The following is a 224,440-nucleotide window of genomic DNA, read 5'->3' as shown; positions in this document are numbered from 1 at the left end:
GCGCAAACGCCGCGAAACTGAAGGTTTTGCCGTTTGACACGCGGCTTCCGGCTTTTTGCCGACGCGCCGCGACCTTGAAAGAGCGGAACAATGTCTGCGATCGAAGCCGGCGCTCGCGCGCCGGAAAATCTTTGGCGTCAGGAAATCAGGGCGACGCTGGCGCTCGCCTGGCCGATGGTGCTGACCAATCTCGGCCAGACCGCCATGACGGCCACCGACGTCATGATGATGGGCAGGCTGGGGGCGGACACGCTCGCCAGCGGCGCGCTTGGCGCCAATCTCTATTTCATGCCGCTGATCTTCGGCCTCGGCCTGATGCTGGCGACCTCGCCGATGATGGCGACCGAGCTCGGCCGCCGCCGCCATTCGGTGCGCGACCTGCGCCGCACCGTGCGCCAGGGCCTGTGGCTGGCGATCCTCATCTGCATTCCGATCTGGATCTTTCTCTGGCACGGCGAGAACGTGCTGCTCGCCATGGGCCAGGAGCCCGCTCTGGCGCACAGCGCCGGCATCTACCTGCGCTGGCTGGAATGGGCGGTGCTGCCCTTCTACGGCTATATCGTGCTGCGTTCGTTCATCTCGGCGCTGGAGCGGCCGGGCTGGGCGCTGATCATCGTCTTCGTCGCCGTCGCCTGCAACGCGCTCTTCAACTGGGTGTTCATGTTCGGCAATCTCGGTGTCCCGGCCATGGGCATATCAGGCTCGGGCCTTGCCACCTCGCTGTCCTCAACGCTGATGTTCGTCGGCATGGCCGCCGTGGTGATGTGGGAGAAGAAGTTCAGGCGCTATCATCTGTTCGGCCGCTTCTGGCGGTCCGACTGGCCGCGCTTCAAGGGCCTGCTGCGGCTCGGCCTACCGATCGCCGGCATCCTGGCTTTCGAGGTGACGATCTTCAACGCCGCGGCGCTGCTGATGGGCCTGATCGACGCGGATTCGCTTGCCGCGCACGCCATCGCCATCCAGATCGCGTCGATCTCCTTCATGGTGCCGCTCGGCCTAAACCAGGCGGTGACGGTGCGCGTCGGGCTTGCGCATGGCGCCGGCAATCCGGAAGGCGTCTCGCACGCCGGCTGGACAGCCTTCGTCATCGGCGTCTCGTTCATGGCCCTGATGGGCCTGATAATGATCCTGTGGCCGCATCTCCTGATCAGCGCCTTCATCGATCTGACCAATCCAGCCAATGCCAGGGTGATCACGCTTGCCGTATCGTTCCTGGTCTTCGCGGCCCTGTTCCAGGTCTTCGACGGCGCGCAAGCGGTTGCCGCCGGCATGCTGCGCGGCCTGCACGACACCAAGGTGCCGATGATCTATGCCGCGATCGGCTATTGGGGCGTCGGCCTGCCGCTGGGCGTGCTGCTCGCCTTCCCTTTCGGCTTCCATGGCGTCGGCATCTGGATCGGGCTGTCCAGCGGACTGGCGGTGGTGGCGGCGTTGCTTCTGGCGCGCTGGCTACGGCGGGATCGCCTCGCGCCGCCGCTGGTGTTCGAACACTGATGCAGAGGGCCGCCGGGTTGTCCGGTGGCCTTTCCGTCATTGTCGGCGTCAGCTGTTTTTGAGCGCCGGGCTGAACACCATCAGGCTCAGTATTTCGAACAGCACCTGGGCGCCGGCATGCGCGGTGTTGGTGGTCGCATCATATTGCGGCGCCACCTCGACCACGTCGCCGCCGACGATGTTGAGGCCTTTGAGGCCGCGCAGCAGTTCGAGCACTTCCCGAGTCGTCAGGCCGCCGACTTCCGGCGTGCCGGTGCCCGGCGCGAAGGCCGGATCGACGCTGTCGATGTCGAAGGAGACATAGGTCGGTCCGTCGCCGACTATTCTGCGCGCCTTCCCGATAATGGCGGGGATACCGAGGCCGGTCACCTCCTCGGCATGGATCACGGTCATGCCGGATTCGTAGGTGAACTCCCACAGATATTCGGCCGAGCCACGGATGCCGATCTGGATGGTGCGCGTCGGGTCGAGCACGCCATCGAGCACCGCGTTGCGGAACGGGCCGCCATGGTGGAACTTGGTCATGTCGAACAAGCCGCTTGTATCGCAATGGGCATCGATGTGGATGAGGCCGACCGGGGCCTTCTTGCCGACGGCCTTCAGGATCGGATGGCTGATCGAATGGTCGCCGCCGACCGACAATGGAATGACGCCGGCATCGACGATCTGGTTGGTGCGGCGCTCGATGTCCTCATGGCAGGTCTCGAGCCGGTAGCGGCTCTGGAACGGCACGTCGCCGATGTCGGCGACCCTGAGCTCATGCGTCGGTGCGCATTCCAGCACGTGATTGTAGGGGCCGATGCGCTCGATGGCGCGCAGCGCCCGCGGCCCGAAGCGGGAGCCCGGCCGGTTGGTGACGCCGAGATCCATCGGCACGCCTGTTATCGCCACCTGCAAATCGCCGAAATCCGGGTTGTCGGCCGATATTTCGCGATAGGGTGCGGCGAGGAAGGTGGGGATACCGGAATAGGGCGCCAGCCGCGTGCCCGACTTGGAGAATATCTTGTCGGCGACCTTGCGGAACTTCGGGTCGAACATCTCGCCGCCATGGCTCTCGCCATATTTGCGGCGCAACGCGTCGAGCTTGCCGCTGTCATAACCCATGTCGGTTTTCTCCTGTCTGTCTCTCCGGAGTGTCCGGTAGCGCTTTGGAAAAATCAATTGCGTTCGGACGGGTTGGCTGCCGCAGGTCTTTCTTTTTGTCGGGCCAGCCTGAAACCGGGCAGCGCTTTTGCCAATTCGATGCTATGAGGCCTGTCGCGATCATGGGCGGCAGGCAGCGAAGGCGGTAACGAGACATGGCCAGGACCGATATTGCGCGGCGCGTCTACAACCATACCTGGAAGCTCGACCCGATCGTGCGCAGCCTGCTGGACACGGATTTCTACAAGCTTCTGATGCTGCAGATGATCTGGGGCATGTACCCCAAGGTCGACGCCACCTTTTCGCTGATCAACCGCACCACTTCGGTGCGGCTGGCCGAGGAGATTGACGAGGGCGAGTTGCGCGAACAGCTTGACCACGCCCGCACCTTGCGCTTCTCCAAGAAGGAGATGATCTGGCTGGGGGGCAACAATTTCTATGGCCGCAAGCAGATCTTCGAGCCGGAATTCCTGGCCTGGCTGGAGAATTTCCGGTTGCCCGACTACGAGCTTTCCAGGCGCGGCGGGCAGTATGAGCTCTCCTTCAGCGGCCCGTGGATGTACACCACGCTGTGGGAGATTCCCGCGCTCGCCATCATCAACGAATTGCGCTCGCGCGCCGCCTTGCGGTCGTTCGGGCCTTTCACGCTCGACGTGCTCTACGCCCGCGCAAAAGCCAAGATGTGGGCCAAGACCGAACGGCTGAAGGCGCTGCCCGGCATCCGTATTTCCGACTTCGGCACGCGCCGGCGCCATTCCTTCCTGTGGCAGCGCTGGTGCGTGGAAGCGCTGAAGGAAGGCATCGGCGAAGCTTTCACCGGCACCTCCAACGTGCTTCTGGCCATGGACAACGACCTCGAGGCGCTGGGCACCAACGCGCATGAACTGCCGATGGTGTTCGGAGCGCTGGCCAATTCGGAAAAGGAATTGAAACAGGCGCCCTACAAGGTGCTGCAGGATTGGCAGCGCTACTATGGCGGCAATTTGCTGATCGTGCTGCCCGACGCCTTCGGCACGGCTTCCTTCCTGCGCGACGCGCCGGATTGGGTGGCCGACTGGACCGGCTTTCGCCCCGACAGCGCGCCGCCGATCGAGGGCGGCGAGAAGATCCTGTCCTGGTGGCGCGAGAAGGGCAAGGACCCCAGGCAGAAGCTGCTGATCTTCTCCGACGGGCTCGAGGTCGAGACCATCGAGGAGACCTACCGCCACTTCAAGGGCAAGGTGCGCATGTCCTTCGGCTGGGGCACGAACCTGACCAATGATTTCGAGGGCTGCGCGCCTACGGCAACCGACAGCCTCGACGCCATATCGCTGGTCTGCAAGGTGACCGAGGCCAACGGCCGGCCGGCCGTGAAGCTCTCGGATAATCCAGCCAAGGCGACGGGTGACCTCAAGGAGATCGAGCGGTATCTGCGCATCTTCGGTGAAAAGGACCGGGTGGAGCAGTTGGTCAAGGTGTGAGGGCACGACCGGTGCTTCCGGCATCGCCATACGAGACGGCAAAGTCGGATAGGCTGAGTTCCTTGGCGCCCCCCTCTGTCCTGCCGGACATCTCCCCCTCAAGGGGGGAGATCATGCTGTCATCTTCGTCTTCGCGAACCTCCGGCGTTGCAAGGGAAGCGCCGACAGAGAAACCGCCAATCTCCCCCCTTGAGGGGGAGATGTCCGGCAGGACAGAGGGGGGCGCCGTAGAGTGCCGTCGTCGGTCATTAGCATTTTTGCCTATCGCTCTATTGCTCCTCTCACCCACCCCAGCCTTCGCCCACGCCTCGGACCGCGGCCACGTCCTGCTCCTGCCGACCGGCTATTACCTGATCGGCGGCGCTTTCGCCGTGGCCGCAAGCTTCCTCGTGCTGGCGCTGCTGCCGGCGCATCGGCTCGATCGTTTCTGGCGGCGGCGCCTGCCACTGTTCACACTGGGTGATGATGCCCGCACCGCTGCCAGCCTGATATCCTTTGCCGGCTTTGCATGTCTCATTGCCGCGGGTTTTCTCGGCAGCCGCGATCCGCTCTCCAACCCGCTGCCTCTGGTGATCTGGACACTGCTGTGGGCCGGCTTCACGCTCCTGCAAGGTTTCCTCGGCGACCTCTGGTCCTGGCTCAATCCCTGGTACGGGCCGGTGCGTCTCCTGTCTCGCCTGGCCGGCAGGGGCGGTGAAGCGGCCAGGCGCCTTCCATCATGGCTCGGATACTGGCCGGCTGTCCTCCTGTTCTTCGCTTTTGCCTGGTTCGAGCTCATCGATCCGGCGCCCGACGATCCGACACGGCTCGCCCGGGCCGCCGGCCTCTACTGGTTGTTCACCTTGCTGGCGATGCTGTCGTTCGGTTATGGGGCGTGGGCCCGCAGCGGCGAATTCCTCACCGTCTTCTTCTCGATGGTGGCACGCTTCGCGCCGGTCGTGCGCGACGAACGCGGCCGGCTTGCGCTATGCTGGCCGGGCGCCAAGCTGCTGACCGCCGCGCCTTTGCCGGCAAGCGGCGTGGCCTTCCTGCTGCTCGCCCTGTCCTCGGTTTCCTATGACGGCCTGTCGAAGACCTTCTTCTGGCTGGGCCTGTTCGGCATCAATCCGCTTGAATTCCCCGGCCGCACGGCGGTGATCGGCAGCGGCAGTTTTGGCCTCGTCCTGACATTCATGCTGCTTGCGGCGGTCTTCCTGCTTGCCGTGGTCGTCGGCCAGAAGCTCGCCGGCGACGGCCACAGGCTTGGCGAGGCGACGGGGCTGCTGGTCTGGTCGATCGTGCCGATCGCGCTCGCCTACCACATCGCGCATTACCTGACGGCGCTGCTGGTCGACGGCCAGTATGCGCTTGCGGCACTGTCCGATCCGTTTGCGCTCGGCTGGAACCTTTTAGGCACCGCCGACATGCAGATCGAAGCCGGCATCGTCGCCGGCGCGGGCTCGGCATGGTGGCTGTGGAACATCCAGGCCGGTGCCATCATTCTCGGTCATCTGCTTGCCGTGCTCGTCGCCCACGGCTTCGCCGCACGCCTGCATCCGGTTCCCGCCCGCGCCGCGCTCAGCCAGTTTCCGCTCACCTTGCTGATGATCGCCTACACCGTCTTCGGCCTCTGGCTGCTCGCCACGCCGACCGTTGGCTAGACGCGGTGGAAATAAACCGGGATCCCCCTGGGGAAACGGCATTGCCGTGTCCGGACTTTGGTGATTTAGTTTGTACACATGCAATTTCGGCCGTCCGCAGGACGCGGTCTGCTACGTTCCAGCCATTGGTCAAAACTCAAAAACAGGGGAACTGCCGTGACTGACAAGAATAGGTTTTTCGATCTCTCCAAGGCCGGTCTCACCCGCCGCACCGCGCTGAAGGGTCTGGCCGCCGGCGCCGGCCTGGCGGTCGCGCCCGGTTTCGTCCGCTACTCCCAGGCGCAAAGCTCCGCCCCGATCAAGATCGGCTTCCAGTCGCACCGAACCGGCATCGGCGCCGCCTATGGCCGCTGGTACGAGAAGACCACGGCCGCGGCGGTCAAGGCGATCAACGCGGCCGGCGGCATCAATGGCCGGCCGGTCGAGGTCATCATCGAGGATGACGGCACCGATCCCGGCCGGGGTGCCGAGGTGGTCGGCAAGTTCGCCACCCAGCACAAGACCGACATCGTCTTCGGCACCTTGTTCTCGCATGTCGTCATCGGCTCGGCACCCGCCGCCGGCGAAGCCAAGATGCCCTATTTCGTCGTCAGCGAAGGCCACCATGTCGCCTCGACCAAGCTCAACCGCTATGTCTTCCAGCCCGGCATCACCGACGTAAAGAGCCAGATCCAGTCGATGGCGCCGTGGATCGCGGCCAATGCCGGCAAGAAGGTGACGCAGATCTTCCCCGATTTTGCTTTCGGCTACGACCACCGCGACTACCTCCCGCCGGCGCTGAAGGCGCAGGGCGCAGAGGTCATCGCGCAAATCGCCATTCCGCCGACGGAGAGCTCCTTCACCAAATACTTCCCGCAGATTCCGGCCGAGACCGAGGTGATCTACCACGTCATGGTCGGCCCGGCGGTGCTCACCTTCGTCAAGGAGCTTGGCGAGTTCTACGGCTCTAACCGGCCGCAGCTGTTCGGCTTCATCGATTCGCTCGAAGCCGTCGACATCAACAGCCCCGGGCTCGAATTCCTGGACGGCAGCCATTTCTGGGAAGGCTCGCCACGTTATGCCCAGACGGACGATTCCGAGGCGCAGAAGGCCTATCGCGCCGCCGTCGGCATCGATGACAATGGCGCGGCCGTCGGCGACCCCAAGGATGTCTCCACCGCCGCGCATATGTTCGGCTGCTGGGAGACGCTCTACGTCGTCAAGAAGGCGATGGAAGACGCCGGCTACAAGGGCCCGGAAGACCGCGCCAAGCTGGTCGAGGCGACCGAGGCGCTGACCGAATTCGCCGAAGGCCCGGAGCATCCGCAAGGGCCAAAGACCTTCAACGGCAAGATCCACCAGTGCTTCGGCATCCAGAACATCTCCAAGGTCGAAGGCGGCAAGCTCAAGGTGGTGCATAAGACCAAGATCGAGGACGGGCTTTACGAGGCCGAGGGGGATTATACGACGCAGGCGTTGTAGGCCGGCTCAACAGCAAGCGTGAGCGCCAAGCCACCCCCCTCTGTCCTGCCGGACCCGGCCCTTCGCTGTCGCTCCGGGCGTTCGTCGTTCGGAAAGCCAAGCAATTGGCTTTCCGTCCGCTGCGCGGACCGCTTCTCACCCCCTCAAGGGGCGCGATTGCGCTATCGGTGAGTACCTAACCCATGCATTTCGGTCCCCACCTCCTCCTTGCCGCCCTCGAAGGGCTCGTCACATCCGCCGTGCTGGCGCTGACCGCGCTCGGCCTGTCGCTGGTGTTCGGCGTGATGCGCGTGGTCAACGTCGCGCATGGCGAGTTCTTCATGCTGGGAGCCGTGCTCGCCTGGGCGATCACGACTGCGATCGGAGGCCATCCGGCGCTCGGGTTCCTGGCGGCACTTATCATCGCACCGCTGGTCGTCGGCGCCCTTGCACTGGTGGCCGAGCGGCTGGTGCTGCGCCGGCTGAACTACAATCCGGAAGCCACCATCGTCGCCACCATCGGCATGCTCTACATTATCCAGCAGCTGGCGCTGACCTTCTATGGTCCGGAAGCGCGCCCGGTAGAGCCGCCCTTCAGCTATCGTATCCTTCTGCCGTGGTTCGGCTATTCGGGCTACAAGCTGTCGATCATCGCGGCATCCGTCCTTCTGCTCGTGGTGACATGGCTGGTGCTGACGCGCACCAGGGTCGGCCTCGTCATGCGTGCCACGCAGTATGACAGCGAGACGGCGCAGGCCTTCGGCATCCCTGTCGATCGAGTCTATGGCGGCGTCTTCGCGCTCGGCGCCATGCTCGCGGCCATCGCCGCGGTGCTGATCGTGCCGATCAGCCAGGCGCATTACCTGATGGGGCAGGATCCGCTGCTGCTGTCCTTCATCGTCGTCATCATCGGCGGCCTCGGCTCGTTGCGCGGAACCGTCATCGCCGCCGTGCTGATCGGGCTGTCGGACGGCATCATTTCGGTGTTCTTCTCGCCGACGCTGGCCAAGATCATCGCCACGCTGCTGGTCGCCATGGTGCTGGTGTTCCGGCCGCAGGGCCTGTTCGGGACGGCGACGCGATGAGCGAGACCTCGCCGGCAAAAGCCTACGGCTTGCATCTCGGCGTCATCGCGCTGCTTTTTGTCCTGAGCTTCGTGCTGCCGGACTATCATCACGGCCTCGTCGCCCGCATCATGGTGCTGGCGGTCTTCGCCATGGGCTACAACATGCTGTTCGGCTATGTCGGCCTGCTCAGTCTCGGTCATGCCATGTTCTTTGCCGCCGGCCTCTACGGCGCCGGCCTTGCCGTCATCCAGCTTGGCTGGAGCGTGCCGGCGGCTTTGTTGAGCGGTATCGCCTGCGGCGCGGTGCTGGCACTGGTGATCGGGCTGCTGGCGCTGCGCACTACGGGTGTCGCCTTCATGATCGTCACCATGATGTTCGCGCAGGTCTTTTACCTCCTCATCCTCTATTTTGCCGCGTGGACCGGCGGCGACCAGGGCATGGTGGTGCCGCAGCCGGCACGCGTCCTGAGTTTCGGCGCGACGTCGCTCGATCTCACCAATCCGACGGTGCGCTACATGAGCGCGCTGGCGCTGTTCTCGCTCGTGCTTCTGGTCACACTGGCCGTCGTCCGCTCCCGATACGGCCGCGTGCTGGTTGCCATCCGCGAAAACGAGGAACGGACCAAAATGCTGGGTTACGACACATTCTCCAACAAGCTCGCCGCAGTGGTCGTCTCCGGCACGATCTGCGCGGCGTCGGGCGCTGCCTATGCGCTGCTGTTCGGCTATGTCGGCTCGAGCTTCGCCTCGGTACAGTACTCGATCCTGCCGCTGCTGTGGGTGCTGCTCGGCGGCGCCGCCACCACGCTCGGACCGCTGATCGGCACGCTGTTCATGTACTATGTTATCGACGTCACCAGCGGCTTCACCTCCGCCTACCTGTTGATCGTCGGCGTCGCGTTGATCCTGCTGGTGCTGTTCTTCCCGAAAGGCATTCTGGGCAGCATCCGGCAGCGCTGGCTCGGATGGCTGCCATGACGCCGCTTCTGACCACCAAAGGCCTGTCGCGCAATTTCGGCGGCCTGCGCGCCGTCGACAGCGTCGATTTCACCTTGGTGCCGGGCGAAATCCGCGCCGTCATCGGCCCCAACGGTGCCGGGAAGACCACTTTCGTCAGCCTGATCAGCGGCCGTATCCCGCCCTCGTCCGGATCGATCGTTTTCGACGGCTCCGACATCACCGGCCTGCCGGCCTATGTCAGGGTCCGCCAGGGCATCGCCTACACGTTCCAGATCACCAGCATCTATGCCAACCTGTCCGTTTACGCCAACGTCGCGCTGCCCGTGCAACTGACGCTACGGCATGGCCATTCCAAGAGCGCGATACAGGCCGCTGTCATGTCGGCGCTCGCACGCACCGGGCTGGCCGACCGCGCCCATATGCCGGCCGGTCAATTGTCCTATGGCCACCAGCGCCTGCTGGAGGTGGCGATGGGCCTGGCGCTGAAGCCGCGCCTGCTGATCCTCGACGAGCCGACGCAGGGGCTCGCCGACAGCGAGATCGACAATTTCATCGCCCTGGTGCGCGAGATCGCCAGGGACGCCACCGTGCTCCTGATCGAGCACAACATGCCTGTCGTCATGCAGCTTGCCGACCGCATCACCGTTTTCAACGCCGGCAAGATCCTGGCAGAGGGCACGCCGGAGGCGATCCGCGAAAATGCGGCGGTGCAGGAAGCCTATCTGGGGACCGCCCCATGACCGAGACGAGCAAGACGCAAGCGTTGCGGATCGCGGGACTGGACTGCTTCTATGGCGAGGTTCAGGTGCTCTATGGGCTCGACCTGGCGCTGAACAAGGGCGAGGTGCTGTGCCTGTTCGGCCGCAACGGCGCCGGCAAGACGACGACGCTGAAAGCCATCATGGGGCTGGTCCGGGCGAGTGCCGGTTCGATCAGCCTCGCAGGCCAGGAATTGACCGGTCTGGCCGCCCACGAGGTGCCTAAAGCCGGCATTGCCTATGTGCCGCAAGGCAGGCGGCTGTTCGCCGAAATGACGGTGGCGGAGAACATCGAGATCGGGCTGATGGCGCGCGGCAAGGGGAAGGCCGTGCGCGAAAACGTGCTCAACCTGTTCCCGCTGCTGCGCCAGCGGCTCAGGCAGCGCTCGGGCACCTTGTCGGGCGGCGAGCAGCAGATGCTGGCCATGGCACGCGCGCTCTGCCTGGAACCGCAGGTGCTACTGCTCGACGAGCCGACCGAAGGGCTGATGCCGTCGATGATCGCAAAGATCCGCGAGACGGTGGCCAAGCTGCGCGAACTGGGCGTTTCCACCATCCTGGTGGAGCAGCGGGTCGATGCCGTGCTGTCGGTCGCCGACCGCGTCGCCTTTATCGAGAATGGCCGCAACCGTGAGACGGTCGACGTAGAGGCGTTGCGCGCCGACCCGTCCGCGGTCAGGCGCTATGTCGGCGTAGGCTGAGGATTTGCCCTCCCCTTGTGGAAGGTAAGGGCCTGGCGTCCTCGCCGGCTCACCCGAAGAACAGGAAGCCCGCCATCAAGAACGTGGGGATCAGCACCGCGCCCGACCACGCCATGTAGCCGAAAAAACCCGGCATGTTCACGCCGCGGTGCCGGGCAATGGCGTAGACCATGAAGTTCGGCGCGTTGCCGATATAGGTGTTGGCGCCCATGAACACCGCACCCGCCGAGATCGCCGCCAAGGTCGAAGCGAGCTCCGTCATCAGATGCCGGGGAGCGCCGCCGGCCAGCTCGAAGAACACCAGGTAGGTCGGAGCGTTATCCAGGAAGGACGACAGCGCTCCGGTCAGCCAGAAATAGGCGAGATCGTTGGGCATGCCCTGCGCTGACGTGACGAGCGCGACCAGCGGCGCAAGCGCGCCTTCGTGGCCGGCCCTCAGGATGGCGACGACGGGCACGATGCAGACGAAGATGCCGGCGAACAGTTTCGCCACTTCCGCGATCGGCCCCCAGTTGAAACCGTTCGCCTGCCGATACTCCTTGCGCGAGACGGCCAGCGAAACGAAGGCAAGCGCCAGGATGACGACATCGCGGACAAGGTTCTGCAACTCGAGGTCCACCCCCTGAATGGAAAGACTGATGCCGGGCTTCCATGTGGCCGAAAGCAGGATCGCGCCGATCACGCCGGCCAGCAGCGGCAGGTTGGGCAGGCCGCGGATGCGCACTTTCGTGTCCGGCGTCGGGTCCTTGATCTTTGGCGCGCCCATTTCGCGGCGATGCAGCGTGGTGTCGATCGCCAGGAAGACGGCGAGCACGACGACGCTGACGAACAGGGTCTCGCGCCAGAGGTTGGCGGTGGTCCAGAAGAAATCGACGCCGCGCAGGAAGCCGACGAACAGCGGCGGGTCGCCGAGCGGCGTCAGCGAACCGCCGATGTTGGACACCAGGAAGATGAAGAAGATGATGACATGGGCGTTGAACGGCCGGTTGTCATTGGCGCGGATGAGCGGCCGGATAAGGATCATCGAGGCGCCGGTAGTGCCGATGACGGAAGCGAGCAGGGCGCCGATGAGCAGCAGCCCGGCATTGACCAATGGCGTGCCGTGGATGTTGCCGGCCACGAGAATGCCGCCCGAAATGGTGAACAGCGCGAACAGGAGAATGATGAACGACATGTATTCCGTGAGCAGCGCATGCAGCACCGCTTCCGTCGCCACCGTCGTGCCGAAGGCCGATGCGAGCGGCACCACCACGAGAGCCGCCCAAAATGCAGCAATCTTGCCGTAATGATGCTCCCAGACATGGTTGAAAAGCAGCGGTCCCGTGGCGATCGACAGCAACAGCCCGGCAAAGGGCAGCGCCCACCACAGCGACATCGTCCGGCCTGGCAGGCCGTGCTCTTCCGCGGCGAAGGCCGTTCCCGGTAACAGAATCGCGACAGCCACCACGGCACTTGCCGTCAAAGCCGTCGCCCCTATCGACCCCTTCTCTTCTCCCACGATGAGGTCAGTCCGCCGCGTGGTCTTCGAGCGTCACGCCTGCTTGGCGCATCCTTGCCAACATCGTCTCGACCGAACCGTTGAGGTCGATCCCGCGGCAGGCATCGAGCCTGACAGTGGTCGTGAACCCCTGCTTGACCGCGTCGAGCGCCGAGAAGGCGACGCAGAAATCGGTCGCCAGGCCGACCAGGGTCAGAGTGTCGATGCCGCGCTCCCTGAGATAGCCGGCAAGGCCGGTCGGCGTCGTGTGGTCGTTCTCGAAGAAGGCCGAATAGCTGTCGATATCAGGCCGAAATCCCTTGCGGATGACGAGCTCGGCCTTGGTCCAGGCAAGACCCGAGTGAAAATCCGAGCCGAGGCTGCCCTGGATACAATGGTCCGGCCACAATGTCTGCTGGCCGTAGGGCATCTCGATGGTTTCAAAAGGCTGGGCGCCTGGATGGCTTGAGGCAAAGCTCGAATGGCCGGCTGGATGCCAGTCCTGCGTCAGCACGACATGATCGGTTCGCCGGATCAGGTCGTTGACCAGCGGCACGATCTCGTCGCCGCCGGTCACAGCCAACGCGCCGCCAGGGCAAAAGTCGTTCTGCAGGTCGATGACGACAAGCGCTTCTTCGGCCATGGGGTTCCTTCCTGTCGGTATCGGGCGCGGGCTCCCAGGGGGATCCCGGCGAAAGAAAGCCGCTGGCGCGACCGGAGGGAGAAACTTGACCAGATGGCGGGCCGCGTCAACCATTAGAGCGCCGGGCGCAACCCCGAACGCGCAAAGGGCGCCCCAGCACCTAGATTTTGCGGAGAACAAATGCGTGGCGGCGGCAGCCGTGCGGGTGCTGCGCAAACTCCGGCTTTGACAATTTCCGCCGACTTGATATCATTTGCATACGAATGAATTTAAGCCGGGCCCGGACGCCGGCAAGTTCCCTCGGAAAGGCCCTTTTTCTGGGAAGGCAAAGCGTGATCCGTTACGCGAAACCCACCACGGTCGACGAGGCGCTCGCCCTGCTTGGCGAAGCTTCGTGGCGCATCCTTGCCGGCGGCACCGACTTCTACCCGGCGCAAGGCAACAAGCCTTTCCGCGACAATGTGCTCGACATCAACGGGCTGGCCGCGCTGCGCGGCATTGCGGAAACGGAAACGCACTGGCAGATCGGGGCGCGCACCAGCTGGACCGATATCGTTCGCCATCCCTTGCCGCCGGCCTTCGATGCGCTGAAAGCGGCCGCGCGGGAGGTCGGGTCCGTTCAGATCCAGAATGTCGCCTCGATCGCCGGCAATCTCTGCAACGCTTCGCCGGCCGCGGATGGCGTGCCGGCGCTGCTGGTGCTCGACGCCGAGATAGAACTGCGCTCGGCGCAAGCGGTGCGCCACCTGCCGCTCCGGGAATTCATCCTCGGCAATCGCCGCACGGACCTGCGGCCCGGCGAGATGGTAACCGCCATCCGCGTGCCGAAAGCGGCCGGCGCGGGTATGTCGGCTTTCGTCAAGCTCGGCGCGCGGCGCTATCTCGTTATCTCGATCGCCATGGTGGGGGCACGCCTGGTCGTGCAGGACGGCATCGTCGAGCAAGCGGCGGTCGCCGTCGGTTCCTGCTCGGCTGTTGCAAAGCGGCTCGGCGGGGTCGAGGCGGCCCTGCGCGGACTGGCGGCGGATCATGGGCTGGCTACAGCGGTCCTCGCCGCGCCGATGGAAGAGCTGTCGCCGATCGGCGACGTGCGCGGCAGCGCCGAATACCGGCAGGACGCGGCGCGCGAAATCGTTGTCCGCGCCGTGCTTGCGGCGGCGGGGCCGGTGAATGGTGACAGGACGGCGGCGGCATGAACAAAGCACAGCCTGACATCAGCCAAGGTCGACCCGGCGGAGCCCTTTCCGACAGTGACGCAGGTCAGCCCGGCCTCGCACGCGCCGAGATTACCTTCGCGGTCAATGGCGCCGCCGTCTCGGTCAACGTGCCGCCGCTGCGCCGGCTGTCCTCGGTGCTGCGCGACGAATTGCTGCTGACCGGGACCAAGGTCGGCTGCGACGCCGGCGACTGCGGCGCCTGCACGGTGCTGGTCGATGGCGATCCGGTCTGCGCCTGCCTGATGCCGGCGGCGTCGGCCGCCGGAGCGTCGGTAACGACGGTCGAAGGGCTCGCCAATGGCCGGCTGTCGGCACTACAGGCCTCCTTCCTGGCGCATGGTGCGGCGCAGTGCGGCATTTGCACGCCGGGCCTGCTGGTGGCGGCGACGGCCCTGCTGGACAAGAAAGCCAGGCCGAGCGAGATCGAAGTGCAGGACGCGCTTGGTGGTGTCCTCTGCCGTTGCACCGGGTACCGGAAGATCGTCGCTGCTGTGATGGATGCCTCCGCCCAGGCTGCAAGCCTGGATTTCCGTCTGCCTCGGTCCGGTCACGCCATTGGCTCCTCCCCGATCCGGCTCGATGGCGTGCCGAAGGTGACCGGCGGTGAGAAATTCGGCGGCGATTCGTTCCCGGCCGATGCGCTGGCGGTGCTGGTAATCCGCTCGCCGCACTACCATGCCAGCTTCGCCTTCGGCGACCTCGACGGCTGGGCAAAAGCTCGTCCCGGCATCGCCGGTATCTTCACGGCGGCCGATATCCCGGGAAAGAACTGTTTCGGCGTCATCGGTCCGTTCGCCGACCAGCCGGCTCTCGCCGAAGGCTTGGCGCGGTTTCGCGGCGAGGCGGTGGCGCTTGTTGCCGGCGAGCGCGAGGCGATGCTCGATCTCGACCTGTCGGATTTCCCGATCCGCTGGACCGAATTGCCACATCTGTTGCAGCCTTGCGAGGCACAGGCCGAAGGAGCGGCGCTGATCCATGCGAACCGCCCGGCCAACCTTCTGACCAAGGGCTTCGTCGAACGCGGCGATCCCGAGACGGCGCTTGCCGATGCCGCTGTCACCGTGACCGGTGCGATCGAGACGGCCTATGTCGAGCATGCCTATATCGAGCCGGAAGCCGGCCATGCCTATATGGATGGCGACATGCTGGTCGTCGTCGCCTGCACGCAGGCGCCCTATATGGACCGCGACGACACGGCGAAGGTGCTGGGCCTGCCCGTCGACAAGGTGCGCATCGTGCCGACCGCGACGGGCGGCGGTTTTGGTTCCAAACTCGACGTGTCCCTGCAACCGCTGGTCGGCCTGGTGGCGATGAGGACCGGGCGGCCGGCGGCGCTTGCCTACACGCGCAATGAATCGATGATGTCGACCACCAAGCGCCACCCGGCGCAGATGAAAGCGACCATCGGCGCCGATGCCGAGGGCCATGTCACCGGCATGATTTTCTCAGGCGATTTCAACACCGGGGCGTACGCGAGCTGGGGACCGACCGTGGCCAACCGTGTGCCGGTGCATGCCTCAGGTCCCTACGCGACCCCGAACTACCGCGCCGAAGGCCGCGCCATCCATACACATGGGCCGATTTCCGGCGCTTTCCGCGGCTTCGGCGTGCCGCAAGCGACCATCATGCAGGAGACCTTGTACGACGAGCTGGCCGGCAAGCTCGGCATCGACCGGCTCGACTTCCGCTTGAGAAACTGCCTTCGTAACGGATCCGAAACAGTTACCGGACAGAGGCTGGAATCGGGCGTCGGCATTGCCGAATGCCTCGATGCCCTGCGGCCGCATTGGGCGCGTGCAGTGGCTGACGTGGATGCCTTCAACAGTGCCAACACGGATAAAAAGCGCGGCGTCGGCATCGCCTCCTGCTGGTACGGCTGCGGCAACACCTCGCTGCCCAATCCGTCGACCATCCAGGTCGGCATCGCGGCGTCAGGCGAGATCATCCTGCACCAGGGCGCCGTTGACATCGGCCAGGGCTCCAACACCGTCATCACGCAAATCTGCGCCGACGCGCTCGGCCTGCCATTGGAGAATTTCCGGCTCAAGGGCGCCGACACCGCGATCACTCCCGATGCCGGCAAGACCTCGGCCTCGCGCCAGACCTTCGTCACCGGCAAGGCGGCCGAGAAGGCTGGCCGTGCCTTGCGCGATGAGATCCTGCGTTTTGCCAATGTCTCGCAAAAGGCGTCGCTTCAACTCGACGGGCCGACGATTATCATATGCGAGGGCGAAGCGATCCGCCGCGTCCATCTTGGCGCCCTCGAAGCGGATGCAGACGGCTTCGTCTTCCGCGCCGAGGAGACTTACGACCCGCCGACCTTGCCGCTCGACGGCAAAGGCCAGGGCAAGCCCTATGCGGTCTATGGTTACGGCGCGCAGATCGCCGAGCTCGAGGTGGACCTCAAGCTCGGCACGGTCAAGCTGGTCAAGATCACCGCCGCGCACGATGTCGGCAAGGCGATCAACCCGCTGCTGGTCGAGGGTCAGATCGAGGGCGGCATCGCGCAAGGCATCGGCATGGCGCTGATGGAAGAGTACATTCCCGGCCGCACCGAGAATTTGCACGATTATCTCATTCCGACCATCGGCGACGTGCCGCCGATCGAGACGATATTGATCGAGGTGCCAGACCCGGAAGGGCCATTCGGCGCCAAGGGCTTGGGCGAACATGTGCTGATCCCGACGGCGCCGGCGATCCTCAACGCCATCCGCCATGCGACCGGTATTGCGATCACCAAAGTTCCGGCGACGCCGACTCGCATCCGCGCCGCCATCCGCGAGAAGGAGGCATGCCGATGAGCGAGCTTGCCGAACGCTTCGAAACCCATGATCCCGGCGAGAAGCTGGTGGCGGAGAAGATCCGCTGCGATGCCTGCCCTGTCATGTGCTACATATCAGATGGCCGCACCGGCGCTTGCGACCGCTACGGCAATGCCGGCGGCCGGATCGTGCGCATGGACCCGCTGACCATTCTCGATCATACCGCCGAGATCGGCGGCGCGGTCGTGCCCTTCATCGCAGAGGGCGAGGCCTGGGACGGCGAACTGGTCAACACCGGCCGCCGCTTCGTCACGGCGATCGGCGCCGGAACCACCTATCCCGACTACAAGCCGGCGCCCTTCATCGTCAGCCAGCAGGTCGAGGGCGTCGATCTCGTCACCGTCGTGACGGAGGGCATCTTCTCCTATTGCGGCGTCAAGGTGAAGATCGACACCGACCGTCATATCGGACCCGAAACGGCTGTCGTGCGGTCGCAAGGCGAGGCGATCGGTCATGTCACGACGGGCGAATATGGCTCGCAGATGCTGTCGCTGGGCGGCGTGCATCATCTGACCGGCGGCTCCAAGGCCGAAGGCCGCGCCACCTGCGATGCGCTGCTCGGTCTGTGCAACCGCAAGCCGGTGGAGCTGACCATCGACGGCGGCGCCACCATAACGGTCGAAGCCGGCAAACCGCCTGTCATCGACGGCAAGCAGGAACACCGCATGCGGGTCGGCTGCGGGTCGGCGACCATCGGCATGTTCGCCACGCAATGGCGCGGCCTGGTCGACGAGGTGGTGGTGGTCGACGACCACATAACCGGCGTCGTCTCGGAGCATCAGGCCGGCAAGGTGCTCGGCTGGCAGGACACGGGGATAAAGATCATCGGCCGCCGCTCGACGCCTGGGCGCTATTTCAAGGTGTCCGAGCCCGGTCTCGGCTGGGGCGGCACCAGCATATCCGACCCGCTGTCGATCCTGGGCGAATGGAACGCCAAGAAGGGCGGGCGGCCCGGCCTGTCGCTGCTGATGGTTTCGACCACCGGCGAACAGTTCGCCTATTACGAACTCGACGACCAGTTGAAGCCTGTCGAAAAGCCGTTCCCGGAACGGTTGCAAAAGTCGGTCAGGCTGATCGAGGACAATTGCGAACCGGCGCTGTGCACCGTGCTGTTCATCGGCGGCGCCGGCGGTTCGCTGCGCGCCGGCGTCACCGAAAACCCCGTCAACCTGACGCGTTCCGTGCAGGGCCTGACCACTTATGTGACGGTCGGCGGCGCGCCGGTCTATGTCTGGCCGGGCGGCGGCATCACGCTGATGGTGGATGTGACGCGCGTGCCGGAAGGCGCCTTCGGCTATGTGCCTACGCCGGCGCTGGTGGCGCCCATCGAATTCACGCTGCGCCGCGACGACTATGTCAGGCTCGGCGGCTACGACGCCGAGATCCGCAGCGTCGAGGATGTCGTCGCCAAGGGTGGCGAGTACCTGAACGCGCGTCGGGGCGACGGTGCGCCGGCCGGCAACCCATGGCCGCCGCTGGCGCAATTGCGGCGCACGCCCGCGAACGGGGCCGCGTGACGATGAACGGCCCGCAAGCGCATTGGCTCGGGGATGGCAGGCGGCTGCACCTCAATCACGGGCCGATCGACCTGATCGTCGAGGCCTTTGGGACGCCAGGCGAATGCCGGCGAGCTTATGAGCAGGCCGTGGCGCGATTCCAGACCATCCTGCCGGAACTGGTGGAGGAATTGCCCGAGTTGCGCCGGCCGGCCACGTTGCGCCCCCGCGCCTTCGCCGGATCGACGGCGCGGCGCATGGAAGCGGCAGTTACCCCATTGGCGGACGACTTCATCACGCCGATGGCAGCCGTCGCCGGTTCGGTAGCCGACGAAATACTTGCCGCACTGATTACCGGGCGAAAACTCGATCGCGCCTATGTCAACAATGGCGGCGACAGCGCGCTTCATCTCGGTACCGGCCAATCGATCACCCTTGCCATTGCCGGCACCGGCCATGGCCTTGCCGACCGCATCGTCATCCGCGCCGAGGACGGCGTGCAAGGCGTTGCCACCAGCGGCTGGCGCGGGCGCTCGTTTTCCTTGGGCATCGCCGACGCCGTCACCGTGCTGGCGAGGACCGGCGCAGAGGCCGATGCCGCGGCGACGCTGATCGCCAATGCCGTCGACTTGGCCAACCATCCCGCTATTCGGCGTGTGCCCGCGCATGATCTGGCGCCGGACAACGACCTTGGCGACAGACTGGTGACGCAGGAGGTCGGGCCGCTTTCTGCCACAGAGATTGCCACGGCGCTGGACAGGGGACTTGCCGTCGCCGAAGATTTCCGCCGCAGGGGACTGATCGCCGCGTCGGCGCTGTTCCTCGCCGGCAAGACCCGCATCGAGGGCTCCATGGCGCTTGCCGCGCCCGACAAAAGTCCAGGGAAGGAAGTTGCCCATGCCTGAGTTTCCGCTCCGCAAGATCGTGGTGCTGACCGAAGAGATCTTTCATGAGGGCGGGCCGGCGCCCAAGGTGCCGCGCCGCCGTGCCGCCGCCATGGCGCTGGTGAAGAACCCGTTCGCCGGGCGCTATGTCGAGGAGTTGCAGAGCGCCATGGACGATCTGAAGCCGCTTGGCCTGCTGCTTGCCGACCGGCTGATCGCGGCATTGGGTGGCGACGTGAAGCAGATCGACGGCTATGGCAAAGGCGCCCTCGTCGGCATCTCGGGCGAACTCGAGCATGGCGCGCTTTGGCATGTGCCGGGCGGCTACGCCATGCGCGAGCGGCTCGGCGACGCCAAGGCGATCGTGCCGTCGGCCAAGAAGGTCGGCGCCTTCGGCTCGCGGCTGGATGTGCCTCTCGGCCACATCAACGCCGCCTATGTGCGCAGCCATTTCGATGCGATGGAAGTCGGCGTCAGCGACGGACCGCGTCCCGACGAGATCCTGTTCTGCCTCGCCATGACCTGCGGTCCGCGCGTGCACAATCGCATGGGCGGCCTGGCCGCCGACGATATCAAGGCATGGGACGGGCTGCGGTGAGCGGCGAGGACAATCTGCTGAAGCTGGTCGAGGTCGAGGAGGCCGAGGACCAGGACTACCACCTGCAGGAGCAGGTCGGCTTCATCCTGCGCAAGGCGCATCAGCGCCACGTCTCGATCTTCGCTGCCCATATCGGCGACCTGACGCCACCGCAATTCGCGGCATTGGCCAAGCTGCGCGATGTCGGGGAGACTTCGCAGAACCAGCTCGGCACGCTGGTCGCCATGGATGCGGCGACCGTCAAGGGCGTCATCGACCGGCTGAAGGCGCGCGGCCTTGTCGAGCTCTCCAAGCACGAGGGCGACAAGCGGCGGCTGCTGGTCAATTTGACCGCCGAAGGGCGCGAGGCGATCGAACGCCTGATCCCGCTGGCGCGCGAGATTACCGAGGAAACCTTGGCACCGCTCACGGCCAGGGAGATCGCCACCTTCATGAAGCTGCTGGCGAAATTGGCGTAGGCCGGCGACGAGGTCCTTTCCTCTCCCTCCGGACGGGAACCACCTGGCCACCGCCGCCGACGGATATTGAAAGGGGACCAGGGCGCAAGAACCTTCCTGCATCGCGCCAAGGGTCGACTCCCACTCCGTCGAGCTTCGCTCGACACCTCTCCCCCGATCGACGGGGGAGAGGTGGGCGCCAAGCTGTCCTGGGACGAAGAACCTGGACCTTGGGCCGGCGCTTATCTCCGGCGAAATCTCAGAGGCCGTTGTCCTTCAGCACCTGGGCGGCGTTTTCCTTGGTGATCTTCTGCGTCGGCAAGGTGATGGTCTTTTCGACCTTCTCGCCATTGAGGAACTTGATCGCCTGCCGAAGGCCCTCGGCGCCCGGGGTGACATAGGTGAAGGTCGCCGTCAGCTCGCCCTTGTTCACCATCTGCACGCCTTCGTTGGGCAGGCCGTCGATGCCGATGAACTTGATGTCCTTCTCGCGGCCGACATCCTTGGCGGCAAGATAGGCGCCATAGGCCATCGGGTCGTTGTGGCCGTAGACGAGATCGATCTTCTCGTTGCTCTTCAGCGCGTTGGCCATCAGATTATAGGCCTGGTCCTGCTTCCAGTCGCCCGACTGCTGGTCGAGCAGGTACTTGATGCCCGGCTCCTTGTCGGTGAACTCATGGAAGCCGTCATGGCGGTCATGCGCCGGCTGGGTGCCCATGCCGCCCCAGATCTCGACGACATTGCCCGATGCCTTGCCCTTGCCGCCGAGCAGCTCGACGGCATATTCGCCGGCCGCGCGGCCGATCAGCTTGTTGTCGCCGCCGACGAACTGGGTGTAGTCCTTGGTGTCGACATTGCGGTCGAGCACGAAGACCGGGATCTTGGCGTCGATCGCCTGCTGCACGACGCCGGTCAGGCCGGCCGATTCCTTTGGCGACACCAAGAGCGCATCGACCTCCTGGCGGATCAGGTTCTCGACATCGGCAACCTGCTTCTCGGTCTTATCCTCGCCGTCGGTGATGATCAGCTCGACCTCGGGGTGCTTGGCGGCCTCAGCCAGTATGTCCTTGTTGAACTGCGCGCGCCAAGGCTCGATGGTCGTCACCTGCGAGAAGCCGATCTTCCACTTCTTGTCCTGGGCCAAGGCGTGGCCGGTGGAGAGCAGCGCGGTGGTGGTCAGCAATGCCGCGCCAAGGGCGGCAAGCTTCAGCGTGTCACGTCGTTTCATTTCTTGTTTCCTCCGAGATTGAGAGACCGGGTCTCTTGCGACGGCCGTTTTGCCGCGGCCGTTTCCTTGTGCGCCGCTCCGGGCAGGCGCAGATAGGCTAGGAGATCACCGGCATTGCGCTCCTGCACGAGCACTGTGCCGATGATGATCATCCCCTTCAGCACCAGCTGAAGGTTCGAATTGATGTTGTGGAGCTGCAATATGTTGGACAGCAGCCCGAAGATCAGCACGCCGCAGAACGTCCCCGTGAGGCTGCCGCGCCCACCCATCAGGCTGGTGCCGCCGATGACCACGGCGGCGATGGCGTCGAGCTCCAGGCCGGCGCCGGCATCGGGCTTGCCTTGCCGGTACTGCGCGACATAGAGCACCGCGGCAATGCCGGCGAGCAGGCCCGAAACGGCGTAGGTGACGATCTTGACCCGGCCGGCGGCGATGCCGGAAAGCCTGGCCGCCTCCTCATTGCCGCCGATGGCGTAGACATAGCGGCCGAACGGCGTGAAGCGCAGCACCGCGCCATAGATCAGGATGGCGCCGAGGAAGAACAGGCCGGGCATCGGAATGACGCCGAACACCATCGAGCGCAGCAGCTCGAAATCCTCGGTGGCGTTCGAGCCGGTATAGACCGGCAGCACAGCATTGTTCTGGCCGGCGGTCAGCCGGGCGATGCCCAACGCCGTCACCATCATCGCCAGGGTGACGATGAAGGGCTGCAGCCGCCCGGCAACGATGATGAAGCCGTTGAGCGCACCGAACAGCAGGCCCACGCATGGCGCGACCAGCAGCACGCCGAGGACGCCGAATTTGGGCTCGACCTGCGGCAGCAGGTACCACAGGGAAAGACAGCACAGGACCACGCCGACGATTGCCGGCGTGACCAGGCCGCGGGCGCGGTCCAGCCTTGCGTCGCGCGAGGCATCGGCGCCGGCGCGCGACTTTTCGAGATTGAGGAAGATGAAGCGGGTGACGATAAAGCCGAGACAGAGCGCCACCACGGCGACGGTGGGCACGCCAAGCACCACTCCCGGCGTCACGCCCGGAACCGTCAGCAGCATGGCGCAGACCACCGAACAGATGGCCATCAGCGAACCGACGGAAAGATCGATGCCGCCGGTGATGATCACCGCCGTCATGCCGGTGGCGATCAGGCCGGTGGTCGACACCTGGCGCAGCACGTCGAGCAGATTGCCGTAGGACAGGAAGATGTTGTTGCCCTTGGAGCTGACCGGCGAGCCCAGCACGCCGATCAGGAAGATGGCGATGAGGCCCCAATAGAGCTTGGTGCGGGACAGGAGTTTCAAGGCGGTCATGCGGCAGGTCTCGAAATCGTGCGGCGCGGCGCGGCGAGACGCATGATGGCCTCCTCGCTCGCCGCATCGCGGGAAAGGATGCCGGTCTGGCGGCCATCGGCCATCACCAGAATGCGGTCGGAGAGGTGCAGCAGTTCCGGCAATTCGGAGCTGATGACGGCAATGGCCAGCCCGTCGCGCGCAAGCTTGAAGATGAGATCGTAGATCTCGCGCTTGGCGCCGACGTCGATGCCGCGCGTCGGCTCGTCGAGAAGAAGCACGCGCGGCCGTGTCGCCAGCCATTTGCCGATGACGACCTTCTGCTGGTTGCCGCCCGACAGCGTGCCGGCTGGCTGGTCGATGTCCTCGCAGCGTATGCCGAGCGCCCGGACCGCGTGGCGCGCCAGCTCCTGTTCGCCGGCCAGCGAACGGATGCCGAAACGCGCCAGCGATCCGACCAGCGGCAATGCGACGTTGTCTGTAATGGAAGCCTGGAGATGCAGGCCTTGGGTCTTGCGGTCCTCGGTCACCAGCGCAATGCCGAGGCGCCTGGCATCGCGCGGCGAGCGGATCTCGACCGGCGCGCCGTCGAGCCGGATCTCGCCGCCGGTGCGGCCATCGCTCGAGCCGAAGATCGCCTCCAGGATTTCGGTGCGCCCTGAACCCAGCAGCCCGCCAATGCCAAGGATCTCGCCTTCGGCGAGTTCGAGGCTGACTCCGTCGATCACGGTGCGCCAGCCATGGGCGTCGGGTTTCGTCAGCGACAGGTTCTCGACGGAAAGCACGATTTCGCCGCCGGAACGGCGCTCCTCTTCCGAGGAGGCTAGCAGGTCTCGCCCGACCATTGCCGAAATGATGGCGTTCTCGTCGAGCTCGCCCATCGGCCGCGTCAGCACGTGGCGTCCGTCGCGAAACACAGTGACCCTGCCCGCCAGGTGCATGACCTCGTCGATGCGGTGCGAGATGTAGACGATGGCGACGCCGCTGTCGGCAAGCTGGCGGATGATGCGGAACAGCCTCTGGCATTCGGCTGGAGAAAGCGCCGAGGTCGGCTCGTCCATGATCAGGATGCGCGCCGACATCGACAGCGCCTTGGCGATCTCGACCAGTTGCTGTTCGCCGACGCGCAAGGTGCCGACACGGGCTTCCGGGTCGAGCTCGATGCCCAGCCGCTGCAGAAGGGCGCTGGCGGCGCGGCTGCTCGCCTTGCGGTCGACGATCAGCCCGGCGATCAGCTTCTCGCGTCCGAGAAAGATGTTGTCGGCGACGCTGAGTTCGGGAACCAGATTGAGCTCCTGGTGGATGATGGCAATGCCGGCGGCCTCGGCGTCGCGCACGCCGGCAAAATTCGCGGCTACGCCGTCGACGCGAACCGTGCCGTCGTAGCCGGTGTAGACACCGGAAAGGATTTTCATCAGCGTCGACTTGCCGGCGCCGTTCTCGCCCATCAAGGCGTGGACTTCGCCGCGCCGCAGCTCGAAACCGACGTCGACCAAGGCGGCAATGCCGCCGAAGCTCTTGGATACGTGCTCAGCGCTTAGGACGACATCCGAACGATCCGCCGCAACATCCCGACGCGCGATGGAATTTCCGTGCTCCATGACAAAGGCGGCCTCCCTTCCGTCGTCGTCTGACCCTCATGAACGCTATTCTAAACGTTTCGATCCTGTCAAGCTTCTATCTGGTGACGTGAGATTGGCTCATTTCAATTCTTGCGAAAAACCGCGATATTCCGTAGGTATGATGCATAGAGAGGCGGCGAAACGTTTCGAAAATGGCAGGGCCAAGCAAGACAAGGCAGCGAAAATCGACGGCGCCGACCATGCTTCACGTGGCCGAAGCGGCGCGCGTGTCGGTCGCCACGGTTTCGGCGCTGATCAACGGCACGGCGACCGTCAGTCCGGAGCTCAGCCAGCGCATCGAGCAGGCGATCCGCGATATCGGCTACAAGCGCAATGCGATCGCCCGCAGCCTGAAAATGGGCACAACGCGCACCATTGGATTGACTGTCCCGCACATCACCAATCCGTTCTTCACCGATGTCGTGTCAGTCATCCAGCAGGCCTTCGACCGCGCCGGCTATGCGGTCATGCTGTGCTGCACGGACGAGGACCTCAACACCCAGGACGACCAGATCAGGCTGCTGCTCGACCGTATGGTCGACGGGCTGATCGTGGCGCGGGTCGGCGATGGGACGATCCTCAAGCGCATCGTCGACGACGCCAACGTGCCGGTCGTCCTGCTTGACCGCATCTGCGACGGTGTCGACACGGATGCCGTGGTGCTCGACAACCAGCGCGCCGTGTTCGACGCCATCACCTACCTGATACATCTCGGGCACCGGCGCATCGGCTACATCACCGGAACGTCGGATATCTCACCGATGCATGATCGCATGGCCGGATATCGCGAAGCGCTTCAGGCAGCCGGCCTGCCGGTCGCCGAGGAGCTGGTACGTTCCGGCAATTTTCACGAGATCGACGGCTATAACGCGGCCATGCAGCTGTTGTCGCTGCACGACAGGCCGAGCGCGATCTTCTCAGCCAACAATCCGATGGTGATCGGCACCATGAAGGCGATCCGCGATATCGGCCTGTCCTGCCCGGAAGATGTTTCGATCGCCTGTTTCGACGATTTTCCGTGGTCGGACGTGTTTGTCCCGCAACTGACCACGGTGGCGCAGCCGGTGCAGGCGATCGGCGAACAGGCGGCCAATTTGCTGCTCGACCGCCTTGCCGGAAATCGCGACGCGCCGCCGCGCAAGCTGGTGCTCAAGGGCCGGCTGATGATCCGCAATTCATGCCGACCGCTGGGAGCGGTGGCGCAGAGTGTGAGTTGCGTAGAGCGGTTCAGTGGTTGAATCGCTATCGGCAAGCGCCGAGCTGGAAATCTCACGCCGCTTGCGACAGCGATTTGTGGGCGTCGGCCAGGATTTCGAAGGACCTCACCCGAGCCGCATGATCGAATATCTGCGCGGTGACCATCAATTCGTCGGCGCCGGTGCGGCGAACGAAGGCGTCGATGCCTTGCCGCACCGTTTCCGGCGAGCCGACGACGGCGCAGGACAGCGCTTGGCCGAGCATGGACTTGGCCATCGGATCGAGATCGCGGTCATAGTTCTCGACCGGTGGCGGCAATTTTCCGGGGCGGCCGGTGCGCAGATTGACGAAAGCCTGCTGCAGCGAGGTGAACAGCAGTCGTGCCTCAGTGTCGGTGGGCGCCGCAAAGACGTTGAGGCCGAGCATGACATAGGGCTTGTCGAGCTGTTCCGACGGCTGGAAGCGGGAGCGGTAGATGTCCAGCGCATGGTCTAGCTCGGCCGGCGCGAAATGCGAAGCGAAGGCGTAGGGCAGGCCGAGCATGGCGGCAAGCTGGGCGCCATACAGGCTGGAGCCGAGGATCCAGACCGGCACGGTCTGGCCTTCACCCGGCACGGCGCGCAGCCGCTGGCCCTCTTCCGCCGGCAGGAAATAGCCCATCAGCTCGACGACGTCCTGCGGAAAATTGTCGGCACCGGCCTCGAGATTGCGGCGCAACGCGCGCGCCGTGTTCATGTCCGTGCCGGGCGCCCTGCCGAGGCCGAGATCGATGCGGCCGGGGAACAAGGCGGCCAGCGTGCCGAACTGCTCGGCGATGACCAGCGGCGAGTGATTGGGCAACATGATGCCGCCGGCGCCGACGCGAATGGTCTTGGTGCCGCCCGCGACATGGGCAATGACGACCGAGGTGGCGGCACTTGCGATGCCCGGCATGTTATGATGCTCGGCCAGCCAATAGCGCTTGTAGCCCAGCCGCTCGGCATGGCGGGCAAGATCGAGCGAATTGGCCAGCGACTGCGAGGCATCGCTGCCTTCGACGATCGGCGACAGGTCGAGGACGGAAAGGGCTGCCATGTCAGGTCTCCACGAGGTTTATCTCAAGCACCCTGCCTCGAAGGCCGTGCGGTCGGGAATGAGGATGCCAAGCCGCCCCCGAGCGCATCGGCAAATCCGCTGGCCGCGGCCATGCGTTTCTGCTCGGCGGGGCTGCCGCGATGATGGACAGGAAATGCAAGCCCGGATCTGTCGACGCCAAATGTTGGCGACGCGCCCAGCCGCGCATCGCGCAAGCCGGCATGGCCGATGCGAGCGAAACAGTCGTCGAGGTCGAAGGAAGCATCGCTCATGGGAAGGGCACCGGCCATTGGACCGGCCGGATATAGGCATTCGAGCCAGGCGCCGCAAACCAGACGCGCGGCTTTATGCCGGAGCCTTACCTTCCTCGGTGGCCTCATCTTCCACCGCCGAGAGATGTTGTGCCGCCAGGAAGTTGCCGACATGGCTCAGACCATCGAAGTGATCGCAGAACACCTTGATGAGGACCAGCAGCGGCACCGCCATCAGCGCGCCGACAAAGCCCCATAGCCATGACCAGAAGGCAATGGCGATGAAGATCGCCACGGCGTTGATCTCGAGCCGCCGGCCGACAACCATCGGCGTTACGAATTGGCCTTCGACGATGTCGCACAAAAGCAGGAAGGCAGGCGCCAACAACGCATAGGAGATCGTGTCGAAGCTGATCAGCGCGATGATCGTGACCACGATGAGCGTGATCATGGCGCCGACATAGGGCAGGAAATTAAGCAGAGCGGCCGTGGCGCCCCAGACGAGCGGGTTGGGCATACCGAGTGCCCACAGACCAAGGCCAATGATCGTGCCGAGGCCGATATTGATGATGGTGACGGTGAGCAGATAGTGCGAGATTTCCCGTTCCACGTCGTAAACGACCCGCAGCGCCCGCTTCTTCTCGGTGAGGCTGGCGAAGGACTGGATGATCTTTTCATAGAACATCGTGCCTGAAGCAAGCAGGAACAGCGACAGCACGAAGATGATGGTCAGGCTTGTTCCCGCCGAAAGAATGTTCGAGGCCGCCGACGACAGGAAGCCAGACTGGGCTACCGCGACTTTCTGTATGCCCGGCTCCTGCGACGTCTCGGTGAGGCCTTCGATCTGATGTGTAACCTCCATCATCCTCTCGAGCGGAGGTCGCAAATGCGCCAGCCGCTCGGTCAGCCGCTGGCCGATCGACGAAGTGTTGTTGATGAGATCGATCACCGGGCCGCTCAGCAGGTAGCCGGCGCTGGCGAAGAGGCAGAGGGACAGAAGCACCAGAAGCGTCGCCGAAATCACCTCGGGTATGCCGCGCTTGCGCAGAAGCCTGACGATCGGCGTCAGCGTCAATGCCAGCAGAAAGGCCAGTATGACCGGCATGAAGAAGGCACGGGCGAAATAGAGCGCGTAGATGGCCATGAAGATGAAGATGCCGACGAGCAGCGAGCGTATCAGATGCGTGTCGGCGCGGGCGGCGATGCGCGCCTCTTCTGCTTCGGAAACGCCCGCGACCGAAGCGGTGGGGTCAGCTTTCATCACGGTCCCTCGGCGGCGCACCGCAATTGGCGCAACCGCTGAGAAAACGCCCCTGCCGGTCCAAGGTTCCGTGAGCCGGCGTTGACGGCGAGCCCACGAGGCCCGCCGTCGCGGTTATTGTTCCCGCGCAATTTTTCGCGGAAGTGCAACACTACGCGGCAGGCGCCGGGGCCGGGACGGCGTCAGCCGTTTCCTTGCGCACGATCGGCGCCACCCTGGTGCCGTAGAGTTCAATCGCCTTCATGACCTTGGCATGCGGCATGATGCCGATCGCCATCTGCAGCAAAAAGCGGTCATTGCCGAAGATCTTGTGCTGGGCGACGATCTTCTCGGCCACCTGCTCGGGATTGCCGACGAACAAGGCGCCGCCCGGGCCGCGTGACTGGTCGAAATGCGCCCGCGAGGTCGGACCCCAGCCGCGCTCGCGGCCGATGCGGTTCATCACCTCGGCCTGTGGGCCATAGAAATCGTCGGCCGCCTTCTCGGTCGTGTCGGCGATGAAGCCGTGGACGTTGGTGCTGGTGGCAAGACCCTTCGGATCGGCGCCCGCGCGCCTGGCGGCCTCGCGGTAGAGGTCGAACAGCGGCGCGAACCGCGCCGGCTCGCCGCCGATGATGGCGAGCGCCAGCGGCAGGCCGAGCGCGCCCGCGCGGGCGGCGGACTGCGGCGTGCCGCCGATGGCGATCCAGATCGGCAGTTTTTCCTGCAAGGGGCGCGGGTAGACGCCGCGATCGTTGATCGGCGCGCGCAGATTGCCCGACCAGGTGATCTTCACCTGATCGCGGATGGCGAGCAGCAGGTCGAGCTTTTCGGCGAACAGCTCGTCATAATCCTCAAGATTGTAGCCGAACAGCGGAAAGGACTCGATGAACGAGCCGCGCCCGGCCATGATTTCGGCCCGGCCGACGGAAAGCAGGTCGAGCGTGGCGAATTGCTGGAAGACGCGGACCGGATCGTCCGAGGACAGGACAGTGACGGCGCTGGTCAGTTTTATGCGTTTGGTGTGCTCGGCCGCCGCGGCCAGAGCCACGACAGGCGCGGACGCGGCATAGTCCGGCCGGTGATGCTCGCCGAGGCCGAAAACGTCGAGGCCGACCTGATCGGCCAGTTCGATCTCCTCGATCAGGTTGCGCAGCCGCTCGTGCGGGCCGATTGCGCCGGGGCCCGGCTGCGGGCTGACGTCGGCGAAAGTGTAGAGACCGAGTTCCATCTGGTGTCATCCTGGCGTTTGATTTTCGCGCTAGAGGTAGCGATCAGCCCGTATCACCACCAGAGGGTCTGACTGCGAACAGTGCGTGTCCGTTTCGGCCGCGAAGGCGTCTCCCGGCTGCAACAGCACGGAATTTCATGGCTGGCATACCGTTTTGGCGCTTGAACTCCCGGTTTTCGCGCGTATGTAAGCGTCGCGAATTGACTTCAGGGAAGTGGACTTGGCTATCTACAGGGAAAAAGACATTTTCGAGCGGCGCAACGCCGCGAACGAGGCAAAGAAGGCGCTTCTGGAGCGCTTCAAGTCAAAACCGGCGGCGGACGATCCCGCGGTGCTGGCGCGACAGGCCGAACGCAAGGCTATCCTTGCGGCGCGTGAGATACGCGAGGCCGAGAAGGCGAGGCTGAAGCAGGAAAGGCTGGCACGCGAGGCAATCGAGAAGGCCGAGCGCGAGACCGCAGCCGAAGCCGCACGGGTCGCGGCCGAAGAGGCGGCGCAGGCGGAAGCCAGGATTCGGGAAGCCGAAGAGGCCGAGCGCATCGCGCGTCTGCTGGCCGACGAGGCCGAGCGCAAGGCGAAGCGCGACGCGCGCTATGCGGCGCGCAAGGCGCGCACCGGCAGGACACCGCCAGGCTTTACCGGCCGCTAGCCTCAGACCGCCGGAGCAACCTGCTTCGAGGATCAGGGTCGCTGCGAAGCGGCCCTGCATGCGTTTGTCCGCGCGCCAATTCATGCGATTGCCGACGCCGTTCGTGATGCGACTTTCGCAAAATTGCTCTGTTTGCTTCGACGCAATTTCGGATGGAAAACCGCTTCGCTCCCTGGATTGCTTTATGCCGCGAATTTCAGCCCCATAATGCCGCAGACGATGAGCGCGATGCAGGCGAGCCTGATGACGGTCGCCGGCTCGCCGAGCAGCCAGATACCGAGCAGCGCCGTGCCGACCGTGCCGATGCCGGTCCACACCGCATAGGCGGTGCCGACGGGCAGCGCTTTCAGCGCCAGTCCAAGCAGCGTGAGGCTGACGATCATCGAGGCGACCGTGAGCACGGTCGGGACGAGGCGGGTGAATCCGTCGGTATATTTGAGGCCGATTGCCCAGCCGATCTCGAACAGGCCGGCGAAAAACAGAAAAATCCATGACATGGGGAACGCTCCATCCAAGCATCGCACCGACGTCCGTTCAGGACGATGCAATGCGCGATCGACCGAGCACCGCGGCAGCCGATGCCCTATCAGACAGTGGGCGGGTCGTCCCGACCGGATTTCAGGAGATGTGGGGTCGTCCCCGCACCAGATATAGGGTGTCTTAACGCCCGATCAACAAACTGCCGGCGGTGTTCCGAACGCCGCCGGCGAACTCCATCCGAGGCACGCGACTATTTTTCCTTGAGCCTCGTTGCCTTGACCGGCGGCGCCTTGAGCGTGGGAGCAGCGGCCGGCTTCTTGGCGTCCTTCTTTGGCTTGCGGGCCTCCTTGCCTGCCTTCATCGCACCTTTTGCCATGATTCGTTCCTCCAGTTGCGGGAAGTGAAGTGAAACAAGAGAAATGCCTGTAGGCAAGGGCCGTTCGCGGTGACGGCCGCGAAAACCGGCAACCTGTTTCGGCGGCCTTATGAATCCGAACCGGCGCGCAGCGACTTGAACGGACGGGGTGTTGGTGCGTCGCGATGGCCGCGGAATTTCGGCGGGCCCGCAGCATGATCTCAAGGAAATCGGCTCCCACTTTTCCTGCAATTACTCTAGACTTCGCGTGTCGGACAGGACGACAGGGAAGCAATGGCGGGGCATGGCGGCTCTCGAACGGTCATCTACGCGGCGCTCGCCGGCAATCTCGCGATCGCGCTGACCAAATTCGTCGCAGCCTTCTTCACCGGCAGTTCGGCGATGTTTTCGGAAGGCGTGCATTCGCTGGTCGATACCGGCAATGGCAGCCTGCTGCTTTATGGCATGCATCGCGCCGCACGCCCGGCCACCCGCGCGCATCCGCTCGGCCATGGCCGCGAGCTCTACTTCTGGAGCTTCATCGTGGCGCTTCTCGTCTTCGCGCTCGGCGCCGGCGTATCGTTCTACGAAGGCGTGACGCACATCATTGCGCCCGAACCGGCCGCCAATGTCAGGGTCAATTACATCGTGCTCGGCCTGTCGTTTCTGTTCGAGGGCAGCTCATGGCTGGTGGCGCTGAGGGAATTCCGCCGGCAGAAGGGCCAGCAGGGCTGGCTGCAGGCCGTGCAATCGAGCAAGGATCCAAGCGTCTACACAGTGCTGTTCGAGGACAGTGCCGCGCTTCTCGGCCTGATCGTCGCCTTTGCCGGCATATTGGCGGCGGAGATTTTCGAGATGCCGGAACTGGACGGCGCCGCCTCGATCGGCATTGCGCTGATCCTGGGTGCGACCGCGGCCTTCCTGGCGCGCGAGAGCAAGGGGCTGCTCATCGGCGAGCCTGCTTCGCCCGCGGTGCAGAAAGAAGTGCTGGCGATCGCGCAGCAGGATCCGGCGGTGCAGCGGGCGAACGGCGTCCTGACGGTCCACCTGGGGCCGGAAGAAATCGTTGCCGGCCTGAGCATCGAATTCGAGGACCATCTGTCGGCGCCGGAAATCGAAGCCTGCGTCGAGCGCCTCGAAGCGCGGCTAAGGAAGGAAATGCCCGAGATCACCCGGCTGTTCGTCAAGCCGCAGACGACAGGCACCTGGGAACAGCGGCGCAAGCTGATCGAATCGGCATCCGAGTAGAGTTTTGAGCAGGTCTCGAAAGCACATTTCACTCCTCGGGATTATGTCTTGGACCAGCGTCGCGTCGTTGCCTTGCGACGCTGCGCCGCTAAAATCAGCCGATCGAGTTTTGGAGGACTGATTATGAAGATCGACGGCGGCTGTCATTGTGGTGCCATCACCTATGAGGCGGAGGTCGAACCGGAAAAGACCTCGATCTGCCATTGTACCGATTGCCAACAGTTGACCGGTACGGCCTTTCGCGTCACCGTTCCGGCGCCTGAAGATCACTACCGGATCACAAAGGGTACACCGAAGGTCTACATCAAGACCGTGGCAAGCGGCGCCAAGCGCGTCCAGGCCTTTTGCGCCGACTGCGGTTCGCACCTTTACGCCACGTCGGTCGGAGATGGCCCAAAGGTCTACGGCATTCGAGTGGGAACCGCGCGGCAACGCCAGGATTTGATTCCGACACTGCAAAAATGGCACCGCTCGGCGCTTCACTGGCTACCTGAATTTCACGGCATGACCACAGTGGAGGAGCAGTAGCGCCGTCCGGTGCGGCGCCTCATTCGTCGCCTTCGACGACCCTCAGCCTGAGCTGGCCGGTCTTTGAATCGGCAACGCGTGGGGAATCGACAACGCGCGGGCCGGGTTCCGGCTTCGCAGGGGCTGGTGACGCCATGTCAGGGTCGGCATCGCCTCCGGGCTGCGCCCCAAACTCCAGAGCTTCGATCTTCTGGCCGCGTTTGGTCACCTTCGACGTCGAGACGAGGATGTCGTCTATATCCTTGGCCGACTGGGCAAAATGGCCCTGCAATTTGCGCACCCGCTCGTCGACGCGCGAAACATCCTCCATCAGCCGGATCACCTCGCCCTGGATCAGGTGTGCCTGCTCGCGCATACGGGCATCCTTCAGGATCGCCTGGATGACCTGGATCGACAGCATCAGGAGCGACGGCGAGACGATGACGACGCGGGCGCGGTGCGCCTTCTGCACCACCGCCTCGAAATTTTCGTGGATCTCGGCAAACACCGATTCCGACGGCACGAACATGAAGGCGGTATCCTGCGTCTCGCCCTGGATCAGATATTTATCCGCGATATCGCGGACATGCACCTCGATGTCGCGGCGGAAGGCCTGCGACGCGACCTTCTGCTGTTCGGCGCCTTCGGCGGCGCGGATGGCGTTCCAGGCTTCCAGCGGAAACTTGGCGTCGACGGCAAGCGCCGGCGCGCCGTTGGGCATCTTCACCAGGCAATCGGGACGGCTGCCGTTGGACAAGGTCGCCTGGAACTCGTAGGCGCCGTGCGGCAGACCGTCGGCGACGATCGCTTCCATGCGCGACTGGCCGAAGGCGCCGCGCGTCTGCTTGTTGGAGAGGATCGCCTGCAATTGCACGACCTGGCCGGCGAGCGACTGGATGTTGCCTTGCGCGGTGTCGATGACGGCCAGCCGCTCCTGCAATTTGGCCAGGCTCTCATGAGTGGATTTGGTTTGCTCGGTCATGGTCTGGCCGAGGCGGCCGGTCATGGCATCGAGGCGCTGGCCGATCGATTGCGTCAGTTCCGCCTGCCGCGCGCCGAAGACTTCCGCGATGGCGCCCATGCGGCCCTGCATCTCGGCTTGGCTTTGCAATATGCCGGCCATCCGCGCCTCGGCGTCGCGGGCATGGTCGGCGGCTTCGGCAGCGGCCACGGCGCGCGCCTTGGCCGAGCGCCACAGCGCGACGACAAGCGCCACGAACAGGCCAAGAAACACAAAGGCCCCGAACGCCAGCGCATGGCCGAGCGTGATCGTGGTCGCGCCAAGCCGGGCGACAGGTTCCGAAAGGATGGATGTCAGGTCGTTCATGCACACAGCATAGACGATTCGGCCGGCCAGCACAGATCAAAACGTGAACGATCCCCCGGCGTACCGGTTGACGCCCTTTATTCAAGGTCTTAGGTGAGACGCCATGCCGATCAAGCCGCTCATCATCCTTCCCGACCCCATCCTGCGCCAGGTTTCCAAGCCGGTGGAGCGCGTCGACGCGCCCTTGCGCAAACTGGCCGACGACATGCTGGCGACCATGTATGACGCGCCCGGCATCGGGCTGGCCGCGATCCAGATCGGCGAGCCGCTGCGCATGCTGGTGATCGACCTCGCCAAGGAGGACGAGACGCCGGCGCCGCATGTCTTCATCAATCCCGAAATCCTGGAAAGCGCCGACCAGCGCTCCGTCTACGAGGAAGGTTGCCTGTCGATTCCCGACTATTATGCCGAGGTCGAACGCCCGGCTTCCGTGCGGGTCAAGTATCTCGCCCGCGATGGCAAGCTGCAGGAAATGGAGGCCGAGGGGCTGATGGCAACCTGCCTGCAGCATGAGATCGATCATCTCAACGGCGTGCTGTTCATCGACCACATTTCGAAGCTGAAGCGCGACATGGTGGTGAAGAAGTTCAAGAAGCTGGCCAAGGACAAGGCTCCGGGCAAGCTGGTGGGATAGGGGACAATGCCCCTTCGCGTCATTTTCATGGGGACGCCGGAGTTTTCGGTGCCGACATTGCGCGCAATTGCCGATGCCGGACATGAGGTCGCGGCCGTCTACACGCAGCCGCCGCGAGCCGCCGGCCGGCGCGGCCTTGAGCTGACGCCGTCGCCGGTACAGCGCGAGGCGGAACGGCTGGGCATCGAGACGCGCACGCCGACGTCGCTCAAGGGCGAGGCCGAACAGGCAGCTTTTCGCGCGCTGCAAGCCGATATCGGCGTGGTCGTGGCTTACGGCCTGCTGCTGCCCAGGGCGGTGCTTGAGGCGCCGCGACTGGGCTGCATCAACGGCCATGCCTCGCTGTTGCCGCGGTGGCGCGGTGCGGCGCCCATCCAACGGGCGATTATGGCGGGCGACAGCGAAACCGGCATGATGGTCATGCGCATGGAAGAAGGCCTCGACACCGGCCCGGTGGGGCTGGTTGAAAAATGCGTCATCGAACCCGATATGACCGCCGGCGATCTGCATGATCGATTGATGAGCGTCAGCGCCGCACTGATCGTGGAAGCGCTGGCGCGGCTGGAAAGGAATAGCCTGGCGTTCACCGCCCAAGCGGTTGAGGGGGTGACCTACGCCAAAAAGATCGATAAATCCGATACGCACGTGGATTGGACGCGACCCGCGGCCGAAGTCCACAATAACATTCGCGGCCTGTCGCCCTTCCCCGGCGCCTGGTGCGAGGTTGAAATTGGTGGCCGGGTGGAACGGCTGAAACTGCTTCGCTCGACGCTTGCGCAAGGCATGGGCGAACCGGGAGGAATTCTCGACGACCGCCTGACGGTCGCCTGCGGAGCGGGCGCGATCCGGCTGGTCGAAGTTCAACGGGCGGGCGGAAGGCCCGCCGCCGCGCAAGAATTCCTGCGCGGGACCAAGATCGAAAAAGGAATGAAATTGTCATGAGCATGATGTCGATACGCGCGGCGACGCCGCGGGATCGCGAGGCCATCCGCCTCGTCGAGGAACACGCTTTCGGCCAGCAGGCGGAGGCCGGGCTGGTTGACGCGCTGGTTTCCGGCGGCGACGCCGTTGTCGAACTGGTGGCGGAAGAAGACGGGCAAGTGGTTGGCCACATCCTGTTTTCGCGGCTTTTCGCCCGCACCGGCGGCAAGGATTTCCCGGCGGTGGCACTGGCGCCGCTGGCGGTGGAGCCCTCCTTTCACGGCACCGGCATTGGCGGCGCGCTGATCCGCGAGGCTCACATCCGCCTGCGCGACGCCGGCGAGATGCTGGCCGTGGTGCTGGGCGACCCCACCTACTACGGCCGTTTCGGCTACAGCCACGCGCGCGCCGAAGGATTCGAGAGCGAGTACCAGGGCGAGGCGCTGCAGGCGCTGGCCTGGGGCGACGCTCCCGAAACCGGCCGGCTGGTCTACGCCTCGGCCTTCACCGCACTCGCCGCCTAGGCGAGTGCGTATAGCCGCCCGACATGCCGCGTTTTCGCCTCGACATCGAATATGACGGCAGCCTGTTTGCCGGCTGGCAGCACCAGGCGGACCAGCCTTCGGTGCAGCAGGCGATCGAGCAGGCGATCGAAAAATTCTGCGGCCAGCAGGTCCGCTTGCGCGCTGCCGGCCGTACCGATGCGGGCGTGCATGCGACGGCCCAGGTGGCGCATGTCGACCTGGCCAAGGCCTGGCCGGACGACAAGGTGCGCGACGCCGTCAACGCGCATCTGCAGGCCGCCGGCAACCGCATCGCGATCTTGAAAGCAACGACCGTCGTCGACGGCTTCGATGCCCGCTTCTCGGCTATCGGCCGTCACTATCTCTACCGCATCCTCAACCGGCGCGCGCCCTCGGCGCTGGAAAAGGGCAAGGTATGGTGGGTGCCGAAGCAGCTTGACGCCGCTGCCATGCACGAAGCAGCCAAAGTGCTGCTCGGGCGGCATGATTTCACCACCTTCCGTTCCACGCAATGCCAGGCCGAGAGCCCGGTGCGCACGCTCGACCGTCTTGACGTCAGCCGTTCGGGCGACATGATCGAAGTCAGAGCCTCGGCGCGTTCCTTCCTGCACAACCAGGTGCGCTCGATGGTCGGCTCGCTCAAGCGCGTCGGCGAAGGCGCATGGACGGCCGGCGATCTCAAGGCGGCGCTCGAGGCGCACGACCGCGCCGCCTGCGGCCAGGTGGCGCCGCCCGACGGGCTTTTTCTGATCGGCGTCGATTATCCCGGATAGAGTCCCGAAAGGCTCTGAGCTCCGGTGTCCGGAACCGTGATGCCAAGCAGCGCCTGCAGCCCGAACAGCACGATCAGCGAAGCGATGAACATGCCAACGAAGACAGCGGTCCCGATTGCGGCCCCCCTGCCGATGGTCGCGTTGGTCATGCGCCAGGTCAGCACCATCGACAGCGCGAACAACAGCAGCGACACAAGGCTGGAGATCTGGCTCGCCGAGGTCAGGAAAAGCCTGATCAGCGCGGACGGCAGCATCAGCCAGGCGGTGATGGCAGAAGCCCAGTTCGAGGCCACGACATAGTGCACGAAGCGGCCGCCGATGCCGGCGCGCGGCGCGACCAGAGCGAGTGCGACCAGAGGCAGCACCCAGGAACCGATATCGACTGTCGCCAGCCGCAACAGCATGCTGAAGCGGCCCGCGAAGGCATCGGGATCGCCGATCTCGTTGGCGATGCCGACCCAGCCGACGATCAATGCCGGCGCCGCGACGACGATGGCGAAAAAGGAATTCCAGAAACCATCGGCAGACAGGTCGAGCAGACGCAGGCCATCGGCCCTGCCGAGCATCAGTCGCCAGGCGCCGGTCAGCGAAACTTGGGTCTCGTCCGCCGAAAGCATGCTGCTCAGTCCTGTCCGAACCAGTCTTCGATGAAGCGCTGATAGATTTGCGTCAGCGTCTCGAGATCGGCAAGGGCGACGCGCTCGTCGACCATGTGCATGGTCTTGCCGACCAGGCCGAATTCGACAACCGGGCAATAGTCCTTGATGAAGCGCGCATCCGAGGTGCCGCCGGAGGTGGATAGCGCCGGTTCTCTGCCGACCACCGCCTTGACCGAGCCGCTCAACGTCTCGATCAGCCTGTCGTCGCGGGTCAGGAAGACATGGCTCGGCCGGTCGCGCCAGACGAGTTCGTAGTCGACCGGCATCTCCTTGCCGGGCCGATATTTCCTGCGGCCCGCCGCCTGGTCGAGACGGTTGTGGATTTCGGCCTGTATGGTCTCGGCGGTCCAGCTGTCATTGAAGCGGATGTTGAAGGTGGCGGTCGCCTTGGCTGGAATGACGTTGGTGGCCGGGTTGCCTACGTCGATGGATGTCACCTCCAGATTGGTCGGCTGGAAATCCTTCGTGCCCTCATCGAAGACGGGATGCAGCAAAGCATCGACCAGGCTCATCAGCCCGCGTACCGGATTGTCGGCAAGCAAGGGATAAGCGACATGGCCCTGGCGGCCATTGACGATGACGTCGCCCGACAGCGAGCCGCGCCGGCCGATTTTTATCATGTCGCCGAGCGCAGCCGGGTTGGTCGGCTCGCCGACGATCGATGCATCCCATTTCTCGCCCCTGGAAGCCGCCCATTCGAGCAGCTTCGTGGTACCGTTGATGGCCGGGCCTTCCTCGTCGCCGGTGATCAGCAGCGAGACCGAGCCCTTCGGGCCGCCATTCGTCTCGACATGGCGCGCTATCGCGGCGATGAAACAGGCGATGCCGCCCTTCATGTCGACCGCACCCCGGCCATACATCTCGCCATTGGCGATCTCGGCGCCGAAGGGCGGATGCGTCCAGGCGGCTTCGTCGCCGACCGGCACCACGTCGGTGTGTCCGGCGAACATCAGATGCGGGCCATTGCCTGAGCGCCTGGCATAAAGGTTTTCGATATCGGGCGTGCCGTCTTCCGAAAAAATCGGGCGATCGACGAGGAAGCCGAGCGGTTCCAGCATCGTCTGCAACGCGGTCAGCGCACCGCCTTCGGCCGGCGTCACGGAGGCGCAACGGATGAGGGCGGCGAGGTTTGCGGCGGGATCGGTCGGCAGCGTCATGGCAAAAGCGATAGTCGAAAGCTGAAGGCCTGTCACGGCCAGACGTAGGGGCCAGTCCTATGACCGGCGATACCGCCGACATTATGGTTTTCATGTCGTATAGTCGTGGGCCCGGTGCGGAGCGACTGGATGGCAAACGGGGACAAGAGAATCGTCATTGCCGGCGCCGGCAGCATCGGCTGCTATGCCGGCGGCTGCCTGGCGCTCGCCGGGCGCCAGGTGATTCTGCTTGCCCGGCCGCGCATCGAGGCGGCTCTGCGGCAAGGCGGATTGCGGGTCAGCGACCTTGAGGGCCGCGACCGGGGCCTCGAGCGGCAAGCGCTTGCCGTCACCACGGATCCAGCCGCCGCCTTGCCGCAGGCGGACGTGATCCTGGTCACCGTCAAGAGCGGCGCGACGCGGGAAATGGCTGCGCTCATCGCCGCCCACGCCCCGCCGGACGCCGTGGTGGTGAGCCTGCAGAACGGCATCGACAATGCCGACAGGCTGCGCGCCGGTGTCGGCGGGCGACCAGTGCTGGCCGGCATGGTGCCGTTCAATGTCGTGCAATCGGCCGACGGCGAATTGCCGCTTCGTGTCCACCGCGCCAGCGACGGCAAGGTCATGATCGAGGACAGCGATGCCGGTCTGATCAGCCTTCTCGGCGTCGAAGGGCTCCGGGTTGAAGCCCATGCCGACATGAAAGCCGTGCTGTGGGGCAAGCTTTTGATGAATTTGAACAATGCGCTGGTGGCGCTTTCGGGCCTGCCGCTGGCGAGCGAGCTTGCCGACCGGCGCTGGCGGCTGATCCTGGCAAGACAGATCGACGAGGCGCTCCAGGCGATGAAGGCGTTGGGCATCGAGCCGGCGCGGATCGCCGGCTTGCGGCCGGCGCTGTTTCCGATAGTGCTCCGCCTCCCCGATTGGCTGTTCAGGCTGCTGGCGCGGCGGATGCTGGCCATCGACCCGGAGGCGCGTTCCTCCATGTGGGACGATCTGCAGCGCGGCCGGCCGACGGAGATCGGCGATTTGCAAGGCGCCGTTCTTCGCCTGGCGCAAGAAGCGGGCACGCCGGCGCCAACGGTCCGACGAATCATCGCCCTGGTGCGTGAAGCGGAAGCGGCCGGCCGCGGATCGCCCGGTTTCAGCGCGGATCAGGTCGCCGCGCCTGAAGCGCGTCGCGTCTGAATGAATTCAGGCGACGCGGATCAGGCCTTCATTTTCATGCATACCGTCAGTAGCGTATCGCGATGATGGGCGCTCAGGGTTCGGCCGGTGCATTGGTGCGCTTGCCATAGCGGTTGGGTCCGGGCTTGCCCGGAAACAGGCAAAGCACGACGAAGGCGACGATCGAGACGACCGGCACGAACAGGATCAACGCCGCGATGCCGGGCTTGTCGAGGTCGTGCAGCCGCTTCACCGCCAGTGCGATGTTCGACCACAGCGAGGCGATGAAGGCGATGAAGAAGACGAACGACCACATGTTGCTCTCGGGCGAGCCTTCCGGCACCAGCGTGAAACGATAGAGCGGGAAGGCCTGGATGATGGCCACGAGCAGCCCACCAAGAAAATAGGCCGCGCGGCTGACGCGGCCCGATGTCTTGAAGAAAAGCCAAGTAAGGTTGGATCTGTCAGGCAAGCGGGTCCCGTCCATATTGATTGACACCCTGGGCGCCTTCGAGAACGCCGAGACCGATCAGCGTCCACCAGCCCGACTTGTCGCGGTCGTGCCAGCGTTTTGCATAGAGAGCAATCGCGAAATAGATCGACGCCAGCGCGACGAGCATGCCGATCCTGCCGCCGCCTGCGGTCGTGAAGCGCGCGCCGAGAATCGCATCGAGAATGAAGACAACAATACCGATGACGATGAATATACCGATGCCGGCCCAGAACTTGGCGCGATTGATGCGGCTGTCGAAGCTCGTCAGCAGATACTTCCAGTCCATGTCACCCCTCCATGTTGAACCGGCGCGACCGATCGTCGCGCCGGCGGAAGGTGCGCCCGCTTTCCAAAAAGATCAATCGCGCAGCAATTCGTTGATCGACGTTTTGGACCGGGTCCTGGCATCGACCCGCTTGACGATGACCGCGCAATAGAGACTTGGACCCGGCTCATTGTTCAGAAACGGCTTGCCAGGCAGCGAACCGGCTACGACGACGGAATTCGGCGGCACTTCGCCGTAGAAAATCTCGCCGGTGGCGCGGTCGACGATCTTGGTCGACTGGCCAATGAAGACGCCCATGCCGAGCACAGAGCCCTCGCGCACGATGCAGCCTTCGACCACTTCCGAGCGCGCGCCGATGAAGCAATTGTCCTCGATGATGGTGGGACCGGCCTGCATCGGCTCCAGCACGCCGCCGATGCCGACGCCGCCCGACAGGTGCACATTCTTGCCGATCTGGGCGCAGGAGCCCACCGAAGCCCAGGTATCGACCATGGTGCCCGAATCGACATAGGCGCCGACATTGACGAAGGACGGCATCAGCACGGCGCCCGGCGCGACATAGGCCGAGCGGCGCACGATCGACGACGGCACGGCGCGGAAACCGGCCTTCTCGAAATCGACGGCGCTCCAGCCGTCGAACTTCGACGGCACCTTGTCCCACCACACGGCCTGGCCGGGACCGCCCTTGATGATCTCCATCGGGTTCAGCCGGAAGGACAAAAGGACGGCTTTCTTCAGCCATTGGTTGACATGCCACTGGCCATCGGCCTGGCGCTCGGCAACGCGGGCGGTGCCGCGGTCGAGCAGATCGAGCGCCGACTGGATGGCGTCGCGTGTCTCGCCTCTGGTCGCCGTCGAAATCGCGTCACGTTCCTCGAAGGCCTTGTCGATGGTCTTTTCGAGGCTCGCCAGATCCGGCTTCGACATGAATTCGCTCCATTACCAGGCTGTTAAGGGGCTGAGCCTTAACCTGTTTTGAAAATCGCGCGGACCCTATGTGAAGGCAGAGTAGGGGTCAATCGCGACTGCGCCATGGGACGGCGCAAGTGAATGAAATGGACGGACCTGACATGACACCCATGGAAAAGGCGGGCTGGACGCCGCTGCCGCATTCGGACGAGGATCTGGAGCGGGCCAGGAGCGTGCCGGACACGCCGCAGACGCGCGCCGAGACCTACCGCCTGGCGTGGAACGATCCCGACTTCATGACGCGGCGCGAACTGCGCGCGGTCAGGCTGCAGCTCGAACTCCTGAAGCCGGAGATGATCCTGGCCGAGCGCGGTATCCGCTCGACCGTGGTCCTGTTCGGGGGCGCGCGGCTGCCTGAACCCGGCGGCGAGGCCTGGGCGGCCAAAAACGAGACGCAGAAGAAGAACCTCGAGGAAAACAGCAAATATTACGAGGAGGCGCGCAAATTCGCCCGCCTCTGCTCGCAGCAATCGGCCAGTTCATACTACCGCGAATATGTCGTGGTGACCGGCGGCGGGCCCGGCGTGATGGAAGCGGGCAATCGCGGCGCCGACGATGTCGGCGCGCCCTCTATCGGCCTTAACATCGTTCTGCCGCACGAGCAGGCGCCCAATGCCTATGTGACGCCGGAACTCTGTTTCAACTTCCACTATTTCGCCATCCGCAAGATGCATTTCGTCATGCGCGCGAAGGCCGTCGCGGTGTTTCCCGGCGGCTTCGGCACGATGGACGAATTCTTCGAGACGCTGACGCTGATCCAGACCGGGCGCATGGAGCGCGTGCCGGTGATCCTGTTCGGCAAATCCTTCTGGAAACGGGCGATCGATCTCGACTTCCTCGCCGAGCAAGGCACGATCAGTCCCGGCGACCAGGACATCATCGATTTCGTCGACACCGCCGACGAGGCCTGGGGCATCGTCAGCCGGTTCTATAAGTTAGGGGAATAATGAGTAGTGAGTAGTGAGTAGTGAGTAGTGAGTAGTGAGTAGTGAGTAGTGAGTAGTGAGTAGTGAGTAGTGAGTAGTGAGTGAGAGAATAAGCCGCTTGCAGCCTCTACTCGCCGATCAATTTCCATTACTCACTACTCACTACTCACTACTGTCTTATCCCCACAACTATCTCCGTCAGAAACCCGGCCAAATCGTCGGTGACGAAGTCGACATCATCTTCCTGCGCCGGATCGCGCTCCCAGATTTCGGAGAATGTCGGCTCGAAATTGCGCGGCACCACCAGGACCGTCGTCATGCCCAGTGACTTCGGCACGGACAGGTTGCGCGCGAGATCCTCGAACATCACCGCATTGTGGCCGGTGACGGCGTGAAGTTCGGCGAATTTCTCGTAGGTCTGGCGCGCCGGCTTGGGGTTGAGCCCGGCGGCGACGATATCGAAGATGTCGTCGAAATGATCAAGGATGCCAAGCTGGCGCGCAGTGCGCTCGGCATGCCTGCGGTCGCCGTTGGTGAAGATGAACTTGCGGCCGGGAAGCTGGCGAATGGCGGTGCCGAGGACGGGATCCGGCACCAGCCAGGAATAGTCGATGTCGTGGACCTTCTCGAGGAAATCGTCGGGGTCTATGCCATGGCGCGTCATCAGCCCGTTCAGTGTCGTGCCATATTCCCGATAAAGTTCCTTTTGCAGCTTGCGCGCGTCCTCGCGCGGCAGCGACAGCAGTTCCCCGACATAGGCGGTCATCTTGACGTCGATCTGCGAGAACAGATTCGAATGATGCGGATAGAGCGTGTTGTCCAGGTCGAACACCCAGTCGGTGACATGGGCGAAGCGAGCGGGGTCGGGGTGTGTAGCCATGCGCCCCTTATGGCACGAAACGGACGATCTTGAAGGGGCTTTATCCACAACTTCTACGCGCCGAAAGTGGCAGAACAGTCTCACCGTTCAAATTTTAGGCATCCTGGAAAGGTGGCCTTCAGGGCTTGCTGGCACAGAGGCGGTCCAGTGGGAGCCAGCGATGAGCAGTATAATTCTGAAGTCCGCCACCATTGCTTTCGTCTCCGTCGCGGTTTCGCTCCTTCTGACCCTGATCATCGTCCCCGCCATGGGATTCCCGGTCAACCGCATGATCTGGCTGACCTCGACATTGTGTCCGCTGGTTCTTGCATGGGCGGCCTGCGCAAGCACGTTCTGGCACAGCGACAGGCTGAAGTCGGCGCATCGCGACCTTGCCCGCACGCACGCCCAGCTTGCCGCAGCGCATCGCCGGCTGGCGGAAAAGGCCAGCCGCGACGACATGACGGGCATGCTCAACCGGGAAAGCTTCTTTGCCGTGCTCAACGGCTCCCGGCACAAGCCCGATCGCGGCGCCTTGCTGATCATCGATGCCGACCATTTCAAGATGATCAATGACAGCTTCGGCCATCTGACCGGCGACGACGCGCTGCTCCTGATCGCCAGCGCGATCAAGCGCGGGGTGCGCGACGGCGACGTCCTCGGCCGCATCGGCGGCGAGGAGTTCGGCGCATTGCTGGTCGGAGCCACGGAACGGGAAGCCAAGCGCGTCGCCGAGCACATCCGCCGCGAAGTCGAGCTGATCCGCTTCCGGCCCGTGGACGAGCGGACCATTCCGCTGACCGTCAGCATCGGCGGAACCCTCTGCGACGAAAGCGCCAGCGTGTCGGAGCTGATGCGGGCCGCCGACCGGCGCCTCTACCAGGCCAAACATCGGGGACGCAACCTGGTGATCCTCGACACCGACATCTCCGAGGCGGCCTGAACGGGCCGATCCAGCACATCGGCCTGTTAAGGAGTCTCTAACCCTGTTTGCACTCGGCTGCGCATTGTTCCGGCTTGCAACCAGTTTTGGCACGCTTCTGGCTTCGATGATGAAGCATGTGCCGTTCAGGGACCATGCCTGGATGTTCAGGGAACATGCCTAGATAGAGACCCCGTCGAGAGACCTGTCATGAGTTTCCTTATCAAGAAGATATCGCGCCGAATGATCATGCAGACGTTGATCGCGGTGCCTGCCCTGTCGCTGTTCCGCAAATTGCCCGATGCGGGTTCTTCCGAAGCCGCCCCCGATGAGATCGTCGAGGTCAATGGCTGGATCCTGAAGCGGAGCGACCTGGCATGATCTTCGACAGTTATGAGGCGTTTCGCGCCGCGAATTTCACGCCTAGGGTCTGCGTTCTCGGCTCCGGCCCGGCCGGCACCACGATCGCCAGAAAGCTCGGTGCCGCCGGCATACCGGTCGTGGTGCTGGAGGCCGGCGGCAGGGAGTTCAGCGACACCTCGCAGGATTTCTACCGCGGCACCACAGTCGGCGATTTCTATTTCGATCTCGATATCACCCGGCTGCGGTTCATGGGCGGCAGCTCGAACCACTGGGCCGGCTGGTGCCGCGTGCTCGACAAACAGGATTTCGAGCCGAAGGCGTGGGTGCCGGACACGGGCTGGCCGATCCGGCGCAGCGACATCGAACCGTATCTGGGCGAAGTGCGCGACATCCTGGAACTGCCGGATTTCCGGCCGGACGCGCCGGTCTCGGACGACATCCGCTGGGTGCAGCTGATCAAGAGCGGTGCCGTGCGCTTCGCTGAAAAATACGCCGACGAGCTCGACAAGAGCAGGAACATCGCTGTCGTGCTCAACACTTGTGCCACCGAGCTTGCCGGCGACGGCAGACGCGTGACGGGCGCCAGGCTGTGGTCGCAGGGGCAGGATGCCGGCTTCTTCAGCGCCGACTATTTCATCGTTTGTACCGGCGGGCTGGAGAATTCGCGGCTGCTTTTGTGGTCGAACCAGCGCTTCAATGGCGGCGTCGTGCCGAACGCGACGGCACTTGGCCGCTACTGGATGGAACACCCGACCTTCCAGGGCGGCAACGCCATCCTGGCCGACTATGGCGCATTCGAGGTCGATGCGGTGAACGAGGCCTTCTTCTCGCCGATGCCGGCCGCGATGGAGCGGCTGCGGATCATGAATTTCGGCATCAGGCTGATCGAGACGCCCTATCCCGGCGTCAAGGACCTGATCGCGGATCTCGCCTGTACGGCGCCCAACATGGCGGAGTGGCTATCGGGCAGGCTCAACCAGAACCTGCGCTGCGCGGCCCAACTCTATGTAGCCTGGGAGCAGGCGCCGCTGGCCTCGAACCGGGTCGAGCTGTCGAAGACCGTGGTCGACCACGCCGGCGTGCCGCGCATCGAGCTGCACTGGAAGAAATCGGACCTGGAACGCCGCACGCTGCTCGAAGGGCTGAGGCTTTTCGGGACGACGCTAGCCCAGAAGAATCTGGGCCGGGTGCGTATAGCCGACTGGATTTCGAACGGCGGCGACTACCCGACGGACGAGGAGACGGCCGGCCACCACCACATGGGAGGCACGCGCATGGGCACCGATGTCGCCACGAGCGTCGTGGATGCCAATTGCAAGGTGCACGGCATGGACAATCTCTATGTCGGCGGCTCCTCGGTGTTCTGCACCTCGGGCCAATGCAACCCGACGACGACGATCACGGCGTTGGCCTGCCGGCTCGGCGAGCATCTCGGCAAGGTGGTCGCCGCCTGAGGGTTCCGCAGTCCCCACTAAATCATCTCATCCCGGCAAAGCCGCGTCACATAATGGCGCGGCCGCCGGAGCGGCTTAAAAGCCGTGGAGATGCGCACCGGCACGGCGGCGACGCAGCTTTCCTGGAATTGTCCTACGCCCGCCGCTCCGACCGGCCAAAACGCCGTTCGAGATAGGCCTGGCCGAACTCCAGCGTGATCGACAGGATCCAGTAGATCATCGAGGCGGTGATCAACATCTCGATATGGCGGAACTCCGTCTGGCCCATGGTGCGGGCGAGATACATGATCTCCCAGACGCCGACGACCGACACCAGGGACGAGTCCTTCAGCATGGCGATGAACTGGTTGCCGGTCGGCGGGATGATGACGCGCATGGCCTGCGGCAGGATGACCAGCGCCATGGTCTGGCCGGGACTCAGTCCAAGCGCGGTGGCGCCTTCGCTCTGTCCGCGCGGAATGCTTTCGATGCCGGCGCGGAAGATCTCGGTCATGTAGGCGCCATAACACAGCGACAACGCCAGAATGCCGGCCGGCACCGCGCCGATCACGTAACCGACCTGCGGCAGGCCGAGATAGATGATGTAGATCTGCATCAGCAAAGGAAGGCCGCGGAACAACGAGGTGTAGAAAGTGGCCAGCCCGTACACAATGCCGTTTCCGGTCAGTTTGGCGATCGCGCCGACAAGTGCGATGGCTGTCGCGATCAGGATCGAGATCGCCGAAATGTAGAGCGTGGTGGTGACGCCCTGGGTGATCAGGAAGCCGATCTTCCTGGCGATGAAGGCAAGCGACAGGTCGAAGGAATAGAAGAACAGCATCAGGAGCACGAACAGTTCGATCCAGACGCCGACGATCTGCTGCCGTCGGGGCAAAAGCAGCAGCAGCTTGCAATTCACCAGCACAACGAGCGCGATCAGCACTGCGGAAAGCGCGCGCGACAGGGCAGGGTTGGCCTGCAGCCAGCCGGATGCAACTGGAATCACCGAGCCGATCCAGCTTGACTTGATGCCCATCGCGTAAAGGCCGGCGGCCAACAGCGCCAGCACGAGCGCCGCCGCTGCGCGGCGGGTGATCCCCGGATAGAAGAGCATCAGCCTGCCGATCATGCCGTCACCTTGTCTTTCGTGGCGGCATGACGTTCTCGCCACCAGTCCTGCGCCTGCAATTTCCAGTAGGTGAGCTGCGCGGCCGCCAGGCCGGCGGCGCCGCCGGCCCAGCTCAATCCGAATGGCGCGAACTGCCGGTACCGGTCCGAAACGCCCAGAATGCCTTCCGCAACGACTTTTCCGGCGATGGCCGTGGTGTTGAGACCATGGCCGCCGAAAGCCGTGCAATACCAGACGCCCGGCTGCAATTCGCCGATCTGGGGCATCAGGTGACGGGCATAGGACATCAATCCGGACCAGGCCAGTTCGGTCTTGAGGTCCGCAAGCTGCGGATAGGTACCGATCATCTCGCGGCGCAACTCGCGCGCCAGCGCGTAGGCGGAAGCGGCGCGCGTGGTGATGCGCCCGCCCCACAAAAGGCGATTGCCGCCATCGACCAGCCGATAGTAGTCGCCGGCCCGCCGGTTGTCGCCGACCGCGTCCGTGGTCGCAACGGCTTGCGCGATCAGGCGCGGCGCCGGCTCGGAAACCATCACATAGGTCGCGATGGGCAGGAAGGCGCGGTGGAGCTGGGTGAATACCGGGCCGGTGTAGCCGCCGGTAGCCAGCACGACGCGAGTTGCCCGAAGCGTGCCCTCTCGCGTGCGCAGCATCTTTTGCGGCCCCGACAGATCACATTGCACGACTTCGGAGCTCTCATGGATGCTGCCGCCAAGCCGCTCGATCTCATCGGCCACGGAACGCAGATAATTAAGCGGATGGATGTGAAAGGCTTTCGGGTCGCGCAGGCCCTGATAGTAGCGAGCCGATTTAAGCACCGAACGGACGTCTTCTCTGCGCAGATATTGAAGCTCGTATCCGTGGTCGCGCGCCGTCTGGTCGGCATAGGCCTTGAGCGCGTCGCCATCGTCGTAGCGCAGGACGCTGACCAGCCCCTCGCGCGGCATGGCGGCCGATATGTCGAGAGCCTCGATGGTATGACGCACGAACTCGACGCCCTCGATCGACAGCCGGTGCAGTTGCCGCGCGGCCTCCTTGCCGACGCGTGCGGCAATGGTGTCGCCGCCGGTGGCGAAGCCAGGCGTGACGAAGCCGCCATTGCGGCCGGAGGCGCCGAAACCGACGACCTGGGCCTCCAGCACGGCGACGCGCAGCCCGGAACGCGACAGCTGCAGCGCCGTGGTCAGGCCGGCCAGTCCCCCGCCGACGACGGCCACGTCACAGTGCGCCTCGCCGCGGAGCGGGGGCCTGATCTTCCGGTCGATCATGGTGCGGGCGTAATAGGTGTCCGGATAGGCCATCGGCGACTTTCAACTGCATCCCGCTCAGAGTCAGGAAAAGCGCGTAGCGCTTTTCCCTGGAGAATTGCGCAAGAACAAAGGTTAGAGAGGGGTGGCGATTGTTTCAAACGCTGCACCGCTCCGGCATCTGACGCGTGATGCCCGCCGGTCGCCGAGCGGCGGCCGGCGGGCAATCCAACGTCATTTGGCGCTGTAGTCCTTGCCGTACCATTTCGTGGTCAGCGCGGCGAGCGTGCCGTCCTTCTTCAGCTCGGCGATGATGCCCGAAACCTTTGCGGTCCACTCGGGATCGTTCTTCTCGGCAATGACGACGAGCGGTTCCCGGAAGGCATATTCCCCTTCGAGGATCTTCACGGGATAGCCGTTCTTGATGGCGTTCTGCGCCGTCTGCTCCGGAGCGATCACGGCATTCAGGCGAACGCCGTCGCCAAGCCGCAGGTCATCGAAGGGAAGCATGGAATCGGCGAAGGTGCGGATCTCGCCGGGCTCCAGCTTGTATTCGACGGGAGGCAGGCCGGGCGCGTCGATCTCAAGCTTGCGGCGGATGAAATCCTCCGAGGTGGTGGCCGTCTCGACGCCGATCACCTTGCCGTTGAGATCGGCGACCGACTTCGCGGTGCTGTCCTTGTGCACGACGTAGACATAGGGGCTGTAGTAATAGATGCCGACAAAATCGATCACCTTGGAACGGGCCTTGGTCGGCGTGACCGAGCCGACGCCGAGGTCGTAGCGCCCTTGCCAGCGGCCGCCGGTCAGCGTCGCCCAGTCGGGCGTCTCGAACGAGACCTCGACCCCCAGCCGTTTGCCGATCTCGCGCGAGACATCGATGTCGAAGCCGGCGAGCTCGTTGCTGTCATCGAGAAAGCTTTGCGGCGGCCAGGCGGCGTTGGTGGCGACGACCATCGCCTTCTTCGACGTGACGCGATCCAAAGTTTCTCCGGCCATGGCCGCCGTCGTGATCGCGAATGTCGCGACGGCAAGAATGGCGAAATCGAGCAGTTTTTTCAAAGTTATCCTCCCTTATGGATGCAGCTGAAATGACGGTACCTGCGTCGGGCACCAGTGGTTGTTTCGATCGGCCTCGTCCGCGACGTCTCCGCGGCGTACCGTGGCGTTCGGCTTGCGGATGCAAGTCCAACGCGGCTCGGTGTCGATTTGCGTCCATCGCAGCCGAAGCTGTTCCCCCTCGTGGACTGGCGTTTGTGACAGTTGACAGTCAGGTCGCGAAAAGCAGGGTTCCACCCGGCGAAATGCCGGATAATGGCAGCCATGCAGTCATTACGTGCCGCGAGGCGGCAAAATGCCAGATATTTACGCCTTGCGCAGCCTGCACCGGCGGTTCCTGAGGATTGTCGCGGCGGTGGTTCAGCCGATAGGATCGCGCCGAGCGATTTGACGGTTCCAGGGCGGATCGAAGGAGAGGATTGATTGTGGAATTGACCGAAAAAGATCGCCAGCTGCTCGCGCTGATGCAGAAGAACGCGCGTGAGCCGGTCGCATCACTGGCGCGACAGCTCGGCGTATCCCGGACTGCCTTGCAGGAGCGCATACAAAAGCTCGAGGCGGGCGGCGTCATCGAAGGCTACGCGGTGCGGCTGACCAAGGAGGCGGCTCAGAATTCCGTCCACTGTTTCACCTTCGCCGCCCTGAACAACAAGAGCTACCCGGACGTCTCCAGGAAGATCAAGGCGATGCCTTCGATCCAGGCGGTCTATGCCATAACCGGCGAGTGGGACCTGATCATCCATGTCGCGGCCGAGACGCTCGAGAAGCTGAACCGGGAAGTGAATGCGCTGAATGAAATCAGCGGCATCGTCAAAACGGCATCGCATGTGGTGATGGAGACGAAGTTCAATCGCAACATCTATGCCGCACTGTAGGAAGGGCGAGGTTTCGCTCGCCCCTGCCCATCCAAATCCGGCTACACAGTCGCCGGGTCGAGTGCGGGCTCGCCCATGCGGCGAGCGACGATCGCCGCGAAATCGGCGGTCTGGAATGTGTCGCGCAGCGCGTCGAAGGACGGCAGCACGAAATAGACGCGCTGGAACTTGTCGATTTCGTAGCCCGTGCGCATCACCGTTTCCAGGTCGAAAGACGCATGGTGCGCATCCTTGCTTTCGACCGCGAACTGCAACTCCGTGAAGGATGACATCAGACCGGCGCCGAAGGCCTTCAGCGGCTGACCACTTTCCTGCATGAGGCCGTATTCGGCCGTGTACCAGTAGAGCCGGCTGATCATTTCGTCGCCGCCGAGCGCGATGATGTCGCCGGCCTTCTGGCCATACATCTGCATGAAGTCGGCGAAGACCGGCTGCGACAGCACCGGCACATGGCCGAAGAAATCATGGAACATGTCGGGTTCGACGATGTAGTCGAGCTCCTGCTGCGTCCGCAGCCAGTTGGTGACGGGGAAACGGCGGCTGGCGAGATGGTCGAAGAAGGGCGCGGCCGGGATGAGCCCTGGCACGGCGACGATCTCCCAGCCAGTCAGCTTACGCAACTTGGCACTGACTTCGTCGAAGTCCGGGATGCGGTCGAGCAGGCCGAGCTTGTCGACGCCGTCGAGATAGGAATGGTGGGCGAGCTTGCGCGTCAGTTTCGTCTGGCGGTCGCACAGTGTGCGCCAGACCGCCTGTTCCTCGGCGCTGTAGTCATAGCCTTGCGCCACGGTGAAATCGGCACGGCAGACCGAGTAGTCGCCGCGCAACCCTTGAGCCGCGCAGTCGCGGGCATATTCGGCAACGCTCATTGTCGTCATGGTTTTCTCCTCGCCAATCTTGAATTCCGGATGTGCCCGAAGTTAACCGGACTTGCGGAGGCAAATCGGTTTTGGTGATGGCCGGAATGAGGATTTTTGGATAACATCCACTCGGAATATGCCATAGCGGAGTGAAAATGCCTCAATTCGACGATTTCGAGATCAAGATGCTCGATATCCTCCAGCGCGACGGACGCAAGCCGGTCTCCGAACTGGCGCAGGAGATCGGCCTGTCGACGACACCTTGCGCGCGGCGCTTCGAGGCGCTGCAGGAGGCCGGCATCATCAAGGGCTTTGCCGCCGTGCTCAGCCGCCGTGCCGTCGGCCTGACGGTCGAGGTGTTCATCCAGGTGCGGCTGGTCAGCCACAGCGACGGTTCGCCCGAGAGTTTCATCGCCGCGGTCCAGCGCATGGACGAGGTATCATCCTGCTGGACGATGACCGGCGACCACGACTTCCTGCTGCATGTCATGGTGCCGTCGGTCGACGAACTCAACGCCTTCGTCATGCACCGGCTGATGCGGCTCGACGGTGTGCGCGACGTCCACACGCAGCTCGTGCTGCAGAACATCAAGGGACCCGGCCACGTGCCGCTCGGACATCTGCGGCGGTGATGGCGCCGGCCAGCATGGGCGGATCACCCATGAAGAGGCCCCGCCATGAAGCTCGTTCTCCATGCGCTGGTATACGGAGATGGACGGCGGCTCTGGTCCGCGAGTCTGGGGATTTCTGACGCGCGATGGCCGGATGAAAGATGGCCGATTTCCGGAGCGCGCCACAGACGCGGAAGAGCAATCGATGGTGTTCGAACGGACGGCATGGAAACCTGCCGTGCTCGCGGCCATGCATTCGCACCGCGCCTGACTTTTTCACGCTGGCCGTTATCAGGCTGCGCGCTACTTCCTGGAAGCAGAGGTGTCCGGCAGGAGGAAGAGATGCAGCTTGTCACCCATAAAAAGACGAAAGAGGGCCGGCTGATGCCTTGGGGAAAAGGCACCGTCGTCAGCGGCGCCAGGGGCTATGTCTTTCTCGCCGGCAATACGGGCACGGCCGAAAATTACGACCCGTCGACGGGCAAAGGTGGCGCCGTCGGGGACGCGGCGACGCAATGGCGCTCCATTTTGACGACCATCAAATCGGACCTGGAGGAGCTTGGCAGCTCGCTCGAGCATCTCGTCAAGATCACCCAATATATCAAAGGACCATTTCCGGACGGCGGCGTTCTGAGTTCCCCCAATTTCCGGCTGGACGTCATGGACGAATTCTTCGCCGCGCACTGCCCGAAGCACTGCAGCTACAACAATCCGCCGCCCTCGGAGGTAATCGGGGTTGCCGCACTTGCGCATCCCGATCTCGTCATCGAGATCGTGGCGGTCGCCGCTCTGCCGGATTAGCGCCGGGCGCGACAGCCCACAAATATCAGGGCACGATCAGCGTGCCGGCGCCGTGCTCGGTGAACAGTTCAAGCAGCACCGAATGCGGCGTCTTGCCGTTGAGGATGACGACGCCTTCGACGCCGCGCTCGATCGCCTCAATGCAGGTCTCGACCTTCGGGATCATGCCGCCCGACACCGTGCCGTCCTTGATCAGCGCCTTGGCCTCGGCGACCGTCAGCTCGTCGATCAGCTTCTTGTCCTTGTCGAGCACGCCCGGCACATCGGTGAGGAACAGAAGACGCGAGGCCTTGCAGGCGCCGGCGATGGCGCCGGCGAAGGTATCGGCATTGATGTTGTAGGTGTGACCATCGCGGCCGGGCGCCACAGGTGCCAGCACCGGGATCATCTCGGAGCGCGCCAGAAGGTCGAGCAGCGTGCGGTCGACCTCGACCGGCTCGCCGACGAAGCCGAGATCGAGCACGCGCTCGATGTTGGAGTCCGGGTCGATCATGGTCTTGCGCGCCTTTTCGGCGAACACCATGTTGCCGTCCTTGCCGCACAGGCCGATCGCCCATTCGCCCTCGGCGTTGATGAGCGCGACGATCTCCTTGTTGATAGAGCCCGCCAGCACCATCTCGACGATCTCGACCGTCTTCTGGTCGGTGACGCGCAGGCCGCCCTCGAATTTGGATTCAATGCCCATCTTGTTGAGCATGGCGCCGATCTGCGGCCCGCCGCCATGGACGACGATCGGGTTGACGCCGGACTGTTTCAACAGCGCGATGTCGCGCGCGAAGGCTTTGCCGAGTTCGCTGTCGCCCATGGCGTGGCCGCCATATTTCACCACCACCGTCTTGTTCTCGTAGCGCTGCATGTAGGGCAGCGCCCGCGACAGCAGGGCGGCCTGCATTTCGGCGGTGGCGGCGATGTCCGTCATCGGCGTGGTTCCCTGGCTTTTGATTTCATGCCTGTCGTTGCCCCAAAACCGCTGCGCATTTTTGGCGACATGCATCAGGTAAAGACGGCGGCGTCTTAGCGGGAATTGACGCGGGCCGCAAACGGCTTTGCTGTCATCTTCGGGCGGCTCACGACCTCGTCATCACTTAAGGCACCATAAGCGGCGCCCTGCGGCCAAGCCAACCGGAGATCTTCTCCATCTGCGCGGCCAGGGACAAAAGCGTCTCCTCGTCACCGGGGCGGCCCGCGGCCTGGACGCCGAGCGGCAGGCCGGCTTCGGTGACGTAAACAGGGAGCGCGATGGAAGGCTGGCCGCTGACATTCTGGATCGCCGGCCAGTGAGTGAACCACAGGCTCTTGTCCATCAACTGGCCGAACAGCGGTTCGATCCTGAGCAGCGCCGTGAGGCGAAGCTTGTCGAGCATATTCTCGATGAGCTCGTCGGCACCCTTCGGGTCCATCGCGCCGCAAGCGAGCGGCGGGTGGGCGATAACAGGCATCAGCACGGCGTCGTAACGCGCCGTCTCCGCAATCAGTTGCCGCGAGGCGGCATGCAGCCGCTGCAAGCCGGCATAGGTCTCGCCGGCCGAGACCATTTCGCCCAGTCGGCCGAGCACCCGCGTCGCGCGCTCGATGTCGCCGGTGACGGTGCGGCCGACGCGCACCGCCTCGGCCCGCAACATGCCTGCGACAGCCGAGGCAACCGTTCTGCAGAAATCGGCGAAGAAGTCGCGACCGATGGAGGGCAAATCGATTTCCTCGACGCTGTGGCCGCCCTCGCGGGCGAGCGCCACCGCGGTATCGAGCGCTTTCAGCGTCTCGGCCGAAATCGGCAGGCCAAGCGGAGAGTTCCGGTACATTGCGAGCTTGAGCTTGCCGGGATCGCGGGCGGCAGCCGCGGCGAACGCACCCTTCGGCGGCGGCGCGACATAGGGTGCGAGCGGGTCGGGGCCATGGGTGAGGTCAAGCAGCAGGGCGCAATCGCGCACCGAGCGGGTGACGGCATGGTCGACCACCATGCCGTACCAGCTTTCGCTCACCAATGGCGACAGCGGGACGCGGCCGCGCGAGATCTTGAGACCGACCAGCCCGGTGCAGGCAGAAGGCACGCGGATCGAGCCGCCGCCATCTGAGGCATGCGCCACCGGCACGACGCCGGCGGCGACCAGTGCCGCAGCGCCGCCGGACGAGCCGCCGCTGGTGTGGCCGGTGTTCCAGGGATTGCGGGTGATGCCGAAGGCTTTTGATTCGGTCATCAGCCGCAGCCCGTGTTCGGGCGATGTCGAGGTGACGATGGGTGTCAGTCCGGCGGCGAGATAGCGTTCGGTCAGCACCGAACTGACCTCGGGCATCCAGGCGGGGATGCGGCTGCCGCCATGCGACGGCACGCCCTTGATGGCGATGCCGAGATCCTTGATGGCGAAGGGCACGCCGGCCAGCGGTAGGGAACGATCGATGCCCTTCGCCCGGCTGCGCGCCGCATCGTAGAGTGTCTCGGCCGTGGCATTGATTTCAGGCCGGCTGGCCTCGGCGCGCGCGATCGCCGCGTCGACCAGTTCGACCGGCGAAACCTCGCCCTTGCGCACCAACGTGGCAAGGCCGGTGGCGTCTTCTTCCCACAGCACTCGTTCGACCGACATGCGCGCTCCCCCGATCCAGGCAAGGTAACCAGCGGCCAATCCGTTGGCAATCGAGCGATGGAACGAGTGCGGCGCGGTGCGGAAAGCTTTGGGTGTACGGAAATTTGCGCCGTTGCAAATACATCGCAATCCCCTAATTTGCCGACATGACGCCACAGGAGATCAGCAATCTGATTGTCCGGACTTCGATGAAGGACCGGGCTTCGTTCGATCTGTTGTACCGGCAGACCAGCGCGAAACTTTTCGGTGTTTGCCTTCGTGTATTGAAGGACCGGGGAGATGCCGAAGAGGCGCTTCAGGAGGTCTTCGTCAAGATATGGACGAAGGCGGACCGTTTCGCCGTCTCGGATCTAAGCCCGATTTCCTGGCTGGTGGCCATCGCGCGCAACCATGCGATCGATCGTATCAGGGCGCGGCGGGAACCTGCCGCCTATATCGATGCCGCGCTCGATGTGGCCGATCCGGCGCCGGGACCGGAGGCCATGACCGTGGCAGGTGGCGAGTCCGAGCGCATCTACCATTGTCTCGAGGAATTGGAGAAGGGCCGGGCAGCGGCTGTCCGGGGCGCCTATCTGAACGGCGAGAGCTATGCCGAACTGGCGGAGCGCCATGGCGTGCCGCTGAACACGATGCGAACCTGGCTGCGGCGCAGCCTGCTGAAGCTCAGAGAGTGTCTGGAAAGATGACGCTGGTAGACGACGACGGACCGGAACGTGGAGGCGACGACCTGTTCGCCGCCGAATATGTTCTTGGCGTCCTGACAGCGGAAGAACGCCAGATCGCGTCCCGCCGCATCGATGGCGACGCCGCATTCGCTCGGCTTGTCGATGCCTGGGAGGCCCATTTTTCGCCCTTGGCCGTCGCCTATCCCGGGACAGAACCTCCGATCAGGGTCAAGGAGGCGATCGATCGCCGGCTGTTCGCCTCGCAGCCTCGCGCCGGCCTATGGTCGAGCCTTGCCTTCTGGCGCGGCCTTGCCGCCGCCGCCATCGCGGCGCTGGCGATCTACATCGCCTTGCCTTTCATCAACCCGCCGCTCCAACAACCACAGCTTGTCGCCTCGCTGGCCGCCGAAGGCAGCGACGTCAGATACCTCGTCGTCTATGACGCGGCGCATCATGAAGTCGGCCTGTCGCACGTTTCCGGTGAGCGGGCCTCCGGCAAGGACTTCGAACTGTGGGTGATCGTGGGCAAGAACGCGCCGGTTTCGATGGGCGTCATCCCGGCCGGGAAGGCTGCGCATGTGGCGGTTTCGCCGGCCGTGCAGCAGAAACTTGCGCAGGGCGCCGTGCTGGCGGTCAGCCTCGAGCCTTCAGGCGGTTCGCCGACCGGACAGCCGACGGGACCGGTGGTCGCGGCAGGCGACCTGAAGGGCATCTGATGGCTCCCCGCCCGGACCGTCGCCTTACAAAATAGTGAAGTCTATTTTTGCAAGGATAACCGCGGACCAAATTCCCGCGGTTGGATCAGCCTATCCACCGAAATCACTGGACCTCATTCGGAAGAAAAGAATTCTTTCATAGAAAGCGAAACTAAGTTTTTCATGGCCCGTATCTCCTCGCGTTCCCAATGATGGGGAAAACAACCCGAGGAGACTTACATCATGCGTAAATTCGCCACCCTTTTGCTCGCCGGTACGATCGGCCTCTCAGCGCTCGGTACCATCGCCTATGCCGCCAATCCGATGGTCGGGGGCGCACCCATGTACGCCAAGAAGAACATCATCGAGAACGCCGTCAATTCGAAGGACCACACGACGCTGGTCGCTGCCGTCAAGGCAGCGGGCCTGGTCGACACGCTGCAGGGCGCCGGGCCCTTCACCGTCTTCGCTCCCACCAACGAGGCCTTTGCAGCACTTCCGGCCGGCACGGTCGAAACGCTGCTCAAGCCCGAGAACAAGGACAAGCTGACCAAGGTCCTGACCTGCCATGTGATCGCGGCGAAAGCGATGGCCGCCGACGTCGCCAAGATGGCCAAGGCCGATGGCGGCGCGCATGTAGTCAAGACCGCCGGCGGCTGCGAGCTGACGCTCAAGGCCGATAAGGGCAAGGTCACCGTCACGGACGAGAACGGCAATGTCGCCCATGTGACGATTGCCGACGTCAGGCAGTCCAATGGCGTCATCCACGTCATCGACAAGGTTCTTTTGCCGAAGATGTAACATACGGCTCGCTGCCGGCGAATAGGCAGCAAGGCTCTCCTGCCGGTGCGCGACTTCGTACACGCGTTGCGCCGGCAGGCGTCCGCTCCGCACTGTGGCTCCATCCAGGAGGCTGGTGCGGGTAACGTTCGGCCCTCAACGGCTTTTGATTTTCAGCCGAGCGTTGAATGTGGCAAACAGATAGCAGGAGGATTGGCCATGAACCGTCGCGACTTTCTCTTGAGCGGCGCCGCCGCCATCGGCGTGGTCGCCGGCACGGCATCTCTGCTGCGCATGGGCGGATCGCAGGATGCACGTGCGGCGGAGACCTTCGAAGTCACCAAGACCGATGCCGAATGGCGCGCGATCCTGTCTCCCGCGGCCTTCGACGTGCTGCGCAAGGAAGGCACCGAATATCCCGGCACCAGCCCATTGCTCAACGAGCACCGCAAGGGCGTCTTCGCCTGCGCCGGCTGCGACCTGCCGGTTTACTCCTCCGAGACGAAGTTCGATTCCGGCACCGGCTGGCCGAGTTTCTGGCAGGAGATCGCCAACGCCGTCGGCAAGACGCAGGACCGGTCGCTCGGCATGACTCGCACCGAAGTCCACTGCCGCCGCTGCGGCGGCCATCTGGGCCATGTCTTCGACGACGGCCCGCCGCCGACCGGGCTGCGTCACTGCATCAACGGCGTGGCGCTGAGCTTCAAGCCCGCCACAGCCTGAGACCATGCGGCCGCGATATGAAAAAACTCCGGGCTTGCGACCCGGAGTTTTTTAGCGGTCAGTCATTTCGGGCGTGGACTGGAGGAGCTTCCCGAAACGGCTGCCCGTGTTTCCTTGCTTCCAGCGCGATTCAGGACGCAAATCGTTTCTCCGGTATTGCCCTGGTGTCAGTGCCCGCCGCCACCACCGCCGGCGGCCGCCGGTTTGCGGATCATCATGGTGAACAGGCCAAGCGTCGCGAACAGCACCGTCAGCATGTAGAACACGTCCATGAAGGACAGCAGCGCCGCCTGCTGCTGGACCATGCCCGACAATTTCGAGATCGCCGCGCTGGCCGCATCCAGGCCGGCGGTCTGCTCGAAATTGAGCGTCATGTTCTGAAGCTTCTGCTGCGCGGCCGCACTTCCCCACTGCACGTGCTCGGAGAGCCTTGCATAGTGGAAAGCGTTGCGGTCGATCAGCACCGTGTTGATCAGGGCGAGGCCGACGGCACCGCCGAGATTGCGGGTCAGGTTGAACAGGCCCGATGCATTCTTCAGCCGCTCGGGCGGCAGCGTGCCGAGCGCGATGTTGTTGATCGGCACCATGCACAGCATCATCGAACAGCCGCGCAGGATCTGCGGGATGAGCAGCTCGTAGAAATCCCAGTCGGCGGTCAAATGCGTCATCCACCATGTTCCGGTGGCAAAGCCGAAGAAGCCGATCATCATCATCAGGCGCGGGTCCATCTTGTTCGACAGGATGCCCGAGACCGGTGCGGTGAAGAACATCGCCAGGCCGCTGACGAACAGTGCCTCGCCGATCATCATGGAATCGTAGCCGCGGATGCGTCCGAGGAACACGGGGTAGAGATAGGTGAGACCGTAGAGGCCGATTCCGATGACGAAGGAGAACAGCGAGCCGAAGGCGAAGTTGATATTGCTGAACGCCTTGAGATCGACGATCGGCTCCTCGGCGGTGAACACCCGCCAGAAGAACAGCACCGCGCCGAAGGTCATGACGACGGCGCAGATGAACACCGCCTGATCCTGCAGCCAATCATTGTTCGGGCCTTCCTCGAGCACATATTCCATGCAGCCGAGGAACGCCGCCATGCCGGCAAGGCCCCACCAGTCGAACTTCGAGAACAGCTTGAGGTTGGGCTTGTCGAAGTCGATCAGCGACCAGGCCGCCGTCGTCACCAGAATGCCGGGCACGACATTGACGAGGAACAGCCAGTGCCAGGACATTGCGTGGCTGATGTAGCCGCCGACGGTCGGACCGATGGTCGGCGCCAGGGTGGCCACCAGGCCGATCATCGGCGACACGACGGCACGGCGCGACGGCGGGAAGATGGTAAAGGCGGCCGCGAAGACGCTGGGGATCATGCCGCCGCCGATAAAACCCTGAATGGCGCGATAGACGATCATCTGGTCGATGTTGGTTGCGGTCGCAGCGAGCGCGCTGGCGGCGGTAAAACCCGCCGCCGAAATTGTGAACAGAACGCGCGTCGACAGCATCCGGCTGAGAAAGCCGGATAGGGGGATCATGACCACCTCGGCGATCAGATAGGCCGTCTGCACCCAGGGGATCTCGTCGGAACTGGCGCTCAGGCCAGCCTGGATCTCGGCCAGCGAGGCCGAGACGATCTGGATGTCCAGGATGGCCATGAACATGCCGAACACCATCGCCAGGAAGGCTATGACGCGCCGCGTCGAGATGGTGTCAGGCACTGCCGGCCTCGCCGGCGGCGCTCCTGCGGTCAGGGTTGCGGTAGCCATGGCGTTGCTCCCCGGAGCGCGCTCAGTTGGTCGCGGCCGGCGCGGTGCGGCTGTCGACGGCGACAACGACGCTCAAGCCGGCGCGCAGCCTGCCGCTCTTCAGGGCATCGGCCGGCACGTCGATGCGGACCGGGACGCGCTGCACCACTTTGGTGAAGTTGCCGGTGGCGTTTTCCGGCGGCAGCAGCGAGAACACGGCACCCGAGGCCGGCGCCAGCGAGGAGACGGTGCCCTCGATGGGCTCGCCGTCGATGGCATCGACCGAAATCCTGACCTTTTCGCCGGGCACCAGCCGGGCAAGCTGGGTCTCCTTGAAGTTGGCGACGATGTAGAGCTTGTTCATCGGGACGATGACGGCGAGCTTCTGGCCGGGGCTCACGAGGTCGCCCTGCTCGACGGAACGGTTGCCGACGACACCGTCATAGGGCGCCTTGAGCACCGTGAAGGAAAGGTCGCGCGCGGCCTTGTCGCGGCTGAGCTGCAAGGATGCCAGCGTGCTTGCCGATTCAGCACGCTGCGCCTCCAGCACGCCGATATTGGCCTGTGCTGCGGCGATCTGTGCGTCGGCGCCGACGAGAGCGGCGTTGGCCTGGTCGAGCGCCGTCTGGGCGTCGTCGAGTTGCGCCTGCGTACCGACATGGGTCTTGAGCAGTTGCGCGGCGCGCTGCTGGGCGCGCGCGGCATTGGCCGCCGCGGCCTGGTCGGCGGTCTTGGCGGCCTGCGCCTGCTGCAAGGAGGCCTGCGCCGCCTTGGTCTGCGCATCGATGCGATCGAGCGTCCTGGCCAGCGTGGCGATCTGCGCCTCGGCCTGGGCGACCGCTATTTTGTAATCACCGTCATCGACCGTCAGCAGAGGATCGCCGGCCTTGACCTGCTGGTTCTCGCTGACCTTGACCTGATCGACATAGCCGGAGATCTTGGGCGAAATGAAAGCCATGTCGGCCTGGACATAGGCGTCGTCGGTCGAAATCATGAAACGGCCGGTGGTCCAGTAATCGTAGCCGTACCAGGCGCCGGCGCCGAGCAGGGCGACGCCGATGATCGGCAGCAGGAAAGAGCGCACGGAACGCTTCTTCTTCGCCGGAGTTTCCGCCAGAGGCGGCGCGGCGACTGGGTGGACGGGAACTTCCGGTGCTTCCGTCGCCGGGGCGACCTTGGCGTTGGGGAAGGGACGGACTTCGGCGGTGGACGGCGCGTTCGAGGACATGACATCTCTCTAAGTTATAATACTGAACCGTTCGGTTCGATCCGGCCGTTGACATAGCGCCTAAAGAGGACCATATCAAGAGGCAATCGAACCGCTTGGTTCGAATTATTTTCGAGGTGTGACTTTAATGGCCGACACAACGCCCGACGTCGAAAACGACAATTGCGGCGACCTGCTGGACGGCTTGCGCCGCGGCCGCCCGGCAGCCGGACAGGATCCGGTCAAGCGCAGCCAGATCATCGATGGCGCCCGCCGGGTCTTTATCGACAAGGGCTTTGAGGCGGCCTCGATGAACGACATCACGCGGGAAGCCGGCGTTTCGAAAGGCACCATCTATGTCTACTTCGCCAACAAGGAAGAGCTGTTCGAGGCGCTGATCGAGGAAGAGCGCGGCACGATCTTCAAGAACATGTATGACGTGCTCGACCGTGCCGACGACCTGCGCGAGACGCTGGTGAAATTCGGCAAGGTCCTGTCCATGAAGATCACCTCGGCCAAGGTCATCCAGGCCCAGCGCACGGTGATCGGCGCCTCCGACAGGATACCCGACATGGGCGCGCGGTTTTACGAACGCGGCCCCAAACGCGGCCACGACAAGGTCGTGACCTTCCTCAATGCCGCCATCGACCGTGGCCTGCTCAAGATCGACGATGTCGACCTTGCCGCCTATCAGTTCACAGAACTCTGCCTGGCCGGTCTTTTCCGGCAGTGCATCTTCGCCTATCGCGCCAAGGCTCCGAACCAGGACGAAATCGACCATATCGTCAGGTCGGGCGTCGACATGTTCCTGAAGGCCTATGGCACCGAAATGCTTGCCGCGGAGGAAAGCCACAAGATGATCGCCCTGGAGGCGAAGGCTTAACCCGGCTTTTTGTGCCGCTAGCCGCCATTGGCCGCGAGCACGATCGCGGCGCGCAGTTCCTCCAGGCCCTCGGCCTTTTCCGATGACGTCGCCAGCACGAAAGGAAACGCCGCCGGTCGCTTCTTGATCTTGGCAAGCGTCTCCTCAATCAGCCGCGGAACGCCGGCGGCCTTGATCTTGTCGGTCTTGGTCAGCACGACCTGGTACGAAACCGCCGCCTTGTCGAGCAGCGACAGCACCTCGTCGTCCTTGGCCTTGATGCCGTGGCGGGCGTCGATCAGCACATAAACCCGCTTCAGCGTGACACGGCCCTTGAGATAGTCGAAGACCAGCTTCGTCCAATCGTCGACCTTTTCCTTGGGCGCGGTGGCATAGCCGTAGCCCGGCATGTCGACCAGCGCCATTGGCGGCAGGTCGGCGCCCTCCCCCGAAAATCCGTCCGGCACGAAATAATTGAGTTCCTGCGTGCGCCCCGGCGTGTTGGAGGTGCGCGCCAGGCCCTTCTGGTTGACCAGAGCGTTGATCAGCGACGACTTGCCGACGTTGGAGCGGCCGGCAAAGGCGATTTCCGGCGGCCCTTCCGGCGGCAGGAACTTCATGGCGGGCACGCCGCGGATGAAGATCCACCCGCGGGTAAACAGGTCCGTGCCGATCGTGGTGCTGTATTGAGCGTTCAAGCTGCTGTCTCCAGAAGAGAAATATCGGCGCCCCTGATGGCATCGAGGTTGCGGCTGATCTTGTCCACCGGCCAGTCCCACCAGGCCACCGCCAGCAGCCGCCGGACCGTCCTGTCGTCGAAACGCATCTTGACGACCTTGGCCGCGTTGCCGGCGACGATGGCATAGGGACGCACGTCGTGCGTGACCACGGACTTCGCCGCGACGATGGCGCCATGGCCGATTTGCACCCCCGGCAGGATCACTGCCTCCATGCCGATCCAGACATCGTTGCCGACCACCGTGTCGCCGCGCACCTCCTTCGACCATGTGGCGGGGTCGAAACCCTTTTCCCAGCCATGGCCGAAAATGTTGAACGGATAGGTCGAAAAACCGGACATGGCGTGGTTGGCGCCGTTCATGATGAAGCGGGCACCTTCGGCGATGGCGCAGAACTTACCGATGATCAGCCTGTCGCCGATGAAGGAATAGTGGTGCAGTACGCATTTCTCGGCGAATTTATCCGGCCCTTCCGGATCGTCATAATAGGTGAAGTCGCCGATCTCGATGTTGGGCGCGCTCACCAGTGCCTTGAGGAAGCCGACGCGCGTGTGCATCGGGATCGGGTGCTTGATGTCGGGATTGGGTCCGGTCATGGCGGTTCGTCCGGGAATTGGCTGGCGGACGCGTCCCGCGTCGGCGCACACCTCGTCAAAGTAGCGTAATCCGCCGTATAGCACCAATCGCCCCGGGAGCGAGTCTTCGATGGTGGACAAGCGCATTTGCCGGATCGGACGGTGCCGCGCGTTTGCAGTTTCGCCCATCGCGGGCGGACGTGGACCGATGCCGGCGCACAAGAAAAAGCCCAGGCGACCGGGCTTTTTAGCGAAGAATGAGGCTTTATTCCGCCGGAGAGGGCTTCTTGCGGAACAGCGCCACCAGATTGTCCCACAGTTCGATCTTGGCGCCCTGGCGCTTCATGATCACGCCTTGCTGGAGGATCGACAGCGTGTTGTTCCAGGCCCAGTAGATGACAAGCCCGGCCGGGAAACCAGCCATCATGAAGGTGAAGATGACGGGCATCCAGGTGAAGATCGCGGCCTGCGTCGGATCCGGCGGCGTCGGGTTCATGCGCATCTGCAGGAACATGGTGACACCCATGATCAGCGGCCAGACGCCGATCATCAGCATGTGCGGAAGCGTGATCGGAACGAGGCCGAACAGGTTGAAGATCGACGTCGGATCGGGCGCGGCCAGATCCTGGATCCAGCCGAAGAACGGCGCATGGCGCATCTCGATGGTGATGTAGAGCACCTTGTAGAGCGAGAAGAAGACCGGGATCTGCAGCGCCACCGGCCAGCAGCCGGCGAGCGGATTGATCTTCTCGGTCTTGTACAGCTCCATCATCGCCTGCTGCTGCTTCATCTTGTCGTCCGCGTATTTCTCGCGGATCTCGAGCATCTTGGGCTGCACCTTCTTCATGTTCGCCATCGACGCGTAGGACTTGTTGGCGAGCGGGAAGAAGATGGCCTTGACGATGACGGTGGTGGCGAGGATCGCCAGGCCGAAATTGCCGAGGAATTTGTAGAGCGTGTCGATCAGCCAGAACATCGGCTTGGTGATGAAGTGGAACCAACCCCAGTCGATCAGCAGGTCGAACCGCTTGATGTGGCGGTCTTCGGCATAGGCATTGATCTTGGCGACTTCCTTGGCGCCGGCAAAGACCTCGGTCTCGACGGTTGCCGACTGGCCGGCCTCGACATTGATCGGGTCGGTGAGGAAGTCGGACTGGTAGCGGTGGCGGCCGTCCACGAAATAGCCGAAGCGCGGCTGGAACGGCTGCTTCTCGCTCGGGACCACCGTCACCGCCCAGTATTTGTCGGTAATGCCAAGCCAGCCGTCCGTCGACTTGCCCGGCTTGACTTCCTTGTCCTTCTCGATGGACGCGTATTTGTGTTCCTGCAGGCCTTCCGCGCCGGTGAAGCCGATCAGGCCTTCATGCAGCACGTAGGTGCTGGCGACTGCCGGCTTGTCGTAGCGCGTGACGCGGCCGTAATTCGATAGCGTAACCGGGGCCGAACCCGAGTTGCGCACCTCGTCGGAAACGGTGAACATGTAGTCGCTGTCCACAGAGAAGGTGCGCTTGAAGGTCAGCCCCTTGTCACTGGTGTAAGTCAGCGTCACCGGCGTCGACGGGGTCAGCGTCGGATTGCCTTCGACGTTCCACACCGTATCCGCGCCCGGTACCGTGCCCGTCTTGTCGTTGCCGACGAAGCCGATCTCGGCGAAGTAGCCGCTGGGCAACTCCGAAGGGTTGAGCAGTTCGATCTTGGGCGAATCCTTGTCGACGGTTTCGGTGTAGTGCTTGAGCTTGAGGTCGTCGAGACGGGCGCCGGTCAGGTTGATCGAGCCTTCGAGGCTCGGCGTGTCGATCTTGACGCGCTTCGAAGCCGCCAGCGCCTGGTCGCGGCTGGCCGCGGTGACGGTGTCTCCGCCGGGCGCGTTGGGGATGGCACCGGGAGCGGTGCCGGCCGGTGCCGGCGTTGCCGCGCCCGGATTGGCTGTCTCTGCCGCCTTCTTCTGCTCTTCCACGCGCTGCTGCTCGACGCGCGCCGCCTCGCGCTGCTGTTCGACGCGCGGGTTCATGTAGAAGACCTGCCACAGGGTCAGGATCAGCACCGACAGCGCGATGGTGATGAAGAAGTTTCGGTTGTTTTCCATCGAGAGCCCTTGGCCTATCGTGTTCCGCGAAGTCGGCGGGAGAGTTCGACCTTCAACTGGCCGAACGGGGCGCGGAGCGCATCATCGCGCCCGACGATGACATAATCATTGCCGGGCATCATGTCATCGGCCGCATGGGTGCGCACGGCCTCTTTCAGCCGCCGCCTGACGCGGTTGCGCACGACCGCGTTGCCGACCTTCTTGGTGACGGTGTAGCCGACGCGCGGCGCGCCGCCGTCGCCGCGGTCGAGGACCTCGACGAGGAAAAACCGCCCGCGACGTTTTTCACCACGGCGGACGGCCAGGAATTCCGCGCGTTTCAGAAGCCGCTTGGGATTTTGTCCCACTGGCTTGCCGGTTGCGGGCAACGATCTTGTCTCGCTCAGGCGCTGAGCCGCTTGCGGCCGCGGTTGCGGCGAGCTGCGACGACGCCGCGACCACCCTTGGTGGCCATGCGGGCACGGAAACCGTGCCGGCGTTTGCGGACGAGTTTGGACGGTTGGTAGGTACGCTTCATTTGTTTTAATACCGCGGGGTGCGGCCCTTCTTGATTCTGTCACTCTGTAACAGGAGCTTTGCCGGGCCGGCTTTGGCGCGATCGAAACCGCGCCGGGACGAATGGCCCAAGCGTGAGCGGGCTTATAGAAAGAAGGGTTTTGGAAGTCAATCCGGTGCCGGGCCGGTGCCGGGCCGGTGTCGCCGGGCCCGGGATGCGCACTTTCGGCGGCAATTATATCTCTCCGACCAAGGGGGAAATTGGCAAAAAAGCCGCAATCGCCTAATCTGGGCTGATCAAGCGATTGTGAAGACAGGACCGCATGAGCGAAACCACGCACGCCGAGGAAGGGACAGGACCAGCGCCAGCCGCCGTCCGCAGCGTACCCTTGTCGCGCGGCCTGTCGACAAAACTGCTGCTGTTGACCATCGTCTTCGTGCTTTTGGCCGAGGTGCTCATCTTCCTGCCCTGGATCGCCAGCTACCGGCTGGCCTGGCTCAAGGAGCGGCTGAGTACCGCCGCGGCCGTATCGATCGTGCTGGTGCAGGGCGAACCGACCTCGCTGTCGCGCACGGCGCAGAACGACGTGCTTATGGCGATCGGCGCCAAGGCGATCGCGGTGCGCGACGGCGGCGTGTCGCGGCTGCTTGTGGTGGCCGATATGCCGCCGCAGGTCGACGAGCACATCGACCTCGCCAGCGTCGGCATGGTCAAGGGCATGACCGGCGCGCTCGACACGCTGTTTTTCGGCGGCAACCGGATGCTGCGCGTCTTCGGGCCGGTCGGCGACAGCGACAAGGAGTTCGAGCTGATCATGCCAGACTACAGCCTGCGCAAGGCGATGCTTATCTATTCGCGCAACGTCGCCTTCGTCTCGCTGCTGATCTCGCTGTTCACGGCCATGCTGGTCTATGCCGCGATCGACCTGATCATGATCGGACCGATCCGCAACATGACGCGCTCCATGCTGTCCTTCTCGCAGGCCCCCGACGACCCCAGCCGGATCATTCATCCCGCCGCCCGCGCCGATGAGATCGGGGTGGCCGAGCGCGAGCTGTCGCAGATGCAGGAGCGGCTGCAGAAGATGCTGACCGAGCAGAAGCACCTGGCCGACCTCGGCCTCGCCGTGTCGAAGATCAACCACGATATGCGCAACATCCTGGCCTCGGCGCAGCTCATTTCGGACCGCCTGCGCCAGGTCAAGGATCCGACCGTGCAGGCCTTCGCGCCGAAGCTCCTGCGTGCGCTCGACCGTGCGGTCTCCTACTCGGAAGGCGTACTTCATTACGGCCGTACGCAGGAGCCGCCGCCTTCGCGCCGGCGCGTGCGGCTGCGCCAGCTGGTCGAGGACGTGCACGGCCTGCTCGACATCGAGGAAGGCATCGAGTTCATCAACGCGGTCGAAAAGGCGTTCGAGGTGGACGCCGATTCCGACCAGTTGTTCCGCGTGCTCACCAATCTGTGCCGCAACGCCGTGCAGGCGATGGCGGCGGACACGGAGAGCGCCGTGGTGCGCCGGCTGGCGGTTTCGGCCGAGCGCATGGGCAGCGTCAGCCGCATCGTCGTGACCGACACCGGTCCCGGCCTGCCGCCGAAGGCGCGCGAGAACCTGTTCGCGGCGTTCCGCGGCTCTGCGCGCAGCGGCGGCACCGGGCTTGGTCTGGCGATCGCGCATGAACTGATCCGCGCGCATGGCGGCACGGTGGAGCTGGTCGAATCGATCGGCGGGCGCACCACCTTCGCCGTCACCATTCCCGACCAGCCGGTGCGGCTCGACCAGGCCCGCAACGGGCTGCGCCGCCCGGCCTGACAGGCTTGGGCGCTGTTTCGCCCGCAAACCGGTCCGGCCCCCTTCGCCCTGAATGCCGCTTCGAACAACCCGATTTCCGGCCGGATCCAGCGGATGACGCATCGACGACAAAACTTTTGCCGGATCGGCTTGCTTTTCGCGAATTCAGTCGCTAGGGAACTGCACACATTCGCGGCCGGTCCTCGAGGATCGGATCGCGGGGTCATGGAAAGCATGACCTGATGCGCGCCCGTAGCTCAGCTGGATAGAGCACCAGACTACGAATCTGGGGGTCAGGAGTTCGAATCTCTTCGGGCGCGCCATTTTATCCTATTGAAATCAATAGACTTCCAGGCGTTTCCGGCGCGACGCCACTGGCTTGATTTTCGGAATTCAGCCGGTTTTGGCAAGACGGCGGCAGCCGGTGCCAAAATCGCACTATGGGCTAAAGTGCCCTACTTGGAACGGCACAGTCTCTGCCAAGCATTCGAAAATTTGCTGAGTTTCCTGGCGGTGCACGTGACAGACTCACATTCCGGGGCCGCGCTGGCGTAGTTCGGGATTGAAATCATTGTAGTTCTTCTTTCCGATCTTTCAGTGCGCGCCACCCGCCTCGATATGGCCCGGGTTGCGCAACAGCAGCGTGGCGAAGAACGCGACGACAAGGGCTGCTCCGAGCAGATAGAACGCGTCGCTGAAAGCCATGATGAAAGCCTGCTTGCGCACCATCTGTCCGATGGCGATGACGGCCTTGTGCATCGCGGCTGCGCGATCGCCGGCGCCATGCGCCAGGAAGTACCGGGTCAGATGCTCGATGCGCGCGCGAGTGCTCTCTTCGAACAGCGACACCGACCGCACCAGCACGTTGGAGTGGAACTGCTCGCGCTTGGTCAGAAAAGTCTGCAGCATGGCGATGCCGACGGCGCCGCCGAGATTCCGGATCATGTTGAACAATGCGGAGGCAGAGCCGGCGTTCTCCTGTTCGATGCCGGCCGTAGCGACCGCAGCCAGGGGTACCATGACCAGGGCCTGACCGACGGCACGGACGACATTCGGCCAAAAGAACTGCTCCGACGCGTAGGTCGCCGTCATTTCGATGTTCATGAAATTGCTCGCCGCGAACAGCGCAAAGCCGAAGGCGACGATAATGCGCATGTCGAAACGCTTCATCAACTGCGGCACCAGCGGGATCAGCACCAGTTGCGGCAGGCCTGTCCAGGCCAGCACCATGCCGATCTGCTGGGCGTTGTAGCCCTGGATGCGCGCGAGATAGACGGGCAGGATGAACACCGCCCCGTAGAGCGCAATTCCGAGCAGGAAGCTGGCCAGGATGGAGAAACCGAAATTCCAGCGGGCGAACAGTCTGAGGTTAAGCAAGGGCCTTTCGCTTCTCAACTCGATCCACAGGAAAAGCGAGAGGCTGACGAGGGCGATCAAGGACAGCCGCACGATGAACGGCGAGCCGAACCAATCGTCCTTGTTGCCCTCCTCGAGCACGGTCTGCAAGGTGCCGAGCCCGATCGCCATGGTGATGATCCCGGCCCAGTCGCCCTGGCGCAGCAGCGAAAGCTGCATCGGCGCCCTTTCGAGGGACATCCACAGCATGCCGACCATCAGCGCGCCGGGGACCAAGTTGACATAGAAGATGAACTGCCAGCCCCAGTTCTCGGTGAGATAGCCACCGATTGTCGGTCCGATGGCCGGTGCGAAGGTCGCCGACAGCGCGAACAGGGCGAATCCGATCGGCTGCTTCGCCTTGGGCAGGAGGGTTATGGTGATGGTGAAGGCGACCGGGATCAGCACGCCGCCGCAAAAGCCCTGCAAAGCACGCAGAACAATCATCTGCTGAAGGTTTTGCGCGAAGGCGCAGGCAACCGAGAAGGCGAGAAACAGGATTGCATTGGCCAGAAGATAAAGGCGGATGGAAAAGACCCGCGACAGCCAGCCAGTGAGAGGAATGACGACGATCTCGGCCACCAGGTAGGCGGTCGATATCCAGCCGCCGTCATCGATGCCGGCGCCGATGGCGCCCTGAATGTCGGCGAGGGATGCGTTGACGATCTGGATGTTGAGGACCGCCATGAAGGCGCCGAGCGTCGAGCCAATGACGGCGATCCAGGTCTTAAGCGAGGCGGAAGAGGCATCGGTGGGCGCCAAGCTCGATGCTTTGGCTGCCGCCGGCGCAGGCGTGGGGTTGGTGGTGAGGGTTGCGGGCACGGCTGAATTCCTTGTTTGACGAAGCGCGCGTGAGACACTGGCGTGGCGGCCACCATGCGAGGTCTCGGAGAACCTCGCGCAGCCGCTACGAGTTACCAGCCGGCGATGATCCGGCGGCCGCTGTCCGGTTCACCCCGTTCGGCCAGGATGGTTGCCTTCGTGTCGATCGTCGGTTCCGCCGACATGCCGGCGCGCAGCTTGCCGGCGAGCCTGCCGTCGTTGATCGCGATCTTCACCGGGATGCGCTGCACGATCTTGGTGAAATTGCCGGTGGCGTTATCCGGGGGCAGCAGCGCGAACTCGAGACCGCTGGCCGGCGACACACTGTCGACGCGGCCCTTGAGTGCCACGCCGGGAAAGCCGTCGACGGCGATCTCGACCGGCTGTCCGCTCTGCACATGGGTAAGCTGTGTCTCCTTGAAATTGGCCACGACATAGACCGCATTCAGCGGCACCACCGCCATGAGCAGCGTGCCGGCCTGCACATACTGGCCGACGCGAAGCGAACGGGCCCCGACGGTGCCGTCGACGGGTGCCGTGATCGTGGTGTAGGAGAGATTGAGTTCCGCCTGACGCAGGGCGGCCTGGCTGCTGTCGCGCTCGGCCTCCGCTTTGCCGCGCTCAGTCGTGAGCACGTCGATCGCTTTGCGGGCAGCAACCAGTGCGGCGCGATCCCTCTGCAGTTGGGCTTCGTTTTCGCCGAGGGACGCCGCAGCTTGCTGGGCGCGTTGGCTGGTGCCGTAGCCGCTTTTCAGCAAGGTTTTATAGCGATCACCCTCCTGCTGCGCGAATTTGAGCTTCGCCTCGGTTGCGGCGACGTTGGCCTTTTGCTGTTCGACCACCGAATGCTGCAGGCCGATCTGGGCGTCGAGGTTATGCAGCGTCGCTTCGGCTGCTTCGACATTGGCTTGCGCTTGGTCGAGCGCGGTCCTGAAGTCGCGGTCGTCGATGCGGGCCAGAACCTGGCCCGCCTTGACGGGAGTGTTGTCCTCGACCAGCACCTCGGCGATGTGGCCCGAGATCTTCGGCGCGACAGTCGTATAGTCGGCCTTGACATAGGCATCGTCGGTCGATTGCAGATACTGCCCGACCGTCCAATAGTCATAGCCGTAGAGCGCAGCCGCGGTCAGGCCGGCCACCAGGCCCAACCCGACAACGGTGCGCTTGATCATCGTCTTGCGGGCCCGCAGCGCGGGCTTCACCTCAACCGGGTATTCCAGGGTGGCGGGGTTGACGCTTACGGTCATCGTAATCTCCTCTCACGGTCGGGCCGAGTGGCCGATTGGTGCAAGGACGATGCAACGGCAATCTTGATGTGATAATCGAGGAAAGAACAGAAGGATCATCCATTAAGAGCGGATAATCGAAATGGACAGGCTCACGAGCTTGACGGTGTTTGGCCGCGTTGTGGAATGCGGGGGCTTTTCCGCGGCAGCCCGACGCCTCAACATGTCGACGACGATGGTCAGCAACCACGTCCAGGCGCTGGAGGACAGGCTCGGCGTCCGGCTTCTCAACCGCACCACCCGCAAGGTGAGCCTGACCGAGATCGGCCAGGCTTACTACCAGCGTTCCTCACAAATCCTCGCCGATCTGGAGGAGGCGGACCGCGTCGCGGGAGCACTTCAGGCGACGCCGCAAGGCACGCTTCGCCTTCATTCCAGCATGAGCGTCATCCGTTTTCTGGCGCCGATCGTTTCCGAATTCGTCAACCTTTATCCGGCTGTTTCGGTCGATCTCACCGTCGGCGAAAGAATGGTCGACATGGTGGAGGAGGGCTTCGACCTTGACGTGCGTTCGCTGCCGCTTCCCGATTCAAGCTTGATCGTCCGGCGGCTGACCTCATGGCGCAACATCGTCTGCGGTTCGCCCGGCTATTTCGAACGCCATGGAACACCGCGTCGGCCCGATGACCTCGCACGCCACAATTGCATGCGCCATGCGTCATATCCTTTCGGTAACGAGTGGCGTTTCGAGGACCCCGACGGCGAGCCCGTTTCCGTCCGCGTCGATGGCAACTTATTGACCAACAGCCAGGAGACGCTCAGACGCCTTGCTCTCGACGGCCGCGGTCTGTTCATACCGCCGCCCTTTCTCGTGGCCGACGACCTGAGCGCCGGGCGCCTTGTCCGGGTGCTGGAGGAATATTCAGGAGTCGAGTTCGCGATCAACGCGTTCTATCCGCATCGTCACCATGTCTCGGCCAAGGTGAGGACTTTCATCGATCTGTTGGCCGAGCGCTTTGCCGAACACCGCAGGTGGATGGAATTGAAGTACTGAACGACGGTTACACCGTCCGCCGCCGGAAAGTCGGCGGGCTGATGTGCCTTCTGATCTCTGGCCGGCCACATGCCGGCAAGGGCCGGAGCGATTGCCAGCACCGACATGGCAAAACCCTCGATCCGGGAGGGCCAGCGCTGAGGCCGCGCGCCCGCTCATGATCCTATTATCCGCTCTTGGCGGATGATCCTTTCCAATATTCGAAGATTATCATGAGTGGGTCCAAGATGCATCTTCTTGGCGAACGGGCAAGGACCTGTTCTTGAACCAAGTCCAGAACTCAACCTTAGGAGATTTCCATGAAAAAGATCGCTCTTGCCGCCGCCGCGTTCCTGGCCATCACTGACGCCGCACTCGCCGAGAACCCGAAGGTCGGCGGCTCCGACATCAATGCGATTGCCCGGGAACAGCTCGACAGCACCCACACGTCCTCGATCGCGGATAGTGCAGTCTACGAACTGCTCAATGCGGGCTCGAACGCGGCCATCGCGCGGGATCCGGCGGTCGAGCATCGCCGGGACCTTTTCGGCAACCGTTAGACACCGGCTCCGGCCGCCGAACCCCCAAAGCAGCGAGCTCATTCGCCGCCTTCGCCTCGGGGTTCGACCGGTCGCGAAAAAAAGGAGAAATGCGATGGACGCAGTCGTCAACGGCGCCGCCGTGGAGCGGGCCGAAACAAGGAGTGCACCGCAGCGGCGTGGAGTCGAGGCTCTACAGATTCTGATGGCGCGCGTCGCGGCGATCTTGGTCTGGGTCGAAGCCGGTATGGAAAGGCGCCGGAGCCGCCGCATGCTGATGGAACTCACGGACTCGCAATTGCAAGACATCGGTCTTTCTCGCGCCGACGTTGCCGGCCGAGACTGGAAAACCGATCCTTTCCGCCCTGTTCCAGCCGATGGTCGCTAAATAACCATGACAGGCATCAAGCACCCACCGGGACAAACCGGAAAGCCTTACCTTCATCAACAGGAGAAAGAACATGCAGTTCATGGTCTTGACACGTCGGCGGACGGAAAGCTTCAACGACGCGGACTACACGCCCGAGAGACTGGAAGCCGAAGCCGAAGGCGTTCGCCGACTTTTCATGGCGAGCACCGTGCGACAAATCTGGAACCGCGGCGACATGGGCGGCGCTTGTCTTCTCATGGAGGCCGAAACGGAGGAAGAGGTTCGCTCGGTGCTCGATGCCCTTCCGCTGTTCAAAAGCGGCATGCAGGAAACGGCCTCCATTGTTCCGCTACGGCCATATAGAGGCTTTGGGCCGCGGCAATAGAAGATGTCACAAGGCATTCATGGCATATGGGACCTCGGCCAAGCGATCCCTGGCTCCGCAGAGCTTCATTCCCCGCGCGTGCCTGGGAAAAGAACCGTCAGTCTTTGCTCGGCCGCCGCCCAAGCCCGCAGGTGGTAGCTGCGCAGCACGAACACGCTTGCAGCGAAGGCGAGCATCCCGGCTGCCACACCGAGAGCCATTCCGGCGCCGGCTGCCGCTGTGGCGGCTATGCCCGTAAAGACACCTGCGATGGCGCTGCTGATCACGCTCACCATTCCGGCCGTGGTCATGAAATACTGCAACGGCGATGGGCTGAGCCCCTTGTCCACGAGCACCGCCGAGCGATCGTCATGCGTGGAATGAACGAGGTAGCTTTGCATGGCGGGCGCGACTTCGACGTAGTAGTGCCGGATCCGCGCCATTCCACGGGCGTGCACCATGTCCTCGATGGCGACCTGCACGGCGCGGACGAAGGTGACCAGGCCGATGAAGAAAACGCAGGGCAGCAAGATCAGGCTGAACAGCACGAACGGCGTACCCATTTTCGTGACTTGCGCGACGAATGACAGCGCGATCGCCGCGCTTGAGACCGACGTGAGGAACAGATTGGCGCGCTGATTTGCCTCCTGAATCGTGGCCGCGCGGGCGGTCTGCAGCACAAAGTGCTCGGTTGTCATGCACTGCAGGACTACCTGCGCGTCGTTGCCTTCTTCGGCCATCCCATCGTCCTCCGGTCGGCTCGACCACAACGCCGCCGAAATCGCTCAGGATCGGCAAGCCACTTTCAGTCGCGCATATCCCATGCGGGCCCGGCGGCCTTCCGTAGCCGCCCATGGGATCACGCCGGCCCGAGGGGTTGGTCATTCCACGCGCTCGAACACATCCAGGCTGGTCCCGAAGGCGCGCCATGCCCCAACTCTGACTATCCTGGCAGGCGCCCCTTCCGCCGATGCGGTAAGGGTCTGCCCTGCAACGGTATGCCAAAGCATCTCGAGCTTACTTTCCCTCAGAATACCGGTGTAGCTCACGGCCGCAGGCCCGGCCTTGCCCTGTCCCGCAGCCGTGAAGCCGATTACGTCGCCGCAAGCAGCGCCATGGATCGAAAGTTCCTGACCAAAGAAACTGCTGTCTTCCAACGCCGTCCTGAACATGCCGCGGATGACGCCTTCCGCATCGTCCTCGATGATGACGGTCGAGCCGTATTGGTTTCGCCAAGTCCCGATCCAATCTGGCATGGTGCACTCCACGAGCGGTTCGGGATCAACGTGCAGGGCCCGCCCGTGTTCCGAGGCTGCCTGCGTCGCTGGGCGTCGAGGCCAACTCTCGGCAACGGTCACCGGGCCATGTGCGGCTCTGATGCCGCAACAGCGCCAATTCCGGCTCCCGCGTCAGCTGACGTCGATGACGACCATCAGCCCGCCGCCGCCCTTTTGCTCAACATTGTTGTTCGTCGTGTGGTGCGGAATGTGGCAGTGGATGAGCCATTTGCCGGGTCGCCGCGCCGTCCAGACGACATCATAGCGCTGGCCCGGACCGACATTGATGGTGTCGGCGAGGAAGCGGGCCGAAGGGGGAATGGTCTCGCCGTCGCGCGCGACGACCTCGAATGGTCCGCCATGAATGTCGATCGCCGGACCACGATGGGATACGCAGTAGACCGACAATGTGGATCATACTTGAACGGATGCCACTTTCCGGCGCCGCGATTGCGAGACGGTGAGCCAAAGGGCTGAGACGAGGAAATAGAAGGCGCCGAAGCCAGCGTAGCCTGCGATGTTGGCGATCGAGGGCGGTGCGGACATCTGCGCTTGCGCGATGAAGAATGCGCCGGCGACAGCCGATTGGCCTCCGCTCAAGATCATGGCCCATTGGCCTCCGGCGGTTTTCCAGCGCCGGATTGCGGTTCCGAGCTGCAGCAGGCCGGAGAAGATTGCCCACGCGCCGAAAACGCCGAGAACCCAATTCATGTTCATGGCCAGCGCCATGATGACTGCAAGGGCGACCACCGAACTGACTGCGATGTTGAATGCTTGCGTAGGATTGACGGCAAGCCCGCCGTTGCGGGAAGCATCGACATAATTGGCGGCTGCATCCCAGACAGGATAGGCAACAAGCAAGACAGCCGCGATGGACGCCGACTGCCGGCCGACCGTCAAAGCGGCCACGACCCAGACGACGGAAAAGGCCGCGCGGGCGAGGTAATACAGCTTGAGCCACTTGTCCTGGCCATTTGAAGCAACTTCAACGCGATCGCGTCTCATTGGATATCCTTCGGGTATGGTTCAATGTTTGTCCGATGCACCTCGGCGACCACAGGTGGCCGAGGCGCTTGTCAGCCTGCGAACGAGCGGCGACCTGGCTCACATGGGCGGGACCACGCCATCTTTGCCAACGACGACCTGATGACCGATCGTTCCGCTTGCGGCCTTCTCGCCTGCTATGAAGACGACGGCACCCGGGATCAGATCATCCTGGGTTGCCGGAGCGAGGGTCACGACGGGGGTGCCGTCCGGGATCGCGATCTTCTTTTCCTTGCCTTGGTAGGAAACGGTCACGGTGCGCCCGTCGACGTCCTTGACGGTATCGGCGACTGTTGCGTTGGTCATGCTGCTGTCAGGCTTCAGATCCCACCCGTAGCTTCCCTCACCTGCGCCTTTCAGCGCGGGCGGGAAGATCAGGACTTCCAGAGCGCCGTCACCGCCCTTGTCCTTCGGCAGCGAGGCAATTCCGACGAAGTCGCCTGGCTTGATATCGGCCACCTTCGCAGCAGCGACGCCGGAGATCTTCCAGCCATCAGCCAGCGCCACGTCAACAGTCTCGCCTTCCCGCGTGTTGACCTTCAGCGTCGAAGCGCTGAAGGTCAACACGCTGCCCCTGATGTGGATCTGCTCGGCCTTCCGGCTTTGAGCCTGAGCGGGCGCCGTGATGGCTAAATTTGCCGGAATACCGACGACCAAGAGAGCCGAGAGGAGTTTGTGAAACATAGGGAATTTCTTTACCTACTAGTTGGTAGTTTACCGCGGCGCATTTATCGATGCTCTGGTCGGGGCGACCCGTCGCTTAGCCGCCCGGCACTGATATCATTCGGGCTTCAGCCTCCGCAGGGTCGGGCCGAGAATTGTAGCGAAGACGCCAGGCTGTCCGTATGCCCGAGCCGATAGCATGGCGCCATGAACAGTGGCCATGAGCGCCTCTGCCTCTATCCGCGCCGGGCCAGAGATTTTCAGGGAGCCTTGCTGTTCGCCGCGTTCGATGACCGACGTCAGCCACGCCGAGAGAAACTGAAAATATGCCCGTACCTCCGAGGTGACCTCGTTCGGAAGCGCTGGAAGTTCGCTTGCCAGCAGCGCACACACGCAGAACGGCATGCTTGCATCCTCGATGCATCTGGCCCAATAACCCGCGTAGGCCTGAACGAGTTCGAGCGGTTCAGGCACGCTGCGCTCGAGATCGGCCATGCCGGCTTCGGCGTTCTCGCGGTAACGCGACACAAGCGTACGCACCAGATCGACCTTGCTGGGGAAGTGGTGGTGGATGCTGGCCTTGCGTATGCTGACCACGGCCGCGATGTCTGCGTAGCTGAATCCATTATATCCGCCGGCGATGATCAGCTTTTGTGCAGAGGCCAAAATCTCGTCAGATGTCGTTGAAAAGTTGCTCATGCGATCTGTCTACCTTCTAGTAGGCAGACTGTCAAGCAGACGGATACCCCGCGCAATTAACGGGAGAGCGTCGCGCGGCAATCCCGAGCTTTTCCTGCAAAGCAGTCAACCAGCAGGCTGCCCGGCCGGCTGAGGATCAACGGCTATTTCGCAATTTTTCGATCACGGTCGAGCATTAATGTTTTCGGCAACACGGGACATTGCCCGGCCGCCCTCGTACCAGCCTTTGGAGCGGTTCACGATCCAGACCACGGTGAGCATGACCGGCACTTCGATCAGCACGCCGACGACGGTGGCGAGCGCCGCCCCCGACTGAAAGCCGAACAGGCTGATGGCGGCGGCGACCGCCAGTTCGAAGAAATTCGAAGCGCCGATCAGGGCCGAGGGGCCGGCGACGCAATGCTGTTCGCCCGAGACACGGTTGAGCAGGTAAGCGAGCCCTGAATTGAAATAGACCTGGATCAGGATCGGCACGGCCAGCAGCGCGATGATCAGCGGCTGCGCCAGGATCTGCACGCCCTGAAATCCGAACAGCAGCACAAGCGTGGCAAGCAGGGCTATGAGCGAGAGCGGCTGAAGCCGCTCGAGAAATCGCTTCAAGGCGGCTTCGCGGCCCGCGGCGAGCAGCCGCCGACGCAGGAGTTGGGCGCCGATGACCGGCACGACGATGTAGAGCGCGACGGAGAGGACGAGGGTATTCCAGGGTACGGTGATGGCCGAGAGGCCGAGCAGCAAGCCGACGATCGGCGCGAAGGCGAAGATCATGATGGTGTCGTTAAGTGCGACCTGGCTCAGCGTGAAATGCGGTTCGCCTTTCGTCAGGTTCGACCACACGAAGACCATCGCCGTGCAGGGCGCGGCCGCCAAGATGATAAGGCCGGCGATATAGCTGTCGATCTGGTCGGCCGGCAGATAAGGCCGAAAGAGATACCCTATGAACAGCCAGCCGAGCGCCGCCATCGAGAACGGCTTCACCGCCCAATTGACGAACAGTGTCACACCGATTCCGCGCCAATGCTCCTTCACATGGCCGAGCGCGGCGAAGTCGATCTTGACCAGCATCGGCACGATCATCAGCCAGATCAGTGCCGCGACCGGCAGGTTGACCTTGGCAATCTCGGCCTCGCCGACGGCGTGGAAGACGCCTGGCATGAGACGGCCGAGCGCGATGCCGGCGAGGATGCACAGCGCCACCCACACGGTCAGGTATTTCTCGACGAAACCAATGCCGCCGCCCGCGCTCAAAGCGTGATCGTTCATGATACTTTCCTTGCTCAGCCGGCTTTCGGAAGGTTGAGTATCGCCTCGGCGATGATCGACCTTGCCGAATTGCCCGTGCAGAGGAAAAGAACGTTGTATGGCTCGCTCATGGCGGATGCCTCCTTCTAACACTTGCAGGTGACCGCCTGGATCACGGGCCGACAGAGTTCCGGCGCGCCATTGCAGCAGTCTTCCATGAGATAGGCGAGCAGATCGCGGAATCCGGTCATGTCGGCAACATAGCGGATTGTGCGACCATCGCGCTCGGCGCGGACGAGGCCGGCATGGTCAAGAACCTTGAGGTGCGCCGACATCGTGTTCTGCACGATGTCGAGGCGATAAGCGACCTCGCCGGCGGGGGTCCCCCCGGCGCCCGCCTGGACAAGCAGGCGAAAGACCTCGAGCCTTGTATCCTGGCCGAGTGCCGCCAAAGCGAGGAGAGCTGATTTTTTATCCACGTATCTATAAATCCAGAACTAAGGCTTCGTAGTGCCGACATATGACAGCCGGATGACAATAGGCAAGCGCGCTCATCGCGTTTGAAGCTGGGGCAGAAGTTCGGGAACCGCAAAGCGGGCGCCGACCAAATCTCGGATATTCATTGCCGCGATCATTCCTGAGACCGGCGACAAAAGATGCGTGACTTTCGAGACAGGCATTCGGTTCGCTCAACCCACTCGTTGCGGCGTCCGCCGCCAGCCGTTAAACAGAGACTGACACACGAGCGTGAGAAGCAGCCGTGAGCGAGCCGACGCAGCGAATGGTCGAGACCAACGGCATCCGCCTCAACGTCGCGGAGCAGGGCGATGGCCCTTTGGTGCTCTTGTGCCACGGCTTTCCCGAATCCTGGTATTCGTGGCGCCATCAATTGAGTGCGCTCGCGGCGGCGGGCTTTCACGCCGTCGCCCCCGACATGCGGGGCTATGGCAGGAGCGATCGGCCGGAGGCGGTCGAACAGTATACGCTCTTCTATCTGGTCGGCGACATGGTGGGCCTTCTTGACGCCTTCGAAGCGCCGACCGCCATCATCGCCGGCCACGACTGGGGCGCCGTCGTCGCCTGGCACGCGGCGCTGATGCGCCCGGACCGGTTCCAAGCCGTCATCGGCCTCAGCGTGCCGTTCCGGCCGCGGGCCAAGGTGCGCCCAACCAGCGTGATGCCGCGAACGACGGACTCGCAATTCTACCAGCTCTATTTCCAGCAACCCGGCATTGCCGAAGCCGAGCTGGAGCGGGACCCCCGGACCACGGTGCGGGCCATGCTTTACGCCGCATCGGGGGATGCCTCGGGCACGAGCGCGGGTGGAATCGGCATGGTTCCACATGATGGAGGTTTCCTGCAAGCCGTCGAGGCGCCGCCGGGCCTGCCGCCCTGGCTCAGCCAAGGCGACCTCGATTTCTACGCCGGCGAGTTCCAGCGCACCGGCTTCGCGGGAGGTCTCAACTGGTACCGCAACATCGACCGGAACTGGGAGCTGATGGCGCCCTTTGCCGGCGCGCGCGTCAAGGTTCCCGCGCTCTATATAGCGGGCGACCGCGATCTGGTGGTCGCCTTCCCCGGAATGGACCAGTTGCTGGCCAATCTCGGAAATTTCGTCCCGCAACTCCGCGACAAGTTGATGCTGCCCGGCTGCGGGCACTGGACCCAGCAGGAACGCCCGGACGAGGTCAACGCCGCGATGATCCATTTCCTCCGGAGCGTGCGGGAACAGCGCTGATCCGAGGACACGACCGGAGCGGAAATCATGGAGATGAGCGTAAAGAGATTTTTTGAACGCTATCAGCGGTTTTTCAAGGAGTCGCTTGGCGGCGGCATGGATATGGATGAGGCCGCGTCGCTCTACACGTCGGAGTTCATAGCCGCCTCGCCTGCCGGCGTCGTGACCGGAAAGAACGACGATCAACTCAAGCAAGTCATGGCTCAGGGCTATGCTCACTACCGGGCAATCGGAACGAAAGAGATGCGGATACGCGACATCGGCATCTCGCCGATCGACGAGCATCATTGCGTTGCCCATGTTGCGTGGACCGCGACCTATGCCCGCGAGGGCCAAGCGGACGTCGGGATAGATTTCGACGTTCACTACCTTGTCCGGAAACTCGACGGGGAGCCGAAGATATTCGGATGGGTGGCGGGCGATGAGCAGGCGCTGTTAAGGAAGCACGGCATCATCTGAGGTCCGCCGCTCCCATTCCCGGTTGTGCTCAGCCCCCTCCTCGGCTTCTGTGTGGTGGCCATCATTGGCTGTGTTTTCGAAGCGCGTCGACAATGACCTTGAAGGCCGGCGAGTTCTGGCGACTGCTTGGATAGTATAGGTAATAGCCGGCGAATTTCGGCGCCCAATCGTCGAGCACGAGTTGCAGCCGGCCGGCGGCAACATGCGCCGTGACCAGATCCTCGGGCACATAGGCAAGCCCGTAGCCGGCAATGGCGGCGTCGACCATCGGCAGGGTCGAGTTGAACACGAGTTGGCCATCGACGCGCACACGCAGAGCCTGGCGGGCCTTCTGGAATTCCCAGGCATAGAGGCCACCGGCGCTGGTCATGCGCAGGTTGATGCAATTGTGGCCGATCAGGTCTTGCGGCGCCTTCGGCACGCCACGTCCGGCGATGTAGGCCGGCGAGCCTACGGCAACAAGTCGCCAGTCCGGCCCGATGCGCACGGCGATCATGTCCTTCTCCACGCTTTCGCCAAGCCGCACGCCAGCATCGAAACCATCCTCGACAATGTTGCGCAATCCGTTGTCCCGGCTGAATTCGAGCTTGATGTCGGGATAGTCGGCAAGGACAGGCCGCAGTTTCGGCCAGACCAGCTGCTCGAGCGCATGATCGGAGACGGTGATGCGCACGGTCCCCGAGGGTTTGTCGCGATAGGCCGTCAGCGCCGCGATGTCGGTTTCGATATCGACGATGCGCGGTGCCAGGGATTGACGCAACCGCTCCCCCGCCTCGGTCGTCGAGACACTGCGCGTCGTTCGCGCCAGCAGCCGCAGGCCCAGGCGCGTTTCGAGCCGCTTGATGGTGTGGCTGAGGGTCGATTGAGTAATACCGATCTTGGCGGCGGCCTTGGTGAAACTGCGCTCCTCGGCCACCATCAGGAACCACAGAAGATCGTTGAAGTTTTCGCGCATGGCCTTCTGCCCCGCTGAATACGGCCCGACGTTATTTATGGCCTGCATCGATAAGTTCAAGCGACTTTCAGCCGCTAATCATTCCAATAGTCCGGCGCTATCTCCTGTCGCGAACAGGCCGCCGATGCGTTTTCCGGCGGCCGGCTTTTTGTGCGTGGTGACGGCTGATGGAAACGACTTACGACGACAGGCTGGTGAAGCCTCGGGCAGCATGGGGTGCGGTGTTCTCGATGACGCTTTGCGTCGCCGTCCTCATCGCTTCCGAGTTCATGCCGGTCAGCTTGCTGACGCCGATCGCCGACGGGCTCGGCATCACCGAAGGCCGGGCGGGACAGGCGATCTCGGTCTCCGGCATCTTCGCGGTCGTCACCAGCCTGTTCATCGCCGGCCTGACGCGGCATATCGACCGCAAGCTGGTGCTGACGTCGTTCTCGCTGCTGCTCGCCGTGTCCGGCTTGGTGGTGACCTTTGCGCCCAACTATGCCGTGCTGATGATCGGCCGCGTCTTGCTCGGCATTGCCATCGGCGGTTTCTGGTCGATGTCCACCGCGATCGTGATGCGCCTCGTGCCGGAGGACTCCGTGTCCGAGGGCCTGGCGATGATCAACGCCGGCAACGCCATCGCGGCAACCATATCGGCGCCGCTCGGAAGCCTGCTCGGCGATTATGTCGGCTGGCGCGGCGCGTTCTTCCTCGTGGTGCCGCTGGCCCTCTTTGCCCTTGTCTGGCAAAGCTTCAGCCTGCCTGCGCTGCCGCCACGCGGCCGCAAGGCGTCGGGCAATGTCCTCCGGTTGCTGCTGCGCCGTCAGGTCGCGCTCGGCATGACCTCGATCCTGTTGCTCTTCATGGGCCAGTTCGCGCTCTTCACCTATCTCAGGCCTTTCCTGGAAACCGTGACCGGTGTCGGCGTTTCGGCGCTCTCGGCGATCCTGCTCGTGATGGGACTAGCAGGCGTCGCCGGCACCTGGACCATAGGCCGGCTGCTCAAGACGCGGCTCTACAGCATCGTCATCATCATTCCGCTGGCCATGGCGCTGTTGGCGGTCGCATTGATCGTGCTTGGATCGATGCCGGTGGCCGTCACCGCGTTGCTCGTCGGCTGGGGCTTTTTCGGAACCGCGGCGCCGGTCGGCTGGGGCACCTGGCTGAGCCGCGCGCTGCGCGACGATGCCGAAGCCGGCGGCGGCTTGCAGGTCGCCGTCATCCAGTTCGCCATCACGCTCGGCGCGGCGGGCGGCGGCCTGCTGCTGGACACGCTCGGCTGGCGAAGCCCCTTCGCACTCGGCGCGGTGCTGCTTGTGGGATCCGCGCTGGCCGCGGCGGCAGCCGCCCATGATCATGGCAAGGACGCGCCATGACACGCAGCCACATGACGCGCCGCACCGCGGTTGCCGCCGCACTGGCAGCCGCGTTCGCGCCCTCCGCCGCGCCAGGCCAAGCCCGCGGAACGGACGGACAGGAGAAATCGTTGATGAGGATTGCTATTGAAGTGGACGCGATGCGCGTGACGGCCTCCCTGTTCGACAATCCGAGCGCGCAGGATTTCGCCGCGATGCTGCCGTTGGACCTGACACTGGAAGACTATGCATCCGTCGAGAAGATCGGCTACCTGCCGCGCAAATTGCGGATCGAGGGCAGCGGCCCGTTCGACAACGAGGCCATCGGCGACATCGCCTACTACGCGCCCTGGGGCAATCTCATCTTCTTTTATGGCCCCTACCGGTATTCGCGCGGCCTGATCCGGCTCGGCCGCGTCGACAGCGGTATCGCGCCGCTGCTGCGCGGCGGACGCTTCAACATACGCATAGAACGCCTGACATAGGCTCAAGGAGAAAACCATGCTCGGAACAGTTCTTTACGGTGCCGGCGACATCCGCTGCGAGGAAGTGGCGGAGCCCGAAATCCTTCATCCCACCGACGCCATCCTCAAGCTCTCGGCCACCTGCATCTGCGGCTCCGACCTGTGGCCCTATCGCGGGCTCCAGCCGCTGAACGAACCGATGCATATGGGCCACGAATATTGCGGCGTGGTGGTGGAAGTGGGCAGCGCGGTGAGAACGGTGAAGCCCGGCCAGTTCGTCGTCGGCTCGTTCTGCACCTCCGACAACACCTGCCCGCATTGCCGCTTCGGCTTCCCCTCGTCCTGCGAGCAGCGCGAGTTCATGAGCCGGGCGCAGGCGCCGATGCTGCGCGTGCCGCTTGCCGACGGCACGCTGGTCGCCACCCCCGGCATGCCCGAGGACGATCTGATCCCGAGCCTGCTGGCGGCATCGGATGTGCTTGGCACCGGCTGGTATGCCGCCGACGCCGCGCGCGTCGAGCCCGGCGCGACGGCGGTCGTCGTGGGTGACGGCGCGGTCGGGCTGATGGGCGTGCTCGCGGCCAAGCAGATGGGCGCGGAGCGCATCATCGCCATGAGCCGTCACAAGACGCGCCAGGATCTCGCGCTCGAATTCGGCGCCACCGATATCATTTCGGAGCGCGGCGATGACGGCGTGGCGCGGATCAAGGATCTGACCCGCGGCGTCGGCGCGGAATCCGTGCTGGAATGCGTCGGCACGCAGGAATCCATGATGCAGGCGATCAACTGTGCCCGCCCCGGCGGCTCGATCGGCTTCGTCGGCGTGCCGCATGGCGTCCAGCTCGACGGCCAGGGCCTCTTCTTCGCCCAGAAGAGCCTGCTCGGCGGCCCCGCGCCCGTGCGCCGTTTTCTTCCGCATCTGATGGATCTGGTGCTGGAGCGCAAGATCAATCCCGGCAAGGTCTTCGACCTGACCCTGCCGCTGGCCGATGTCGCCGAGGGCTACCGCGCCATGGATGAGAGGCGGGCGATCAAGACGCTGCTTCGTCTGTAAGCGCCGCACTGCGTTCAGCCCACAAATGCAGGGGAGCGAACCTTAAGGAGACCAAAATGAAGAAAATCCTGACAGCAACGGCCGCGAGTGTGGCGGGAGGTATGCCCGTGCAAGCGCAGGGCATCGAAATCCGGACAAACGGCAGCACGCCGGCGATGATCGGAGCGGCAGAAAACTTTACCGGGCAAGCGGTCATCACTGCGCTGTTTCCCGCCACCGAGATAACGCGCGCAAGCACAGGGCTGGTGAACTTTGCTCCCGGAGCGCGCACCGTCTGGCACACCCATCCTGCCGGTCAGTTGCTGATCGTCACATCAGGCCAAGGCTGGATTCGCGAAGACGGCAAGGAGGCCCTCGTCATCAATCCAGGCGACGTCGTCTGGATTCCCGCCGGGGTGAAGCACTGGCATGGCGCGACCGCCACCAGCCCGATGGCCCATATCGCGTTGAGCTACATGCATGACGGCAAGAATGTCGACTGGCTGGAGCCTGTCTCCGACGAGCAATACCGCTGACCGTACGCAGGAACGAAAGGCATCATTATGAAACCTTCAACCATTCTCGCACTCGCTTTGTCGATGGGGGCTGCCGACGCTGCGGCGCAGACGGGATCGCAGACCGGCAGCCTGCCTCCAGAGGATGTGCAGGCCGTCTCGCCCGCCCTTGCGCGCTATGCGACGGACAAGCTTGCCAATGACGTTTGGAAGCGCCCCGGCCTGTCGCGGCGCGATCGCAGCATCGTCACCATCGCGGCGGTGGTCACCCGCAACCAGGGCATACTCCTGCCGGAGCAGTTGAGCCTCGCCCTCGACAGTGGCGTGAAGCCGGCCGAGATCTCGGAGATGATCACGCATCTTGCCTTCTATGCCGGGTGGGGCAACGCGATGGCAGCCACGGCGATCGCCAAAGCGGTGTTCGAGGCACGCGGCATCGGGTCGGACCAGCTCCCCAAGGCTGTCGTCGATTTGCTGCCGCTCGACGAAAAGGCGGAGGCCGATCGTGCCGCACGGGTCGAGCAAGGCACGGGACCGGCGTCGCCGGGCCTGGTGCGCGACACGACGGAAGTGCTGTTTCGCGACCTGTGGCTGCGTCCCGATCTCGCGCCGCGCGACCGCAGCCTGGTGACGGTCAGCGCGCTGGTCGCCGCCGGTCAGGTGGAGCAGATTCCCTATCATCTCAACAGGGCCATGGATAATGGACTGACGCGCGCCGAGGCCTCGGAGGTGATCAGTCATCTCGCCTATTACGCGGGATGGCCAAACGCTTTCTCGGCAGCCCCGGTCGCACGCTCCGTATTCGAGAAGCGCTCCGCCGACTGATCATTTTCGACCGTAACGACCCTGCCGTTCGAGCCGCGCGGCCTGACGCGGCCAAGTGGCGATGCGGCGAGCATCTGGAGACTGCCCAGCGCAAATTCAGGGCGGTCTGGCGGATCGAGGCCGAAAGCCGACGCGGGCGGCATGACCTGACATTGTGCTCAGCCGGCGCGCGATCCCGGCGCTTCCGGCCGGAGATAGACCGTCAGGCAGCAGCAACAGATCGCCAGTCCGGCGATCGGGTATTTCAGGGCGACGACCGCCGCCAAGCCGAAAAGGCACAGCGTCACCATCGAGCGGATGCGCATGACCTTGCGCACCTTGAGCGGAACGGTGTCGGCCGGCATCGGGTCGATGAGTTCCCGGATCAGGAGAATGTAGGTCAGGTTCACCAGGAAGAAGACGACCGCGTAGAACGCCACCGGCTGCGGGGCCAGCTCGCTGACCGCCATCCACGCGGTTGCCAACGGCAGCAGCGACACCGAAAACAGGTGCGCGAAATTGTACCACATCAGGCTGGTCGTCGCCGCCGTGGCGTGGCGCAGGAGATGATGGTGATTCGCCCAGACGATGGCGATGAAGAGATAGCTCACGCCGTAGCTCAGCCATGTCGGCCACAAGGCCAGCAACGCGGTGAAGGTCGGCACCTCCGGTGGACGCAGGTCAAGCACGAGCACGGTGATAAGGACGGCGAACACGCCATCCGAAAATGCGCTCAATCGCTCAAGCCCTGTCGAGGGAAGCACCTGGAGTGTCCTTGTCGAGGTTCGTCCGGCCTATGGTAGCATCGCCACCCGCAATATCCATGGCTGCCCAGTCGAGATCGCTAACGCGTTGCTTCGCGCCAAGTCCAACCCCGCTCACGACGCCTTGGCCAGAAAGCTCTGGTAATCCGATTTGGCCTGCAGCAGGCGCAGCACGTTCTCGCGCGAGCCGCGCACATGGGCGCGCGCCAGGGCGCCGGCGCGCTTGGCGTCGCCGGCGCAGATCGCCTCGACGATCTCGGCATGCTCGTCGCGGGCGATCTTCCATTCGTCGAGCCACAGCAGTTCCGTCCAGACATAGTGCTGGCACCTGTCGAGGATGCCGCACAGCATGCCGTGCAGCATGGCATTGCCGCTGATTTCGGCGATGACGCGGTGCAGATCGATGCCGACTTCAAGCTCCTGGAATTTTTCCCTTGTGGTTCGATCCGCAATGGCGGCCAGCCTCTCGCATTCGGCCAGCATGGCGCGCAGCCGCGCCTTGTCTTTCTCGGTGGCCGCAGCCGCCGCCAGTTCGGTGGCGTGGCCGTCGAGCAGTTCGCGGATGTCGAAGGCCTCGCGGAACATGTTTATGTCGAACTCGGTGACGGCGTAGCCCTGCCGCGGCCGGCCGGTGACCAACCCGTCGCGCTCGAGGCGGTTGAAGGCCTCGCGCACGGGCGTGCGGCTGACATTCAGCTTTGCCGCAATGTCGCTCTCGGTGACGCGCGCGCCCGGCGGGATCTGGCCGGTCACGATCATTGCCTTGAGCGCGGAATAGACCGAGTCGCGCAGCGTGTTTTTTGTTTCCTTGGCCAAGTTCCGTATCCAGTCTCCGGTCCGTGCCGGAAATCGATGTGTTTCGCGCGTAGCTGTATTCAAAATCGGCGCGTTTTGCCATTCCCCGGCCCCGGGTCGGTGGCCCCAAGGCCCCGCCGAGCGGTGTTGACTTCGCTGATCCCCGAGCTACACTCAAAATTGTATACAAAATCGCATGCGAAATCAAAAACAATGGGAACACCGGTTGGAGAACCGAAATGAACAGCACCAAAGGCATTAGCGTCGTTGCCATAGCGGGCCTCATGGCCACGGTCACGGCGCCCGCCGCGGCAGGCGACACCATTACCGTCGCCTCATGGGGCGGCACCTATCAGGAGGCGCAGGCCAAGGCCTTCTTCAAGCCGACCGCCGATGCGCTCGGCATCACCATCAAGGAAGACACCACCAACGGTCTCGATGACGTGCGCCTGCAGGTGACAGGCAACGCGGTGAAGTGGGACATCACCGAGCTCGGCGCCGACGAATGCGCGCGCGGCTCGAAGGAAGGGCTTTTCGAAAAGCTCGACTACAACCTCATCGACAAGAGCGGCATCGATCCCAAGCTCGTGCATGACGACTGGGTCGGCATCTCCTACACCTCCGTGGTACTCGTCTACCGGACCGACGTGTTCGGTGACAAAGGCCCCAAGACCTGGGCCGATTTCTGGAATGTGGAGAAGTTTCCCGGACGGCGCGCACTGAGCAGCAGTCAGGCGACGGAGACGCTTAGCGTTGCAGCCCTCGCCGACGGCATTCCGATCGACAAGGTCTATCCTGTCGACATCGACGGCGCGCTGAAATCGGTCGACAAGATCCGTGGCCATGTCGATGCCTGGTGGACTTCCGGCGCGCAGGCCATGCAACTGGTGAAGGACGGCGAGGTCGACATGGCAAGCATCTGGAACGGCCGCGCCGGCACCTTGAAGAAGGAAGGCGCGCCGGTCAGCTTCTCCTTCGACCAGGGCGTACTCACCGCCGACTGCATGGTCATTCCCAAGGGCGCCAAGAACAAGGAGGTCGCGATGAAGGCGCTGGCGATGTTCGTCAGTCCGCAATTACAGGCCAATCTGCCGCTTTATGTCGACAACGGACCGGTCAACGAGAAGGCGTTCGAGACCGGGAAGATCCCGCCGGAGCGGATCAAGGACATCAACTCGTCGCCTGAGAACGTCAAGAAGCAGGTGCTGCAGGACGCCGAGTTCTGGCGCGACAACCTCGTCGAGGCGACGGAGAAGTTCAACAATCTGATCCAGCAATAGACCGGAAACCCTGACATTGCGGGGCCGCCTGGCCCTGCTTCTTGGAGTCCTGCCCAGGAGAAAACAATCTTGTCCATTGCGCCATCCGCGCTGCCGATCGGCATGCGCGCGATAGAGAAACGTTTTGGCTCCGTATCGGTGCTGCGCGACCTCAATCTCGACGTCGCGGCCGGCGAATTCCTGACGTTGCTCGGCCCTTCCGGCTCCGGAAAGACGACGCTGCTGATGATCCTGGCGGGATTCGTCAGGGCCAATGCCGGCTCAATCAAGGTCGGCGACGAGGAGATCATCACCACGCCGCCGCACAGGCGCAATATCGGCATGGTGTTCCAGAACTATGCCCTGTTCCCGCATATGAACGTCTTCCACAACATCGCCTTTCCGCTGAAGCAGCGCCGCGTTCCGGCCGCCGAGACGGTGGAACGCGTCGAGAAAGCGCTGGAGTTGGTGAAGTTGCAGGGCCTCGGCGAACGGCGCGTCGACCAGCTCTCCGGTGGCCAGCGCCAGCGCGTGGCGCTGGCGCGCGCCATCGTGTTCGAGCCGCGCATCGTGCTGATGGACGAGCCGCTGTCGGCGTTGGACAAGGGCTTGCGCGAGCACATGCAGATCGAACTGCGCGCCCTGCATCGGCGGCTTGGCATGACGACTGTCTATGTCACGCACGACCAGCGCGAGGCGATCACCATGTCGGATCGTATCGCCGTCATGAATGCCGGGCGCATCGAGCAGCTCGACAAGCCCGAAATTCTCTACGCCGCGCCGCGCACCCGGTTCGTCGCCGGCTTCATCGGGGAATCGAATTTCATTCCCGTCGAATGCCGCAGCGGTTCGGTCTGGTACGAGGACAGGCAAATCCACACCGCGGCGCCGGCGCCGGCATCGGGCCAGCAGCTGATGGTGGTGCGGCCGGAAAAGCTGCGGCTGCTGTCAAATGCAGAGCCGGCCAAGGGCGTCAACGTGCTCAGCGCGACGCTCAGTGACGTGATTTATCAGGGCGACAGCTTCGTCTGCTACGCCGTGCTGCGCGACGGCAGGCAGCTGACATTGCGCGACTATTGCCGCAGCGACGTGCTGGCCAGGTTGCCGGCCTCCGGGCAGCCGATCGCGCTTGGCCTCGATGCGCAGGATACGATCCTGGTGGCGGCGGACTGATGAGCGTGCAAACCGCCACGATGGACGAGGCAATTGGCGCCATGACCCAGGACCTGAACGCGCATGCGTTGCGCGCCGATGCGCGGCGCGAGCAGTTTCGGCTGTTGGCGCTGCTGTCGCCAAGCCTGTTCCTCGTCTTTGCCATCATCATCGTGCCGATCGGCTGGCTGTTCTGGCTGTCGCTGTTCGACGAGGCCGGCGTCTTGAGCGCGGCCAACTATGCGCGCTTTTTCGAGCAGACCTCCTACATCAAGACCTTCCTCACCACCTTCAAGGTCGCCTTCATCGTCACCGCCGCCTGCGTGCTGCTGGGCTATCCCTTGGCTTATATGCTGTCGCAATTGCCGCGCCGGGCGGCGTCGATCTGCCTGATCTTCGTCATCCTGCCGTTCTGGACATCGGTGCTGGTGCGCACCTATGCCTGGCTGGTGATCCTGCAGCGCAAGGGGCTGATCAACAGCTGGCTGATCGACCTCGGAGTCATCAGCCAGCCGCTGCCGCTGGCCAACAATTTTTCCGGCGTCGTCATCGGCATGACGCATATATTGCTGCCGTTCCTGGTGCTGCCGCTCTACGCCTCGATGAAGACCATCGACACCGACTGCCTGCGCGCCGGGATGAACCTGGGCGCCGGCCCCGTCGCCACCTTCCGGCAGATCTTCTTTCCGCTGTCGCTGCCCGGCCTCGCCTCGGGCGTGGTCATCGTCTTCGTGCTGTGCCTCGGTTTTTTCGTCACGCCGGCGCTGATGGGCGGCGGCAAGGTTGTCATGTGGGCGATGCGCATGGAACAGACCACCAGTCTTTATTCCAACTGGGGCGCCGGCGCGGCGCTCGGCGTCGTGCTGCTCGCGGTCACGCTGGCGCTGCTCGGCCTGTTCCAGTGGCTGCTCGGCGCGCGCGCCACAGGTGTGTGGAGTTCGCGATGAGTGGAGATGTCGGCCTGCCGATCTCGCACCGGCAACGTCTGTGGCTCTATGCGCTGGGCGGCCTCGTGCTGCTGTTCCTGATCGCGCCGTCGGTCATCATCGTCATCATGTCGTTTTCGGATTCGACGCTGCTGCAGTTTCCGCCCCAGCAATGGTCGCTGCGCTGGTACCAGACCTACTTCCAGTCGCCGGAGTGGCGCGACGCGACGGTCGTCTCGGTCAAGGTGGCCGTTATGACAGCGCTGGTGGCGACGCCGCTCGGCACGGCCGCCGCCTACGCCATCAATCGCGGCACGCTGCGCTTCAACGGCAGCATCAACGCACTGATGACGGCATCGCTGATCGTACCTGTGATCCTGATCGGCATCGGCACTTTCTTCCTCTACGCGCGCATCGGGCTGAACAACACGCTGACCGGCCTGGTCATCGCGCATACGGTGCAGGCGCTGCCGCTGGTGGTGCTGACGGTGCTTTCGGGCCTGCGCTCCTACGACATGAACCAGGAGCGCGTGGCGCGCAGCCTGGGCGCCGGACGCGTAGCCGCCTTCTGGCAAGTTACCATGCCGCAGATCCGCTTCTCGATCGTCTCGGGCGCGCTGTTTGCCTTCATCACCTCCTTCGACGAAGTGGTGGTTTCGCTGTTCATCTCGGGCGGCGAGACGACGACCTTGACGCGCCGCATGTTCAACGCCCTGCGCGACCAGATAGACCCGACGATCGCTGCCATCTCGACCTGCCTGATCGTGCTGTCGGTCGTGCTCTTGTCGGTGGCGCAGATCTTCGGCAGACGGCATTGATTTCACCGGACCAATTGGCTTCAAGTGACCAGGAGATATTCGGACAGAATGCGTGATTTCCAGTTTCCCGGCCGCTCGCCGGTCCGTGCCACCGAAGCGATCGCCGCGACCTCGCATCCGCTTTCGACGCTTGCAGCCATTGACATGCTGCGCGCCGGCGGCAATGCCATGGACGCCGCTGTCTGCGCCGCCGCCGTGCAGGGCGTGGTCGAGCCGCAATCGACCGGCATAGGCGGCGACTGCTTTGTCCTCTATTGCCCCGCGGGGCAGGGACACGTGCTGGCTTTCAATGGCTCCGGCCGGGCGCCCGCCAAGGCGACCGTGGACTGGTATCGCGACAAAGGCTTCAGCGAACTTCCCAAACAGGGACCGCATGCCGTGACCGTGCCCGGCGCGATCGACGCCTGGTGCAGGCTGCTGGAAGACCATGGCAGCAAGGACCTTGCAGAGGTGTTGGCGCCGGCGATCAACTATGCCGAGAACGGCTATGTCGTGCATGACCGCGTCGCCTTCGACTGGGCCGAACCGGAGACCGACCTGTCGGCCGACGAGCACGCCGCGCGCATTTTCCTGCCGGGCGGCGAGGCGCCCAGGGCCGGCGACGTGCACCGGCAGCCGGAGCTTGCCGCCACCTTACGCATCATTGCCAGGCATGGCCGCGCCGGGTTCTATGAAGGCACCGTGGCCGACGACATTGTGAGCCGGCTCAGGGCGTTGGGCGGACTGCATTCGCTTGAGGATTTCGCTTCGACCAAGGGCGATTATGTAGCGCCGGTCAGCGTCTCCTATGGCGGCCACGAGATCCACCAGATGCCGCCGAACAATCAGGGGCTGACGGCGCTCGTGATGCTGAATGTGCTGTCGGGGCTCAGGCTCGGCGAGCTCGACCCCGGCGGCGCCGAGCGCCTGCACTTGGAGATCGAAGCGGGGCGGTTGGCCTACCGCGACCGCGACCGTTTCCTCGGCGACCAGGACCATGTGCCGGTGCCGGTAAAAGAGCTTCTGTCGGCCGCCTATGCCGAGCGGCTGCGCGCCGAGATCGACCGCCAGCGTGCCATGACGCACCTGCCGGATGTGCAGCTGCCCGGCAGCGACACGGTCTACATCTCCATCGTCGACCGCGACCGCAACGCGGTCTCCTTCATCAACTCGACCTATTATTCCTTCGGCAGCGGCGTCGTCGGCCCGAAGACCGGCGTGGTGCTGCAGAACCGCGGCTCGAGCTTCCGCCTCGACCCGGCGCATCCGAACGCCATCGCGCCCGGCAAGCGGCCGATGCACACGATCATGCCCGGCATGGCGACGCGAAACGGCCGCGTGGTGATGCCGTTCGGCGTCATGGGCGGCGGCTACCAGCCGTTCGGTCACGTCCATCTTTTGACCAACATGCTCGACTTCGGCATGGATCCGCAGCAGGCGCTCGATGCGCCGCGAGTGTTCTACAATGACGGCATGGTGGAGGCCGAGCGCGGTGTTCCCGCTGATGCGATCGAAGGCCTGCGCCGCCGCGGCCATGCCATCACCCAGCCGCACCATCCGCTCGGCGGCGGCCAGGCGGTGTTGATCGACTGGGAAAAGGGAACGCTGACCGGGGCGTCGGATCCACGCAAGGACGGAATGGCGCTTGGGTATTGATGGGATCGGGACAGCCGTCGCGGCCCGGATTTGGCTGCAGTTGCCGCAGCAAGCGTCGGCGCCGCCCCACATGAGCAGCATACCCTCACCCCGCCACCAGGTGACCGCCTCCGACATCGCTCAGCGCCAGCCTCTGCGGGCTCTCGCCCAGCCTCCGCGTCGCACTCGGTATCTCCTGGTCCAGCCTTGCGAACCGGCTCCTGCGCTTCGCCGGATCGGGCACCGGCACAGCTTCGATCAGCCGCCTGGTGTAAGGGTGGCGCGGGTTGGAGAAAACCTGGTCGCGCGTGCCCATTTCGACGATCTGGCCGAGATACATGACGGCGACGCGGTCGGAGATGTTTTCGACTACGGCCATATCATGGGAGATGAAGAGGTAGGCGACGCCGAATTCGCGCTGCAATTCCTTCAACAGGTCGAGCACGCGCGCCTGCACGGAAACGTCGAGGGCCGAAACGCTTTCGTCGGCGATGATCAGCTTCGGCCTGAGCGCCAGGGCACGGGCGATGCAGACGCGCTGGCGCTGGCCGCCGGAGAATTCGTGGGGATAGAGCTCCATCTGGCCGGCCGACAGGCCGACACGCTCGAATAATGCCGCCACCCGCTCCCTGCGCTCTTCCTTCGAAGCGACGCCATGGATGACCAGCGGCTCGGCGACGAGATCGCCGACGCGCATGCGCGGGTCGAGCGAAGCGTAGGGGTCCTGGAAGATCATCTGCACGTCGCGGCGCACCGCCTTGCGCTCGTCGCGGCCGAGGCCCGACAGGTTGCGTCCGCCGATGACGATGTCGCCGGTATAAGGCACCAGTCCGGCCAGCGCCTTGGCGGTGGTCGACTTGCCGCAGCCGGACTCGCCCACCAGCGCCAGCGTTTCGTTGGGCGCGATCGAAAAGCTGACGCCTTCGACGGCATGGACGCGCCGGTTGACCCGGCCGAAGAAGCCGCCACGCAGGTCGAACCGGACATGCAGATCGGTGACATCGGCGACGTTCGCCGGCGCAACCGGCTCGGCAATCTCTTTCGATTTCTGGCGGCCGGCGCCAGTGCCGATGCGCGGCACGGCGGCGAGCAGCTCGCGTGTGTACTCGGCTTGCGGCCTGGCGAAAATGTCCGATGTCTTGCCTTCCTCGACCATGCGGCCATGCCGCATGATGATGACGCGGTCGGCCATTTCGGCGACCACGCCCATGTCGTGGGTGATGAGGATGACGCTGGTGCCGTGCTGGCGCTGCAGGTCGCGCAGCAGTTCCAGAACCTCGCCCTGCACGGTGACGTCGAGCGCAGTCGTCGGCTCGTCGGCGATCAGCACGTCGGGTTCCAGCGCCAGCGCCATGGCGATCATCACCCGCTGGCGCATACCGCCGGACAGCTCATGCGGAAACTGTTTCAGCCGGCTTTCGGCTTCCGAAATGCGCACTGCCTTCAACGCCTCGCTGGCGCGGCTTCGGGCCTCGGCGGGCGAGAGGCTGGTATGCGCCTCGATGGATTCGGTGAGCTGGCGGCCGATCGACAGCACCGGGTTCAGCGAGGTCATCGGCTCCTGGAAGATCATGGCGATGCGGTCGCCGCGGATGCGGCGCATCCGGCGCTCGTCGAGCGCTGTGAGATCGGTGTCGCCCGCATCCCCGCCAAGAAGGCGGATCGTGCCCGAAGATATGCGCGCGGCGGGCCGCGGCAGTAGTTGCATGATCGCCAGCGCGGTCATCGATTTGCCGGAGCCGGATTCGCCGGCGATGCAGAGCGTCTCGCCGCGTGAAAGCGTCAGAGAGAGGTTGGAGACGACGTCGCGCTCGCCGTCCTCGCCACGCACGGAGACGGAGAGATTGGCGATGTCGAGAATGGTTTCGGTGGCTGATGTCATTGCAGACGCAAACCTGCAAGGGATTTATTCTGTGGCGCCCCCCACCCGGACCTTCGGTCCGACCTCCCCACAAGGGGGAGGTAGGGCGCCGGTTTTTTACCCTCCTCCTTGTGGGAAGGGTCGCTGCGAAGCAGCGGGGTGAGGGTGCAGCGCCGACCGAACATCATTCGAACACGCAGCGCGGGAAGTAGAACGACACCACCCAGTTCGGCATGTCGACGATCTCGCTGATCCTGAGATCGCCACAGACCGAGGCCAGCATATAGGCCTCGACCGGATCGATCTGGTAACGGCCGGCGAGCAGGTCGATCATCTGGGCGACCGCCTCTTTCGCGCCGGTCATCAGGTCCGGGCCGATGCCGGTGGTCACCTCGTAGCCCTTGGTGTCGAGATGACGCGTCACCGGGCCCGGCGTGGTGAAGCGCGGCATCTTCAGCCTGGCGTCCTTGACCAGGTCGAGCTTGAGCACGACGTCCATCGGGCTTTCGATCGCCGTGCCGCAGACCTCGCCGTCGCCCTGCGCGGCATGCGTGTCGCCGACCGAAAACAGTGCGCCGGCCACCTCCACCGGCAGATAGAGCGTTGTGCCGGCGGCGAGGTCGCGAATGTCCAGATTGCCGCCGACGCGGCGGGGCGGCACCACCGAGTGATGGCCCATCTCGCCCGGCGCGTTGCCGATGGTGCCGGCGAAGGGTTTCAGCGGCACGCGGCCGTTCTTGCCGAACAAGGCCGGCTCCAGCGAGGCGGCATCGTATTTCCAGATGTTCAGCGCCGGCTGCTTGAAGTCGTCGGCGAGCAGGCCGAAACCTGGAATGTTCGCCGTCCAGCCGAAGCCGGACGGTTTGAACATCTCGATCGTCACCTTCAGCGCGTCGCCCGGCTCGGCGCCCTCGACGAAAATCGGCCCGGTGACAGGGTTGATCCCGGCGAAGTCGAGCTTGGCGATGTCGGCGACGGTGCTGTCGGGCTTGAGCTGGCCACCGGAGGAATCGAGGCACTGAAACTCGATGGTCGAGCCGGGCGCCACGCGCTGCGCCGGGGCAAAGGAATTGTCCCAGCCGAAATGGTGATGGCGTCCGTGGATGGTGTAGTCGCAGTTATTGCACATCTTTTACGTACACATTGTCGTAGTTGATCGGGATATGGACCGGGTCGACATAGAGGTTGTCGGCGCCGCCCATGCGCGCGGACTTCATGGTGAAGCGCTGCTCGTTGAAGACCGGCGCCCAGGGCGCGTCCTCCATCACCTTGTCGTAGATGGCGCTCCACATCTTGTCGCGCTCGCCTGATTTGGCTGGGTCGACCACCGAGTCGGCCTCGGCCGCCTTGGCGTCGAGGTCCTTGTTGCAATACCACGACCAGTTCCAGCCGCCAGGCACCGCGCCGGCGCAGCCGAGGATCGGACCGTAGAAGTTCGATGGGTCCGGGAAGTCGGCGATCCAGGCCATGCCGCCGGACCAGATCATCGGCGCGCCGGCCTTGTCGCCGCCGGCGGCGATGACGTTTGCCTGGGCGAGCGACTGGATGCTGGCCTTGATGCCGATCGCCGCCAAATCCTGCTGGATCGCCTGCGCGATGCGCGGATTGGGATCGGTGTTCATGGCGAAAAGCTGCGTCTCGAAGCCGTCGGGATGGCCGGCTTCGGCCAGCAGCGCCTTGGCCTTGGCGACGTCATAGGGATAGCCCTTGTACGCCTTGTCGTAGCCCGGCATCGACGGCGGCAGCGGCTGGTTGGCCGGCACGGCGCGGTTGTTGATGATCTGCACGACGCGCGCCTTGTTGATCGCCATGTTGACCGCCTGGCGCACCTTCACATTGTCGAACGGCGCCATGGTGGTGTTCATGGTGACGTAGCCGGTGTGCAGTTGCCCGCCCTCCACGACGCGCGCCTTCTGCTCGGGATCGGCCATCACCTCCTGGAACTTGGCCGGCGGAATGCCGTCGCCGGGCACGTCGATCTCGCCCTTCTGAAGGCGCAGCAGCGCCACGATCGGCTCCTGGCCGATTTCGAAGGTGATCTTGTCCAGATGCGGCAGTCCCTTATGCCAGTAGTCCGCGTTGCGCTCGAAGACGATGCGCTGGCCGAGCGTCCACTCCGCGAGCTTGAAGGCGCCGGTGCCGACCGGATGCTTGCCGAAATCGGCGCCGTATTTCTCGACCTCTTCCTTCGGCACGACATGCGAGAAGTTGATGGCCATGACATGCAGGAAGGTGGCGTCGGGCCGGGTCAGCTCGAACTTGACGGTATAGGGGTCGACCACGGTGACACCCGATAGTGTCTCCGCCTTGCCGGCGGCGACATCGTCATAGCCCTTGATCGAGCCGAAGAAGCCGGCGCCGGGGCTCTGCGTCTTCGGGTTGGTGACGCGGTCGAGCGAGTATTTCACGTCCTCGGCGGTCATTTCGCGGCCATTGTGGAATTTCACACCATGGCGCAGCTTGAAGGTGAAGGTCTTGCCGTCGGGCGAGATCTCGTAGCTTTCGGCGAGATCGGGCTTGAGGTTCGTGGTGCCCGGCTCGTAGTCCATCAGCCCGTCGAACAGGCTCTTGATCATCGACCAGTTCTGCCAGTCATAGCCGATCGCCGGATCGAGGGTCGCGACATCGTCCTTGTAGGTGATGGTGATGGCGCCGCCCTGCTTGGCGTTGGGATCGACGGCGTCCTCGGCGCGGACGCTCGTCATGCCGAGCATCAGCGCCAGCGCCGATACGGCCACGGTGGATGCGAGAAGCTTTTTCATTGTTATGTTCCCTTTCTCTGTTGGTTTTCTGGTTTCATCTGAGCTTGATGCGGGGATCGATGAACGGGGCGATGATGTCGGCCAAGAGATTGCCGAGCACGATGGCGAAGGCCGACACCAGGGTGACGCCCATGATGATCGGAATGTCGACGCGCTGGATCGCCTGCCAGGCGAGTTGGCCGATGCCTGGCCAGCCGAACACGCTTTCGACCACCACGATGCCGCCCATGAAGATGCCGATATCGATGCCGATCATGGCGATGACCGGCAGGATGGCGTTGGGGAGCGCATGGCGGAACAGGATGGCGCGGCGGGCCAGGCCCTTGGCGCGGGCGGTGCGCACATAATCCTGGCGCAGCACGTCGATCATCGAGGAGCGCATCATGCGCGCGTACCAGCCGGCGCCGAGAATGCCCATGGTTAGCGAGGGCAGCACCAGATGGCGCCAGGTGCCGTAGCCGCCGATCGGGAACCAGCCCAGCCGCACGGCGAACACGTAGAGCAAAAGCAGGCCGACGACGAATTGCGGCGCCGAGACGCCGACGAAGGAGGCGACCATCAGCGTCTGGTCGGTGGCGGTGCCGCGCTTGACGGCGGCGATCAGGCCCATGCTGAGCCCGATCAGCAATTCGCACAGGATGGCGCCGACCATCAGGAGCAGGCTCGCCGGCAGCCGCGAGACGATAAGCTCGGTGACCTCGGAGCGCTGGATGTAGGAGCGGCCGAGATCGCCGCTGGCGAGCTTCGTGAGATAGTGCCAGTACTGGACCACGAAGGGCTGGTCGAGGCCGAGCTGCTGGCGGATGTTCTCGACCGTCTGCGGCGTGGCGCTGCGGCCGGCGATCTGGCGCACCGGGTCGGCAGGCAGCAAATAAAGCAGCGCGAAGGTGATCAGCGAGACGCCGAGCAGGATGAGCAGCGACTGGATCAGGCGGCGGCCGAGATAGGCGATCATGCCCGGCCCCTTTGCGTCGGATCGAGGATGTCGCGCAGCGCGTCGCCGATCAGGTTGAAGGCCAGCGCCAGCGCCAGGATCGCCGCACCCGGGAAGAACACCAGCCAGGGTGCCGCCTGGAAGTAGGTCTGGTTCTCGAAGATGATGTTGCCCCAGGAGGCCGTCGGCGGCTGCACGCCGATGCCGAGGAAGGAGAGCGTCGCTTCCAGCAGCACCGTGGTGGAGATGCCGAGCGTGCCCCAGACGATGATGGTGGGCAGAAGATGCGGCAGGATGTGGCGAAACAGGATGCGCGGCGCGCTCGCCCCGATGGTGCGTTCGGCATCGATGAACTCGCGTTCGGCGAGCGAAGAGGTTTCGGTGTAGATGACGCGCGCGGTCTGCACCCAGTTGACCAGCGCGATGACCAGAGCGACGATCCAGAGACTTGGCTCGAACACTGCCGCCAGGCAAATGGCGAGCAGCAGCGCCGGAAACGCCATCATCAGATCGGTGAAGCGCATGAGAGCGCTGCCGATCCAGCCGCGGAAATAACCCGCCGTGACGCCGACCAGCGTGCCGATCAACAGCGCCACGCCGTTGGCGGCGATGCCGATGATCAGCGAGGTGCGGGCGCCGTAGAGGATGCGGGTCAACAGGTCGCGGCCGAGCAGATCGGTGCCCAGCCAGAATTTTGCGTCAGGCGGCAAGGGCGAGCCTTCCAACGTCAGCCCGTCGAACATCTGCTCATTCGGGTCATAGCCGGTCAGCCATGGCGCGAGGATCGCGCCGGCAAGGACGATGGCGACGATGAACAGACCGAGCAGCGCCAGGCGGCGTTTGACCAGCCGGCGCCAGACGCCGGCGCGCGACTTGACCGGCATGCGTGCGGCCGCCGGGAGGTCAGGCGCGATAGGAGTGGTCATCGCCGCCTTCCTCACCCGTTACTTCCTCATTGGTCATTGCCACGATGCGGCGCGCCGCATCCTCGACACTGATCTGCCAGCTCATCGCCAGCGAGCGCAGCTGCGCGTAGGCGCGATCGTCGTCGGCGCCTTTCGACAGTGCCGCGACGGCGCGCACGATGGTCTGGCGCTCGGCGACACGCTGACGCAGCGAGGCGATCTCGCCGGCCAAATGTTTTCGCGCCTCGAAACTCTGCCTTGCGATCAGCAGCGCGCTGTAGACGCCGGCAGTGCCGACCGGCTTCAGGAGCTGCGCATCGGCCTTGTGCGAGAGAGCCCATTCGATGCGGCCGGGCGCCTCCGAACCGATCAGCGCCACCAGCGGCATCGGCGCCTCGCCGGCCTTCCACGGGAATTGCTCGTCGAAACCGAGATCGGCGTCGAAGAACACGAAATCGGCGGCCAGCGCTTCAGGCGGCAGTTCGGGCCAGCAGTCGACGGTGACCAGGCCGATGGCGGACAACTGCCTGGTGATGGCCTGCACGGTCGGGTGCGGGCGATGCAGGATGAATGCCCTGGCGCCGCCGAGATTCGGGATGCGCGATGGCCTGGTCACGACACCACCCTCAGGCGCGGCCGGCCGAATGTCGTGGCGGGGTCGTAGCGTGACAGGTACGGATCGGGCGCGACCTCGTGCTGCCGGCTGACGACCTCGAAGAAGCCGTCGGCGATCCGGCCGATGATTACCGGCAGCGTTGCGTGCTGGGAATGAGCGTCGATAGCAATCGGGCCGAGCCGGGTGGAGAAGCGCCGTTCGGCGAAGGCCTTGGAAAATTCCGCCGGACCGGCGTCGGGATCACGCGAGAGCACGTCGGCCATCACTTGCACGGAGGCATAGGCGGAGGCCTCGAAAGACGAGGCGAAGGCCGCCGGGCGAGGCGCGAAATACGGCCCGACCGACAAATGCCCCTTGCCGGTTTCGCCGATCGCCGGCAGCTCACCCTCGGTGAGGTTGCAGGAGATGATCGGGCACACCTCGGGGCTGAAGGCCGGGTCCTCAACGCCCAGGTCGCGGTAGGCCGCCAGGAAGGCGTAGGAGGAGGTGCCGATCAGGTTGTTGAGGACGAAGTTCGGCCGCGTCGCCCGGATCTCGGCGATCAGCCGTGACACGTCGGTCTCGCCGATACGAAGATAGCGCTCGCCCAAGACCTTGCCGCCGGCATCCGCGATCAGGTCGCGCGCAACGCGGTTCATCTCCCAGCCCCAGATGTAGTTCGAGCCGAGCAGGAAGCCGTTGGCGCCGAAGCGGGGCACGACATGGGCCATCAGCGGCACCAGATGCTGGTTTGGACAAGCGTGCATGTAGACGACGTGCTCGTTGGCCTCGAAGCCTTCATAGGGGCAGGCGTACCAGAGCATGCCGCCGGCTTTTTCCAGCACCGGAATGGTCTCCTTGCGGCTCCAGGAGGTGACGCAGCCGACCACGTGGCGGGCGCTGCTGGTCTTGAAGATGTCCTCGCACAGCGTCGCATAGCGATCGGCATTGCTCTGTGGGTCACGCTCGACGGGCACCAGTTCGATACCCGAGCCGCGGTCGGCATTGATGTCGGCGATGGCGCGCATGGCGCCCATCCGGCACGCATCGGAGACGAGCTGATAGCTTCCCGAGCGGGAATAGAGGATGCCGATCTCGATACGCCGTTTCAAACAGATCCCCAAAATAACAATGCCCCGCAGCCACCGCCGGAGGGCGAGGCATACGAGGCATTCTTGCCGCCCGGCGATCAGGGCCGGTATTTTCAGCCTAAACTATTCCGTGCCACCACGCAGTCAAGCGGGAAAGTGGGTAGTGTCTCAGTTTGAAATTAGACGCCGCGCTTGTCGCGATCCTAGCCAAACTCCTATGGAAAAGCGGCGCGATTGAAAAGAACATGTGACCTTTTGGACCGGTCGGAATCAGGCCGCCTTGCGCCGTATGAGAGATGCTAGGACGGTACGCATTCCTGAGTATGCCGGGCCGCCGATTGTCACTTCCCAGTCAGTGCCGCGTTTACGGGGAAACTTAGCACTGCGTAGCGCTTCACGGAATGCTGTCGGCTCAACGCCTACGGTTTGAGCCATTTCTTCAGCGGTTGTGTATTTGGCTATCATGAAATCTCCTGTGCTTTCCTCTAGGCATATAGGGATTCAGAGCGGAATGCGCCAGCAGACCGGCCAGATCGCAACCGGGACACTACGGGAAAGTGCGTTCGTCAGCTCAACCGCGGCGCTGCGGCCCGTTTGGCGCGGCGGCTAGGCTACCGTGCTCGCCGTTCAGAAAATTTTGAGAGAATATTCCGGGCTTCCGGGCGAACCGGGAACGCGGTTCTTTGATAATATCCCTAGAGTTTCTGATGATCTGGACAAGGCTTGGCGTTCCGCCCGGCTTGTGACTTCGCAACCGCAGAGATCCATCATGTCCGATTTCAGGAACACCTTGTCGTCTTCCCTCTCGTCATATTTCAACCGCCGCGCGGGTCTTGGCTTGCTTTTCGCTTCGGCGGTCGCGGTCGCCGGGCTGATTGCGCCCAGCGCTTCGTTCGCCGAGGACAAGAAGGCGATCAAGGTCGGCATCATCAGCGGCGAGGACGAGGATGTCTGGCGCGTCGTCGTCGCCCAGGCGGCGCAAAAGGGCCTCAGCATCGAAACCGTGGTCTTCAACGATTACACCCAGCCCAATGAGGCGCTGGAACGCGGCGAGATCGACGCCAATGCCTTCCAGCACCAGCCCTATCTCGACAACCAGATCAAGACACAGGGCTACCACATCGTGCGCGTCGGCTATACCGGCGTCTGGCCGATCGGCCTCTACTCCAAGAAATATACGAAGATCGCCGACCTGCCCGAGGGCGCGGTGATCGGCGTGCCGAACGATCCCTCCAATGAAGGCCGGGCGCTGCGCGTGCTGCAGAACGAGGGCGTGATTAAACTGAAGGACGGCACCGGCATTCTCGCCACCACCGCCGACATCGCGGAAAACCCGAAGAAGGTCGAGATCAAGGAGCTTGACGCCGGCATTGTCGGCCGCTCCGTCGAGGATCTCGATGCCGCCGTGGTCAACACCGACTGGGCGCTGAAGAGCGGCCTGACACCGGAAAACCGTATCGCGCAGGAGCCTATCGCCGACAACCCCTACCGCAACTTCATCGCGGTCAAGGTTGGCAATGAGAACGAGCCCTGGGTGAAGACGCTGGTCGCCTCCTACCAGAACGAGGCGGTGAAAGCCGAGTTCGACAAGGTCTACAAGGGCACCGGCCTCAGCGCCTATTGAGGCTGTTAGTGCATTTGACATGAAGGCGGTCCGCGCGGTGCGCGGGCCGCGATCGTATTCGGGATCCGCGCATGAACCAGCATTTCTCAGCAACCGCAGAAGCCATGGAGGGCACAGGCCCACCGCCGCAAGACGTGGTGCGGCTCGTCGACCTGAAGCGCCGCTTCGGCGCGACGGCGGCACTCGACGGCATTTCGCTGACGGCGCACAAGGGGGAGATCCTCGGCATCATCGGACGCAGCGGCGCCGGCAAATCGACGCTGATCCGCTGCCTGAACGGACTGGAGCGGCCGGATTCCGGTGAAGTCTTCATCGAAGGCCGCGAGATCAGCCGGCTCGGCGAGCGCGACCTGCAGCCGCTGCGGCGGCGCATCGGCATGATCTTCCAGCATTTCAACCTTTTGTCGGCCAAGACCGTCGAGGACAATGTGGCGCTGCCGCTCAAGATCGAGGGCCGCCCGAAGGCGGAGCGGCTGCGCCGCGCCGCCGAACTGCTTGAACTGGTCGGCCTGTCGGAGAAGGCAAAGGCGTATCCGGCATCGCTGTCGGGCGGACAGAAGCAGCGCGTCGGCATCGCCAGGGCGCTGGCCGCGCGGCCGGCGCTGCTGTTGTCGGATGAAGCCACCTCCGCGCTTGACCCGGAGACGACGCGGTCCATCCTCGCCTTGCTGAGGGACATCAACCGGCAGCTTGGCCTGACCATCCTTTTGATCACCCATGAGATGGAGGTGATCCGCTCGATCGGCGACCGCGTGGCGGTGATCGACGCCGGGCGCTTCGTCGAGCAAGGCCCGGTCTGGTCGGTGTTTGCCGAGCCGCGGTCGCCGATCACGAAAAGCCTGCTTGGCGCCATCCGGCCGCAACTGCCGGCCGAGCTCTTGGCCCGGCTGCTGCCCGCGACCGGCGCGGAGACGATCCTGCGCGTGGATGTGGCCGGGGAGGCCGCGCAAAGCCCGCTCTTGTCCGATCTCGCGACGCTCGTGCCTGGCACGTTCCGCCTCGTCCATGGCGGCATCGACCATATCCAGCAGCAGCCGGTGGGCACACTGTTCCTGTCTGTCCCCGGCAGCGATGCAAGCCATCTCGCGCGAGTGATCGCATTCCTGAAATCGCGCCAGGCGCGGGTGGAGGTGCTTGGCCATGTCGCCGATCCTGTTTGAGCTTCTGCTGCGGTCGATCTGGGAGACGGTGCTGATGACGGCCGCTTCCGGCCTCATCTCGCTGGTTTTCGGCCTGCCGCTTGGTCTCGCCTTGATCGCCACCGAACGCGGCGGCATCGCCGAAAGCCTGTGGGTCAACCGCGTGCTCGGCGCAGTCATCAACGGCTTCCGGTCGGTGCCGTTCATCATCCTTTTGGTGGCGCTGATCCCGGTGACGCGGCTGATCGTCGGTACCTCGATCGGCACCTGGGCGGCGATCGTGCCGCTGTCGATCGCCGCCACGCCCTACTACGCGCGCATCGCCGAAGTGTCGCTGCGCGAGGTCGACCATGGCCTGATCGAGGCGGCGCGCGCCATGGGCGGCAACCGCTGGACGATCATCCGCGAGGTGCTGGTGCCGGAAGCGCTGCCAGGCATCGTCGCGGGCTTCACCGTGACGCTGGTGACGCTGGTCGGCGCCTCCGCCATGGCCGGCGCGATCGGCGCCGGCGGCCTCGGAGACCTCGCCATCCGCTACGGCTACCAGCGGTTCGAGACGTCAGTGATGATCGCCGTGGTGATCGTGCTGATCATCCTGGTCTGCGGCATCCAGTGGGTGGGCGACCGGCTGGTGGCGAAGCTGGACCGGAGGGGGTGAGCGGCTGAGCTACGCGATGATGTCTTCGATAAGCGTTTGAAGCGGCGCCTCGGAACCACCGAAGCTGTCAATCATCGCCTGAATAACGCGATCTCGCTCCAGGATATCGGCGTTGAATGTGAAGCCCGCATGTTCAGCAAGCATTGCAAGGAAGGTGAGTTGGGTACGGCCGTTGCCTTCGCGAAAAGGATGAACGGCATTGACCTCCGCAACGACGTGGGCCACGTGCCTCGCAAAACCGAGGCTGTCTAGGTCTGCCAAGGAGTCGGGGTCGCCAAGTTCACGGAACACCCGAACCATCTCGCTGGCGATGTGCTCGGGATAGCAAAACCAGCTGCCACCCTTGCCGATCCGGATGGTGCGCGGCTGACCGGCCCAAGCATACACGTCTTGGAACAGGTGCCGATGCAGGTGGAGATAGTGACGGTAGTCGAGTTCGCCTGCCGGAAGGGGCTCGTCCGCGCGAGTCAGGAACAAGGCGAGCTCGACCTCATCGAGCTCTGCCTGCTCGCGGATATCAAGCAGATTCATAAGCACGGTCGTGCCGGGGTAGCAGAGTGGATCGAACTCGGCAGCGTAGACCAACGGCCTATTTCTTTTTGCGGATTTCTTCTTTGATCAGCGAGCGCCGCTCGTCACCGGACAACCCTTGCCGCACACTATGGTTGAGTATTTTCGCCATGCGGGACGACAACTTCATACCTTCGACAGCGCTGATTTTCTCGCCATGCGCTCTCGTCAGCACGAAATGACCCGTCTTGGCTGAGCGGCCGGTTCTTGAATTAAGATACTTCATTCGCAAATCATATCATGGACCCGCAGGAGAGGCCAAAACGATTTCCGAGCAAGCCGGACCAGGCCGCGGCCTTACTCCTCCGGGTCGAACAAGGCGCCAGCGAGTTCATGCGGCGCCGAACAAATCCCTGGCCTGTTCAGCCGTATAATAACCAAGCCTGACGTCCTGAGCCACCAGTTCCGGATCGCGCTCACGCGGATCGCCGTAGCCGCCACCACCCGGCGTACCGACGCGGACGCGGTCACCGGCCTTGAGCGCGATGTCCTGCTCCTTGGAGAGGTGCGGCGGCACATGTTCCTTCCCGTCGCGGATGACGGCCACCGTGTTGGGCTCGCCATCCCGGCCGCCGAGCGCGCCTTGCGGGCCGAAGCGGCCATGGTCCATGACAAAGGAGGCGCGGGCTTCTCCACGCAGGATCTCGACCTCGTAGGCAAGGCCAAAGCCGCCGCGATGTTTGCCGGCGCCGCCCGAGCCCTCGCGCAACGCATAGTGACGGTAAAGCACCGGAAAGGCCTGCTCCATGATCTCGACCGGCGGCGACTTGGAGATGCCGATGGTCGAGCAGCCATTGGTCAGCCCGTCATGGCCGGCATTGCCGCCATAGCCGCCACCAGAGATCTGGTACATGACATAGTCGCGGCCGCGCGCCGGATCGTTGCCGCCGAGCGCGAAATTGCCGCTGGAGCCGGCGGGCGCCGCCGTTACCTTGTCGGGCAGCGCCTGCACCATGGCCGCAAACACCGCCTCGGCGATGCGCTGCGACACTTCCGCGGCGCAGCCCGAGACCGGGCGGGGATATCTGGCATCCAGGAAGGTACCCTCCGGCCGCTTGACCTCGAGCGGCTCGAAGGCGCCGGCGCTGATCGGCACATCGGGGAAGATATGGCGCATGGCGAGATAAACCGAGGACAAGGTGGTCGCCAGCACGCTGTTCATCGGCCCCGCGCAGGGCTTTGACGAGCCGGCGAAATCGAAAGTCAGGGTGTCGTCCTTCTTCTCGACGGCGAGCGCGATGGTCAGCGGCTCGTTGACCACGCCGTCGGAATCGACGAAGGCCTTCGAGCGGTACGTCCCGTCGGGAATGGCCGCTATGTTGGCGCGCATCTGCTCGGCGGCGCGGCGGCGCAGTTCTGCGATCGCCTCGACAACAGTTTCGTCTCCGTAACGATCCAGAATTCCATTGAGCCGATCCTGGCCGATCAGCAGTGCGGCAGCCTGCGCCCTGATGTCGCCGATGCGCTGGTCGGCGACGCGGATGTTCGAACAGATGATGGCGTAGATCTCCGGGTCGAGTACGCCTTTTTTGAACAGTTTGACCGGCGGCAGCCGCAAGCCTTCCTGCTCGACCGCCGTCGCCGAAGCCGAGAAGCCGCCGGGCACCGAACCGCCAATGTCGGGCCAATGACCGGTGTTGGACAGCCAACAGAAAATCTTGCAGTCCCGGTAGACCGGCATGACGAAGCGCACGTCCATCAGATGCGTGCCGCCGAGATACGGGTCGTTGACGATGTAGATATCGCCCGGCTCCGGGGCCAGGCAGCGGCCGTCGGCGATCATCTCGATCACCGTCCTGGTCGAATATTGCATGACGCCGACGAATACCGGCAGGCCCTGGCTGCCTTGCGCGATCAGCGAGCCGTCGACGGCCGAATAGATGCCGTCGGAGCGGTCATTGGCCTCGGCGATGACAGGTGAGAAGGCGGCGCGGGAAAAGGTCAGGTCCATCTCATCGCAGACCTGCTGCAGGGCTGCCTGGAGAACCGAGAGCGTGATGGCGTCGAGCTTTTGCATCTCAGGCCTCGCCAATGTCGATGATGATGTTGCCGTCGGCGTCCGAGCGGGCACGGTCGCCGGGTTCGAGCACCGTGGTAGCGTCCATCTGTTCGAGGATCGCGGGCCCTTCGATGATCACATCGAGCGGCAGTTCTTCGCGTGCGTATACGGGCGTGTCATGCCAGCGCCCGCTGTACCAGACCGGCCGGATCTCGCGCCGGGCCTCGTCGAGCGTCTTTGCCCGCCCGGCGGGGTCGATCAGCCGCGACAGATCGATCGCCGGCCTGACACCCGTCACCGAGGTGTTCAAGTTGACCAGATTGGCGCGGATTTCCGGCAGCTCGACCTTGAAGCGCGCGAAATAGGCCTTTTCGAACAGCGCCTGCAGCTCCTGCCGGGTCACCGACGAGGACGGCAGCGGCACGTTGATGATGTGGGTCTGGCCGACGAACTGCATGTCGGCGGAATGGGTGACGCGGATGGTCTGCGGTTTCACCGCCTCCTTGGCGATCAGCTCCTCGCCTTCGTTTCGATGCCGTTCCAAAACCTGATGGAGCTGGCTTTCATCAAGAACGCCTACCGGCCGGTTGATGGTGTTGACGAAATCATGGCGCAGATCGGCGACGACGCAGCCGAGCGCATTGGTGATGCCGGGCCGTGCCGGCACCAGCACCCGGGGCAGTCCAAGTTCGCGCGCCAGAGCGGTGGCGTGCAGCGGGCCGGCGCCGCCGAAGGCGAACAGCGCGAAATCGCGCGGATCGTGACCGCGCGACACCGACACCATGCGGATGGCGCCGGCCATCTTCATGTTGCCGAGCCTGAGCACCGCGCCGGCTGCTTCGACGCCGGACAAGCCCGTCGCCTTGCCGATCCTGTCGGCGAAAATGCCGGTGACACGCTCTGATGTGACCGGATTGTCGACGGCAAGCAGCTTCTTCGACGCCAGCCGGCCGAGCACCAGATTGGCGTCGGTGATGGTCGGCTGCAGGCCGCCGCGGCCGTAGCAGATCGGGCCTGGATTGGCGCCGGCACTTTCCGGGCCGATCTGGATCAGGCCTGCCGCGTCGACGCGCGCGATCGAGCCGCCGCCGGCCCCGACCGTGTGCACCGCCACCATCGGCACATGGATGGGCATGGCGTATTCGATCTCGATCTCGTTCGAAACCGCCGGTTCGGCGTTGCGGATCAGCGCCACGTCGGTCGAGGTGCCGCCCATGTCGTAGGTGACGAGATTTTCGAAGCCGGCGCGCTTGCCCGTGTAGGCGGCGGCGATGACGCCCGAGGCCGGGCCGGACATCACGGTCTTGGCCGATTCACGTGTGACGAAGCGGGCCGAGATCATACCGCCATTGCCGTTCATGATCAGGAAGTCGCGGGCGTAGCCTTTGTCGGCGAGTTCCTTGCGCAGCCGCTCGACATAGCGCTCGAGGATCGGCTGCACCGAAGCGTTGACCGAGGCGGTGACGCCGCGCTCGAATTCGCGCGCTTCCGACAGCAGCGCATGACCCGCGGTGATGTAGTCGTTCGGCCAGAGTTCGGCGGCGATCTCGGCGGCGCGCCGCTCGTGCGAAGGGTTAGCGTAGGAATGCAGGAAGTGGATGACCAGGGATTCGCAGCCGGCATCGATCAGCGCCTTCACCGCCTCGCGCATTTCGGCTTCGTCGAGTGGCATGCGTACCGCTCCCGACGCCTCGACGCGCTCGGACACTTCGAGCCGCAGGTTGCGCGGGATGACCGGAACAAAGGTGCCGGTCATGCCATAGGGCTGCGGCCGCGTGCGCCGGCCGAGCTCGATCACGTCGCGAAAGCCGCGCGTGGTGATCATGCCGGTCTTCGCCAGCCGGCGTTCGAGCACCGCGTTGGTGGTTGTCGTCGTGCCATGCACGATAAGATCGATGCCGTCGATCGGAAAGCCGGTGGTATCGAGCGCCGAAACGACGCCGAAGGCTTGGTTGTCGACGGTCGTGGGCGTCTTGGCGATATGTACCCGCCCGCCATCCTTGCCATCAATCAGAAGCAGATCGGTGAAGGTTCCGCCGACGTCGATGCCGGCGACAACACTGCCCAGGGAATCCGGCGGCTGCACCGAAAAATTCTCTTTCATTGTCGAAACCCGAAATGCTGGGACTACGGATATGTCACAGTTTGGAAAGGTGTTTTACGGCGGCATCTTGACGCAAATATCGTTTGTATACTAATAAATTCCGGACACAAGAGCTTACCGCTTTGGAGTGTGCGAGCAGCACGCCGGAACCTGAACGGTCCGGGCGCGCAGGAATAAGGTTTGGCGCCCGCGTTCGTGAGTTGGGCCAGAAGGTTGGATTTGATGAACACCACATCCGCGTTCAACACCGCCGGCGCCCGCCCGCTGCAATTTCCGATTCCAGCCAATGTCTATGCCGAAACCGTGGTCTCGGTGAAGCACTACACCGACCGGCTGTTCTCGTTCCGCATCACCCGTCCGCAGTCGCTGCGCTTCCGTTCCGGCGAATTCGTCATGATCGGCCTGCCCAATGCCGAGAAGCCGGTGTTCCGCGCCTATTCGGTGGCCAGCCCGGCCTGGGACGAAGAGCTGGAATTCTTTTCCATCAAGGTACCGGACGGCCCCCTGACCTCGGAGTTGCAGAAGATCCAGGTCGGCGACACCGTCATCATGCGCCAGAAGTCGACCGGCACGCTGGTGGTCGACGCGCTGACGCCGGCCAAGCGGCTGTTCATGATCTCCACCGGCACCGGCATCGCGCCCTTCGCCAGCCTGCTGCGTGACCCTGACACTTATGAAAAATTCGAGCAGCTGATCCTGACCCACACCTGCCGTGACAATGCCGAGCTGACCTATGGCCAGGAACTGGTGGCGGCGCTCGAAAGCGACCCGCTGATCGGCGAACTGACCGGCGGCCGTGTCACGCTCTACAACTCCACGACCCGCGAGGAGTCGGCGCGCATGGGTCGCATCACCGCGCTGATCGGCTCCGGCAAATTCTACGCCGACCTCGGCATAGAGAAGCTCAATCCCGAGACCGACCGCATCATGATCTGCGGCTCGATGCATATGCTGAAGGACGTCAAGGAAATGGCCGAGAGCCTCGGTTTCCAGGAAGGCTCGCTCAGCCATCCCTCGACTTTTGTCGTCGAGCGCGCCTTCGTCGGCTGAGGCCTGCTCTTCCGGCGATCGACCTTTTGACCTTCTGGTCAAAAATTAGCTGCTTTCGCGGCCTTTTTCAGCTACCCTCGCTTGAGGACTCGTGAAGCGCGGCTTCGCGGGCTATCTTCGTGCGTGTCGCCCAAAAGTGCCGAGCGGTTTGGGAAGACGATACACACCAAGACATAGGCGCAGTCGCTGAGTGAAAGGGCAGGAGATGAGCAGCACAATCCGCGAGGCCGAGGCCAAGGTGATGCCGCTGCCGGCGCGCGCCGCCGCCAACACCGCCCTCCCGCTGGATCATCGCATCGCGCGCAATCCCGGCATGAAGCTCGACCTCGGCTTTCTGGAGTCGGTGCGCAGCGTCAACCGCTCGGCGCTGGAACGGCGCGTCGCCAGCCTGACCAAGCGGCGCTCGATCAAGGCCGACAACCAGGCGGCCTGGCTGCTGCGGGCGATAGCCTGCATGGACCTGACGACGCTCAACTCGAACGACACGGAAGAGCGCGTGCGCCGGCTTTGCGCCAAAGCGATCAATCCGCTGCGCCGCGACATCGCTGAGGGCCTGGGCATTGCGGGCGAACCCATCCGCCCGGCCGCCGTCTGCGTCTATCATCCGTTCGTCGCCACCGCGGTCGACGCCGTGCGCGGCACCGGCATCCATGTCGCCGCCGTCTCCACCGCCTTCCCGCATGGTCTTGCGCCACTGTCGACCCGCCTCCAGGAGATCGAGGCCTCGGTGCGCGACGGCGCCGACGAGATCGACGTCGTCATCCCGCGCGGCCTGGTGTTCGGGGCCAAATGGCGCGAGCTCTACAACGAGATCGTCTCGATGCGCGCTGCCTGCGGCGATGCGCATCTGAAGGTCATTCTCGGCACCGGCGACCTCGCCACGCTGCGGAATGTGATGCTGGCCTCTATGGTGGCAATGATGGCGGGCGCCGATTTCATCAAGACCTCGACCGGCAAGGAAAGCGTCAACGCCACGCTGCCCGTCGGCCTTGCCATGGTGCGCGCCATCAGGGCCTATTTCGAGGAAACCGGCTATCTCATCGGCTTCAAGCCGGCCGGCGGCATTTCTACCGCCAAGGTGTCGCTCGACTGGCTGGTGCTGATGAAGGAAGAACTCGGCCGGCCGTGGCTGGAACCGGATCTGTTCCGCTTCGGCGCCTCGAGCCTGCTGACAGACATCGAGCGGCAACTCGAACATCACCTGACCGGGCACTATTCGGCCAATCACCGCCACGCGATGGCTTGAGTCAGGGCTCGAACGTGGAGCCCTACGGCGCCCCCCTCTGTCCTACCGGACATCTCCCCCACACGGGGGGAGATCACGCGCTTCCTTGTTTTCGTCCATTTTCAACGTCGCAAGGGCAGCGACACGCTGAAACTGCCAATCTCCCCCCTTGTGGGGGAGATGTCCGGCAGGACAGAGGGGGGCGCGACAGAGCGCTTGCCGAGGCAATTATCTGGAGGGCCCCATGAACATTCTCGAACGCTATCACGCCATGGAATACGGTCCGGCGCCGGAAGCCCGCAACGAGGCCGACGCCTGGCTTGCCGCGCGCGATTTTTCCAAGGCATTGTTCATCGACGGCACCTGGAAGGCGGCTGGCGGCGGCAAGACCTTCGAGACCAGCGAGCCTTCTTCCGGCAAGCTGCTGGCCAAGGTCTCGGATGCCGGAGCCGCCGACATCGACGCCGCGGTCGCGGCGGCCACCAAGGCGCTGCCGAAATGGTCGGCCTCCTCGGGCTATGCCAGGGCAAAAGTGCTCTATGCCATCGGCCGCGCCATGCAGCGCCACCAGCGCCTGTTCGCGGTGCTGGAGACAATCGACAATGGCAAGCCGATCCGTGAGAGCCGCGACATCGATGTGCCATTGGCGATCCGCCACTTCATCCATCACGCCGGCTGGGCGCAGGCGCTGGACAAGGATTTCCCCGGCCACAAGGGCGTCGGCATCGTCGGCCAGATCATCCCTTGGAACTTTCCGCTGCTGATGCTGGCCTGGAAGATCGCGCCGGCGCTGGCCGCCGGCTGCACCGTGGTGCTGAAGCCGGCCGAATTCACGCCGCTGACCGCCATCCTGTTCGCCGAAATCTGCGAACGCGCCGGCGTGCCGAAAGGCGTCGTCAACATCGTGCAGGGCGGCCCGGAAGCGGGTGCGGCCATCGTCAACCACCCCGGCATCCAGAAGATCGCCTTCACCGGGTCTTCGGAAGTCGGCAAGATCATACGCAAGGCTACCGCCGGCTCGGGCAAGAAGCTGTCGCTGGAGCTTGGCGGCAAGTCGGCCTTCATCGTGTTCGAGGATGCCGATCTCGACAGCGCCGTCGAAGGTCTGGTCGACGGCATCTGGTTCAACCAGGGACAGGTCTGCTGCGCCGGTTCGCGGCTGCTGGTGCAGGAGGGCATCGCCGACGCCTTCATCGCCAAGGTCAAGGTCAAGATGAGCCGGCTGCGCGTCGGCAGCCCACTGGACAAGAACACCGATATCGGCCCGCTGGTCGATCTGACGCAGCTCGATCGCGTCAAGGGCCTGGTCGCCGAGGGCGCAAAACAGGGGGCGGTCTGCTGGCAGCCGGATGCGGCGCTGCCCTCATCCGGCTATTACCATCTGCCGACCCTCGCTACCGGCGTTTCGCCGGCTAATATTCTCGCCCAGGAAGAAGTGTTCGGCCCCGTTCTGGCGACCATGACGTTCCGCAACACCGAGGAAGCGATCGAGCTCGCCAACAACACCCGCTATGGCCTTGCCGCTTCGGTGTGGAGCGAAAACGTCAATCTTGCCTTGCACGTCGCGCCGCAATTGAAAGCGGGTGTCGTCTGGGTCAACGGCACCAATATGTTCGACGCCGCCTGCGGCTTCGGCGGCTACCGCGAGAGCGGTTTCGGCCGCGAGGGCGGGCGCGAAGGCATGTTCGAATATCTCACGGCAAAGCTGCCGCTTGGCCCGGTCATCAAGCCGGCGGCGGCCTCGACACAACCGGTCGAGCAGGCCGATGGCACAGCAATCGATCGGACGGCAAAGCTGTTCATCGGCGGCAAACAGGTCCGGCCGGACGGCAACTACTCGCTGGCGGTTGTCACCGCCAAGGGCAAGCTTGCCGGCGAAGTCGGCTTGGGCAACCGCAAGGATATACGCGATGCCGTCTCCGCGGCGCGGGCCTGCAAGAGCTGGCCGGAGGCGACCGCCTACAACCGCTCACAGGTGCTCTACTATCTGGCGGAAAACCTCTCCGGCCGGGCGGAGGAATTCGCTTCACGCCTCGTCCAGCTCACGGGCGCGACCGCCAAGGCGGCACGCGAGGAGGTCGACCAGTCGATCGAGCGGTTGTTCCTCTATGCCGGACTTGCCGACAAGTTCGAGGGGCGCGTGCACCAGCCGCCGGCACGGGCGGTGACGCTGGCATTGCATGAGCCGGTTGGCGTCGTCGGCATCGTCGCGCCCGACAATCAGCCGCTGCTCGGGTTCATCTCGCTGGTCGCGCCGGCGCTGGCAATGGGCAACACGGTGGTCGCGGTGCCTTCGGAGCGCCATCCGCTGCTCGCCACCGACTTGTATCAGGTCATCGAATATTCCGACGTGCCTGCCGGCGCCATCAACATCGTCACCGGCCGCACGGCCGAACTTGCCGGCGTGCTGGCCAAGCATGACGATGTCGATGGGCTCTGGCTGTTCGCCGATGCCGACACCTGCGCCAAGGCGGAGGTCGAGTCCGTCGGCAACCTCAAACGTATCTGGAGCGGCAATGGCCGTAGCCTCGACTGGGCCTCGGAAGAAGCCGCTGGCGATGCTTTGCTGCGCCGCGCCGTCGAGATGAAGAACGTCTGGGTGCCCTACGGCGACTGACGTTCCATGCTGTCACAATGGAGATCGGGTTCGGGCTTGACGCTCGGGCTTATGTTCTTTAACGAGAAAAAACATCTTTATCTGTGAACTGACAGAGCAGGCCACATCATGGCCTGTGACTGGCACATGACGCCTTCGCAGGCCGCCGATAAAGGCAGTTAACCCAGGAGGAGAACAGCATGGCGGATCTGGCAGGCAAGGTCGTCGTCATCACGGCAGCGGCGCAAGGCATCGGCAAGGCAAGCGCGCTCGCCTTCGCCAAGGCAGGAGCTACCGTCCATGCCACCGACATCAACGAAACGCTGCTGGCGGAACTCGCCAAGACTGCCGGGATCAAGACACGCAAGGTCGACGTGCTCAATGACGAGGCGGTCAACACCGCCTTCGCCGGGATCGGCCGCGTCGACGTGCTGTTCAACTGCGCCGGTTTCGTCCACTCCGGCTCGATCCTGGAGATGAAGGACAGCGATCTCGATTTCGCTCTCAACCTCAACGTCCGCGCCATGATCCGCACCATCCGCGCCGTGCTGCCCGGCATGCTGGAGCGCGGCGACGGGTCGATCATCAACATGGCCTCGCTGGCGAGTTCGCAGAAGGGCGTGCCGAACCGTTTCGCCTATGGTGTCACCAAGGCTGCGGTGATCGGCCTGACCAAGGCAGTCGCGGCCGACTATGTCGGCAAGGGCATACGCTGCAACGCCATCTGCCCCGGTACGGTCGAGAGCCCGTCGCTGCAGGATCGCATGCACGCGCAGGGCGATTATGAAGCCGCGCGCGCCGCCTTCATCGCGCGCCAGCCGATGGGCCGGCTCGGCACGCCGGAGGAAATCGCCGATCTGGCCGTCTATCTGGCCGGCGCCACCTACACATCCGGGCAGGCCTACAATATCGATGGTGGCTGGTCGATCTGACCGGATCGAGGAGTCTGAAAATCCCGCTCACCGGCGATCACTATATGGTGTCCGCGCTTGCCCTGGATCAGGCCGGTGGTACGGTCCGCCGGCTTCCCAAACGGGAGCCATTCGTTTCGGTGAAGAGTTTGCAAAAGGCCGCGAGGCCGCAACCAGGAGAAGGGTCTAAATGAAACTGCTGCGCTATGGCGAGGTGGGGAGCGAACGTCCCGGCCTGCTCGATGCGGATGGGACGATCCGCGACCTCTCCGCCCATGTCGCCGACATTGCCGGCACCACGCTTCACCCGGCCTCACTGGAGATGCTGTCCAAGCTCGACGCAAAGTCGCTGCCGGCGGTTTCCGGCAAGCCGCGGCTCGGCGCCTGCGTTGCCGGCACCGGCAAGTTCATCTGCATCGGCCTCAACTATTCCGACCACGCCGCCGAGACCGGCGCCACCGTGCCGCCGGAGCCGATCATCTTCATGAAGGCCAGCTCGGCCATCGTCGGACCGGACGATGACGTGCTGATCCCGCGCGGCTCGGAAAAGACCGACTGGGAGGTCGAGCTCGGCGTGGTCATCGGCAAAACGGCAAAATATGTCAGCCAGGCCGATGCGCTCGATTATGTCGCCGGCTACTGCGTCGCGCACGATGTCTCCGAGCGCGCCTTCCAGGCCGAGCGCCAGGGCCAATGGACCAAGGGCAAGAGCTGCGACACGTTCGGCCCGACCGGCCCATGGCTGGTGACCAAGGACGAGGTCTCGGATCCGCAGAACCTGAAGATGTGGCTGACCGTCAACGGCAAGACCATGCAGAACGGCTCGACGAAGACCATGGTCTACGGCGTCGCCTACCTTGTGTCCTATCTCAGCCAGTTCATGTCGCTGCATCCCGGCGACATTATTTCGACAGGCACGCCGCCCGGCGTTGGATTGGGCATGAAGCCGCCGGTGTTCTTGAAGGCCGGCGACGTGGTGGAGCTGGGCATCGAAGGGTTGGGCCAGCAGAAGCAGACGTTCAGGGCTGACGCATAACTTTCACGAGTCGCGCCGCCCCTCATCTGGCTGCCGCCATCTTCTCCCCGTAAAACGGGGAGAAGGACGCTGTCGTTGCTGCTTTCGCCAATCGCCGGCGCTGGTGCTATCTTCCTTCTCCCCGTCACTATACGGGGAGAAGGTGCCGGCAGGCGGATGAGGGGCAGCGCCAACCTATGTTGCGATACTACTTCAGCACCTTCCCATCCGCGCCAAACCGATAGGTCTTCGCCGGATCCGGCGTTGCATAAAGTGTCGCCCCCGGCTCGGCGTCATAAACACCGAAAATGCGCACGGTGATCAGCCCGGCCTTCTCGCAGTCGAGATAGAGATTGGTGTCGGCGCCGAGGTGCTCGGCATGCACGACCGTGCCTTTCCAGGCGCCGGATTTCGGGTCGACAGTCAGATGCTCCGGCCGCACGCCGATGCTCCTGGCGGTTTCCCCAAGCCTGGCGCCGTCGATGAAGTTCATCTTCGGCGAGCCGATGAAGCCCGCGACAAATTCGTTCGCCGGCGAATTGTAGAGTTCCATCGGTCCGCCGATCTGCTCAATTTTCCCGGCATTGAGCACCACGATCTTGTCTGCCAGCGTCATCGCCTCGACCTGGTCGTGGGTGACGTAGATCATCGTCGCCTTGAGGCGGCGATGCAGCTGCGCGATTTCCAACCGCGTATTGACGCGCAGTGCCGCGTCGAGATTGGACAACGGCTCGTCGAACAGGAACAGCTTTGGCTCGCGCACCACGGCGCGGCCGATGGCGACGCGCTGACGCTGGCCGCCGGAGAGTTCGGCGGGACGCCTTTCCAGGTAAGGCTCAAGCGACAGCATGGACGAAGCGATGCCGATGCGGCGGTCGATCTCGGGCGCCGGCGTGCCGGCCTGCTTGAGGCCAAGACCCATATTGTTCTTGACCGTCAGGTGCGGATAGAGCGCATAGGTCTGGAACACCATGGCGATGCCGCGCTTGGCCGGCGGCGTGGCCGAGACATCCGCGCCATCGATGACCACCCGGCCCGAGGTCGAATCCTCCAGCCCGGCGATCACCCTCAGCAAAGTCGACTTGCCGCAGCCCGAGGGGCCGACGAAGACGACGAATTCGCCATCCGTCACTTCGAGGTCGATGCCCTTCAGCACCTCGACCGGGCCGAAAGCCTTCTTCACGTTTTCGATCTTCAGCGAGCCCACGGCAGTCCTCCAAATTGATGAGTGGGCGCCAGGGCGCCTCCCTCTGTCCTGCCGGACATCTCCCCCTCAACTGGGGAGATTGGCAGCTTTGACGCTGAAACACTCTTTTTGACGTTTGTGATTGGCGAAGGCCATGCCGACAGCTGATCTCCCTCCTTGAGGGGGAGATGGCCGGCAGGCCAGAGGGGGGCGCCGTAGACCGCAACCCCTGCCGCTAGCTCCCTTTTCACAATCGCACCGCCTTCCCGCTGCGCACGCTCTCGTCGGCGGCAAGGCAGACGGCGAGCGATTTCACTGCGTCCTCCATATGGCGGGTGAGATCGATATCCTCGCGGATCGCCTTGAGGACAAAAGCCTGTTCGAGATCGCAGAGATCCTGGTGGCCGGGTTCGCCCTCCATCGACAGCATCTCGTCCGGCTTGGCGAACTTGCCGTCCGCGCCGGTTTCCGCACTGTGCAGGCGGATGGTCGACGTCTTGGTGTGGGTGTCGATGTCGTCGGACTTAACGCCTTCCTTCATGACGATCGACACGCAGCCCTTCGGCGAGATGACATCTTTGACGAAGAAAGCGGTTTCCGAAATCATCGGTCCCCAGCCGGCCTCGTACCAGCCGACCGAGCCGTCATCGAACAGCACCTGGAGGTGGCCGTAATTGTACATCGTGGGCGCCACCTCCTCGGTCAGCCGCACGCCCATGCCGCGCACCTCGACCGGCCTGGCGTCGGTGATCTGCAGCATGACGTCGAGATAATGCACGCCGCAGTCAACGATCGGCGAGGTCGTGCGCATCAATTGCTTGTGCGTCTCCCAGGTGTGGCCGGAGGATTGCTGGTTGAGGTTCATGCGGAAGACATAAGGGCCGCCGAGCTTGCGCGCCTCGGCGATCAGCCTGACCCAGGACGGGTGGTGGCGCAGGATATAGCCGATCACCAGTTTCCTGCCGTTGGCCTTAGCGGCCGCGACGACGCGGTTGGCGTCAGCCACCGTCGTCGCCAGGGGCTTTTCGACGAAGACATGGCAGCCGGCCTCGAACGCCCTAACCACATAGTCGGCGTGGCTGTCGGAATAGGTGGCGATGCAGGCGACATCGGGCTTTTCGTCGCGCAGCGCATCGTCGAAGGAGCGCCTGATGCCGTAGCCCGACAGCCCATCCGGCAGCGGCACGTCAGAGCGGTTGATCAACGCGGCGATCTCGAAGCCCGGATTGGTGTGATAGGCGAGCGCATGGCTGCGGCCCATATTGCCGAGGCCGGCGACGACGACACGAAGGGGGGATTCAGAGTTCACGGAGCTGCTCCAGATATCCTGGTTTCTCTTGAGAGGGTGTCACCCCACCCGGCGCTACGCGCCGACCTCCCCATCGAGGGATGGTAGGACGTCGGCGTGACCCCCGCCACGCTCAAAGAGGCTTCTCCGAAACGTGTCCCTTGGCCGTCGTGAATGAAGCCGTGACCTTCGACCTCCCCTTGATGGGGAGGTCGGCGCGAAGCGCCGGGTGGGGTGAAGGCTCCAACAGAGATTTGTCCGCTCACTTGACGGCTCCTGACGTAATGCCGCGGATCAGCTGCCGCGAGAAGATGACGTAGAGGATCAGCACCGGCATGATCGCCAGCGAGAGCGCGGCCAGGATGGCGTTCCAGTTGGTGACGAACTGGCCGAGGAAGAGCTGCGCGCCGAGGGTCACAGTCTTGGTCTCTTCCGACGGCGCCAGGATCAGCGGGAACCACAGATCGTTCCAGATCGGGATCATGGTGAAGACGGCGACTGTCGCCATCGATGGCCGCACCAGCGGCAGCACCAGCCGGAAGAAGATGGTGTATTCCGACAGGCCGTCGATGCGGCCGGCGTTCTTCAGGTCGTCCGACACCTGCCTCATGAATTCCGACAGAATGAAGACGGCCAGCGGCAGGCCTTGCGCGGTGTAGACCAGGATCAGCGCCGTCAGCGTGTTGACCAGCCCGCTCGCCACCATCAATTGCAGGATGGCGACGGTGGCCAGCCGGATCGGGATCATGATGCCCAGCGCCAGATAGAGGCCCATCAGCGTATTGCCGCGAAAACGGTATTCCGACAGGGCGAATGCCGCCATGGCGCCGAACAGCAGCACGAAGAACAGCGAGGCGACCGTGACGACGAGGCTGTTCTGGAAGTAGTGGATGAAGTCGCCCTGGCCGATCACCGTGGTGTAGCCGATCAGGTCGAAGGTCTTTGGCGTCGGCGGCGTCAAAGGCGCGCCGAAAATGCCGGCGCGGGATTTGAACGAATTCATGATGACAAGGATCACCGGGAACAGCGCGATCGCCGTGTAGGTCAACAGGACCGCATGGGCGCCGATCGTGCGGGGCAGCGAACGGGTGGCGGTGCTCATTGGATGGTCTCCTGAGGAGCTACTTTGCCGAGGAACAGCACCCAGCCACCCCCCTCTGGCCTGCCGGCCATCTCCCCCGCAAGGGGGGAGATTGGCAGCTTTGGCGCCGACACATCTCCTGCATCGCTGGTGGCTGGCGAAGGCCGTGACAACAGCTGATCTCCCCCCTTGCGGGGGAGATGTCCGGCAGGACAGAGGGGGGTGCTCGAGCTCGACATATCGCCCCCTAAAACTGATATCGACGCAGGCGCGTCTGGATGAGGAAGAGGTAGACGCAGACACCGCCGAGGATGATCAGGAACATGATCGTGGCGATGGTCGCGCCCATGTTGGGATCGCCGACCTGCAGCTGGAAGCCGAAGAATGCGCGGTAGAGGAAGGTGCCGAGAATGTCGGTCGAATAATTCGGCCCGGCGAGCGCGCCCTGCGCGGTGTAGATCAGGTCGAAGGCGTTGAAATTGCCGACGAAGGTCAGGATCGAGATGATGCCGATCGAGGGCAGGATCAGCGGCAGCTTGATCTTCCAGAACTGCGACAGGCCGGTGATGCCATCGCATTCCGCCGCCTCTATGACCTCATTGGGGATCGACAGCAGCGCGGCGTAGATCAGCATCATGGGGATGCCGACGAACTGCCACACCGAGACCAGGCTAAGCGCGGTCAGCGCATACTGCTCCTTGCCGAGCCATGGCGTGAACAGGCTTTTAAGGCCGACCAGGTCCATCATGTGCGGTGCCACGCCCCATAGCGGCGACAGGATCAGCTTCCAGGCGAAGCCGACGATGACGAAGGACAGGATGGTCGGCACGAAGATCGCCGTGCGGTAGAAAGCCGAAAAGCGCAGCCTGGGGCTGGACAGAAGTGCGGCCAACAGTACGCCGATCGGGTTCTGCACCAGCATGTGGATGATGAAGAACCAGACATTGTTGCGCAGCGCATTCCAGAAATTCACCGACCAGTTGGGATCGCCGAACAGGGTGCGGAAGTTTGCCAGCCCGACGAAGACCTGGGATTGCTCGATGTTGCGGAACAGCGACAGCTGCAAAGTGCCGGCGAGCGGCAGAATCATGATCGCCGTGTAGACGAGCACCGCCGGCGCCAGGAAGACGGCGATATGCCAGCGGATCGGTCTTTTCGGTCGTGCTTGTGCGGCCATGAGTTCGGTCCCCACCGATCAGGTCTGGGAAAATGCTTTCGACAACAGCGCTGCCCCTCATCCTTACCCTCTCCCGGTGAAGAACGGAGAGAGGAGGTCGCCAGCGTTGCGGCAACTCCCTTTCTCACCGTCACTGTACGGGGAGAAGGTGCCGGCAGGCGGATAAGGGGCGGCGCCGTCCTTCGCAGTCGATGCTATCGAAAAACGCTGGGCCGTCCACTTGGAACGGCCCAGCTCATTGCCCGAGCCTTACCTGGCGGGCTTGTACCAGCTGTCGAGGCCGTCCTGCAGCTTCTTGGCAGCGGCTTCCGGCGTATCGGTGCCGTTGATGACATTGGCCGATTCGACCCAGGTCTCGTTCTCGAGGTTCGGCGTGCCGCGCGACAGGATCTGGTAGGTCGAACGGATCGTCGACTTGCACTTGCCGCGCCAGGAGACGAATTCCTGCGCCAGCGGGTCTTCCATCTTCACCGGCGAGGAGTTCAGGCTGAAGAAGCCCGGCAGCGCGTTGGCGTAGATGGTGGCGAAATCCGGCGAGGCTACCCAGGACAGGAAGGTCTTGGCGGCGTCCGCATGCTTTGAGCCCGCGTTCAGGCCCATGCCGATGTCGGTATGGTCGGAGATGTAGCAGGTATCGCCGGCCTTCTCGACCGGCGGCGGGAAGGCGCCCATCTTGAACTGGGCCTGGGTGTTGAACAGGCCGATTTCCCACGAGCCGGCCGGGTAGATGGCGGCGCGGCCGAGCGTGAACAGGTTCTGGCTGTCCGGATAGGTCTGCGCCTCGAAGCCGTCGCCGAGATAGGGCTTCCACTTGGCCAGTTCCTCATAGGGCGCCACCCAGTCCTTGTCGGTCAGCTTCTGCTCGCCCTTGATGAGGGCCGCGCGGCCTTCCTCGCCCTTCCAGTAGTTGGGGCCGATGTTCTGGTAGCCCATGGTCGCGGCTTCCCAGAGATCCTTGGTGCCCATCGCCATCGGGATGTAGGTGCCGTCGGCCTTGATCTTGTCGAGCGCGGCGAAGAACTCATCGCGGGTCTCCGGCACCTTGATGCCGAGCTTGTCGAAGGCGTCCTTGTTGTAGATGAAGCCATGGATGACCGACGCCATCGGCACGCAGAAGGTCGCCTTGCCGTCGTCGGTCTGCCAGGCGGATTTGGCCACCGGCGAGAAGTTGTCCATGCCCGGCAGCGAGGAGAGGTCCGCGAGATTGCCCTTCTTGAACAGCTCGAGCGACTTGTCGAACGGGCGGCAGGTGATCAGGTCGCCCGCCGAACCGGCGGCGAGCTTGGCGCCGAGAGCCGCGTCATATTCGGTCGGCGCCGAGGGCGCGAACACCACCTTGATGCCGGGGTTCTTGGCTTCGAAAGCCGGGATCAGCTTGTCCTTCCAGATGGCAAGGTCGTCGCCGCGCCAGCTTTCGATGTTGAGCGTTACGTCCTCGGCGTAAGCCACCCCGGCGGAGCCGAGAATGCTGGTGCCCAGAAGCAGTGCCGTCAGTAGTTTCGTTGTCATGCTCAGTCTCCCTGTTGACCTTTTTCAGGTTCGGTTTTGATGAGAACAGAGGCGTTGCGCCCCTTGCTCCCCTCGCAAGCCTGCTTCACCCCGATGGACACCGGGATGAAACAGGTTCTATTTCTTTGTTCGAGCATGATCTTTTCCGAAAAGCGGTCTCCACTTTTCGGGATCATGCCCCAGCGCGGAAAGGGCCGGCCGCAGCTTCTGGCCGGCCTCTTCCAGTATCTTCTGCGCCGTGTCGGCGCTGTCGGCGCCGGCGGCAAGCAGAATGGCGGTCTTGACCGCACCGCCGCTCTTTTCGAGCAAACGGGCCGCGTCGTCGCGGCTGCCGCCGCTGATGGCCGCGACGATCCGCGCCGCGCGGTCGCGCAGCTTGCTGTTGTCGGCCATGAGATTGACCATGTAGCCGTCATGGACATGGCCGAGATGGATAGCGGCGAGCGTCGACAGCATGTTGAGGGCGATCTTCTGGGCCGTTCCGGCGCCCATGCGCGTCGAGCCGGCGATCACTTCCGGCGGCGTTTCGAGCAGGATGGCGGTTCCAGACAGACGCAGCAGAGCCGAGTCCCGGTTGTTGGCGATGCCGATGGTAGCCGCACCGCGACGGGCGGCTTCCTCGATCGCCCGCAGTGCATAGGGCGTCGTACCACTGGCCGAGATTGCGATCAGGCAGTCGCCCTTGCCAATGCCGGCGTTGGCGACCGCTGTCGCGGCCTCCTCGGTGTCGTCTTCGGGGCCGCCGGCCAGCGTTCTGAAGGCCTCATCGCCGCCGGCGATCAGGATGGCGATGCGGTCGCGCCGAATGCCGAAGGTGCCAGGCAGTTCCAGCGCATCGGCAAGCGCCATCAGGCCGGAGCTGCCGGCCGCAGCATAGGCGAGCTTGCCGCCGCCCTTCAGGCTACCGGTGATGATCTCGGCCGCTTTGGCGATGGAGGGAATGGCGTTGCGCACAATCTTCGCCGCCTCGACCTGCGCATCGGCCAGCGAAGCAAGGATGGCTTCGGGAGCCTGGATATCCAGCCCCTCGGCGTTCCTGTGCAGCGCTTCGGTGCGCGTTTCGGCCATCCCAATTCCTCCAATTCGGAAAACAATACCAAAAAAATACCACTTGTCCACACGCATTAACGAATTCGCGGTCTCGAAATCGCTGGCGCAGGTAAATGACCAAGTTTTTCAATAAGATACGCTCTAATGTTTTTGCAGCGGAAATTAACCCTTGGCTATTGGTATTTTATTGGTATTATCGGCCTGGAGGAGAAATCACGTGAAATTCGTGCTTGGCATCGATGGCGGCGGCACCAGCTGCAGGGCGGCCCTGGCAATGGCGGACGGCACGGTGCTCGGCCGCGCCAAAAGCGGCGCCGCCAACATCCGCACCGACCTGACCGGCGCCCGGTCGAACATCGTCGAGGCGGCGCGGCAAGCCTTTGTCGCGGCTGGCCAGGATCCGGACCTGATCCCGCAAACACCGGCCATTCTCGGCCTCGCCGGCGCCAATGTCGGCACCTACCGGCAGCAGCTCGAGGCGATCCTGCCGTTCAGCACCAGCCGCGTCGAAACCGATGCCGAAATCGCGCTGGAAGGCGCGGTCGGTTCCGGCGACGGCGCCATGGCGATCCTCGGCACCGGCACCGCCTACATGGCGCGCAAGAACGGCAAGTCGCGTGCCATCGGCGGCTGGGGCTTCCAGGTCGGCGACCAGGGCAGCGGCGCCCGCATCGGCCGCGACCTGCTCGAACAGACCCTGCTTGCCCATGATGGCGTGCGCGCGCGTTCGGCGCTGACCGATAGCATGATGGCCGTGTTCCGCGACAATCCGGAGGATGTGGTCGAATTCACCACCAATGCCAAGCCCGGCGATTTCGGCGGCTTCGCCCCCAAAGTGTTCGAACATGCCGAAAAAGGCGACGCGGTCGCCAACTGGATCCTCGACAAGGCAGTCGCCGATGTCGAGGCCTCGCTCGGCGCGCTGGAGTTGGCGGACGACGCGCCGCTCTGCCTGCTCGGCGGGCTGGCGCCGCTCTACGCGCCGCGCCTGTCTGCACGCTACCGGGCGCTGCTTCGGGAGCCGCTCGACGATGCGCTCGGCGGCGCCGTGCAGATGGCGGTCCGCCTGTTCGCGCCGAGGGGAGCGGCTCGATGAGCGACGCCGCCGACCAGATCTTCGCCGCGCTGAAACAGTCCTCGCAAAGCGGTGCGCCGCTTTACCTGCAGCTGCGCAAGAGCATCGAGGATGCCGTCAACCGCGGCCTGATCGGGCCCGGCGACGCGCTGCCTTCCGAGCGCGACATCGCCATCAAGGCCGATATTTCGCGCGTCACCGTGCGTAAGGCGGTGCAGGACCTCGTCAAGGGCGGCATCCTGGTCCAGCGCCACGGCTCCGGCACCTTCGTGGCGCCGCGCATGGAGCGGGTCGAGCAGTCGCTGTCGCGGCTGACCTCCTTCACCGAGGACATGGCGCGGCGTGGCATGGTTGTGCGCTCGGCCTGGCTCGACCGCGGCCTTTACGCGCCCTCGCCCGACGAGATGATGGTGCTCGGCCTGTCGTCGAACGAATTGGTGGCGCGCGTGGCGCGCCTGCGCATAGCCAACGACACGCCGCTGGCGATCGAGCGCGCCTCGCTGTCGGCCAGCGTGCTGCCGGACCCCGCTGGAATTGGCTCCTCGCTCTACGCAGCCCTGGAATTGACCGGCAACAGGCCGGTGCGCGCGGTGCAGCGCATCTCGGCCGCCAATCTCGGCGACGGCGACGCGCGCCTGCTCGAAGTGCCGCCGGGCATTGCCGGCCTGCACATCGAGCGTATTTCCTATCTGGCGAGCGGCAAGGTGATCGAGTTCACCCGCTCCATCTACAGGGGCGACGCTTATGATTTCGTCGCCGAACTGCGGCTGACAGGGCCGAGCGAAGAGGGCCGACCATGACGACCGAGCCGAACAAATCGACGGAGCCGACCCATATGCGGCGCGAGATCGAGGAGATCCCGCAAGCCGTCGCCCGCCTGCTCGACGGTTCCGGTGCCGTACTTTCCGAAGCCGGCCGCGGCATTCGCGAGCGCGACCCGCATTTCGTCGTCACCGTGGCGCGCGGCTCGTCCGACCATGCCGCTACTTTCATGAAATACGCGGTCGAACTCACCGCCGGTCTTGCGGTGGCTTCGGTCGGCCCTTCCATCGCTTCGATCTATGGCCGCAAGCTCAGGCTCGGCGGCTCCGCGTGCCTGGCCATCTCGCAGTCGGGCAAGAGCCCCGACATCGTCGCCATGGCCGAAACCGCACGGGCAGGTGGCGCGCTGACCATCGCCGTCACCAACACCGCCGATTCACCGCTGGCGCGCGCCTCGGACCATGCGATCGACATCCTGGCCGGGCCCGAGCGCAGCGTCGCGGCGACCAAGACCTTCGTCAATTCCGCCGTCGCCGGCCTTGCTCTGATGGCGCATTCCACCGGCGACGAAGCGCTTCTCAAGGCGCTTGCCCGCTTGCCCGAGCATTTCGGCAAGGCGATCGCTTGCGACTGGATGAGCGTGCTCGTCGAAACGATCGAAAAGCAGAAGTCGCTGTTCATCCTCGGCCGCGGCCCATCCGCGGCGATGGCTAACGAAGCGGCGCTGAAATTCAAGGAAACCTGCGGCATGCATGCCGAGGCCTACAGTGCTGCCGAAGTCATGCATGGCCCGCTGGCGCTGATCGGCCCCGATTTTCCGGTGCTGGCCCTGGCCGCGCGCGACGCATCCGAACCGTCCGTGGCCGAAGCCGCCGACAGCCTGGCGGCCAAGGGGGCGCCGGTCTTCGTCACCTCGATGCTGGCGAACAAGGCCACACGCCTGCCGCATGTCGCCACCGGCCATCCACTGACCGATCCGCTGACGCTGATCGTGTCCTTCTACGTGTTCGTCGAGGCCCTTGCGCGCCACCGCGGCCTCGACCCGGATACGCCGCGCAACCTTCGCAAGGTGACGGAGACCGTATGAGCGACCGTTTCGCCCTGACTGGCGCCCGTATCTTCGACGGCGACGACTGGCATGACGGTCATGCCCTCGTCGTGCGCGACAGCCTGGTCGAGGCCATCCTGCCCACCGGCGCGCTTGCCGCGGATATGCGCCGCGTCGACACCGGCGGCGGCATGCTGACGCCGGGCTTCGTCGACATCCAGGTCAATGGCGGCGGCGGCGTCATGCTCAACGATCACCCCGATGTCGCCTCGATCGAGACCATCTGCCGGGCGCATGCGCCGTTCGGCACCACGGCGCTGCTGCCGACGCTGATCACCGATACGGCTGATATCACCGCCGCGGCGATTGCCGCCGGCGAGGCGTCGGCACTGCGGAAAGTGCCGGGGTTCCTCGGACTGCATCTGGAAGGTCCGCATCTGTCGATCGCCCGCAAGGGCGCGCATGACCCGGCGCTGATCCGGCCGATGACGGACAAGGACGAGGCGATGCTGATCGCGGCGCGAGGCAAGCTCCCGGTGCTGCTCACCACGATCGCACCCGAATCCGTCGAGGCGGCCCGCGTGACGGCCTTGGCCAAGGCCGGCATCATCGTCAGCCTCGGCCATTCCGACACCGGCTACGCCACGGCCAAAGCCTTCGCCGAGGCCGGCGCCAGCGTGGTCACGCATCTGTTCAATGCCATGAGCCAGATCGGCAACCGGGAGCCGGGACTGGCGGGCGCCGCCATCGACATCGGCGGCCTGTCCGCGGGACTGATCGCCGACGGCATCCATGTCGATCCCGCCACCATCGCAATAGCGCTGCGGGCCAAAGAGGGGCCGGGCAGGATCGTGCTGGTCACCGACGCCATGGCGACGATCGGCACCGACATGACCTCCTTCACGCTCAACGGCCGCACCATCTACCGCAAGGACGGCAGCCTGCGGCTTGCCGATGGAACGCTGGCCGGCGCGGATCTCGACATGATCTCGGCTGTGCGCTTCACTCATCGCAGCGTGGGCGTGGAGCTTTCCGAGGCCTTGCGCATGGCGTCTCTCTATCCGGCGCAGGCGATCGGCCAGTCGCACCGGCTCGGCCGCTTCGCCAAGGGCACCGCCGCCGACATCGTTGCGCTTTCGGACGATCTCGACATCAAAAGGGTCTGGATCGGCGGCGACAAGGTTTTTTCGACCAGCGCCGGCGGGCAACGGTGAAAGCCGGCAATGCCTGACGTCGATTGCGTCGTCGCCGGAGCCGGCGTCGTCGGGCTCGCCATCGCCAGGGCGCTCGCCCTGTCGGGCCGCGAAGTGCTGGTGGTCGAAAAGGCCGCTTCGATCGGCACCGTCACCAGTTCGCGCAATTCGGAAGTCGTTCATGCCGGGCTCTATTACGCGCCCGGAAGCCTGAAGGCGCGTTTCTGCGTCGAAGGACGCGAACGGCTCTATACCTATTGCCGCGAGCGCGGCATCGGCCATCGACGCACCGGCAAGCTGATCGTCGCCGTCGAACCGGGCCAGCTGCCTCGGCTCAATGCAATCCGGGCCAATGCGGAACAATGCGGCGTCGACGACCTCGATTTGCTGACCGCCGCGCAAGCAGAAAGCCTCGAACCGGCGCTGAGCTGCGCCGGGGCGCTGCTGTCGCCGTCGACGGGCATCGTCGACAGCCAGGGGCTGATGCTGTCGCTGCGCGGCGACGCGGAGGCGGCCGGTGCGTCGTTCGCCTTCCTGACCGCCGTCGCAGCGGCGACGGTCGAGGCCGACGGGATTCGTATCACCACGCGCGATGGCGACGGCGAGACGTTCGCGTTGAAAGCCGGCGCTTTCGTAAATGCCGCAGGGCTCGACGCGCAGGCGCTGGCCGGTAGCATCGAAGGGTTCCCGCCAGAGCTCGTGCCGCCGCTCTGGCTGGCGCGCGGCAACTACTTTTCGCTTTCGGACCGCTCGCCATTCTCGCGGCTGATCTATCCAGTGCCGGTCAATGGCGGCCTGGGCGTGCACCTGACCCTCGACCTCGGCGGCAGCGCGCGCTTCGGCCCCGACGTCGAATGGATCGGCCAGGCGGACTATACGGTGGATCCCGGCCGCAGCACGGTCTTCTATGACGAGATCCGGCGCTATTGGCCGGATCTGAGGGACGGCGCCCTGCTGCCGGCCTATGCCGGGATCAGGCCGAAACTGTCGGGCCCGAACCAGCCGGCGGCCGACTTCATGGTGCAGGGGCCGGCCGACCACCGCGCGGGCCGGATCGTCAACCTGTTCGGCATAGAGAGCCCGGGCCTGACGGCAAGCCTGGCGCTGGCCGAGCATGTCGTCGGTCTCTTGTTCCCCCGATAGTGCCCAGGCGACCGCACGAAACTGTCGCGATGCCTCCCGTCCAAACAAGCGGGATGAGGTATCCTTGCCTGGATCGACTTAGCTGGCGGGACTGCTTATGGAAAAAAGGTCCTTGTAGGTATCGCGCAGCAGATTCTTCTGCACCTTGCCCATGGTGTTGCGCGGCAATTCGTCGACGAAGACCACGCGCTTGGGATGCTTGTATTTCGCCACGCGCGCGGCAATGGCATTGAGTATCTCGGCAGCGGTGACGGTCGAAGCCGGCGAGCGAACCACGACGGCCGTTACGCCTTCGCCGAAATCGGGATGGGCAACGCCGATGACGGCACTTTCCAGGACGCCGTCAAGCGCGTCGATCTCGCTCTCGAGCTCCTTGGGATAGATGTTGTAGCCGCCCGAGATGATCAGGTCCTTGCCGCGGCCGACGATGTGGACATAACCGTCGGGGTCGATCATGCCGAGATCGCCCGTGATGAAGAAGCCGTCGGCGCGGAATTCCGCTTTGGTCTTTTCCGGCATGCGCCAGTAGCCGGAGAAGACGTTCGGGCCCTTGACCTCGATCATGCCGACCTCACCCTGGGCAAGCGGCCTGCCAGTGTCGGGGTCGGCGATGCGCAACGACACGCCAGGCAAGGGAAAGCCGACGGTGCCGGCGCGGCGCTCGCCATCATAGGGGTTCGAGGTGTTCATGTTGGTCTCGGTCATGCCGTAGCGCTCGAGAATGGCGTGGCCTGTGCGCTCGCGCCAGGCCCTGTGCGTCTCGGCCAGCAGCGGCGCGGAGCCGGAAACGAACAGGCGGATGTTTCTTGCCGCCTCGCGGGTCAACCCGTCCTGCTGCAAGAGCCGGACATAGAAGGTCGGCACGCCCATCAGCGCCGTGGCGTCCGGCAAGAGCGAGACGATGCGCCCTGCGTCGAATTTCTGCTCGAACAGCATCGAGGCGCCGGCCATCAGGATGACGTTGGTGGCGACGAACAGCCCATGGGTGTGGAAGATGGGCAGTGCGTGGATCAGCACATCGTCCGATGTGAAGCGCCAATAGTCGACCAGCACGCGCGCATTCGAGGCGAGGTTCTCGTGGCTGAGCATGGCCCCTTTCGAGCGGCCGGTCGTTCCCGACGTGTAGAGGATCGCCGCAAGATCGTCGGGACCGCGCGCGACGTCGTGGAAGTCGGGCGATTGCCGCGACGCCTGGTCCGCCAGCGATCCTTGCCCCTTGCCGTCGAGGGTGACGGCAAGGGCTCCGCATTTTTGCGCCAGGGCTTCGATGTCGGCTGCCCGTGCCGGATCGCAGACGACCAGCCGGGGCTCGGCGTCGCCGAAGAAATAGGCGAGTTCGGCCAGCGTATAGGCGGTGTTGAGCGGCAAGAAGACGGCGCCGGCACGCAGGCAGGCGAGGTACAGCAGCATAGCTTCCGGGCTCTTCTCGACCTGCACCGCGACCCGGTCGCCGGGCTCGACGCTAAGTTGCGAAAGCGCGTGCGCCAGTTGCGCCGAGCGCGCCAGCATGTCGCCATAAGTCAGCACGCGGCCGTCATCCGTCCGCATCAACAGGCGTCCGGGCTTCGGCATCCGGGACCGGAAAATGTCGAACAGATGATTGCTCATGAGGTCTTCCTGCGTCTGGCGGCCAAAGGCATGCATCCGACGGAGCCGGGCCTGTCTTCCGGTTCGGCCGCTTGCACGGCGCCAGACTGGTGGTGGTTCTTGCCGACCCGTCAAGCCCGCAAGGGCGGCTCCACGCGGCCGCCATGATCATGTCGCCGGCGAAAAGCGGAAGGCCTCGGCGGTGGGGGGCAAAGGCTTGGGGCGCGATGCGGCGCTACCGTGGGGTGCGCTCGGCCCTGGCGCTGGCCGGCTCTGATGCTTCGACCTGCTTGAAGCGCTCCATGCACATGGCTGCCGTCAGGCGATAGTGATTGAGCAGGGCTTCGACCGCGGCGTCGGCATTACCGTCCAGCGCATTTTCCGCGATCAGGCGGTGCTCCGCAAAATCGTCGCGCTGGACGCCTTCGCCGTTACTGGCCATTCGGCGGTAGCGGTAGGCGTGATCGGAAAGCTGGTCGCAAAACCCCACCAGCCATCGCGACCGGCAGGCCGAGATCAGCGCACGGTGGAAAGTGCGGTGCAGTCTCTCCCAGTCCGGATTGAGCGACGACAGATCCGTTGGCATGAGACGTGAGGTGCGCCCCAACCGATGCAACGCCAGAACCAGCTGTTCTTCCCATTCGGCGGTGCGGTGGGCGATGGATTCGCGAAGCGCCCGTTCCTCGAGCCAGCAACGGGTACGTGTCAATTCCTCGAGCTCTGCCGCGCTGACCGGCATGATGAAGAAGCCTCGCTGGTCATGCCGACCGAGAAGCCCTTCCGAGGCCAGGCGATTGAGAGCCTCACGAACCGGGGAAGCGCCGGCGCCATATTTGGAAACAACCCACTCAACCCGCAGCTTGCTCTCGGTTTCAAAGGCGCCCCGCAGAAGATCGGCACGGAGTTGATGATAGACGGTGCTGGCGAGCGTACTCTTCGAGCCTGTGCCGTCGTCATTCAGATTGGCAGCTGCGTATGTCAAAATCGGCTCCTTGTCCCCAAATCTTGTCCTGGGCAATTCGAGTCCGAGAAACAGTTCCCTTTCCGTACACGTACCCTACCGCGCGCGCCTCGACGCGCTCAAGCGGGAGATCGCGTCATTGTACTTTAGAACAAAGAAATATGCACGATCCTATATCTGGTCGAACGAAATCGTGTTCGGCTACAACCGGCGGAAATTTAACGTGTTTATATGCAGGATCACCTGTTCTTCCGTGCCTCCGCGCGAACCTCTTTTCCGTCGCGCGCAAAAGACACCGAACAGTGGGACCGAATCAGGCCTTTTATCCTGCCCATGGCTTTTGTCGCGGGGCCAGCCGCAGCGAAGCGCGCAGTGCAGGCCCCCGGGGTTGACCACGTGGGGAGATCCTGGCCTCCATCGGTTCCTTGTGCGGTGCTTTTAGCCGGCTGCCTTGTCGGCCGCCGTCCTGATCGCCCCGATATTTGCCCGGTACGCTTCCACGCTGCCGCCCTTGAAGATGGCGGCGCCGGCCACCAGCACATCGGCGCCGGCGGCGGTCACCAGCGGCGCGGTTTCGGGCGACACGCCGCCGTCGATCTCGATGCGGATCGGCCGGCCGCCGATCAGCGCCTTGACCCGCCTCACCTTGTCGACGATTGCCGGAATGAAGGCCTGGCCCCCGAAACCCGGGTTGACGGTCATGATCAGGATCAGGTCGAGCCTGTCGAGCACGTATTCGATCGCACTTTCCGGCGTTGCCGGATTGAGCGAAACGCCGGCCTTCTTGCCGAGATTCCTGATCGTCTGCAGCGAGCGGTCGAGATGCGGCCCGGCCTCGGCATGCACGGTCATGCCGTCGCACCCGGCCTCGGCGAAGGCTGCCAGATAGGGATCGGCCGGCGCAATCATCAAATGGCAGTCGAAGAAAGCCTTGGTGCGATTGCGGATCGCCTTGATCACCGGCGGACCGAAGGTGATGTTGGGGACGAAATGGCCGTCCATCACATCGAGATGGATCCAGTCGGCGCCGGCTGCCGCGACGGCCTCGACCTCGTCGCCCAGCTTCGAAAAGTCCGAAGCCAGCACCGAAGGTGCGATCAAGGTTTTTTTCGTCATGATGACGGGGCCTTTCCGAGCGCCTTTTTCATCTGATCACTGCCTAAAGCGCAGCCGCTGACTTGTCGAGGGTGCGAGCTTGGCGGTTCCACAGCTGGGGTAGTGCGGCGTCCTCTTCGTGTTGCAGCTTCAGCCTGCCCGGCCACGAAGAACCCCGCCGGATTGCTCCGGCGGGGTTTCCGATGTGCCTTCAGGCGATGGTTACTGCTGCTGGAGATTCAGGATTCTGTTTGGAGCCGTATCCTGCTGCTGTTCGGACTGCGGCCTGCGCCGTGGCAGAACCTGCTGCAGCAGCAGTCCCGGGTTGAGTTCCAGCGAGGGCAGCCCGCGCACCGGCCTGCAGTTTGGATAACGGCCGATCATGCCTTCCGGGCAACGCCGCCTGAAGATCGGCTGGCACTGGCCGTTGACCATTTGCGAGCCCGGCGCGCATTCGCTCTCTTGCCTGGACCGGCGGCATGCGCCGTCGATCACCTGGGTTCCACGCGGACAGACGCACTCGCCGCGCTTGTTGTGGATCTGGCCGCGAATGTCGCACTGCTCCACATCGGGCTGCTTGCGCCGGCACACTCCATTGCGCAGCTCGGTCCCCCTCGGGCAGACGCAGTCGCCATTGGCGTCGTGGACCTGGCCGCGGATGGTGCACTGCTCAGGCTTCGGCCTGTCGCGTACGCAGGCGTTGGCATCCCGGTCGAGATGCGTGCCCCTGGGACAGGTGCAGCCATGGCCGTTCGATGTCGGCACCGAGCCCGGTATCGCGCAGCCCGGCCTGGATATCGTGACGCAGGCGCCATTCTCCAACTCGGTCCCGCGCGGACAGACGCAGCGTCCGTCCTCTGTGCGGACCTGGCCCTCGAGCAGCACGCAACGCTTTGGCTCCTTCGGCGGGATGATGACGCCGCCGGACGAGCACTGGCCGTTGCGATAGGTGGTGCCTTGCGGGCAGACGCACCGGCCGGCGTCGTTCATGACGAAGCCTGCCGAGCATTCCTTCTTCGTCTCATGCCTGATGGCGAAGGGATGGCAGGCATAGGCCTTGTCGCGATTGCCCTGGGTATTGGCCTGGTCGCGGGAAAGCACATCTCCGCCGCCCTGCACCCGCGTGTCGGGAGAGAGCACGCCGACGCAGTTCTGGCCGTTGACGCTGCCTTGCAGATTGGCCAGGCGGCCGTCGTCGGGGATGACCACGGTGACGTGGTGGACGCGGCTTTCGCCAGCGCCAAGCGTCAGGTCTGCGATGCAGGACGCAGGCAAGGCCGCCGGTTCCGGCGAGCAGCCGAAGGCCGGCTCGATCGAGGTGATCGCGACGCCTTCCAGCCGGCCGAGGCCTTCGACGCCGATCGCATCGCCGATGCGGACAGGGCCGGAAAATTCCGCCGAGCCGTCGTTGGTGATGGTGATCTCGAACGAGCAGGGTTCTCCGGGCCGGCACTCGCGGTCGCCGGTCTTCTCGACGCGGATGGACGAGACCCCGCCGCCCTTGGCGCAGGCCCGGCCGACCGGATGGACGACGTCCTCGCCCTGCGCCGGGCCGTAGGAGCCCCGCGCGCAATTCTCGAACTCGCCGTTGGCCGAAACCGTCACGTCGAAGTGCCTGCTGGTTCCGGGTGTCATGACGGCGCCTGGAATCTGGCACGCCAGCGTGTCGGCCGGAACCGGCCCGCATGCCCATTCCGCGCCGTTTGATGTGACGGTCTGGATCTGGACGGGCGCGCCGCCCGCCACCAAAGTGGCGGCATCGTTGACCCGCACCGGACCGGTGGGGGCAGCCGTGCCGGCATTGCTGACGGTGATGCGGCAGGAGACGAAAGCGGCACCCGCCAACGAACTGCCGCATGTCTTGGTGATACGCAGGACAGGCTGGCCGCCATTGGGACGAGGGATGCGTTGCTTGGCGCAGGCCCGGTTGTTGGTGAGGTCGGTTTCGCCGGGGATCGGTTTCACCTCGGCGCAATTCTCGACCGTGTCCGACCGGTAGCCGGCCGGCACCACCGCCTTGACGACGATCGCCGTCAAAGCGCCCGGCGGCAGCGAGATGCCGGCATTGTCGCAACGGAACTGGCCGGGGCCGTTCGGACCGCATGTCCAGGGTGGGCTCGGGCCAAAGGTCGAGGAGGCCGGCGCGCCCCCGGGATAGGTGTCGACCACGGTCAGCGGCCCGTTATAGGTCGAGGTGCCGTTGTTGATGATGTCGATGACGAAGCTGCACACGCCATCGGCGGTGCAGGCTTCCGCGCGGGCACGCTTTTTCAGGATCAGGTCGGCCTTCTTCTCGACCGGCGGCCGGCAGTCGCGATCGCGATCGCCACGCCGGCAGATCGGGATCGAGGCGCAGCCACGGTCGTTGGCCTGGCTGCCGAACAGCGGCTTGCCGCTGGCGGCATAGTTATAGGTGGCACAGTTGCGCAAGCTGCTGCCTTGCCAGCCGCCAGCCGGCTTGAAGCCGAACTCCAGGTCGATGAAAGCCCCCGGATTGAGCGTGGTCACCGGATGGGTGCACATCATCGGGGTGGCGCCGGGCACACAGGTCCAGGGCGGATTGGGTCCCGAATCGAGCGTCGAGCCCGCCGGCAGCGTCACCTCGTCGAGCACGATCTTGCCGTTGTAGGGCGCGTCGCCGACATTGGTGACCCGGATGCTGAAGTCGCAGCCGCCGCCCATGGTGCAGCGCGTGACATCGGCGCGTTTCTCGACCTTCAGGTCCGGTTCCCTGTCCTTGGGCGGACATCTCTGGTCGCGCGGGATGACGATGTCGATGGTCTGCGTGCAGCAGAGCCCCCAACCCTCTTTCGGCCCGGCATAGGTCTCGATGCCGGTGACGACGAGGTGGATGACGTCGCCGGGCGAGGCGCCGACGATCTTCCAGTTCAGCACACCGCCGCCGGCCGGCACCTTCTGTGTGTCGGGGACGATCGTGATGCCTGGCGTGGCCGTCGAAAGCTGCACCCACTTGCCGCCCATCTCGGGACCGACAGGCATATGGTAGATGAACGCGCCGCCGCCGGGCACGCAGTCGACCGTGCCGCGCTCCACCTTGAAGCATTCCTTGCCCGGAGGCGGCGGTGGCGGCGGATTGCACTTGGTCAGGTCGATCCGCATCGAGGTCTTTTCGCCGGTGAGAAAATTGCCGTAGTCCGGCTTGCCCGGATCCTGTGAGGGAATGATGGTTCCCGTGCCGGTGCCGACGGTGACTTTGACCAGGCCCTGATTGTCGACCGTCGCCGGCGCGGGGAACGCCGCGTGGTCGATCCTGGCGGTGATACGGAAAGTGATGACACGTTCGCCCGGTGCGCCCGAGCCGTCGAGATCGGAAGCGGAAATCCGGAAATCCGAAACCGTTGCCGTGTCGTTGGGGCCGGCCGAATTGCTGATGACGGCGGCAGGCAGAGGTCCGCCCAGCGCATCGGTGCCGTCACCGGAGACCTGCATGTCGACGATTTGCAAGCCATGCGGGAGCTGGTCCTTGAAGTCGAGCCGGGCCCTCTGCAGCGAAGCCGACAGCCCCGGACTGGAGAAGTCTTGCGGGGCGCCGCGCAGGCCGAAGCTCAACGTGTAGAAGACATAGTCGCAGCTTCGCTGGCCGCCGGTCTTGGTGAAGAACGGCACGGCCCGTCCGGGCTCCGGATTGATGATGTGCGGATTGTCCAGCTTGAATTCCATATTCGGGCTGGCGGCCTGGACGGTCCTGGCCGGAGCCGTGTCTTCGGCAAGTGCCGGCAGCGCAGGCAGCATGGCGACCGCGATACCGGCGGCCACCAGCCAGCGCGCGCCGCGCCTGGCATATGACAGGCGCCTCGTGTTCATGACGGTTGATTTGTCGGCGACGCCCAGCGGGGAGAGTGCGAGATTGTTCATCGTCCCCTCCTCAGCGTTCGCAGCTGACGGCTGGCGTTCTGAGCGGCAAGGTCATCTTGCAGCAAGGGTAGTAGCCACCCTTGTCCTTGTCGGATTTCCTGTAGAAGCAGAGCCCGACATCGACCGTGTCGCCCGGATCGTGGCCGGTGATGCCGATCGTGTAGGGCTTGCCCGGCGCATGCGACATGGGCGAGGTCACCCCGACGCCTGGCGTCCTGGAATGGGCTTTGATCGAATCGCCGCCGAGGCCGGCATGGTCATGGAGATAAAGGTCCGCCTCGAGCCCGCGCGGTGTGCAGAAATACCTGACATCGTCGACATCGAGACAAGGGGGCAGGTTGCCGGGCGGTTGGAAGTCCGGCGGATAGAACGGTGGCAGATAGCCGCCCGGGATTTCCTCATAATAGCCGGCGCGGCCCTCGCAGGGATGCCAGACGGCGACGTCGCCGACATGGCCTTCCACTTCCGGGTCCTCGAAATAGCCGTCGAAGTCGACGAACCAGGAGCCGAAAGGCGGCACATTGGCCGGCTTGACCAGTTCCCTGGGCGTGATCTGCACGCCATGCAGGGCGAGCGGCCCGCCAGCGGCGAGCCGCTCGGCAAGAGCCGGATTGTCGCGCAATTTGTCGCCGGTGTTGACCAGCGTCCGGGTGCAGGCCGACGTGTCGAGATCGCCCTCGGCGTCGTACCCATATTGCAGGTCCAGCCCGCCGGCCGACTGCCTGAAACCTTGCGGGAAGCCGACGGCATATTCCTGCGGCGCTTCCACCCAGACCGATTCCGTTGCCGGATCGTCCGGGTTTTCGCTGAAGTAGCGGATGACCTCGCCCTTGCCGGAATCGGCGAACTGGCTGTAGTCGTAGCGGTTCTCGACCGGGCCGCGCTGGGCCAGGTACATGAAGCCGCTATCGTCGAAGGCGATGTCGGTGACGGCGTAGTCCTTGTCGGCCTTGACCGTCAGCTCCCAACGGGGATCGCCGGCGAAGCGGCCGTCGCGGGCAATGCCCACCGACCAGATCTCGGCCTTCTCGCCGACGGAATAATAGAGCCGGCCGCCATGATAGGCGACGGCCCAGACACGGCGCTCGTCCTGGGTGTAGCCCCAGGTCTCGGGGTCTTCCGTGTCGAAGGCCGCGCCCTGTATGTCCATGACGGCGCCATCGTCGGCGACCGGAGCCAGGCCATGCGCCGGGCGCCCGGCGACGCCATGGTCGAACGTGTCGACCAGCGCGCCATTGGGGTCGATGCGATGGATCAGACCGGTATCGAGGTCGGAGGCGAAGACCTGGCGGTGGATGGGGTCGAAGGTGAGATTGCCGATGCCGGGCCCGCTGTTGGTGTCGATGTCTGCGAATTTGGCGACCTGGCCGCTGATGCCGTCGACCTTCCAGATGGTGCCCGGCCCGCCGCCGTTCTCGGTGCCGAACTGGCCCTCCATGAAGGCAGCGCCTGCCATGCCGCGGCGCTGCCGCTCCGGACGGCCGTCATCGTCGGCGTCAGGCGTGACGATGCGGATGCCGTGCAGCGAGGTGGCGCCGCCATAGAGATTGGGAATGCCTGACGGGACGCCACCGCGCATGCCGTCATCATAGGTGAGGCCGAACACCTGGCCGATCTGGCCTGATGTCACCTCGAAAGGCGGCGGCGTGTAGACGAGCTGGCCGGAGGCCGGCCCGCCCAGGCTTGAAACGTCGAAAACGCGCAAGGTGGCGCGCGCCGTGTCGATGAAGGTCTCGTCAATCGGATCGACGCCGGGCGGCAGGCCCCCCTTTTCGGAATCTGAAGAGTCGAAATCGGGAATGACGGTGCCGGAAAATCCGGTGACCGCCATCGAGCCGGGATAGATGATCCGGGTTTCCTGCGCCCGCGCGGGGCCGCCAAGCCACAGGCCGGCGATCAGCGCCAGGACAAGAAAGGCGCTGGCGGCCTTCGCCACGCCGCCCAAACGGCCGGCACGAGAGGGCGCGAACCGGCGGTGATCGCGAGACATGGAACTCCCCCCGAAGTCTAACGGAGAACCAACCGATCCTGCCGCGCAAACCAGCGCAAGGCGCGGCGTTCCAGCACGTTCGTCCCCGATCGAATTGTCTGCTTTCCTCATGGTCAGGATACGCCTGCTCCTGTGCAGGGTCAACGGAACCAGCGGAAAGCCAAGGGCATCGACCTTGTCGCGAAGACGATGGTCGCGCCGAGCTCCTGCTGGTCGCGGAGACCACGGTATCTCTGGGATGCGGGTCATTGGGGGGCTCTCCTTTCCCGTGGCCGCATCATGCGGCGCCTGAGCGTCAGTCGAACGCGAAGGCGGAAAGGTTCACTGAGGAGCCCGGCTATTCTTTCAGACGCAGCGCAGCGAAGCGGGCGGACGCGATGCCGCGGGCGCAGGCGTAATCGGGCCGTTTCGCCATCCGCTGGCGAGGATGGTGGAAGCCTTGCGCAGAATGCTTGCGCCCGATGCTGCCTGTTCTTATATACGCGCCAAGCCGTCCAGCGCCGCAACAGCGGTTGCCGAACGGGATTTCTTGTGAACAGGGGCTTTCGTCGGAACGCCTTACGGGTCCTGAGAGCCTGCTTAGCGGAGAGACTAGAAAAATGGCAAAAGTAATCGGTATCGATCTCGGCACCACCAACTCCTGCATCGCCATCATGGACGGCAAGGAGCCGAAGGTGATCGAGAATGCGGAAGGCGCGCGCACGACGCCTTCCATCGTCGCCATCTCGGGCGACGGCGAACGTCTCGTCGGCCAGCCGGCCAAGCGCCAGGCGGTCACCAATCCTGAAAACACCATCTTCGCGGTCAAGCGCCTGATCGGCCGCCGCTATGACGATCCGGTGACGGAAAAGGACAAGAAGCTTGTCCCCTACAAGATCGTCAAGGGCGACAATGGCGATGCCTGGGTCGAGGCCGGCGGCAAGAAGCAGTCGCCCAGCCAGATCTCGGCCATGATCCTGCAGAAGATGAAGGAAACGGCGGAAGCCTATCTCGGCGAGAAGGTCGAGAAGGCGGTCATCACCGTTCCGGCCTATTTCAATGACGCCCAGCGCCAGGCGACCAAGGACGCCGGCAAGATCGCCGGCCTCGAAGTGCTGCGCATCATCAACGAGCCGACCGCGGCTGCCCTCGCCTACGGCCTCGACAAGAAGGACGGCAAGACCATCGCCGTCTATGACCTTGGCGGCGGCACGTTCGACATTTCGGTGCTCGAGATCGGTGACGGCGTCTTCGAGGTGAAGTCGACCAATGGCGACACCTTCCTCGGCGGCGAGGATTTCGACATGCGCCTCGTCGAGTATCTGGCGGCCGAGTTCAAGAAGGAACAGGGCATCGACCTGAAGAACGACAAGCTTGCCTTGCAGCGCCTCAAGGAGGCTGCCGAGAAGGCCAAGATCGAGCTGTCGTCGACGACGCAGACCGAGATCAACCTGCCGTTCATCACCGCCGACGCTACCGGGCCCAAGCACCTGACGCTGAAGCTGACGCGCGCCAAGTTCGAAAGCCTGGTCGAAGACCTCGTCCAGCGCACCATCGACCCGTGCAAGGCGGCGCTCAAGGATGCCGGCCTGAAGGCGGGCGAGATCGACGAAGTGGTGCTGGTCGGCGGCATGACCCGCATGCCCAAGATCCAGGAAATCGTGAAGCAGTTCTTCGGCAAGGAGCCGCACAAGGGCGTCAACCCCGATGAGGTCGTCGCACTCGGCGCCGCCATCCAGGCCGGCGTGCTGCAGGGCGATGTCAAGGACGTGCTGCTGCTCGACGTGACCCCGCTGTCGCTCGGCATCGAGACGCTGGGCGGCGTGTTCACCCGGCTTATCGAGCGCAACACGACGATCCCGACGAAGAAGAGCCAGGTGTTCTCGACGGCTGAGGATTCGCAGTCGGCCGTGACCATCCGGGTCTTCCAGGGCGAGCGCGAAATGGCCGCCGACAACAAGGCGCTCGGCCAGTTCGACCTGGTCGGCATTCCGCCGGCCCCGCGCGGCGTGCCGCAGATCGAGGTCACCTTCGACATCGACGCCAACGGCATCGTCAATGTTTCGGCCAAGGACAAGGGCACCGGCAAGGAGCACCAGATCCGCATCCAGGCCTCGGGTGGCCTTTCGGACGCCGACATCGAGAAGATGGTGAAGGATGCCGAAGCCAATGCCGACGCCGACAAGAAGCGGCGCGCGCTGGTCGAGGCCCGCAACCAGGCCGAGGCGCTGGTGCATTCCTCGGAGAAGTCGCTGAAGGAATATGGCGACAAGGTCTCGGAAGCCGACCGCACGGCGATATCGGACGCGATCGCGGCGCTGAAGACCGCTACCGAGGGTGACGACGCAGCGGAAATCGAAGCCAAGAGCCAAGCGCTCGCGGAGGCTTCGATGAAGCTCGGCCAGGCCATGTACGAGGCCTCGCAGAAGGAAGCGGCGGAAGCCGATGCCAAGGCGGACGCCGCCAAGGACTCGGATGTGGTCGATGCCGATTTCGAGGAAATCGACGAGGACGACGACAAGAAGAAGTCGGCCTGAACCGGCTGACGGCAAGATAAAGCGGAAAGCCCGGCGCAAAGCCGGGCTTTTTTGCAACCCTGGCAGAAAAAGTGCGGAAAAAATCGTCGAAAAGCACGAACAGCTCCGCGCCGGCCCTAGCATCCGGGCTGCGCCGATCCTAAATCGTGGCAACGTGCCGGCAAACGACGCAACACTGCATGAAGACGTTGAGCATCCGGACAGCGGGAAAAAATGAAAGCTGATTTCTACGAAACGCTGGGCGTGCACAAGGGTGCCGACGACAAGGAACTGAAGAGCGCTTTCCGCAAGCTCGCCATGCAGTTCCACCCCGACCGCAATCCGGGCGACCATGCCTGCGAGCACAAGTTCAAGGAAATCAACGAAGCCTACGAGACGCTGAAGGATCCGCAGAAGCGCGCGGCCTATGACCGTTTCGGTCACGCGGCCTTCGAGCAGGGCGGCATGAACGGCGGCGCACACGGCTTCGGCGCCGGCGGCTTCGCCGACATTTTCGAGGACATTTTCGGCGACATGATGGGTGGCCGCCAGCGCCGCTCTTCCGGCGGCCGCGAGCGCGGCGCCGACCTGCGCTACAACATGGAAATCTCACTGGAAGAGGCCTTTGCCGGCAAGACCGCGCAGATCCGCGTGCCGGCCTCGATCTCCTGTTCGGAATGTTCGGGAACCGGCGCCAAGCCCGGAACCCAGCCGGTCACGTGCTCGATGTGCAACGGCCACGGCAAGGTGCGCGCCACGCAAGGCTTCTTCTCCATCGAGCGCACCTGCCCGCAATGCCAGGGCCGCGGCCAGACGATCAAGGATCCGTGCCCGAAATGCGCCGGCCAGGGCCGCGTCACCGAGGAGCGGTCGCTGTCGGTCAACATCCCAGCCGGCATCGAGGACGGCACCCGCATCCGGCTTGCCAATGAGGGCGAAGCCGGCTTGCGCGGCGGGCCGTCGGGCGACCTCTACATCTTCCTCGCGGTCAAGCCGCACGAATTCTTCCAGCGCGACGGCGCCGACCTCTACTGCAAGGTGCCGATCTCGATGACGACTGCCGCCCTTGGCGGCTCGTTCGAGGTGACGACGCTGGACGGAACGCAGACCAAGGTGAAGGTGCCGGAGGGCACCCAGAACGGCCGCCAGTTCCGCCTCAAGGGCAAGGGCATGCCGGTGCTGCGCCAGCCCAATGTCGGCGACCTCTACATCCAGACGGCGGTCGAGACGCCGCAGAACCTGTCGCGCCGCCAACGCGAGCTGCTGGAGGAATTCGAACAGCTCTCCTCACAGGACAATTCCCCCCAGTCGAGCGGCTTTTTCGCCCGCATGAAGGACTTTTTCGAGTCGTTCGGCGAGCGTTGATCGACGGCCTGTGCGCGTGTGGCTTGCCTTGCCGGTGTCGGCGCTGCGCCTCACCTGCCGGGCGGCCGACACGCGCCGTGAAAACCGCAGTAGGCGCGCATTTTTAGACGCGACGAAAACTATCTTATCCACGACATAGGCATGACCCTGCCTTGCCTTGGGCGGCTTAGGTGTTAAGTAGCTCTCAGGGGAGCGCTGAGGAGAGCTTGCATGACACGTGGTCCGGGACTGCGGAAGGCGCTTGCCGAAAAGTTCGATGACGAGCTGAAGTTCTTCAAGGGCTGGATCGACAAGCCGAAGACGGTCGGCTCGATCGTGCCGACCAGCTCCATCACCGCCCGCAAGATGGCTTCGATCGTCGACCCGAAGTCCGGTCTGCCGGTGCTCGAGGTCGGGCCCGGCACCGGCGTCATCACCCGCGCCATCCTGGCCCAGGGCGTGAGGCCTGAAAACCTTTACGCGGTCGAATATTCCACCGACTTCGTGCGCCATCTGCGCCGGCTCTACCCCGGCGTCAACGTCATTGAGGGCGACGCCTTCAATCTCAACGCCACGCTTGGCGCCAAGAGCGGGATGATGTTCGATTCGGTGGTCTCGGGCGTGCCGCTGCTCAACTTCCCGGTCGCCCAGCGCATCGCCTATATCGAAAGCCTGCTTGACCGCATTCCGGCCGGCCGGCCGATCGTGCAGCTGACCTACGGCCCGATGTCGCCGATCCCGCCCGGCCGCGGCGACTATACTGTCAAGCATTTCGACTTCATCATCCGCAACATCCCGCCGACGCAGCTGTGGATCTACCGGCGCGAGGCGCATTAGGGATTGCGAAGCCGACCGCGAATGTCTTCGAAAGTCGTGATCCTGCGGCTTGTCCCGAGGATCTGCCGCATAGCGGTATCAGATGCGGTGGGCATTGGGACGAAAATGTCTGACTTGGATGCGTTGGCAGATCCTCGGGGCAAGCCCGAGGATGACGCTTTGCCTGATCTGCATTGATTTGAGCGGGCTCTGGCTGTACCTGTCCGGGAACAAGGTTGGCCAATGGCAGTGATCCCAAAAATCCTCGTCTTTGCCGGCTCGGTCCGGGCCGGGGCCTTCAGTGGCAGGACCGCCGACGTGGCGCAGAAGGAACTTGCGGTGCAAGGCGCCGAGGTCACTCGCATCTCGCTTGGCGACTATCCCTTGCCGATCATGGATGAGGATCTGGAGAAGGAAAAAGGCGTCCCCGAAAACGCCCTGAAACTTGCCCGGATGATCATTGCCCATGACGGGCTGCTGATCGCCACGCCCGAATATAACGGCTCCATTCCGCCGCTGCTCAAGAACACGATCGACTGGGTGAGCCGGGTGCGCAAGGATGGCGGCCGTGCGGTGAGGCCGTTTGCCGGCAAGGTCGCCGGCCTCAGTTCGTCTTCCAGCGGACACTTCGCCGGGATACGCTGCATCAACCATCTGCGCGCCGTGCTGGTGCGTTGCCAGATGGAGGTGGTGACGCCGGAATGCTCGGTGCCGGAAGGCGGCAACGCCTTCGACGAGGACGGGCGTTTCAAGGACGAACGACTGCACCGAACCATGGAGCACCTATGCCGCACGCTGATCGAAACCTCGCGCATGCTGTCGACCCGGGTCGAGCCGTGATCGCCAACGCCATGCAGACCGACACAATGCGCGAAAGGCTGATCGTCGGCCTCGACGTGCCGAGCTTGAAAGAGGCCGAGAAGGCGGTACGCGAACTCGATGGCGTCGTCTCCTTCTACAAGATCGGCTATCAGCTCGCCTTCGCCGGCGGGCTCGATTTCGCCAGGGAGCTCGCCAGCGCGGGCAAGAAGATCTTTCTCGACATGAAGCTGCTCGACATCGACAACACTGTGGCCAAGGGGGTCGAGAACATCGTCAAGATGGGCATGACCATGCTGACGCTGCATGCCTACCCGAAGACCATGCGGGCGGCGGTCGAGGCGGCGAGAGGCAGCGAGCTTTGCCTGCTTGCCGTCACCGTGCTGACCTCGATGGACGAACAGGACGTGATCGACGCGGGCTACGAATACGACCCGCACACGCTGGTGCTGCGGCGCGCGGAACAGGCGCTGCATGCCGGCATGGGCGGCATCGTCTGCTCGGCCGCGGAAACAGAGGCGGTGCGCCGCATCGTCGGGCCCGACATGGCGGTGGTAACGCCAGGCATACGCCCCGCCGGCAGCGACCATGGCGACCAGAAGCGCGTGATGACGCCGGCGGATGCCATCCGCAGCGGCTCCAGCCATCTGGTCGTCGGGCGCCCGATCGTCGCCGCGGCGGACAGACGCGCGGCGGCTGAAGCCATCCTCGACGAAATGCGCTCGGCATAATTTCCAACGAACGGCTTCGGAGAAGAAGGATGCCCAAGGGATACTGGATCGCCCGCGTCGATGTGCGCGACGCGGAAGGCTACAAGGATTATGTCGCCGCCGCCAAGCCGGCCTTCGAGCGCTTCGGCGCGAAATTCCTGGCGCGCGGCGGCGAGCATGAGAAGGCAGAAGGGGCCGGCCGCGCGCGCAACGTCGTCATCGAGTTCGAGACGCTTGCCGCCGCGCATGACTGCTACCATTCACCTGAATACCAGCGCGCCGCCGCCATTCGCCAGAAGGTCGCCGACGGCGAGATCGTGCTAGTCGAGGGCGTCTGAGGCTATCCCGGCCGGCATCAGTGCCGGCCGCGGCCTTTGCACGAGTCCTGAGGTTCACATCCCGCAGCCTGGCCCAGCAGGCGGCGCCCCGCCCGGTTGTCTTTGAGCGACAACCGGCACAGTCGTTCGACAACGGCCACGACATGGCTGACGCATAATCCCTTTAGCAATCGCGTCCGAACAGCCCTTACACGGGGGTAATTTTGATGCCGGCCGATCGCGGGTTGACATGCAGGTATTTACCTGCATATTATGGCTTCACATCAGAGTGAACCCGATGGACGCGGACAAGGTTTTCAAGGCGCTGGGCGACCCGACACGCAGAAGGCTGCTTGATCTTCTGTGCGAGAAGAACGGGCAGACGCTGGGCCAGCTTTGCGAACATCTCGATATGGCCAGGCAATCCGCCACCCAGCACATCGACCTGCTGGAGGCGGCCAATCTGGTGAGCACGGTCAAACGCGGCCGCGAGAAGCTGCATTTCATCAATCCCGTGCCGCTGCACGAGGTCTACGAGCGCTGGGTGCGCAAATTCGAACGCCAGCGGCTCAGCCTGCTGCATGACCTGAAACAGGAACTCGAAGGAGAAGACAAATGACCGCAGAGACGACCAGCTTTGTCTACGTGACCTACATCCGCTCGACGCCGCAAAAAGTGTTCGAGGCCATAACCAGGCCCGACATCGCACGGCGTTACTGGGGCCACGAGAACGTCTCGGACTGGAAGGCGGGATCGAAATGGGAACATATCCGCGCCAATGACGAGCGCACCGTCGAACTGGTCGGCAAGGTCGTCGAGATCTCGCCGCCGACCCGTCTCGTGATGACCTGGGCAAACGCTTCGCAGGCCGACGATGCGTCGAAATACAGCCGGGTGACGTTCGCCATCGAGGAATACGACACGATGGTGCGGCTGACCGTCAGCCATGACGAGCTCGAAGCCGGCAGCGGCATGGCGAAGGGCGTCAGCCAGGGATGGCCGGCGGTGCTGTCCAGCATGAAATCCTTCCTGGAGACCGGCAGTGGCATCGACATTTTCGCCAAGCCGAAATCGGCCTGACCAGCAAATCCGACTGTGGGAAAACGATAATGACCAAACGCTACACCGGCGGATGCGCCTGCGGTGCGATCCGCTATGAAACGAGCAGCGAACCCATCTTCGAGAACCACTGCCAATGCCACGGATGCCAGAAGCGAAGCGGCACGGGTCACAGCTCCTATCTGACCTTCCCCCGGCGAGCCGATGTGACGATAACGGGCGAAGCGAACACCTGGCGGGTGGCTGGCGACAGCGGCAACGAAAAGATCCACGCCTTCTGCCCGACCTGTGGAACGCCGGTCTACCTGACGCAAGTCGCGATGCCGGACCTGATAGCGGTCCACGCGACCAGCCTTGATGATCCCGGCCAGTTCAATCCGCAGGTGGTCACATATGCCATCCGCGGCCATGCCTGGGACAGGATAGATCCTTCCTTGCAGGCATTCGAGCGAATGCCTTTGGGATAGCGTACGGCAGGCAATCTTGCCGCGCTTTAACGGGTCATCCGGTTCGCGGCGGTTTCGGCCATGGCGTCGGCAAGCCCCAAGCCCCATTGAGACCGGCAATAGGCGCGGAAATCGAAGCAAGGCAGGCCGGGGCAGACCTCGAACTCGATGAGGTGAACCGTGTCGTCGGGCTCGATCCGGAGATCGATGGAAAACACGTCGCGCAGGCCGATCCCGCTCATCAGCCGCTCGGCGATGGCGCGGACTTTTGCATCGGCGACCGGCTGGCTTTCGGCGACCGGAAGCAGAAGCGGCTCGGCGTAGTTGCCCGCCGCCTTCGCCGCCTCGCCGGTCTCGCCGTAAAGCGCCAGGCTGTCTTCCATGGTCTGGAAATCGCCGCCGGACTCGACGAAAGCGACGCCGAGCGCTTCGACGCCGGTGTCCGGCCTCAGGCCCAGGAAACTGGCGCGCGCGTTGCGGCCGGCGACATAGGGCTGGACGACGACGTCGTCGCGATAGGCGGCGAAAACACGCCGGCTAAGCTCCAGCGCGTGGCCGAGATCGCCGCAGCGCGACTCCGGCCAGATGCCGATCTTGGCGCCGAGCCGGTTCGGCTTGACGAACCAGCCGGCGGCGGAAACCGGCGGCTCGACCAGCCATTGTCCGTTGCGCGCCAGGCCGGCCCGCGGCACAGGCAGGCCGAGCGCGCCGAGCACGGCGCCGGAGCGAAACTTGTCCTGGCAGAGCGCGAACAGCGAATCCTCGGCGCCGATCGCCTTCAGGCCGTTCAGCCTGGCAAGCGCAGGCGCCGCGCCGCCCCGGAAATAGGCGATGCCGTCGGTCAGCGTCCAGACCAGCGTGGCCGCCGGGTCGGCCTTGGCGAGCATATCGGCGGCATCGTCCAGCTCCACCGCCGCGAAGCCGAGATCGCGTCGTTTGAAGGCAGAAGCGAGGGCGTCGAACTCATGCGCGAGATCGGTCGATTGCGCCAGGTAAGAAGCGATTTCGGCGGCACGCTCCGGCGGGTGGCCATCGGCGAGGAGCCGCTCGAGGCAGGCCTTTTCCGGCTCGTGGACGAGGATCAGCCTTAGGCTGGACATGACATGATTCCCAATGGTGCAATTCCACACCATCGCATGGCGAAGACGCCAGGCTTTCGCGAAACCGACGCGGGCCGGACGCCTGCGTGACAGCCGGCTGAATGATCCCGTCAGACGCGGTGCATCGGGTACCGAGACTCAAGTCGGGCCGAGCCGAAAAGGCCGGCGTCACCTGAATATAGAGATGCCCTAGGCGATCAGCACGCGCGGCTCGAACCGGCCATTGACCTCGATGTCGAGGAGGAAGGTCATGCCTGCCTGCGGGTCAAGCTGACGCTGCTTCTCGTCCTTGCCGTGCCAGGCCGAGGTGACCGCCAGCCGGCTGGCGTTCTTGCCGACAAAGGCCGGGCAGGAAGGCTGCGTCACCGGCATGGCGATCGTGCGCACCAGCTTGCCGTCGGGCGCATAGCCCTTGACCACCTTGCCGCCCCAGACGGCATTCCACAGGATGCCGTCGCGGTCGAGCACGGAGCCGTCGACGAAGCCCTTGGCCGACCGGTGATCAACGAACACTTTCGGCTCGCCCTCCGGCAGGCCGGTCGCCGGATCGCAGGCAACACGCATCAACAGGCCGGTCGAGGTGTCGGTGTAATAAGCGAGCGCGCCGTCCGCGGAAAAACAGATCGAGTTCGACACGGTGATGTCGGAGAACAGCTTGCGCAATTCGCCCTTGAAGAACCAGTAGATCGCGCCGGCGCCCTTCTCCTCGCCCTTGCCCATCGTGCCGGTCCAAAGGGCGCCGCAGGGATGGACGCGGGAATCGTTGGAACGGGTGACCGGATTGTCGGCCTCGACAGGTGTGTGCAGCGTCATCCTGCCGGTGGCGACGTCGCGGACAAAAAGCCCGGTTTCGGTGGCGATCAGCTGGCGCTTGTCGTCGATGATGGCGATAGCGCTGGCCATCCGGCCAAGCTCGTGCACCTGGGCCGCGCCGCCGGACAGGCGCTTTTCCAGGAGATGGCCCTTGACGATGTCGAACCAGTAGAGCGTGTCTGTGGCGGGGTCGTAGCTCGGCCCCTCGCCGAGCTGGCAGACATGGTCGGAAAAAACCGAAACGATCGCTTCGCTCATCCTGCGTCTCCGCCGAACACCGCGTCCCAGGCCGTCACCGCCGCCTGGGCCCGCGCGGCCACGTCTTCGACGCTCATGCCCGGCTTGAACAGGCTGGAACCAAGCCCGAAAACCGTGACGCCGGCCGCCTTGTAGCCGGCAAAGTCCTTCTCCGAGACGCCGCCGACCGCGCCGACCAATGTCGAAGCCGGCAGCACCGCGCGGATGGCGGAAATACCGGATGCGCCGAGCACGCTTGCCGGGAAGAATTTCAGCGCCGAGGCGCCGAGCCGGATCGCCAGGAAGGCCTCCGTGGGCGTGAACACGCCGGGCATGGTGACCATGCCGTATTGCATGGCGCGTTCCATCACCTCGGCATCGATATTGGGACTGACCAGCAGCCGGCCGCCGACTTCGTGCAAGCCATCGACATCGGCCGGCGTCAGCACCGTGCCGGCGCCGACCAGCGCGGCCGGCGGCAGCGCCTTGAGGATGGCGGCGATGGACGCGAACGGATCGGGTGAATTGAGCGGCACCTCGATCGCCTCGATGCCGGCATCGAAGACCGCCTGGCCGATCGCCACCGCCTCGGCAGGCTTGAGGCCGCGCAGGATGGCGACCAGCCCGCGCTTGAGCTTCGGGAACGCAGCGGTCTGGTTCATCAGGCAACTCCGGTTCTGGCGATCATGCCGTTTTCGCGCGCCGCCTCGACCAGGCCGGCACGCACCGCCTCATCCGCGTCGACGGTCCGCACGCCAAGCCCGGCAAGGCCGAGCGCCTGCCGATAAAGCGCCGCAAGCGCGCCGGAGGCAATCAGCACCACCGATGTGGCGCCCGCGGCCTGGCGGCGCCTCGCCGAGGCGATCTCGCCGCCGATCAGCAGGCCCGACAGGCAGGCCGCGGCATCGTCGGCCTTCATGTCCTGGAGCAGACCGGCGGCGCGGATCGAGAACAGTTTTGCGGTGACGTCGCCACCTTCGGTCAACGCCGCACCACACCAGCGGCGGAAGAAAGGGTTCTGCGGGTCGACCGGCTTGGGATGCTCGCCGAGCGAATGGCGCAGGATCGAATGCGCGGCCAGCACCGAGAACAGCTCGCCGGTCGGCCATGTGCCGAAGCCGGCAACGGCGCCGTCCTCAACCAGAACCCATTTCGAATGGGTGCCCGGCATGCAGACGATTTCACGCCCCTTTGCCGGCAAACCGGCGCCGGCAAGCTGTGTCTCCTCGCCGCGCATGACGTCTGGCGCATCGGCCAGGCGTTGGGCAAGGCCGGGCACGATACGAATGTCGCGGCTCTCCCCCGGGATGCGGGCCGCGCCGGCCAGGATGGCGCCGATCGGCGCCGGCACGGTGACATAGGGCGCTTCGAGCCAGCCCTGGCGCGAGCCTGCCATGCCGCAGATGATGACGGGCAGCGTTTCCGGCGCGCCCATGGCGGCGAGATGACCCTCGAGAACCCGGGAAAAGCCCTTCTCGCGCGCGGTGATCAGTCCGTCGTCGCCGCGACGCTCGGCAAGCACCTTGCCGCCGCCGTCGATCAGCCAGGCACGAAGCCGGGTCGTGCCCCAATCGAGCGCCGCGACCGCCGGCACATTGCCGACAAATCGGGGGCCGGCAAACCCGGGGCTCACAGGAAACCTCCGTCGACGATCAGCATTTGCGCGGTCAGCATGCGCGAGGCGTCCGAGGCCAGGAACAGCACGGTGCCGACCAAATCGTCCGGCCGCATGACGTCCTTGATGCACTGCTTGGCGACATGAGAGGCAAGCGCCTGCTCCGTCACCCAGCGTTCCTGCTGCCGTTCCGTGATGACCCAGCCGGGCGCGACGGCGTTGACGCGGATACGGTCGGGCCCGAGCTTGCCGGCCAAACCCTTGGTGAGGCCGAGTATGCCCGCCTTGGCGGCGGTGTAGGCCGGCATGTCGGGGTGGTTGATCAGGTAGGAGGTCGAGGTGAAATTGATGATCGAGCCGCCGCCGGCCCGCTTCATGCCCGGCGCCACCGCCTGCGCGGTGAAGAAATGCGGTCTGAGGTTGATCGCCTGGTTGTTGTCCCAAAACTCCACCGTCACGTCTTCGACGGCGTGGCGTTCGTCCCAGGCGGCATTGTTGACCAGCACGGTGACGTCGCCATGCGCTTCGGCCGCCTTCGCGGCAGACGCCCGGAGCGCTTCGATGTCGCGCAGATCGGACTTGAGGTAGAGCGGCCGGCGGCCGAGCTCTTTCTCGATGCGGTCGGCAAGCGCGGTGCTGGGCTTGTCGGCGATGTCGATGAAGGCGACCTTGGCGCCCTGGCGCATGAAACCCTCGGTCAATGCCGCGCCAATGCCGGAGCCGCCGCCGGTGATCAGCACCGAAGCGCCTTCGAGGTCGGCAAAACGTGCCGATGGCATCATGGTTTTCGTCTCCCGGGTTGACCGGCGCGCATCCTAGCCAGACCGATCCGGCGGGCAAGGGCGAAAAGACGGATTTTGAGGCTTATGTCTGACAAAAAGCCTGGAGACCACGCACAGGCACGGCCGGTCCTCGATCGAGGACCGGTCAATCGCCCGGTCAGATTGCCTTGGCGCGCAAGGCGCCGCGGAAGGAATCGCGGAGATAGCCGAGCGTGGCGTCGGCATCGGCCGGCTTGCCGAACAGATAGCCCTGCCCACCGGCGCAGCCGAACTGGACGAGGCGGTCGGCCTGCGCCTCTTCCTCGATGCCTTCGGCGACGACATCCATGCCGAGCCCTTCGCACATTGCGAGAATGGCGCGGATGATGTGCTCCGACGGGCGGTCATCGAGAATGGAGGAGACGAAGGCGCGGTCGATCTTCAACTTGTCGAAATGGAATTCGCGCAGCCGCCCGAGCGAGGACTGGCCGGTGCCGAAATCGTCGAGCGAGACGCGGATGCCGACGCGGCGCAGGTCCTCGACGATCTGCGCGGCCGAGGCCGGATCGTTCATCAGGCCGGTCTCGGTAATCTCGATCTCCAGCCGGCGCGGATCGAAGCCCGTACGGTCGAGGATCGCCAATATGTGCAGGCCGGTGTTCTGGTCGACGAGCTGCGAGGGCGACAGGTTGAACGACAGGAACAGGTCCTTCGGCCAGCTTCTCGCCGCCTCGGTCGCCTTGCGCAGCACTAGCTGCGACAGCGGGCCGATGATGCCGCGCTCCTCGGCGATCGGAATGAAGACGGTCGGCGGCACCGAGCCGAGATCGCGGTCGGTCCAGCGCGCCAGCGTCTCGAAGCCGATGGTGCGGCGCGTGGTGAGGTCGACGATCGGCTGGAAATGCGGCTCCACCTCGCCGGCCGAGACCGCGCGGCGCAGCGCCTGCTCGATGCGGGTGACGCGCTTGGCCGCCTCTTCCATTTCGCGGGTATAGACGACGACCCGGCCGCGGCCGGATCGCTTGGCATGGTAAAGCGCCGTTTCGGCCTTGTTGATGAGGATCTCGGTGGTCTCGTCGCCGGAATAGAACAGCGAACAGCCGACGGAGGCCGACAGCCTCGCCGTGCGTTCGCCGACATCATACGGGGCCGACAGGATTTCGATCAGCATGCGCGACTTTTCGGCCGCCGCCTCCTCGCTGAACACCAGCGGGTAGAGGAAGGCGAATTCGTCGGCGCCGATGCGGCAGACGGTGGAATGACCGTCCATCGAGGCGCGCAGCCGCATCGCCACCTGGATCAGGATGTCGTCGCCGGCCTTGTGGCCGAACAGATCGTTGATCGGCTTGAAGCCATCAAGGTCGAGAATGCCGACGGTGAAGGGCGCGGGATCGTCGGCACGGTCGCTGATCAGGCGATCGACCTTGTCGAAGAAGCGGCGATGGTTGCCAAGCCCGGTCAACGGATCGGTGAATGCCAGATCCGTGCTCTCCCTGTTTGCCTGACCGGTGCCAAACGAAGTTTGCATCGGTGTCCCTGTTTCTCGAAGTCGGAATTTATTTCCGAGACTGGCAGCAAACCCTTTAGGAAACGTATCGGAAAAATCGATTTTTCGCCGCTGAAGTGCGTTGCCCTCCGCAAAGCCGTCCGGGCTCAACGGCGTCGTCGCTCACGCGGATTCTCAGCCGGCGGGGCGAACGCGATAGAGCTCCAGCGGCGCGCCCTGGGTCTCCGCCACCGGTTCCAGCCAATCCGGCACGCTGCCATGCATCAACCCGGCCAGAAAGCCGTCAGGCGCCTTGGTTGCGAGAAGCCTGGTTTCGGGATTGCCGCGGCAGAGCGCGACAATCCCGACGCGATGGTTTGCCACGACGGCTTTCGCGTCAGTGGCCGAGCCCAGCAAGGCATCGAATACGAGCAGGTTTCCGGCGACGTTGCGGTGGTAGGGCCCAGCGAGCGCGCGATGACCGGTAAAGGCCAGGATCGGCGAGCCGAGATTGGAGATGGCCAGCACCGTGGTGTGAGGCATGCGGGCGAGCGCGGCGAACGAGGCCTTGCTGTTGCAAGGTGCATCGATGCCGGCGTCGGTGACGGCCGCACCGGTCTGGAAGGCGCTCGATGCCGCCTCGGCAGCGCTGGACCAAACCGCATTGACCGAGATCAGCCAGGCTGCGGCCATACGGAGCACGGAGCCACCGGACGGACTGTTTTCGGCGCGCTGCCGCCATTTGGCGATCCAGGCGCAAAGCGGGATCACCGCGAAGGCGATGGAGAAGGTCGAGCCGCGGACCTCCCAGGCGCTGACCAGGAAAGCCACCACCAGCAGCGCGCCGACGAGACTGTCCTGCCGCCGCCAGCCGCCCTTGCCGAGACGCAGCGCCATCAGGACGATCGCCACCAGCGGCGTCGCGAAGCGCGCCACCGCTCTGGCCGGATCGGCCGCGACGAGCTGGAATATCGACTGCGCTTCGTCGATATGACCGAGCCACATCTGCTGGAGGCGCGGGTCGAGGCCGGCATAGGGGGCAGCCAGGCATTGCGGGAACAGAAACATCACGACAAGGACAAGCACGAACGCCAGCAGGCCGAGCGAGACCAGGCGACGGCCGTACGTCGCATTGGCGGCGCCCCATGAGGCGATGACCGCAAGGCCGGCGCCGGCAAGCGCGGCAACCACGAAGTGCACGGTCGAGAAGGTGTCGCACTGCGTCTGCCCCCATGCCGACGCCGGTATGGTAGTGATGAAAACAAGGGCCGAGACGGCGGTGACGCCCAAGCCAAAATCCCTGGCGATCAGCCTTTCGCCGCCACCGCTGACGAGGAACAGCAGGGCGACGATGGCGCCCAGGGTTCCAGCATAGGGGGCGCTTTCCATGCCGATCGCCAATGCCAGGGTGGCGCACGCGCCGGCAAACAGGGCGGCGGTCCGGTGGCGAGGGGCTTCAAGCAGCAAAGCCAGGCCGGCCAGGGTCAGCATCAGCTGGACATTGTGGTGATCGAGCGCGCCGGGCGAGAAGATTCCGAGATAATACAAGGCCGCTCCGCCGACCACCGCGGCGGGCAGGACCGCGTGCTCGCCGGCGAAAGCGCGCGCGGCGCGCATGATGGAGAACAGCGCGAGCCAGAATTGCAGGAGGGGCCAAAGCACCTGCACGACCTGCTCGCCCAAAGCGGCACTGCCCGTCAGGGCCGACAGGGCAAGCATGCCGAGCGCCAGCGGGGCGTCGAGCAGCCGCGACCAGTGCATGACGAAGCCACCCTCCAGCCCCATCCTGTACTGGTGCAGGTCGAACCAGCCCTGGCCGGCCAGGAGGTCGCGAACCTCCACCAGTTGCAGCAGGCTGTCATTGTCGCCGGCCGGGTTGGCCAGTTGCGGGAATCCGGCATAAAGATCAAGCGCCAGCAGCAGCAAGGCGGCAAGCAACGCAAACGCTATGTCGGACTTCCAGGTGGAAGCGCCGTTGCTGGCTGTGCTCATCCCCATCGCCTCTGGCAGGAATGCCGGGCCTTTCCGGCCAATCGACACTCGTACGGTCCGGCCTTAAACCTAGCCTTAACGGCTTCAATAAATAGTAAAACCGCCTGAATGCGCCTGACTTTCGGCGCGAACCGCGCGTGGCGGCGAGGCACCCGGAGAGGAAAATGCCGCAAGAGCTTCGCTACGAACCCTCTATCGCCGTGCTGCTGCCTTGCTACAATGAGGAATTGACGATCGCCGAGGTGGTGCGGCGCTTCCGCGAGACGCTGCCTTTGGCGACGGTCTATGTCTACGACAACAATTCGCGCGACCTGACCGCGCTCAGGGCCCGCGCGGCCGGCGCCATCGTGGTGCGCGAACCGCGCCAGGGCAAGGGCAATGTGGTGCGGCGCATGTTCGCCGACATCGACGCCGACATTTACCTGATGGCCGACGGCGACGGCACCTATGCGCCGGAAGACGCGCCGCAATTGATCAACACGCTTCTGACCGAGCGCTCCGACATGGTGGTGGGCACCCGGCGCGGCGTCACCAACGATGCCGGCAGGACCGGCCATGCCTTCGGCAACCGCGTCTTCAACAGCCTCTATAAAGGGCTGTTCGGCAGCGATTTCACCGACATATTCTCGGGCTACCGGGTCTTCACCCGGCGCTTCGTCAAAAGCTTCCCGGCCGTCTCCGGCGGCTTCGAGATCGAGACCGAAATGTCGGTGCATGCCTCGCAGCTCAAATTGCCCGTCAGCGAGATCGCGCTCGATTACGGCAAGCGGCCGGACGGCTCGTCGTCGAAGCTTTCGACCTTTCGCGACGGCGCCAGGATCCTTTGGATGTTCGCCATGCTGATGAAGGAAACGCAGCCGCTGCGCTTCTTCGGCGCCTTCGCCCTGGTCTTCCTGGCGTCGAGCCTGTTCCTGATGGCGCCGGTGCTGGTCGAATTCGCCGAGACCGGGCTGGTGCCGCGCATGCCGACATGGGTGCTGTCGGTAGGCCTGCTCTTGCTTTCTATGCTGGCCGGTGTGACCGGGGTGATCCTCGATTCGGTGTCGCGCGGCCGCGCCGAACAGAAGCGCATCTTCTACCTGTCGATGCCTTCGGGCCGCATAGAGCGGCGCGAGCGCGCCAGCGAGGCGACCGCCGCGAAGGCCGGCCCAGGCAAGACGCCTCGCGCCGCATGAAGCGGTGAGCCGTCTTATACGCTTCCTCTTTGCCCGCGGCATCGGCTTCGTCGCCGACGCGGCCGCCCTCTGGCTGCTGCTTGCGGTCACGCCGCTCGGCCCTTTCAGCGCCCGCGTGCTGTCCATCGGCTTTGCGCTCTGCGTCACCTGGCAGATAAACCGGCATCTGACCTTCTCGCCGTCGAGCCGCGGCTTGGTGCGGGAAGGTGCCCGCTATGGCAGCATCGGCATAGCCACCAGCATCGCCAACTATCTGGTCTACTGCGCCATCCTTGTCGTCCTGCCGACAACCCCGCCATTGGCCGCCCTTGCTTTCGCTTCGCTGGCCGCCATGGCGCTGTCCTTTCTCGGCTATTCCAGGCTGGTCTTCGACCGCTAGAGGCGTGGCCCGATTGGCAGAAGGCGCCGGGACCCTTATATCGCTCTCTCATCGACCGTGCTGGGGACCTGCCATGAAGCTGAAAATCGCCGTCCAGATGGACCACATCTCCACCGTGTCGATCGCCGGAGACACTTCGTTCGCGCTGTCGCTGGAGGCGCAGCGGCGCGGCCATCAGCTCTACCACTACACGCCCGACCGGCTGTCGCTGCGCGACGGCAAGGTGTTCGCCCGCATCGAGGAGATGCAGGTACGCGACGAGAAAGGCAGCCACTATTCGCTGGGGGAGAAGGTGCGAACCGACCTGTCGGAGATGGACGTGATCCTGCTGAGACAGGATCCGCCCTTCGACATGAACTACATCACCACCACGCACATACTGGAGCGCATCCACCCCAGGACGCTGGTGGTCAACGACCCGGCCTGGGTGCGCAACAGCCCGGAAAAGATCTTCGTCACCGAGTTTTCCGACCTGATGCCGGAAACGCTGATCACCAAGGATCCCCAGGAGGTCGCCGCCTTCCGCAAGGAATTCGGCGACATCATCGTCAAGCCGCTCTACGGCAATGGCGGCGCGGGCATCTTCCACCTGCTGGAGGCCGACCGCAACCTCGCCTCGCTGCTCGAAATGTTCGGCCAGTTGTTCCGTGAGCCCTACATCGTGCAGCGCTACCTGAAGGACGTGCGCAAGGGCGACAAGCGCATCATCCTGATCGACGGCGAACCGGTCGGGGCCATCAACCGGGTGCCGGCCGAGCACGATTCCCGCTCCAACATGCATGTCGGCGGCCGCGCCGAGAAGACCGAGCTGACCGAGCGCGAGCGCGAGATCTGCGCCCGCATCGGGCCGGCACTGAGGGAACGCGGCTTCATCCTCGTCGGCATCGACGTCATCGGCGACTACATGACCGAGATCAACGTGACCTCGCCGACCGGCGTGCGCGAAGTCAAACGCTTCGGCGGCGCCGACATCGCCAGCCTGTTCTGGGACGCGGTGGAGGCCAAGCGGAAATAGCCGTTTTCATTTCGTATTAACCATGTTCCGTTTTTGCAACCGGAGACAATCGCGCTGCAACTTCAGCGATTGCATGTTCCTGTAATGTTCTTGATTTAGCCGAGGAATTGTGATTGTCTCCGGGCCAGGCCCTTCGCGGCCTGATTGTAAAAGGCTTGGGGCAAGCCCAGATCCGGGGGCAAGACATGGTGGCGCGGGTTCGCACGGTTGCTTTCCAGGGCATCGAGGCCGTGCCGGTCGACGTGCAGGTGATGATAGCGCCCGGCAAGGTCAACATGCATATTGTCGGGCTGGCCGACAAGGCGGTGGCCGAAAGCCGCGAACGGGTGCAGGCGGCACTGCATGCTTCCGGCCTGTCGATGCCGTCCAAGAAAGTCACTGTCAACCTGGCGCCCGCAGACCTGCCCAAGGAGGGCAGCCACTACGATTTGCCGATCGCGCTCGGCCTGATGGCGGCGCTTGGCGCCATTCCGGGCGACATGCTGGCCGGCTATGTCGTGCTTGGCGAACTATCGCTCGACGGCACTATCGCCGCCGTCGCCGGCGCCTTGCCGGCCGCGATTGGGGCCAATTCTGAAGGCAAGGGCCTGATCTGCCCCTTCGCCTGCGGCCCGGAAGCCGCCTGGGCCGGCAAGGACTTCGACATACTCGCGCCGCGCAGTCTGATCGCCATCGCCAATCATTTCCGCGGCACGCAGGTGCTGTCGCGGCCTGAAGCCGGCATCCATGCCGCGGCGCGCGACCTGCCCGATCTTGCCGACATCAAGGGCCAGGAAACCGCCAAGCGGGCGCTGGAGGTGGCGGCGGCCGGCGGGCACAACCTGCTCATGGTCGGCCCGCCCGGATCGGGAAAATCGATGCTGGCGCAGCGGCTGCCGTCGATCCTACCGCCGCTGGCGCCGAAGGAATTGCTCGAAGTGTCGATGATCGCCTCCGTCGCCGGCGAGCTCGGCGAAGGCAAGCTGACCGACCGGCGGCCGTTCCGCGCGCCGCACCATTCGGCCTCGATGGCGGCGATGGTCGGCGGCGGCATCCGGGCGCGGCCGGGCGAAGTGTCGCTTGCGCACCACGGCGTGCTGTTCCTCGACGAATTTCCCGAATTCACGCCGCAGACGCTCGACGCGTTGCGCCAGCCATTGGAGACCGGCGACTGCATGATCGCGCGCGCCAACACCGCGTCACCTATCCGGCGCGTATCCAGCTTGTGGCGGCGATGAACCCGTGCCGATGCGGCATGGCCGGCGAGCCCGGCTATCGCTGCCTGCGCGGCGAACGCTGCCGCACCGACTACCAGGCGCGCATCTCGGGCCCGCTGCTCGACCGCATCGATCTCAGGATCGAGGTGCCGGCGGTCTCGGCCAGCGACCTGATCCGGCCCGACCGGGCGGAGAAGAGCGCCGACGTGGCGCTGCGCGTGGCGCGTGCCCGCACCCTCCAGCGCGAGCGCTTCGAACGGCTCGGCGTCACCAGCGCCACCACAAACGCGCATTGCGCGCCGGCGGTCATCGAGGAGATCGCCATGCCTGACGCATCGGGCCTGTCGCTGCTCAAGGACGCCAGCGAAAAGCTCGGCTTCTCGGCGCGGGCCTATCACCGCGTGCTGAAGGTGGCGAGAACACTGGCCGATCTCGACGCCAGCGAGACCGTCGGCCGCATTCACTTGGCCGAAGCGATCTCCTACCGGATGAGTTCGGAGCGGGTGGCACAGGCGGCGTAGCGCGCTCTCGCTCGAGAGGAGGGGAACGAAACGCCGGCGGCTCCAAATCTCCGGTTCAGGCCGCTCCCTTCGCCTTCAGTTCCAGCCTCCGCGCGTGCAGCACCGGCTCGGTGTAGCCGTTGGGCTGGATGCGGCCCTTGAAGACGAGGTCGCAGGCGGCCTGGAAGGCGACGGAGCCGTCGAAATCGGCGGCCATCGGCCGGTAGAGCGGGTCGCCTTGGTTCTGCTGGTCGACGATATCAGCCATGCGCTTCATCGTTTCCATTACCTGGTCGGCCGTGCAGACGCCATGATGCAGCCAGTTGGCGATGTGTTGCGAGGAGATGCGCAGCGTGGCGCGGTCCTCCATCAGGCCGACATCGTTGATATCTGGCACTTTCGAGCAGCCGACGCCCTGGTCGATCCAGCGCACGACATAGCCCAGAATGCCTTGCGCATTGTTGTCGAGCTCCGCCTGGATATCGGCCGGCGACCAGTTGGGCCGCACCGCGACCGGCACCGACAGGATGTCGTCGAGCTTGGCCTTCGGCCGGCTCTTCAGCGCCGCCTGGACGGCGTGGACATCGACCTTGTGATAATGGGTGGCGTGCAGCGTCGCCGCCGTGGGCGAAGGCACCCAGGCGGTGTTGGCGCCGGCCTTGGGGTGGGCGATCTTCTCGGTGAGCATCGCCGCCATCAAATCGGGCATCGCCCACATGCCCTTACCGATCTGGGCATGGCCGGCAAGCCCGCATTCCAGCCCGGTGTCGACATTCCAGGCCTCGTAGGCGGAAATCCAGGCGGCCTGCTTCATGTCGCCCTTGCGGATCATCGGGCCGGCTTCCATCGAGGTGTGGATCTCGTCGCCGGTGCGGTCGAGGAAGCCTGTGTTGATGAACACGACGCGCTCCCTGGCGGCGCGGATCGCCTCCTTGAGGTTGACGGTGGTGCGCCGCTCCTCGTCCATGATGCCCATCTTGATGGTATTTTCGGCCATGCCGAGCAGGGCCTCGACGCGATCGAAGATCTCGACGGCGAAGGCGACTTCCTCGGGCCCGTGCATCTTGGGTTTCACGACATACATCGAGCCCGCGCGGGAGTTGGCGCGGCGGCCGTTCGGCCCGACATCGTGCAGCGCGATCAGCGCGGTCATCGCCGTGTCCATGATGCCTTCCGGCACCTCGTTGCCGTCGCGGTCCGTTATCGCCGGATTGGTCATGAGGTGGCCGACATTCCTGACCAGCATCAGCGAGCGGCCGGGCAGCGTCACAGTACCGCCATTGCGCGAGGTATAGGACCGATCGGGGTTGAGCTTGCGGACGAAGGTCCGGCCGCCCTTGGTGATCTCTTCGGCCAGGTCGCCCTTCATCAAGCCGAGCCAGTTGCGGTACACGACGACCTTGTCCTGCGCATCCACCGCCGCGACCGAATCCTCGCAGTCCTGGATGGTGGTCAGCGCCGATTCCAGGATGATGTCGGCGATGCCGGCCGGATCGGTGCGGCCGATCTGGTTGTCGCGGTCGATCAGGACCTCGATATGCAGGCCGTTGCTGACCAGCAGCACGGCTTGCGGGTTGGCGGCATCGCCGCGATAGGCGACGAACTGCCTGACGTCGGCAAGCGTGGTCGAGCCGGCGCCGGCGCTGAGCCGCAGCGCGCCATTGGCCAGCGAAAGGCCGTTGACGCCGGCCCATTTGCCCGATGTGAGCGGCACCGACTGGTCGAGAAAGTCCTTGGCCCAGGCGACGACTTTCGCACCGCGCGCGGGGTTGAAGCCGTTGCCCTTCCCGGCGCCGTCTGTCTCGGGAATCGCGTCGGTGCCGTAAAGCGCATCATAGAGCGAGCCCCAGCGCGCATTGGCGGCGTTGAGCGCATAGCGCGCATTCATCACCGGCACCACAAGCTGCGGCCCGGCGACGACGGCGATCTCGGGATCGACCTTTTCGGTCGTCACCGAGAAGGACGGGCCTTCGGGGACGAGATAGCCGATCTCCTTCAGGAAGGTTTTGTAGGCTTCCATGTCGACCGGCGCGCCATTGGCGCGATACCAGTCATCGAGCTTTTCCTGGATAGCGTCGCGCTTTGCCAGCAGTGCCCGGTTCTTCGGCGCGAGGTCGTGGACGATGGCCGAAAAGCCGTTCCAGAATTTGTCCGGATCGATGCCGGTGCCCGGAGCGGCCTCGTTGACAACGAAGTCATGAAGTTCGCGGGCGATCCGCAATCCGGCGATTTCGACGCGATCGGTCATCAGGCTGCTCCAGATGAAAGGCTTTCGCGGGCCTTTGGCATGTTGGGAGTGCAGGGTCAATTCAGCTTAGGGTGAAGGCAAGGCAGGTAGGCGCGGTTTTTAGGCTTGGTGCCGGCGGCGACGCTGCCAATCTCCCCCCAAGTGGGGGAGATGCCCGGCAGGGCAGAGGGGGGCGCGAAGGAATGCCGACCTCGGCAAGTTTCGGTATTTCGTGCAGTCGGTCGACGTCGAGTATGAGCGGGCGCTGCTCCGAGACGCTGGCGGGACAGCGCCCCCCTCTGGCCTGCCGGCCATCTCCCCCACAAGGGGGGAGATCACCCTCCATCACACCGCGATCCGTGGCCTGCCCGAAGCCACCGCCACCACATGCGCCTCGATGAACATACGCTGGGCTTCGACGGTGGAGACGCGGAATTCGGTCGCGACATCGATCTCGGCGCTGTCGGTGCCGGCGTCCCTGGCGCGCTCCGCGACGATGGCGCGCACATCGGCCTCGGCGGCCGCGATCGCCGCCGCCTCGTCGAGGAAATCGCGCACGGTCTCGCCCGAGGCAAGACGGAACAGACCTTCCTTGGGCTGGCTGACGCGCGCCTCCGCCGATACCCGGACCTGGCCGACCACGGCGCCGAGCGCGTTGGCGACATCCGTATCATCAGGCACCACGCAGTCATTGCCGACCAATGGCGGCAGTCCGGCATAGTGCAGCGGCGCCGAGGCGCCGAGGCCGATCACCGGCCGGTCGAGGGCGACGCTCAGGCGCGCAATGCCGGGATGCGCGTCGACGGCGCGCTGCACCAGCGCATGCGCAACGGTGGCCGCGCCGTCGAGCCCGTCCTCGGCGAAGGCGGTTTGAAGGATATATTCGGCCGACCAGCGCGTCAGCGCCGCCAGCACGCGCTCCGAGATCGCCTCGGGAGAGGCCGCGATCGCCTGGCCGCGGCCGTCGCGCTTGCGGGCAAACAGCTCTGCGCCGAGGCGGGCGGCCGCGGCATCCCAGTTCGCCTGCTTGCCAAGCACATGCGCCGCATCCGACGGCGTGAACCCTGAAATGTGCACCAGCCCGCGCGACACCAGGCGGTTCAGGGTGGCGTTCTGGGCATTCGAGGTCAAAAGCCTGTCGAGAGGCAAAGGCATTGCGCCGATCGCTTCATAGAGCCTTGCTTCCGGAGCGGTCAGCCCGGCGGCAAGACGGTCGGGCACGCCGGTGCGCACCGCGAAACGGCCGTCCATGCGACCGGTGTTCGGCGCGCGCAGCTGGCGCTCGAGTTCCGCCAGAACCGCCTCGTGATGCACCATGCCGGCCAGCGCCAGTGGCACCAGCCGGCGCGGTCCAAGCAGGAGCCTGGGGTTGAGAGCGCCGTCTTCCAACGCCACTTCGGAATCTCCGCCGAGGCCGAAGGTGCGCATGGCGACCGCTTCGACCATGGTGCGAAAGCCGCCGACGGTGGCGCCTTCCGGATCGAGCCGCGGCCGGCCCTTGTCGAGCACGGCAACGTCGGTGGTGGTGCCGCCGATGTCGGAAACCACCGCGTTTTCCAATCCGGTCATGTGGTGCGCCCCGACCAGGCTGGCGGCCGGGCCGGACAGAATGGTCTCGATCGGCCGCTGGCGGGCGAACGCCGCCGACACCAGCGCACCGTCGCCGCGCACCACCATCAGGGGCGCCGCGATGCCGCGCGCCTCGAGAAAGCCTTCGGTCGCCGCCACCAGCCGGTCGATCATCGAGATCAGCCGGGCGTTGAGCAGCGTCGTCAGCGCCCGGCGCGGACCGCCTAGCTTGGCCGACAATTCATGGCTCGCGGTGACCGGCAGGCCGGTTTTCTCCCGGATCAGCTCGCGGGCGGCGATCTCGTGCGCCGGGTTGCGGGTGGCGAAATAGGCGCAGACGGCAAAGCCCGAGACCGAGCCGCCGAGTTCGGACAGCGCCGCCTCAAGGCCGGACAGGTCGAGCTTGGCGGTATTGCCGTGCACATCGTGGCCGCCGGGGCAGAACACGACCGGATCGGTGCCCAATGCCGCCTTCAGCCCATCGCGGGCAAGGTCCGCCTCGGAAAAGCCGATCATGATCAGCGCGACGCGGCCACCCTGGCCCTCGACCAGCGCGTTGGTGGCAAGCGTCGTCGACATGGAGACAAGCTTGATGGCGGCCGGATCGGTGACCGCTTTTTCCAGAACCGCGTCGACGGCGCCGGAAATGCCAACGGCGAGATCGTGCCTGGTGGTCAGAGCCTTGGCCTTGGCCAGCACCTTTCCCTTGTTCGGCCCGCTCTGCGGGCCTTCGGTTTCAGACCACAGCACGGCATCGGTGTAGGTGCCGCCGGTGTCGATGCCGAGGAAAAGAGGTTTTGGCTTGGTCTTGGTCATGTCTGATGATGGCCCGAGCAGATAGGAAAATGCTTCTCGCCCTTAACCTATAGCGGCCGGACGATAAAGCTGAGAGCGCTGGGCCACGGGAGGAGTTCGATCTCCCCCACGAGGGGGGAGATTGGCAGCTTCAATGGCAGGGTCAACCTACCCCACGAACCCAACCTTTTTATGCGACCCATCGCAATACGGCTTGTTCGCCGAATGGCCGCAGCGGCATAGGAAGGCGCGTTGCGTGCGGTCGACCGTGTGGCCGGTGCCGGTGACGATTTCCATATTGCCTTCGAGCTTGAGCGGCCCGTCTTTCGTCGGCGTAACCTTGAGTGGCCCGTCGCGCGCGTCCAGCGCCGGCGTGTCCTTCAGCGCCGGCTCGCCGGTGGCGGCAAAACCTGATTTGTTGTGGCTGCCGTCGCAGAACGGCTTGTTCTGCGACGCGCCGCAGCGGCAGAGCGTGGCGCGGTGTAACGTCTCGCCGTCGAGCATAATCTCGGCGTGGACGGCCAGCGGGCCATTTTCCCTGATGCGCACGGTGTTGACCACCGGCGGCCTTTCCTGCGGCCCGCCATCCTTCCTGACATAGGTAATGGCGCCTGACGGGCAGCTTTCGGCAATGGCGACGATCTTCTCGACGCTGGCCGCGTCGGGATGGATCCACTCTCCCGGCGCGTTCGGCACGAAGACATGCGGATCGCCCAGCACGCAATTGCGCGAATGGATGCAGCGCCGGCCGGCAAAGCCGACGTCTATCTTCTCGCCCTCGACCGGACCTGCCATCGCCTTGCTCCTGTTGCCTGACGCACGCCGCCTGGATGCGGCGTGCTTTGGGTGCTGTTCTTGCAGGCTATGCCCCAGGCAGGAAAAGCGTCAAGCTGGCAAGCCGGTCAGGGAACCAGTTCGATTTCCTCGGTCTCGCCGCCGCTGCAGGTATAGCAGCAATCGTCGCATTTTTCCTTGTCGCCGGGGCCGACGCCCCAATAGGTGCCTTCGTCGCCGTCGACCCAGGCGCCGTAGCAGATCGATTCGCCCTCGTCGCAGGAGACCGGCAATTGCCTGGTCTCGCCGTCATCGAGGTAGAAATCCTTGCCGTTGCCCGGCCACACATAGTCGCGGTCCTGGCTGTAGAGCTCGAGGCGCATGGCATTGGGATGGCTGTTCTTGATGGCGAAGGTGACGTCGCCGGCATGGGCCGACGGCACCAGCAGCATGGCAAGAGACAGCGCGGCCAGCGAGCGGCGCGCATAGGCGTAGAACATGATATCCCCCAAAAATAAACGGCCCACCCGGCCGCCTTGCGGGCATTGCACGGGGCGAGCGATCGCTAAAGGGGGCGACCGCGACAATCCCGGACTAATTTTGGGGAGATTGGCGCTACTCCACCAGGTCGACGGTCTCGGTCGAATGGTGCACGCAGATGAAACAGCAATCGTCGCAGGGCCGGTCGTTGTCCGGGCCGACGCCGGCCGAGATGGCGTCATTGCCGTTGACCCACGCGCCGTAGCAGATGCGTTCGCCCTCATTGCACGAAATCGGCACCGATTTGCGTGAGCCGGGATCGATCAGGAACACCTTGTCGTCGCCCGGCCAGACCGTTTCGCGGTCGCGGCTGAACAGTTCGACCGCAACGGCCTGCCCGCGCTGGTTCTTGACGAAGAAAGCCATGTCGGCAGCCCCAGCCGAGGTGGTGAAAACCAATGCCGCGAGTGTGGCCGCGCGAAAGAGCGTCACGATTGGACCTTTCGAACCATGCCAGCAGACTCGCATGGCCGCCGCGAACTAGGAAGCCGCCTCCGCCGCGATCTGGCGTCCCAGCCGCAGCGTTTCCGGGACCAGCAGGTGAAGATCGTCGCGCCGGGTCCGGTGGTTGGTGATCGCCACGCGCAGGCAATGCTGGCCTTGCACCGTCGTGTCCGACAGTGCCGCAATGCCTTGTTCCTGCAAACGCAGCATGATCTCCGTGTTGAACCGCTTAAGCTCCTCGCCGGACGCCCCGGCAAGCCGATGCCGGAAGCAGACGATGTTGATCGTGGTCGGCGCCATCAGCACCAGCGACGGCTCGTCCTCGATCAGTCCGGCGAGATAGGCCGCTTGCGCGATGTTCTGGTCGATCAGGCGGCCGAATTTGTCGACGCCATGCTCCTTCAGCGCCATCCATACTTTGAGCGCGCGAAAGCCGCGCGACGTCTGCAAGCCGTAGTCGTGCAGCCATTCGCCGGAGGCGAGACCACGCGGCGTCGATTCCAGATATTCGGGCGTCACGGCGAAGGTACGGCGATGCGCGAGGGCGTCCCTGACCAGGGCGCAGCCGGCCTCGAACGGCGCGTGCAGCCATTTGTGCGGATCGAGCGCGATCGAATCGGCCCATTCGATGCCGGCGACGCGATGGGCGTTCTGCGGAGCGATGGCGACCAGGGCGCCGATGCAGCCATCGACATGGAACCAGAGCTCTTCCTCATGCGCCAGCTTGGCAAGCGCCCGCAGGTCGTCGATCGCTCCGGTGTTGACCGTGCCGGCATTGCCGATGACGCAGGCCGGTTTGAAGCCCGCCTGACGATCCTCGGCAATTGCCGCCCGCAAGGCGGCGATGTCGATGCGCAGCCCGGAATCGGTCGGTATTCGCCGCAAGGCCCGGTTGCCGAGGCCGAGCGCCTCCATGGCTTTGCGGTGACAGGAATGGAGCTGGTCCGAGCCATAATAGCGCAGGGGCTTCTCGATGGCGGCAACGCCGTGCTCGCGCACGTCGATGCCGGCCTTGACGTTGCGCGCCACCGTCAGCCCGATCATGTTTGCCATCGAACCGCCGCTGACCAGCGTGCCGCTGGCCGAGACGGGAAACCCCAGCATTTGCTTGCACCAGTTGACGACCTGGCAGTCCATCAGCCCGGCGGCATGGTTGCCGCCGCCGAGGTTGGAGCCCTGGATCGCCGCCAGGAAATCGCCGAGCGCGCCGGTGAAGTTGCTCGAGCCCATGTACCAGGCCCAGAAGCGAGGATGGATGTTGCCCATCGGGTATGACATCACGGTGCGGGAGACCTCGCCATAGACGGCGGCCAGCCGCGCCGGCGTTCGCGGCAGGGGTGCGGCGAAGACCTCCCTCACGTCAGCCGGCACCTCCCGCCAGACCGGACGGTCGCGCACGTCGCGCAGATAGTCGACGGCATCGTCGATGACCCGGTGCGACAGGGCCTGCACATCGGCCCAGTCCAGGGGGTCAAGCGTCTCCTCGGCTACAGCGCCAAGGGTTTCCTGCGCGACGTCCATGACAGCCTCCCGTCAAGCCGCCGGGAACTGGCAGCCGGGCGTCGAGCGCGACAGCGCCATCTCGTCGGCGTCCATCTCGGCATCGATGCCGTCGAACAGCGGCGTCGTCATGTAGCGTTCGCCGGTGTCGGGCAGCATGCACAGGATCACCGATCCGGCCGGCGCCTCCTCGGCGACCTGCCGCGCCACGGCGAAGGTGGCGCCGCCGGAAATGCCGGTGAAGATGCCTTCCTTCTGCGCCAGCGCCTTGGCCCATTTGATGCCCTCGGGCCCGGCAATCGGCATCACCTCGTCATAGAGGCCGGCATCGACCGCTTCCTGCAGCACGTTGGGGATGAAATCAGGCGTCCAGCCCTGGATCGGATGCGGCTCGAAGGCCGGATGGCTGGCGGCGGGCGCCCCGTCGGCGCCGCGCTGCTGCGCCTTGCCGCTGCCGATGAGCTGGGCGTTGGCCGGCTCGGACAGGATGATACGGACATCCGGCCGCTCACGGCGCAGCACGCGCGCCACGCCGACCACGGTGCCGCCAGTGCCGTAGCCGGTGACGAAGCAATCGAGCCGCGAGCCGGCGAAATCATTGATGATCTCGCGCGCCGTCGTCGCCTCGTGGATGGCGGCGTTGGCCCTGGTTTCGAACTGTCGCGCCAGGAACCAGCCATTGGCCTCGGCCAGCTCCACGGCCTTCTTGTACATGCCGAACCCCTTTTCGGCGCGCGGCGTCAGCACCACCTTGGCACCCAGCATGCGCATCAGCTTGCGGCGCTCGACGGAAAAGCTGTCGGCCATGGTGACGACCAGCGGATAGGCTTTCTGCGCGCAGACCATGGCGAGCCCGATGCCGGTGTTGCCGCTGGTCGCCTCGACGATGGTCTGGCCCGGCTTCAACGCGCCGCTGCGCTCGCCCTCCTCGATGATGTTGAGCGCCAGCCGGTCCTTCACCGAGGCAGCCGGGTTGAAGAACTCGGCCTTGACGTAGATCGTCGCGTGGGCCGGGCCAAGATTGTTGATGCGGATGACCGGCGTGTCGCCGACCGTGTCCAAAATGCTGTCGAACAGGCGGCCGCGGCCGGCCGTGGTTCTGATTCTTGCTTGCTGCAACATGTCTGGTCTCCTCGTCTGTGTTGGTACCTTGCGGTCACGGGCCGGTTACAAACCGGCGGCTTGGGCGGCGAGGTTTCGAGACCTTGCCGCGCTAGGGTCGCTCGACGTGCCGGCAATGCGGCTGCCCGCATCCCGGCGCGCAACTCGCAACCGGGTGCGTTCATGCCGTGTTCGGTGATAAACGAGGGCCGACCGGCCAACGTGGGAGGAAGCGTGGGAGCAAGCGTGGAAATGCACGTGGAATCCGCTCGACCGAGCCTGGATCGCGGCAAGCCCGCTCTTGCCGTGCGCCTGCTCGGGCCGTTCGCGGTCGTGCGCGATGGCGTGCGGGCCGAATTGCCGGCATCGCGCAAGCTGCGCGCGCTGCTTGCCTATCTGGCGCTGGCCCCGCATCCGGTGGGACGCGCTCGGCTGTGCGAGCTGTTGTGGGATGTTCCGAACGACCCCAGGGGCGAGTTGCGTTGGTGCCTCAGCAAGCTTCGCGCCGTCCTCGACGAGCCGGGGCATCGTCGGGTCGAGACACAGGACGACACGGTCGCATTGCGCCTCGACGGCTGTTTCGTCGACGCGCTGGAGGTTAGCGCCGCCGCCGCGCAAGGGATCGCCTCGCTCGACGCCGAGCGCCTGCGATCGCTGTCGGAGCTGTTCGCCGGCGACTTTCTCGACGGTCTGGAGCTCGACCGCAGTCCGTTTTTCGAGAGTTGGCTGATCGCGCAGCGCCGCCGCTTCCAGTCGTCTCACGCCGCCGTGCTGGAGCACCTTGTCGCGGCGGTTCCGCCCGGTTCGGAGGCGGCAGCAGCCGGTCTTGACCGGTGGGTGGAGCTGGCGCCGTTCGACGGCCGCGCGCATCTGGCGCTGCTCACGCATCTGGCCGGGCGCGGCGCCATCGGCGCGGCCGAGCAGCACCTGACGGCGACGGCGCAATTGTTCCAATCGGAAGGGTTGGACTTCGGACCGGTGCGCGCGGCCTGGCAGGCGCTGCGCGACAAGCCAGCGGAAGATCGGCCAGCGGAAGATCGGCCGTCGATAGATCGGCCGGCGGTAGATCGGCCGGCGGTAGATCGGCTTGCGGCGCAGCCCGCCGGCATCGCGGCATCGCCGCCGTCGCCCGCTCCGGCGGGCGTGGAGCCCAGCCACGCCTCGCTGGCGGTGATGCCGTTCGTCGAGACTGGCGGTCCTTGCGGCACGCGCGGCGGGATCGCCGACGGCCTGACCCATGACATCATCACGCGTCTGGCCAAGCTCAGGGATTTCTTCGTCATCGCGCGCGGCTCGGTCTTCGCGCTCGCCGAGAAAAACATCGCGCCGCAGGAAGCGGGGCGGCAGCTGAATGTGGACTATGTCGCCACCGGCACGGTGGGCACCGTGGCCGGCCGCGTCATCATCGCCGTCGAGCTCATCGAGGTTCGCACGGCCAGGATCGTCTGGGCCGAGAGCTTCGAGCGCCGGGCCGACGACCTCTTCGGCGTGCTCGACGATATCGGCAACGCGATCGTCTCGTCTATCTCGGCCGAGATCGAGACGGTCGAGCGCAACCGCGCCATGCTGAAGGCGCCCAACTCGCTCAACGCCTGGGAGGCCTATCACCGCGGCCTCTGGCACATGTATCGCTTCACCCAGCCGGAAAACGAGTTGGCGCAGCATTTCTTCGGCGTGGCGACGGCGCTCGACCCGACCTTCGCCCGCGCCCATGCCGGCCTGTCCTTCACCCATTGGCAAAGCGCTTTCCAGCGCTGGGGCGACCGCGACCACGAAAGCGCGCTAGCCTACGAGACAGCGGGGCACAGTCTCCTGGTTGACGAACAGAACCCTGCCGCGCACTGGGCGATGGGCCGGGCGCTGTGGCTGCGCGGCGAACAGGACGGATCGCTCTTCGAATTGGAACGGGCAGTGGAGCTCAGCCCCAATTTCGCGCTCGGCCACTATGCGCTGTCCTTCGTCCACTCGCAGTCAGGCGATCCGCAGTCGGCGATCGGCTCCTCCGACCATTCGCGCCATCTCAGCCCTTTCGACCCGCTGCTGTTCGGCATGCTGGGCGCGCGCGCCATGTCGCATGTGCGGCTCGGCCAGTTCGAGGAAGCGGCAGAATGGGCGCTAAAGGCGGCGGCGCGGCCCAATGCCCACGCCATCATCCTGGCGATCGCAGCACACTGCCTGGCGCTGGCCGGGCGGCTCGACGAGGCACACAATTTCGCCGCCGCCCTCCGCAAGGCGCTGCCGGACTACCGCGCCGACGATTTCATCGGCACGTTCCGTTTCGAGGCGGACGCGGAGGCATTGTTCCGGCAAGGCGCAAAGCGGATCGGATTGAACTGAGCCAGCGCAATTCCCGCCGGTTAACGATTTCGGAAGGGGTTGTTTAACCGTTCGTCGCTACGTCACCGCCCGGGAGGGGCATGACAGAGAGTGTATGATGAGCGACAGCCCTGACAAGCGCAATGAATGGCGCGCCATTCTTTACGTGCAAGCCCGCGTGGCGGTCCTGTTCGTCCCGGTCGTCGCCAGCCTGCTGATCATCGCCGCACTTGCCGGCAACGACCGCAAATCCGTTCCCGCCGTCGACCGGACGGTGACAGGGTCCGTGCGATAAGGGCACGGTCATCGACAGCGCACGTTTCCCGCCGGGCGTGCGCATGATGTCGGGCAAATCCCTGCGGCTTTCTGTCGGCGGGAATGACCAGGCGATCGGTCGCACAGGCAACAAAAAAGCCCGGACGAGCCGGGCTTTTTCTGCGAGTCTCTGAACCGTCGAACGGTTCAGAGACGGGAATTTGGTGCCCAGAAGAGGACTCGAACCTCCACTCCTTGCGGAACACGGACCTGAACCGTGCGCGTCTACCAATTCCGCCATCTGGGCTGGTGCGGGCTCAATAAGCGGGCGAGCGGTGTGTGTCAACGCGGTTTTTTTTTCGAGGGCTGCCGCGCGCCGGCTCAGTTTCGGGCGTTGGCGCCGCCCCTCACCTGCCTGCCGGCATCCTCTCCCCGTATAGTGACGGGGAGAGGGGCGCTTTCATCAACGGTTTCGCCAATCACCAGCGTTGCGGCCAGCCCTTTCTCCCCGTCACTATACGGGGAGAAATGTCCGGCAGGACAATGAGGGGCGGCGCCGACTTTGACAATTTGGTGACCGGGACGCTTGCCGGTCAGCCCTCCAGCACTTCCTTCGACGCCACGGTGGAATCGGCGTTGAGCGTGTAGATGACCGGCACGCCGGTGCCGAGCTCCAGCTTGACGATCTCCTCGCCCGACTTGCCGTCCAGCGCCATGATCAGCGCACGCAGCGAATTTCCGTGGGCGGCGACCAGGACCGTGCCGCCGCGCAGCACATGCGGCTGGAGGTCGTGCAGGTAATAAGGCCAGACGCGGGCGCCGGTGTCCTTCAGGCTTTCGCCACCGGGGGGCGGCACGTCGTAGGAGCGGCGCCAGACATGCACCTGCTCCTCGCCCCATTTCTTGCGCGCGTCGTCCTTGTTGAGGCCGGAGAGGTCGCCATAGTCGCGCTCGTTCAGCGCCTGGTCGCGGACGGTTTCCAGGTCGCTCTGGCCGACGGCGTCAAGAATGTGCTGGCAGGTTTTTTGCGCCCGGACCAGCGCCGAGGTGAAGGCGATGTCGAACTTCAGGCCGCGTGCCTTGAGCTTCTGCCCGGCTGCCTTGGCCTCGGCGTGGCCCTGTTCGGTCAGGTCGACGTCACGCCAGCCGGTGAACAGGTTCTTCAAATTCCATTCGCTCTGGCCATGGCGCACGAGCACGAGGGTTCTCGACATTTTTGCTCCTCTGGGATCTGAGCAATTCCAGCAGAAGTGGGAAGCGGTTTTCTGTCCGGAATTGCATGTGGATGAAGATGGTCCGGGGTCGTTTCAGGCAAGCCCGAGCACGTCCCGCATCGAGTAAAGGCCGGGCTTCCTGCCATGCGCCCACAGGGCTGCCTTGACGGCGCCGCGGGCGAAGATGGTGCGGTCCTCGGCATGGTGGGCCAGCGTGATACGTTCGCCGGTGCCGGCCAGGATCACGCTGTGGTCGCCGACCACCGAGCCGCCGCGCAGGGTTGCGAAGCCGATCGAGCCCGGCTTGCGCACGCCGGTGTGGCCGTCGCGGACGCGCACATCGTTGCCGGCAAGCGGCACGCCACGCCCCGCGGCGGCGGCTTCGCCCAGCAGCAGAGCGGTGCCGGACGGCGCGTCGACCTTGTGCCTGTGATGCATTTCGAGGATCTCGATGTCGAAATCCCCGGCGTCGAGGGCGCGCGCGGCCTGTTCGACCAGCACCGCCAGGAGATTGACGCCGAGGCTCATATTGCCCGACTTGACGATCGTCGCATGGCGCGCCGCGGCGGCGATCCTGGCATTGTCGTCGACCGAGCAGCCGGTCGTGCCGATGACATGGACGATGCGCGCCTGCGCCGCATAGCCGGCGAATTCGACGGTCGCAGCCGGGGCGGTGAAATCGAGCACGCCGTCCGCCCCGGCGAAGGCCGGCAGCGGATCGTGCGATATCGGCACATTGATGATGCCGATGCCGGCAAGCTCGCCCGCATCCTTGCCGAGATAGGGCGATCCTTGCCGCTCGATCGCGCCGGCGACGCGTGCGCCCGGCATTGTGTGGATGGCGCGGATCAGCGTCTGGCCCATGCGGCCGGCGGCGCCCACCACCACCAGGCCCATATCGCCCGCGGGTCTGTCGGCTGTCGGCGTTTCACTCATCTCGCGCTCCCGGCGATGCCCTGCGTCTCGATAGGTTGCGTCGGCCCTGGCGCCGGAGTTTGGATCGGCGCGCCGTCATCGACAAGCCCCAGGCCCTTCCTGCCCTGCACCCGGTGGAAGCGGGAATAGACGCTGTGCGGGTCGGCCATCAGCGAGGCATGGGTGCCCTGTTCGACCAGATGGCCCTGTTCCAGCACGATGATGTGGTCGGCATTGACCACCGTCGACAGCCGGTGGGCGATGACGATGGTGGTGCGCCCCTCCATGACGTGGGTCAGCGCTTCCTGGACCTTGGCTTCCGCCTCATTGTCAAGCGCCGAGGTCGCCTCGTCGAGCAGCAGGATCGGCGCCTGGCGGACGATGGCGCGGGCGATCGACACACGCTGGCGCTGGCCGCCCGACAGCGACGCGCCGTTTTCGCCGACGGGCGTGTCGTAGCCCAGCGGCTGCTGGCGGATGAAGCCGTCGGCCTGGGCCAGTCGCGCGGCCTGCTCGATCTCGGCATCTGTGGCGGAGAGCCGGCCATAGCGGATGTTATCGCGGATGGTGCCTTCGAACAGATAGGGCTGCTGCGAAACATAGGCGATGGAGCTGCGCAGCGATTGCTTGGTGATCTTGGAAATGTCCTGGCCGTCGATCTCGATCGTGCCCGACTCGACGTCGTAGAAACGCTGCAGCAGCGCCACCAGCGTCGTCTTGCCGGCGCCGGAGGCGCCGACGATGGCCGTCATCTTGCCGGCGGCGGCGACGAAACTGAGGTCCTGCAGGACCGGTGCCTCCTCGACATAGCGGAAGCTCACATTGTTGAACCGCACTTCGCCCGTGGTGAAATTGGCCTCGGCGGCTCCCGGCGCATCGCCCTGCTGCGGCTCGAGATCGAGGATTTCGTAGATCATGCGCGCATTGACCAAAGCGCGCTCCATGCCGACCTGCATGCGCGCCAGCCGCCTTGCCGGGTCGTAGGCCAGCATCAGCGCGGTGATGAAGGAGAAGACGGCGCCCGGCGGCTGCCCGAGGACGAGCGCACGATAGCCGGAATAGGCGATGACGCCGGTGACGGCGAGACCGGCCAGCATGTCGGAAATCGGCGACAGCCGTTCCGAAACCCGGGCGATCTTGTTGCCGCGGTGCTCGGCGCTGTTGGCGAGCTGGCTGATGCGTCGCGATAGCTCGTCCTCCATGGTGAAGGCCTTGACGATGGCGATGCCTTGCGTGGCTTCCTGCATGGCGCCGATCAGCCGGGAGTTGATCTGCACCGATTCGCGGGTGATGCGGCGCACCCGGCGCATCAGGTAGACAACGGTGTAGATGAGCGGCGGCCCGATCACCAGCGAGCTGAGCGACAGGACCGGATCCTGGTAGATCATGACGCCGAGCAGCCCGAACAGCGTCACCCCGTCGCGCGCGATCGACGTCAGCGTCATCGACAGCAGGTCGCGAATGCCGTTGACGTTCTCGTTGACCTGCGCCGCCAGCCGGCCCGATCTCGTGTCGTTGAAGAAACCGACGCCGAGCTTCATCAGGTGATCGAAGATGCGGCGCTGGTAGCGCGCAACCAGATTGTTGCCGACGGTCGCCAGCGTCACCGCCTGGCCGTAGCCGGCGAAACCGCGCACGAGAAAGGCGCCCATGACGCCGGCGCAAATCCACACGATCAGATCGCCGCGCCGCTCATAGAAGATCTGGTTGACGACCGGGCTCATGATCCAGGCGGTGAAAGCGGTCGTGGCGGACACCGCCAGCAGGCAGGCCCCGGCAAAGATGTAGGACCAAAGGTAGTCGCGGCCGTTCTCGGCGATGATACGGCGCAGCACCGCCCAGACCTCGCCGGGGGTGGCTTTCTGCTTATGTGGAGCTTGGAGTGTCAAATCGGGAGCGCTTCGTGGTTTCCGCTTGGTGGGACGGGCTGCACACGGCATCCCTTCTGGCGCCCCTCTTAGCGCCAAGCGGCCGGCTTGCCTATGCCTGCGGCTGATTAACTTCGTCGCGGGGACCGGACGGACGCCTGGTCCGTCATGCGACCCAGCCTAGGCCTGCCAGCGGCGGCCCGCGGTCTGCACGCCGAACAGCGAAGGGTTCCTGGCGTAGGCGGCGAGGCCCAGAAGGGCCGCCAGCGGATGGGTGATGACATAGACGGGCATGGTGCGCATCAGTTCGCTGTGCGGGGCCTTGTCCTCGAAGGCGGCGCGGAAATTGCCCTGTTTCAGCGCCGGCACGATCTTCTGCGCGATGCCGCCGGTGAGAAAGACGCCGCCACGGCTCATGAACACCAAGGCGAGATCGCCGGCGGTGCGCCCAAGGCAGGTGACGAATATCTCCAGCGCTTCCTGCGCAACCGGATCGGTCCTGGCAAGTGCCGCTGCGGTTATTTCGGCCGGCGTGGTGAAGGGCGACGGTTTGCCGTCCGCCTTGGCCACCGCCCGGTAGACGTTGACCAGGCCGCGTCCGCACAGGATCTGCTCGCCCGAAATGCGGCCCTCGATCTTCTCGATATGCGGGAAGACCTCGAAATCCCTGCTAGAACGCGGGCCGATGTCCATGTGGCCGCCCTCGCCGGGCACCGGGATCCAGTGGCGCAGCGCGTGCACCAGCCCGGCGACGCCGAGCCCGGTTCCGGGACCGAGCACCACGCGGCCTGCATTGGGCTCCGGCGTGCCGCCGCCGATCTTTTCCATGTGCTCTTCGCCGAGCGCCACGACGGCCAGCGCCTGCGCCTCGAAATCGTTGAGCACGACGATGTCGCTGAGCCCAAGGCTGGCGAACATCTGCCGGGGCTTGACGATCCACGGGCAATTGGTGAGCTCGATCTCGTCGCCGTCGACCGGGCCGGCCACCGCCAGCACCGCCGAATTGGGACGGACCGAGGAGCGGTCGAGCACCGCCGCCTGGATCGCCTCGTCTATGGTGTTGTAACTGGCGGTCTGGACGATCGCCGGCTCGCCGGCTTCCGAATTGGCGTCGAGCACGACCGAGAAGCGCGCATTGGTGCCGCCGATGTCGCCGATCAGGATCGGGAACCGCAGCGCCGTGTCGTCGTCGCCTGTGTTTGGCATGCTTTGTCGTCCGTCCCCGGCGCCCGACGGCCCATTGCCGTTCTCCCGTTGACTAGCGCATGAGTTTGAAAAGGGAAACGGTTTTCGAAACCGATGGTGCGCACGACCGATTTATGAAGTCGAACGGCCGCGACTAGGCTGCCGCCTTGTGCTCCTCGCGGGCAGCGGACCAGACCTCGCGGGCCGCATCGGCGTTCATGGCGGCAATTCCCAGGCCGACAATCAGGTCGGGCCACGCAGAATGCCAGATCACCGCGGTGAGAAGGCCCGCGGCGATTATGGCGACGTTGGCAAAGGCGTCGTTCCGCGCGGAGAGGAACGCGGCCTTTGTCAGGCTGCCGCCGTGATGGCGGAAGCGCGCCAGCATGAACGCGCAAGACAGGTTCACGGCCAAAGCCCCGGCGCCCGCAAGCGACAGTGGCAATGGTGACGGCGCGACCGGCAGGTTGAACTTGACCCAAGCCGTCCAGAGCGTTGCCAAGGCAGGCACCAGAAGAATCGCCGCCAGAGCCATGCCGACCCTTGCGCGGCTGCGTGCGCCCCAGCCAAGGGCAACGAGAATAAGCAAATTGAGCGAGGCATCTTCCAGGAAATCGACGCTGTCCGCGAACAGCGACACGGAGCCGATCGCAGATGCCACGGCGAACTCGACGATGAAGTAGCCCAGGTTCAGAAGGGCCACCCACCGGACGACGCGGCGAAGGCCTATATCCTGCGTTTGCAATGCCGGCCCTCCTGCTCGCGGGATAACGAATGAACGGCGGCGAAGCGCCGGGGCGTCAACTGACGCGGTCAGTTTCCCGGCCGTGGCCGCGGCACCGGTACGCCGATCTCGGGCGTCGCGGTGAAGGCGTTCACCATGCCTGGCAGGCCGGCCGTGCCGCTGGCCGCGGTGGCGGGCAGCGACGGCGCTTCGGGTTCGGGCGCGGCGACCGCGACCGGTACGGCGCCGCCATGGTAGGTGGCTGCCTCGACCGAGGCCGGCCCGGGCGCGTCGAGCACGGCGCGGCATTCTCTCGGCAGGTTCGCCATCGTCATCAGATCGCGCGCCTTGGGCGCATCCGGGTTCTTGTTGGGCCGCCACGGTTCCTGCGTGAACCACCAGGCCAGCGGCTTGCCGCAGCCGTCGTCGGCCGGGGTCGCTTCCTGCGCCTTGCAGTTGGGCGAGCCCGGCTGGCAGCCGATGCGCATGTGGAAGTGATAGTCGTGGCCCCAGAACGGCCTGATCTTGCGCAACCAGGAGCGGTCGCCCCTGACGGTGTCGCAGAGCTTCTTCTTGATGCCGGGATTGACCAGGATGCGCTCGACCTCGGGATAGCTCGCCGCGCGCTTCAAAAGCCGCGTATGCGCGGGCGTCCACAGCGCGTCCTTCACCAGATGCGTCTTTTCGTCGACCATCAAGGTGGCGCTCATCGTCTCGCGCCGCGCCATCGACAGCGGACGGCGGGGCATCGGCGTCAGCCAGATGTCGGCATCGAGCCCGATCTGGTGCGAGGCATGGCCCGTCAGCATCGGGCCGCCGCGCGGCTGCGCGATGTCGCCGATCAAAAGGCCCGGCCAGCCGTCGGCGACGGCATCGCGCGACAGTTTCTCGACCAGCGCGATCATCGCCGGATGGCCCCAGCGGCGATTGCGCGACGGCCGCATCACCTGCCAGGTCGGGCCGTCCATGGGGATGGCGACGCCGCCGGCAAAGCAGCCCTTGGAGTAGAAGCCGAAGGATTGCGGGGCGGTCGCAGCCGGCAGTTTCATCGCGCCGAACAGGTCCTTTGCCCGTTCCTCGGCCATTGCCGGCCGCACGGCGAGACTTGTGAGGGCGAGCAGGCCAAAAGCCGCCGCCAGCTGTGAACGCTTGCCGAGCCGCATCGCTGTCTCCATGAACCCCCGCCGCAAACCCAAGCCCGAATCATAGCACGCAATGGACGTTGCTTCGATCGCCGGAGCGGTTCCGTTTTTCACAAACCGGTCAACCGCCCTGTTTTCTTTTCCGACGCATTCCGGCCCGAAACCGTGTCACGTGCTTCCCGGCATGCGTCAGCGCTTCATCGGGCTGCGCGGCGCGCCGTCGCGCCAGTCGCCGCTTGCCCACATATGGTCGAAGGCGGCGCGGTAATCCGGGAAGCGGAACCGGTAGCCCGTCGCCTTGAGCGCCGCGTTGGCGACGCGCTTGTTCTCGCCATAGAAGGACCGCGCCATGGGCGAAAGTTGGGCGGCCTCGAAGGAAATTTCGGGCGGCGGCGTGATGCCCATCAGCGCGGCGGCATAGGCCACCACGTCCTGCGGCGGCGCCGGCTCATCGTCGGTGACGTTGAAGATGCCGCCCGTATCATCCCCGATGAGATGCCACAGCGCGCCGGCTATGTCGTCGCAATGGATGCGGTTGAACACCTGGCCGGGCTTGACCAGCCGCCGCGCGGTGCCGTTTTCCAGATTGACCAAGGCGTTACGGCCGGGGCCGTAGATGCCGGAGAGCCGCAACACCGCCACCGGCCGGCCGATCTCGCGGCCAAGCCGCAGCCAGTCCTGCTCGGCCGCCACCCGCATCGCCGAGCGTTTCGACACCGGCCGGCATTGCGCCGTCTCGTCGACCCAGGCGCCGCCATGGTCGCCATACACGCCGACGGTGGAGAGATAGCCGATCCATTCGAGCGCAGGCATCCGCACGATCGCCTCGCGGGCGGCATTCAGCACGGGATCGCCGGCCTCCTCGGGCGCGATCGAGATCACCAGATGGGTTGTTGTCGCCAGCGCATCGCTGATTTCGCCGGTCAGCGCGCCATCGAACAGCAGCGGCGCGATGCCGGCCTGGCGGAGCGCCTCGAATTTCTCCGCGGAGCGCGTCGTGCCGCGGACCGTCGTGGCGGAATCCCGGTTGGCGCGCGCAAAAGCCTGACCCGAATAGCCGGCGCCGAAGATGAATATCCGCTTTTCACTCATGCAGGCGCCCTGGCTGGAATCGGCCGCGCCCATTCCTCGCGCACGGCCGCGTCGCTCTCGGTTTCCAGGCCGGTCGCGGCGCGTTCGGCATATTCGGCCTCGGGCACCAGCCGCGCCAGCGCCCATATTGCCGCGCCCCGCACCAGCGGCGAGGCGTCGGCTAGCAAGGCGCGCACGGCGCCGGCAAGCGCGGCATCGCGGGAATTGCCGGCGGCGATCAGCACGTTGCGGACAAAGCGGTCGCGGCCGATGCGCTTGATCGGCGAACCGGAAAAGAAGGCGCGAAACGCCGCGTCGTCCAGCCGCAGAAGATCGGCCAGCGCCGGCTCGCGTAGGTCGTCGCGCGCGGCGAGCTTGGCCTCGGACGCCACCTTGGCGAACTTGTTCCATGGGCAGGCGGCGAGACAGTCGTCGCAGCCATAGATGCGGTTGCCGATCGCCTCGCGGAATTCATGCGGGATCGGCTCCTTGTTCTCGATGGTGAGATAGGAGATGCAGCGCCGCGCATCGAGCCGGTAGGGCGCCGGGAAGGCATCGGTCGGGCAGGCGTCGAGGCAGGCGCGGCAGGAGCCGCAATGGTCCTCCTCCGGCATGTCGGGAACCAGTTCGGCCGTTGTGAAAATCGTGCCGAGGAACAGCCAGGACCCGTGCTGCCGGCTGACCAGGTTGGTGTGCTTGCCTTGCCAGCCGAGCCCGGCGGCCTCGGCCAGCGGCTTTTCCATGACGGGGGCCGTATCGACGAAGACTTTGACGTCACCTCCCGCCCGCGCGACGATCTTGCCGGCGATTTCCTTCAGCCGGCCCTTCATCACCTCATGATAGTCGCGGTTTTGCGCATAGACCGAGATCGCGCCCCGGTCGCGCCTGGCCAACAGGTCGCGCGGATCGTGGTCCGGCCCGTAATTCATCGCCAGCACGACGATCGAACGCACCTGCGGCCACAGGCTTGACGGCTCGCTGCGGCGTTGCAGCGTCTCGGCGATCCAGCCCATGGAGCCGTGGAACCCGTCTTCGACAAAGGCGGCGAGCCGGGCCGGCGCCAGCGGGATCGCATCGGGGCTGGTGACGGCGACCGCCTCGAAACCGGCGCGCCGCGCCTGCGCGTCGATCAGCGCGCGCAGTTTTGCGGCGTCAGAAGTCGAGGTCCGCATAATGCGACACCGGCGACAGGCCGCGCACCCGGTCGGTCAAGAGCGGCCGGAACGAAGGCCGCGACTTGACCCGCGTGTACCATTCGCGCGCGGCAGTGTGCTCGCGCCAGTCGATCTCGCCGAGATAGTCGAGCACCGAAAGGGTGGCGGCGGCGGCGAGATCGGCATAGGTGACCCTCGATCCGGCCAGCCAGTGGCGGGTGCCGGCCAGCCAGTTGGTGTATTTCATGTGCTGGCGGATGTTGGCCCGCGCCGCACGGATGGCGGCCGAATCGGGCGAGCCGCCGCCGGCGGTTTCCGGCATGACCGGCTTCAGCACGCGCTCGCGCACCAGATGCCGGGTGACCTCGCTCTCGGCCTTGTGGAGATACCAGTCGGTCAGCCGGCGGATCTCGGCGCGCTGCATCGGGTCCTCGGCGAACAGGCGCTTGTCGCGCTTCAGGACGCCGCGCGTCTCGTCGAGATATTCCGAGATGACCGTGGCGCCGACGATCGGTACGTCGCCCTCGGCCAAAAGGATCGGCAGCGTGCCGGCCGGGTTCAGCGCCAAGAACTCCTTGCGCCGCGTCCACGGCTTCTCCTCGATCAGCGCCAGTTCCTCGCCATACTCGCCGAAAGCGAGGCGCACGAACCGGCAGGAGGCGAACATGGGATGATGGAAAAGCGTCAGCATGGTTCCGCGATGATAAAGCGCACTGGTGGTTTGGATTTGAAGTTCCTGTCCCCTCAACGGCATCCGCGTTCAGGAACTTCAAATTCAAACCACACCAGAACTTGAAGTTGGCAGTGTGGCTCAGAATCCGGAATTCGCGCATCGCGCTCCTCCCGGGTATGGCGAATTCCGGATTGCCACACTGGCGAATCGCCGGGCGCACCGGTAAGTCTTGGCCGCCCGGTAAGCGGGCCGTCAGGGTGTTGCGACCTATAGGGGGAGTTCGGCGCCATGACAAGCAAGCCCTGTCAGCCCATCCAGCGAATGCCGAGGTAGCCAATGGAAAGCCAGACAATCGTCGAAGCCCTGCTGCTCGGTCTGCTGGAGGGATTGACCGAGTTCATTCCGGTGTCCTCGACCGGCCATATCCTGCTCGCCGGCCATTTTCTCGGCTTCCACTCGACCGGCAAGGCCTTCGAGATCCTGATCCAGCTCGGCGCCATCCTGGCCATTCTGAGCGTCTATTTCCGGCGCTTGTGGCAGATGCTGCTCGACCTGCCGCATGACCGGCTGACGCGGCATTTCGTCATCGGCATCCTCATCGCCTTCCTGCCGGCGGCCGTCATCGGCGCGCTGGCGCATGATTTTATCAAGACCATCCTGTTCGAATCGCCGCGGCTGATCTGCATCATGCTGATCATCGGCGGCGTGGTGCTGCTCGCCGTCGATCGCATGAAGCTCAAGCCTATGTACCGCGACGTCGAACGCTTCCCGACGCGGCTCTATTTGCAGATCGGGCTGTTCCAGTGCCTGTCGCTGATCCCCGGCACCTCGCGCTCGGGCTCGACCATCGTCGGCGCGCTGCTGCTTGGCGTCGACAAGCGGGCGGCGGCGGAATTTTCCTTCTTCCTCGCCATCCCCACCATGGTCGGCGCCTTCGCCTTCGACCTGTTCAAGAACCGCAACGTGCTGACGTCGGCCGACCTGCCGATCATCGCCGTCGGCTTCGTCGCCGCCTTCGTCACCGCGCTGCTGGTGGTGCGCCTGCTGCTCGATTACGTCTCGCGCAAAGGCTACGCGCTGTTCGGCTGGTGGCGGCTGGTGGTTGGCATCGTCGGGCTCGTCGCGCTGATGATCTGGGGGTGATCTCGTCATCCACGGGCGAAGCAAGGAGCGCAGCGACGCCGCGCAGGCCCGTGGATGACGAAGGTGAAGGCCTTCGCGCGCCCCCTTCATGCGAACCTCCTGCGGAGCAGCGCACAAGTCTTGCGGATTCCAGAACACTCCGCTGCGTAAGCTCGCCCTATCATCCCTCAGGCAATGGCGTCCGGCGGGCCGCATCCGCCCCCGCGCAGGCGGCCGGCCGGGCGCCCAACAAGAGGGAACGACGATGAAATTCATGCTGACCGGCAGGAAATTGCACCCGAAAGCCAAACCCGTCGCCGAGGATTTCAGGAGCGGCGCCATCAACCGGCGCGAATATTTTGCGCTGATGGCCGGGCTCGGCGTCAGCGCCGCCGGCGCCTTTGCCCTGGGCGGGCTGGCCCCCACGCCCGCCCGCGCGGCGGAGCCCAGGAAGGGCGGCGTGCTGCGCGTCGCCATGAACGTCAAGGGGTTCAAGGACCCGCGCACCTTCGACGGCGTCGAAATGTCCAACGTCGCGCGCCATTGCAACGAATATCTCGTACGCTGGAACACCGATTTCTCCTTCGAGCCCTGGCTGCTCGAAAAATGGGAGATGAGCGACGACGCCAAGACGCTCACGCTGCATGTGCGCAAGGGTATCACCTGGTCGAACGGCGATGCCTTCAACGCCGACGATGTCGTCCACAACCTCAACCGCTGGTGCGAGGCCGGCGTTGCCGGCAATTCGGTCGCCGCGCGCATGGGCGCGCTGGTCAATGCCGACACCAAGAAGGTGGTCGATGGCGGCATCGAGAAGGTCGACGACCACACGATCAGGCTCAACCTGCCCAAGCCGGACATTTCGCTGATCGCCGGCATGGCCGACTATCCCGCTTTGATCATGCACCGCTCCTATGATGGCGACGGCGATCCGCTGAAGGCACTTTCGATCACCACCGGCCCTTGCGAGCTGGTGAAGTGGGATGCCGAGACGGGAGCGGAGGTGAAGCGCAAGGAGAAGCCCTGGTGGAAGGGCGAATTCTGGCTCGACGGCATCCAGTGGATCGACTACGGCTCCGACCCCAACGCCATGCTGTCGGCGTTCGAATCCGGCGAGATCGACACCGACCACGAGACCGCCTCCGATGCCGTCTCGCAGACCGAGCAGATGGGCCTGAAGAATTCCGAGATCGCCACCGGCTCCACCATCGTCGCCCGCTTCAACGTCGCCAACGCGCCTTATGACGACATCAAGATGCGCCGCGCCGCCCAGCTCGCCGTCGACAACTCGGCCGTGCTGGCGCTCGGCCTCGGCGGCCGCGGCAAGCCCGCCGACAACCACCATGTCGGCCCCATGCACCCCGAATATGCCGATATCGGCCCGGCCAAGCGCGACGTGGACGCCTCGAAGAAGCTGCTGGCCGAGTCCGGCAAGGCGGACCATGAATACGACCTCATCTCGGTCGACGTCGAATGGCAAAAGAGCACCGGCGACGCCATCGCCGCGCAGATGCGCGAGGCCGGCCTCAAGATCAAGCGCACCGTGCTGCCCGCCGCCACCTTCTGGAACGACTGGAGCAAATATCCCTTCTCCTGCACCGAGTGGCTCGGCCGCCCGCTCGGCGTCCAGGTGCTGGCGCTGGCCTACAAATCCGGCGCCGCCTGGAATGAAAGCGCCTATGCCAACAAGGAGTTCGACGAGCTGCTCGACAAGGCGCTCGCCACCCCCGACGCCGCCCAGCGCAAGGAGATCATGGCCGGCATCGAAAAGAATTTGCGCGATTCAGGCATCATCATCCAACCCTACTGGCGCTCGGTCTACCGGACCTATCGCAAGGGCATCGAAGGGTGCGAGCAGCACCAGGCGCTGGAACAGCATTTCGAGAAGGTTTGGCTGGAGGGGTGAGGCCAGCGCCGACCTGATTTCCTCGCCCCGCGAAAGCGGGGGTCCGAAGGACGGGCGAGACCCGTGGCTCGCCCCGGCAGGGTGGCCCGGCAAAGCCGGGACGGAGAGGGGAACGCCCTCCGCGAAGCCAAACCGGGTCAGGATTGAGAGCTGGCTGGCATGAAAGAAAATCCTCTCAGGAACCCCTGAAACAACCTCCAGCGCCGCGCAGGCCCCTCTCCGTCCCGGCTTCGCCGGGCCACCTCTCCCCACTGCGTGGGGCGAGGAACCAGCGCCATCCTGCCGCCCCATCAGCATCTCCAGTGCTAGCCGCTCGACCGTCAGGCAAGGCGGCGCCAACGCTGGTTCTCCCTTCTCCCCTTGTGGGGTCCGAAGGACGGGGCGAGACCCGTGGCTCGCCCCAGGGCGGTGGCCTCGCGAAGCGAGGTCGGATGAGGGTTGCTCCAGCTTGGCGCAACATCAACAGCCACTGAACCAAACCAGAAAATCCCACCGCCTCACTCCGCTGGAACACCCCTCATCCGTCTCGGCGCTGGCGCGCCGATCCACCTTCTCCCACAAGGCGAGAAGGCAAGCTGGCCGCAACGCCGACGCTTTTTTTGCAACGCTGGCGATTGGCGAAAGCGGCGACAACAGCGTCCTTCTCCCCGTTTTACGGGGAGAAGATGGCGGCAGCCAGATGAGGGGCGGCGCCGACGCCTGAAATTAAAGCGCGCTCAAAGCGCGATGAGCCGCATCCAGAGCGCGAAGTGCTGGGCTCGCTGACCATGACGAGCTCCGCTGCCCAAGCGAGATGCCGCCGAGACAGGAGGGCACGCAGGCCCTCAGCCTCGCCGCATCGCCGGCCATGAGTAGGTCTCACCGGCAGAAGGTTAGAAACCCAGCCGCCACTCAATCATTGTCAGCCGCGTATAATTTATCGCCAGCAGTGAGCCGCCATCAGGAGCCTAGCCCCGTCGATCAGCCAAAGCGTTTTCGCGCAGCGGGTTGCTGGCGACGAAGGTACCGACGATACCGAAAGCGCCGCCGATCGTAAGGCCGATCGCGGCGACGGTGTCCGAAGTGGGCCGCATTTGACGTCTCCCCAGGTGGGGAGACGATACTCCTTGGCGAGACGTTCTGAAATGGCCGGCCACCGTTCTGGCTTTGCAGTTGCGATCGACCGCCAAACAGCAATTTACAGAAGACACGTGAATGAATGTCATGCAACCCGCCTTCCACATCAATTGCTCGGTAATCGCTTGACTTGCCCATCGCGATACAAATAGCGTCGGCAAAACTGAGGCTGTGTGCACGTGTCGGTATTTAACAAATTACGAAAAGTCGCAGCTGCACAGGCGATTGATAAAGCGGCACGAGCGGCAGAAGAATTCGACGTTTTCCTCGCAGGACCATATATCGTTACCGTTGATGCGGCCGATACTGCAATTAACGATGCAACCGATGCAAGTCGGCTGAGATATTTTCTCTTTCACTCGCTCGTAGCGAGGGGGCATACAATTTATTTAGGCGAAGATAATGAGCTGCGGGAAACTGGGAAAGCCGAGTATGGGCCGCTGAATAACGCGGTGTTATACGAGCGTCATTACATCTTAAATCATTCGGATGCACTAATCGCGCTACCATCAAGCCCCGGATCTTTCTGTGAAATTGGCGATTGGGTTTCACAGAGAGACCTATGTGAAGATATGCTCATAGTCGTGGATAAAAAATATGAGGGAGAGCTTAATTACATCAATGACGGCGTCATTAAGTTTGCACGAACAAATCACGCAACGGTGCACTATCATCCCTATGTGGATAAAGACGGCGTCCTAGAAATTTGTGACACATTTATGGAGACGATAGCCGCAAAGATTCGAATAGAGAAGCTCTATGGCCGAGCGTGAACTTTCTGCCTCCGAACTATATTTGGTGGCGCTGCGAATTATTCAACCTGCGCGAGTGCAGGACATTTTGAAAGCGTATACGGAAATCTGGGGTATTGAGGTGACGGATAGCGTCCGAACTATCGTTGCCACAGTCCATGAAAAAATGAGGAGAGATGGCCTCCTTGTTGACGTCAGGAAGGGCACTTTCGTGCTGGATGCGAAAGGTATGGGAATAGTTGCGCGACTTGTAAACGAAAGAACTTTGGACAACGCGAGATTGTTCTTGATGAAGACGCAACGCAAACAATATCATCGATTCGCGGGGCGGCACTAGATAGGACACTGAATCAGTGTCCTGGCTTTCAGGTCTTGCGTGTAAAAAGGCGCGCTTTGTAAGAGCCGCTCGAGAATGGCTGCATTGCAGCCACGAGCGGAGTTCTCGAGCGCCTCTTACAAAGCACGCACTAAGCAATCTCAGGATTGGTGTTGTCGAATGCCGCCCCGTTCTTACTATAATTCCCCACGAATTGACGACTACCTAGCGTTTGCGCGAGCCTCTTTCCCTGAGGAAAGTGAGGCCGCAGGCGCGTTCGCGAACCGGACTGGTAGACCATACCTGGAGAACGAAATTCATCTAGCGTCTTATCTCGGAATTTCCCCTTCCATAATACGGCAAATACTGCATAGGCCTCGATTTCATTACCGAACGTTTATTTTAAAGAAAGCCGATGGAACCAACCGAATTATACGAACGCCAAAGACATATCTCAAGGTCATGCAGTGGTGGATTAATGACAATATCCTAATAACAAAAGAAATGGCGGAAGCAGTTCACGGCTTTCGCAAAGGCCGAAGCTACATTACCAACGCGGCGGCGCATGCCGGAGCTAAGCATTTGCTGAACCTCGACATATCGAGATTCTTTCCCAGTGTTACGGCGCAGATGATAGTAGGTGTTTTCCGCAATCTTGGTTACAGCGCCGCTGGCTCAGACTTTCTTGCGAGGCTAACGTCTCTGGACGACGAAGCTCCGACCGGCGCGCCCACGAGTCCACTGATCGGAAATCTCATTCTTGATAATTTCGACCAAACTGTCTCAGAACTCTCCGCGGCGAGGAACATCACATACACTAGATATGCGGACGACCTTACTTTTTCGGCTCGGACCCGTATTGATAATGAATTTCTTAAAGAGGTAACTGCATTTGTCGAGAGCAGCGGTTTTGAGCTGAACCCTAAGAAAACGCGATTCTTGGGCAAAGGCGACAGAATGGATGTCACAGGGGTAGTGATTAATGAGGGTCTTAATCTTCCCGTCGAGTGGCGTAATTGGGCTCGCGGATACCTTCAGCGAGCGATCAGGAACCCTGTCGAGTTTGTGCAGCATCACCCGGCAATTGCTGGCATTTTCGGGGTCTTGAAGTCGATCGATCCCGATGAACAGCGGCACCTTACTCAGAAAGCGAAATCTGCGTTGACCGCGATTAGAAGTGCTGGCGCCTGAATTCCTCGGGATGAGGTATACCGCTGCACATAGATTTCCCCAGTCTAGCTTCCGTTAGAGACGTTGCGCATTAGGCAGGAAGCGAGATAAGGCCCCCTCAATCCCCCATCTTCAGCGCCTGGATAAACGCCTCTTGCGGGATATCCACTTTCCCAAATTGCCGCATCCGCTTCTTGCCCTCTTTCTGCTTGTCCAAGAGCTTGCGCTTGCGGCTCACGTCGCCGCCGTAGCACTTCGCCGTCACGTCCTTGCGCAGCGCCGAGATGGTCTCGCGGGCGATGACCTTGCCGCCGATCGCGGCCTGGATCGGGATCTTGAAGAGATGGTGCGGGATCAGCTCCTTGAGCTTCTCGCACATCTGGCGGCCGCGCTTTTCCGCCGCCGTGCGGTGCACCAGCATCGACAGCGCGTCGACCGGCTCTTCATTCACCAGGATCGACATCTTCACCAGGTCGCCCTCGCGATAGTCGGTGAGGTGATAGTCGAACGAGGCATAGCCCTTGGAGATCGACTTCAGGCGATCATAGAAATCGAAGACGACTTCGTTGAGCGGCAGGTCGTAGGTCAGCATGGCGCGCTTGCCGACATAGGACAGGTCTGCCTGGATGCCGCGCCGGTCCTGGCAGAGTTTCAGGATGCCGCCGAGATAGTCGTCGGGGGTCAGGATGGTGGCGCGGATCCACGGCTCCTCGATGGCCGAGATCTTGACCACGTCGGGCATGTCGGCCGGGTTGTGCAGTTCCTTCACCGAGCCGTCATTGAGCAGCAGCCGGTAGACGACCGATGGCGCCGTGGCGATCAGGTCGAGGTTGAACTCGCGCTCCAGCCGCTCCTGGATGATTTCCAGATGTAAGAGGCCGAGGAAGCCGCAGCGATAGCCGAAGCCGAGCGCCGCGCTGGTTTCCATTTCGTAGGAGAAGGAGGCGTCGTTGAGGCGCAGCTTGCCGACGGCGGCGCGCAGGTCCTCGAAATCCGCGGCGTCGACCGGGAACAGACCGCAGAACACCACCGGCTGCGCCGGCTTGAAGCCGGGCAGTGCGTGCGCGGTCTGGCGTTTGTCCTCGGTGATGGTGTCGCCGACGCGGGTGTCGGCCACTTCCTTGATCGAGCCGGTGAAGAAGCCGAACTCGCCGGGGCCGAGCTCCTCGACATTGATGCGGGCGGGCGTGAACACGCCGGTGCGCTCGACCAGATATTTGGCGCCGGTGCCCATCATGCGGATGGTTTGGCCTTTTTTCAGCACGCCGTCGATGACGCGCACCAAAACGATGACGCCGAGATAGGCGTCGTACCAGCTGTCGACCAGCATCGCCTTCAGGGGAGCGGTCGCGTCGCCCTCGCGCGGCGGCGGCAATTGGTGGACGATGGCCTCCAGCACATCGGGAATGCCGAGCCCGGTCTTGGCCGAGATCAGCACGGCGTTGAAAGCGTCGATGCCGATCACCTCCTCGACCTGCTCGCGGATGCGCTCGGGCTCGGCGGCCGGCAGGTCGACCTTGTTCAGCACCACGACGATCTCGTGGTTGTTGTCGATGGCCTGGTAGACATTGGCGAGCGTCTGCGCCTCGACGCCCTGGCTGGCGTCGACCACCAGCAACGAGCCTTCGCAGGCGGCGAGCGAGCGCGACACTTCATAGGCGAAGTCGACATGGCCGGGCGTGTCGATGAGGTTGAGGATATAGTCCTCGCCATTGTTGGCACGGTATTTCAGGCGCACCGTCTGCGCCTTGATGGTGATGCCGCGCTCGCGCTCGATGTCCATCGAGTCCAGCACCTGCTCCTTCATGTCGCGCAGCTCCAACCCGCCGGTCAGCTGGATCAGGCGGTCGGCAAGGGTGGATTTGCCATGGTCGATATGGGCGACGATGGAGAAATTCCTGATGTGGTCAAGGGGCGTGCTCATGCCGCGCGCTTTAGCAGGGGCGGCTTGCTGCGGCAAGGCTTGCGGCGCAAGGGGGGCCCTGGCCATCACAAAGCGGTGAGCCGCGCGGAAAAGCCCGAAACAGCGGGCGGGTGCGGCCGGATGCTTAAACTTTGAACGATCCTCTTAGACCCGGGTTTGCCGGCGCATGTTAGTTCCCCCGCAGGTAAACCGTTTTTGGGGTAAGGAAATGCCGGGGCTTGCAGGAAAGTTCGCCCGCTCTCGCGGCGGCTCGATGATGCCGCTGTTCTTCATCAGCCTGGTGCCGCTGGTCACCGTGGTCGGCCTCTCGGTCGATTATACGTCGGCGGTCCAGACCCGCTCCAACATGCAGCAGGCGCTCGACGCGGCGACGCTGGCCATAACCACGCTGCCGAAGACGACGGCGCTGGCGGCCCGCCAGCAAATGCTCCGGGACATCTTCGCGGCCAATGGCGGGCAAGGCACCGCCACGCTGGTGAGCTTCACCATCGCGGCCAACGGCACCGCCACGGCGCAGGCCTCGGCGAGCTTCGCCATGCCGACCGACTTCATGCAGATCGCCAGGATCAACACCGTGCCGATCGGCGTCACCTCGGCGGTCAACAAGGCGGCGGCCCTGGTGCAGACCACCTTCAAGATCGAGAAGGCGTCGGGCTGGTGGGACAAGACGATGTATCTCTACGGCACGCGATTCGGCTCGACCACGAAGCAGAAGCTGATGCAGATCAGCTATGTCTACAACAAGGGCGGCGATCCCAAGGGCTATGGCACCACCACCGTCTCCACCGTCAGCGGCACCACGCTTACCCAGGTGCAGCAGCAGGTGTGCAACACGACGACGGTCGCCAATTTCAACAACACGCCCTCCGGCGCCATCACCAGCACCGACGGCAACGGCGTCATGCGGCAGACCGTCTGCACCACCAGCCCGGCCAACAGCACCGGCGCGGTCATCGACGTCAGCCAGATGGACCAGCTCTATCTGGAGATGAACGTGCCTTCCGCCGCGACGGCCAAACCAGCCCAGCCGACCACGCTGAGGTCGAACGATCCGAACACCTCGAACCGGCTCTATATCGGCACCAGCCCGACCGACATGCCCGAAATCGCCACGGGCCAGACCGTCGACATCTTCACCGCCGTGCCGTGCGGCCAGACAGGCTACCAGGCCTGGGAAGACGGCGGCTCCGCCGTGCCGGCGCCCGTCGTCAACGCCGACTTCTTCTACACCGTGATGGGCAAATGCGACTTCAACCAGCGCCCCTCGCAAACGGTGCTGACGCAATAGAGGCGAAGCTGCCGATCTCCCCCCACGAGGGGGAGATGGCCGGCAGGCCAGAGGGGGGCGCTGCCCCGCCGGCCTTGCCTGGGTCCACGGAACTCGTCCTCCACTTTCCCGATCTGCCGCCTACTCTCTGCCGCGACAACGGCTGTCGAACCGCGTCCAGGTAGGTGCTCTACGACGCCCCCCTCTGTCCTGCCGGACATCTCCCCCACGAGGGGGGAGATCGGCTGTCGCGACGGCCTTTGCCAATCTCCGGCCTCTTGGAGTCCGACCAACCTTCATCACAAACCGGTGAGCGTTGTAACGAAGCGATAATTGGCAACGAAGTGGGGACATCAGCGGCGCATCGCGGCGCCGTCGCCACGGAGCAATCCCATGTCGCAAGCCAAACGCAGCAGGTTCCTCGCAGTGTCCAGCCTGGGCGCGCTTGCGCTCGCGGCGTCGCTCGGCGCGGCCGCGGCGCAGCCGCTTACCGTTGTCGAGCTGTTCACCAGCCAGGGCTGTTCGTCCTGCCCGCCGGCCAATGCCAATTTGATCAAGGTCAAGGACCAGCCCGGCGTGCTGGCGCTGTCCTTCAATGTCACCTACTGGGACTATCTCGGCTGGAAGGACATTTTCGGCCGGCAGGAGTTCACGCAGCGCCAGGTGAGCTACGAGCCGCCGCTCGGCCGTGACGGGCCGTTCACGCCGCAGGTGGTGGTCAACGGCCGTGCCGATGCGGTCGGCGCCGCGCCCGGCGAGATCGAACGGCTGATTGCGGCGAGCGGACGCATCAAGGGACCGTCGCTGTCGCTCGATGGCGGCAAGGCCAGCATCGGCGCGGGGAGCGTGCCGGGCGGCAAAGCCGACATCTGGCTGGTGCGCTATGCCAGGGGCGTCGTCGAGGTGCCCGTGGCGCGCGGCGAGAACACCGGCCGCACCTTGCCGCACGGCAATGTCGTGCATGCGCTGAAAAAGCTCGGCAGCTGGACCGGAGAGGCCACGACGCTCGACGTGCCGGCGGCCGCCAACGGCCTCAGCACCGCAGTGCTGGTGCAATCGCCCGGCGGCGGGCCGATCCTGGCCGCCGCCGCCGATTAGCTTACCTCCGGGAACTTCCCGCTTGCGGGGAGAGACCATGCCCGATCAGAAATTGCGCAACGCCGCGCCTGCGGCGCCGCAACAGCCGGCCGCCGCGAGGGCGCGCCACCCAACCAAGGAGACCATCATGACCGTTCTTTCCCGCCTGACGCTGCCGGCGCTTGCGCTCGCTTTGTGCTCGACGGCATTGCTGGCCGGCGGCATCGCCCGGGCCGACGAGGCCACCAACGCCATGAAACCCGCCGCGGACGCGATGAAACCGGCAACCGATGCGATGAAGCCGGCCGACCCGATGGCCACAAATGCCATGAAGCCCGCCGCCGATGCGATGAAACCGGCGGACGCCATGAAACCGGCGACTGACGCGATGAAGCCGGCGACGGATGCGATGAAGCCTGCCAACTAGGTCAAGCCGCGGCGGAGAGTTACGCACCCGCTGGGGCCGCACGAGAATGTGAGCCTCCGCCGCAACTCGCGCATCGCACCGGCTCCGCTAATTCAATAGACTGGACCCTATGCAAGCCATGAGGAGTGCAACCATGACCGACATCAAGAACCGTTCGAGCGGCTTCGTCCGCGGCGCGCTCGCAGCTTTCGCGCTCGCCGTCGCGGGCGCCGCCTTCTGGCTCACCCCAGCGGTTTCGGCGGAAGACGCCGTGGTGATCCCGCCACCGGCGCTGGATGAAAAGGCCGCGGGCGGCAGCGAGACGGCAGTGTTCGCCGGCGGCTGCTTCTGGGGCGTGCAGGGCGTGTTCCAGCACGTCAAGGGCGTCACCAAGGCTGTCTCGGGCTATACCGGCGGCGCCAAGGACGACGCCGTCTACGAGACCGTGGGCACCGGCCGCACCGGCCATGCCGAATCCGTCGAGATCACCTACGATCCCTCCAAAGTCACCTATGGCCAGCTGCTGCAGGTGTATTTCTCGGTCGCCCACAATCCGACACAGCTCAACTATCAGGGGCCCGACTCCGGCACGCAGTACCGCTCGACGATCTTCGCCGAAAACGAGGCACAGAAGAAGATCGCGCAGAGCTACATCGCCCAGCTCGACCAGGCCAAGCTGTTCGGCAAGCCCATCGTCACCACGATCGAAACCGGCAAGACCTTCTATCCGGCCGAGGAGTACCACCAGGATTTCCTGACGCTCAATCCGACCTATCCCTACATCGTCTACAACGACCTGCCCAAGGTGGCGAATTTGAAGACGCTGTTCCCGCAGCTTTACAGCGACAAGCCGGTGCTGGTGCTGTCGGCGAGCAATTGAGTCTTCGCAGGGTGAGAAGAACGACAGGTCGGCGGGACGGCGCCCCCCTCTGCCCTGCCGGGCATCTCCCCCACGAGGGGGGAGATCGGCGGCCTCGCCGTCCCGCCCCGCTGTCAACGTTAGAAATTGGCGAAAGCCGTCGCGACATCCAATCTCCCCCCTCGTGGGGGAGATGGCCGGCAGGCCAGAGGGGGGGCGCGAGGGATCGCGGCTTCTCCTGCGAAGAAGGCTACACCCTCTTCCGCCACGGCAGGCTCCAGCGCGCCTTCTCCAGCGAGGCCTTGGCTTCGACCGTGGCGGGGGCGGCCTGGGCTTCGCGGTATTGCACCGAGCCCTGCGGCGGGTAGGGCAGGCTGTCGTTGAGCTCCAGCCTGTCGAGCTGGCTGAAATCGGGGAAAGGCAGTTTTTCCTCCTCGCGCCAGGCGCTGACCCGCTTTTCCGCGGCGATGCGCTTTTCCTGGTCGAGCGGCAGGTCGGCGGCGCTGTATTCCAGCTGCGCCGGGAAGGCGAACTGGGCGCCGGCCTCGTCCATCACCGCGATCATCGACAGCAATATGTCCTCGCGGATGGCGAGAAACTCCGAGCCATCCGCGGTCGTGATGTAGGTGAAGACCTCGATGTCGAGTGAATAGGGGCCGAAGCCGACGAAGCGCACGCGGCACGGGTCGTCGATGACGCGCGGATGAGCGATCAGGAGCTTGCGCAGCGCCGCCAGCGTGTAGCGCAGCTGGTCGGGCGTCGTCTCGTAGCGCAATTGCAGCGTGGTGGCGAAGCGGGTGCGGTCGCGATGGGCGTAGTTCTCGATCTGCATGCCGGCGAAGTCGGAATTCGGCACCGAGATCACCGTGCGGTCGACCGAGCGGATGCGGGTCGAGCGCATGCCGATATGCTCGATGGTGCCGGACTGGTTGCCGAATTTGCAGAAGTCGCCGACGCTGACCGGCCGGTCGGCATAGAGCGTCAGGCCGGAAAGAAAATTCTGCAGCGTCGGCTGCGCCGCCAGCGCCACCGCCAGGCCGCCAATGCCGAGGCCAGCCAGCACGCCCTGATAGGGGATCGCCAGCACCTCGGCCAGGAGCAGGAAGGCGACCACCAGGGCGGCGATGCGCGCCACGCCGGTCAACAGCGAGATCAGCGTCTCGTGGTAGCCGGGCACGTTGAAGGTGGCGCGGTAGCGCTCGGCGATCTTGCCGATAAGGTGCCAGACGACGGGAACCGCGCCGATCAGGATCAGGCTCCAGGCCGCCGCCTTGGCGGATGCCGCGATCACCTGCGGCAAGCCGAGCGGCCGCAGCGCAAACAGCAGGAACAGGCCGAGGAAGATCGAGCGCACCGCCCATTCGACGACGCGGAAGAAGCCGGCCCGCCCCGAACTCCTGCCGCGGCGGGCGAAGAACACGATGACGGCGTTGGCAAGGAAGCCGAAGGCGATGCCGGCAAGCACGGCAATGCCGAGCCCCAGCCATTGCCAGCGTTCGATCGGCCCGGCGCGGGTCAAAAGGGCAGGGCTGATCTCACGGGCAAGGCCCCTCGTGGCGAAGAAGGGATCGTTGCTGGCGAAGGCGGTGAATTCCGGCGCCACCGGCGCATCCTCGATATCGGCATAGAGCGTGCGGATGTTGGCCAGCGTTTCCGGCGTGAATTTCCACAGCTTGCCGCCTTTCTCAGTCCCCACCGGAGCGACGACGATGTTGCCGGCCGGGTGCTCGAAATACACATAGGGCGTGTTGCTTTGGGGATCGTCGGGAATTTCCTGCCAGTAGACGTAGCCGATGCGGTCGATGACTTTCTTGAGATAGCTCTCGAGCAGAACCGCCTCGTCGGACCGCACCGCCGGATTGTAACCGCGCATGTCGAGCGCCGTTTGCGTCGAACCGCCATTCTGGTCAGCGATGCCGCCGAGCAGCATCTTGAACGTGTCGCGCGACGAGGCGAGCTTGGCCGGATCGTCGACCATGTCGGGGGCTTCGCCACGCGCCGCCTGGAACTCGGCGAGCTTGGCCTGCAGCACGGCGAGCTGCGGCCCGACGATGAACCATTCGCCGGCCTTGCGGCGGAAGGTGACGTCGAAGAAAACCTTGCTGCCATATTGCTGCAGCCTGGCTGTCACCTCGTCGCCGGGGATCGCATCATGCGGCAGGTTCCACAGGCGCAAGGTGGCGTTGTCGATCACCGAAAACAGGAGCTTGGTGTAATCGGGCATGTTGAGGCCGCCGCGATCGGCCTCCGTGACGTCGACCAGGCCGGCCGCCAGCGCGGCAAGGCCCATGCCGCCGCCGGTGGCGCGCGGCACATTGTCGGCGCCGCTCTCGTTCATGGTCTGCAGGAACGAGCGCATCGTCGTCATCGGGCTGGTCTGGTCGACCTTGAGGGTCTCGGCGGCGTCGACGCGCACGCCCGTCCACCATTCGGCGGTGGCGGATTCGAAACGGCCCATGAAGCTCGCGCCGTCCGGCGCCATGACGAAGCTGAACTCGCCCTGGCGACTGCCCTCGAACCAGCGGCCGAACAGCTTTTCGCCTTCGGCCTTGGCTTCGATGCGGCCGTTGTACAGGGGATAGACGCCCTTCACCTCGGCGCCGTCCTGCTCGAAGGTGATCTGGGCGCCGCCGCCGCGCCATTTGGTGTCCCAGACACCGGCCCAGTTGGCCGTCTGCTGGGCATGGGCGGGCTGAATGACAGGCAGCAGGCCGGCCAGCGCAAGCGCGGCGATCAGCGTGACCAGGCGGATCAGGACCAGAGCAATTCCAGGAAAGCGGCGTAGCGATTTTCCCGGGAAAACTGCGTAGCGCTGCCGCGCCTGCGGATCGTGTTCTATCGAGGCAACCGGGACACCGCGCATTGCATTGCCCTTCTTCTCGGACCGCTGCCATCAGGCCGCAGCATGTCGCGGAAGGTTATTGCGCGTGAAGATGAATATTGTCTTTCCGGCCGGCGACAGGCGGCAGGCGGAGGCGATGATTTCGCGCCGTCGCCTGGCCCTTCAATCGTAGGTCAGGTCCCTCGCCTTGCCGCCGAACACGCGGTAGGCATAGAAGGAATAGAAGATGATGATCGGCAGCACGACCACGGTGCCGGCCAGGATGATGGCCAGGCTTTCGGGTGCGGAAGCCGCCTGCCAGATGGTCAGCCTGTCGGGCACCACGAACGGATAGAACGACCAGGCGAGCCCGGCAAAGCCCAGCGCGAAGATGGCGGCCAAGGTCAGGAACGGCGTCAGCGAATGGCGGTCGTCGGGCCTGGGCAGATGAGAGGTCTGCCGCCACAGCCACAGGAACAGCAGCGCCGACAGGATCGGCAGCGGCGACAGATAGAGCATTTCGGGCAGGACGAACCATTTGGCGAAGATGCGCGGGCTGGCGAAGGGCGTGGCCAGCGACACGGCAGCCATGCCGAGCGCGGTCAGCACCAATGTGGTGCGCAGCCAGCGCACCGCCTTTTTCTGCAAGTCGCCTTCGGCCTTGTAGATGACCCAGGCCGCCCCCATCGCGGCGTAGGCCGCCGCCAGGCAGAACGCCACCAGCACGCCGAACGCCATGCCCCCCAGGCCGAAGTCGAGGCCAAGCACATAGACGCCCAGCATATAGCCTTGCGCCAGCGAGGCGATGAGCGAGCCGAGGAAGAAGATGCGGTTCCAGCGGTGCTTGCGCTCGGTCGCCACCTTGGCGCGGAAGTCGAAGGCGACGCCGCGCAGGATGAGGCCGACCAGGAGCACGAACACCGGGATATAGAGCGCGCTGAGGATGACGCCATGCGCCATCGGAAAGGCGACCAGCAGAAGGCCGACGGCCAGCACCAGCCAGGTCTCGTTGGCATCCCAGAACGGGCCGATGGCGGCGATCATGGTGTCCTGCTCGGCGTCCTCGGCCGCCGCGAACAGGATGCCGATGCCGAGATCGAAGCCGTCGAGAATGACGTAGATCAGGATGGCGAGGCCCATCAGGCCGGCGAAGATGAGGGGGAGCAGGATCGGCCAGTCATAGGTCATTTCTCTCTCTCTCCTACTCGCCAGCCGCGGGCTGCGACATCGGCTTGTTGAGCACGCCCGGCAGCGGCGAGGTGTCGCCGTCCTTGGCCGCCTTCAGCGCCAGGTGGACCAGAACGCCGAGATAGGCGATCAGCAACAGCACGTAGAGAGCGAGATAGACGGCCAGCGTCAGCGCCACATGGCTGCCGGCCACCGGGCCGACGGCGTCGGCGGTCCTCAGCACGCCCGTCACCAGCCAGGGCTGGCGGCCGATCTCCGTCGTATACCAGCCGGCGAGCGTCGCCACCCAACCGGAGATGGTCATCGGCACCATGAGCAGCGCCAGCGGCCTCGGCAAGCCATGACGGCGCTTGAGGAAGAAGGCGGCCGACCAGGAGACGGCGAGCATCAACAGGCCCGTGCCGACCATGACGCGAAAACCCCAGAACACCGGGAAGACGGGCGGATGGTTGCCGGGATAGTCGTTGAGCCCCGGCACCACACCGCCGGCGCTGTGCCGCAGGATCCAGCTCGCCCCGTCGGGAATGGTCACCTCGAACCTGTTTTCCCTGGCCGCTTCATCCGGAATGGCAAACAGCACCAGCGGCACGTTGGGGCCGGTGTTCCAGTTGGCCTCCATGGCGGCGATCTTCTGCGGCTGGTGCTCGAGCGTGTTCAGGCCGTGCTGGTCGCCGGCAAGGATCTGGATGGGGATGAGGATGGCGGCGGTGAAGACGCCGGTGCGCAGCGCCTTCCACATCGATTCCGAGCGGTCGCCCTTGAGGTAACGCAGCGCCGACAGGCCGGCGATGAGAAACGATACCGTAAGCCCGGAGGCGAGCAGCATATGGACGAGACGGTAGGGCATGGAGGGGTTGAAGAGGATCGCCCACCAGTCGACGGCGTGGGCGACGCCGTCGCGCATCTCGAAGCCGACCGGCGTCTGCATCCACGAGTTCAGCGCGATGATCCAGAAGGCAGACACGGTGGTGCCGCCGGCCACCAGCACGGTCGCCAGCGTGTGGATGCGGTTGGAAACGCGGCGGAAGCCAAACAGCATAATGCCGAGGAAGGCTGCCTCGAGGAAAAAGGCGGTGAGGATTTCGTAGGCCAGCAGCGGCCCGGCGATGTTGCCGACCGTTTCCATGTAGCCCGGCCAGTTGGTGCCGAACTGAAAGCTCATGGTGACGCCGGAAACCACGCCCATGGCGAAGGACAATGCGAACACCTTCACCCAGGTGAAATAGGCGCGCATCCAGGCCGAATCATTGGTCGCGTTGTAGCGGAGCTTGAAGAAAAGCAGCACCCAGCCGAGTGCGATGGTGATGGCTGGAAACAGAATATGAAACGAAATATTCGCACCGAACTGGATGCGCGAAAGGATGAGCGGGTCCATGGCGGGCTCCGGCTGCTTCTAATAAGCGGAGAATAGGCTTGTAGGGCCAGCCGGTCAAAGCGGCGTCCCGCCGCGAGGCGGAACGCCGCAGCGCCATGCGGCGGCAATGTCGAGAACTGTCAGCAGCGGCATTGACTTGCGGTTGCATGCGGCGACATTCGTCCTATATCTGGGGTCCTCTTTCAAGCAGCCGTTTTCAGCCATGCAGCCTGTCATCTCCATTTCCGGGGTCACCAAGACCTACGCCACCGGCTTCAAGGCGCTGAAGGAAATCAATCTCGATATCGAGCGCGGCGAGATTTTCGCGCTGCTTGGCCCCAACGGCGCCGGCAAGACGACGCTGATCTCCATCGTCTGCGGCATCGTCAACCGTTCGTCTGGCAGCGTCACGGTGGATGGCCACGACATCACCAGAGACTATCGCGCCGCGCGCGGCCTGATCGGGCTGGTGCCGCAGGAACTGACCATCGATGCCTTCGAGAGCGTCTGGGCGACGGTCAACTACAGCCGCGGCCTGTTCGGCAAGCCGGCAAACCATGCCTTTGTCGAGAAGGTGCTGCGCGACCTGTCGCTGTGGGACAAGAAGGACGCCAAGGCGATCACGCTTTCGGGCGGCATGAAGCGGCGGCTGATGATCGCCAAGGCGCTGTCGCACGAACCGCGCGTGCTGTTCCTCGACGAGCCGACGGCCGGCGTCGACGTCGAACTGCGCCAGGACATGTGGGCGATGGTGCGGCGGCTGCGCGAGGACGGCGTCACCATCATTCTCACCACCCACTATATCGAGGAAGCCGAGGCGATGGCCGACCGCGTCGGCGTCATCAACCGCGGCGAGATCATCCTGGTCGAGGGCAAGGCCGAACTGATGCGCAAGCTCGGCCGCAAGCGCCTGGTGATGGAACTGCGCAGCCCGCTCGGCGCCATTCCGGACGCCTTCTCGCACTACGCCCTGGAATTGTCGCCGGATGGCGGGCAGATCACCTACACCTATGACAACCAGAGCGACCGGCCGGGCGTGGCGTCGCTGATCCGCGATCTCGAGGCCGCCGGCATCCAGTTCCGCGACCTGGACACGCAGAACAGTTCGCTGGAGGAGATCTTCGTCAATCTTCTGAGGCAAGAGCCATGAACCTGCGCGCGGTATGGGCGATCTACCGGGTGGAGATGGCGCGCGCGCTGCGCACCGTCTTGCAGAGCATCGTCTCGCCCGTGCTGTCGACGTCGCTGTATTTCGTCGTCTTCGGCTCGGCCATTGGCTCGCGCATCACCGAGATCGACGGCATCAGCTACGGCGCCTTCATCGTGCCCGGGCTGATCATGCTGTCGCTTTTGACGCAGTCGATCTCCAACGCCTCCTTCGCCATCTACTTCCCGAAATTCGTCGGCTCGATCTACGAGCTGTTGTCGGCTCCGGTCTCCTATCTCGAGATCGTCCTCGCCTATGTCGGGGGCGCCGCCACAAAGTCGATCATCCTCGGCCTGATCATTCTGGCGACGGCCTCGCTGTTCGTGCCGCTCTCGATCCAGCATCCGTTCTGGATGCTGGCCTTCCTGGTGCTGACGGCGGTGACCTTCAGCCTGTTCGGCTTCATCATCGGAATCTGGGCCAGGAGCTTCGAGCAGTTGCAACTGGTGCCGCTGCTGATCATCACGCCGCTGACCTTCCTCGGTGGCAGCTTCTATTCCATCAACATGCTGCCGGGCGCCTGGCGCACGGTGACGCTGTTCAATCCGGTCGTCTATCTGATCAGCGGCTTCCGCTGGAGCTTTTTCGGAAAATCGGACGTTTCGGTCGGCATCAGCCTCGGCATGACCGTGGTGTTTCTGCTGATCTGCGTGGCGACCGTCGCCTGGATATTCAAGACCGGCTACCGGCTGAGGAATTGAGGGGCGAAGCCACGCTGAACCGCGGTCAGAGCTAGATCGCCTTCACCAGCCGCAGCAGGCCCAGCATCTCTACATAGGTTCCCTTGCGGAAGGCGACGTAGACCGGCTCCTCGATGCCGTGGAAACGGCGCTTGAACGCCGCCTGCCCCTGCAGGTTGAAGCGGCGGCGGTTGACCCAGGGCGAATCATAGGCGCGCTGGAAGGCGTTGCGCCAGAAATCGCTTTCGGCGAATCCGCTGGGGCCGACGTCGACCAGCGGCGACAGCCCGAGCGTGACGACCGAAATGCCTTCCTCGCGAAAGCGGTCGACGGCGAATTTGGTCAGGCCGACCTCGGCATGCGGCGAGGCGTCGATGTGCTTGCGCTTGAAGGCTGTGGTGTAGCCGATGACCTTGCCGCCGCGAAACAGCGGATCGAAGTCGAGCAGGGCGACCAGTTCGCCATCGGGGCCGTGCAGCACGAAGCGGCGCATGTCGACGCCCACATGATCGGCGAAGTGCCGGTTGAGGAAGCCCATTTCCCAACGCTTGACGATGCGGTCGCCGCGCCAGTTCGCCGAAAGCCGGGAGATCTCGTCGAGAAAGATCGTCCGCTTGTCCTCGGCGAACGAAAAGCCCTTCTTCAACAGCCAGCGCTCGGAGTAGCGCACGGTTTCGTTGCGCTTGCCGGAAAAATCGTGTTCGGGCAGCGGCAGACGGGTGTCGATGCCCAGCCGGTTGACCTTGTAGCCGAGCCCGGCCAGCACCCGCGCCGACTGTTCGCCGATCTGCACGAACCAGGGGCTGCCGGCGGTCTCGACGAAGCGCCTGATGTAGTCGGCCCGATGGGCCGGATCGGCGACCGGGTCGCCGAGCGCGAAATGATGCTTCATCTTGGTGCCGAAAGCGATGTAGCCGTCGGCATCGCCGAAATAGGAGAGCCTGCCTTGCACGGCGGAGGAGTAGGCGAGTGAGAAGTCGCCGTGGCGGCGCACCAGCGCCAGCCGTTCGGCATGGGTGAACGCCTGGCGCTCGACCTTTGGCGAGGCACGCTCGAGGATTTTGTCGAGATAGATCCGCAAGGAGGGCATGGGTCGAGATTCCGCGTGCATCTGCGGCGCGCACCCGGGTACGCTATACGCCGTGGCGCCTTGATTTTGCACAGGAAGCCGAAAAAAGCGTTTCGAGGACTTCGGATTCCTGTACCGGTAACAGAGATCCGCCAGCCCCCGGATCTCGAATCAATCACATTGCCGCGACCTGATTATCGCCGATCTCGCGTATATGCCATATAGGACGCAACCGCGGTGCGGCGCATGGCCTCGAAATCCGGGGCCGATCTGCTGTATGGATCATGCGCGGGAGGGCGTTCTGCCGGTGTCGGCGGAAGCGCCACAAGGGTGGAATGGGGTTCGTGAGCGAATGGCAGATACGACAATCAGACCGGCAGCGCACCAGACGGTAACCATCGAACCGGCGATCGTCATCGGCGCCGGCGCCGCCGGTCTCGCGGCAGCGCAGGCCTTGGTAAAGGCCGGCGTGGCGACGGCGATCCTGGAAAAGGAGAGCCGGCTGGCGGAGCCATGGCATCGGCGTCACCAGCAGCTGCGCCTCAATACTCACCGCGACCTTTCGGCACTTCCCGGCCTTGCCTATCCGAAGGGCACGCTCGCCTTCCCCCACAGAACCGCCGTCATCCGCTATCTGAACGATTTCAGCGAGGCGAACCGGCTGCCGGTGGAGCTCGGCGTCGCCGTCGAGGCGGTCCTGTTCAGGGGCGACCACTGGGCGATAGAGACCAGCGCCGGGATGCGCCTAGCGCGCCACGTCGTGATCGCCACCGGCCGCGACAGACAGCCGTTCATCCCCGACTGGAAAGGAATGCGGGATTTCGCCGGCCGCATCATCCATTCGGCGGATTTCGGCGACGCGAAGGACTATGCCGGCAAGAAGGTGCTGGTCGTCGGCGCCGGCAACTCGGGTATAGACGCGCTCAACCACCTGGCGCAGGCAGGCACCGCCTCGCTGTGGCTGTCGGCCCGCAACGGTCCGTCGGTCCTGCCCAAGCGCATCGGCAAGATTGCCGTGCACCGGCTGTCGCCGCTGATGGCGCGGTTGCCTTTGCGGGTCGCCGATGCGGTGATCGCCTTGACGCAGCGGCTGGTTTTCGGCGACCTGACGAAATTCGGCGTGCCGCCGGCACCGGTGGGCGGCGCCAGCCGCCTGACCACCGACTACACAGCGATCGCCGCCGACGAGGGCGCGATCGACGCCATCCGCTCGGGCAGGATCACCGTCGTGCCGGGGGTGCGGGAATTCACCCGCGACGGCGTCATCCTGGCCAATGGCAGCCTGATCGATCCCGACATCGTCATTGCCGCGACGGGCTACCGCACCGGGCTTGAGCAGATGGTCGGCGATCTCGGCGTGCTCGACGGCAAGGGCGTTCCGCTGTTCAATGGCGGGGATGCCGATCCGAAACTGCCTGGCCTCTGGTTCACCGGCATGCGGCCGAGCATCCGCGGCTGCTTCGCCAACGCCGCCATTCAGGCCAAGGCGATCGCCGAGCGGATTGCCCGGCGGATCGCCAATTCCGGCCCCTGAACCGGGCTGGAGGTTCGTTTTACGCGTCGGACGGAACCCCACTTTCCTGGAATTGCCCTCTAAATCGCGATCTTGCCGCCGCCTTGCCTGGTAATGGCGACAACCGCCGGCCGCACCGGCATGTCCGGCTTGAAATCGGGCCAGCGCGTCGACGGATCCTCATAATAGGACGGGCGGCCGAACGCCTCCCAGTCCTCGCCGCCGTCGCCCGGATGCTGGACGGCGACGAAGGCGGTCTGATCGTCGGGCGCAAACAGCGGCCCGCACATTTCAGCGCCGATCGGCACGCGGAAGAACAGTTTTGACGTCGCGCGCGCCGGCCCTTCGGTGTCGACCGCCCACAGGCCGTCGGTGCGGCCGGTGGCCTTCGGGCCCTGGCCGTCGGTGGCGACCCACAGGCGCCCGGCTGAATCGACCGCGCAATTGTCGGGCATGCCGAACCAGCCATTGGCCGTGGTGGCGGTGGAGAAGGTGGCGCCGACATCGGCAACCGCCGGATCGCCGCATTTCAGGAGCACTTCCCATTTGCCCCTGGTGCCGGCGAAATCGCCGCCATCTTCCGATATCTCGATGATGTGGCCGAAGGCGTTGTCGGCGCGCGGGTTGGCGGCGTCGACCTGGTCGGCCTTGCGCTTGGAATTGTTGGTCAGCATGACATAGACCTTGCCGTTGACACGATTGGGCTGGATGTCCTCGGGGCGGTCCATCTTGGTGGCGCCGAGCAGGTCGGCGGCACGCCGCGTCTCGATCAACACGTCGGCCTGGCCGGCAAAGCCGTTCTCGGCCGTCAGCGGGCCCTGGCCGAAGACGATCGGCAGCCATTCCACCGTACCGTCCGCGGCGAATTTGGCGACATGCAGCGTGCCGTCATCGAGCAGGTTCATGTTGGCGGCGCGGTCGTCCGGATCGAAACGGCCCGCGGTGACGAATTTGTAGACGTACTCGAAGCGCTCGTCGTCGCCGAGATAGAAGACGACGCGGCCATCCTTGGCGACGATCGATTCGGCGCCTTCATGCTTGAAGCGGCCCATTGCGGTGCGCTTCCTGGGCGTGGATGTCGGATCGTTGACGTCGACCTCGACGATCCAGCCGAAACGGTTGGGCTCGTTCGGCTCCTTGGCGAGGTCGAAACGATCGTAATGCGCGCCCCATTCATAGGCGCCTTCCGGAATGCCGAGGCGCTTGTAGTTGGCGGCTTCCTTATGGCCTTCCGGCAGTTCACCGGAGAAATAGCCGTGGATGTTCTCCTCGGCCATGACATAGGTGCCCCAAGGCGTGACGCCGCCGGCGCAGTTGTTGAATGTGCCGATGACCTTGGTGCCGGATGGGTCGGCATTGGTCTTGACGCGGTCATGACCGGCGACCGGGCCCGACAGCGCCATTTCGGTGTTGGAGGTGATGCGGCGGTTCAACTTGCCGTCGCGCACCACCTGCCACTTGCCGCCTTCCTTGCGGATCTCGACGATGGTGCCGCCATGTGCCGCCATCTCGACATCGACCTGCTCCTTCGAGAGCGGCGCGAGTTCGGCCGCCTTCTTGCCGTCCTTCTCGACGATCTTGACGATGCCCGGGAACATCAGATGCGGATTGGTGTATTCGTGGTTGACGACCAGCAGGCCATGCTCGGCGGAGCCACCGATCCCGATATAGCCGACATAGTCATTGTTGTAGCCGAATTGTCTTGCCTGGGCCTCAGCCGACTGCCTGGCCGGGTCGAACTCCGGCGAATCGGCAAACAGCGGATCGCCCCAGCGCAACAGCACGTCGGCATCGTAGCCCGGCGCGACATGGTGCTTGTCGTCGATACCGGCTTCGAGTTCCTCGAACGAGAAGGCGGAGCCCTCGGCGGCACGCGCATCGTCGGCGGCCACGAGCGCCAGCGGGCTGACGGTGGCGGCAATGGCCGAGACGGCCAGCGAGCCCTTGAGGAAGGCGCGGCGGGAGAACCGCTCGGCAATGATTTCGCCCATGGTGCGGTTTTCGGTGGGGTTGGTCGCCGGACCGTCGTTTTCCTCAAGCAGGCTGGTGCGGAATCGGGCGTCGGGCGAGCGATGGTCGGTCATGGTCTGCCTCTGGCTGGATGGCTGGAGCGTGTCACGCGTTTCGACCCCTTATAGACGATCGGTCACACTTTCGTGACATTCGTGCACCCGCCAGCTTGACCGCGAACCTCGCGCCACATCCGGTTTAAAACTCGGACCAAGGTCCTAAACCGATCGGGGCGAAGGTCCGGATTGCCGCGGCATCGGTCGTGGGCCACTTACACGAACACGCCATGTCGCCGATGGTCGCGTACCTGCACGAGATGGCCTCTGAATTTTGCCGGTCCGATCAAGTGAGGGACTGATGCGCAGCTCGATCATGGCTCATTGTTGCTGGCTGGCCCTGAGAGCAGTGCCGGCACTGGCGCTGACCATAGCCCCCTATCACCTCGATTTTCACGGTTCCGCCGCAGGCATTGTCGCGTCCAGCGCCCAAGCCAAGCCTGGCGGGAACAGCGGCAATGGCGGTGGTAGCGGTAACGGCAATGGCGGCAATGGAAATAACGGCGGCGGCAACAATGGCAACGCCGGAGGCAACAATGGCAACGCCGGAGGCAACAATGGCAACGCTGGCGGCAACGGGAACAATGGCGCCGGCAACAACGGCAAGGGGAAGGGTGCCAACAGCTCCGGCAAGCATGTGAACGCAACAACCGGCGATCGTGTCGAAATAGACGACAACAAGATCGTGGTGCAGCACCCTAACGGCTTCGGGGAAGAGATCGAGAAGGGTCGCTTCAAAATGACCGACGCTCTGGGCCGCACGATCGTCGAGCGCCCTGCGACGGCGGCGGATATAAGCCGCCTCAAGGGGTTGTAGAGCGGGCAATAGGCATCGCCCGCTTTACGTGTCACCTCCGCCGCCCCCCGGCGGAGGTGACCTTGTCACTCCGGCCCCGTATAGGGGCCGTCTTTTTTGCCCTGGAGCGTTCCGCTGCTGCACCGCGCTTCAGGTTTTCATTTATGCGTGTCGTTATCCCAAACCGGGGATCCCTTGCGGCCGACCAGGATTAGCTGCCGGCCCGATCCCGCGCTTCGCGCATCAGCAGCGCCGCCTCGGTGCGATTGCGGACGTTGAGCTTGGACAGCACACCGGTCATGTGATGCTTGACCGTTTTTTCCTGCAGTGCCAGCCGCAGCGCCACTTCCTTGTTGCTCAGCCCTTCCGCCACCAGCTGCAGGATCTCGGCCTCGCGTCCGGTGAGCTGACGCAGGCGATCCGTCCTGCCGTTGGCCGGCTGCAGCGATTGCAGGTCCGAAAGCAGGCGAGCCGACAGGGTCGGCGACACATAGGTCTCGCCGGCCGCGACACCATGGAGGATTTCGGCCAGCATGCGCGAGCCGACCCCCTTCAGCACATAGCCGCGCACACCGGCATTCAGCGCCCGCGCCACGTCGGCATTGGCCTCCGAGACCGTCAGCATGACGATCTTCTGTCCGGGATTGGCACCCAGTATGCCGGCCACCGACGCAAGGCCGTCACCCGGCATGCTGATGTCGAGCAGCAGTATGTCGGGCTGCAAAGTCGAGGCGATGCGTTCGGCATCCTGCGCCGTGGCGCCCTGGGCCACCATTTCGAAGCCGCCGATCTCCGACAGGCTGCGGGTAACGCCTTCGCGAAACAGAGGGTGGTCGTCGACAATGGCGACACGGATGGTACCGATCATGGTTGATCCTCGACGGCTAGCGTAATCATCAATCGTGTTCCCTGCGGCCCGGTCGTGGTCTCGAACTGGCCACCAATGCTTTCGATACGCTCCCTGATGCCGGCGAGCCCCAGGCCTTCGGCCCGCCTCGGGTCGAATCCGGGCCCGCCATCCGACACTTCAACGAAGAACTTGCCGCCTGTCATCCCGGCCTTCACCTCCTGATCCTTGCCCTGCCCATGACGGTAGGCGTTGTTCAGCCCCTCCTGGACGAAGCGATAGATGCTGATCTTCTCCGAAGCGCCCAGTTCGGGCAACTGCCTGGATAGGGTCAGCGCCACGGAACTGCGGGTCCTGCGTTGATGCTCGTCGACGGCAAGACGCAGAATGTCGCCGGTCGCGGCCGTTTCTATCTGCGGCAGGACAAGGCCGTTGCAGATGCCGCGGATTTCACGCATCGCGTCGTCCAGCGCCATGCGGATCATGGCGATCTCGGCGTTGCGGCTGTCGCTGGAGGCACCCTCGCCGGAAATGGCGGGGCTATCCACACGCAGCGCCGCCAGCGCGACGAGCTGGGCCGGCCCGTCATGAAGGTCGGCACCGATGCGACGCAGGTATCGTTCATTGAGCGCCGTGGCACGGCGCGACGCCTGCTGGACGCGCAGGCGCAGCGCCCGGTTTTGCGAAACCAGCGCCTGCAGCTCGGAGACCTGACCCTGCAGAACGCCGCGCTGCTTGTCGATGGTGCGGCTGCCACGTATGACGATCCCCGACAACAGCAGCAGCGCCGTCAGCGTGGCGCCGGCCACGATCAGCCAGCTCGACAGCAAGGCGGAAGCCAGAGCCGCCTGGAAATCGTCGGCGATCTCGTAGAATTCGGTGACGGCGACCACCTCGCCCGACCAGGGTTCGCGGACTGGATTGTAGATTTCCAGCAGCGGCACGCCCGCGGCCCTCTCCTCCTTGTCGTCCTCGTCGCCTAGCTCGTTGAACTCGGCGACGACATTCCCGGCGAAGGCGGCACGCAGGTTGGCGCTCGGGCCGAACTGCCGGCCGATCAAGGCCGTGTCCTTCGAATACAGCACCGTGCCGTCCCGACGCCACAACTTGAAGGAAAACAGCCGTTTGCCGAGCGCGCCTTGGCCGAGGGTCTCGTCAAGCGCCCGTTTGACGGCGTCATCGAGCTGATGGTTCGTGCGCAGATCGGGGAGCAGCGGAGCGATCACACTGTCGACATAAAGGGCAGTCGTGGCCGCCGAATTGTGGAGCACGCTTTCGCGGATTTGCGCGGTGACCCAGAAGCCGACCACCAGCATCACCGCAAGCAGCCCGAAGCCGCCGGCAATGATGAACTGCAGCGCCAGCGTAAGCCCGTTCCAGCGCCGCGACAAGGTTTCGAGAAATCGCACGCCACGCTCCTCGCCCCCACCCGCAGGGGCAGGGTAGTGGCCGCGACTTTGGCGCTTCGGTCCTGCCGACACAAGAGCCTGGTCCCACGGCAGCTGCTTGACGTCCCGACGCGCTTGCGAAACAAGGCACGGACGACCGGCATCAATATCGAGGGCAGGGTGAGTTTTTCGGGGTTACTTCAGCTCGGTCTTTCGACCGTGATCTTTCTGCTGGCGGCGGCGGCCGCCAAGCAATGGGGGATGGCGCCCAGCCTGGGCAAGATCGTGCTGACGCTTGCGCTCTATTCGCTGGGCAACCTGATCATGCTGCGGCTGATTCGCGAGTTCGGCATGTCGGTGTCGTTCAGCCTGTCGGCCGTCATCCAGCTGGTATCGGTCAATCTGGTGGCCCTGATATTCTTCGGCGAGCGCATCAATACGCTGCAAGCGGCCGGCATCGTGCTGGCGATTGCCGCCGTGGCGCTGATCACGCTCGGGCCCTATGTGCAAGGGCGATGACCGGCAAACCATGGTTGCGAAACGAGGTCCGATGAGAACTGCGGCAAAGGCTCTGCTGAGCCGGGTCGAATTCCCGGTGCTGCTGGCCGGCCTTGTCGTCGCCGCCGGCCTGTGGGGCTTCGTGGAGTTGATGGAGGTGGCACGGGCCACCACGCCGCACGCCTTCGACGCTGAAATCATGCTTGCCTTCCGCCAGGCCGGCCAACCCGGTATCCCGATCGGCCCGCCATGGATGGAAGGGGCGATGCGCGACATCACCAGCCTCGGCAGCACCAGCGTGCTGGTGCTGATCACGGCGGCGACGATCATCTATCTGCTGTTGATCCGCAGGCCCGGGACCGCGCTTCTCATCTTCGTCGCCGTGGCGGGCGGCCAGATGCTGTCGAGCCTGCTGAAGCTCGGCGTCGACCGGCCGCGGCCCGAGCTCGTCTCGCATCTGGTCAACGAGACCTCGCTTTCCTTCCCGAGCGGCCACGCGATGCTTTCGGCGGTGACCTATCTCACATTGGGCTCGCTTGCGGCGCGCTTCCTGCAGGGCCGGACGACGAAGATCTATGTTCTGGCGCTCGCCGTGCTGACGACGGTGCTGGTCGGCATCAGCCGCATCTATCTCGGCGTCCACTGGCCGTCGGACGTGCTGGCCGGCTGGTGCGCGGGCTTTGCCTGGGCCATGCTGTGCTGGTTGGCGGCAAGGGTCCTGCAACGGCGCAGGGTGGTGCGTGACGACGTCTGACGACGCTCGACCGGGAAGCGGTCAGATCAGCCGGTTGATCAAGTGTCCGCAGCCCGTTAGCAGAAGGACCACCGATACCAGGCATGCCGATGTCGTCAATGTCTTGAAAATGGTCAACCACGTTATCCCCTGCCCCAGATGGAACACCATAGCTCTCAATGCTCGGGAAGTATCCGAAAAATGCTCGATAGCGATGATGATCAAGGCTCAAGCGTGCATGCTGATGCTTGAAACATCATAATGATCGTATTATACATCATATCCGCAGACTCAGACGGGGATCCCGGCCGATGATCACTGCCGCGCAGATGCGCGCCGCGAGGGCGCTGGCCGGCATCGATCAGAAGACGCTCGCCGAGCGCGCCGGCGTTTCGCTTCCCACCATCCAGCGCATGGAAGCGAGCGACGGCGTGGTCAGGGGTGTGGTCGATACGCTGATGAAGGTCATCCAGGCCCTCGACGAGGCCGGGGTGGAGCTGATCGGCGAGAATCAACCCAGTGAGCGCGGCGGCCGGGGCGTGCGCCTCAAGCCTGCCGTGCCGCCCAATCCGAAAGCTGAGCCGGCATAAGTCGCGACGGCGACCGCCGACAGTCCTGCCGACGATCCCGCCGCCTTTCAGGTGCGGAAGCAGTCCATGGACGAGATCGGGCAGACACTCAACGAAACCGCGCGCAAACCGACCCATGGGCCGGCAAAGCCGACTTTTTCCGAACTGTTCACACCGAAACTGGTGACGGTCTGGCGCGAAGGCTACAGGCTCGAACATCTCAGGGCCGATGCCATTGCCGGGCTGACCGTCGCCATCGTCGCCTTGCCGCTGTCGATGGCAATCGCCATCGCATCAGGGGTGACGCCGGAGCGCGGGCTCTACACATCGATCATCGGCGGCTTCATCATCTCGGCGTTCGGCGGCAGCCGTTTCCAGATCGGCGGCCCCGCGGGCGCCTTCATCGTGCTGGTGGCGGCGACGGTCGCGCGGGTCGGCGTGGACGGGCTGTTGCTGGCGACGATGATGGCCGGCATCTTCCTCATCGCCATCGGCTATCTGCGGCTCGGCACCTACATAAAGTTCATTCCCTATCCGGTGACGGTCGGCTTTACCGCCGGTATCGCCGTCATCATCTTCTCGGGCCAGATCGTCGAACTGTTCGGGCTGAAGCTCGCCGGCAAGGAGCCAGGCCCGCTGGTGCCGAAGCTGACCGCGATCGGCGAGGCGGCCGGCACGATCAATCTCGCGGCGACCTTCGTGGCGGTGCTGACAATCGCAACCATCGCTTTCCTGAAGCGCTGGCGGCCGAAATGGCCGGCGATGTTGATCGCCATCGGTCTGGCGTCGCTCGCGGTGGCGCTGTTTGCGCTGCCGGCCGAGACGATCGGCACGCGCTTTGGCGGGATCCCGCGCAGCCTGCAATGGCCGGCGCTTCCCCCCGTCAGCCTCGACAGGATGATCGACGTGCTGCCGGACGCCATCGCCTTCGCGTTGCTAGGCGCCATCGAATCCTTGCTGTCGGCCGTCGTCGCCGACGGCATGACCGGCCGCCGGCACCGTTCCAACTGCGAACTGGTGGCGCAAGGCTTCGCCAACATCGCCTCGGCCCTGTTCGGCGGCATCTGCACCACCGGCACCATTGCCCGTACCGCCACCAATGTGCGGGCCGGCGCGCACGGGCCGGTTTCGGGCATGATCCACTCCATGATCCTGCTCGTCCTGATGCTGGCGGCAGCGCCGCTCGCCAGCTACATCCCGCTCTCCGCCCTCGCCGGCGTGCTGGCGGTGGTGTGCTGGAACATGTTCGAGAAGCAGGCTTTCGCCACGCTGCTGCGCGCCTCGCGCGGCGATGCGCTGGTGCTGATGGCCACCTTCCTGATCGTGGTCTTCCGCGACTTGACCGAAGGCATCGTTGTCGGATTCGCGCTGGGCTCGATCCTGTTCATCGACCGCATGGCGAAATCCATCGCCGTCGAGGCCGACCAGACGCTGGTGCCTGAGGACGTCGCCGACCGCGAGAGCGTCTATGATTCCAGGGACGCGACCGACGCCGACACCGTCGTCTACCGCATCTCCGGCGCATTCTTCTTCGGCGCCGCTTCGACCGTCGGCGCGGTGCTCGACCGCATCGCCGACCAGCGCAAGAACTTCATCCTCGACTGCTCGGCGGTGCCGTTCTTCGACTCGACCGCGGCCAATGTCATCGAGGGTGCGGCGCACAAGGCCAGGCGCGCCGGCGTGCGCTTTGTCATATCTGGCGCTTCGCCGCAGACAAGACGCACGCTGATCAACCACGGCCTCAAGCGCCCGCTGGTGACCTACGCCGCCTCGATCCGGGCAGCGCAGGCGCAGTTGGAGGGAAAAAGGGCAGCGCAGTAGCTTGCATTCTTCTTCCTTTCAACGCGCCGGGAAGCACCTCTCATGGGTTGAGCGATCGTGAATCGCTGACAAACGGACTTCCCCGGACGTAAAATCGCAGCAGGCGGTCGGCATCCTTCGAAATGCCGATCCGAACGCTCTGCCCGATTTCGCCGGGGTCGCGGCCATCGCTTGCAAGCCATAGAGGGCCTTCCCGGCAAAGATCGAGCCCGTCGAGCGAACGGTCGATCCGCAACGCCATGGCGAGCCTTCCCGGTCCTCGCGCCAGGTCACGCAGGCGCTCGATGCCGCGATTGAGCTGCATGATCGGAATGCCGTCGAGCGGCTCCAATGCCCTGATCAGGACGCCGGTTCCGATGCCGGGCATCTCGCTCGAGACATTCAGCATGTATGAGATGCCGTAGGCGAGATAGACATAGGCATGCCCGCGCTCGAGGAACAGCGAGCGATTGCGCGGGGTCATTCCCCTGAAGCCGTGCCCGGCAGCATCGCCGGCGACATACGCCTCGGTCTCGACGATGCGGCCGCTGGCAATGCCTTCGGGCAATTCCCGGACCACGATCTTGCCGATGAGATAGCGCGCGAGAGCGGCCGTATCGTGCGGCAGTTCCGAACGAGCGAGCGGGCGGCGGACGACCATCCTCATGGCGGCTGGTTTTAGATCCGCCCGGCCCATGTGGCAAAGGCTCTCGTGCGGCCGGCTCCGAAAATCTTCTCAATCCAGCTTCAGCGCCGCGACTTCGCCCTCGTTCATCAGCGGGATATAGAGGATCGACTTGCCGTCGGTACCGATGCCGGTGCGCGAATGAAGGGCCAGCCCCTCCCGGCGAGCCATACACGGCCAATGCCGGCATGACCGGCGATGAATGCCGTTGCGTCACCTCGCCGCCAATTCCTCCGCGGGCGGAGCGCCGGCAAGATCGTCGCGCGCCTTGCGGGCCAGCTTCTTCGTCGAGCGCCTGGGACTGTCGCCGAACAGTTCGGCCGCCTCGGCAAGGCAGGACTTCCTCAGGCTCTTTTCGGAATGCTTCAGGAGTTTGCGAAGGAGTTTCGTATCCCCGGGCGGCCCAAGCGGCTCGCCGCCGGCCTCCAGCATCGCGCGCATGACGAAGACGTCGTGCAGTTCGCCGAGTTGCTCTGCGAGCTTGTCGACCGCCTTGCGACGAGCCTTGATTGGCGTCGGCCACAGGCGGCCGAGCAGCGACAGATGCATGCTGTGGGTCTTGGCCGCCTTGCGCAGGTCGTGGAAATCCTCGGCCCCGCCGCTCGAGGCCGCCTTGTCCAGTGCTTTGCGCGCGCGCCGCAATGTGGCGCGGGCGCCCTCCGCCAGAATGTCGGCGGCCTGCTCCGGCTGGTCCGGCAAGGACAGCCTGTCGACGCGTTCGAGGCCCTCCTGGCAGGCGGCGATGGCAGCTTTTATGGCCGCATCGAGACCGGCGCCGGCATGAAGCGCGTGCTGGCGCATCACCAGGCGATCGCGGGCGGGGCCAAGGCCGTCACCAGCGCTTTGCCCCGGAAAGGCGCCGGCCAGGCGGTCGATCGTCTCGATCAAGGCGGTCGCCTCGCGCGGTCCGGCGAGCAATGCCGAGACCTGCCTGTAGCACTCGTTCTCCGTGCGGCAGAATGTTTCGTTTCCGGAACGAACGAGGTGTAACAAGGCGCGTACGCTCTTCAGTCGTTTGCGGGATTTGTGCAGTCCCTGTTCCGGCCTGTCACGCGCCATGTCGAGATGAGCAAGCGCCTTGCCGATTTCCTCGGCCAGGATACGCCTGACCTCGCCGGTCAGCGGCAGGCGCGGATCGATGCGAAAGCTCATGCGGCGATCTCCGGAATCCCCCCGAGGGCGAGCGACGCGTTGTAGAATTTCTGTTCGCCAGTCACTTCGCGGCCGAGCCAGTCTGGCAGCATTTCATCCGGAACATCGTCCGGCGTTTCGAGTTCGGCCATCACAAGCCCCGCCAGCGCGCCGCCGAAGACATCGACTTCGTAGAGATAGCCGCCATGCCTAACATGATGACGTGTCTTCTCGATGACACGCCCGATGGCGAAGCCGAGCATCTCCACGGCGTCGGCCAGCGGAATGGGATATTCGAATTCGTCGCGCTCCCGCGCCGTGCTGCCGAATTTGAGCGTCAACCTGGCCGAGGCGCCGTTGCTGATGCGCACGCGCACCGTGCGTCCTGGCGCGGCGGCGAGATAGAACTGGAGGATGCGGATGTCCGCCTCGACCAGATCCCGCCATGCCGTGCCGGAGACCAGGAACTTGCGCTCGACTTCCTTGCCCATGGCCGCGCACTAAAGCCCGCGCGGGCCGGCATGGCAAGCCATGTCCGAACTCGGATTTGACTTTAATCAATCGATTGATTAAAGTATGCCACATGATCAAGCCGCCCGAAGCCCGAACTCCTCGCCGTGAGCCGCCCGCTGCGGAGATGACGCGTGAAGCGCTGGTCCGCGCGGCGCTCAAGCTGTTCGGACGACAAGGCTTCGACGGCACCTCCACGCGCGAGATCGCGGCGGAGGCCAAGGCCAATATCGGTTCCATCGCCTATCACTTCGGCAGCAAGGAGGGGCTGCGCCTCGCCGCCGCCGACCATATCGTGGACACCATACAATCGGTCGCCGGCCAGGCACTCGGCGAGACGCGGGCGCCGGCAATCGCGAACGCCGAGACGGCGCGCGCGCAGCTGTTCGCCGCGCTGGAGCGGATGGTGGCATTCGTCGTGGCGCAGCCGCAGGCCGGTGAGATCGTGCAGTTCGTGCTGCGCGAGCTCTCGCACCCGACCGCGGCGCTCGACCGCATCTATGACGGCGTGTTCGAGCCGACGCATCGGCGCCTCTGCCTGCTCTGGGAACAGGCGACCGGCGAGGCGGCCGAGAGCGAGGCGACCCGGCTCACCGTGTTCACGCTGATCGGACAGGTCATCTATTTCCGCATCGGCCGCGAGGCGGTCATGCGCCGAATGGGCTGGCGCGAGATCGGCGCCGCCGAGGCCGCCAAGGTGGCGGCCGTCACATCGGACAACCTCGGCGCCATACTGGCCGCCCGGAAGGGATCGAGACGATGAGCTTTCTTTGTTCGCTGCCGCTTGCCGCTCAACTCTTCGGCGCCTGCGCACCGGCTTCGCCGCTGGCCGTCGGCTATGTCGAAGGCGACTATGTGCTGCTGGCGCCGATCGAGGTGGCGCAGGTCGAGACCGTCGCGGTCAAGCGCGGCGATCGCGTCACATCGGGCACCACGATCGTGACGCTGGAAAACGCCGACGCGAAAATCGCGGTCGCACAGGCCACGGCAAGTCTCGCCCAGGCGCAGGCGCAGCTTGCCGATCTGCAGGTAGGCAAGCGGCCGGAAGAAATCGCCGCCCTCAAGGCCCAGGTCGACATGGCCAAGGCGCAGGCTGACGATGCCAGACGCAAATACGACCGCGCTGCCGACCTCTTCAAGCGCGGCACCGGCACGCAGGCCGACTACGACACCGCCTCGGCCACGCTGGAGACGGCCAACGCGCAGGTCGGACAGGCGCAGGCCAATCTCGCCGCGGGCGGCCTGCCGGCGCGTCCCGAGACGATCAAGGCCGCCGAAAGTCAGGTCAAGCAGGCACAGGCCGCGCTCGACCAAGCAGCGTGGCGGCTATCCAAGCGCACCCTGGCGGCCCCTTCTCCGGGCCGCGTCAGCGACGTCATTCGCAATCCGGGCGACACGGCAGGTCCGACCGCGCCCGTCATCTCCGTGCTGCCCGACGGCGCGGTGAAGCTCAGCGTCTATATACCGGAAGCCGCCTTCTCCTCGGTCAAGGTCGGCACCTTGCTCCGCGTCCATTGCGACGGTTGCGGCCCGGATGTGAAGGCGCGCGTCAGCTATGTCTCGCCCGATCCGGAATTCACCCCGCCGGTGATCTATTCGCTGGAGAACCGGCAGAAGCTGGTCTACCTCGTCGAGGCGCGGCCGGAGGGCGGCGCCGGCGCCTTGCAGCCGGGCCAGATCGTCGACGTCGAGCTGGCGGTTTCAGGGAAATGAACGTCATCGACGTGCACGGCCTGGTCAAGCGCTTCGGCGACAAGACCGTCGTCGACCATGTCACGATGACGGTGGCGGAAGGCGAGATCGTCGGCTTCCTCGGCCCCAACGGCTCGGGCAAGACCACCACCATCCGCATCATGTGCGGGCTGCTGACCCCGGACGAGGGCGAAGGCACAGTGCTGGGTTTCGACATCCTCACCGACAGCCTGCGCATCAAGCGCGAGGTCGGCTACATGACGCAGAAATTCTCGTTCTACGAGGATCTGACGATCGGCGAGAACCTGGAATTCGTGGCGCGGCTCTACCGGCTGAAGCCGGTCGAGGAGCATGTCGCCAGGACCCTGGAGGACCTCGGCCTGACGACACGCCGCAACCAGCTCGCCGGGACGCTGTCGGGCGGCTGGAAGCAGCGGCTGGCGCTGGCCGCTTGCATCATGCACAAGCCCAAGCTGCTTCTGCTCGACGAGCCGACGGCCGGCGTCGACCCCAAGGCGCGGCGCGAGTTCTGGGACGAGATCCACCGGCTGGCGAGCGGCGGGCTGACCGTGCTGGTCTCCACCCACTACATGGACGAGGCCGAGCGTTGCCACCGCATCAGCTATATCTCCTACGGCAAGATGCTGGCGACGGGCACCGTCGCCGAGGTGGTCAGGAATGCCGGCCTGACCACTTTCGTGCTGCAGGGCCCGCGCCTCGACCAGGTGGCGCAAGCGCTCGAAGGCCGGCCGGGCGTCGACCAGGTGGCGCCGTTCGGCGCGACGCTGCATGTCGTGGGAGCCGACAGGAAGAAGCTGGAGACGGCGCTGGCCGATGTCGAGAAGGAGCACAAGGGCGTGACGGTGGCGCCGGGCGAAACCAGCCTCGAGGACGTCTTCATCCGGTTCATGTCCGGCTCGAAGGACAACATGGCATGAACGCGGTCTTCTCCTTCGCCCGGCTCGGCGCGCTGCTGATCAAGGAGTTCATCCAGATGCGCCGCGACCGCATCACCTTCGCCATGATGCTGGGCGTGCCGCTGATACAGCTGGTGCTGTTCGGCTACGCCATCAACAACGACCCGAAGAGCCTGCCGGCGGCACTCGTGGCGACGAGCAGCGATCCCTATACGCGCGCCATGATCTCGGCACTGCAGACCACCGGCTACTACCGTTTCGACCATGTGGCGCAAAGTGCCGACGAGGCCGAATTCCTGATGGCGCGCGGTGACGTCGCCTTCGTCGTCACCATTCCGGCCGATTTCGCGCGGCGGGTGGAGCGCGGCGACAATCCGCAGATCCTGATCGAGGCCGACGCCACCGACCCGGCGGTTGCCAGCGGCGCCATCTCGACGCTCAGCACCGTCGCCGGCCAGGCGCTGCTTCGAGCGCAAGGCATGCAGGAGGCCGCCGCCGAGGCAGCCCGGGGCCAGCTCGATGTGGTCGTGCACCGGCGCTACAATCCGGAGGGCATCTCGCAATACAACATCGTCCCCGGCCTGCTCGGCGTCATCCTGCAGATGACGATGGTGATGATGACCTCGATCGCGCTGACGCGCGAGACAGAGCGCGGCACGATGGAGAACCTGCTCGCCATGCCGTCCAGCCCGCTCGAGATCATGCTGGGCAAGGTGCTGCCCTATCTGGCGGTCGGCGCGGTTCAGGTCGTGGTGGTGCTGGCGGCGTCGAAGCTTCTGTTCGCCATCCCCTTTACGGGGTCGATGACGCTGCTCTTGTCGGCGGTGCTGGTGTTCGTGCTGTCGCTGGTGCTGCTCGGCTACACGATCTCGACCGTTGCGCGGACGCAGATGCAGGCCTTGCAGCTCACCTTCTTCTTCTTCCTGCCGTCGATCATGCTTTCGGGTTTCATGTTTCCCTATCGCGGCATGCCGGGCTGGGCGCAGATCTTTGGCGAGATCTTTCCCCTGACGCATTTCCTGCGCATTACCCGTGCCGTCATGCTGAAGGGCGCGCAGCTGCCGGCGGTGGCCGTGGAGATCGGCTGGCTGGTGGTGTTCGTGGCGCTGTTTGCCGGCGTCGCCCTTGTCCGCTTCCGCCGCACGCTGGACTGAAAACAGCCGCTGGGGCGGTCCAGGGTTCCATCGAGCCCTGGACCCTCCCGTTGGAACCATGCTTCTGCCCCGGCGTTGTCGATCAGCCTCGCCGCTGCCACTTGCGGGCCAAGACGGCCCCCTCAGTGCAAGCGAAGCCTTTGGCATCTCGAGTCCGGCCGGATCATCTGGCGGGGTGCGGAATGCCACCAAAACAACGAGATAGAGCCGAGACTTGCAACTGTATTGCGCTCTATCGACCAGCAATGGAGGCAATGATGAGACTGTATCTTTCCGCCACTGCGGCCGGGCTTCTGCTAGCCGCCGGCATCGGTGCCGCCGCTGCTCAGGACGTGATCATCGAGCCGCAGCAGGAGACCGTTATCCGCGAATATGTGCACAAGAAGCCGATCGCCTCGGTCGACCTGCTGGGCGTCCAGCTGGCCATCGGCTCGACCTTGCCGGACACTGTTGAGCTGCATGCGATCGATGTTCCTGATGTGCAGTACCGCTATGTCGTCGTCAACGGTCAGACCGTCCTCGTCGATCCCGGAACCCGTCGCATCGTGAAAGTCATCGACTGACGGCACCGTCATCAGCTGACGGGCACTGGGCAATTCCAGGAAAAGTGCGCAGCGGTTTCCATCCGGAATTGCGAAACAACAAGGCTGCCCGCCCTGCCATGCAGGGCGGGCGTCAAGCGGCAGCAGCCATGATCTTGGCATAGGCGTCGAAATCGACATTGCCGCCAGACAGCACCACGGCCACGCATTTGCCGGCCAAGTCGATCCTGCCCGACGAGAGCGCGGCGAGCCCGACGCAGCCGCCGGGCTCCACGACGAGCTTGAGATGGGCCATGGCGTCGCGCATGGCCTGCTTCGTCGCCTCCTCCGAGACGGCAATCCCGCCGGCCAGCGTCTTGCGATTGATCTCGAAGGTGAGCGCGCCCGGCTCGGCGACGAGAAGCGCGTCGCAGATCGAGGTGTGGCCGGGCTCGTTCGCTACCCTGGCGCCCTTGGCCAGCGACCGGCTGGTGTCGTCGAAAAATTCCGGCTCTGCCGCCCAGACGGCGGTGGCGGGCGAACCGTCCTTGACCGCCATCGAAATCCCGCTGCTCAGCCCGCCGCCGCCACAGGGAACGATGACGGCGTCGAGGCTCACGCCAAGCGCCTTGGCCTGACGCAGCAGTTCGAGGCCGATCGTGCCCTGGCCCGCGATGATGGCGGGATCGTCATAGGGCGGCACCAGGACCATGCCCTTCTCCACGTAAGGCCGAACCACGGCCACGCGGTCTTCGCGGACGCGATCGAAGGCGACCACTTCGGCGCCCATCTTGCGGACATTGCCGATCTTCATGGCCGGTGCGTCCGACGGCATGGCGATGACCGCCCTGACGCCGAACATGGCGGCGGAAGCGGCAACGCCTTGCGCATGATTGCCCGAGGAAAAGGCGACCACGCCGCGGCCGCGCTCCTCGGCCGATAGCGAGGACAGCTTGTTGTAGGCGCCGCGGAACTTGAACGAGCCGGTACGCTGCAGCGTTTCCGGCTTGAACAGGATGCGGCCGCCGAAGCGGCTGTTGAGCTCGGGCGATTCGATCAGCGGCGTCTCGACGATAAGGCCGGAGAGCCGGGCGGCGGCGGCGTGGATATCGGCGATGCCGGGAGGCGTGGTCATGGCGGGTCCTGTAAGATGTGGTCCGGCCATGGTGCACGCAAAGGGCCGCGCGAGGCCAACAAAAAAATGTAACCGTCACAAGGTTTGGGATCACGACGGCCGGCAGTGCTGGCAGTCACCTGCCTGCCGGTCCGTCCAGTTCAACCCTCACCCCAACAACGTCCGCTGCCGCTTGTTGCCGCCGGCCTTGCGCCAGGCGTTGAAGCGATGGGTGGCGGCGGCAAAGGAAATCTTCATCTGCTGGGAGACCGAATAGCGCGACTTGCCTTCGTCGAACATGCGGTAGCAGCACTCGACGCCTTCCTCGGTCAGCTTGCCGTCGAGGGTCTTGTTGTGCGGGTTGGCGGGATCGAACTTCTCGATCTGCTGCTCGACCAGACCTTTCAGGCGCTGCAGATCGGCCTCGATGCTGGCTATGAGGTCGAGGACGGGTTTCGGGTCGAAGTGATGGGCGTCCGGCTTTGCAGTCATCGGCGGCTTCCTCGGTTGTTGGCTTGAGTTTGGTCATATAAGTGAACATTTGCCGATAATGAAGAGGCGGCGCCGAATGGCGGCTTCAACAAATCTTGACCACTGCCCAGGCGCACGATTGACCGATGCGGCAGCAAACTTTAGTTTAGAACAATTCTAAACTAGGGTGATTTCCTCATGCTTTCCCGTGTTTTCGGCTTCGGCCGCCGCTCCTTCGATTCGCTCTCCGAACAGGAGATCCTGGCGCTTGCCATCTCGTCGGAAGAAGACGACGGGCGCATCTATCGCGCCTATGCGGATGGGCTGGCGGAGGATTTTCCGCAATCGGCCAAGATGTTCGAGGACATGGCCGAGGAGGAGGACGGTCATCGCGACGCGCTGATCGAGCTTTTCCGCAGGCGTTTCGGGGAGCGCATTCCGCTGATCCGGCGCGAGCATGTGAAGGGCTATTACGAGCGCAAGCCCGACTGGCTGGTCAAACCGCTCGGCATCGAGCAGGTACGCCGCCAGGCCGAGGCGATGGAGCGGCAGGCCTACCTGTTCTATGTCGAGGCGGCCAGGCGCACCACCGATGCCTCGACCAGAAAGCTGCTCGACGAACTGGCGGCGGCGGAACAGAGCCATGAGAGCATGGCGCAGCGGCTGGAGCAGCAGCACGTGCCGGGCACCGTGAAGGTCGAGGAGGCGACGGCCGAGCAGCGCCAGTTCATCCTCACCTATGTGCAGCCGGGACTGGCCGGACTGATGGACGGTTCGGTATCGACGCTGGCGCCGATCTTCGCCGCCGCCTTTGCCACGCACGACACCTGGCAGACGCTTCTCGTCGGCCTCGCCGCCTCGATCGGCGCCGGCATCTCGATGGGCTTCACCGAGGTCGCCTCCGACGACGGCAAGCTGTCGGGCCGCGGTTCGCCGGTCAAGCGCGGCCTGACCGTGGGCATCATGACGACGCTCGGCGGCCTCGGCCATGCGCTGCCCTACCTAATCCCGCATTTCTGGACGGCGACCGCGGTTGCCGCCGTGGTGGTGTTCTTCGAACTCTGGGCGATCGCCTTCGTCCAGAACCGCTACATGCAGACACCCTTCCTGCGCGCCGCCTTCCAGGTGGTGCTCGGCGGCGCGCTGGTGTTCGCGGCAGGCGTGCTGATCGGGAACGCATAGGGTTCATCCCTTCTCCCCTTTTTGGGAGAAGGAAGGACCTGCCGATTACCCGTTCACCGCCCGGCTATCCACCGGCGCCTGTTGCCTTTCACTCAAGCCATAATCGCGCACGACGTGCGCGATGCGCAGGCGGTAACCGGCAAAGATGCCGCCGCGCCCGGCCTGCTGGGCCTGCCGGTGTTCTTGCGTGTTGCGCCAGGCCTTCACCGCTTCCTCGTCGCGCCAGAACGATAGTGACAGGATGCGGTCCGGATTGGCGAGGCTCTGGAAGCGCTCGACCGAGATGAAGCCATCGATGCTTTCAAGCAGCGGCCGCAACTGCGCGGCGATGTCCAGATAGGCATCGCGCCTGCCCGCGGCCGGCTCGACCTCGAAGATGACGGCGATCACGGCAGCACCAGCTTCGCGTGCGGGCCGGACGCCAGTTTCAGGAACATGCGGTCCTCCTTGAGGATGAATTTTTCCCGGCGGGCGAATTCGTAGTTTGCCTTGCCGGCCGGGTCGGCGGCAAGCCGGGCCCTATAGGCTTCATAGGCAGCCAGGCTTTCTATGTTGTAGGCCGCATAGGCGGTCGTGGCCGAGCCTTCATGCGGCGCGTAGTAGCCGATCAGGTCGGCGCCGCAGCGCGGAATGGCCTGGCCCCAGTTACGGGCATATTCCTCGAACGCGGCCTTGCCGAACGGATCGATCTCGTAGCGGATGAAGCAGGTGATGGTCATTCCGGTCTCCCTGGATTTGTCGCATCGATAATTCGATCTCTGTCGAAACGGCGCCCACGCCGGTGTGCTAAGCAGTTTCCTGTCAGGAGCATCATCAGCGCTCCTTGAGCTCAGCGAAGGATAGTGATTATCTGGCGAGAATGCTTCGATAGGGATGAAACTATGCGCGAAGGACCCGACATTGCCCGCATCGCCAGCCTGATCGGCGACCCGGCCCGCGCCAACATGCTCAACGCACTGATGGGCGGCACGGCGCTGACGGCAAGCGAACTGGCGCTTGAGGCCGGCGTCTCGATGCCGACCGCCTCCTCGCATCTGTCGAAACTGATGGAAGGCGGGCTGCTGACCGTGGCAAGCCAGGGCCGGCATCGCTATTACGGGCTCGCCGGGCCGCAGGTGGCTGAAATGATCGAAGCCATCGCCGGCGTCGCCGAAACCATCGGCCCCAGGCGCGTGCGGCCGGGCCCGCGCGACGGGGCGATGCGCGTGGCGCGCGTCTGCTACGATCATCTTGCCGGCGAGCAGGCGGTGGCGATGCTCGACCGCCTCATCGACCGGAGACTGCTGCTGCGAGACCACGGCGAAATCCGCTTGGCGCCTTCGGCCGCCTCGCATTTCGCGGCGCTAGGGATCGATGTGGAGGCGAAGGCCCGGCGGCCGGTGTGCCGCGCCTGCCTCGACTGGAGCGTACGGCGCTCGCATCTCGCCGGCACGCTGGGCGCCGCCATCCTCGACAAGATCCTCACCGAGAAATGGGCGCGCCGGGAGAAGGACAGCCGCGCCGTGATTTTTTCGCCGCCCGGCAAACAGGCGTTCGAGAAGGTGTTTTTGGCTTGAGCTATCGGCGCTGTTGCCAGCATCGATTCGTCGGCGGGACAGGCGCGAAGGATCGCCGCGCTGCAAATGCGGGCAGGATTACCCCCGCTTCAACACCTTCCCCTTCTTGAAGAAATCCTTCCACGGATCGGCTTCCGCGAGTTGCTTCAGCGTCGTCTTGTCGCCGATGGGGAATGCGTTCGGCGGCAGGCCGGCCTCGATCTCGGCCCAGGTCACCGGCATCGACACCGTGGCACCCTTCTTGGCCCGCGACGAGTAGGGCGCCACCGTGGTCGCGCCGCTGCCATTGCGCAGATAGTCGACGAATATCTTGCCGGTGCGCGCCTTCTTGGACAGCGTCGCTGTGTAGCGGTCGGGCGCGCCCTGTTCCAGCGCGCGCGCGAAATCATGGGCGAAGCCTTTCACCTCCTCCCAGTTGGCCGACGGCTTCAGCGGCACGACGACATGAAAGCCCTTGCCACCCGACGTCTTGACGAAATTGGGCAGCGACAGCTCGTCAAGCTTGCCCCTTATGTCGAGTGCCGCCGCCCGCACCGCCTTCACGTCGACGCCTTCATCGGGGTCGAGATCGAAGACGATCTGGTCAGGTCGTTCGAGCTCGTCGATGGTGCAACCCCAGATGTGGATCTCGACCACGCCGAGCTGGACAAGTGCCGCGACGCCGTCGAAGTCACGGATAAACAGGATTTCCTCGCCATCCGTGGGATCCCTCGTTTTCTCGATCTTGTCATGCATGCCTGGCGAGGCATGCTTCTGGAAGAAGCGCTGGCCGCCGACCCCGTCGGGGGCCCTGACCAGGCTGAGCGGGCGGTTGACCACGAATTGTTTCATGCGCGGCCACACCAGCGCGTAATGATCGAGCAGCCCCTGCTTGGATATCTTTTCGTCGGGCCACAGCAGCTTTTCTGGGTGGGACAGCTTCACCGTGGTGGTTGCCGCCCTTGCCGGCGTTGCGCCGCTTGACGCCGGCTTGGCCCGGGCCGTGCTTTTGCCTGTCGGTGCCTTCGGCTTTTCCTGCACGACTTCCTCCGCCGGCTTGTCCTCGCGCAGCCCCTGGAACGAGGCGTGGCGTACTATACGGTCGGAGGTCCAACTGCGGAACTCCACTTCGCCGACAAGCTCCGGCTTCACCCAGACCAGGCCCTTGCCCCTCGGCACGGCCTTGTCGAAGGGCGACGACTTCGTTTGCAGCGCATCGAGCTTCTTCTTCAGGGCATTGGCGCCGCCGGTCGAGAAGCCGGTGCCGACGCGGCCGGCATAGTGCAGCTTGCCGGCCTCGAAATAGCCAAGCAGCAGCGAACGCAGCCCGCGCCCGGTCTTGTCGGACGGCAGGTAGCCGGCGATGACGAACTCCTGTCGCAGCGTGCATTTCGACTTCACCCAGGACGGCCCGCGCCCGCTTCGGTAGACCGCGTCGGCGCGCTTGGAGACGACGCCTTCCAGTCCCATGCGGCAGGCATGCTCGAGCATCACCTTGCCGGGCTCGGCGAAATGGTCGCTGAAGCGGACCGCCGAATCCTCCGGCTGGCTGGCCAGCAATTCCTGCAAGGCCTGCTTGCGCTCGACCAGCGGCTCGCGGCGCAGGTCCCGCCCATTCAGCCGCATCAGGTCGAAGACGTAGTAGATGAAGCGATCCGTGCGCTTCGCCGACAGGTCGGCCTGCAAAAGCGCGAAGGAAGAGACGCCGCTGTCGGCCAGCACGACGATCTCGCCGTCGATGATGGCGTCGCTGCATTTCAATCCGGCGAGCTCGGCGACGATCGCGTCGCCGAATTTCTTCGTCCAGTCGAGGCCGGTGCGGGTGAGCAGCCGCACGTCCGTGCCGGCGATCTGCGCCTGCATGCGATAGCCGTCGAACTTGACCTCATGCAGCCAGTCCTCGCCCGGCGGCGCTTCCCGCTCGAGCGTGGCCAGTTGCGGCTCGATGAAGTCGAGGCGCTTTGCGTGTCCGGCCTTCGCCTTTTCGGCGGCCGGTTTGTTGGAGTGCCAGACTTTCGCCTTCTCCCCTTTCGCGGCCTTGCCCGCCCCGACCTCCTCGATCGTCAGGCCCGACTTCACCGATTTCGGCGCTTCCTCCAGAATATCCTCGCCCGGGCGCGCCGCGCCATCGTCCGACTTGATCAGCAGCCAGTTGTCGCGCTTCTCGCCGGGGCGCGGTCTCAGCCGCACCAGGTGCCAGCGGCCGTGCAGCTTGTGGCCGTTGAGCTCGAAGTTGATATGGCCCTTCTTCATCGCCTTGGCCGGATCGCCCTCGGGCACCCATGTGCCCTCGTCCCAGACGATGACCGAGCCGGCGCCATATTCGCCCTTGGGAATGGTGCCCTCGAACGGCGCATAGTCGATCGGATGGTCCTCGACATGCACGGCGAGCCGTTTCTCGTGCGGATCGAGGCTGGGCCCGCGCGTCACCGCCCAGCTCCACAGCACACCGGCATGTTCGAGGCGCAGGTCGTAATGCAGCCTGGTCGCGGCGTGCTTGTGGATGACGAAGATGCCGCCTGCCTCGCTCTTCTTGCCGCGGGCGACCTTGCCGGGGGGTTCGGCGGTTTTCCTGAAATCGCGCTTGGCGTGATATTGTTCGAGGCTAGCCATCCCTTGATGTCCTCACGCCGATTTGCGCTTGGGCGCGGCTTCTTTCGGCTTGCCGCGTTTGACCGCCGGTTTGGCTTTCGCGGAGGCCTTGCCGCGGCGTTCGCCCGATCCGCCGTCCGACGAAAGGCTCTTCTTCAGAGCGTCGAAAAGATTGACGACGTTGGACGGCTTGGGCGCCGCTTTGGCCTTCGGCGCCTTGCGGCCCGCCTTCTTGGCGCGGATCAGTTCGAGCAGCGCATCCTCGTACTTGTCCTCGAATTTCGAGGGATCGAACTTCGCCTTCTTCTTGTCGATGATGAGCTCGGCCAGATCGGTCATCTCCTGATCCGTCTTCACCGATTCGATGTCGCCGAAGACGGTGTCCGGCTGGCGCACCGTGTTGTCGTAGCGCAACGTCGTCAGCACCATGCCCTTGCCGAGCGGTTCGATGACCACGGGACGTTCGCGCCGATAGAGCACGATGCGCGCCAGACCCGCCATCTTCTTGCCGGCCATCGCGTCGCGGATGACGGCGAAAGCGTCCTGCGAGACCTTGTCGGCCGGCGCGACGTAATAGGGTGTATCGAGATAGATCTGCTCGATGGAGGATTTGTCGACGAAGCCGTCGAGGCTCATCGTGTGCGAGGACTCGATCTGGATGGCCTCGATCTCGTCCTCTTCGATGTGGATGAACTTGCCATCGTCGTCCTCGTAGCCCTTTATCTCGTCGCCATCCTCAAGCGGCTTGCCGGTTTCGGCGTCGACATAGATCCGCTTCACCGTGTTGCCGGTCTCGCGGTTGAGGATGCGAAAAGAGACCTTCTCGGCATGGGTGACGACATTGGTCAGTTCGATGGCGCAGGTGACCAGCGAAA

General features: G+C 64.5%; 209 protein-coding genes, 2 tRNA genes and 3 pseudogenes (1 of these 214 only partly in view). 104 read left to right on the top strand and 110 right to left on the bottom strand.

Going from position 1 to position 224,440, the window contains the following annotated elements; translation table 11 throughout:
* Positions 1-90 precede the first annotated feature (90 nt).
* Positions 91-1,494, top strand: coding sequence for an MATE family efflux transporter (locus tag FJ942_RS12710; protein WP_140897862.1), 1,404 nt, complete (start codon positions 91-93; stop codon positions 1,492-1,494).
* 48 nt (positions 1,495-1,542) lie between these two features.
* Here FJ942_RS12710 and speB read toward each other — a convergent pair whose 3' ends face one another.
* Complete coding sequence (gene speB / locus FJ942_RS12705; RefSeq protein ID WP_140524199.1) at positions 1,543-2,598, bottom strand: agmatinase; 1,056 nt, start codon at positions 2,596-2,598, stop codon at positions 1,543-1,545.
* Positions 2,599-2,792: 194 nt separating this feature from the next.
* Here speB and pncB point away from each other — a divergent pair, with 194 nt between their 5' ends.
* The 7 genes from pncB to FJ942_RS12665 all read left to right on the top strand — a co-directional run bounded on the left by pncB (position 2,793) and on the right by FJ942_RS12665 (position 10,662).
* Positions 2,793-4,097, top strand: coding sequence for a nicotinate phosphoribosyltransferase (pncB, locus tag FJ942_RS12700; RefSeq protein ID WP_140625200.1), 1,305 nt, complete (start codon positions 2,793-2,795; stop codon positions 4,095-4,097).
* 200 nt (positions 4,098-4,297) lie between these two features.
* Positions 4,298-5,737 (top strand): hypothetical protein, encoded by a 1,440-nt coding sequence (locus FJ942_RS12690; RefSeq protein WP_140897860.1) that lies wholly within the window; start codon positions 4,298-4,300, stop codon positions 5,735-5,737.
* A 156-nt stretch (positions 5,738-5,893) separates the two neighbouring features.
* On the top strand, positions 5,894-7,198 hold the full coding sequence (locus FJ942_RS12685) for an ABC transporter substrate-binding protein (RefSeq protein ID WP_140897858.1): 1,305 nt from the start codon (positions 5,894-5,896) through the stop codon (positions 7,196-7,198).
* A gap of 182 nt (positions 7,199-7,380) precedes the next feature.
* Complete coding sequence (locus tag FJ942_RS12680; RefSeq protein ID WP_140897857.1) at positions 7,381-8,262, top strand: branched-chain amino acid ABC transporter permease; 882 nt, start codon at positions 7,381-7,383, stop codon at positions 8,260-8,262.
* On the top strand, positions 8,259-9,221 hold the full coding sequence (locus FJ942_RS12675) for a branched-chain amino acid ABC transporter permease (RefSeq protein WP_140897856.1): 963 nt from the start codon (positions 8,259-8,261) through the stop codon (positions 9,219-9,221). Before FJ942_RS12680 ends, FJ942_RS12675 begins: the two co-directional genes overlap by 4 nt.
* Positions 9,218-9,943, top strand: coding sequence for an ABC transporter ATP-binding protein (locus tag FJ942_RS12670; protein ID WP_140897855.1), 726 nt, complete (start codon positions 9,218-9,220; stop codon positions 9,941-9,943). The genes FJ942_RS12675 and FJ942_RS12670 overlap by 4 nt, the downstream gene beginning before the upstream one ends.
* Entirely contained in the window at positions 9,940-10,662 is a 723-nt protein-coding gene (locus tag FJ942_RS12665) for an ABC transporter ATP-binding protein (protein ID WP_140628679.1), read from the top strand. Before FJ942_RS12670 ends, FJ942_RS12665 begins: the two co-directional genes overlap by 4 nt.
* Positions 10,663-10,711: 49 nt before the next feature.
* Here FJ942_RS12665 and FJ942_RS12660 read toward each other — a convergent pair whose 3' ends face one another.
* Positions 10,712-12,106 (bottom strand): sodium:proton antiporter, encoded by a 1,395-nt coding sequence (locus FJ942_RS12660; RefSeq protein WP_224681661.1) that lies wholly within the window; start codon positions 12,104-12,106, stop codon positions 10,712-10,714.
* A 61-nt stretch (positions 12,107-12,167) separates the two neighbouring features.
* Positions 12,168-12,782, bottom strand: a complete 615-nt coding sequence (gene pncA, locus FJ942_RS12655; protein ID WP_140729562.1) for a bifunctional nicotinamidase/pyrazinamidase — start codon at positions 12,780-12,782, stop codon at positions 12,168-12,170.
* 332 nt (positions 12,783-13,114) lie between these two features.
* Between pncA and FJ942_RS12650 the strand changes: the two genes are divergently transcribed.
* Genes FJ942_RS12650 through FJ942_RS12625 form a run of 6 tightly spaced genes read left to right on the top strand, consistent with a single transcriptional unit; the run spans position 13,115 to position 20,257 of the window.
* Positions 13,115-13,978, top strand: coding sequence for a xanthine dehydrogenase family protein subunit M (locus FJ942_RS12650; protein WP_140554622.1), 864 nt, complete (start codon positions 13,115-13,117; stop codon positions 13,976-13,978).
* Complete coding sequence (locus FJ942_RS12645; protein WP_140897853.1) at positions 13,975-16,800, top strand: molybdopterin-dependent oxidoreductase; 2,826 nt, start codon at positions 13,975-13,977, stop codon at positions 16,798-16,800. The genes FJ942_RS12650 and FJ942_RS12645 overlap by 4 nt, the downstream gene beginning before the upstream one ends.
* Positions 16,797-18,338, top strand: a complete 1,542-nt coding sequence (locus FJ942_RS12640) for a 6-hydroxynicotinate reductase (RefSeq protein WP_140897852.1) — start codon at positions 16,797-16,799, stop codon at positions 18,336-18,338. The genes FJ942_RS12645 and FJ942_RS12640 overlap by 4 nt, the downstream gene beginning before the upstream one ends.
* A 2-nt stretch (positions 18,339-18,340) precedes the next feature.
* Positions 18,341-19,222, top strand: a complete 882-nt coding sequence (locus FJ942_RS12635) for a UPF0280 family protein (RefSeq protein ID WP_140897896.1) — start codon at positions 18,341-18,343, stop codon at positions 19,220-19,222.
* Positions 19,215-19,799 carry an amino acid synthesis family protein gene (locus FJ942_RS12630; RefSeq protein WP_140563635.1) on the top strand — a complete coding sequence of 195 codons (585 nt, stop codon included), beginning with the start codon at positions 19,215-19,217 and terminating at the stop codon, positions 19,797-19,799. Before FJ942_RS12635 ends, FJ942_RS12630 begins: the two co-directional genes overlap by 8 nt.
* Positions 19,796-20,257: a MarR family transcriptional regulator gene (locus FJ942_RS12625; protein ID WP_140897894.1), complete on the top strand. Its 462-nt coding sequence runs from the start codon at positions 19,796-19,798 to the stop codon at positions 20,255-20,257. The genes FJ942_RS12630 and FJ942_RS12625 overlap by 4 nt, the downstream gene beginning before the upstream one ends.
* Positions 20,258-20,495: 238 nt before the next feature.
* Here the strand turns inward: FJ942_RS12625 and FJ942_RS12620 are convergent, their stop codons facing one another.
* Genes FJ942_RS12620 through FJ942_RS12610 form a run of 3 tightly spaced genes read right to left on the bottom strand, consistent with a single transcriptional unit; the run spans position 20,496 to position 24,351 of the window.
* Positions 20,496-21,464, bottom strand: a complete 969-nt coding sequence (locus tag FJ942_RS12620; RefSeq protein ID WP_140551609.1) for a substrate-binding domain-containing protein — start codon at positions 21,462-21,464, stop codon at positions 20,496-20,498.
* Positions 21,461-22,771, bottom strand: a complete 1,311-nt coding sequence (locus FJ942_RS12615; RefSeq protein WP_140491407.1) for an ABC transporter permease — start codon at positions 22,769-22,771, stop codon at positions 21,461-21,463. The genes FJ942_RS12620 and FJ942_RS12615 overlap by 4 nt, the downstream gene beginning before the upstream one ends.
* A complete protein-coding gene (locus FJ942_RS12610) occupies positions 22,768-24,351 on the bottom strand; it encodes a sugar ABC transporter ATP-binding protein (protein ID WP_140655302.1) in 1,584 nt (527 codons plus the stop codon). The genes FJ942_RS12615 and FJ942_RS12610 overlap by 4 nt, the downstream gene beginning before the upstream one ends.
* A gap of 221 nt (positions 24,352-24,572) precedes the next feature.
* Here FJ942_RS12610 and FJ942_RS12605 point away from each other — a divergent pair, with 221 nt between their 5' ends.
* A complete protein-coding gene (locus FJ942_RS12605; RefSeq protein WP_140897851.1) occupies positions 24,573-25,610 on the top strand; it encodes a LacI family DNA-binding transcriptional regulator in 1,038 nt (345 codons plus the stop codon).
* 31 nt (positions 25,611-25,641) lie between these two features.
* Here FJ942_RS12605 and FJ942_RS12600 read toward each other — a convergent pair whose 3' ends face one another.
* The 4 genes from FJ942_RS12600 to FJ942_RS12585 form a co-directional block, all read right to left on the bottom strand.
* On the bottom strand, positions 25,642-26,643 hold the full coding sequence (locus FJ942_RS12600) for an LLM class flavin-dependent oxidoreductase (protein ID WP_140524214.1): 1,002 nt from the start codon (positions 26,641-26,643) through the stop codon (positions 25,642-25,644).
* A 23-nt stretch (positions 26,644-26,666) separates the two neighbouring features.
* Entirely contained in the window at positions 26,667-26,915 is a 249-nt protein-coding gene (locus FJ942_RS12595; RefSeq protein WP_140524216.1) for a hypothetical protein, read from the bottom strand.
* Between the two features lie 73 nt (positions 26,916-26,988).
* A complete protein-coding gene (locus tag FJ942_RS12590) occupies positions 26,989-28,155 on the bottom strand; it encodes an AI-2E family transporter (protein ID WP_140491417.1) in 1,167 nt (388 codons plus the stop codon).
* Positions 28,156-28,306: 151 nt separating this feature from the next.
* Entirely contained in the window at positions 28,307-29,365 is a 1,059-nt protein-coding gene (locus FJ942_RS12585) for an LLM class flavin-dependent oxidoreductase (protein WP_140897850.1), read from the bottom strand.
* A gap of 220 nt (positions 29,366-29,585) precedes the next feature.
* Here FJ942_RS12585 and FJ942_RS12580 point away from each other — a divergent pair, with 220 nt between their 5' ends.
* The gene (locus tag FJ942_RS12580; RefSeq protein WP_140897849.1) at positions 29,586-30,014 is read left to right on the top strand and encodes a DUF6481 family protein; all 429 of its coding nucleotides are present in this window, start codon (positions 29,586-29,588) and stop codon (positions 30,012-30,014) included.
* A 182-nt stretch (positions 30,015-30,196) separates the two neighbouring features.
* On the opposite strand, the gene sugE is transcribed toward FJ942_RS12580, so the two are convergent.
* Both sugE and FJ942_RS29010 read right to left on the bottom strand, forming a co-directional pair.
* Positions 30,197-30,511: a quaternary ammonium compound efflux SMR transporter SugE gene (gene sugE / locus FJ942_RS12575; protein WP_140491423.1), complete on the bottom strand. Its 315-nt coding sequence runs from the start codon at positions 30,509-30,511 to the stop codon at positions 30,197-30,199.
* 233 nt (positions 30,512-30,744) lie between these two features.
* On the bottom strand, positions 30,745-30,870 hold the full coding sequence (locus FJ942_RS29010; protein WP_140491427.1) for a hypothetical protein: 126 nt from the start codon (positions 30,868-30,870) through the stop codon (positions 30,745-30,747).
* Between the two features lie 273 nt (positions 30,871-31,143).
* Here FJ942_RS29010 and FJ942_RS12565 point away from each other — a divergent pair, with 273 nt between their 5' ends.
* Together FJ942_RS12565 and FJ942_RS12560 are read left to right on the top strand one after the other, a co-directional pair.
* Positions 31,144-32,097: a cation diffusion facilitator family transporter gene (locus FJ942_RS12565; RefSeq protein ID WP_140524219.1), complete on the top strand. Its 954-nt coding sequence runs from the start codon at positions 31,144-31,146 to the stop codon at positions 32,095-32,097.
* 123 nt (positions 32,098-32,220) lie between these two features.
* Complete coding sequence (locus tag FJ942_RS12560; RefSeq protein WP_140491431.1) at positions 32,221-32,625, top strand: GFA family protein; 405 nt, start codon at positions 32,221-32,223, stop codon at positions 32,623-32,625.
* A 19-nt stretch (positions 32,626-32,644) separates the two neighbouring features.
* Here the strand turns inward: FJ942_RS12560 and FJ942_RS12555 are convergent, their stop codons facing one another.
* Positions 32,645-33,931 (bottom strand): DNA recombination protein RmuC, encoded by a 1,287-nt coding sequence (locus tag FJ942_RS12555; RefSeq protein WP_140491433.1) that lies wholly within the window; start codon positions 33,929-33,931, stop codon positions 32,645-32,647.
* Positions 33,932-34,034: 103 nt separating this feature from the next.
* On the opposite strand from FJ942_RS12555, the gene def reads away from it, so the two are divergent.
* Genes def through truA form a run of 4 tightly spaced genes read left to right on the top strand, consistent with a single transcriptional unit; the run spans position 34,035 to position 36,783 of the window.
* Positions 34,035-34,565: a peptide deformylase gene (gene def / locus FJ942_RS12550; RefSeq protein ID WP_140897848.1), complete on the top strand. Its 531-nt coding sequence runs from the start codon at positions 34,035-34,037 to the stop codon at positions 34,563-34,565.
* 6 nt (positions 34,566-34,571) lie between these two features.
* On the top strand, positions 34,572-35,507 hold the full coding sequence (gene fmt / locus FJ942_RS12545) for a methionyl-tRNA formyltransferase (RefSeq protein ID WP_140514325.1): 936 nt from the start codon (positions 34,572-34,574) through the stop codon (positions 35,505-35,507).
* The gene (locus tag FJ942_RS12540; RefSeq protein ID WP_140514323.1) at positions 35,504-36,010 is read left to right on the top strand and encodes an N-acetyltransferase; all 507 of its coding nucleotides are present in this window, start codon (positions 35,504-35,506) and stop codon (positions 36,008-36,010) included. Before fmt ends, FJ942_RS12540 begins: the two co-directional genes overlap by 4 nt.
* Positions 36,011-36,033: 23 nt before the next feature.
* Positions 36,034-36,783, top strand: a complete 750-nt coding sequence (truA, locus tag FJ942_RS12535) for a tRNA pseudouridine(38-40) synthase TruA (protein ID WP_140524228.1) — start codon at positions 36,034-36,036, stop codon at positions 36,781-36,783.
* On the opposite strand, the gene FJ942_RS12530 is transcribed toward truA, so the two are convergent.
* Both FJ942_RS12530 and dapE read right to left on the bottom strand, forming a co-directional pair.
* Positions 36,771-37,400, bottom strand: coding sequence for a transporter (locus FJ942_RS12530; protein WP_140514320.1), 630 nt, complete (start codon positions 37,398-37,400; stop codon positions 36,771-36,773). The two genes, truA and FJ942_RS12530, sit on opposite strands and share 13 nt — an antisense overlap.
* A 5-nt stretch (positions 37,401-37,405) precedes the next feature.
* Complete coding sequence (gene dapE, locus FJ942_RS12525; protein WP_140559065.1) at positions 37,406-38,599, bottom strand: succinyl-diaminopimelate desuccinylase; 1,194 nt, start codon at positions 38,597-38,599, stop codon at positions 37,406-37,408.
* Positions 38,600-38,728: 129 nt separating this feature from the next.
* Here dapE and FJ942_RS12520 point away from each other — a divergent pair, with 129 nt between their 5' ends.
* Positions 38,729-39,766 (top strand): 2-dehydropantoate 2-reductase, encoded by a 1,038-nt coding sequence (locus tag FJ942_RS12520; protein ID WP_140762963.1) that lies wholly within the window; start codon positions 38,729-38,731, stop codon positions 39,764-39,766.
* Between the two features lie 73 nt (positions 39,767-39,839).
* Here the strand turns inward: FJ942_RS12520 and FJ942_RS12515 are convergent, their stop codons facing one another.
* From FJ942_RS12515 to dapD, 3 genes are all read right to left on the bottom strand, one after another.
* Positions 39,840-40,217 (bottom strand): DUF805 domain-containing protein, encoded by a 378-nt coding sequence (locus FJ942_RS12515; protein WP_224646216.1) that lies wholly within the window; start codon positions 40,215-40,217, stop codon positions 39,840-39,842.
* Positions 40,210-40,524 (bottom strand): DUF805 domain-containing protein, encoded by a 315-nt coding sequence (locus tag FJ942_RS12510; protein WP_140897847.1) that lies wholly within the window; start codon positions 40,522-40,524, stop codon positions 40,210-40,212. The genes FJ942_RS12515 and FJ942_RS12510 overlap by 8 nt, the downstream gene beginning before the upstream one ends.
* 72 nt (positions 40,525-40,596) lie before the next feature.
* Entirely contained in the window at positions 40,597-41,451 is an 855-nt protein-coding gene (gene dapD, locus FJ942_RS12505; RefSeq protein ID WP_140762969.1) for a 2,3,4,5-tetrahydropyridine-2,6-dicarboxylate N-succinyltransferase, read from the bottom strand.
* A 143-nt stretch (positions 41,452-41,594) separates the two neighbouring features.
* On the opposite strand from dapD, the gene FJ942_RS12500 reads away from it, so the two are divergent.
* A complete protein-coding gene (locus FJ942_RS12500; protein WP_140491453.1) occupies positions 41,595-42,440 on the top strand; it encodes an LOG family protein in 846 nt (281 codons plus the stop codon).
* 148 nt (positions 42,441-42,588) lie between these two features.
* Here FJ942_RS12500 and FJ942_RS12495 read toward each other — a convergent pair whose 3' ends face one another.
* The gene (locus FJ942_RS12495) at positions 42,589-43,299 is read right to left on the bottom strand and encodes a pyrimidine 5'-nucleotidase (protein ID WP_140491455.1); all 711 of its coding nucleotides are present in this window, start codon (positions 43,297-43,299) and stop codon (positions 42,589-42,591) included.
* A 160-nt stretch (positions 43,300-43,459) separates the two neighbouring features.
* Between FJ942_RS12495 and FJ942_RS12490 the strand changes: the two genes are divergently transcribed.
* From FJ942_RS12490 to FJ942_RS12485, 3 genes are all read left to right on the top strand, one after another.
* Positions 43,460-44,221 (top strand): GGDEF domain-containing protein, encoded by a 762-nt coding sequence (locus FJ942_RS12490; protein ID WP_140491457.1) that lies wholly within the window; start codon positions 43,460-43,462, stop codon positions 44,219-44,221.
* Positions 44,222-44,410: 189 nt separating this feature from the next.
* Positions 44,411-44,581 carry a hypothetical protein gene (locus FJ942_RS28495; RefSeq protein ID WP_181165184.1) on the top strand — a complete coding sequence of 57 codons (171 nt, stop codon included), beginning with the start codon at positions 44,411-44,413 and terminating at the stop codon, positions 44,579-44,581.
* The gene (locus tag FJ942_RS12485) at positions 44,578-46,017 is read left to right on the top strand and encodes a GMC family oxidoreductase (protein WP_140563661.1); all 1,440 of its coding nucleotides are present in this window, start codon (positions 44,578-44,580) and stop codon (positions 46,015-46,017) included. The genes FJ942_RS28495 and FJ942_RS12485 overlap by 4 nt, the downstream gene beginning before the upstream one ends.
* A 133-nt stretch (positions 46,018-46,150) precedes the next feature.
* On the opposite strand, the gene FJ942_RS12480 is transcribed toward FJ942_RS12485, so the two are convergent.
* From FJ942_RS12480 to FJ942_RS12470, 3 genes are all read right to left on the bottom strand, one after another.
* Entirely contained in the window at positions 46,151-47,125 is a 975-nt protein-coding gene (locus FJ942_RS12480; RefSeq protein ID WP_140514310.1) for an amino acid ABC transporter permease, read from the bottom strand.
* On the bottom strand, positions 47,122-48,426 hold the full coding sequence (locus FJ942_RS12475) for an FAD-binding oxidoreductase (RefSeq protein WP_140514308.1): 1,305 nt from the start codon (positions 48,424-48,426) through the stop codon (positions 47,122-47,124). The genes FJ942_RS12480 and FJ942_RS12475 overlap by 4 nt, the downstream gene beginning before the upstream one ends.
* Before the next feature lie 180 nt (positions 48,427-48,606).
* A complete protein-coding gene (locus FJ942_RS12470) occupies positions 48,607-49,371 on the bottom strand; it encodes a transporter substrate-binding domain-containing protein (RefSeq protein WP_246679774.1) in 765 nt (254 codons plus the stop codon).
* A gap of 485 nt (positions 49,372-49,856) precedes the next feature.
* Here FJ942_RS12470 and FJ942_RS12465 point away from each other — a divergent pair, with 485 nt between their 5' ends.
* The gene (locus FJ942_RS12465) at positions 49,857-50,306 is read left to right on the top strand and encodes an Lrp/AsnC family transcriptional regulator (RefSeq protein WP_246674887.1); all 450 of its coding nucleotides are present in this window, start codon (positions 49,857-49,859) and stop codon (positions 50,304-50,306) included.
* 41 nt (positions 50,307-50,347) lie between these two features.
* On the opposite strand, the gene phhA is transcribed toward FJ942_RS12465, so the two are convergent.
* Positions 50,348-51,184: a phenylalanine 4-monooxygenase gene (gene phhA, locus FJ942_RS12460; RefSeq protein WP_140559072.1), complete on the bottom strand. Its 837-nt coding sequence runs from the start codon at positions 51,182-51,184 to the stop codon at positions 50,348-50,350.
* 137 nt (positions 51,185-51,321) lie between these two features.
* On the opposite strand from phhA, the gene FJ942_RS12455 reads away from it, so the two are divergent.
* Complete coding sequence (locus FJ942_RS12455) at positions 51,322-51,798, top strand: Lrp/AsnC family transcriptional regulator (protein ID WP_140491470.1); 477 nt, start codon at positions 51,322-51,324, stop codon at positions 51,796-51,798.
* A 321-nt stretch (positions 51,799-52,119) separates the two neighbouring features.
* Positions 52,120-52,578: a RidA family protein gene (locus FJ942_RS12450; protein WP_140524234.1), complete on the top strand. Its 459-nt coding sequence runs from the start codon at positions 52,120-52,122 to the stop codon at positions 52,576-52,578.
* 25 nt (positions 52,579-52,603) lie between these two features.
* Here FJ942_RS12450 and argB read toward each other — a convergent pair whose 3' ends face one another.
* Positions 52,604-53,497, bottom strand: a complete 894-nt coding sequence (gene argB, locus FJ942_RS12445) for an acetylglutamate kinase (RefSeq protein WP_140491474.1) — start codon at positions 53,495-53,497, stop codon at positions 52,604-52,606.
* Between the two features lie 166 nt (positions 53,498-53,663).
* Positions 53,664-55,157 (bottom strand): amidase, encoded by a 1,494-nt coding sequence (locus FJ942_RS12440; protein WP_140897844.1) that lies wholly within the window; start codon positions 55,155-55,157, stop codon positions 53,664-53,666.
* A 146-nt stretch (positions 55,158-55,303) separates the two neighbouring features.
* On the opposite strand from FJ942_RS12440, the gene FJ942_RS12435 reads away from it, so the two are divergent.
* The 4 genes from FJ942_RS12435 (at position 55,304) to msrB (ending at position 58,020) form a co-directional block, all read left to right on the top strand.
* Positions 55,304-55,843 carry a sigma-70 family RNA polymerase sigma factor gene (locus tag FJ942_RS12435; RefSeq protein ID WP_140491478.1) on the top strand — a complete coding sequence of 180 codons (540 nt, stop codon included), beginning with the start codon at positions 55,304-55,306 and terminating at the stop codon, positions 55,841-55,843.
* Positions 55,840-56,538 (top strand): anti-sigma factor, encoded by a 699-nt coding sequence (locus tag FJ942_RS12430; RefSeq protein WP_140524237.1) that lies wholly within the window; start codon positions 55,840-55,842, stop codon positions 56,536-56,538. Before FJ942_RS12435 ends, FJ942_RS12430 begins: the two co-directional genes overlap by 4 nt.
* Before the next feature lie 222 nt (positions 56,539-56,760).
* Positions 56,761-57,318: a fasciclin domain-containing protein gene (locus tag FJ942_RS12425; protein WP_140491483.1), complete on the top strand. Its 558-nt coding sequence runs from the start codon at positions 56,761-56,763 to the stop codon at positions 57,316-57,318.
* Between the two features lie 198 nt (positions 57,319-57,516).
* Positions 57,517-58,020, top strand: coding sequence for a peptide-methionine (R)-S-oxide reductase MsrB (msrB, locus tag FJ942_RS12420; RefSeq protein WP_140491485.1), 504 nt, complete (start codon positions 57,517-57,519; stop codon positions 58,018-58,020).
* 167 nt (positions 58,021-58,187) lie between these two features.
* Here the strand turns inward: msrB and FJ942_RS12415 are convergent, their stop codons facing one another.
* Together FJ942_RS12415 and FJ942_RS12410 are read right to left on the bottom strand one after the other, a co-directional pair.
* Entirely contained in the window at positions 58,188-59,780 is a 1,593-nt protein-coding gene (locus tag FJ942_RS12415; protein ID WP_140491487.1) for a DHA2 family efflux MFS transporter permease subunit, read from the bottom strand.
* Positions 59,781-59,802: 22 nt separating this feature from the next.
* Positions 59,803-60,987 carry an HlyD family secretion protein gene (locus tag FJ942_RS12410; RefSeq protein ID WP_140563669.1) on the bottom strand — a complete coding sequence of 395 codons (1,185 nt, stop codon included), beginning with the start codon at positions 60,985-60,987 and terminating at the stop codon, positions 59,803-59,805.
* Between the two features lie 127 nt (positions 60,988-61,114).
* Between FJ942_RS12410 and FJ942_RS12405 the strand changes: the two genes are divergently transcribed.
* Positions 61,115-61,849, top strand: coding sequence for a TetR/AcrR family transcriptional regulator (locus tag FJ942_RS12405; protein ID WP_140514299.1), 735 nt, complete (start codon positions 61,115-61,117; stop codon positions 61,847-61,849).
* Between the two features lie 17 nt (positions 61,850-61,866).
* On the opposite strand, the gene yihA is transcribed toward FJ942_RS12405, so the two are convergent.
* The 5 genes from yihA to rpmH all read right to left on the bottom strand — a co-directional run bounded on the left by yihA (position 61,867) and on the right by rpmH (position 65,743).
* On the bottom strand, positions 61,867-62,526 hold the full coding sequence (yihA, locus tag FJ942_RS12400; protein WP_140491494.1) for a ribosome biogenesis GTP-binding protein YihA/YsxC: 660 nt from the start codon (positions 62,524-62,526) through the stop codon (positions 61,867-61,869).
* Positions 62,523-63,161 carry a CatB-related O-acetyltransferase gene (locus tag FJ942_RS12395; RefSeq protein ID WP_140582794.1) on the bottom strand — a complete coding sequence of 213 codons (639 nt, stop codon included), beginning with the start codon at positions 63,159-63,161 and terminating at the stop codon, positions 62,523-62,525. The genes yihA and FJ942_RS12395 overlap by 4 nt, the downstream gene beginning before the upstream one ends.
* Before the next feature lie 244 nt (positions 63,162-63,405).
* The gene (gene yidC, locus FJ942_RS12390; protein ID WP_140897842.1) at positions 63,406-65,226 is read right to left on the bottom strand and encodes a membrane protein insertase YidC; all 1,821 of its coding nucleotides are present in this window, start codon (positions 65,224-65,226) and stop codon (positions 63,406-63,408) included.
* Between the two features lie 14 nt (positions 65,227-65,240).
* Positions 65,241-65,594 (bottom strand): ribonuclease P protein component, encoded by a 354-nt coding sequence (gene rnpA, locus FJ942_RS12385; RefSeq protein ID WP_140491500.1) that lies wholly within the window; start codon positions 65,592-65,594, stop codon positions 65,241-65,243.
* A gap of 14 nt (positions 65,595-65,608) precedes the next feature.
* Positions 65,609-65,743 carry a 50S ribosomal protein L34 gene (rpmH, locus tag FJ942_RS12380; protein WP_008833937.1) on the bottom strand — a complete coding sequence of 45 codons (135 nt, stop codon included), beginning with the start codon at positions 65,741-65,743 and terminating at the stop codon, positions 65,609-65,611.
* Positions 65,744-66,044: 301 nt separating this feature from the next.
* Here rpmH and FJ942_RS12370 point away from each other — a divergent pair, with 301 nt between their 5' ends.
* Complete coding sequence (locus tag FJ942_RS12370; RefSeq protein WP_140551653.1) at positions 66,045-67,532, top strand: HAMP domain-containing sensor histidine kinase; 1,488 nt, start codon at positions 66,045-66,047, stop codon at positions 67,530-67,532.
* Positions 67,533-67,757: 225 nt separating this feature from the next.
* Positions 67,758-67,834, top strand: a tRNA-Arg gene (locus tag FJ942_RS12365).
* A gap of 271 nt (positions 67,835-68,105) precedes the next feature.
* On the opposite strand, the gene FJ942_RS12360 is transcribed toward FJ942_RS12365, so the two are convergent.
* Positions 68,106-69,728: an MDR family MFS transporter gene (locus FJ942_RS12360; RefSeq protein ID WP_140897840.1), complete on the bottom strand. Its 1,623-nt coding sequence runs from the start codon at positions 69,726-69,728 to the stop codon at positions 68,106-68,108.
* A gap of 92 nt (positions 69,729-69,820) precedes the next feature.
* The gene (locus FJ942_RS12355) at positions 69,821-70,975 is read right to left on the bottom strand and encodes an HlyD family secretion protein (RefSeq protein WP_140897838.1); all 1,155 of its coding nucleotides are present in this window, start codon (positions 70,973-70,975) and stop codon (positions 69,821-69,823) included.
* A 121-nt stretch (positions 70,976-71,096) separates the two neighbouring features.
* Here FJ942_RS12355 and FJ942_RS12350 point away from each other — a divergent pair, with 121 nt between their 5' ends.
* The 4 genes from FJ942_RS12350 (at position 71,097) to FJ942_RS12335 (ending at position 73,281) form a co-directional block, all read left to right on the top strand.
* Positions 71,097-72,008, top strand: a complete 912-nt coding sequence (locus tag FJ942_RS12350; RefSeq protein ID WP_140514286.1) for a LysR family transcriptional regulator — start codon at positions 71,097-71,099, stop codon at positions 72,006-72,008.
* Between the two features lie 299 nt (positions 72,009-72,307).
* On the top strand, positions 72,308-72,547 hold the full coding sequence (locus FJ942_RS12345) for a hypothetical protein (protein WP_140897836.1): 240 nt from the start codon (positions 72,308-72,310) through the stop codon (positions 72,545-72,547).
* Positions 72,548-72,641: 94 nt separating this feature from the next.
* Positions 72,642-72,914, top strand: coding sequence for a DUF1127 domain-containing protein (locus tag FJ942_RS12340; protein WP_246675483.1), 273 nt, complete (start codon positions 72,642-72,644; stop codon positions 72,912-72,914).
* A gap of 73 nt (positions 72,915-72,987) precedes the next feature.
* Complete coding sequence (locus FJ942_RS12335; RefSeq protein WP_140662461.1) at positions 72,988-73,281, top strand: muconolactone Delta-isomerase family protein; 294 nt, start codon at positions 72,988-72,990, stop codon at positions 73,279-73,281.
* Positions 73,282-73,346: 65 nt separating this feature from the next.
* On the opposite strand, the gene FJ942_RS12330 is transcribed toward FJ942_RS12335, so the two are convergent.
* From FJ942_RS12330 to FJ942_RS12290, 9 genes and pseudogenes are all read right to left on the bottom strand, one after another.
* The gene (locus FJ942_RS12330; protein ID WP_140491514.1) at positions 73,347-74,000 is read right to left on the bottom strand and encodes a hypothetical protein; all 654 of its coding nucleotides are present in this window, start codon (positions 73,998-74,000) and stop codon (positions 73,347-73,349) included.
* Positions 74,001-74,141: 141 nt separating this feature from the next.
* Positions 74,142-74,516, bottom strand: a complete 375-nt coding sequence (locus FJ942_RS12325) for an avidin/streptavidin family protein (protein ID WP_140491516.1) — start codon at positions 74,514-74,516, stop codon at positions 74,142-74,144.
* A 153-nt stretch (positions 74,517-74,669) separates the two neighbouring features.
* A pseudogene (locus tag FJ942_RS12320) lies at positions 74,670-74,903 on the bottom strand (multicopper oxidase domain-containing protein); the annotation flags it as partial.
* Positions 74,904-74,951: 48 nt separating this feature from the next.
* On the bottom strand, positions 74,952-75,542 hold the full coding sequence (locus tag FJ942_RS12315) for a DUF308 domain-containing protein (protein WP_140671531.1): 591 nt from the start codon (positions 75,540-75,542) through the stop codon (positions 74,952-74,954).
* A gap of 99 nt (positions 75,543-75,641) precedes the next feature.
* Positions 75,642-76,265, bottom strand: a complete 624-nt coding sequence (locus tag FJ942_RS12310) for a hypothetical protein (protein WP_140671529.1) — start codon at positions 76,263-76,265, stop codon at positions 75,642-75,644.
* Positions 76,266-76,361: 96 nt separating this feature from the next.
* Positions 76,362-76,943: a TetR/AcrR family transcriptional regulator gene (locus FJ942_RS12305; protein WP_140671527.1), complete on the bottom strand. Its 582-nt coding sequence runs from the start codon at positions 76,941-76,943 to the stop codon at positions 76,362-76,364.
* A gap of 162 nt (positions 76,944-77,105) precedes the next feature.
* Positions 77,106-78,170 carry an ACR3 family arsenite efflux transporter gene (gene arsB, locus FJ942_RS12300; RefSeq protein WP_181167276.1) on the bottom strand — a complete coding sequence of 355 codons (1,065 nt, stop codon included), beginning with the start codon at positions 78,168-78,170 and terminating at the stop codon, positions 77,106-77,108.
* Positions 78,171-78,235: 65 nt separating this feature from the next.
* Positions 78,236-78,313, bottom strand: a pseudogene (locus FJ942_RS12295) (arsenate reductase ArsC); the annotation flags it as partial.
* 15 nt (positions 78,314-78,328) lie between these two features.
* Positions 78,329-78,661 (bottom strand): metalloregulator ArsR/SmtB family transcription factor, encoded by a 333-nt coding sequence (locus tag FJ942_RS12290; protein WP_140554651.1) that lies wholly within the window; start codon positions 78,659-78,661, stop codon positions 78,329-78,331.
* Positions 78,662-78,942: 281 nt separating this feature from the next.
* On the opposite strand from FJ942_RS12290, the gene FJ942_RS12285 reads away from it, so the two are divergent.
* Complete coding sequence (locus tag FJ942_RS12285; RefSeq protein WP_140897834.1) at positions 78,943-79,920, top strand: alpha/beta hydrolase; 978 nt, start codon at positions 78,943-78,945, stop codon at positions 79,918-79,920.
* A gap of 27 nt (positions 79,921-79,947) precedes the next feature.
* Positions 79,948-80,379, top strand: a complete 432-nt coding sequence (locus tag FJ942_RS12280) for a nuclear transport factor 2 family protein (RefSeq protein ID WP_140514275.1) — start codon at positions 79,948-79,950, stop codon at positions 80,377-80,379.
* Positions 80,380-80,440: 61 nt separating this feature from the next.
* Here FJ942_RS12280 and FJ942_RS12275 read toward each other — a convergent pair whose 3' ends face one another.
* Positions 80,441-81,334, bottom strand: coding sequence for a LysR family transcriptional regulator (locus FJ942_RS12275; RefSeq protein WP_140524258.1), 894 nt, complete (start codon positions 81,332-81,334; stop codon positions 80,441-80,443).
* A gap of 167 nt (positions 81,335-81,501) precedes the next feature.
* Here FJ942_RS12275 and FJ942_RS12270 point away from each other — a divergent pair, with 167 nt between their 5' ends.
* From FJ942_RS12270 to FJ942_RS12250, 5 genes are all read left to right on the top strand, one after another.
* Positions 81,502-82,692: an MFS transporter gene (locus tag FJ942_RS12270; protein ID WP_140897832.1), complete on the top strand. Its 1,191-nt coding sequence runs from the start codon at positions 81,502-81,504 to the stop codon at positions 82,690-82,692.
* Between the two features lie 113 nt (positions 82,693-82,805).
* On the top strand, positions 82,806-83,156 hold the full coding sequence (locus tag FJ942_RS12265) for a cyclophilin-like fold protein (protein WP_348642136.1): 351 nt from the start codon (positions 82,806-82,808) through the stop codon (positions 83,154-83,156).
* Positions 83,157-83,172: 16 nt separating this feature from the next.
* Positions 83,173-84,189: a zinc-dependent alcohol dehydrogenase family protein gene (locus FJ942_RS12260; protein WP_140514270.1), complete on the top strand. Its 1,017-nt coding sequence runs from the start codon at positions 83,173-83,175 to the stop codon at positions 84,187-84,189.
* Positions 84,190-84,245: 56 nt separating this feature from the next.
* Positions 84,246-84,704: a cupin domain-containing protein gene (locus FJ942_RS12255; RefSeq protein WP_140514268.1), complete on the top strand. Its 459-nt coding sequence runs from the start codon at positions 84,246-84,248 to the stop codon at positions 84,702-84,704.
* A gap of 63 nt (positions 84,705-84,767) precedes the next feature.
* The gene (locus FJ942_RS12250) at positions 84,768-85,508 is read left to right on the top strand and encodes a carboxymuconolactone decarboxylase family protein (protein ID WP_348640072.1); all 741 of its coding nucleotides are present in this window, start codon (positions 84,768-84,770) and stop codon (positions 85,506-85,508) included.
* Positions 85,509-85,666: 158 nt separating this feature from the next.
* Here FJ942_RS12250 and FJ942_RS12245 read toward each other — a convergent pair whose 3' ends face one another.
* Together FJ942_RS12245 and FJ942_RS12240 are read right to left on the bottom strand one after the other, a co-directional pair.
* Entirely contained in the window at positions 85,667-86,224 is a 558-nt protein-coding gene (locus tag FJ942_RS12245; RefSeq protein WP_246670963.1) for a TMEM175 family protein, read from the bottom strand.
* Positions 86,225-86,365: 141 nt separating this feature from the next.
* Complete coding sequence (locus FJ942_RS12240) at positions 86,366-87,067, bottom strand: GntR family transcriptional regulator (RefSeq protein WP_181168309.1); 702 nt, start codon at positions 87,065-87,067, stop codon at positions 86,366-86,368.
* Between the two features lie 218 nt (positions 87,068-87,285).
* On the opposite strand from FJ942_RS12240, the gene FJ942_RS12235 reads away from it, so the two are divergent.
* From FJ942_RS12235 to ggt, 5 genes are all read left to right on the top strand, one after another.
* Positions 87,286-88,326, top strand: coding sequence for an ABC transporter substrate-binding protein (locus FJ942_RS12235; protein ID WP_140559090.1), 1,041 nt, complete (start codon positions 87,286-87,288; stop codon positions 88,324-88,326).
* Between the two features lie 69 nt (positions 88,327-88,395).
* Complete coding sequence (locus tag FJ942_RS12230; RefSeq protein ID WP_140524271.1) at positions 88,396-89,478, top strand: ABC transporter ATP-binding protein; 1,083 nt, start codon at positions 88,396-88,398, stop codon at positions 89,476-89,478.
* Positions 89,478-90,404 carry an ABC transporter permease gene (locus FJ942_RS12225; protein WP_140524273.1) on the top strand — a complete coding sequence of 309 codons (927 nt, stop codon included), beginning with the start codon at positions 89,478-89,480 and terminating at the stop codon, positions 90,402-90,404. The genes FJ942_RS12230 and FJ942_RS12225 overlap by 1 nt, the downstream gene beginning before the upstream one ends.
* A complete protein-coding gene (locus FJ942_RS12220) occupies positions 90,401-91,201 on the top strand; it encodes an ABC transporter permease (RefSeq protein ID WP_140559092.1) in 801 nt (266 codons plus the stop codon). Before FJ942_RS12225 ends, FJ942_RS12220 begins: the two co-directional genes overlap by 4 nt.
* 48 nt (positions 91,202-91,249) lie before the next feature.
* Positions 91,250-92,836, top strand: coding sequence for a gamma-glutamyltransferase (ggt, locus tag FJ942_RS12215; protein ID WP_140563703.1), 1,587 nt, complete (start codon positions 91,250-91,252; stop codon positions 92,834-92,836).
* Between the two features lie 85 nt (positions 92,837-92,921).
* On the opposite strand, the gene FJ942_RS12210 is transcribed toward ggt, so the two are convergent.
* The 7 genes from FJ942_RS12210 to FJ942_RS12180 all read right to left on the bottom strand — a co-directional run bounded on the left by FJ942_RS12210 (position 92,922) and on the right by FJ942_RS12180 (position 100,984).
* Positions 92,922-94,697 (bottom strand): ABC transporter ATP-binding protein, encoded by a 1,776-nt coding sequence (locus FJ942_RS12210; protein ID WP_140491551.1) that lies wholly within the window; start codon positions 94,695-94,697, stop codon positions 92,922-92,924.
* 163 nt (positions 94,698-94,860) lie between these two features.
* Positions 94,861-95,805 carry an acetamidase/formamidase family protein gene (locus FJ942_RS12205; protein ID WP_140491553.1) on the bottom strand — a complete coding sequence of 315 codons (945 nt, stop codon included), beginning with the start codon at positions 95,803-95,805 and terminating at the stop codon, positions 94,861-94,863.
* Positions 95,795-97,438, bottom strand: coding sequence for an ABC transporter substrate-binding protein (locus FJ942_RS12200; protein WP_140625240.1), 1,644 nt, complete (start codon positions 97,436-97,438; stop codon positions 95,795-95,797). The genes FJ942_RS12205 and FJ942_RS12200 overlap by 11 nt, the downstream gene beginning before the upstream one ends.
* 34 nt (positions 97,439-97,472) lie before the next feature.
* Positions 97,473-98,393, bottom strand: a complete 921-nt coding sequence (locus tag FJ942_RS12195) for an ABC transporter permease (RefSeq protein ID WP_140491557.1) — start codon at positions 98,391-98,393, stop codon at positions 97,473-97,475.
* Complete coding sequence (locus FJ942_RS12190) at positions 98,390-99,256, bottom strand: ABC transporter permease (protein WP_210239460.1); 867 nt, start codon at positions 99,254-99,256, stop codon at positions 98,390-98,392. Before FJ942_RS12190 ends, FJ942_RS12195 begins: the two co-directional genes overlap by 4 nt.
* Positions 99,257-99,275: 19 nt before the next feature.
* Positions 99,276-99,893 (bottom strand): ANTAR domain-containing protein, encoded by a 618-nt coding sequence (locus FJ942_RS12185; RefSeq protein ID WP_140491561.1) that lies wholly within the window; start codon positions 99,891-99,893, stop codon positions 99,276-99,278.
* A complete protein-coding gene (locus FJ942_RS12180; RefSeq protein ID WP_140763019.1) occupies positions 99,890-100,984 on the bottom strand; it encodes a transporter substrate-binding protein in 1,095 nt (364 codons plus the stop codon). The genes FJ942_RS12185 and FJ942_RS12180 overlap by 4 nt, the downstream gene beginning before the upstream one ends.
* Before the next feature lie 748 nt (positions 100,985-101,732).
* Between FJ942_RS12180 and FJ942_RS12175 the strand changes: the two genes are divergently transcribed.
* The 3 genes from FJ942_RS12175 (at position 101,733) to FJ942_RS12165 (ending at position 104,384) form a co-directional block, all read left to right on the top strand.
* Positions 101,733-102,587 (top strand): MetQ/NlpA family lipoprotein, encoded by an 855-nt coding sequence (locus FJ942_RS12175; protein ID WP_140491565.1) that lies wholly within the window; start codon positions 101,733-101,735, stop codon positions 102,585-102,587.
* A gap of 71 nt (positions 102,588-102,658) precedes the next feature.
* Positions 102,659-103,747, top strand: a complete 1,089-nt coding sequence (locus FJ942_RS12170; RefSeq protein ID WP_140662487.1) for a methionine ABC transporter ATP-binding protein — start codon at positions 102,659-102,661, stop codon at positions 103,745-103,747.
* The gene (locus tag FJ942_RS12165; RefSeq protein WP_140491569.1) at positions 103,728-104,384 is read left to right on the top strand and encodes a methionine ABC transporter permease; all 657 of its coding nucleotides are present in this window, start codon (positions 103,728-103,730) and stop codon (positions 104,382-104,384) included. Before FJ942_RS12170 ends, FJ942_RS12165 begins: the two co-directional genes overlap by 20 nt.
* A 9-nt stretch (positions 104,385-104,393) precedes the next feature.
* Here FJ942_RS12165 and FJ942_RS12160 read toward each other — a convergent pair whose 3' ends face one another.
* The 4 genes from FJ942_RS12160 to FJ942_RS12145 form a co-directional block, all read right to left on the bottom strand.
* Entirely contained in the window at positions 104,394-104,969 is a 576-nt protein-coding gene (locus tag FJ942_RS12160) for a Fic family protein (RefSeq protein ID WP_246675480.1), read from the bottom strand.
* Positions 104,970-104,973: 4 nt separating this feature from the next.
* Positions 104,974-105,180, bottom strand: a complete 207-nt coding sequence (locus tag FJ942_RS12155) for a hypothetical protein (protein WP_140491571.1) — start codon at positions 105,178-105,180, stop codon at positions 104,974-104,976.
* Between the two features lie 105 nt (positions 105,181-105,285).
* Positions 105,286-106,971, bottom strand: coding sequence for a hydantoinase B/oxoprolinase family protein (locus tag FJ942_RS12150; RefSeq protein ID WP_140897830.1), 1,686 nt, complete (start codon positions 106,969-106,971; stop codon positions 105,286-105,288).
* Between the two features lies 1 nt (position 106,972).
* Entirely contained in the window at positions 106,973-109,057 is a 2,085-nt protein-coding gene (locus FJ942_RS12145) for a hydantoinase/oxoprolinase family protein (RefSeq protein ID WP_140897828.1), read from the bottom strand.
* Between the two features lie 222 nt (positions 109,058-109,279).
* Here FJ942_RS12145 and FJ942_RS12140 point away from each other — a divergent pair, with 222 nt between their 5' ends.
* The 5 genes from FJ942_RS12140 (at position 109,280) to FJ942_RS12115 (ending at position 115,875) form a co-directional block, all read left to right on the top strand.
* Complete coding sequence (locus FJ942_RS12140; RefSeq protein WP_140514230.1) at positions 109,280-110,107, top strand: ferredoxin--NADP reductase; 828 nt, start codon at positions 109,280-109,282, stop codon at positions 110,105-110,107.
* Positions 110,108-110,312: 205 nt separating this feature from the next.
* A complete protein-coding gene (gene deoC, locus FJ942_RS12135) occupies positions 110,313-111,353 on the top strand; it encodes a deoxyribose-phosphate aldolase (RefSeq protein ID WP_140491579.1) in 1,041 nt (346 codons plus the stop codon).
* Positions 111,354-111,576: 223 nt separating this feature from the next.
* Positions 111,577-113,949 carry an aldehyde dehydrogenase family protein gene (locus FJ942_RS12125; RefSeq protein ID WP_140897826.1) on the top strand — a complete coding sequence of 791 codons (2,373 nt, stop codon included), beginning with the start codon at positions 111,577-111,579 and terminating at the stop codon, positions 113,947-113,949.
* A gap of 179 nt (positions 113,950-114,128) precedes the next feature.
* Complete coding sequence (locus FJ942_RS12120) at positions 114,129-114,860, top strand: SDR family oxidoreductase (RefSeq protein ID WP_140491586.1); 732 nt, start codon at positions 114,129-114,131, stop codon at positions 114,858-114,860.
* Between the two features lie 169 nt (positions 114,861-115,029).
* On the top strand, positions 115,030-115,875 hold the full coding sequence (locus tag FJ942_RS12115) for a fumarylacetoacetate hydrolase family protein (protein ID WP_140514225.1): 846 nt from the start codon (positions 115,030-115,032) through the stop codon (positions 115,873-115,875).
* A gap of 187 nt (positions 115,876-116,062) precedes the next feature.
* Here FJ942_RS12115 and FJ942_RS12110 read toward each other — a convergent pair whose 3' ends face one another.
* The 6 genes from FJ942_RS12110 to FJ942_RS12075 form a co-directional block, all read right to left on the bottom strand.
* A complete protein-coding gene (locus FJ942_RS12110) occupies positions 116,063-117,061 on the bottom strand; it encodes an ABC transporter ATP-binding protein (protein ID WP_140897824.1) in 999 nt (332 codons plus the stop codon).
* 226 nt (positions 117,062-117,287) lie between these two features.
* Positions 117,288-118,349, bottom strand: a complete 1,062-nt coding sequence (locus FJ942_RS12100) for a Gfo/Idh/MocA family oxidoreductase (RefSeq protein WP_140897822.1) — start codon at positions 118,347-118,349, stop codon at positions 117,288-117,290.
* Between the two features lie 241 nt (positions 118,350-118,590).
* Positions 118,591-119,430, bottom strand: coding sequence for a carbohydrate ABC transporter permease (locus FJ942_RS12095; RefSeq protein ID WP_140728776.1), 840 nt, complete (start codon positions 119,428-119,430; stop codon positions 118,591-118,593).
* A 226-nt stretch (positions 119,431-119,656) separates the two neighbouring features.
* The gene (locus tag FJ942_RS12085; RefSeq protein ID WP_140524307.1) at positions 119,657-120,586 is read right to left on the bottom strand and encodes a sugar ABC transporter permease; all 930 of its coding nucleotides are present in this window, start codon (positions 120,584-120,586) and stop codon (positions 119,657-119,659) included.
* A gap of 249 nt (positions 120,587-120,835) precedes the next feature.
* Entirely contained in the window at positions 120,836-122,095 is a 1,260-nt protein-coding gene (locus FJ942_RS12080; RefSeq protein ID WP_140879345.1) for an ABC transporter substrate-binding protein, read from the bottom strand.
* A gap of 117 nt (positions 122,096-122,212) precedes the next feature.
* The gene (locus tag FJ942_RS12075) at positions 122,213-123,163 is read right to left on the bottom strand and encodes an N-acetylmuramic acid 6-phosphate etherase (protein WP_140897820.1); all 951 of its coding nucleotides are present in this window, start codon (positions 123,161-123,163) and stop codon (positions 122,213-122,215) included.
* A 199-nt stretch (positions 123,164-123,362) separates the two neighbouring features.
* Between FJ942_RS12075 and FJ942_RS12070 the strand changes: the two genes are divergently transcribed.
* From FJ942_RS12070 to FJ942_RS12050, 5 genes are read left to right on the top strand one after another with little or no spacing between them, the layout of a single operon-like run.
* Entirely contained in the window at positions 123,363-124,241 is an 879-nt protein-coding gene (locus tag FJ942_RS12070) for an N-acetylglucosamine kinase (protein ID WP_140625256.1), read from the top strand.
* Complete coding sequence (locus FJ942_RS12065; protein WP_140491609.1) at positions 124,238-125,020, top strand: GntR family transcriptional regulator; 783 nt, start codon at positions 124,238-124,240, stop codon at positions 125,018-125,020. Before FJ942_RS12070 ends, FJ942_RS12065 begins: the two co-directional genes overlap by 4 nt.
* Positions 125,017-126,069, top strand: a complete 1,053-nt coding sequence (locus FJ942_RS12060; protein ID WP_140491611.1) for an SIS domain-containing protein — start codon at positions 125,017-125,019, stop codon at positions 126,067-126,069. The genes FJ942_RS12065 and FJ942_RS12060 overlap by 4 nt, the downstream gene beginning before the upstream one ends.
* The gene (nagA, locus tag FJ942_RS12055; RefSeq protein ID WP_140897818.1) at positions 126,066-127,244 is read left to right on the top strand and encodes an N-acetylglucosamine-6-phosphate deacetylase; all 1,179 of its coding nucleotides are present in this window, start codon (positions 126,066-126,068) and stop codon (positions 127,242-127,244) included. Before FJ942_RS12060 ends, nagA begins: the two co-directional genes overlap by 4 nt.
* 9 nt (positions 127,245-127,253) lie before the next feature.
* Positions 127,254-128,366: an NAD(P)/FAD-dependent oxidoreductase gene (locus FJ942_RS12050; protein ID WP_140897816.1), complete on the top strand. Its 1,113-nt coding sequence runs from the start codon at positions 127,254-127,256 to the stop codon at positions 128,364-128,366.
* A 78-nt stretch (positions 128,367-128,444) separates the two neighbouring features.
* Here the strand turns inward: FJ942_RS12050 and FJ942_RS12045 are convergent, their stop codons facing one another.
* From FJ942_RS12045 to FJ942_RS12025, 5 genes are all read right to left on the bottom strand, one after another.
* Positions 128,445-129,974 carry a malonyl-CoA synthase gene (locus tag FJ942_RS12045; RefSeq protein ID WP_140524313.1) on the bottom strand — a complete coding sequence of 510 codons (1,530 nt, stop codon included), beginning with the start codon at positions 129,972-129,974 and terminating at the stop codon, positions 128,445-128,447.
* A 214-nt stretch (positions 129,975-130,188) separates the two neighbouring features.
* Positions 130,189-130,935, bottom strand: a complete 747-nt coding sequence (locus FJ942_RS12040; protein ID WP_140493447.1) for a GntR family transcriptional regulator — start codon at positions 130,933-130,935, stop codon at positions 130,189-130,191.
* Between the two features lie 417 nt (positions 130,936-131,352).
* Positions 131,353-132,030, bottom strand: coding sequence for a ribulose-phosphate 3-epimerase (gene rpe / locus FJ942_RS12035; protein ID WP_140563740.1), 678 nt, complete (start codon positions 132,028-132,030; stop codon positions 131,353-131,355).
* Positions 132,031-132,231: 201 nt separating this feature from the next.
* Entirely contained in the window at positions 132,232-135,885 is a 3,654-nt protein-coding gene (locus tag FJ942_RS12030; protein ID WP_140897814.1) for a hypothetical protein, read from the bottom strand.
* A gap of 10 nt (positions 135,886-135,895) precedes the next feature.
* The gene (locus FJ942_RS12025; RefSeq protein ID WP_140897812.1) at positions 135,896-138,124 is read right to left on the bottom strand and encodes a hypothetical protein; all 2,229 of its coding nucleotides are present in this window, start codon (positions 138,122-138,124) and stop codon (positions 135,896-135,898) included.
* Positions 138,125-138,474: 350 nt separating this feature from the next.
* On the opposite strand from FJ942_RS12025, the gene dnaK reads away from it, so the two are divergent.
* The 9 genes from dnaK (at position 138,475) to FJ942_RS11980 (ending at position 145,902) form a co-directional block, all read left to right on the top strand.
* Positions 138,475-140,391, top strand: coding sequence for a molecular chaperone DnaK (gene dnaK / locus FJ942_RS12020; RefSeq protein WP_140514198.1), 1,917 nt, complete (start codon positions 138,475-138,477; stop codon positions 140,389-140,391).
* A gap of 213 nt (positions 140,392-140,604) precedes the next feature.
* Complete coding sequence (gene dnaJ, locus FJ942_RS12015; protein WP_140491627.1) at positions 140,605-141,735, top strand: molecular chaperone DnaJ; 1,131 nt, start codon at positions 140,605-140,607, stop codon at positions 141,733-141,735.
* A 210-nt stretch (positions 141,736-141,945) separates the two neighbouring features.
* Complete coding sequence (gene pmtA / locus FJ942_RS12010) at positions 141,946-142,551, top strand: phospholipid N-methyltransferase PmtA (protein ID WP_140514197.1); 606 nt, start codon at positions 141,946-141,948, stop codon at positions 142,549-142,551.
* A 222-nt stretch (positions 142,552-142,773) separates the two neighbouring features.
* Positions 142,774-143,370 (top strand): NADPH-dependent FMN reductase, encoded by a 597-nt coding sequence (locus FJ942_RS12005; RefSeq protein ID WP_140491631.1) that lies wholly within the window; start codon positions 142,774-142,776, stop codon positions 143,368-143,370.
* Positions 143,367-144,080 carry an orotidine-5'-phosphate decarboxylase gene (gene pyrF, locus FJ942_RS12000; protein WP_181165186.1) on the top strand — a complete coding sequence of 238 codons (714 nt, stop codon included), beginning with the start codon at positions 143,367-143,369 and terminating at the stop codon, positions 144,078-144,080. Before FJ942_RS12005 ends, pyrF begins: the two co-directional genes overlap by 4 nt.
* A 29-nt stretch (positions 144,081-144,109) precedes the next feature.
* Positions 144,110-144,397 (top strand): DUF1330 domain-containing protein, encoded by a 288-nt coding sequence (locus FJ942_RS11995; protein ID WP_140491638.1) that lies wholly within the window; start codon positions 144,110-144,112, stop codon positions 144,395-144,397.
* Positions 144,398-144,674: 277 nt separating this feature from the next.
* Positions 144,675-144,995: a helix-turn-helix domain-containing protein gene (locus FJ942_RS11990; protein WP_140491640.1), complete on the top strand. Its 321-nt coding sequence runs from the start codon at positions 144,675-144,677 to the stop codon at positions 144,993-144,995.
* Complete coding sequence (locus tag FJ942_RS11985; RefSeq protein WP_140582720.1) at positions 144,992-145,456, top strand: SRPBCC family protein; 465 nt, start codon at positions 144,992-144,994, stop codon at positions 145,454-145,456. Before FJ942_RS11990 ends, FJ942_RS11985 begins: the two co-directional genes overlap by 4 nt.
* 29 nt (positions 145,457-145,485) lie before the next feature.
* A complete protein-coding gene (locus tag FJ942_RS11980; RefSeq protein WP_140897810.1) occupies positions 145,486-145,902 on the top strand; it encodes a GFA family protein in 417 nt (138 codons plus the stop codon).
* A 26-nt stretch (positions 145,903-145,928) separates the two neighbouring features.
* On the opposite strand, the gene FJ942_RS11975 is transcribed toward FJ942_RS11980, so the two are convergent.
* The 7 genes from FJ942_RS11975 to FJ942_RS11945 form a co-directional block, all read right to left on the bottom strand.
* Positions 145,929-146,981, bottom strand: coding sequence for a D-alanine:D-lactate ligase-like protein (locus tag FJ942_RS11975; RefSeq protein ID WP_140625264.1), 1,053 nt, complete (start codon positions 146,979-146,981; stop codon positions 145,929-145,931).
* A 189-nt stretch (positions 146,982-147,170) separates the two neighbouring features.
* Positions 147,171-148,052, bottom strand: coding sequence for an SMP-30/gluconolactonase/LRE family protein (locus FJ942_RS11970; RefSeq protein WP_140625265.1), 882 nt, complete (start codon positions 148,050-148,052; stop codon positions 147,171-147,173).
* Positions 148,049-148,693 (bottom strand): 2-dehydro-3-deoxy-6-phosphogalactonate aldolase, encoded by a 645-nt coding sequence (locus FJ942_RS11965; RefSeq protein ID WP_140672334.1) that lies wholly within the window; start codon positions 148,691-148,693, stop codon positions 148,049-148,051. The genes FJ942_RS11970 and FJ942_RS11965 overlap by 4 nt, the downstream gene beginning before the upstream one ends.
* Positions 148,693-149,664 (bottom strand): 2-dehydro-3-deoxygalactonokinase, encoded by a 972-nt coding sequence (locus FJ942_RS11960; RefSeq protein ID WP_140491651.1) that lies wholly within the window; start codon positions 149,662-149,664, stop codon positions 148,693-148,695. The genes FJ942_RS11965 and FJ942_RS11960 overlap by 1 nt, the downstream gene beginning before the upstream one ends.
* The gene (locus FJ942_RS11955; protein WP_140491653.1) at positions 149,661-150,428 is read right to left on the bottom strand and encodes an SDR family oxidoreductase; all 768 of its coding nucleotides are present in this window, start codon (positions 150,426-150,428) and stop codon (positions 149,661-149,663) included. Before FJ942_RS11955 ends, FJ942_RS11960 begins: the two co-directional genes overlap by 4 nt.
* A gap of 157 nt (positions 150,429-150,585) precedes the next feature.
* Positions 150,586-151,935, bottom strand: a complete 1,350-nt coding sequence (locus FJ942_RS11950; protein ID WP_140491655.1) for an EAL domain-containing protein — start codon at positions 151,933-151,935, stop codon at positions 150,586-150,588.
* 153 nt (positions 151,936-152,088) lie between these two features.
* Positions 152,089-153,885, bottom strand: coding sequence for a GtrA family protein (locus tag FJ942_RS11945; RefSeq protein ID WP_140897808.1), 1,797 nt, complete (start codon positions 153,883-153,885; stop codon positions 152,089-152,091).
* Positions 153,886-154,049: 164 nt separating this feature from the next.
* On the opposite strand from FJ942_RS11945, the gene FJ942_RS11940 reads away from it, so the two are divergent.
* The 4 genes and pseudogenes from FJ942_RS11940 (at position 154,050) to FJ942_RS11925 (ending at position 158,171) form a co-directional block, all read left to right on the top strand.
* Entirely contained in the window at positions 154,050-155,060 is a 1,011-nt protein-coding gene (locus tag FJ942_RS11940; RefSeq protein ID WP_140897806.1) for a glycosyltransferase, read from the top strand.
* A gap of 4 nt (positions 155,061-155,064) precedes the next feature.
* Positions 155,065-155,439: a GtrA family protein gene (locus tag FJ942_RS11935; RefSeq protein ID WP_140897804.1), complete on the top strand. Its 375-nt coding sequence runs from the start codon at positions 155,065-155,067 to the stop codon at positions 155,437-155,439.
* Between the two features lie 73 nt (positions 155,440-155,512).
* Positions 155,513-156,454 carry a glutathione synthase gene (gene gshB, locus FJ942_RS11930; protein ID WP_140514181.1) on the top strand — a complete coding sequence of 314 codons (942 nt, stop codon included), beginning with the start codon at positions 155,513-155,515 and terminating at the stop codon, positions 156,452-156,454.
* Between the two features lie 185 nt (positions 156,455-156,639).
* A pseudogene (locus FJ942_RS11925) lies at positions 156,640-158,171 on the top strand (YifB family Mg chelatase-like AAA ATPase).
* A 55-nt stretch (positions 158,172-158,226) separates the two neighbouring features.
* Here FJ942_RS11925 and FJ942_RS11920 read toward each other — a convergent pair.
* The 7 genes from FJ942_RS11920 to FJ942_RS11885 form a co-directional block, all read right to left on the bottom strand.
* Entirely contained in the window at positions 158,227-160,398 is a 2,172-nt protein-coding gene (locus FJ942_RS11920) for a malate synthase G (RefSeq protein WP_140897802.1), read from the bottom strand.
* A gap of 324 nt (positions 160,399-160,722) precedes the next feature.
* Positions 160,723-162,762: a hydantoinase/oxoprolinase family protein gene (locus FJ942_RS11910; protein WP_140897800.1), complete on the bottom strand. Its 2,040-nt coding sequence runs from the start codon at positions 162,760-162,762 to the stop codon at positions 160,723-160,725.
* Between the two features lie 147 nt (positions 162,763-162,909).
* Positions 162,910-163,536: a CDGSH iron-sulfur domain-containing protein gene (locus tag FJ942_RS11905; RefSeq protein WP_140547389.1), complete on the bottom strand. Its 627-nt coding sequence runs from the start codon at positions 163,534-163,536 to the stop codon at positions 162,910-162,912.
* 107 nt (positions 163,537-163,643) lie between these two features.
* Positions 163,644-164,015: a hypothetical protein gene (locus FJ942_RS11900; protein ID WP_140491675.1), complete on the bottom strand. Its 372-nt coding sequence runs from the start codon at positions 164,013-164,015 to the stop codon at positions 163,644-163,646.
* 115 nt (positions 164,016-164,130) lie between these two features.
* The gene (locus tag FJ942_RS11895; RefSeq protein WP_140524348.1) at positions 164,131-164,487 is read right to left on the bottom strand and encodes a hypothetical protein; all 357 of its coding nucleotides are present in this window, start codon (positions 164,485-164,487) and stop codon (positions 164,131-164,133) included.
* Between the two features lie 48 nt (positions 164,488-164,535).
* A complete protein-coding gene (locus tag FJ942_RS11890) occupies positions 164,536-166,020 on the bottom strand; it encodes an aspartate aminotransferase family protein (RefSeq protein ID WP_140897798.1) in 1,485 nt (494 codons plus the stop codon).
* A 12-nt stretch (positions 166,021-166,032) separates the two neighbouring features.
* Positions 166,033-167,121: a pyridoxal-phosphate dependent enzyme gene (locus FJ942_RS11885; protein WP_140580305.1), complete on the bottom strand. Its 1,089-nt coding sequence runs from the start codon at positions 167,119-167,121 to the stop codon at positions 166,033-166,035.
* Between the two features lie 231 nt (positions 167,122-167,352).
* Between FJ942_RS11885 and FJ942_RS11880 the strand changes: the two genes are divergently transcribed.
* Together FJ942_RS11880 and FJ942_RS11875 are read left to right on the top strand one after the other, a co-directional pair.
* Positions 167,353-169,437, top strand: a complete 2,085-nt coding sequence (locus tag FJ942_RS11880) for a transcriptional regulator (protein WP_140738983.1) — start codon at positions 167,353-167,355, stop codon at positions 169,435-169,437.
* Between the two features lie 97 nt (positions 169,438-169,534).
* Positions 169,535-169,711 carry a hypothetical protein gene (locus FJ942_RS11875; protein ID WP_181165187.1) on the top strand — a complete coding sequence of 59 codons (177 nt, stop codon included), beginning with the start codon at positions 169,535-169,537 and terminating at the stop codon, positions 169,709-169,711.
* A gap of 182 nt (positions 169,712-169,893) precedes the next feature.
* Here FJ942_RS11875 and FJ942_RS11870 read toward each other — a convergent pair.
* The 10 genes from FJ942_RS11870 to FJ942_RS11820 form a co-directional block, all read right to left on the bottom strand.
* Positions 169,894-169,978 (bottom strand) — tRNA-Leu (locus tag FJ942_RS11870).
* Positions 169,979-170,264: 286 nt separating this feature from the next.
* A complete protein-coding gene (locus FJ942_RS11860) occupies positions 170,265-170,885 on the bottom strand; it encodes a 2,3-bisphosphoglycerate-dependent phosphoglycerate mutase (protein ID WP_140491695.1) in 621 nt (206 codons plus the stop codon).
* Between the two features lie 93 nt (positions 170,886-170,978).
* Entirely contained in the window at positions 170,979-171,821 is an 843-nt protein-coding gene (gene dapB / locus FJ942_RS11855; RefSeq protein WP_140897796.1) for a 4-hydroxy-tetrahydrodipicolinate reductase, read from the bottom strand.
* Positions 171,818-173,740, bottom strand: a complete 1,923-nt coding sequence (locus FJ942_RS11850) for an ABC transporter ATP-binding protein (RefSeq protein ID WP_140524356.1) — start codon at positions 173,738-173,740, stop codon at positions 171,818-171,820. Before FJ942_RS11850 ends, dapB begins: the two co-directional genes overlap by 4 nt.
* A 108-nt stretch (positions 173,741-173,848) precedes the next feature.
* Positions 173,849-174,874, bottom strand: a complete 1,026-nt coding sequence (locus FJ942_RS11845; protein ID WP_140625274.1) for a glucokinase — start codon at positions 174,872-174,874, stop codon at positions 173,849-173,851.
* 133 nt (positions 174,875-175,007) lie between these two features.
* On the bottom strand, positions 175,008-175,598 hold the full coding sequence (locus FJ942_RS11840; RefSeq protein ID WP_140524360.1) for a cation transporter: 591 nt from the start codon (positions 175,596-175,598) through the stop codon (positions 175,008-175,010).
* A 68-nt stretch (positions 175,599-175,666) separates the two neighbouring features.
* Positions 175,667-176,752: a penicillin-insensitive murein endopeptidase gene (mepA, locus tag FJ942_RS11835; protein ID WP_140685313.1), complete on the bottom strand. Its 1,086-nt coding sequence runs from the start codon at positions 176,750-176,752 to the stop codon at positions 175,667-175,669.
* Between the two features lie 156 nt (positions 176,753-176,908).
* Positions 176,909-177,811, bottom strand: coding sequence for an SDR family oxidoreductase (locus FJ942_RS11830; protein WP_140649548.1), 903 nt, complete (start codon positions 177,809-177,811; stop codon positions 176,909-176,911).
* Positions 177,808-178,962 (bottom strand): tRNA epoxyqueuosine(34) reductase QueG, encoded by a 1,155-nt coding sequence (gene queG, locus FJ942_RS11825; RefSeq protein WP_140897794.1) that lies wholly within the window; start codon positions 178,960-178,962, stop codon positions 177,808-177,810. Before queG ends, FJ942_RS11830 begins: the two co-directional genes overlap by 4 nt.
* Complete coding sequence (locus tag FJ942_RS11820) at positions 178,943-179,635, bottom strand: glutathione S-transferase family protein (protein ID WP_140491712.1); 693 nt, start codon at positions 179,633-179,635, stop codon at positions 178,943-178,945. Before FJ942_RS11820 ends, queG begins: the two co-directional genes overlap by 20 nt.
* A gap of 318 nt (positions 179,636-179,953) precedes the next feature.
* On the opposite strand from FJ942_RS11820, the gene FJ942_RS11815 reads away from it, so the two are divergent.
* The gene (locus FJ942_RS11815) at positions 179,954-180,760 is read left to right on the top strand and encodes an undecaprenyl-diphosphate phosphatase (RefSeq protein ID WP_140580296.1); all 807 of its coding nucleotides are present in this window, start codon (positions 179,954-179,956) and stop codon (positions 180,758-180,760) included.
* A 244-nt stretch (positions 180,761-181,004) separates the two neighbouring features.
* A complete protein-coding gene (locus tag FJ942_RS11810) occupies positions 181,005-182,645 on the top strand; it encodes an ABC transporter substrate-binding protein (RefSeq protein WP_140897792.1) in 1,641 nt (546 codons plus the stop codon).
* Positions 182,646-183,592: 947 nt separating this feature from the next.
* Here the strand turns inward: FJ942_RS11810 and FJ942_RS29005 are convergent.
* Positions 183,593-183,718 (bottom strand): hypothetical protein, encoded by a 126-nt coding sequence (locus FJ942_RS29005; protein WP_263486335.1) that lies wholly within the window; start codon positions 183,716-183,718, stop codon positions 183,593-183,595.
* A gap of 222 nt (positions 183,719-183,940) precedes the next feature.
* On the opposite strand from FJ942_RS29005, the gene FJ942_RS11805 reads away from it, so the two are divergent.
* Together FJ942_RS11805 and FJ942_RS11800 are read left to right on the top strand one after the other, a co-directional pair.
* Positions 183,941-184,534, top strand: coding sequence for a hypothetical protein (locus FJ942_RS11805; RefSeq protein WP_140816544.1), 594 nt, complete (start codon positions 183,941-183,943; stop codon positions 184,532-184,534).
* 391 nt (positions 184,535-184,925) lie between these two features.
* On the top strand, positions 184,926-186,020 hold the full coding sequence (locus tag FJ942_RS11800; RefSeq protein WP_140897790.1) for a reverse transcriptase domain-containing protein: 1,095 nt from the start codon (positions 184,926-184,928) through the stop codon (positions 186,018-186,020).
* Positions 186,021-186,117: 97 nt separating this feature from the next.
* Here FJ942_RS11800 and lepA read toward each other — a convergent pair whose 3' ends face one another.
* Complete coding sequence (gene lepA / locus FJ942_RS11795; RefSeq protein WP_140897788.1) at positions 186,118-187,923, bottom strand: translation elongation factor 4; 1,806 nt, start codon at positions 187,921-187,923, stop codon at positions 186,118-186,120.
* Positions 187,924-188,131: 208 nt separating this feature from the next.
* Here lepA and FJ942_RS11790 point away from each other — a divergent pair, with 208 nt between their 5' ends.
* The 4 genes from FJ942_RS11790 to msrA all read left to right on the top strand — a co-directional run bounded on the left by FJ942_RS11790 (position 188,132) and on the right by msrA (position 191,553).
* Positions 188,132-189,211: a TadE/TadG family type IV pilus assembly protein gene (locus FJ942_RS11790; protein WP_140897787.1), complete on the top strand. Its 1,080-nt coding sequence runs from the start codon at positions 188,132-188,134 to the stop codon at positions 189,209-189,211.
* 372 nt (positions 189,212-189,583) lie between these two features.
* Positions 189,584-190,288, top strand: a complete 705-nt coding sequence (locus tag FJ942_RS11780) for a DUF1223 domain-containing protein (protein WP_140895721.1) — start codon at positions 189,584-189,586, stop codon at positions 190,286-190,288.
* 127 nt (positions 190,289-190,415) lie between these two features.
* Positions 190,416-190,694 (top strand): hypothetical protein, encoded by a 279-nt coding sequence (locus FJ942_RS11775; RefSeq protein WP_140559132.1) that lies wholly within the window; start codon positions 190,416-190,418, stop codon positions 190,692-190,694.
* A 133-nt stretch (positions 190,695-190,827) separates the two neighbouring features.
* A complete protein-coding gene (msrA, locus tag FJ942_RS11770) occupies positions 190,828-191,553 on the top strand; it encodes a peptide-methionine (S)-S-oxide reductase MsrA (RefSeq protein ID WP_140897783.1) in 726 nt (241 codons plus the stop codon).
* Between the two features lie 229 nt (positions 191,554-191,782).
* Here the strand turns inward: msrA and FJ942_RS11765 are convergent, their stop codons facing one another.
* The 3 genes from FJ942_RS11765 to FJ942_RS11755 form a co-directional block, all read right to left on the bottom strand.
* The gene (locus FJ942_RS11765) at positions 191,783-194,395 is read right to left on the bottom strand and encodes a mechanosensitive ion channel family protein (RefSeq protein ID WP_140897781.1); all 2,613 of its coding nucleotides are present in this window, start codon (positions 194,393-194,395) and stop codon (positions 191,783-191,785) included.
* A 141-nt stretch (positions 194,396-194,536) separates the two neighbouring features.
* Positions 194,537-195,541 carry a cytochrome d ubiquinol oxidase subunit II gene (locus FJ942_RS11760; RefSeq protein ID WP_140672356.1) on the bottom strand — a complete coding sequence of 335 codons (1,005 nt, stop codon included), beginning with the start codon at positions 195,539-195,541 and terminating at the stop codon, positions 194,537-194,539.
* Positions 195,542-195,554: 13 nt separating this feature from the next.
* Positions 195,555-196,916, bottom strand: coding sequence for a cytochrome ubiquinol oxidase subunit I (locus FJ942_RS11755; protein WP_140672357.1), 1,362 nt, complete (start codon positions 196,914-196,916; stop codon positions 195,555-195,557).
* Between the two features lie 202 nt (positions 196,917-197,118).
* On the opposite strand from FJ942_RS11755, the gene FJ942_RS11750 reads away from it, so the two are divergent.
* On the top strand, positions 197,119-198,045 hold the full coding sequence (locus tag FJ942_RS11750; protein WP_140672358.1) for an ABC transporter ATP-binding protein: 927 nt from the start codon (positions 197,119-197,121) through the stop codon (positions 198,043-198,045).
* A complete protein-coding gene (locus tag FJ942_RS11745; RefSeq protein ID WP_140551751.1) occupies positions 198,042-198,803 on the top strand; it encodes an ABC transporter permease in 762 nt (253 codons plus the stop codon). The genes FJ942_RS11750 and FJ942_RS11745 overlap by 4 nt, the downstream gene beginning before the upstream one ends.
* 31 nt (positions 198,804-198,834) lie before the next feature.
* On the opposite strand, the gene FJ942_RS11740 is transcribed toward FJ942_RS11745, so the two are convergent.
* A complete protein-coding gene (locus tag FJ942_RS11740) occupies positions 198,835-199,872 on the bottom strand; it encodes a phosphatidylglycerol lysyltransferase domain-containing protein (RefSeq protein ID WP_140491743.1) in 1,038 nt (345 codons plus the stop codon).
* Positions 199,873-200,203: 331 nt separating this feature from the next.
* On the opposite strand from FJ942_RS11740, the gene FJ942_RS11735 reads away from it, so the two are divergent.
* A complete protein-coding gene (locus FJ942_RS11735; RefSeq protein ID WP_140491745.1) occupies positions 200,204-201,385 on the top strand; it encodes an NAD(P)/FAD-dependent oxidoreductase in 1,182 nt (393 codons plus the stop codon).
* 59 nt (positions 201,386-201,444) lie between these two features.
* On the opposite strand, the gene FJ942_RS11730 is transcribed toward FJ942_RS11735, so the two are convergent.
* A complete protein-coding gene (locus tag FJ942_RS11730) occupies positions 201,445-203,448 on the bottom strand; it encodes a PhoX family phosphatase (protein WP_140491747.1) in 2,004 nt (667 codons plus the stop codon).
* A 331-nt stretch (positions 203,449-203,779) separates the two neighbouring features.
* Between FJ942_RS11730 and FJ942_RS11725 the strand changes: the two genes are divergently transcribed.
* The gene (locus tag FJ942_RS11725) at positions 203,780-204,247 is read left to right on the top strand and encodes a hypothetical protein (protein WP_318013621.1); all 468 of its coding nucleotides are present in this window, start codon (positions 203,780-203,782) and stop codon (positions 204,245-204,247) included.
* A gap of 190 nt (positions 204,248-204,437) precedes the next feature.
* Here FJ942_RS11725 and FJ942_RS11720 read toward each other — a convergent pair whose 3' ends face one another.
* Together FJ942_RS11720 and FJ942_RS11715 are read right to left on the bottom strand one after the other, a co-directional pair.
* Positions 204,438-205,094 carry a response regulator transcription factor gene (locus FJ942_RS11720; protein ID WP_140491751.1) on the bottom strand — a complete coding sequence of 219 codons (657 nt, stop codon included), beginning with the start codon at positions 205,092-205,094 and terminating at the stop codon, positions 204,438-204,440.
* Positions 205,091-206,482: a sensor histidine kinase gene (locus FJ942_RS11715; protein ID WP_140491753.1), complete on the bottom strand. Its 1,392-nt coding sequence runs from the start codon at positions 206,480-206,482 to the stop codon at positions 205,091-205,093. The genes FJ942_RS11720 and FJ942_RS11715 overlap by 4 nt, the downstream gene beginning before the upstream one ends.
* Before the next feature lie 159 nt (positions 206,483-206,641).
* On the opposite strand from FJ942_RS11715, the gene FJ942_RS11710 reads away from it, so the two are divergent.
* The 4 genes from FJ942_RS11710 (at position 206,642) to FJ942_RS11695 (ending at position 210,082) form a co-directional block, all read left to right on the top strand.
* Entirely contained in the window at positions 206,642-206,980 is a 339-nt protein-coding gene (locus FJ942_RS11710; RefSeq protein ID WP_140493450.1) for a hypothetical protein, read from the top strand.
* A gap of 31 nt (positions 206,981-207,011) precedes the next feature.
* Complete coding sequence (locus FJ942_RS11705; protein WP_140563805.1) at positions 207,012-207,713, top strand: phosphatase PAP2 family protein; 702 nt, start codon at positions 207,012-207,014, stop codon at positions 207,711-207,713.
* Positions 207,714-208,003: 290 nt separating this feature from the next.
* A complete protein-coding gene (locus FJ942_RS11700) occupies positions 208,004-208,282 on the top strand; it encodes a helix-turn-helix transcriptional regulator (protein ID WP_140491757.1) in 279 nt (92 codons plus the stop codon).
* Between the two features lie 66 nt (positions 208,283-208,348).
* Positions 208,349-210,082, top strand: coding sequence for a SulP family inorganic anion transporter (locus tag FJ942_RS11695; RefSeq protein WP_140491759.1), 1,734 nt, complete (start codon positions 208,349-208,351; stop codon positions 210,080-210,082).
* A 40-nt stretch (positions 210,083-210,122) separates the two neighbouring features.
* Here the strand turns inward: FJ942_RS11695 and FJ942_RS11690 are convergent, their stop codons facing one another.
* From FJ942_RS11690 to FJ942_RS11680, 3 genes are all read right to left on the bottom strand, one after another.
* A complete protein-coding gene (locus FJ942_RS11690; protein WP_140897890.1) occupies positions 210,123-210,722 on the bottom strand; it encodes a DNA-3-methyladenine glycosylase in 600 nt (199 codons plus the stop codon).
* A gap of 237 nt (positions 210,723-210,959) precedes the next feature.
* Complete coding sequence (locus FJ942_RS11685) at positions 210,960-211,898, bottom strand: CHAD domain-containing protein (protein ID WP_140897779.1); 939 nt, start codon at positions 211,896-211,898, stop codon at positions 210,960-210,962.
* Positions 211,895-212,368, bottom strand: a complete 474-nt coding sequence (locus FJ942_RS11680; RefSeq protein ID WP_140491763.1) for a CYTH domain-containing protein — start codon at positions 212,366-212,368, stop codon at positions 211,895-211,897. Before FJ942_RS11680 ends, FJ942_RS11685 begins: the two co-directional genes overlap by 4 nt.
* A gap of 92 nt (positions 212,369-212,460) precedes the next feature.
* On the opposite strand from FJ942_RS11680, the gene FJ942_RS11675 reads away from it, so the two are divergent.
* From FJ942_RS11675 to FJ942_RS11655, 5 genes are all read left to right on the top strand, one after another.
* Entirely contained in the window at positions 212,461-213,150 is a 690-nt protein-coding gene (locus FJ942_RS11675) for a CerR family C-terminal domain-containing protein (protein ID WP_140554708.1), read from the top strand.
* On the top strand, positions 213,147-214,100 hold the full coding sequence (locus FJ942_RS11670) for an HlyD family efflux transporter periplasmic adaptor subunit (protein ID WP_140491767.1): 954 nt from the start codon (positions 213,147-213,149) through the stop codon (positions 214,098-214,100). The genes FJ942_RS11675 and FJ942_RS11670 overlap by 4 nt, the downstream gene beginning before the upstream one ends.
* Positions 214,097-215,017 carry an ABC transporter ATP-binding protein gene (locus tag FJ942_RS11665; protein ID WP_140897778.1) on the top strand — a complete coding sequence of 307 codons (921 nt, stop codon included), beginning with the start codon at positions 214,097-214,099 and terminating at the stop codon, positions 215,015-215,017. Before FJ942_RS11670 ends, FJ942_RS11665 begins: the two co-directional genes overlap by 4 nt.
* Positions 215,014-216,150, top strand: coding sequence for an ABC transporter permease (locus FJ942_RS11660; RefSeq protein ID WP_140897776.1), 1,137 nt, complete (start codon positions 215,014-215,016; stop codon positions 216,148-216,150). The genes FJ942_RS11665 and FJ942_RS11660 overlap by 4 nt, the downstream gene beginning before the upstream one ends.
* Positions 216,151-216,407: 257 nt before the next feature.
* Complete coding sequence (locus FJ942_RS11655; protein ID WP_140491773.1) at positions 216,408-216,713, top strand: DUF1236 domain-containing protein; 306 nt, start codon at positions 216,408-216,410, stop codon at positions 216,711-216,713.
* A 112-nt stretch (positions 216,714-216,825) separates the two neighbouring features.
* Here the strand turns inward: FJ942_RS11655 and FJ942_RS11650 are convergent, their stop codons facing one another.
* A complete protein-coding gene (locus tag FJ942_RS11650; RefSeq protein ID WP_140554709.1) occupies positions 216,826-217,806 on the bottom strand; it encodes a threonine/serine dehydratase in 981 nt (326 codons plus the stop codon).
* Positions 217,807-217,953: 147 nt separating this feature from the next.
* On the bottom strand, positions 217,954-218,277 hold the full coding sequence (locus FJ942_RS11645) for a hypothetical protein (RefSeq protein ID WP_140514141.1): 324 nt from the start codon (positions 218,275-218,277) through the stop codon (positions 217,954-217,956).
* Between the two features lie 177 nt (positions 218,278-218,454).
* On the opposite strand from FJ942_RS11645, the gene mbfA reads away from it, so the two are divergent.
* Positions 218,455-219,438, top strand: a complete 984-nt coding sequence (mbfA, locus tag FJ942_RS11640; RefSeq protein ID WP_140491779.1) for an iron exporter MbfA — start codon at positions 218,455-218,457, stop codon at positions 219,436-219,438.
* A 45-nt stretch (positions 219,439-219,483) separates the two neighbouring features.
* Here the strand turns inward: mbfA and FJ942_RS11635 are convergent, their stop codons facing one another.
* Entirely contained in the window at positions 219,484-219,828 is a 345-nt protein-coding gene (locus FJ942_RS11635; RefSeq protein ID WP_140554710.1) for an antibiotic biosynthesis monooxygenase, read from the bottom strand.
* Positions 219,825-220,157 carry an NIPSNAP family protein gene (locus FJ942_RS11630; protein WP_140491782.1) on the bottom strand — a complete coding sequence of 111 codons (333 nt, stop codon included), beginning with the start codon at positions 220,155-220,157 and terminating at the stop codon, positions 219,825-219,827. The genes FJ942_RS11635 and FJ942_RS11630 overlap by 4 nt, the downstream gene beginning before the upstream one ends.
* A gap of 162 nt (positions 220,158-220,319) precedes the next feature.
* On the opposite strand from FJ942_RS11630, the gene FJ942_RS11625 reads away from it, so the two are divergent.
* Positions 220,320-220,994: a winged helix-turn-helix domain-containing protein gene (locus tag FJ942_RS11625; protein WP_140554711.1), complete on the top strand. Its 675-nt coding sequence runs from the start codon at positions 220,320-220,322 to the stop codon at positions 220,992-220,994.
* Positions 220,995-221,072: 78 nt separating this feature from the next.
* Here FJ942_RS11625 and ligD read toward each other — a convergent pair whose 3' ends face one another.
* Positions 221,073-223,586, bottom strand: a complete 2,514-nt coding sequence (gene ligD / locus FJ942_RS11620) for a DNA ligase D (RefSeq protein ID WP_140554712.1) — start codon at positions 223,584-223,586, stop codon at positions 221,073-221,075.
* Between the two features lie 12 nt (positions 223,587-223,598).
* Positions 223,599-224,440, bottom strand: partial view of a Ku protein gene (locus FJ942_RS11615; protein WP_140514137.1) — the 3' portion only. It continues 37 nt past the right edge of the window; only the last 842 of its 879 coding nucleotides appear in the window; its start codon lies beyond the right edge, outside the window — the gene reads right to left on this strand; its stop codon occupies positions 223,599-223,601.

It is taken from the genome of Mesorhizobium sp. B2-4-2 (assembly GCF_006442845.1).
Classification (GTDB): Bacteria; Pseudomonadota; Alphaproteobacteria; order Rhizobiales; family Rhizobiaceae; genus Mesorhizobium.
This window is presented reverse-complemented; position numbering and strand designations above follow the sequence as displayed.

What these genes read in the sequence shown, in the direction of transcription:
- FJ942_RS12710 (WP_140897862.1), top strand. Translation starts at nt 91, where the DNA reads ATGTCTGCGATCGAAGCCGGCGCTCGCGCGCCGGAAAATCTTTGGCGT.
- speB (WP_140524199.1), bottom strand. Translation starts at nt 2,598, where the DNA reads ATGGGTTATGACAGCGGCAAGCTCGACGCGTTGCGCCGCAAATATGGC.
- pncB (WP_140625200.1), top strand. Translation starts at nt 2,793, where the DNA reads ATGGCCAGGACCGATATTGCGCGGCGCGTCTACAACCATACCTGGAAG.
- FJ942_RS12690 (WP_140897860.1), top strand. Translation starts at nt 4,298, where the DNA reads ATGTCCGGCAGGACAGAGGGGGGCGCCGTAGAGTGCCGTCGTCGGTCA.
- FJ942_RS12680 (WP_140897857.1), top strand. Translation starts at nt 7,381, where the DNA reads ATGCATTTCGGTCCCCACCTCCTCCTTGCCGCCCTCGAAGGGCTCGTC.
- FJ942_RS12675 (WP_140897856.1), top strand. Translation starts at nt 8,259, where the DNA reads ATGAGCGAGACCTCGCCGGCAAAAGCCTACGGCTTGCATCTCGGCGTC.
- FJ942_RS12670 (WP_140897855.1), top strand. Translation starts at nt 9,218, where the DNA reads ATGACGCCGCTTCTGACCACCAAAGGCCTGTCGCGCAATTTCGGCGGC.
- FJ942_RS12665 (WP_140628679.1), top strand. Translation starts at nt 9,940, where the DNA reads ATGACCGAGACGAGCAAGACGCAAGCGTTGCGGATCGCGGGACTGGAC.
- pncA (WP_140729562.1), bottom strand. Translation starts at nt 12,782, where the DNA reads ATGGCCGAAGAAGCGCTTGTCGTCATCGACCTGCAGAACGACTTTTGC.
- FJ942_RS12645 (WP_140897853.1), top strand. Translation starts at nt 13,975, where the DNA reads ATGAACAAAGCACAGCCTGACATCAGCCAAGGTCGACCCGGCGGAGCC.
- FJ942_RS12640 (WP_140897852.1), top strand. Translation starts at nt 16,797, where the DNA reads ATGAGCGAGCTTGCCGAACGCTTCGAAACCCATGATCCCGGCGAGAAG.
- FJ942_RS12635 (WP_140897896.1), top strand. Translation starts at nt 18,341, where the DNA reads ATGAACGGCCCGCAAGCGCATTGGCTCGGGGATGGCAGGCGGCTGCAC.
- FJ942_RS12630 (WP_140563635.1), top strand. Translation starts at nt 19,215, where the DNA reads ATGCCTGAGTTTCCGCTCCGCAAGATCGTGGTGCTGACCGAAGAGATC.
- FJ942_RS12620 (WP_140551609.1), bottom strand. Translation starts at nt 21,464, where the DNA reads ATGAAACGACGTGACACGCTGAAGCTTGCCGCCCTTGGCGCGGCATTG.
- FJ942_RS12615 (WP_140491407.1), bottom strand. Translation starts at nt 22,771, where the DNA reads ATGACCGCCTTGAAACTCCTGTCCCGCACCAAGCTCTATTGGGGCCTC.
- FJ942_RS12610 (WP_140655302.1), bottom strand. Translation starts at nt 24,351, where the DNA reads ATGGAGCACGGAAATTCCATCGCGCGTCGGGATGTTGCGGCGGATCGT.
- FJ942_RS12605 (WP_140897851.1), top strand. Translation starts at nt 24,573, where the DNA reads ATGCTTCACGTGGCCGAAGCGGCGCGCGTGTCGGTCGCCACGGTTTCG.
- FJ942_RS12600 (WP_140524214.1), bottom strand. Translation starts at nt 26,643, where the DNA reads ATGGCAGCCCTTTCCGTCCTCGACCTGTCGCCGATCGTCGAAGGCAGC.
- FJ942_RS12595 (WP_140524216.1), bottom strand. Translation starts at nt 26,915, where the DNA reads ATGAGCGATGCTTCCTTCGACCTCGACGACTGTTTCGCTCGCATCGGC.
- FJ942_RS12590 (WP_140491417.1), bottom strand. Translation starts at nt 28,155, where the DNA reads ATGAAAGCTGACCCCACCGCTTCGGTCGCGGGCGTTTCCGAAGCAGAA.
- FJ942_RS12585 (WP_140897850.1), bottom strand. Translation starts at nt 29,365, where the DNA reads ATGGAACTCGGTCTCTACACTTTCGCCGACGTCAGCCCGCAGCCGGGC.
- sugE (WP_140491423.1), bottom strand. Translation starts at nt 30,511, where the DNA reads ATGTCATGGATTTTTCTGTTTTTCGCCGGCCTGTTCGAGATCGGCTGG.
- FJ942_RS29010 (WP_140491427.1), bottom strand. Translation starts at nt 30,870, where the DNA reads ATGGCAAAAGGTGCGATGAAGGCAGGCAAGGAGGCCCGCAAGCCAAAG.
- FJ942_RS12565 (WP_140524219.1), top strand. Translation starts at nt 31,144, where the DNA reads ATGGCGGGGCATGGCGGCTCTCGAACGGTCATCTACGCGGCGCTCGCC.
- FJ942_RS12560 (WP_140491431.1), top strand. Translation starts at nt 32,221, where the DNA reads ATGAAGATCGACGGCGGCTGTCATTGTGGTGCCATCACCTATGAGGCG.
- FJ942_RS12555 (WP_140491433.1), bottom strand. Translation starts at nt 33,931, where the DNA reads ATGAACGACCTGACATCCATCCTTTCGGAACCTGTCGCCCGGCTTGGC.
- def (WP_140897848.1), top strand. Translation starts at nt 34,035, where the DNA reads ATGCCGATCAAGCCGCTCATCATCCTTCCCGACCCCATCCTGCGCCAG.
- fmt (WP_140514325.1), top strand. Translation starts at nt 34,572, where the DNA reads ATGCCCCTTCGCGTCATTTTCATGGGGACGCCGGAGTTTTCGGTGCCG.
- FJ942_RS12540 (WP_140514323.1), top strand. Translation starts at nt 35,504, where the DNA reads ATGAGCATGATGTCGATACGCGCGGCGACGCCGCGGGATCGCGAGGCC.
- truA (WP_140524228.1), top strand. Translation starts at nt 36,034, where the DNA reads ATGCCGCGTTTTCGCCTCGACATCGAATATGACGGCAGCCTGTTTGCC.
- FJ942_RS12530 (WP_140514320.1), bottom strand. Translation starts at nt 37,400, where the DNA reads ATGCTTTCGGCGGACGAGACCCAAGTTTCGCTGACCGGCGCCTGGCGA.
- dapE (WP_140559065.1), bottom strand. Translation starts at nt 38,599, where the DNA reads ATGACGCTGCCGACCGATCCCGCCGCAAACCTCGCCGCCCTCATCCGT.
- FJ942_RS12520 (WP_140762963.1), top strand. Translation starts at nt 38,729, where the DNA reads ATGGCAAACGGGGACAAGAGAATCGTCATTGCCGGCGCCGGCAGCATC.
- FJ942_RS12510 (WP_140897847.1), bottom strand. Translation starts at nt 40,524, where the DNA reads ATGGACTGGAAGTATCTGCTGACGAGCTTCGACAGCCGCATCAATCGC.
- dapD (WP_140762969.1), bottom strand. Translation starts at nt 41,451, where the DNA reads ATGTCGAAGCCGGATCTGGCGAGCCTCGAAAAGACCATCGACAAGGCC.
- FJ942_RS12500 (WP_140491453.1), top strand. Translation starts at nt 41,595, where the DNA reads ATGACACCCATGGAAAAGGCGGGCTGGACGCCGCTGCCGCATTCGGAC.
- FJ942_RS12495 (WP_140491455.1), bottom strand. Translation starts at nt 43,299, where the DNA reads ATGGCTACACACCCCGACCCCGCTCGCTTCGCCCATGTCACCGACTGG.
- FJ942_RS12490 (WP_140491457.1), top strand. Translation starts at nt 43,460, where the DNA reads ATGAGCAGTATAATTCTGAAGTCCGCCACCATTGCTTTCGTCTCCGTC.
- FJ942_RS28495 (WP_181165184.1), top strand. Translation starts at nt 44,411, where the DNA reads ATGAGTTTCCTTATCAAGAAGATATCGCGCCGAATGATCATGCAGACG.
- FJ942_RS12485 (WP_140563661.1), top strand. Translation starts at nt 44,578, where the DNA reads ATGATCTTCGACAGTTATGAGGCGTTTCGCGCCGCGAATTTCACGCCT.
- FJ942_RS12480 (WP_140514310.1), bottom strand. Translation starts at nt 47,125, where the DNA reads ATGATCGGCAGGCTGATGCTCTTCTATCCGGGGATCACCCGCCGCGCA.
- FJ942_RS12475 (WP_140514308.1), bottom strand. Translation starts at nt 48,426, where the DNA reads ATGGCCTATCCGGACACCTATTACGCCCGCACCATGATCGACCGGAAG.
- FJ942_RS12470 (WP_246679774.1), bottom strand. Translation starts at nt 49,371, where the DNA reads ATGGCCGGAGAAACTTTGGATCGCGTCACGTCGAAGAAGGCGATGGTC.
- phhA (WP_140559072.1), bottom strand. Translation starts at nt 51,184, where the DNA reads ATGACGACAATGAGCGTTGCCGAATATGCCCGCGACTGCGCGGCTCAA.
- FJ942_RS12455 (WP_140491470.1), top strand. Translation starts at nt 51,322, where the DNA reads ATGCCTCAATTCGACGATTTCGAGATCAAGATGCTCGATATCCTCCAG.
- FJ942_RS12450 (WP_140524234.1), top strand. Translation starts at nt 52,120, where the DNA reads ATGCAGCTTGTCACCCATAAAAAGACGAAAGAGGGCCGGCTGATGCCT.
- argB (WP_140491474.1), bottom strand. Translation starts at nt 53,497, where the DNA reads ATGACGGACATCGCCGCCACCGCCGAAATGCAGGCCGCCCTGCTGTCG.
- FJ942_RS12440 (WP_140897844.1), bottom strand. Translation starts at nt 55,157, where the DNA reads ATGTCGGTCGAACGAGTGCTGTGGGAAGAAGACGCCACCGGCCTTGCC.
- FJ942_RS12435 (WP_140491478.1), top strand. Translation starts at nt 55,304, where the DNA reads ATGACGCCACAGGAGATCAGCAATCTGATTGTCCGGACTTCGATGAAG.
- FJ942_RS12430 (WP_140524237.1), top strand. Translation starts at nt 55,840, where the DNA reads ATGACGCTGGTAGACGACGACGGACCGGAACGTGGAGGCGACGACCTG.
- FJ942_RS12425 (WP_140491483.1), top strand. Translation starts at nt 56,761, where the DNA reads ATGCGTAAATTCGCCACCCTTTTGCTCGCCGGTACGATCGGCCTCTCA.
- msrB (WP_140491485.1), top strand. Translation starts at nt 57,517, where the DNA reads ATGAACCGTCGCGACTTTCTCTTGAGCGGCGCCGCCGCCATCGGCGTG.
- FJ942_RS12415 (WP_140491487.1), bottom strand. Translation starts at nt 59,780, where the DNA reads ATGGCTACCGCAACCCTGACCGCAGGAGCGCCGCCGGCGAGGCCGGCA.
- FJ942_RS12410 (WP_140563669.1), bottom strand. Translation starts at nt 60,987, where the DNA reads ATGTCCTCGAACGCGCCGTCCACCGCCGAAGTCCGTCCCTTCCCCAAC.
- FJ942_RS12405 (WP_140514299.1), top strand. Translation starts at nt 61,115, where the DNA reads ATGGCCGACACAACGCCCGACGTCGAAAACGACAATTGCGGCGACCTG.
- FJ942_RS12395 (WP_140582794.1), bottom strand. Translation starts at nt 63,161, where the DNA reads ATGACCGGACCCAATCCCGACATCAAGCACCCGATCCCGATGCACACG.
- yidC (WP_140897842.1), bottom strand. Translation starts at nt 65,226, where the DNA reads ATGGAAAACAACCGAAACTTCTTCATCACCATCGCGCTGTCGGTGCTG.
- rpmH (WP_008833937.1), bottom strand. Translation starts at nt 65,743, where the DNA reads ATGAAGCGTACCTACCAACCGTCCAAACTCGTCCGCAAACGCCGGCAC.
- FJ942_RS12370 (WP_140551653.1), top strand. Translation starts at nt 66,045, where the DNA reads ATGAGCGAAACCACGCACGCCGAGGAAGGGACAGGACCAGCGCCAGCC.
- FJ942_RS12355 (WP_140897838.1), bottom strand. Translation starts at nt 70,975, where the DNA reads ATGACCGTAAGCGTCAACCCCGCCACCCTGGAATACCCGGTTGAGGTG.
- FJ942_RS12350 (WP_140514286.1), top strand. Translation starts at nt 71,097, where the DNA reads ATGGACAGGCTCACGAGCTTGACGGTGTTTGGCCGCGTTGTGGAATGC.
- FJ942_RS12345 (WP_140897836.1), top strand. Translation starts at nt 72,308, where the DNA reads ATGAAAAAGATCGCTCTTGCCGCCGCCGCGTTCCTGGCCATCACTGAC.
- FJ942_RS12340 (WP_246675483.1), top strand. Translation starts at nt 72,642, where the DNA reads ATGGACGCAGTCGTCAACGGCGCCGCCGTGGAGCGGGCCGAAACAAGG.
- FJ942_RS12335 (WP_140662461.1), top strand. Translation starts at nt 72,988, where the DNA reads ATGCAGTTCATGGTCTTGACACGTCGGCGGACGGAAAGCTTCAACGAC.
- FJ942_RS12330 (WP_140491514.1), bottom strand. Translation starts at nt 74,000, where the DNA reads ATGGCCGAAGAAGGCAACGACGCGCAGGTAGTCCTGCAGTGCATGACA.
- FJ942_RS12325 (WP_140491516.1), bottom strand. Translation starts at nt 74,516, where the DNA reads ATGCCAGATTGGATCGGGACTTGGCGAAACCAATACGGCTCGACCGTC.
- FJ942_RS12315 (WP_140671531.1), bottom strand. Translation starts at nt 75,542, where the DNA reads ATGAGACGCGATCGCGTTGAAGTTGCTTCAAATGGCCAGGACAAGTGG.
- FJ942_RS12310 (WP_140671529.1), bottom strand. Translation starts at nt 76,265, where the DNA reads ATGTTTCACAAACTCCTCTCGGCTCTCTTGGTCGTCGGTATTCCGGCA.
- FJ942_RS12305 (WP_140671527.1), bottom strand. Translation starts at nt 76,943, where the DNA reads ATGAGCAACTTTTCAACGACATCTGACGAGATTTTGGCCTCTGCACAA.
- FJ942_RS12280 (WP_140514275.1), top strand. Translation starts at nt 79,948, where the DNA reads ATGGAGATGAGCGTAAAGAGATTTTTTGAACGCTATCAGCGGTTTTTC.
- FJ942_RS12275 (WP_140524258.1), bottom strand. Translation starts at nt 81,334, where the DNA reads ATGCGCGAAAACTTCAACGATCTTCTGTGGTTCCTGATGGTGGCCGAG.
- FJ942_RS12270 (WP_140897832.1), top strand. Translation starts at nt 81,502, where the DNA reads ATGGAAACGACTTACGACGACAGGCTGGTGAAGCCTCGGGCAGCATGG.
- FJ942_RS12265 (WP_348642136.1), top strand. Translation starts at nt 82,806, where the DNA reads ATGAGGATTGCTATTGAAGTGGACGCGATGCGCGTGACGGCCTCCCTG.
- FJ942_RS12260 (WP_140514270.1), top strand. Translation starts at nt 83,173, where the DNA reads ATGCTCGGAACAGTTCTTTACGGTGCCGGCGACATCCGCTGCGAGGAA.
- FJ942_RS12255 (WP_140514268.1), top strand. Translation starts at nt 84,246, where the DNA reads ATGAAGAAAATCCTGACAGCAACGGCCGCGAGTGTGGCGGGAGGTATG.
- FJ942_RS12250 (WP_348640072.1), top strand. Translation starts at nt 84,768, where the DNA reads ATGGGGGCTGCCGACGCTGCGGCGCAGACGGGATCGCAGACCGGCAGC.
- FJ942_RS12235 (WP_140559090.1), top strand. Translation starts at nt 87,286, where the DNA reads ATGAACAGCACCAAAGGCATTAGCGTCGTTGCCATAGCGGGCCTCATG.
- FJ942_RS12225 (WP_140524273.1), top strand. Translation starts at nt 89,478, where the DNA reads ATGAGCGTGCAAACCGCCACGATGGACGAGGCAATTGGCGCCATGACC.
- FJ942_RS12220 (WP_140559092.1), top strand. Translation starts at nt 90,401, where the DNA reads ATGAGTGGAGATGTCGGCCTGCCGATCTCGCACCGGCAACGTCTGTGG.
- ggt (WP_140563703.1), top strand. Translation starts at nt 91,250, where the DNA reads ATGCGTGATTTCCAGTTTCCCGGCCGCTCGCCGGTCCGTGCCACCGAA.
- FJ942_RS12210 (WP_140491551.1), bottom strand. Translation starts at nt 94,697, where the DNA reads ATGACATCAGCCACCGAAACCATTCTCGACATCGCCAATCTCTCCGTC.
- FJ942_RS12205 (WP_140491553.1), bottom strand. Translation starts at nt 95,805, where the DNA reads ATGTGCAATAACTGCGACTACACCATCCACGGACGCCATCACCATTTC.
- FJ942_RS12200 (WP_140625240.1), bottom strand. Translation starts at nt 97,438, where the DNA reads ATGAAAAAGCTTCTCGCATCCACCGTGGCCGTATCGGCGCTGGCGCTG.
- FJ942_RS12195 (WP_140491557.1), bottom strand. Translation starts at nt 98,393, where the DNA reads ATGATCGCCTATCTCGGCCGCCGCCTGATCCAGTCGCTGCTCATCCTG.
- FJ942_RS12190 (WP_210239460.1), bottom strand. Translation starts at nt 99,256, where the DNA reads ATGCCGGTCAAGTCGCGCGCCGGCGTCTGGCGCCGGCTGGTCAAACGC.
- FJ942_RS12175 (WP_140491565.1), top strand. Translation starts at nt 101,733, where the DNA reads ATGTCCGATTTCAGGAACACCTTGTCGTCTTCCCTCTCGTCATATTTC.
- FJ942_RS12170 (WP_140662487.1), top strand. Translation starts at nt 102,659, where the DNA reads ATGAACCAGCATTTCTCAGCAACCGCAGAAGCCATGGAGGGCACAGGC.
- FJ942_RS12165 (WP_140491569.1), top strand. Translation starts at nt 103,728, where the DNA reads ATGTCGCCGATCCTGTTTGAGCTTCTGCTGCGGTCGATCTGGGAGACG.
- FJ942_RS12155 (WP_140491571.1), bottom strand. Translation starts at nt 105,180, where the DNA reads ATGAAGTATCTTAATTCAAGAACCGGCCGCTCAGCCAAGACGGGTCAT.
- FJ942_RS12150 (WP_140897830.1), bottom strand. Translation starts at nt 106,971, where the DNA reads ATGCAAAAGCTCGACGCCATCACGCTCTCGGTTCTCCAGGCAGCCCTG.
- FJ942_RS12145 (WP_140897828.1), bottom strand. Translation starts at nt 109,057, where the DNA reads ATGAAAGAGAATTTTTCGGTGCAGCCGCCGGATTCCCTGGGCAGTGTT.
- FJ942_RS12140 (WP_140514230.1), top strand. Translation starts at nt 109,280, where the DNA reads ATGAACACCACATCCGCGTTCAACACCGCCGGCGCCCGCCCGCTGCAA.
- deoC (WP_140491579.1), top strand. Translation starts at nt 110,313, where the DNA reads ATGAGCAGCACAATCCGCGAGGCCGAGGCCAAGGTGATGCCGCTGCCG.
- FJ942_RS12125 (WP_140897826.1), top strand. Translation starts at nt 111,577, where the DNA reads ATGAACATTCTCGAACGCTATCACGCCATGGAATACGGTCCGGCGCCG.
- FJ942_RS12120 (WP_140491586.1), top strand. Translation starts at nt 114,129, where the DNA reads ATGGCGGATCTGGCAGGCAAGGTCGTCGTCATCACGGCAGCGGCGCAA.
- FJ942_RS12115 (WP_140514225.1), top strand. Translation starts at nt 115,030, where the DNA reads ATGAAACTGCTGCGCTATGGCGAGGTGGGGAGCGAACGTCCCGGCCTG.
- FJ942_RS12095 (WP_140728776.1), bottom strand. Translation starts at nt 119,430, where the DNA reads ATGAGCACCGCCACCCGTTCGCTGCCCCGCACGATCGGCGCCCATGCG.
- FJ942_RS12085 (WP_140524307.1), bottom strand. Translation starts at nt 120,586, where the DNA reads ATGGCCGCACAAGCACGACCGAAAAGACCGATCCGCTGGCATATCGCC.
- FJ942_RS12080 (WP_140879345.1), bottom strand. Translation starts at nt 122,095, where the DNA reads ATGACAACGAAACTACTGACGGCACTGCTTCTGGGCACCAGCATTCTC.
- FJ942_RS12075 (WP_140897820.1), bottom strand. Translation starts at nt 123,163, where the DNA reads ATGGCCGAAACGCGCACCGAAGCGCTGCACAGGAACGCCGAGGGGCTG.
- FJ942_RS12065 (WP_140491609.1), top strand. Translation starts at nt 124,238, where the DNA reads ATGAGCGACGCCGCCGACCAGATCTTCGCCGCGCTGAAACAGTCCTCG.
- FJ942_RS12060 (WP_140491611.1), top strand. Translation starts at nt 125,017, where the DNA reads ATGACGACCGAGCCGAACAAATCGACGGAGCCGACCCATATGCGGCGC.
- nagA (WP_140897818.1), top strand. Translation starts at nt 126,066, where the DNA reads ATGAGCGACCGTTTCGCCCTGACTGGCGCCCGTATCTTCGACGGCGAC.
- FJ942_RS12050 (WP_140897816.1), top strand. Translation starts at nt 127,254, where the DNA reads ATGCCTGACGTCGATTGCGTCGTCGCCGGAGCCGGCGTCGTCGGGCTC.
- FJ942_RS12045 (WP_140524313.1), bottom strand. Translation starts at nt 129,974, where the DNA reads ATGAGCAATCATCTGTTCGACATTTTCCGGTCCCGGATGCCGAAGCCC.
- rpe (WP_140563740.1), bottom strand. Translation starts at nt 132,030, where the DNA reads ATGACGAAAAAAACCTTGATCGCACCTTCGGTGCTGGCTTCGGACTTT.
- FJ942_RS12030 (WP_140897814.1), bottom strand. Translation starts at nt 135,885, where the DNA reads ATGAACAATCTCGCACTCTCCCCGCTGGGCGTCGCCGACAAATCAACC.
- FJ942_RS12025 (WP_140897812.1), bottom strand. Translation starts at nt 138,124, where the DNA reads ATGACCCGCATCCCAGAGATACCGTGGTCTCCGCGACCAGCAGGAGCT.
- dnaK (WP_140514198.1), top strand. Translation starts at nt 138,475, where the DNA reads ATGGCAAAAGTAATCGGTATCGATCTCGGCACCACCAACTCCTGCATC.
- dnaJ (WP_140491627.1), top strand. Translation starts at nt 140,605, where the DNA reads ATGAAAGCTGATTTCTACGAAACGCTGGGCGTGCACAAGGGTGCCGAC.
- pmtA (WP_140514197.1), top strand. Translation starts at nt 141,946, where the DNA reads ATGACACGTGGTCCGGGACTGCGGAAGGCGCTTGCCGAAAAGTTCGAT.
- FJ942_RS12005 (WP_140491631.1), top strand. Translation starts at nt 142,774, where the DNA reads ATGGCAGTGATCCCAAAAATCCTCGTCTTTGCCGGCTCGGTCCGGGCC.
- FJ942_RS11995 (WP_140491638.1), top strand. Translation starts at nt 144,110, where the DNA reads ATGCCCAAGGGATACTGGATCGCCCGCGTCGATGTGCGCGACGCGGAA.
- FJ942_RS11990 (WP_140491640.1), top strand. Translation starts at nt 144,675, where the DNA reads ATGGACGCGGACAAGGTTTTCAAGGCGCTGGGCGACCCGACACGCAGA.
- FJ942_RS11985 (WP_140582720.1), top strand. Translation starts at nt 144,992, where the DNA reads ATGACCGCAGAGACGACCAGCTTTGTCTACGTGACCTACATCCGCTCG.
- FJ942_RS11980 (WP_140897810.1), top strand. Translation starts at nt 145,486, where the DNA reads ATGACCAAACGCTACACCGGCGGATGCGCCTGCGGTGCGATCCGCTAT.
- FJ942_RS11975 (WP_140625264.1), bottom strand. Translation starts at nt 146,981, where the DNA reads ATGTCCAGCCTAAGGCTGATCCTCGTCCACGAGCCGGAAAAGGCCTGC.
- FJ942_RS11970 (WP_140625265.1), bottom strand. Translation starts at nt 148,052, where the DNA reads ATGAGCGAAGCGATCGTTTCGGTTTTTTCCGACCATGTCTGCCAGCTC.
- FJ942_RS11965 (WP_140672334.1), bottom strand. Translation starts at nt 148,693, where the DNA reads ATGAACCAGACCGCTGCGTTCCCGAAGCTCAAGCGCGGGCTGGTCGCC.
- FJ942_RS11955 (WP_140491653.1), bottom strand. Translation starts at nt 150,428, where the DNA reads ATGATGCCATCGGCACGTTTTGCCGACCTCGAAGGCGCTTCGGTGCTG.
- FJ942_RS11950 (WP_140491655.1), bottom strand. Translation starts at nt 151,935, where the DNA reads ATGCAAACTTCGTTTGGCACCGGTCAGGCAAACAGGGAGAGCACGGAT.
- FJ942_RS11945 (WP_140897808.1), bottom strand. Translation starts at nt 153,885, where the DNA reads ATGAGCACAGCCAGCAACGGCGCTTCCACCTGGAAGTCCGACATAGCG.
- FJ942_RS11940 (WP_140897806.1), top strand. Translation starts at nt 154,050, where the DNA reads ATGCCGCAAGAGCTTCGCTACGAACCCTCTATCGCCGTGCTGCTGCCT.
- gshB (WP_140514181.1), top strand. Translation starts at nt 155,513, where the DNA reads ATGAAGCTGAAAATCGCCGTCCAGATGGACCACATCTCCACCGTGTCG.
- FJ942_RS11920 (WP_140897802.1), bottom strand. Translation starts at nt 160,398, where the DNA reads ATGACCGATCGCGTCGAAATCGCCGGATTGCGGATCGCCCGCGAACTT.
- FJ942_RS11910 (WP_140897800.1), bottom strand. Translation starts at nt 162,762, where the DNA reads ATGACCAAGACCAAGCCAAAACCTCTTTTCCTCGGCATCGACACCGGC.
- FJ942_RS11905 (WP_140547389.1), bottom strand. Translation starts at nt 163,536, where the DNA reads ATGGCAGGTCCGGTCGAGGGCGAGAAGATAGACGTCGGCTTTGCCGGC.
- FJ942_RS11900 (WP_140491675.1), bottom strand. Translation starts at nt 164,015, where the DNA reads ATGTTCTACGCCTATGCGCGCCGCTCGCTGGCCGCGCTGTCTCTTGCC.
- FJ942_RS11890 (WP_140897798.1), bottom strand. Translation starts at nt 166,020, where the DNA reads ATGGACGTCGCGCAGGAAACCCTTGGCGCTGTAGCCGAGGAGACGCTT.
- FJ942_RS11885 (WP_140580305.1), bottom strand. Translation starts at nt 167,121, where the DNA reads ATGTTGCAGCAAGCAAGAATCAGAACCACGGCCGGCCGCGGCCGCCTG.
- FJ942_RS11880 (WP_140738983.1), top strand. Translation starts at nt 167,353, where the DNA reads ATGCACGTGGAATCCGCTCGACCGAGCCTGGATCGCGGCAAGCCCGCT.
- FJ942_RS11875 (WP_181165187.1), top strand. Translation starts at nt 169,535, where the DNA reads ATGAGCGACAGCCCTGACAAGCGCAATGAATGGCGCGCCATTCTTTAC.
- FJ942_RS11860 (WP_140491695.1), bottom strand. Translation starts at nt 170,885, where the DNA reads ATGTCGAGAACCCTCGTGCTCGTGCGCCATGGCCAGAGCGAATGGAAT.
- dapB (WP_140897796.1), bottom strand. Translation starts at nt 171,821, where the DNA reads ATGAGTGAAACGCCGACAGCCGACAGACCCGCGGGCGATATGGGCCTG.
- FJ942_RS11850 (WP_140524356.1), bottom strand. Translation starts at nt 173,740, where the DNA reads ATGCCGTGTGCAGCCCGTCCCACCAAGCGGAAACCACGAAGCGCTCCC.
- FJ942_RS11845 (WP_140625274.1), bottom strand. Translation starts at nt 174,874, where the DNA reads ATGCCAAACACAGGCGACGACGACACGGCGCTGCGGTTCCCGATCCTG.
- mepA (WP_140685313.1), bottom strand. Translation starts at nt 176,752, where the DNA reads ATGGAGACAGCGATGCGGCTCGGCAAGCGTTCACAGCTGGCGGCGGCT.
- FJ942_RS11830 (WP_140649548.1), bottom strand. Translation starts at nt 177,811, where the DNA reads ATGAGTGAAAAGCGGATATTCATCTTCGGCGCCGGCTATTCGGGTCAG.
- queG (WP_140897794.1), bottom strand. Translation starts at nt 178,962, where the DNA reads ATGCGGACCTCGACTTCTGACGCCGCAAAACTGCGCGCGCTGATCGAC.
- FJ942_RS11820 (WP_140491712.1), bottom strand. Translation starts at nt 179,635, where the DNA reads ATGCTGACGCTTTTCCATCATCCCATGTTCGCCTCCTGCCGGTTCGTG.
- FJ942_RS11815 (WP_140580296.1), top strand. Translation starts at nt 179,954, where the DNA reads ATGGAAAGCCAGACAATCGTCGAAGCCCTGCTGCTCGGTCTGCTGGAG.
- FJ942_RS11810 (WP_140897792.1), top strand. Translation starts at nt 181,005, where the DNA reads ATGAAATTCATGCTGACCGGCAGGAAATTGCACCCGAAAGCCAAACCC.
- FJ942_RS29005 (WP_263486335.1), bottom strand. Translation starts at nt 183,718, where the DNA reads ATGCGGCCCACTTCGGACACCGTCGCCGCGATCGGCCTTACGATCGGC.
- FJ942_RS11800 (WP_140897790.1), top strand. Translation starts at nt 184,926, where the DNA reads ATGGCTGCATTGCAGCCACGAGCGGAGTTCTCGAGCGCCTCTTACAAA.
- lepA (WP_140897788.1), bottom strand. Translation starts at nt 187,923, where the DNA reads ATGAGCACGCCCCTTGACCACATCAGGAATTTCTCCATCGTCGCCCAT.
- FJ942_RS11790 (WP_140897787.1), top strand. Translation starts at nt 188,132, where the DNA reads ATGCCGGGGCTTGCAGGAAAGTTCGCCCGCTCTCGCGGCGGCTCGATG.
- FJ942_RS11780 (WP_140895721.1), top strand. Translation starts at nt 189,584, where the DNA reads ATGTCGCAAGCCAAACGCAGCAGGTTCCTCGCAGTGTCCAGCCTGGGC.
- FJ942_RS11775 (WP_140559132.1), top strand. Translation starts at nt 190,416, where the DNA reads ATGACCGTTCTTTCCCGCCTGACGCTGCCGGCGCTTGCGCTCGCTTTG.
- msrA (WP_140897783.1), top strand. Translation starts at nt 190,828, where the DNA reads ATGACCGACATCAAGAACCGTTCGAGCGGCTTCGTCCGCGGCGCGCTC.
- FJ942_RS11765 (WP_140897781.1), bottom strand. Translation starts at nt 194,395, where the DNA reads ATGCGCGGTGTCCCGGTTGCCTCGATAGAACACGATCCGCAGGCGCGG.
- FJ942_RS11760 (WP_140672356.1), bottom strand. Translation starts at nt 195,541, where the DNA reads ATGACCTATGACTGGCCGATCCTGCTCCCCCTCATCTTCGCCGGCCTG.
- FJ942_RS11755 (WP_140672357.1), bottom strand. Translation starts at nt 196,916, where the DNA reads ATGGACCCGCTCATCCTTTCGCGCATCCAGTTCGGTGCGAATATTTCG.
- FJ942_RS11750 (WP_140672358.1), top strand. Translation starts at nt 197,119, where the DNA reads ATGCAGCCTGTCATCTCCATTTCCGGGGTCACCAAGACCTACGCCACC.
- FJ942_RS11745 (WP_140551751.1), top strand. Translation starts at nt 198,042, where the DNA reads ATGAACCTGCGCGCGGTATGGGCGATCTACCGGGTGGAGATGGCGCGC.
- FJ942_RS11740 (WP_140491743.1), bottom strand. Translation starts at nt 199,872, where the DNA reads ATGCCCTCCTTGCGGATCTATCTCGACAAAATCCTCGAGCGTGCCTCG.
- FJ942_RS11735 (WP_140491745.1), top strand. Translation starts at nt 200,204, where the DNA reads ATGGCAGATACGACAATCAGACCGGCAGCGCACCAGACGGTAACCATC.
- FJ942_RS11730 (WP_140491747.1), bottom strand. Translation starts at nt 203,448, where the DNA reads ATGACCGACCATCGCTCGCCCGACGCCCGATTCCGCACCAGCCTGCTT.
- FJ942_RS11720 (WP_140491751.1), bottom strand. Translation starts at nt 205,094, where the DNA reads ATGATCGGTACCATCCGTGTCGCCATTGTCGACGACCACCCTCTGTTT.
- FJ942_RS11705 (WP_140563805.1), top strand. Translation starts at nt 207,012, where the DNA reads ATGAGAACTGCGGCAAAGGCTCTGCTGAGCCGGGTCGAATTCCCGGTG.
- FJ942_RS11700 (WP_140491757.1), top strand. Translation starts at nt 208,004, where the DNA reads ATGATCACTGCCGCGCAGATGCGCGCCGCGAGGGCGCTGGCCGGCATC.
- FJ942_RS11695 (WP_140491759.1), top strand. Translation starts at nt 208,349, where the DNA reads ATGGACGAGATCGGGCAGACACTCAACGAAACCGCGCGCAAACCGACC.
- FJ942_RS11690 (WP_140897890.1), bottom strand. Translation starts at nt 210,722, where the DNA reads ATGGTCGTCCGCCGCCCGCTCGCTCGTTCGGAACTGCCGCACGATACG.
- FJ942_RS11685 (WP_140897779.1), bottom strand. Translation starts at nt 211,898, where the DNA reads ATGAGCTTTCGCATCGATCCGCGCCTGCCGCTGACCGGCGAGGTCAGG.
- FJ942_RS11680 (WP_140491763.1), bottom strand. Translation starts at nt 212,368, where the DNA reads ATGGGCAAGGAAGTCGAGCGCAAGTTCCTGGTCTCCGGCACGGCATGG.
- FJ942_RS11675 (WP_140554708.1), top strand. Translation starts at nt 212,461, where the DNA reads ATGATCAAGCCGCCCGAAGCCCGAACTCCTCGCCGTGAGCCGCCCGCT.
- FJ942_RS11670 (WP_140491767.1), top strand. Translation starts at nt 213,147, where the DNA reads ATGAGCTTTCTTTGTTCGCTGCCGCTTGCCGCTCAACTCTTCGGCGCC.
- FJ942_RS11665 (WP_140897778.1), top strand. Translation starts at nt 214,097, where the DNA reads ATGAACGTCATCGACGTGCACGGCCTGGTCAAGCGCTTCGGCGACAAG.
- FJ942_RS11660 (WP_140897776.1), top strand. Translation starts at nt 215,014, where the DNA reads ATGAACGCGGTCTTCTCCTTCGCCCGGCTCGGCGCGCTGCTGATCAAG.
- FJ942_RS11655 (WP_140491773.1), top strand. Translation starts at nt 216,408, where the DNA reads ATGAGACTGTATCTTTCCGCCACTGCGGCCGGGCTTCTGCTAGCCGCC.
- FJ942_RS11650 (WP_140554709.1), bottom strand. Translation starts at nt 217,806, where the DNA reads ATGACCACGCCTCCCGGCATCGCCGATATCCACGCCGCCGCCGCCCGG.
- FJ942_RS11645 (WP_140514141.1), bottom strand. Translation starts at nt 218,277, where the DNA reads ATGACTGCAAAGCCGGACGCCCATCACTTCGACCCGAAACCCGTCCTC.
- mbfA (WP_140491779.1), top strand. Translation starts at nt 218,455, where the DNA reads ATGCTTTCCCGTGTTTTCGGCTTCGGCCGCCGCTCCTTCGATTCGCTC.
- FJ942_RS11630 (WP_140491782.1), bottom strand. Translation starts at nt 220,157, where the DNA reads ATGACCATCACCTGCTTCATCCGCTACGAGATCGATCCGTTCGGCAAG.
- FJ942_RS11625 (WP_140554711.1), top strand. Translation starts at nt 220,320, where the DNA reads ATGCGCGAAGGACCCGACATTGCCCGCATCGCCAGCCTGATCGGCGAC.
- ligD (WP_140554712.1), bottom strand. Translation starts at nt 223,586, where the DNA reads ATGGCTAGCCTCGAACAATATCACGCCAAGCGCGATTTCAGGAAAACC.